We start from the raw sequence: 195,983 nt of genomic DNA, 5'->3' as shown, positions 1-195,983 counted from the left end.
GGGGGGGGGGGCGCGGGGCCCCCCCCGCGGGGGGGGGCGCCGGGGGGGGGGGGGGGGGGGGGGGGGGGGGGGGGGGGGGGGGGGGGGGGCGGGGCCCCAAGCCGGCAGGACCGCCGCCCGCCCGCCCATCCCCCACGCCCCACACCCCACGCACCCCCACTCACCCCACCCCAGCTCACTCCCGCCCGCGCTCCCACCCTCGCCCACCCCTGCCCGCCCTCACACCCTCGCCCACCCCCGCCCGCCCTCACACCCCCGCTCGCCCCGCCCGTCCGTCCTCACTCACTCCTCGCCCGCCGCCTTCTCCGCTCCGCGGAGGAGTTCTCCCAAGAGGCGGATCGCGCCGCGTTTGTGGAGGGGGTCGTTGCCGTTGCCGCATTTGGGGGACTGGATGCAGGACGGGCAGCCGGCGTCGCATTCGCAGGAGGCGATGGCGCTGCGGGTGGCGGCAAGCCATTCGGCGGCGGTGTGGAAGGCGCGTTCGGCGAAGCCCGCGCCGCCGGGGTGGCCGTCGTAGACGAACACGGTCGGGAGGAGGGTGTCCGGGTGGAGGGGGACGGAGACGCCGCCGATGTCCCAGCGGTCGCAGGTGGCGAAGAGCGGCAGCATGCCGATGGAGGCGTGTTCGGCGGCGTGCAGGGCGCCGCCGAGCTGCTCGGGATTGACGCGGGCGGCGTCGAGTTGGTCCTCGGTGACCGTCCACCACACGGCGCGGGTGCGCAGCGTACGGGGCGGCAGGTCCAGTTTGGTCTCGCCGAGGACCTCGCCGGAGATGAGTTTGCGGCGCAGGAAGGAGACGACCTGGTTGGTGACCTCCACGGATCCGAAGCAGAGCCGGGCGTCGCCCCAGGGGATCTCGGTGTCGGTTTCCAGGATGGAGATGGCGGTGGTGTCGCGGGCGGTCGTCGAATAGGGCGGGTTGGCCTGCTCGACGAGGGCGACGTCGTCCGCGAGGTCGAGGTGTTTGACGAGGTAGGTGCGGCCCTGGTGGAGGTGGACCGCGCCGTCGTGGACGGTGGTGTGCGCGGCGCCGGCGTCGACGGTGCCCAGCAGCCGCCCGGTGCCGTCCTCCACGATCTGTACGGGCGAGCCGCCCTGGCCGCGGATGTCGGTGAGGTCGGCGGCGCGTTCGCGGCGCGTCCAGTGCCAGGCTCTGGCCCGTCGGCGCAGCAGGCCGGCGGCCTCCAGCTGAGGCATCAGGCCGGCCGTAGCGGGCCCGAAGAGGTCGAAGTCCGCCTCCGTCACCGGGATTTCGGCGGCGGCCGCGCAGAGGTGCGGGGCCAGCACGTAGGGGTTGTCGGGGTCCAGGACGGTGGATTCGACGGGCTGGTCGAAGAGGGCCTCGGGGTGGTGGACGAGATAGGTGTCCAGCGGATCGTCGCGGGCCACGAGGACGGCGAGGGCGCCCTGCCCGGAGCGGCCGGCCCGGCCGGCCTGCTGCCAGAGGGAGGCGCGGGTGCCGGGGTAGCCGGCGATGAGTACGGCGTCGAGGCCGGAGACGTCCACGCCGAGTTCGAGTGCGGTGGTGGCGGCCAGGCCGAGGAGTTCGCCGCTGTGCAGGGCGCGTTCCAGGGCGCGGCGTTCCTCGGGCAGATAGCCACCGCGGTAGGCGGCGATGCGTTTCGGCAGCGAGCGGTCGACCTCCGCGAGCCGCTCCTGCGCGATCAGCGCGATGAGTTCGGCGCCGCGCCGGGAGCGGACGAAGGCGACGCTGCGTACGCCCTGGACGGCGAGGTCGGTGAGCAGTTCGGCGGTCTCCGCGGTGGCGGTGCGGCGGACCGGGGCGCCCTGTTCGCCGTGCAGTTCGGTCAGTGGCGGTTCCCAGAGGGCGAAGACCACCTCGCCGCGCGGCGAGGTGTCCTCCGTGATTTCCACCACGGGCAGGCCGGTGAGCCGGGTGGCCGCCATGGCCGGTTCGGCGGCGGTGGCGGACGCGAGCAGGAAGACCGGTTCGGCGCCGTAGCGGGCGCAGACGCGGCGCAGCCGGCGGATGACCTGCGCGACGTGCGAGCCGAAGACGCCGCGGTAGGAGTGGCATTCGTCGATGACGACGTAGCGCAGTGCGCGCAGGAAGGAGGACCAGCGGGGGTGGGCGGGCAGGATGCCGCGGTGCAGCATGTCGGGGTTGGTCAGGACGTAGTTGGCGTACTGGCGTACCCACTCGCGTTCCTCGACGGGGGTGTCGCCGTCGTAGACCGCGGGTCGTACGGCTGTGCCGAGGGGGGTGGCGAGGTCGCGTACGGCGCGTCGCTGATCGGCCGCCAGGGCTTTGGTGGGCGCCAGATACAGCGCTGTGGCGCCCCGCCCGTTGGGGGCCTCGGAGCCGTCCAGGAGGGTGGAGAGGACCGGCGCGAGGTACGCCAGCGACTTGCCCGAGGCGGTGCCGGTGGCCACGACGACCGACTCGCCACGCAGTGCGTGTTCGGATGTGCGTGCCTGGTGAGCCCAGGGACGCTCGATTCCGGCCGAATGGATGGCAGCGATCACTTCCGGCCGGATCTGTTCGGGCCAGTCGGCATGGCTGCCGATCCTCGGGGGCAAGTGCTCCGTATGAGTGATGCGTGCAGCGCGGGTCGCGCCCCGGGTCAGACGGTCGAGAATCATGCCTGGGGAGGGGCTGGCGCCCGCGTCCGGCGGGAGTCGATTGGAGGCCATCGGCACCGAGTGTGTCACCGGAGTGACGGACAATGCAGGCAAGGCGTCGTGCACGCCTGCCGGTAAGTGATTGAATGCCATCGCGGCTGCCGATCCGCCCCTACCTTCGGTGGGGAGGCCCCAGGGGGGCGACCGCTCGATAGCAAGGTGCTGGAGGATCCGTGGACCTGTCCCTGTCGACCCGGACCGTTGGCGACCGTACGGTCGTCGAGGTCGGTGGCGAGATTGATGTATACACCGCGCCCAAGCTGCGGGAGCAGCTGGTCGAGCTTGTGAACGACGGAAGCTACCACCTTGTGGTGGACATGGAACGTGTCGACTTCCTCGACTCCACTGGGCTCGGCGTGCTGGTCGGCGGACTGAAGCGGGTGCGTGCCCATGAGGGCTCGCTGCGCCTGGTCTGCAACCAGGAGCGCATTCTCAAGATCTTCCGAATCACCGGTCTGACCAAGGTGTTCCCGATTCACACCTCGGTCGACGAAGCCGTCGCAGCTACCGACTGACGGTTTCGCGGTGCCCCGCGCCCAGGCGCGGGGAGGAAGTAGTGGGGGGTTCCGGACGTAGCGGTCCGGCCCCCTGCGTTGCACGCCCGCATATCGAGGGGGATGGCATGGCCACCGTCGAACTCCGTTTCAGCGCTCTTCCCGAGCACGTCCGGACCGCGCGTCTGGTCGCTGCTGCTGTGGCGAGGCGGGCCGGTGTCGACGAAGCCGTCCTGGACGAGGTGCGACTCGCCGTCGGTGAGGCGTGCAGCCGCGCTGTGGGGCTGCATGTCAGCAATGACATCGCGGCTCCGGTGTGGGTCCTGCTGATCGAGGACGAGAAGAAGTTCTCGATCGAGGTGGGCGACGAGGTGCCCGGTGGCCCCGGCTCCGGTTCGCATGGCGACAGCGAGGGTGAGGGCGAGGACGAGATGGGTCTCGCGGTCATCAGCGGGCTGGTCGACGACGTCGAGGTGACGTCCGGCGAGCGCGGTGGCGTGATCCGGATGACCTGGCCCACGGCTCCGGCTCCGGCCCTGTCGTAATCCGCCTGTCCGGCCCGCCGGTAGCCCGTCAGGGTGGGCCGTGCTGAGCCGTACGGATGACGTCGCAGGTTCCCCTCCGTCCCCGTGTTGCCCTCCCTTCTTGCCGTCCTGTGAGCACGTCGGTCTTGCTGCCGTCGTGCTCTCTTTCGTTTTGCGCTGAGGGCTCGCCCGGCCCGGCGGTGAGCGTCGTACGTCACCCGGGTGGTCCAAGAGTGCCGGTGGGTTCCGCGGGGTTCCGGAGTGTTCCGATCCGGACTCGTTCCGGTGGTTCTCGCGAGGGCGCCCGGGGGGCCGGCGGCCGGCTGGCGTACCCCGTTCGGCGGTTGCGGCCGGTCTCCATCGTCCCGGTTGTCCCGGCGGCCACTGGCGGCTCATGTCGTCGTGCGACGTCTTTGAGCAGCGGCGATCAGTAGTACAGCGAGATCATCAGGCCGTGGTCAGCGAATTCGTCGCTTTCCTTCGTCCGGGCGAATTATCCGGCCGCCATCCTTTTGATCTTCCCGGCCACCGGCGAATTCCCTTTGACGCGTACTGTTTTGATCCGGTGGGGCTCCCTACAATCCGTCCACATCTTGCTCAGGACGCCTGAGCGTGCTTCCGCGCGCCCATGTGCCAAACGTCAAGGAGGACGAATGGCGGGGCCTTACACCCCTCAGTTGCTGGACACCCCCTCTCTTCTGGCCGGACCGTCACTGACGACGGGCAACCGTGGCATCGTGCTGGTGATCGCCGTCGTCGCCTTGGCGGCACTGGCCGTCGCGGCGGTGCTGGTGCGTCAAGTCCTGGCGGCCGGCGAGGGAACCGACAGTATGAAGAAGATCGCAAGGGCGGTGCAGGAAGGCGCGAATGCCTACCTGGCACGGCAGTTGCGGACACTTGGCGTATTCGCCGTCGTGGTCTTCTTCCTGCTCATGTTGCTGCCCGCGGACAACTGGACGCAGCGCGCGGGACGCAGCGCATTTTTCTTGATCGGCGCCGGATTCTCCGCGGCCACCGGCTATATCGGCATGTGGCTCGCGGTGCGCAGCAATGTGCGGGTCGCGGCTGCCGCCCGGGAGGCCACTCCGGCCGAGGGCGACACCGCGGAAAGGGATCTGACGGCCGTTTCGCACAAGGCCATGAAGATCGCTTTCCGTACGGGTGGCGTCGTCGGCATGTTCACGGTGGGGCTCGGCCTGCTCGGCGCGTCCTGCGTGGTCCTGGTGTACGCGGTCGACGCGCCCAAGGTGCTGGAGGGCTTCGGCCTCGGCGCCGCGCTGATCGCGATGTTCATGAGGGTCGGCGGCGGCATCTTCACCAAGGCCGCGGACGTCGGTGCCGACCTCGTCGGCAAGGTCGAGCAGGGCATTCCCGAGGACGACCCGCGCAACGCCGCGACCATCGCGGACAACGTGGGCGACAACGTCGGTGACTGCGCCGGTATGGCGGCCGACCTGTTCGAGTCGTACGCGGTGACGCTGGTCGCCGCGCTCATCCTGGGGATGGCGGCCTTCGGGGACGCCGGGCTGGCCTTCCCGCTGCTGGTGCCGGCGATCGGTGTGCTCACGGCGATGGTCGGCATCTTCGTCGTCGCGCCGCGGCGCAGCGACCGCAGCGGCATGACGGCGATCAACCGCGGCTTCTTCATCTCCGCGGGCATCTCGCTGGTCCTGGTGGCCGTCGCGGTGTTCACCTACCTGCCGTCCACCTACAAGGGCCTGGCGGGCGTCACCGATCCGGAGATCCTGGCGCATGCCGGTGATCCGCGGATCCTGGCGCTGGTGGCGGTCGCCATCGGCATCGTGCTCGCGGCGCTGATCCAGCAGCTGACCGGGTACTTCACCGAGACCACCCGGCGGCCGGTGCAGGACATCGGGAAGACGTCCCTGACCGGGCCGGCGACCGTGGTCCTCTCCGGTATCTCGATCGGTCTGGAGTCGGCGGTCTACTCGGCGGTGCTGATCGGTCTGGCCGTCTACGGGGCGTTCCTGCTGGGCGGTGCGTCGATCATGCTGGCGCTGTTCGCGGTGGCGCTGGCCGGTACGGGTCTGCTGACCACCGTCGGCGTGATCGTGGCGATGGACACGTTCGGGCCGGTGTCCGACAACGCGCAGGGCATCGCGGAGATGTCCGGCGATGTCACCGGCGACGGCGCGCAGGTCCTCACCGACCTGGACGCGGTCGGCAACACCACCAAGGCCATCACCAAGGGCATCGCCATCGCGACGGCGGTGCTGGCGGCGGCCGCGCTCTTCGGTTCGTACCGGGACGCGATCGCCACGGCCGTGAAGGAAGTCGGCAGCGCAGCGAGCGGGATGGGCCTGAGTCTGGACATCTCGCAGCCGAACAACCTGGTGGGGCTGATCCTCGGCGCCTCGGTCGTCTTCCTGTTCTCGGGGCTGGCGATCAACGCGGTGTCGCGGTCGGCGGGCGCGGTGGTCTACGAGGTGCGGCGGCAGTTCCGCGAGCACCCCGGGATCATGGACTACACGGAGGAGCCGGAGTACGGGCGGGTCGTCGACATCTGCACCAAGGACGCGCTGCGCGAGCTCGCGACCCCGGGGCTGCTGGCGGTGCTCACCCCGATCGCGGTCGGTTTCTCGCTCGGGGTCGGCGCGCTCGGCTCGTTCCTGGCGGGGGCGATCGGCACCGGCACGCTGATGGCGGTGTTCCTGTCGAACTCCGGTGGTGCGTGGGACAACGCCAAGAAGCTTGTCGAGGACGGCAACTTCGGCGGCAAGGGCAGCGAGGCACACGCCGCGACGGTCATCGGCGACACGGTGGGCGACCCGTTCAAGGACACCGCGGGCCCGGCCATCAACCCGCTGCTGAAGGTCATGAACCTGGTGGCCCTGCTGATCGCGCCCGCTGTGGTCAAGTTCTCATACGGCGACGACAAGAACGTCGGCGTACGGGTCGTGGTGTCGGTGCTGGCGATCGCCGTCATCGTGGGCGCGGTCTACGTCTCCAAGCGCCGCGGTATCGCGGTGGGTGACGAAGACAACTCCGGAAATCCTGAGAACTCCGGAAAGACCGCCAAGTCGACGGAGACGGTGGCTGCCTCCTAGCCGGCGGCGGCCCCGTGGAGGGCCTGCTGACGGCTCAACGGGCGGGTGGACGGCGCACTTTGTGTGTGCCGCCCACCCGCCGTCTTTGTGCTCGGGTGGCCCTGTACTCCTTGGTGCAAATGGCTGCAATGAGAGCCGGAGGGGATGCCCGACTCGCGGCCCAGGCCCTTTGGACGTGTATGTTCCGGGGCCGAGAGCCATGGAAGGGACCAATCCGGTGAACAAGAAGCTTGTGGCTGCACTGTCCGGCGGAGCGGCACTGATGCTCGCGCTGACCGGTTGCAGCGATGACAGCAACGAGAAGCTCAACGACTGGGCGAAGAAGTTCTGCGATTCTGGGCAGTCCCAGTTCCAGCAGATCCAGGATGCCAACGCCGCCATGCAGACGGCCGATGACGGCAACACGGACTCCAAGAAGATCCAGCAGACGGACTCGGCGGCCTTCCAGAAGATCTCCAACGCCTACGCCTCGCTCGCCAAGTCCCTGGAGAAGGCGGGCCCGCCGCCCACTGACGACGGCGGCCAGGCCCAGAAGAACGCGGTCAAGGAGCTCAACTCCCTCTCCAAGGGATACGGGGACCTCCAGAAGCAGGTCGACGATCTGAACACCAGCGACAAGCTGAAGTTCGCGGAAGGCCTGCGGAGCCTCTCCAACGGCATCAAGACGCTCAACGCCCAGAGTGAGGCCGCCTTCAAGAAGTTGGAGGCCGGCGACGTCGGCAAGGCCATGGGCAACCAGAAGGGCTGCCAGAACCAGAACGCGTCCGTCGCACCGTCGCCGTCCTAGAAGCCGCGGCGACGACCTGAAGCGGGCCGGCAGGACGGCCCGGAGAGCTGACCGGCCGACGGCCCGGCGACGCGCCCGAGAAGGGGCGCGGCGCCGGGCCGTCGCCGATTGTCGGTGGTTGCCCTGACAATGGGGGTGTGAGTACGCACCTCCCCACCGCAGATGCCCAGGACCCCGAGAGCAGCGCCCGCACCGACCGGCTCCGCCAGGCGCTGCTGGCCGCCGATTTCACCGCCGACGGTCTGCTGGACCTGCTCGGCGCGCCGGCCTATGCCGCCTTGGCGCGCAGCGAGAGCGTCCCCGCACTGCGGGCGACGCGCGGCGACAGCCCGCTGGAGACCCTGGTGCGGCTGTTCCTGTTGCAGCGTCCGGTGGAGCTGCGGCGGGCGCGGGCGGCGCTGCCGGTGGCCGACTGCCTCGCCGACGGCTGGCTGGTCCAGGACGGCGAGGAGGTCCGCGCCGCCGTGGACGTCCGGCCGTACGGCGGCCCCGAGGGCGAGGACTGGTGGATCGTCTCCGACCTGGGCTGCGCGGTCGGCGGCTCCGGCGGCATCCGGGGAGTGGACGGTGCGGACCGTTCGCAGTTGGTGCTCGGGGTGGGCGGCGCGTCCACGACCCTTTCCGGGCTGACCGTGCGTACGCCCGTCGCCAAGGCCCTGGACCTCGGTACGGGCTCCGGCATCCAGGCGCTGCACGCCGCCCAGCACGCGAGCGCCGTGACGGCCACCGACCTCAACCCCCGGGCGCTGCGGATCGCCGCGCTGACGCTGGCGCTCTCCGGGGCGCGGCCGGCGGATCTGCGGGAGGGTTCGCTGTTCGGCCCGGTGGGCGACGAGACGTACGACCTGATCGTGTCCAACCCGCCGTTCGTGATCTCGCCGCTGGGCCCCGACGGCGGCCGGCTCACCTACCGCGACGGCGGGATGGGCGGCGACGACCTGTGCCGCACCCTCGTCCAGCAGGCCGCCGCCCATCTGAACGACGGCGGGTACTGCCAGCTGCTGGCCAATTGGCAGCACGTGGCGGGCGAGGAGTGGCACGACCGGCTGCGGTCGTGGGTGCCGCGCGGCTGCGACGCCTGGATCGTGCAGCGCGAGGTGCAGGACGTCACGCAGTACGCCGAGCTGTGGCTGCGCGACGGCGGCGACCACCGTGCCGGTGACGACGCCTACGCCGCGCGCTACGACGCCTGGCTCGACGAGTTCGAGGCGCGCAAGACCAAGGCCATCGGCTTCGGCTGGATCACGCTGCGCAAGTCCGGGTCCGCCGATCCGTCGATCACCGTCGAGGAATGGCCGCACACGGTCGAGCAGCCGCTGGGCGAGTCCGTGGTGGGGCACTTCGCCCGCCAGGACTATCTGCGGGGGACGGACGACGCGGAGCTGCTCGCCGGCCACTTCCGGCTCGCCGACGAGGTGGTGCAGGAACAGGTCGGTCTGCCCGGGGCGGAGGACCCGGAGCATGTGGTGCTGCGTCAGAACCGCGGAATGCGGCGGGCCACCAAGGTGGACACGGTCGGCGCGGGCTTCGCCGGGGTGTGTGACGGTTCGCTGCCGGCCGGGCGGATCCTGGACGCCATCGCGCAACTCGTCGGCGAGGACCCGGTCCAGCTGCGGGACCGTACGCCCGGCGCGATCCGGATGCTGATCGAGCAGGGCTTCCTGGAGCCGGTGGCCGCGGACGGCTGAGGCCGTACGGCCCGGAGGGGCGCCGTTCATCCGGCGTTCTCCCGGGCGCCGCACCGGGGTGCCAGGCTGCCCGCATGGAGAGTGGACCCGAGGCCTTCGCCGGTGCGGCCTTCGCCCTGTTCGGCGCCGGACTGCTGTTGTGGACGGGCGCCCGAGTGCGGGTGGGGGCGCCGGTCGCCGAGGGCGCGGGGCGGGCCGTGGGGGTGGCGACCGGGGTGGGGTTCGGGGCGCTGTTCCTGGCCACGGGCTGCTGGTTGCTGGGGGCGTTGTAGGGGGCGGGGAGGGGCGGCGGCAGCGGGGGTTGGCTTCGCCAGGTGGCGGGCCGGTGGAATTCGGTCATATCGGTGGGCGTCACCGGGGCCCTTTCCGCTGGCTCTTCCCCTTGCCGCGCCGGGCGGGCCCTTTCGGGCCTGGCCGGTTCCGTCCCCCGCGGCCGAAGTGCCGTGCGGCGAAGGAACCTTCGTACGGCGTCACCCGTGTTCCTCAGTGAAGGTCATCGCCGGATCCGGTGGGCGGCCATGAGCCGCCGTCAGCTTCCGTCGGCGTCCAGTGGTGCCCCATCAGGTCCCCACAGTGAGGATTCCCCATGAACCGTGCCGTCCGCTACGCCGCCGTCGGCGTCATCGCCGTCGCCCTGCTCGCCGGCGGATCGGCCGCGGCCTTCGCCGCGCCGGCCGACCTGCACTCGCCCACGCCTCTCGTGGCCACCGCGCCCGCCGAGGCCCAGCTCACCGCCAAGGCCTCGGCAACCACCGTCCAGGCCTGGCAGGAGTTCCGGATATCCGGTGCCGCCAAGGGCATCAAGGCGGGCACCAAGGTCACCGTGCAGCAGAAGCAGGGCAGCAAGTGGGTCGCGCTGCCCGCGCAGGCCCCGGTCAACGCCACTGGTACGTATGCGGTGCGCGTCAAGCTCGGCCTCAAGGGCGTCAATCAGCTCCGCGTCGGCTCCGGCGCCACCGTCTCGCCGGTGGTCCAGGTCACCGTCCGCTGACACCCGGCGAGACGCCGGTCGGTCCGTCAGCCGACGAGGTTGCGGCCGATCATCCAGACCGCGGCAATGCTCAGCATCACCGCATTGCCGCGGGCCGTCAGCCGCGGCCGGTACACCCGCCCGCGCAGCCCCGCGACCAGCTTGCGCAGGAGGAAATAGCCCGCGACCGGCAGTCCCAGCGTGAGCAGCAGGGCGTTGTCGTGGAAGGCCGTGACGACGTCGGCGTGCATCAGGTCGTACGCCATCCGGGTCCCGCCGCACACCGGGCACAGCAGCCCGGTCGCCCACCGGAGGGGGCAGCCGGGCAGCAGCTGGCCTCCTTGGTGCGGGTTGGTGTTCCAGAGGTAGACGGCGCCCAGGGCACCGGCGCCGAGCACGGCGGAGGCCGTCAGCGCGGTGCGCCTGCGGATCGACTCGGGTGCGCGCGGCGCGGGGGTGGCCGGCGCGGGGAATCCGGGAGCCGCCGGCCGGTCGGGCAGAGCGGGCTCGGTGGGACTCACACGCTCAGCGACCTTGCGTAATTGACCTGGTTGAGCACGTACATGACCTGCTCGGGCGACTGCACCGGGATCATCGTGGAGTGGTGCCGGCCGCCGCTGTTGACCGTCACCTGGACGAACCCGGTCGTGGTGCGTTCCTTCATCATCAGGAAGAGCAGCCCGAGCAGGCAGAAGAGGAAGAAGACGATGGCGAGCACGATGGCGTGCGCCGGAATCTTCTCCTCCGTCCGCGACATGTCGGTGGCCGTCCACACCGCGCCCTTGAGCGGCATCGGGCCGGCCGGCGTCATGATCGTGTCGCCGGTCACCGCGATGTCGCCGAGCGAGAGCGCCATTCCGGCTCCGCCCTGCGGCTGCTGGGGCGGATAGCCGGCGGGCTGTCCCGGGAAGCCGGCGGCGGGGCCGGGCTGGGGAGCGGTCGGCGGCGGGGTGGCGCCCGGGTAGCCGTAACCGGGCTGCTGCTGCGGCTGCGGAGGGGGCGCGGCCTGCGGGTATCCGTAGCCGGGGTCCCCGGGCGCGCCGCCCTGGGGGTAGCCGTAGCCCGGAGCGGCGGGCTGCTCGCCCTGCGGCTTGGCGTACGGATTGTCGTCGGGCTGTTCCTGCGGCGGGCCGGGATACTGGTTCGCCATGAGTGTTCTGACCCCCGAGGTTGCTGATGACAGGTGATGGCAGCGACGCGGCTCGCAGCAAAGAGAGCCGTGCCCATCCTGCCAGCCGTCATCCCTGCCCTACCAAGACAACGGCGACATCCGGCACCGCCTTGTGACAGTGCCGGCCACCGGCGGCCGGAAGGGGCCGCGGTGGTGATCGTCACTGTGTGAGATCACCGGGCGCGGACGGGGCGTCGCCGGCCGGGGGCCGCGGACCGGGGCGGACGGGGCGGCGGCCCGGTGGCGGGTGATCGTCAAGGCGGTCCCGGGGACCGTGCCGGGGGGCGGCGACACGGGCGAGGGCGACTGCCGGGCGCGGTCCGGGCGGCATGAAGGTATGTAGTCGGGTTACCGTTCGAGTGGCGTTGCGGGGTTTTTCCGTTTGACACGGGGGCGGGAGGTACCGTCACACTCCGCAGCGTCAAGCGTCACCGCAGTGCGCTCCGGGCGTCCGGCCCGGGGGTTCCCACAAGCGTCGACCGGAGAGAAGAGCGAAGTTGTCCCCGACCAGCGAGACCGCAAGCGGCGGCCGCCGCCGACTCGTCATCGTCGAGTCGCCTGCCAAGGCGAAGACGATCAAGGGCTATCTGGGTCCGGGATACGTGGTCGAGGCCAGTGTCGGGCACATCCGCGACCTTCCCAATGGCGCGGCAGAGGTCCCGGCGAAGTACAAGGGCGAGCCCTGGGCCCGTCTCGGTGTGAATGTCGACGCCGACTTCCAGCCGATCTATGTGGTCAACAGTGACAAGAAGGACCAGGTCAAGAAGCTCAAGGAGCTGCTGGCCGAGTCCGACGAACTCTTCCTCGCCACAGATGAGGACCGCGAGGGCGAGGCCATCGCCTGGCACCTCCAGGAGATCCTCAAGCCCAAGGTCCCCGTCCACCGCATGGTCTTCCACGAGATCACCAAGGACGCGATCCGCGAGGCCGTCGAGAACCCTCGCGAGCTGAACCAGAAGCTGGTCGACGCCCAGGAGACCCGCCGCATCCTCGACCGCCTCTACGGCTACGAGGTCTCGCCGGTCCTGTGGAAGAAGGTCATGCCCCGGCTGTCGGCCGGCCGTGTGCAGTCCGTCGCGACCCGGCTCGTCGTCGAGCGGGAGCGCGAGCGGATCGCCTTCCGCTCCGCCGAGTACTGGGACCTGACCGGCACGTTCGCCACGGGCCGGACCGGCGACGCCAGCGACCCCTCGACCCTCACCGCCCGGCTGACCACCGTCGACGGGCGCCGCATCGCGCAGGGCCGTGACTTCGGCTCCGACGGCCGGCTCAAGAGCGAGGCCGTCCAGCACCTCGACGAGGCGAACGCCCGCGCGCTCGCCGCGGCCCTGGAGAACACCGACTTCGCGGTCCGCTCCGTCGAGTCCAAGCCCTACCGTCGCTCGCCGTACGCCCCGTTCCGTACGACCACCCTCCAGCAGGAGGCCAGCCGCAAGCTCGGTTTCGGCGCGAAGTCGACGATGCAGGTGGCGCAGAAGCTGTACGAGAACGGCTTCATCACCTATATGCGTACGGACTCCACCACGCTCTCGGACACCGCGGTCTCCGCGGCCCGTGCGCAGGTGACGCAGCTGTACGGCAGCGACTATCTGCCGGACAAGCCGCGGACGTACGCCGGCAAGGTCAAGAACGCCCAGGAGGCGCACGAGGCGATCCGCCCCTCCGGGGACCGCTTCCGCACCCCGGCGGAGACCGGCCTGAGCGGCGACCAGTTCCGTCTGTACGAGCTGATCTGGAAGCGGACCGTCGCCTCCCAGATGAAGGACGCGGTCGGTAACTCCGTCACCGTCAAGATCGGTGGCCGGGCCGCCGACGGACGGGACGCCGAGTTCAGCGCGTCCGGCAAGACCATCACCTTCCACGGCTTCATGAAGGCCTATGTGGAAGGCGCCGACGACCCCAACGCCGAGCTGGACGACCGCGAGCGGCGGCTGCCGCAGGTCGCCGAGGGCGACGGTCTCTCCGCGCAGGAGATCACCGTCGACGGGCACGCCACCAAGCCGCCGGCCCGCTACACCGAGGCCACGCTCGTCAAGGAGCTGGAAGAGCGCGAGATCGGCCGCCCGTCGACGTACGCGTCGATCATCGGCACGATCCTCGACCGCGGATATGTCTTCAAGAAGGGCACCGCGCTCGTCCCGTCCTTCCTCTCCTTCGCCGTGGTCAACCTGCTGGAGAAGCACTTCGGCCGGCTCGTCGACTACGACTTCACCGCCAAGATGGAGAACGACCTCGACCGCATCGCACGCGGCGAGGCGCAGTCCGTGCCGTGGCTGCGGCGCTTCTACTTCGGTGAGGGCGACGACGCCGGTGCCGCGTCGAACGCCGGCAACGGCGACGGCGACCACCTCGGCGGCCTGAAGGAACTGGTCACGGACCTGGGCGCGATCGACGCCCGGGAGATCTCGTCCTTCCCCGTCAGCGCGGACATCAAGCTGCGGGTCGGCCGCTACGGCCCGTACGTCGAGCGCGGTGAGAAGGACTCCGAGGGCCACCAGCGCGCCGATGTCCCCGACGACCTCGCGCCCGACGAGCTGACCGTGGACTACGCGGAGGAGCTGCTGGCCAAGCCGAGCGGCGACTTCGAGCTGGGCATGGACCCGCACAGCGGCAACCAGATCGTCGCGAAGGACGGCCGCTACGGCCCGTACGTCACCGAGATCCTGCCCGAGGGCACCCCGAAGACCGGCAAGAACGCCGTCAAGCCGCGCACCGCCTCGCTCTTCAAGTCGATGTCCCTGGACACCGTCACGCTGGCGGACGCGCTCAAGCTGATGTCGCTGCCGCGGGTCGTCGGCAAGGACCCCGAGGGCGTGGAGATCACCGCGCAGAACGGCCGCTACGGTCCGTACCTCAAGAAGGGCACCGACTCGCGCTCCCTGGAGACCGAGGACCAGCTCTTCAGCATCACGGTCGACGAGGCGCTGGCGATCTACGCGCAGCCCAAGCAGCGCGGCCGGGCCGCCGCCAAGCCGCCGCTCAAGGAGCTGGGCACCGACCCGGTGAGCGAGAAGCCGGTGGTGGTCAAGGACGGCCGGTTCGGCGCGTACGTCACCGACGGCGAGACCAACGCGACGCTGCGCCGGGACGACGACGTCGAGACGATCACGCCGGAGCGCGGTTACGAGCTGCTGGCGGAGAAGCGTGCCAAGGGCCCGGCGAAGAAGACCGCCAAGAAGGCCGCGAAGAAGGCGCCGGCGAAGAAGACCGCGGCGAAGAAGACGACCGCCAAGAAGACGGCGGCGAAGAAGACCGCGGCCAAGAAGACGACCGCCAAGAAGGCCACCGCGAAGACGGCGGCCGCGAAGAAGACGGCGGCGTCGGTCGAGGACTGATCCTCCTGGGGCTCCGCGGGCCCCGGCTCCTGAGCCGAAGCGCGGGACAAGGGCGGGCAAGGCGGACAGTGTTCCGTCGGGCCCGCCCGTTTGTTCGGGCGGGCGCCCGGGAGCGGGTGGCTGCCCGATAGGCTGGCGAGATGACGCGTGCCGAGCAGCCAACGGTCGTGACCCCCACTTCAGGCGCCCTTGCCGCGGATTCCCGCGAGCGCGCCGTGCGAGCCCTGCTCCGCTTCCCTCCCATGAAGCGACTGTGGAGCGCCCAGTTCGTCGGGGGCATCGGCGATGCCCTGTCCATGCTTGTCCTGGTACTGCTCGCCCTTCAGGCGGCGCTGTACGTACCGCTGGGAGGCGAGGCCGTCTTCGGCGGCGGCTATCGGGGCGCCGCCCTCGCGGTCACCGCCGTCTTCGCGGCCCGGATGCTGGCGACCCTCCTCTTCGGGGCGGTCCTGCTGGGGCCGCTGTCCGCCCTGACGGCGCCCTCCGGGCCGCTGGACCGGCGCTGGACGATGATCGGCGCGGACGGCGTACGGCTGGCGCTGCTGGTCGTCGCCCCCCTCTGGATCGACTGGTCGCCGGGCGACGCCCTCGCCTGGCTGCTGGTCACCGTCTTCGTCGTCGGCGTCGCCGAGCGTTTCTGGACCGTGTCACGGGAGAGCGCGGCGCCGGGACTGCTGCCCGCGCCGCCCCCCGAGGGCGCCGCCGTGCGCCCGCTGCCCGACAACATGGACGCGCTGCGCCGGCTGTCGCTGCGCACCGGCTTCGTCGCGCTGCCCCTCGCGGCGGCCGCGCTGGTCGTCGTCACCCTCATCGGGAAGCTGCTGGGCACCGGCATCGAGTGGTTCGACGCCCACGAGGCCGCGCTCGGCTCGTACGTCGCCGCCGGGCTCTTCGCCGCTTCCGTATCGATCCTCTACTTCATCGAACTCCCCGGTGCCCCGACGCCGCGGCCGCGCTCCCCGTTGGAGGGACTGCGCCGTCCGAAGCACGGCAAGGGCGTCGACAAGGGGCGTACGGGCGCGATTCCGCTGCTGGTGGTCGCCTGCGCCGCGGTCGCCGCCGCCATCGCCGCCGCTGTCTCGCTCGCCGTGCTGCACGCCTTCGACATCAACGGCGGCCCGGCCACCTTCGCGCTGCTCGTCCTCGCCCTGACCGGCGGCACGGTCGGCGGGATCCGCGGCGCCCACAAGGTGCTGCCCGCCCTCTCCCGGCGCCGGCTGCTGGCCCTGGCGCTCGCGGTCACCGGCCTCGCGCTGCTGGCCATGGGCCTGGTCCCGGACGCGACGACGGTCCTGCTGCTGGCGCTGCTCGCCGGCGTCGGCGCGGGCATCGCCGCCAACACCGGGCATCTGCTGCTGGAACAGGAGGCGGAGGAGTTCCGCGCCGCCCGCACCACCGAGCATCTGCACGCCGTCGTACGCCTCGCGGTCGCGCTGGCCGCCATCGTCGCCCCGCTGCTGGCCGCACTCATCGGCCCGCACAGCGTCGGCAACGGCACCTTCGACTTCTCGCACGGCGGCGCCGCCTTCACCCTGATGCTGGTCGGCGCGCTGCTGCTGCCGGTCGCCGCCTGGGTCCTCGGCAAGGTCGACGACCGGCAGGGCGTCCCGCTGCGGCGCGATCTGCGCGAGGCGCTGCGCGGCGGCGAACCGGACCAGGCGCCCGCGGCCACCGGTTTCTTCATCGCCCTGGAGGGCGGCGACGGCGCCGGCAAGTCCACCCAGGTCGAGGCGCTCGCCGAATGGATCCGCAGCAAGGGCCACGAGGTCGTGGTCACCCGTGAGCCCGGCGCCACCGCCATCGGCAAGCGGCTGCGCTCGATCATCCTGGACGTCTCGACGTCCGGGCTCTCGGACCGTGCGGAGGCGCTGATGTTCGCCGCCGACCGCGCCGAGCACGTCGACAGCGTCATCCGGCCCGCGCTGGAGCGCGGCGCCATCGTCATCACCGACCGCTACATCGACTCCTCGGTCGCCTACCAGGGCGCCGGGCGCAACCTCGCGCCCACGGAGATCGCCCGGATCTCCCGCTGGGCGACCGACGGCCTCGTCCCCCACCTGACGGTGCTGCTGGACGTCTCGCCGGACACCGCACGGGAACGCTTCACCGAGGCCCCGGACCGTATGGAGTCCGAGCCCGCCGAATTCCACCAGCGGGTACGCGCCGGATTCCTCACCCTGGCCGCCGCCGACCCGGCGCGCTACCTGATCGTCGACGCGGGCCAGGAGCCGGAGGCTGTCACCACGGTCGTACGGCACCGCCTCGACCAGGTGCTCCCGCTGTCCGAGGCCGAGGCCAAGGCCCAGGTGGAGGCCCGCAAGGCCGCCGAGGAAGCGGCCCGCCGCAAGGCCGAGGAAGAGGCCGCGCGCAAGGCCGAGGAGGCGCGCCAGGAACGCGAGCGCCAGGAACAGCTCGCCAAGCTGCGCGCCGAGGAGGAGGAGCGCAAGCGCCGCGAACTCGAAGAGGCCAAGGCCCGGGAGGCCGCCCGCCAGGCCGAGGAGGCGCGGCTGCGCGCCGAGGAGGCACGCAAGGCGGCGGAGGAGGAGCGCCAGCGGCGCGAGGCCGAGGAGCAGGCCCGCCAGGCCGAACAGGAACGGCTGCGCAAGCAGGCCGAGGAGGAGGCGCGGCTGCGCGCCGAGGCCGAGGAGCGCCGTCTGGAGAAGCAGCGCAAGGCCGAGGCGGCCCTGCTGCGCGCCGAACAGGCCCGGGTGGCGGCGGCCGAAGCGGCTGCGGCGGCCGAGGCCAAGGCCGCGGCGGAAGCAGCTGCCGAGGCGGCCGCGGCGGCCGAGTCCGCGGATGCGCCGACGGCGGAGACGCCGGTCGCGGATCTGCGGAAGCGGGTGGCGGAGACGGAGAACGGCACCGATTCCGGTGCCGGTTCCGCCTCGGGCTCCGGCTCGGCTTCCGGTCCTGACAACGAGCGGACGGCGTCGCTGCCGCAGCCGGGGGCGCGGCACGCCTCCGGATCCGCCGACGAGACGACCGTGCTGCCGGCCTACGGCACCGGACGGGACGCGGACGAGACCGCGGTCCTGCCGCCCGTACGACCGGATGCCGAAGGCGGCCCGCAGGGCCACGCGCACGAGGGACCCGAGGCGCACGGTGACCCGGCGGACCGCGTACCGCCGTGGATGTTCCGTGCCGGCGACCGGAGCGGCGAGCGGGGCGGTGACCCGAACGACGCAGCGGCGCGGCAGCAGTCCGCACCGGCCGAGTCGGGAGTGGAGCGGACGGCCGAACTCCCGCAGATCGACCCGTCCACGGGCCGTCCCGTGGAGCCTCCGCAGCGCAGCCGCCCCCGCCCCGAATGGGCGGAGGAGACCCCGCTGGACGACCTCCCGACGCTCGCCGACGAGCTGCTCGGCCCGCGCGGCGACGAGGACGGGGACCACGGCGCGGACGGTCGCGGGCCTCGCGGACGGCGCGGGTAGCACCACTCGGGCGCGCGCCGGGAGCGCAGGACGGCGGCGCCCGGACCGGTCTCGACGACGGCCGTGGCCGCAGCGGAAGGACAGCTGCGGCCACGGCCGTTTTCCCTGCGGACGGCCGCACGGCCGGCGTCCGCACGCCGGCTCCGGATTCGTTTGTCAGTGGGTTGCACCACAATGGGTGGAACGCGGGCGCGCTGCGGTGCGCACCGCGGCGTGAGACGTGCGGGCAGGGCCGCGAGACGTGCAGGGCAGGCGGAAGGGAACGGCGGACAACGATGGCGGTATGGGACGACGTGGTCGGCCAGGGCCGGCTGACGGAGCAGCTCGCCGCGGCCGCGCGCGATGCGGACGCCCTCGTGTCCTTTGACAGCGCGGCCGCCGCGGCGCCCCGCGGCACCCCGGTGCCGGCCGATCCGACCGGCTCCTCGCAGATGACCCACGCCTGGCTGTTCACCGGCCCGCCCGGATCGGGCCGGTCCACCGCCGCCCGCGCGTTCGCCGCCGCGCTGCAGTGCGTCAGCCCGGACCGCGCACTGGGCGGCGCCCCCGGCTGCGGCTTCTGCGACGGCTGCCACACCTCCCTGGTCGGCACCCACGCCGATGTCGAGATCGTCCGTACGGACCTGCTCTCCATCGGCGTCAAGGAGACCCGCTCCCTGGTCCGCCGCGCCTCCCTCTCCCCGGCCGGCGGCCGCTGGCAGGTGATCGTCCTGGAGGACGCCGACCGCCTCACCGAAGGCGCGGGCAACGTCCTCCTCAAGGCCGTCGAGGAGCCCGCGCCCCGTACGGTCTGGCTGCTCTGCGCGCCCTCCATCGAGGACGTGCTGCCCACCATCCGCTCGCGCTGCCGCCATCTGACGCTCCGTACGCCGCCGATCAGCGCCGTCGCCGATGTCCTCGTGCGGCGCGACGGCATCGCACCGGAGGCCGCCGACCTCGCCGCCCGCGCCACCCAGGGGCACATCGGCCGGGCCCGCCGCCTGGCCACCGACGAGCGGGCCCGCGCCCGCCGCTCCGCGGTGCTGAAACTCCCGCTGCGCATCGACGACATCGGCGGCTGCCTCAAGGCCTCCCAGGAGCTGATCGACGCCGCGGGCGAGGACGCCAAGCAGGTCGCCGAGGACGTGGACACCAAGGAGACCGAGGAGCTGCGCGCCGCGCTCGGCGCCGCCGCCGGCACCGGCGGGCGGATGCCGCGCGGCACGGCGGGCGCCATGAAGGAGCTCCAGGACAAGCAGAAGCGCCGCTCCACCCGTACGCAGCGCGACAGCCTCGACCTGGCCCTGACCGACCTCACCGGTTTCTACCGCGATGTGCTCGCCGTCCAGGTGGGCGCCTCGGTGCCGCTGGCCAACGCCGAGGCCCGCGACAGCATCCAGCGCATCGCCACCGCCTCGACCCCGGAGCGCACCCTGCGCCGGATAGAAGCGGTCATCGCCTGCCGCGGCGCGCTGGACCGCAATGTGGCGCCGCTCCTCGCGGTCGAAGCGATGACCGCGGCCCTCCGCGCCGGCTGATCACCGCAAGGCCCCCGCCGCCCGGGACCGCAGCACCACCCCCCGGAAAGGAGTCACTCATCGCCCTCGCCCGGATACGCTCCGTGTCAAGCCTCCTGCCGGCGGGCTCCACCCCGCGCCCCACCTCCGTCGGCTCGCCGTACCGCCGTACCGCTGCCTTGCCGTCGCCGCCGAAGCCGGTCCAGGGACCGGGACCGCTTCCCGCACCGGGATCGGTTCCGTGGCCGGGACCGGTTCAGGGACCGAGAACGAGGGACCGCTCATGGCCACCAGCCGCCTGCTCCGCCCCGCCGCTGCCGTCTTCGCGGCCACCGCTCTGCTGATCTCCGGCTGCTCCGCCGGAAGTTCGTCCCCGGACCCTGACGCGTCCGGCGTCGCGCGAGGGGGCGGCGCCGAGCGCGCCGCCGACGACGGCGACGCCCCCGTCCTCAACCCCCTGCCGACGGCCGTTCCCGGCAACCTCCGCCCGTACTACGACCAGAAGCTGAGCTGGCACGACTGCGGTGTGGCCGGCTTCGAATGCGCGACGATGAAGGCGCCGCTGGACTACGCCAAGCCCGGTGCCGACACGGACCTGAAGCTCGCCGTCGCCCGGAAGAAGGCCACCGGCCCCGGCAGCCGGATCGGCTCCCTCATGGTCAATCCGGGCGGCCCCGGCGGCTCGGCGATCGACTACCTCACGCAGTACGCACCGCAGCCCGCCGCGGTCCGGGCGCGCTACGACATGGTCGCGATGGACCCCCGCGGCGTGGCCCGCAGCGAACCGGTCGAGTGCCTCTCGGACAAGCAGATGGACAGCTACACCCAGACCGACGCGACCCCCGACAACCCGGCCGAGGTCACCAAGCTCACCCGCTCCTACCGCGCCTTCGCGAAGGGCTGCCAGGCCCGCTCCGGCAAGCTGCTCGGGCACGTCTCCACCATCGAGGCCGCCCGCGACATGGACGTGCTGCGCGCCGTCCTCGGCGACAAGAAGGTCACCTTCGTGGGCGCCTCGTACGGCACCTTCCTCGGCGCGACCTACGCCGGCCTCTACCCCTCCCGCGTCGGCCGGATGGTCCTCGACGGCGCCATGAACCCGGCGCTCGACTCCCGCACCATCAACATCGACCAGACCACCGGCTTCAACACCGCCTTCAAGGCGTTCGCCGACGACTGCGTCAAGAAGAAGGACTGCCCCCTCGGCACCAAGAACGCCGAGGACGCCGGCAAGCAGCTCTCCGCCCTCTTCAAGAAGCTCGACGCCCACCCGGCCGAGACGGGCCAGGCCCGCCCGCTCACCGAGTCCCTCGCCACGACCGGCGTCATCGCCGCCATGTACGACGAGCAGTCCTGGCCGCTTCTGCGCGAATACCTCGCCCAGGCGAAGGCCGGCGACGGCCGCGGGCTGCTCACGCTCTCCGACAGCTACTACGAGCGCGACCTCGACGGCACCTACGCCAACCAGATGTACGCCAACCCCGCCGTCAACTGCCTCGACCTGCCCTCCACCTTCAACAGCCCCGAGCAGGTGCGCGCCGCCCTCCCCAACTTCCGCAAGGCCTCACCGGTCTTCGGCGACCAGTTCGCCTGGTCCGCCCTGAACTGCGCGTACTGGCCCGCCAAGCCCACCGGCACGCGCCACCGCATCGAGGCCAAGGGCGCCGCCCCGATCGTCGTCGTCGGCACCACCCGCGACCCCGCCACCCCCTACATCTGGGCCAAGGGCCTCGCCGACCAGCTCGCCAGCGGCACCCTCCTCACGTACGTCGGCGACGGCCACACCGCCTACGGCCGCGGCAGTGACTGCATCGACAGCGCGATCAACACCTACCTCCTCGACGGCACCGTCCCGCCCAAGAACAAGCGCTGCACGTGACCCACTTCACTCCCCACGGCCCCCACCCCCACCCTCCCTCCCGCCCCCCTGACCAGCTTCTCAACGGGTGACGAAGCACCCCCGCACAATGTGTAGACTGGGCCGCGCACCACGCCGCCTTAGCTCAGTTGGCCAGAGCAACGCACTCGTAATGCGTAGGTCTCGGGTTCGAATCCCGAAGGCGGCTCTGTGGAAGCCCCAGGACTCACTCGCCGTGACCTGGGGTTTTTTCATGCCGGGGGCGCGGCGGAGCGCACGACGGGGATGCCGTGGGAGTGCTTGCGTGAGCGATGCGTGAGCGGAGCGGGCACCGCCCGTTGGATCGGACGTCACGTAGGCGAGGTCGACAAGACTCTGACCAGGAGAAACAGGACTCGGTGTGTGATCACCCGACACCGCCCAGCGCACTGACGGTGCCGCTGTCGGCCGATGAGCAGCTTTCCCTCCGACGGGGGGACCGTTTAGAGCTAACAGCCATACAGGACGGCTCATAGGGCACTTGAGGCACCGCTCCCTCGCCTGAAAGCATCCGATCATCTGAGTAATGCATAACGGGGGGCGTGTTTCGCGTGGGTGTTGTGCTGCCGGGTTGGGCGGATGAGCTGCTCGACCTGATCGGTGTGTCGTGGCCGAACGTGGACGAGGACGACTACCGCGAGATGGCCAATGCCATGCGAGAGTTCGCCGACGACATCGACGAGGGCGCGAACGAGGCACACACCGCCATCCAGAGCCTGGTGGGCTCGGCGGGCGGCTCCCTGGCTGTCGAAGCGCTCAATGCCCACTGGGGGAAGATCAACGGCCAGCATCTCAAGGGGCTGGCCGACTGCGGGCGCATGGCAGGCACCGCGATGGACGGCGTCGCGATCCTCATCGAGGGCGCCAAAATAGCCGCCGTCGTCCAGCTGGGCATCCTCGCGGCAGAGGTCATCGCCGCCCAAGCCGCTGCCCCGTTCACCCTGGGGCTCTCCGAAGTCGGCGCGTTGGGTGCGACGCAGGCGACCCGGATGATCGTGAAGCGGCTGTTCAAGGAGGTCTGCCAGCAGGTCGCCGAACAGGTCATCAGCATCGCGCTGACCCCGGTGGAGGAAGCGCTGGCCGCGATGGTCGGCGACTTGGTCGTCCAGCTCGGCGCCAACGCCCTCGGCGTCCAGGACGGAGTCGACCTCGGGCACGCCGCCAAGGCCGGCAAGGAAGGCTTCAACCAGGGCGTCAAGGACGCCAAGGACTCCGCCAAATCAGCCGCCGACAACCCCATGGAGCTCCTCAGCGCCGGCGGCCACCGCGGAGGCGGGGGAGGGCTCGGCGGTGGCGGCAGCAGTTCTGGTGGCAGTGGCGGGTTCAGCTTCGACAAGGACGAGCACGACAAGGCCGTCACTAGCCTGGAGAGCGCGGGCGGCACGTTCCGCAACAAGGCCGGCGGGAAGATCGGCCGGGCCAAGAGCCACCACGGCCGTACCCGCGGCAAGGACTTCATCGCCGATGCGGCGAACACGATGCTCGACAAGGTCATCGACGGCATCGAGGACGGCGTCAAGAAGACCGCCAAGCACCTCGACGACAACATGACCCGCGGTATCAAGCAGATGGCCAAGAATCACCACGAGAACGACAAGGGCCTGGCCGACCACTTCAAGGGGCTCGGCAAGGACGGCAAGAAGGACCCGAAAGCGCCGGGAGGGAGCGCCGGCGGGACCGGTAATCGGGTCGGCGGCAAGAAGGGAGGAAGGAACACATCAGGATCGAGCCTGCGTGGCGGAGCGGCAGAGCCGCACAAGACCAGCGTTCCTGCGGACAACCGCAACTGTCGAAGCGACCCGATCGACATTGCCTCGGGCGAGATGGTCCTTGCGCAAGAGGATGTCAGTCTGCCGGCTGTGTTGCCGCTGTTGCTCTCGCGAACCCATGTGTCCTCTTACCGTTGCGGCGGCTGGTTCGGCCCGTCCTGGTCCTCGACTCTCGACCAGCGCCTGGAACTCGACGACGAAGGCGTCGTCTTTGCCACTGACGACGGCATGCTCCTTGTCTACCCGGTCCCCACGGATGATGAGTCCGTCCTTCCTGTCGAGGGTCCTCGATGGCCGCTCAGCCGTGACCCGGAGACGGCCGGTGGGCTACGTATCAGCGACCCGCACGAGGGACGCACCTGGCACTTCGACAAGCCGGCGAACGTCACGGGTGTGTCGCAAGAGCGGATAGACGATTCACAGCTCCCGCTGACGGGGATTTCCGATCGGCACGGGAACCATATCGACATCGACTATTCCGATGACGGTTCCCCCAGCGAGGTCTGGCACAGCGGCGGATATCGGATCGCAGTCGAGACCGACGGGCGACGGATATCTGGCTTGCGTCTGCTGGGTGCGCGGAGCTCGGACGCGGTAGCACTGGCAGCCGAGGCAAACCCCGTTGTGGGCGATGAGGGCGACTCCGAGGGGGGACTCCTCTTGACCGCATTCGCCTACGACGCCAACGGGAACCTCATCGAGGTCACTAACTCCTCCAGTGTGCCGATGCACTTCACATACGACCAAGACGGCCGGATCACCTCCTGGGCTGACCGCAATCTGCATCGGTACGACTACGTCTACGACGGGGCAGGTCGCTGCGTTGAGACCCGGGGAGAGGGCGGGTTCCTCGACGCTGTCTTCGCCTACGACGACAAGGCGCGCTGTACCCGGGTGACCGATGCGCTGGGACGGGTCACCGTCTACCAGCTCAACGACCGTGGCCAGACGACAAGGGAGACCGATCCATCGGGTGCGACCACCAGCTTCGGATGGGACCGGTACCACCGACTACTGCGGCGCACAGACCCCTTGGGCCGTACGACCACGATGGAGTACGACGCAGAGGGCAACACCACCGCCGTCACCAGGCCCGATGGCTCGCGGACGACCGCTGTCTACAACGACTTCCATCAACCGTTGCTCGTGGTTGGTGCCGATGGCGCCGGCTGGCAGTACGCATACGACGATCGTGGAAATCTGCTACAGCTCACTGATCCTGCCGGGGCGGTCACCCGCTACGAGCACAACTCTTTTGCCCATCTCACAGCCGTCACCGATGCCATGGGTCAGACAACCCGTCTCACCACCGACTCCGCAGGGCTGTCAGTAGCCACGACCGACCCTGTGGGGGCCGTGACCACGTGTGAGCGGGACCCCTTCGGCCGACCGCGGATGGTGACCGATCCGCTGGGAGCAGTGACGACCTACGGCTGGACAGTCGAGGGACAGCCGGCTTGGTGCACCCGGCCCGACGGCCACTCCGAGCGGTGGTTCTATGACGCTGAGGAGAACCTTCTCCAGCACGTCGACCCCGCAGGCGGAACCACTTCCTTCGAATACACCTTCTTCGATCGGGTCTCCTCCCGCACCGGCCCTGACGGGGCCCGGTTCACCTTCGACTACAACGCTGAGTTGCAACTCACTGCTGTCACCAACCCCCATGGACTGCAGTGGCGCTACGACTACGACTCGCTGGGCAGGGTGCTGCAGGAGTCAGACTTCAACGGACGAAGCGTCAGCTACACCTATGACGTTGCCGGCCGGCTGACCTCGCGGACCAACGGCGCGGGCCAGACCGTGCGCTACATCCGCGACCTGCTCGACCGCGTGATTCGAGAGAGCACGCAGGTCGGAGTGACGCGCTTCCACTACGACGCTGAAGGCCGCCTGTTGTACGCGGCCAATGGCGCCACGGACCTCGTGTTCACCTATGACCCGGCAGGCCGCTTGTTGGCCGAGCAACAGGGGGCGGCCGTAATCGAGTTCGGATACGACAGCCTTGGCCGGCGCAGCTTGCGTCGTACACCTGGTGGCGTGGAGAGCCGATGGACCTACGATGCGGCGGGCCGACCGGCAACGCTGACCAGCGCTGGGCGAGAACTCAGGTTTGGCCACGACCTTTCCGGTCGGGAGGTCCACCGCAAGCTCGGTGCGGCGGTCCTCTCCCAGACTTGGGATCCGGCCAACCGCATGACATCCCAGACCGTCACCAGTGCGTCGATGCCGGCCGGTGCCTCCACATCTGCGACTGCACTGCGACACCGCACCTTCGCCTACCGCCCGGACGATCAGTTGGTCGGCTTCACGGACACGGCGCTGGGGACGAGAGCCTTCGAACTGGATCGGGTGGGACGGGTCACCAGTGTGTCGGGACACAACTGGTCCGAGACCTACGCCTACGACACTGCAGGCAACCTGACCGCCGCCGGTTGGGGGGACACCGGGCAGACGGTTCAGCACGACACCGCAGGGGTCAGGTCGTATAGCGGCACCTTGCTCCGTCAGGCGGGCCGCACGAGCTACGAGTACGACGGCCAGGGGAGGATCGTCAAGCAATCCCGCAGGCTGCTCTCTGGCGGCGTCCGAACCTGGCACTATTCCTGGGACGCGGACGATCGCCTCACCACGGTCACCCTCCCGGACGGCACCGTTTGGTGCTATCACTACGATCCCCTAGGCCGACGCGTCGCCAAGCAGCGACTGGGCGACGACACCACCACTGTGGTGGAGCAGACCACGTTCACCTGGGACGGCACCGTATTAGCCGAGGAAGTGCGCAGCGGTCAAGGGCCCTCCGGTGTCCAGGTCACCAGTTGGGAGTGGGACCGGGACAGCCACCGAGTCCTGACCCAGGTCGACCGGACCGGCAGCGTCTCCGGACCGTCGCAGGAGGATTTCGACCAACGCTTCTACTCCATCGTCACCGACCTGGTCGGCACGCCCACGGAACTTGTCGATGAACGCGGTGGGATTGCCTGGCACTCCAGATCCACCTTGTGGGGAGTGCCTCTGCATGCTGATCCCCGCGAGGTGGTGGGGTGCAACCTCGGCTTCCCAGGTCAGTACTACGACAGCGAGAGCGGCCTGCACTACAACCTGTTCCGCTACTACGACTCACGCACCAGCCGATACCTCAGCCCCGATCCGCTCGGGCTGGGGCCCGCACCGGACGCACACGGCTACGTGGACAATCCCTTCGCAGAGATCGACCCGCTCGGCCTGGCGAAGAAGAAGTGCCCGGTCATCATCGAACGCTACGGCAGCGAGGCAGAAGCGAAGGCCAGCGCGGCGGTGAAGCCGAACGGCGGCCTCGTGCCAAGGCCCGGTCACGAACGGCAGCCCAAGTGGACTGCCCAGACCGGCAAGGTCAACCCCGGAACGTTGGGCAAGAGCAAGAACTACACCCACAAAGTGGAGTTCCACTGCAAGCCAGAGGTGTTGGCCTGGCTGAAGCAGTACGAGATCAAACCAACCAACGAGCCAGGACGCTACGCGGTGCCAGCTGACAAAATCGACGAGTTCAACAAGTACGTGGAGAAGACGACGGTACAGCCGCTCGACTCTGGCGGCTCCCGTAGGAGGAGACGATGAATCCGCGATCGTCGGGCGGACGCCTACGCAATGCCCTGCTGCGCGTCGGAGAGGGGAGGCACGTACCCGAGGCCGACCTCCGTAGCACGGTCGAATCCGCGCTGTGTGAATTGGCAGAGGAGACGCTGGGCACGCACTCCAGCATCGGGCTCGTCACCGTCGGCGGCGAGGACCACAGCTGGGGGCGGAGCCTCGGCCTGCGCCTCGCGGACTATGACGTGGGGCTGCCAGAGCTGCTCCTGAGCGCCGACGAGAGCGATCTGCCGCCACAGGTGTGGGAGAGCTGCCCGGCGCTGGGCCAGGACGAGTGGGAAGCTGCACTGCTGGTCTCCAAGCTCATCCTCATGGTGCTTGAGTCGGAGCCCGAGCCTGTGCCTGACAATGCCGCACAGTGTCCGAAGGGTGTCCCGAGGCCGGCCAGAACGATGGCCAGAGAGCGTGTTTGCCAGTCGCTGACCGCGGTAGCGGAACGCGCAAACCTACTCCAGGACGAACTCACGGCACATCTGCGGACCACGCTTCTGGACTTCGCGTCGGCGACTCCTGACAACCAGGAGGCTGCTCAGCACATTGCGGTATTGCACACAGGAGAGCCGCAGCATGCGGCGCGCATGTGCCTCAGCCGCTCGGGGTACTCGCTCGCGCAGGTACTGCTGAGCGCCGATGGCTCTCCTATCCCTGATTCCGTGCTTGACGCATTCCCGGACTTGAACCAGGAGGAATGGAACGCCGTTATCCAAGCCACCGGGTTGACCCTTTTGGCCTTCGAGGCTGAACCAATCCGTCCGACAGGGTAGCTCGTGTCGCGCTGAAGGACCCGTTTGGCGATTCCTTCGCCAAACGCTTCACCATGAACCCCGATCCCGGCAACCCGTGTCGCGGTGTTCACGAACTGGGCCCCAGCGAGGGGATCAGTTACTTTTCGGCTGGACGAACGTCCATGTTGACTGTCTGACCTGGACGGCACCTTAGGCGGGGATTCTGGGTAGCGCGCCGGGTGCCCGGTCTGTGCGGACCGGACGGACGTAGTGCTTCGGTCGTGGTTCGAATCCCCAAGGCGGCTCCGGCGAAAGGCCAGGTCACACAGCCCGTGACCTGGCCTCTTGGCTTCTCTGGGCATGAGGCGTCACACGACGGGGTGCGGTGGGATGGCTTGCGTGAACGATGCGTGAGCGGAGCGGACCGGGGATCTACCTTTCGGGCTTCTTCCGCTCGGCCTTCTTGCCGGATTTCTTCTTGCCCTTGGCCTGAGCTTTCGCCTCGCCCTTGGCCTTCTTGCCAGCTTTCGCGGCCTTGCGTGCCGTCTTCTCCGCCTCGACCTTCCGCTGGAGCGGTACCGGCTTGGCGGTGGCCTCGGCGGCGTTCTTGCCGACTTGGGGCAGGACGCTCTGGTAGATGTCCCGCGTGATCCGGGTGTCGCTGTGCCCGAGGGTGTCCGACACGATCTTGATGTCGATGTCGGCGGCCAGCATGAGGGTTGCCGCGCCGTGGCGCAGATCGTGCAGGCGGATCGGCGGGAGACCGGAGGCGGCGACGAGCCGCTCGAAGAGGTCGGTCACCTTGCCCGGGTGCAGCCAGGAGCCGTCCTCCTGCGTGAAGACATTGCCGGTGTCCACCCAGGCCGAACCCCACTCCTCGCGGGCTTCTTCCTGTCGCTCACGGTGGCGCTTCAGAACGTCGACGGTGTCGTCGTCGAGCGCGACCACGCGGTACCCGCTCTCGGACCTACGATCGATGCCGCGATTGTCGTGCTCGCCGAACGCCCAATCGCTGAAGCTGCTCGCCCATCACGCGACGTCGGTCAGCCAACGGCCGCAGCAACGGCACCGCCCACGAAGCAGTGGCGCCCCCGCAGTTAGCCGCCCAACACGCCGCTGAACGACCGGGGCTCCACTGCGGTCGTACAGCGAAAGGGCGTGCGCTCGGTAAATCGCCCCCTGTCGGAATCTGGCCGACAGTGGCTCAAATCTTGTCCCGGGCCTCCTGGCGGGCGGTGCTGCACTGTGGCTGAAACGCACTCCCACCAGGGAGATTGTCAGTGCCGTATGCGAAGGTCGCCATCTGGGAGCCGAAGCATTGTCGGCGGCTCGCGACGGTTTACGAGTACACGGTCAAAGGGGGAGGCACGACATGGCCGGCGACGGCTTCGACATAGACACCGACCAACTCAAGTCCGCCGCTCCAACGTTCCACCGAGAGGCTATGGCCCTGGAACGCGCGACGACCAAGCTTCGCCACACGCTGGGCGGGCTGGGGGAGCCCTGGGGTGGTGACGAGCAGGGGAAGAAGTTCGAGCACGTCTACGCCCCGCATCAGGCGCAGATCGAGAAGGCGGCCGCAGCTCTGGTCAAGGGCCTGTCCAGTATCACCAAGGCCATGAACGACATGGCCGCCAACCACGAAGACGCTGACCACTCGGCCAAGTCCGGCTTCGAGGGCGGTAAGTGATGGGTGCTGCCGACAAGGCCAAGGAGATCGTCCAGGACCTGACCGGCATGTGGTGGCCGGAGGGCGATGAGGACGAACTCCGGGAGGCCGCCCGCGCTTGGCGCACCTTCGCGGATGATGTCGAGGACTGCACGGCCGCCTGCCACAAGAAGGCCCAGGACGTCATCGACAACAACAAGGGCAAGTCGATCGACTCGTTCGGGGAGTTCTGGCGCAAGTACCACGGTGGCGGCAAGGGCTACCTCGACGATGTGGCCACCGCCGCCCGCGACATGGCCAAGGCCCTGGACAAATACGCCGACCAAGTCGCCGATGCCAAGAAGAAGATCGAGCACGAACTGGAGATCGCCGGCGCGGTCCTGGTCGCGGGTACGGCCCTGGCCCTCTTCACCGGCGGCATCAGCGAGCTCGCGGCGGCCGGCGCGACCGAGGCGATCGTCGCCGCAGCGAGTACGGCGGGCGTCGCCGTTTCCGCCACCGTCGCCGAGATCGCCGGAACAGTCCTGGCCACTGCTGCCATCGGGGGCATCGAAGCCATCACCGTCGACGTGGTCGTCGCCCAGGGCGGCCGCAACCTTCTGGGTGACCAGCAGGGAATCAATTTGAATGAGATCAAAGAAGCGGGAGCAGGCGGGGTCTTACTTGGGGGCGCCCTGGGCGGCGCGGGCCGTGCTGCGAAGGCCGTAGGCGGCGCTGGCGGCTTCAAAAATGCCTTCGGCAAGATGAATCTGGGTCTGGGTGGTCCACGCCTTGCGATGGCTGGGGAGGCGCCCTTCGGTCCTGTCGGCCCGACCGGCGGCCCCTTGATGCGCAACGCGGAGGGGAGCGGCGGAGCCTCCGGGACCCCAAAGGCCAGTGGCTGGGAAGCCTCAAGCAACATAAAGGGGCCTGGGGCCGGGAAGACGCTCAAGCGGCCACACGATCGGCACACCGTTGGCGGCGCAGGGCGAGCAGGAAAGAACATCAAGGAAGATAACACGATCATCCTCCCAGGATATTCTCAGGAGGTTGAGAAGGATATCGCTGGCATCGCAGAAGGGAAGGCTACCTGGTTGCCGGACGGTGAGCGCTATGAAATTAATGGGCGCACGTACGGCGTCCATGAGAACGGAACCGTTTACCCTGCCAAGGGTTCAGGTTTTGTGGAAATGGACCGGAACGAGTATGCGGCGCTATCGCAGATCGTAAAGGCTAAGGGGGATCTGTCGGCGTCTCCGCAACTCACACGGAACCCCCGTTTCGTGAATAATCCAGAAGCCGTCGAAAAAGCCCTGGCCATTTACAACGGGACTTACATACCATGACGTACAATCTTTTCCTCGTCGATAGCCGCGACCCCAATGTCATGGCCGAAGCTCTTGCGGCGGCCTTCAGGATCCCGGCGGCAGAGGTGGACGTTGCCGACGCTGACGGCGACCAAGAAGACCGAAACTGGGAGGCCCTGGCCTCCTGTGAATATTCGCATGTATTCGGGAATGTGTCGCTATCTCTGGATGTTTACGCACAGGATTCGGTGGGGCAGCAGCCTTCAGAATCCGATTTCTCCGCAGCGCTTGCGCGCCAGCTCGGAACGCCTGTCTTGTACCCTCCTCAGGAGAGCGCTATGAGCGCCCACTGGTTGGTGACCCCAGATGGCTTGACGACGCGGGCCCGGCTGAGTGAGTCAGACGATGACGAGATGACGTTCACGGTCACAGCCGTTGAGGCATTCGTTGATCGTTTGCCAGACGTTCCTGTGATGCATCTCCCGGAAGTGGTGCGCGAGCAGAAAATTGCTACGCCTCTGGCCGATTCCTTTGCGGAATCCCTCCAGTCGTTGGAGGGGGAGGATGTCGACGAGGCGAATGGTTCCCCGACCACAACGGACGTTGCTGAGATGGCGCGGATCGCCAAGTCATACTTGGGAGCCTGGGAAAAGCTGTCTCGGCGTGCAGAAAACGACTGGGAGCCATCTGGTTGGTACCCCGTGGAGTTCTACCGGGAAGTGCTCGGATACCGTGATGACATCGAGGGGTATCTGCGCCAACTGCCTGAGAACGTGGCCACGCTGTACAAGCGCTACGTCGACAAGGTTGACAGTCTCTATCAGGAGCTGACAGTCGACGACGAAGAACACGTTGTCGTTGATGGCCGCGATGAGCCGAATGCTGGTTCGGTGCAGAAGGCATGGTGGTGGTACCGCTGCCCCGATCCCATGCCCTGGCCCAGCGAGTAAGGAAGAGCGCCTCCGCTACGAAATGTGCCGAGCGGAGGCGCTTTCTGCTGAGCGCTGGGCAACTACATAGCTCAACGCTCAGGCTGAGGTCTTCAGCGAGGAGCCACCCCGGGCGTGCGGCGGCCGATAGGTCTTCCGCGGAGGCAGTTCGCCCCCTACGTCGCGGCGGTAGTTCTCCTGGGCTCGCGCGCTGGCGCGACGATCGCCGATGTCCACCAGGGACGCCTTTACCGGGTGCGGCCCGGAGGCTGCGCGCTTGGGCACCTCGGCTGCGGGAGGCTCGGGGAACTGCTCGAAGTCCTCGGTGTCCTTGAGGTCCTCGGCATCCTGCTCCTCGGCGAGACTGGCAACCACACCGACGACGGCAAGGCTCATGGCCCCGACGGCGAGGATCTTCGTCTTGTGCTTCTTGAGCAGGTTCTTCGCGGCTTTGGCGAAGGAGGTGGGCGCGCCGTCCTCGGGGGTGGGCTCGCTGGACGTGGACGCATTCACCCGCACAGAACTACCGCATCCATCCCTCACCTGTCAGGCAATCACCTGACATCGCCCGATCAAGTTCGTTAGTCGTAAATGCAAGAGCAACCGATCAGCAGCGTCTCTCCCTCCCGCTCTTTCGATACGACCATCGAGAGCTGGGTGCCCGCCCACGCCGATTTGAACTGGGCCAACATGACCGCGCCGACGTTCTGCCTCTTCGACTGGGAGGACTGGGGCAACGCGCCGTGAGGGTTGGGCTCGGCTTCGCTGTGGGGGAATTCGCTCGACGTTCCGGCTCTGGCCGACCGCGTATGGCAAGAACGAAGGCGCGACTTCGAGAGCCGTGGCGGCAAGCTGATGACGCTGTTCGTGTGCTCGAGGATCCTGGGGCCGGACGCGCACCCGGAGGACCCCCGTCTTACGCCCGCTCGCAGTGTGGCGGAGCGCGTCGTCTCGGAGCTTCAGGCGGGCTGACCGTGCGATCGGGCCCGAAGGAGGTTCCGGTACTCCTCGATTGCCCGCTCGTCGACCTGGCCTGCCAGAGCGTCGAGCAGGTCCTTTAGATGGGCAGGGGGTCGGTTCCCACGGCAACCGTGCCGACTTTGGGGAGGTCGTAGGCAGTCCGGAATGCCGCCTGCACTGGAGAGAACACCACATCCGGTTCGCGCCCGAGACCCCGGACTGCCTTCTCCACGGCCTCGTACAGCCGTCCGGGAGCCAGGGTGTGCTCCGCCCCGCCCGGTCCCGCGAAGTAGCCCACCTTCGTGGGCAGCCGGAACTTCGGCAGCAGATCGCCGGCCGTCCGAGCCAGGACCTCATGGGAGCGGAAGCCGAGATAGTTCGAACTGGTGTCGATGCTGGTGACACCGAGGTCCAGTGCTCCGGTCAGGAGACGGCGCTCGTGACGAGACCGGTGTAGCCCGAGGACGATTCGGGGGTCAGCGTCGCGCATATCTCCTCCTTCACCAGGATCTCGGCGACCTCCGTCTCTTCCGCTCCGACAACGGCTGCTGCCTGCTCCACCGAGACCGGCCTGCCGCTGAGCAGGAGCCGCAGTGCGGGCCCGGCTTGGGTCGCGAAGGTGAGTTTCTTTCCCGAAGCCATGACGTCGACCGCCTCGCCGTTCTCCTGGATCTGCGGCGGGAAGTGTGCGGTGCACACCACGGTGTCGAGCGGACCGAGAATGTCGAGGAACGGCACGTGCCTTGGAAGTGTCGTCGCCTGCTCGTACGCGGCCAGGAAGTCGGCCGGCGATCGCTCGCCGATCAGCTGGGCGGCTGCCTCGGCCAGGCCCTTGGTGTTGGTCCCGTGCACCCGGTCCAGGTCGTGTCGGAAGACCTCGTGCTCGCGTGACCAGTCAGCCAGCCAGGCGATCCAGCTCGCTCCCGTGCGCTGGGCGACCCCGAAAGTTACGTGCAGGCTGTTACCCGATCCGTGGCCGTTTGCGGGCCCATTGTGAGCCCATCCTGATTCGCAACCGGCTCTATGCTCTGCCCGGCAAGCTCCGCGCGTGCCCTCCGCGCGGGGGCCTCGACCGGGCCGCCGTCGCGTTCGGCGGCCTCGACGATCTGCGCGACGAGGTGATCGGGAGCCAACTGCGCGACCCGCCCGATGACCTCGTTCGGCTGTCCGGTCCGGTTTCTCCTTCTCAGTGCAGTTGCTCGGCCAGGCCGACGATGATGCCCTCCGGGCCGCGGACGTAGCAGAGGAGGTAGCTGTCCTCGAACCGGGCGATCTCGCCGAGGAGTTCGGCGCCGTGCGGGCGCAGGCGGGCGACGGTGTCCTTGAGGTCGTCGACGGCGAACATGACGCGGTGCGTGCCCAGGATGTTGTGCGGCTTGTTGCGCGGGCCGTCGCTGGTCGCTGCGGGGCTGCGGTACTTCGCCAGTTCGAGCCGGCTGTGACCGTCCGGGGTCCGGACCATCGCGATGTCACAGTGGACGCCGTCGAGTCCGGTGCACTGGTCGGCGACGAGGCCCGCGACCTCCGCCCTGCCCTCCAGCTCCATACCGAGTTCCACGAAGAACCCGATGGCGGCATCCATGTCCTCGACGACGATGCCGACGTTGTCCATCCGCTGAATCGCCATGCTGGTTTCTCCTTCTTCCTCGTGCGGCCGGTGGTGGCCGCTGCTGTCCCTGGGACGGAGCCGGTGGGACGTTCTCGACATCCCTGGACGGCCGGACTCCGAAAAATTCTGGACCGTGCCTCAGCGCGGCTGCGGCAGACCGACCCGCGAGCCAGGCGCCACCACCGGGGTGGGTGTGGTGCAGGTGGCCGCGCCGATGAAGACGATCAGCCGCAGCCGGCGTGCCGTCCCCGCTGTGCACGTTCCCTCGACGATTGGCGGGGTGCGCGCTTGAGCGTTGCGCCTCCCCGGTTCATTGATTCATTGATTCATTCGTTCATTCGTTCATTCGCCGACGTTGGTTCTCTGGTGGCGCCACTCGCCTGCAAACGGCTCAGGCTCCGGGGAGTCCCGTGGCGGCCGTGTCTGCTGTGGCGCTGCCGCTTGTCCTGGTGGCTGCGTGCGCTGATCGGTGGAGGGGGCTGCCCGGCTACCCCAAGGGCCTTCTCTGCTTGTGGGGCGCTGCCTGGTCGCCCGTGGACGTTCCGTGATCGCGGCCCTCGGTTGCTCCTGGCCGGGGGGCGGCCCATGGTGGAAGGACCGAGCCGAGGGCGAGATGGGCACGATGACGGGATCGGAAGCCGCCTGGGACGGCCGGGCGACGTGGCCGGAAGATCCCGCCGCGGAGGCGCTCACGGCCAGAGCCACCGTGGATGCGCGCGGCATCGTCACCGCATGGAGCGAGGGGGCGCGCCGGCTGCTCGGGTACCCGGCCGCCGAGATCGTCGGGCGGTCCGCGCTCGGGCTGCTCGAAGGGGAGCCGCCCGCCGGGACGATGCGTCCCCTGACGACGCTGCCGCGGTGGAACGGGACGGTGACGCTCCGGCACCGGGACGGCCGCCGCCTCACGGTGCGCCTGCTGGCGCATCACCGTGCCGCGGACGGTGAGGGGAGCCCCGGGGGTGAGTGGTTCCTGGTGTCGCCGCCGGCCCGACCGCCGTCGCCGGCCGAGGACGACGCGCTGGTGATGTGGGCGTTCGCCCAGTCCCGGTCCACGATGGCGCTCTACGACACCGGCCTGCGGCTGCGGCGGGCGAACGCGGACATGGAGCGTGTGCTGGGGCTGCCCGAGGAGGCGATGCGGGGGCTGCGGGTGTCGGAGATCGTGGTCGCACCGCAGGGCGACGAGACGGAAGAGTGCATGCGCCGGGCGCTGCAAACGGGCGAACCGCAGCAGACGCAGGTGGCGGTGCACCTGTCGGGCCATGAGGCCGAGAGCGTCTGGACGATTTCCCTGGTCCCGGTGCGGGACTCCGGGGGGAGGGCGCGGGGGGTGCTCCTCTCCGCGCACGACACGACCGCGGAGCATCTGGCCCGGGAGCGGCTGGTCCTGCTCAATGAGGCCAGCCTCCGGATCGGCAGCACCCTGGACCTCGCCCATACCGCGCAGGAGCTCGCCGACGTGGCCATCCCGCTCCTCGCGGACTTCGTCACCGTCGACCTGCTTCCCTCCATCGAAGGCGGCGAGGACCCGCCCGCCGGCGCGCCGAGCCGCCCCGTCAGGCTGCGCCGGGTCGCCTGCCAGTCCGTCCTGGAGGGCTGCCCCGAGGCCGTGGTCCAGCAGGGGACGGTGGCCGGCTACCCGGACGCCTCACCTGCGGCCGAGTGCCTGGTCACGGGCCGGCCGCTGATCCGGGCGGTGACCGCCCACGGGACGGCGGCATGGGAGGGCTCGTCCCCGGAGCGGGCCGATCGGGTGCGGAAGTACGGCTTCCACTCGGTGCTGGCGGTGCCGATGCATGCCCGCGGCATCACTCTCGGCGTGGCCACCTTCTCGCGCCACCGGCGCCCGGAACCGTTCGCGCAGGACGATCTCCTCCTGGGCGAGGAGATCACCGCCAGGGCCGCCGTGTGCATCGACAACGCCCGGCGCTACACCCGCGAGCACCGCACCTCCCTCACCCTGCAGAGCAGCCTCCTCCCGCAACGCCCGCCCCGGCAGGCCGCCGTTGAGGTCGCCTCCCGCTACCTTCCCGCCAACCCGCAGGCCGGCGTGGGCGGTGACTGGTTCGACGTGATCCCGCTCTCCGGAGCCCGGGTCGCTCTCGTCGTCGGCGACGTGGTCGGGCACGGCGTCCAGGCCTCGGCGGCGATGGGGCGGCTGCGCACGGCCGTACGCACGCTGGCCGACGTCGACCTTCCGCCCGATGAGCTGCTGACGCATCTGGACGACCTCGTCATCCACCTGTCCAACGAGGACAGTGCGGACGGCCCCTCCGGGGATTTCGGCGCCACCTGCCTGTACGCCGTCTACGACCCGGTGTCCCGGCGCTGCACCCTGGCGCGCGCGGGCCATCCCGTCCCCGCGCTGGCGACCCCGGACGGCGAGGTGGAATATCTCGACATTCCGGCGGGCCCGCTTCTGGGGCTCGGCGGTCTGCCCTTCGAAGCCACCGAGCTGGAGGTGCCCGAAGGAAGTGTCCTCGCGCTGTACACCGACGGTCTCGTGGAGGCCCGTGACCGCGGCATCGACGAGGGCATTGACACGCTGCGCGAGGTGCTGGCCCGGTCCGCTCCGTCCCTGGAGGACACCTGCGACGCCGTGCTCCGGGAACTTCTCCCGGACCGCCCCACCGACGACGTGGCTCTGCTGATGGCCCGTACCCGCGCCCTGGACGCGTCGCACGTCGCCACCTGGGACGTGCCGCGCGAGGCCGCCGCCGTCGCCGAGGCCCGCAAGAAGGCCTGCGGGCAGCTGGCCGCCTGGGGCCTGGACGACGCGGCGATGGTCACCGAGCTGGTCGTCAGCGAACTGGTCACCAACGCCATCCGCTACGGCGATGCCCCCATCCAGCTCCGGCTGATCCGCGACAGCAACCTGATCTGCGAGGTCTCCGACGCCAGCAACACCGCCCCGCACCTGCGCCGGGCGCGCACCTTCGACGAGGGCGGCCGCGGACTGCTTCTGGTCGCGCAGCTCACGCAGGGCTGGGGCACCCGCCAGACACGTACCGGCAAGACGATCTGGGCCGAGCAGAGCCTCCCCGCCGTTTGACGGCCCGTTCCCGGCAGGCCGTCCCGCCGCACCCGGTGGGACGCCGGCAGTGCCGCGGTCACTCGTCCGCCCGCATGTCGGCGCCGACGGTACGGGTGGTGCAGTGGGTAGAAAGGGATGTCTCCCCCAACTAACGACGGGAAAGCCCCATGCGAGTGCGTACCACGGTGACCGCCGCTGCCCTGGCTGCTGTTGCCCTCCTGACGGCCGCGGGATCAGCTGCCGCCGACGACTACTACGGACGCAGCGGCACCATCACCCAGACCGCCGACTCGCACCCCGGTGGGGGCGACGACGTGAACGAGGGAAGCTGGGGCAGCGCGGTCGACTTCGGCGGGATGGGCTGAGCGTTCCTCCGCACACCGGCCGAGCGCCCGGGGAAGGGGCGGAGTCCGCGACCGGCTGCCGGCCGCGGGCTCATGCCGCCGGGCGTTCCTCCGGTGTCCGCAGGGAGGCCACGGCCAGCACGGTCGCGACGAGGGAGGCTCCGCCCATGACGAACCAGAAGGAGTGCCCCAGCGTCGCGAAGAGCCAGCCGCCGGCGACCGGGCCGAGGGCGGAGCCGAGGCCGAAGGAGAAGTGGAAGCTGCCCAGGTAGTGGCTCTTGAGCCGGGGCGGGGAGATGACCGCGGGGTACGAGAAGATCGCCGGGCCGCCGAGGATCTCGCCGAGGGTCCACACCAGGGTGCCGATCACGATGACGGCCGGGCCCATCGGCAGCCCGTACAACGCGACACCGGAGCCGAGCAGGCCGAAGGCCAGCCCGATGGACAGCCGGGACGACCAGTTCTGCGTGACCCTCGTCAGCACCAGTTCGAAGGCGATGACGAGGAAGCCGTTGAGGGAGACCGCGGCGGTGTACCAGAAGATCTCCAGCCCGGCCTTCTCCACATCGAGCGGGAGGGTGGAGAGGTACTGCGCGTAGACCGCGGTGTGGATGAGGGTGGCGACGAGGTAGGCCAGGTACCGGCGGTCGCGCAGCACGGCCGCGTAACTGCCGGAGGCGTCGGGGCCGGTGGACGGTGTGATCTTGTCGGCCGGGTCGGCCGCGGCCGGGTCTCCCGCGGGCAGGTCCTGGTGCTTCGCCCGCGGGCCCCCCGCGCCGGGCAGCGTGACCCAGGCGAGCGCGGCGAAGGCCAGGGCGATGACTGCCTCGCCCCAGAAGAGCAGGTCGTACCGCTGGTGATCGAGGTGGTAGAGGCCGAAGCCCACCAGCGGCGCCGCCATGGCACCCAGATTCAGTCCGAACCGGTACATCGCGAAAATCATGACCTGCCGGTTCTCGGCGGTCAGTTCGGACAGCAGTGTCGCGGAGGCGGGCCGGAACATCTGTCCGGCCAGCCCGGCGAGGACCACCATGGAGATCAGGACCCAGTAGTTGTCCAGGTACAGCAGCGAGGCGATCAGCACGCTGGACCCGGCCATGCTGACGGCCGTGGTGTTCCGCGGGCCGAGCCGCGCGGACAGTGATCCGCCGATCAGCACGCCGATGACGGTGCCCGCGCCGTAGGCGCCCAGCGCGAAGGTCGCCCGGCCCGAGGAGTGGCCCAGGGAGGTGAGGTAGAGGACCAGGAAGATGTTGAGGAAGCCGCCGAGCCGGTTGATGAACACCCCGACGAGCAGCGTCTTCACGGCGGCCGGGGCATCCCGGAAGGTGGGCCATACGGTTGCCGGGGCCTCGGAGTCACCCGCGTCGGGCGGCGTGGTGCTGGTGGTCGTCACGCGGGGTGTTCCTCTCCCACAGCGGTGTCTGTCCGTACCTGCGGGCCCGGCGAACTCGGGGCGCGGGTGCGCCGGTACGGGTGCGCACACCGCCGGCGCGCGGCATCCCGGACAAGCCGCTCCGATTGTTCCCGCTCGGTGCGGGCCCGTGAAGGGGGCTCCATCCCTCGGGAAAGTGCAATCGCGGCAGGGGGCCGGGCCGGAAAGGCCCGGCCCGGGGCGCCGGGGTCAGTACGTGGGCGTCTTCCGTACGAACTCCCGCTGACCGGCGATCTCCGGCCGGTAGACCCGCTCGTCCCAGGCCTCTGGTTCCACCGGGTGCAGCGCGATCGACACGACGCCGTCCTCGACGTCGAAGGCCTCCCGTACCGCCGCCGTCAGGCGGGTCAGGAGGCGTTCCTCCTGGGCGGGGGTGAGGGGGTGGGGGAAGTGCTTGATGGTCACGTGCGGCATGGGATTCCTCTCGGTGGCGGGCCGGCTTCGCCGGTCATCGCTGTGTCGGACGCGGCTGCGCCGGGTGTCCCTGACGGTGCAGCAGCTTGGCCAGCTCGTCGACGCCCGGGTCGCGCAGGGCCGCGTAGTGCCCGGCCTCCAGCTGGAGCACGGTGGGCGGCGCGGTGGTGAGCGGGCCGGGGCCCGCGCTGTGTTCGAAGACGGACATCTCGTCGCCCGCGGCCCTGAGGATCGTGACGGGGGCCGTGAGCGGGGAGCCGGAGGGGGCATAGCCGAAGGCGTAGGTGTGGCGGACCACGGAGACGATGCGGCCGATGAGCTCCGGGGCGATCTCCGGGAAACGGCGGACGGCGAAGCGGAGGAAGGACTGCACGGGATCGTCCGTGTCCGCGCAGCTGCGCAGACACTCCTCCAGTACCGGTCCCGAGGTGGCGCCGGTGAACACCGAGCACAGGATGGTGAGGAAGACGGGTTCGGTGTCGACTCGGGGTGAGCCCGGCGCGATCAGGCACACCCGCTCGACGTGTTCGCCGGCCCGCTCCAGCAGCCGGGCCGTCTCGAAGGCCACGCGTGCGCCGAAGGAGTAGCCCCAGAGGGTGTACGGGCCGCCGGGGTGGACCCGGCGCAGGGCTTCGAGGTCGGCGGCCGCCATCGCCTCGATGCTCGGCCAGGGGGTCTCGCCCGCGTTGATGCCGTAGGTCTGGACGCCGTGGAACGGCCGGTCCGGGCAGGTCCGTTCGGCGAGCAGGCGCAGGTTCATCGGGTAGCCGCCGAGTCCGGGCCAGCAGTAGACCGGTGAGCCGTGGCCGCCGGCCGGCTCGGTCATCCGGATCAGCCGGGACGTCTGCGCTGCCGGCCGGCCCGCGGCGGGGGCGTCCACCTCGCGGGCGAGGCTTTCGACGGTGGGGTGCTCGAAGAGCACCTGGACCGGCAGCGCACGGCCGAACTCCCGGTTGAGCCGGTTGACGAGGGCGACGGCGAACAGGGAGTTCCCACCGGAGGCGAAGAAGTCGTCGTGCACCGAGACCCCGTCACGCTGCATCACGCTCTGCCAGAGGGCGGCGACGCGCGTCTCGGTGCGGGTCCGCGGCGGTACGTGCGGGCGCCGGCTCCGCGCCACGGCCTCCTCGGCCCGGACGCGCAGGGTGCGGGTGTCGAGCTTGCCGTTCGCGGTGTGCGGGAGGCGCTCAAGCACCAGGATGTGCTGCGGGACCATGTAGGCGGGCAGCAGGCCGACCAGGTCGTGCCTGATCAGCTCGGCGGGCCCCTTCATATGGACGATGTCCTCGTTCATCCCCTCGTGGGCGAGCTGCGCGTCGGACACCCGGCCACCGACGAAGAAGTACGAGGGCCCCGCGGGCCGCCCGCAAGCGCGCAGCACGGCGGCCATCCGCTTGGCGGCGGGCAGGTCGTGGCCGGTGCGTGAGCTGTAGCCGGCCGACATGAAGCCGAGGCCGGAGTCGTTCATCTGGAGTTGCTGGAGCTTGCGGCCCAGGTCGAGGTAGCCGCGCAGGTCGTTCCCGGGGCGCCGGCTCACGACGGTGATGCCGAGGTCGGCGCGCTGGTAGGTCTGCTGGTTGATGGCGACGACATGCCGCTTGAGCACCAGCTCGTCACCGATCCGCTCCAGCGTGCCGTCGCGCACCAGGTACTGGCCGGGCGGCACCCCCGCGTCGCTGCCCGGGTGGAACTGCACATAGACGTCCACCGGGCCCTCGTCCCCGTCGGCGACGCCGCTGTCGTACGGGGCCAGTTCGAAGGAGCCGAGGTAGTGGTCCTCCTCCGCGACGTCCAGGTGCCGGCGGGTCGCGGGCTCGTAGGGCAGTTCCCTGACGCGCAGTCCGTACGCGGGCAGCACCTCGTCGAAGAGGCCGAGCATATGGCCCGCCTCGAACTCCAGGACCTCCTGGATATTGATCCGGTAGACCGGCTCGATGGCCCGCCGCTTGCCCATGAGGTGCAGCCGTGCGCAGGGCGCCCCGGTGGCGGGGCGGGCCTGGACGAGGAGCAGCCGGTGCTCGACCGGGTGGTAGTAGTAGAAGCCCGCCGGGAGCCCCCCGATGTCCTCGATCTCCAGGTAGAGCTGCGCGGCGTAGAGCGCCCCCGGGGAGGCGTAGCCGTATTTGGGCAGCAGCCGCTCCTCGCTGGTGAAGCGGCCGAACCAGCGCAGCAGCCCGCCCAGTTCGGCGTAGGACAGCTCCTCGGGCCGCCGGGCGGTCGCGGGCGGCGCGGGTCTGCGGGCGAGGGCCGCCAGGACGTCGTCGCGGGTGGCGGGACCGCCGTCGTAGAAGCGGTAGGTCTTGCGGGCGAAGACCTTCCGCCGCTGCTCGGCGGTCTCCCGCGCGCCGGGGAGCGCGTACGCGGGCTTGCCGGCCGGCTCGGCGGTCTCGCGGCAGCCGGGGGCGGCCAGTTGCGCCCGGACCTGGAGCTTCGACTCCTTCGACAGATGGTGGTCGCCGTGCGCGCCCTGGTCCATCAAGGTGGCTTCCCGGGGGCTCAGTTCGACGCAGGCGACGAGCTGGTGGGAGCCGGTGCGCGGTTCGTCCTGGACGAACACCGCGGCGTTGCGGACCCAGTCGTGGGACTCGATGGCCAGCCGGATCTCGTTCAGCTCGATCCGGAAGCCGTGCAGCTTCACCTGGTCGTCGGACCTGCCGAGGAACTGCGCGGTGCCGTCCGGGTTCCAGGTGGCGATGTCGCCGGTGCGGTAGAGCCGGCCGTGCCCGTCGTCCGAGGGGCGCGGTGCGGGGATGAACCGCTCGGCGGTCAGATCGGGGCGGCCGAGGTAGCCGCGGGCCAACTGGACGCCGCTGATGTGGAGTTCGCCCGCCTCGCCGGGGCCGACCGGGCGCATTGCGGCGTCCAGGATGGTGAACCGCACCCCGTCCGCCGGGGTGCCGATCGGCACGGAGGGCGGGCTGTCCCCGGGGCGGCCGCCGTCTGTGAGGCGGCCGCGGTCCACGACGTACGACGAGGCGTTGATGGTGCATTCGGTGGGCCCGTAGAGATTCACCAGTGTGCAGTCCGGCAGCGCTTCGGTGCACCGCCGGGCGAGCGCCCGGGACAGCGATTCGCCGCCGCTGAAGATCTGCGTGAGAGAGGTGCAGCGATGCAGTTCGTCGCTGTCGACGAGGGCCTGGAGCAGGGTGGGAACGCATTGCAGGGTGGTGACCTTGTGCCGGGTGATCGTCTCTATCAGGCGTTCCGGGTCGCGGTGTATTCCCGGTCTTCCGAGGACCACCTGGGCGCCGGTGGCGGGTGCCAGGATTTCCCACTGGGCGGCGTCGAATCCGATCAGCGTCTTGTGCAGTACGACGCTTTCCTTGTCGATTTTGTGGGCCCGTGACAGCCATGCCATCTGATGCGTGATGGAGCGCTGCTCTATCATCACGCCCTTGGTCTTTCCGGTGCTGCCCGAGGTGTAGACGACGTACGCGAGGTGGTCCGGTTCCGGTCTTTGCCGCGGTAGGTGTGCGGTGGAATCCGGATGCGTGGCGAGGAATGCGGCGACGTCTTCCTTCGTGACGATCCCGAGGTCGGGACCGACCAGGTCGCGTAGCGCGGACCGGAGGTGTTCCTGGGTGAACACGACGGAGAGTCCGGCGTCCTCGATCATGTCGCGCAGTCGCTCGCCCCGGTATTCCGGGGAAAGCGGAACATAGCCTCCGCCGGCGAACAGGATTCCCCAGACGCCGAGCATCAGATCGAGGGAGGGTTCGGCGAAAAGGCCGACCCGGCTCTCCGCGCGCACGCCGAGGGAGTTCAGCAGAGCAGCCGTGCCATGGCTGCCTTCCAGCAGGTCACGGTAGGTGAGCGAGTCCTCCTCGCACACCACGGCGAGGTCGTTGGGGCGGGCCAGCGCCTGCTGGGTCAGGACATCCGTGAGGCATTGGCCGACAGCGGCAGAATTTTCCATGAAGGACCCCGTTCCGAATTCTGTGCATCCCCCGGTCGCCTCTCCCGGGTTCGCCGGAAAGCCGTGTGCATTCCGGCTGATGTGGCTGGTGCCGACGCCGGATCACGGGGGCGGGCGGCGCGGCTCGGCGTATTTGGGGCCGATCCACGGATGGCTGCTGATGCTGGCGGAGCCCACGCGTTCCCGCAAGTCCCACCCCGGGGCGCTGTATGGGGTTTTGGGGGGACTTGTACCCCCAGGCTCTGTGCAATGCCGAGACCCGAGGTATCACCGGCGTGGCGGGCCCCGAACCGCCGCGCAACACTCCGATCAGTACCGGAGTCGGGAGGGGGTTGGCGATGTCGCGAAACTCGACGGACGGGGTCAGCATCGAGGACCTGAGAGCGCAGCTCGACGCGATTGATGAGCGCTTTCTGGAAGTGTTGCGGTCCCGTATAGAGAAGTGTGTCGAGATCGGGTATTTCAAACGTGAGAACGACGTTCCGATGATGCAGCCGCATCGCATCGGGATCGTTCAGGAACGTGCCGCCCGGTTCGGCAAGGAACATGACATCGACCAGGATTTCCTCCGCAGGTTGTACGACCTGATCATCGAGGAGACCTGCCGCGTCGAGGATCTGGTGATCGGTGGCCCGGCATGAGAACTCTGCTGATCGACAACTACGACTCGTTCACCTACAACCTCTACCAACTGCTCGGTGAGGTCACCGGCCGCGCGCCGGTCGTGGTCCGCAACGGGGCGGACTGGTCCGCGCTGGACCCGGCCGCCTTCGACGCCATCGTGATCTCCCCGGGCCCCGGACGCCCGGACCGCGAGGCCGACTTCGGCATCAGCGGCCGCGCCATCACCGACAGCGGACTTCCGGTGCTGGGCGTGTGCCTGGGCCACCAGGGGATCACCCAGCTCTTCGGCGGCGAGATCGGGCTGGCCCCCGAACCGATGCACGGCCGGATATCGGCGGTGCACCACTCGGGCGGCGACCTCTTCGCCGGGCTGCCCTCGCCGTTCGACGTGGTGCGCTACCACTCGCTGACCGCGACCCACGTCCCCGCCGAACTGGAGGAGACCGCCTGGACCGCCGACGGCCTGGTGATGGGCGTCCGGCACCGTACGAAGCCGATCTGGGGCGTGCAGTTCCATCCCGAGTCGATCAGCAGCGAGTACGGCCGCGAGATCCTGGCCAACTTCCGGGACCTGGCGCTGGCGTACGCCGCCGAGCACCGCGGCCGGGCCGTCCCCCGCGACTACACCGTGCACGTCCGCGAGTGCGAGGTGCGGCCGGACACCGAGGCCGCGTACCGGGAACTCTTCGCCGGGAACGCGCACAGCTTCTGGCTGGACAGCAGCGCCGTCATCGACGGGCTCTCCCGCTTCTCCTTCCTCGGTGACGGCAGCGGGCCGCTGGCCGAATACGTCACCCACCGGGTCGTCGACGGCAACGTCACCGTCCGCAGGCCCGGCCGGCCGGGCGCCGAACCGGAGATCGTCCAGCAGGGCTTCTTCGACTACCTCGACGAGCAGCTGACGCTGCGCTCCGTCCCCGTACCGGAGGGCCTGCCCTTCGACTTCAACCTGGGCTATGTGGGGTATCTCGGCTACGAGTTGAAGGCCGAGGCCGGCGCCCAGCTGGTGCACAAGCCGGACACCCCCGACGCCTGCATGCTGTTCACCGACCGGATGCTGGCCGTCGACCACCGGGAGGGCCGGGTCCACCTCCTGGCGCTCTCCGAGGGCCGCGGCGACGGCGCCGACGCGGCCGCCGTCCGCTGGCTGGACGAGACCGCGCGCCGGCTGGAGAAGCTGCCGCGGGCAGCGGAACCGGAGGCCGGGCCTGCCCCGTTCGACGGCATCGGCATGGACGACCCGCGGGCCGCGGGCACCGTCGAGCTGCGCCACGACAAGGCCGGCTACCTGGAGCGGATCGGCACCAGCCTGGAGGAGATCCGGCAGGGCGAGACGTACGAGGTGTGCCTGACCAACATGGTGGACGTGCGGACCCGGATCGACCCGCTGGAGAGCTATGCGCGACTGCGCCGGCTCAGCCCCGTGCCGTACGCCGCGCTGCTGGACTTCCCCGAGGTGGCGGTGCTCAGCGCGTCCCCCGAGCGGTTCCTGTCCATCGGCGCGGACCGGGTCGCCGACTCCAAGCCGATCAAGGGCACCCGGCCGCGGGGCGCGACGCCCCAGGAGGACGAGGCGCTCCGCCAGGACCTGCTCGGCAACGAGAAGGACAAGGCCGAGAACCTGATGATCGTGGACCTGATCCGTAACGACCTCAACGTCGTCTGCGAGATCGGCTCCGTGCACGTCCCCCGGCTGTTCGAGGTGGAGACGTACGCGCCGGTGCACCAGCTGGTCTCCACCATCCGCGGCACGCTGCGGCGCGAGGAGTCCGCGGTGACCTGTGTCCGGGCCGCCTTCCCCGGCGGGTCGATGACCGGGGCGCCCAAGCTGCGCACCATGGAGATCATCGACCGGCTGGAGGAGGGGCCGCGCGGCGTCTACTCCGGCTCCCTCGGCTGGTTCTCGCTCGGCGGCGCCGCCGACCTGAACATCGTCATCCGCACCCTGGTGGCCACCGAGGACCGGGTCAGCTTCGGCGTCGGCGGCGCGATCGTGGCGCTGTCCGACCCGGAGGAGGAGTTCGAGGAGACGGTCGTGAAGTCCCGGGCCATGGTCACCGCCGTACTGGCGAGCGCGGCGGACCCGGCGGGGGCCGCCCCGTGATCCGCAGCTGCGTGGTCGTCGGAGGCGGCGGAGCGGTCGGCACGCTGTTCGTGCGGCGGCTGCTGGAGGCCGGGCGCGAGGTGTGTGTCGTGGACACCGCGGGCCCCGGCGAGGAGTGGGCGGACGGTGCCCCGCGCCCCCGCCACGTCCGCGGTGACATCACCGGGGCCGGCACCCGCGAGGAGGCCGGTCTCGGCCGGGCCGACCTGGTGCTGCTGGCGCTGCCCGAACAGGTGGCGCTGGACGCCCTGCCGCATCTGGCCGGGGAGCTGCGGCCCGGCGCGCTGCTGGCCGAGACCCTCTCGGTGAAGCAGCCGATGGCCGCGCTGCTGGAGAAGTACCCCGGGGTCGAAACGCTCGGGCTGAACCCGATGTTCGCCCCGTCGCTCGGTTTCGAGGGGCGCCCGGTGGCGGCCGTCGTCCGGCACGGCGGCCCGCTCGCCGAGGAGCTGCTCGGCCTCGTGGAGAGCTGGGGCTCCACGGTGGTGCGGGTCGACGCGGCCGAGCACGACCGGCTGGCCGGCGCCTCCCAGGCGCTGACCCACGCGGCGGTGCTCGCCTTCGGCACGGCACTGGCCGGATTCGGCCCCACGGCCGGTGAACTGCGCGACATCGCGCCCCCGCCGCACCGCACCCTGCTGGCGCTGCTGGCCCGGATCCTCTCCGGCGCCCCGGAGGTGTACTGGGACGTCCAGTACGCCAACCCCGAGGCCCCGGCCGCCCGGCGAGCGCTGGCCGACGGCATCCGCCGGCTGGCCACGGTGGTCGAGGAGGGGGCCGAGGACGACTTCGGCGCCCTGCTGGACGAGCTGCGGGACTACCTCGGCCCGGACCTCGCCCACCACCGCGACGTCTGCGCCCGCCTCTTCGGCATGACCTGAACGGGGTGCGGCCGCCCCCGCCAACGGCCCGCCGCTGTCTTTCCTTCGCTTGCTGTGCCCATGGACCCATGGAACCTATGGAAGGTGCCACACATGACCACGTTCGCCCCGACCGTCCTGACTCCCGAGCAGCGCTCCGTGGTGGCCGCTGACGCCTCGATAGGCGGCGGCAACCTGCTGCGCTCGGCAATCCGGGTCAACTCCCAGCCCGGGGAGCGCTTCATCTACTCCTCGGTCCCGATCGGGACGCTCGGCGGCGGCTCCCAGCAGGAGTTCAGCCTGCTGGAGTTCGACGAGCTGGCCCAGGCGTGGTCCGCCTGGTACCTGGAGCAGGGGGTCACCACCCGGGACCGGGTGGCCGTCTGGTTCGAGGACTCCATCGCCTACTCCCTGCACTTCTACGCGCTCGCCCAGATCGGCGCGGTCGCCCTGCTCATCAACTCCAACGCCCCGCGGGAGATCGCGGCGTCGCTGATCGAGCAGACCACCCCGGTCGGCCTCTACGCCGACCAGGAACGGCTGGACCGGCTCGGCGACACCGCCGGCGCGCTCGGCCTGAAGTGGACCCAGGCGCTGGAGGAGCTGCCCGCCCCGCCCACCGCCACGCTGCCCGAGAGCGCGTACTGGAACCACCACGACGACGACCCGGTCGTCATCCTGCACTCCTCGGGGACCACCGGACAGCCCAAGCCGACGCTGCACACGCACCGGACCATCGCGGCCGGCCCGATGTTCCGGCTGGTGGACCACACCGAGCAGCCCGGCGCGCTGATGATGACCGCGCTGCCGCAGTCGCACCTCGGCTGCGTCGCCTACACCGTGTACGCGATGCTGGGCGGCACCCCGATCGTCGCGCTGAGCGACAGCAGCGGCGCCGGGCTGGCCACCGCCGTGGAGAAGTACCGGCCGACCTCCGTGATGTCCTTCGCGCACGGCTACGCCGAGCTGGCGGTCCTGGACCCGGCGCCCGGTTCGCTGGACTCCGTCGAGGCGTGGGTCTCGATCGGCGACGCCGTGCACCAGGCACACATCACCAAGGTCCTCTCGCAGCGCAGCGCGGGGCTCCCGCAGGCCGCCTTCCTGGACCGGCTCGGCACCACCGAGCTGGGCTGGGGCGTGCTGCTGAAGGCCCGCACGCTGGGCTCCGAGCGCAACGACCGGTGCGCGGGCAAGCCGGTCGGCGTCGCGGACGTCACCATCCTGCGCAAGGACGGCAGCCACGCCGACGACAACGAGGTCGGCTTCCTCGCCGCCAAGGGCCCGGCGATCACCCCCGGCTACTGGGCGGACTCGGACACCACCTACCGCTTCAAGCTCGCCGGTTACTGGCTGCCCGGTGACATGGCCTACCGGGACTCCGAGGGCGACTTCTTCCTGGTCGACCGCGCCGCCGACGCCATCGAGACCGAACAGGGCACCGGCTACTCGGTGTTCATGGAGGAGGTCATCCTCAGCGACGTACCGTCCACCGGGGACGTCGCGGTCGTCGCCGGGCGGCGCGGCGGACGGACCGTGCCGGTCGCCGTGGTGACCGTCGAGGAAGGTGCCGCCGCCGCGGACAAGCTGCTGCGCCAGGCCAACGACGCGCTGGCAGCGGCCGGTCACCCCCTGCTGGGCATGCTGGAGATCGCCCGCTCGGATGCGGATTTCCCGGTAGGAGTCACCGGAAAGGTCCTGAAGCGGCAGTTGCGTGAGAAGTACGCTGATCTCGACAACTACACCACGCAGACCGACGGCACGTCCTTCGCCGTCGCGACCCCGGAGGACGCCGCATGAGTCCGGCCACCACCTCGCCCGCGAAGGTCGATTTCTACTTCGACCCGGCCTGTCCCTTCGCCTGGATCACCTCCCGGTGGATCGTGGAGGTGCAGGCCCACCGCCAACTCGACCTCACCTTCAGGACGATGAGCCTCTACGTCCTCAACGAAGGCCGGGAGCTGCCGGACTGGTACCGCGAACTGGTCGACAACTCCCTCCCGTTGAACAGGATCTGCACCGCCGTCGGGCAGCAGCACGGCGAGCAGACCCTGGGTGAGCTGTACACCGCGCTCGGCACCCGTATCCACAACGGCGGCAACAAGGACTACCTCGCCGTCGCCGCCGAGGCCGTCGCCGAACTCGGCCTGCCCGAGACCCTGCTGAAGGCGGCGCACAGCGACGAGTACGACGCACGGCTGCGCGAGAGCCACGCCCGTGCCCTCGCCCCGGTCGGGGAGGACCTGGGCACCCCCGCCATCCACCTGGACGGCACCGCCTTCTTCGGCCCGGTGCTCAGCTCCGTTCCGCGGGGCGAGGAGGCCGTCCGGATCTTCGACGGGGTGCAGGCACTGGCCGGCTACTCCGGCTTCTCGGAGCTGAAGCGGGCCCGCCCGGACGGTCTCCACTACGACTGACAGCAGGGCGAACAGGGCCGCCTCCGCGCGTCGGGGGCGGCCCCGCCCGTGTCCGCTCCAGGCCCGATCGCAGAGAACAGACGGAGGATCATGGACAAGACGCAGCCCCCCGGAGAGCAGGCCTCCCCTGCCCGCCCGGACGCCTTCATCCTCGCCGGGTCCTTCCTGGTGGTGTGCCGGGCGCCGCAGTACCTTCAGGAGCTGACCCGCCGCGGGCTGAAGGTCCTGGTGATCACTCCCGCCGCGTGGCGCGAGGAGGCGCTGCGCGCCCTGAAGGAGCCGGACCACCCCGCCCACGCCGTGGACGAGTTCGCCTTCATCGACGGCTCCGTCGGCCAGGAAGGGTCGTACGTCCCGGGTGCCGTCGCTGCCGCGCGGGGCTGGCGGGAGACGTACCGCATCGTCGGCGCGTACGCCGTCGGCGAGACCCAGGTGGAGCCGACCGGGCTGCTCGCCGACGCGCTCGGCGTGCCCTCGCCCGGACTGCGCGCCAGCCGGGCCTGCCGCAGCAAGTACCTCCAGCGCTGGTATCTCCCGGAGTTCAGTCCGGCCTCGCTGATCGTGACCGGCGGCGAGCGCGCCGCCGTCGACGCGGACGCGGTGCCGTACCCGGCGGTGGTCAAGCCCTCCGGCCGGCACTCCAGCTCGGGCGTGGAGACCGTCGAGGGTCCCGAGGCGCTGCGGGCGCTGCTGGCGACCTACCCCGAGCAGGAGACCGTCCTGATCGAGGAGAAGATCATCGGCCAGGAGTTCTCGGTGGAGTCCCTGGTGCAGAACGGCGAGATCGTCTTCGCGTCGGCCACCCGCAAGGACACCACCGACTCCCATGCGCAGACCTTCGTGGAGCTGGCGCACACCGTCCCCAACGACCGCCCCGAGGCCGACCCCGCGCTGCTGGACGCCAACCGGCGGATGCTGGCCGGGCTCGGCTTCGAGAACGGCATCACCCACTCCGAGTGGCGGCTGGACGCCGCGGGCCGCGTCCACCTGATGGAGGTCGCCGCGCGTACCCCCGGCGACGGGCTGTGCGTGCTGTACGAACTGGCCACCGGCCGGCCGCTGGAGCCGGAGATCATGCGGATCGCGCTGGGCGAGCCGGCCTCCTACCCGAAGCCCGCCCGGGTCGCCCGGCAGGTCTATCTGGAGCACGTGCCCGGAGTGCTGGAGGACGTCACCGTCCTCGGCCACGACCTGGAGCCGGCCTGGGTCGGCGAGGGCGGGCTGTGGCCCCGGATCGAACCGGGCGCCCCCGGCGACCCGGCCACCCTGCGCGCCGTGCTGGTGCACCAGGACCGCGGCGCGCGGCTCGGGCCGCTGCGCAGCTCCGAGGACCGGGTGGCGTCGTTCCTGATCGACGCACCCACGGTGGCCGAACTCGACGCGCTGGAGGCGCGGGTGCGAGACGCGGTCACCGTGCACGTACGGCCCGAGGAGCAGGGCGGCGCGGACGCCGCCGGCGCCCTCGGCACCCCCGTACCCCGGCATCCGGCCGAAGCGGCAGCCGCCGCTGACCGGCACTGAGCCGCAAAGGACCGGAAAGACCGGAGGAGACATGTCCCTGCCCGCCGTCGGTGCCATCGCCGACTCGCTCACCGACCTGATCGGGCGCACGCCGTTGCTGCGCCTCGCACTGGACGGGCTGCCGGCCGACACGCAGGTGCTCGCCAAGCTGGAGTCGGCCAATCCGCTCTCCAGCGTCAAGGACCGGGCCGCCCTGTGGATGATCAACGACGCCGAGAAGTCCGGCGCGCTGACCCCAGGTGCGACCGTCATCGAGTCCACGTCCGGCAACACCGGTATCGCGCTGGCGGCGCTGGCCGCCGCGCGCGGCTACCGCTGTGTGATCGTGCTGCCCGACAACGCCTCCAACGAGCGCGTTCTGACGCTGCGGATGCTCGGCGCCGAGGTGGAGTTCACCGACCATGTGCGCGGGCTCACCGGCTGCGTGGAGCGTGCCACCGAGCTCCAGGAGAAGATCTCCGGCTCCTGGTACGCCCGGCAGCACGAGAACCCGGCCAACGTACGGGCGCACTACGAGTCGACCGGACCGGAGATCTGGGAGGCCACCGGCGGCAGCGTCGACTGGCTGGTGTGCGCCGTCGGCACCGGCGGCACCCTCACCGGCACCGCCCGGTACCTGCGGGAGCAGAACCCCGCGCTCAAGGTCGTCGCGGTGGAGCCGGCGGGCTCGCCGCTGCTGTCCGGCGGGGAGCCGGGGCCGCACCGCATCCCCGGCCTGAACGGCGGCTTCACCAGCCCCGTCACCGACCTGGCGCTGATCGATCTGGTGCTCACGGTCACCGACGCCGAGGCGGCCGCCGCCACCCGCGCGCTGGCCACCCGCAGCGGTCTTTTGACCGGGGTCTCCTCGGGAGCGGTGACCCACGCCTGCGCCCAACTGGCCGGGCTGCACGACCTGTCCGCCTCCACCGTGGTGACCCTCTTCCCGGACACCGGGGAGCGCTATCTGAGCTGGTGGCGGCCCCAGGACGAGGAGGCCGTGGACACCGCGGGTGCGGGCGCAGCCGCCCTCCCCGCGTCCGCCGTGATACCCGCCGGCAAGGAGGCCGTCGCGTGAACCCCGAGCGCACCCTGCTGCTCGTCGGCGGCACCGACGACACGGTCGCCAGGGCCGAGCGGCTCGGGCTGCATGTGCTGTTGCTCCAGCACCCCACCAAGATCACCCCGGCGCAGGAGCGCCTCGCGGATCTGGTCCGGGTCGTGGACTACACCGAGTGGGAGAGGGTCGAACCGCTCGCCCGGGAGCTCGCGCGGAGCCCCGGCTACGCCGCCGCCCTCTCGCTCACCGAACCGGGCCTGGAGAACGCCGCCCGGATCAACGACCTGTTCGGGCTGGGCGGGACGAGCCACGAGGTCACCCGCCGGTTCCGCGACAAGTCGGTGATGCGCCGCCACCTCCAGGGGCGCGACCCCGACGCGGTCGCCGCCGAACCGGTGCGGGTCCGCGCGGACCTGACCGCCTTCGGCGCCCGGCACGGCTACCCGTTCATCGTGAAGCCGACGGCCGCCACCGCGAGCATCGGCGTGCAGCGGGTGGAGCGCGCCGCCGACACCGACCGGGTGTGGGACGAGGTGTGCCGGCTGACCGGCACCCGTACGGACCGGATATCGACGCTGCTGGTCCTGGAGGCGTTCCTGATGGAGGAATACGTCGACGGCCCCGAGTACAGCGTGGAGTCCTTCAGTTTCCACGGCCGCCATGTCGTCGTGGCGATCACCGAGAAGTTCACCGCGCCCGGACACTTCGCCGAGCTGGGGCACGCGCTGCCCGCGCGGCTGCCCGACGGCGCCGAGGAGCGGATCCGCTCCTCGGTGGCCCGCTTCCTGGACCTGATGGAGTTCCGGGACGGCGTCTGCCACACCGAGGTCCGGTTCACCGCTCAGGGGCCCCGGGTGATCGAGAGCCACAACCGGATCGGCGGCGACATCATCCCCGAGCTGGTCGAGAGCGCGTACGGCGTCGACCTCAGCTCGCTCGCGCTGGGGTGGCCGTTCGGCCTGGCGAAGGAGCTGCCCGACCGGCCGGTGCCGCGGGGCGGGGCGGCCGTACGCGCGGTGGTGGGAGCGCCCGGCTGCCGGGTGGAGGCCGTCGAGGGGGTCGAGGAGTCGGCCGGCCAGGACGGCGTGATCGCGGTACGGATCAGTGCCGGGCCCGGCGACACCGTCCGCCCCCTCCGGGACAACTGGGACCGGCTCGGGCTGGTCGCGGTGTCCGGCCGGAACACCACGGCGGCCGTCGAGCGGGGCGCCGAGGTCATCCGCGACACCCTCCGGGTGCGGCTGACGGACACCGACGGCAGCCCGCGGATCGCCGAAGTGGCCGCGGTGACCGCGGAGTTGCCTGCCGGGGCGGCCGAAGAGGCCGCGGCGGCGGGGCGGTCGGTGACCCCCGCATGAGCCTGCTGATCCTGCACCGCAATCCGTTCGAGCCGTTCCCGTACCTGGAATGGCTCGCCGACTACCCCGGCGACATCGTGGTGCTTGCCGCGCGCGACAAGTTCGCCCTCTTCGGGGAGCCCGTCCCGGAGGGCGACCAGGGCTTCACCCGGCTGGAGTTGTGCGACGACTACGACGGCGAAGCGGTCACCGCGCGGGCGCTGGAGCTGGCCGAGGAGTACGACGTCCGGCACATCGTGGCGCACCACGAGGCGGATCTGGTGCGGGCCGCCGCGCTGCGCGAGCGGCTCGGCCTGGAGGGCGCCTGGAGCGCGGACGTCGAACCCTTCCGGGACAAGGCGCTGATGAAGCGGCTGGCGCGGAAGGCCGGTATCGGGATCGCCCCGCACATCGCCCCGGGCACGGCGGCGGCGGCCCGCGCTTTCGCCGCGGCGCACGGCTTTCCCGTGGTCTTCAAGGACCGCACCGGATACAACTCCATCGGCCTGCGCATCCCCCGTGACGAGGACGAGCTGGAGCGCCATCTCGACGAGGCGTTCCCCGGTGGCCGGCCCCGGGACGACGTCCTGATGGAGGCGTACGTGGCGGGCCGGATGTGCCACGTCGACGGCCTGGTGATCGACGGGGAGGTCGCGGCGGCCTGGCCCTCGCAGTACCAATACGAGCTGTCCTCGTTCGCGGCCGATCCGGGCCCCCGCGTGGACCTCACGCTGGACGTCGACGATCCGCTCACCCCCCGGCTGCTGGAGCTGACCGAGCGGACCCTGAAGGCGCTCACCCCTGAGCGGACCCGGCTGCCGCACCACGCCTTCCACGCCGAGGTCTTCCACACCCCGGACGACCGGCTGGTGCTGTGCGAGATCGCCTGCCGCTCGGGCGGCGCGAAGATCCGGGAGGTCTTCCGGACGCTCTTCGGTGTCCGGCTCGCCGAGTTCGTCACCCGCGCCGAGGCCGGGCTGCCGCTGCCCGCGCCGCCGCCGCGCGCGGCGGACGGCTCGCTGCCCCGGCCGCGGTGCATGGCGGGGCAGGTGCTGACGATGAAGCGGCCGGGACTGGTGCGGTCACTGCCCGAGGTGCCGGACGACTCCTGGGTGGCGGGTTTCTGGCGGTATGCCGAGGTGGGCCAGGTGATCGCACCCGCGGCCGGGTCGGCGGACTTCCTCACCGCGGCCGTCGCCTCGGCCCCCGACCGCGCCGCGTGCGAGCGCCGGCTGCGTGCGCTGGGCGAGCGGGTACGGGCCGCCACACGGATCGAGGAGGCGCCGTGACCAAGCCCTCGAACCGCTTCCGGTACATGGTGGGGATGGTCGTCGACGCCACCGGCGCCGGCATGTACATCCCGCTCTCCCTGCTGTACTTCCACCACACCACCGGCCTGGCGGTGACCGAGGTCGGCGCGATCATCACCGCGGCGGCGGTGATCGGGCTGGTCAGCAACCCGGTCGCCGGGATGCTCATCGACCGGTTCGGTGCCCGTGCCGTGCTGGTCGGCGGATATGTGGTGCGTGCCGCGGCGTTCTGCCTCTATCCGCTGGCGGACAACGGCGTGGTGATGTTCCTGGTGGTGCTGCCGGTGGCGCTGGGCGACACCGCCCACCCGCCCGCGATCCAGTCCTTCGTGGCGGAGATCGTGCACGGCACCGAGCGGGACAAGCTGCTCGCCGCGCAGCGCAGCCTGCGCAACGCAGGCATGGGCGCCGGCGGCCTGATCGCCGGCGCCGCGCTGGCGATGGGCCAGGACGCGGCCTTCCGGCTGATCGTGCTGTGCACCGCCGCCGGCTATCTGGTGGCGGCCGGGTTCCTCCGTACGATCCCCACCGACCGTGCGACGGCCCCGGTCGCCGACCGCGCCTCCCGGAAGGGCGGCTACCGGCTCGTCGCGCGCAACCGGCCGTTCCTCGGCCTCTCGCTGCTGAACGTACCGACGGCTCTCGGCTACATGGTGCTGTCGGTGGCGCTCCCGGTGTATCTGACCGGGGAGTTGGGCGCGCCGGAGTCCCTGGTGGGGGTGTTGTACGCGGTGAACACCGTGGGCATCGCGCTGCTGCAGATCCCCGTCACCCGGGTCCTGGTGAAGTTCCGCCGGACGCGGGCCGTGGCGCTGGGCGCGGTCGTCTTCGCCGCGTCCTTCGCCGCCTTCGCCGTGCTCGGCGAGATGTCGCAGGGAACCGCGCTGGTCATCGGGGTGTTCGCGGCGACCGCGGCGTTCACCGCGGGCGAGCTGCTGCACGGCGCGACGGCGTCGGCGCTGGTGGCGCATGCCGCGCCGGAGGCCACCCGGGGCCGCCACCTGGCGGTCTATCAACTCTCCTGGGCGGTGCCCACCGCTCTGGCGCCGGCCGCGCTCACCGGGCTGATGTCGCTTTCCGACACGGGGATGTGGCTGGTGCTGTGCGCCGGGGTGCTCGGCTCCGCGCTGGGCGTGGTCCGGCTGGAGCGCAGGCTCCCGGAGGCCGCGGTGCATCCGGCGGCGCGGCGGGATCCCGTGGCCGGGCCCGCCGGCGCAGCGGCGGGGGCCGGGCCCGAGGGGCCCGGTGGCTCCGTCCGGTGGAGGCCGGAAACGCCTGAAGCGGTGCGCGACTGACCGTTTCCGTACCCCGCCGGTCCCCGGCGGCCCCGCCGCGGGCCCGCCTGCGGGCGACGGGTTCCGGTGGCCGCTTTCCGCACCGTTTCCCGAACCGTTTTCCGAACCGTGCCGAGGCGTGCGGGAGCATGCCATGGCCCTGTGAAAGGACGTGTGATCCCCATGGGGGTTTCCAGCTGGCTCGTGCTCGGGGGCGAGGATCCCGAACACGTCGTGGACGGGGCCGCCGGACAGAGCGGCCATGTGGCCCAGCTGCGGCCGCTGATCGAGGAGTTGAGCAAGCCGGGGGACGTGGTCTTCGACCCCTTCGCCGGCTGGGGCACGACCCTGGTGGCCTGCTCCGTCACCGGCCGGCGCGGTATCGGCCTGGAGGTCAGCACGGAGCGCGCCGAGGAGGCCCGGAAGCGGGTGGCCGGCCTTCCGGAGCAGCGGATGCTCTGCGGCGACGCCCGCAAGCCGCCGCTGGACCCGGACTCCGTGGACATGGTCCTGTGCGACCTGCCGTACTTCGGCACCCAGTTGGACACCGAGGCCACCGAGCCGGGCCAGATGTACGCACTGCGGGACTACGACACGTACCTGGAGACTCTCGACGAGGCGTTCGGCGCGATCGCGAAGGTGATGCGCTCGGGCGCCCACGCGGTGATCGCCGTGCAGAACCGCCGCCTGGACGGCACCTTCGTGCCGCTGGCCTGGGACGCAGCCCGGGTGCTGGGGCGTCATCTGACGCTGGGCGACGAGCGGGTGCACCTGTACGACTGGCCGGTGAGCGAGGGCGATCCGATGCACACCAACCGCTCGCACGAGTATCTGCTGATGGCCGTGAAGTGACGGATGCGGTCCGCCCCCGGGGCGCCCGGCCCGCGGGGGCGGACCCGGCTCAGGTGCTGGGAAGACCGCTCAGCACCCGCACCACGATGTCGTTGGCCTCGGGCTCGCCCACCGTCACCCGCGCGCCCTCGCCGCCGAGGGTCCACACGCTCACGCCGGCGTCGGCACACGCGTCGGCGAACGCGGCGGTGCGATCCCCCAACGGGAGCCAGAGGAAGTTCGCCTGGGAGTCCGGGATGCCGAGACCGGTGGCCCGCAGACGGTCCGTCACCCGCTGCCGCTCCGCGGTGAGTTCGGCGACCCTGGCCATCAGCTCGTCCTCCGCCTCCAGCGAGACCACGGCTGCCGTATGGGCCAGGGCGTTCACGCCGAACGGCACGGAGGCCGCGCGGATCCGCGCCGCGACCGGCTCATGGGCCACGGCGTAGCCGACCCGGAGTCCGGCCAGTCCGTAGGCCTTGGAGAAGGTGCGCAGCACCGCCAGCCGCGGGCGGTCGCGGTGGTACGCGATGCCGTCGGGGACCCCGGGCTCGGTCACGAACTCCCGGTAGGCCTCGTCGAGTACGACGAGGACGTCGTCGGGGACGCGCTCCAGGAACCGGTCCAGCGCGGCTGTGGACGTCACTGTGCCCGTGGGGTTGTTGGGGTTGCAGACGATGACGACCTTCGTCCGGTCACTCAGCGCGTCCGCCATCGCGGCGAGATCGTGCCGGTGGTCCCGCAGCGGCACGGGTACGGACACGCCGCCGCACATCTCGGTGAGATGGGGGTAGGCCTCGAACGACGGCCAGGCGTGCACGACTTCACCACCGTCCCGCAGTGCCGCGTGCAGCAGATGGTGCAGCACGCCCACCGAGCCGGCGCCGGTGGCGATGTGCTCGGGCGGTACGTCGTGCCGCGCGGCGATGCTCTCGGTGAGCCGGGTGGCGAATCGGTCGGGGTATCTGTTCACCAGCGCGGCTTCGGAGCTCAGTATCTTCTGCACGGAGGGCAGCGGAGGATACGGATTCTCATTGGCGGAAAGCCGGTAGGCAGGTCTTCGCGAGGTCATGTGGGAGTCTTTCCGGAGCGTATCGATGGGTACGGTAATGCGAGCGAGGCCATGGAGAATCTCCGGCAGCTCGATCCCGGGAAAGCTGATGTGAGGTGCTCGGTGCGCATTTTGGTTTCGCAGCCTAGGAGCTGATTTCTGGTCCCGCAAGGTTTTCTTGCGGAGGGGCCGGCGGGCCGGTGTTCCCGGGAGATTTCCCGTCGGCCGGTTTCCGGGAGGGTTTTGGGGCGGAATCCGGGCTACCGCTCATTCCGATGCGGCGCTGATCCCCATCAGATAGCCGAGCTGCAGCCGGTGCGCCGCGCCGTATTCCTTCTTCAACTGGGCGACGTGGCCCTGGAGGGAACGCAGGCTGAAGCCGAGCCGCCGCGAGATCTCGCGGTCGGAACGCCCTTCGATGAGCAGCTTGCAGATCTCCTTCCGCAGCGCCGGAATGATTTCCGTGGCGGCGTCGGCGGCGCGCACCGGGAGGAAAGGGTGCCGCGCGGCGCGGTCCCAGGCCCTTTCGAAGACGTCCGCCAGGAACTGCACCACGGCCGCTTCGGTGATGACGGCGGCGACGGTGCGCTCCTCGTTGACCGGAATGAATGCGGTCTTCCGGTCCACCACGATCAGCCGGTCGAAGAACTCGGCGAGCGTGCGGATCTCCGCGCCGTATTCGGTGGCCGCCCGGACGTAGGCCTTGGTCGGCTCGTCGAAACGCGTGCTGTGCTGGTAGAGCGTGCGCATCGCCACGCCGGCGGATATGCGGTCCCGCACCGCCGCGAGCGCCTCGTCGAGCACGCCTTCGGGGCGGGGGCCGTCCGGCTGGGCGGTCAGGATTTCTTCTTCTGCTTCGTTCAGTACGTGCTGAATTTCGCGGTTGATCTCTGCGATACCGTGGACGTAGCGGAATCCCCCCTTCTGTTGTGCCAGACCGTCGGCCACGTGGTGCGCGGAGCCGTGCGCGTCGAAATGCTCCGCCTCTGCGGCCAGGACCGCGGAGAGTTTCCCCAGGGTGTGCGCCACGCCGATGAGAGTGGTCTGCCCGGCGACCGGTGGGGGCGGGATACAGCGATCACAGCGGGGTCCGATCCGCTCACTCGCAGCCACATCAGTGAAGTCCGTCTTACTCCATCTTGTAGCCATATGGATCCTTCGTGTCATGGCAGTGCACCTTCCTGAAGTATCCACGATATTTCCAGCCGCGGGCTAGAAGTAGAGAGTTGCTCACGAAGCAGAGGGTCAGCACTTTGTGCCCCTTTTTGCCTGCCGAAGAGGAACTTTGTCTTCCTCTTGCACGGCCGAATCACGCACCTTGGGGGGCTTGGGGCGGGATTGAACCGCCCCTCCTTGGCCGTACCGGCTCACGGGACGGAACGAGAAAGAGGATTCACCATGCAACGGGGGATGGTTGTGGTATCACCGGTGGCGCTCACCACGGCTCGCGAACAGGGCTGCGGATTCATGAAGGCAGCAGGCTTTGACGTTGGCTGGAACAAGCTCTTCGGCGGCATCGCCGGAGCCGCCGTCCCGCCGGTGAGGGTCAGAGCGTGACCGGAGCCTGCGTGGAGACGGCCATCGTCGGGGCGGGCCCCCGCGGGCTCTCGGTACTGGAGCGGCTGTGCGCCCGGGAGCGGAAGTCGCCCTCCTGCCGGCGGCTGACCGTCCACCTCGTCGACCCCGCACCGCCCGGCGCGGGCCGGGTCTGGCGCCGGGACCAGCCCCGGCATCTGCTGATGAACACCGTGGCCTCCCAGGTCAGCGTCTTCACCGACGCCAGTGTGACCATCGGGGGCCCGATCGAGGAGGGGCCGAGCCTGTACGAGTGGTCGCAGGCCCTCGTCCACGGCACGCTGGAGGCCGCGCCCGGCCTCGACCCCGCCGAGGCCCGCGACCTGGGCCCCGACGCGTATCCCACGCGGGCGTTCTACGGCCACTATCTGCACTGGGTGTTCGGCCGGCTGGTGGCCGGCGCGCCCGCCCATATGGAGATACGGGTGCACGCCCGGCGAGCCGTCTCGCTGGACGACGAGAGCGACGGCCACGCCGCGCCCGCGGACGGTGCCGATCCGCCCCAGCTGCTGGTCCTCGACGACGGCACCCGGCTGGGCGGCCTCGCCTCGGTCGTCCTCGCGCAGGGCCATGTGCCCGTCCAACTCACCGGCGGCGAAGCCGCGTTCGCTTCCTTCGCGGCGGAGCGCGACGGGCTGACGTACATCCCGCCGGCCAACCCCGCCGACGTCGACCTCGCCGCTCTCGAAGCCGGCCGGCCGGTGCTGCTGCGCGGGCTCGGGCTCAACTTCTTCGACTACCTGGCGCTGCTGACGCTGGGCCGCGGCGGGAGGTTCGAACGCAGCGGCTCCGGCGCTCTCGTCTACCTCCCCTCCGGTGAGGAGCCGCAGCTGTACGCCGGCTCCCGGCGGGGCGTTCCGCACCATGCGCGCGGCGAGAACGAGAAGGGGGCGCACGGCAGATACCGGCCACGGCTGCTCACCGCCGAGCGCGCCGCCGCACTGCGGAGCCCCACCGGTGAACGGCCTTCCTTCCGCACCGCTCTGTGGCCGCTGATCGCCAAGGAGGTGGAGGCGGTCTACTACGCGGCGCTGCTCACCGCGCGGGGCGCGGACGGGGAGGGCTTCGCCGCCCGCTACCTGGCGGGCGAGGCCGAGCCCGCGGACGCGGACATCGCACCCGCCGACCACTGGGACTGGGCCTGGGCGGAACGCCCGTATACCGGGCGGGACTTCACCGGACCCGAGGACTACCGGGACTGGCTTCTCGGCCACCTGCGGCAGGACGTGCGGCACGCCAGGCAGGGCAATGTCAGCGGACCCGTCAAGGCCGCGCTCGACGTGCTGCGGGACCTGCGCAACGAGATCCGGATCGCGGTGGACCACCAGGGCCTGGACGGCGCGTCCCACCGCGACGAACTGGACCGCTGGTACACCCCGCTCAACGCCTTCCTCTCGATCGGCCCGCCGGCCTCCCGGATCGAGGAGCTGGTCGCGCTGATCGAGGCCGGGACCGTGGTGCCCGTCGGACCCGGGATGGCCGTCTCCGCCGTCGCGGCGGACGACGAGGAGGGCCACGGCGCACGCTTCGTGGCCGCCTCGTCCGTGGTGCCGGGCCCCCCGGTGCACGCGACGGCGCTGATCGAGGCCCGGGTGCCGGAATCCGACCTGCGCCGCACCGCGGACCCGCTGCTGCGGCACCTGGTCACCACCGGCCAGGCCGCCACGTACCGGATCCCGGTGCACGGCGGCAGCGCGTACGAGACCGGCGGCCTGGCGGTGGCGGAGCGCCCCTACCGGCTGGTGGACGCCGAAGGCCGGGCGCACCGCAGGCGATTCGCCTACGGCGTGCCCACCGAGTCCGTTCACTGGGTCACCGCCGCGGGCATCCGCCCCGGGGTGGGCTCGGTGACGCTGGAGGACTCCGACGCCATCGCCGCGGCGGTGCTGTCGGTGCCGCCCGTCGGACCCCGGCGGACGGGGGCGGGCGCATGACCGCACCGCACCGTACGGCCCTGCCCGCCGACTCCGGGATCCTCTCCCCGGTACGTGCCGGCACCCCCGTCGAGGAGGCGACCGGCGACCCGGCCTGGCTCCAGGCGATGCTCGACGCCGAGACCGCGCTGGCCCGAGCCCAGGCACGGCTGGGCACCCTGCCGCGGCAGGCCGCCGCCGTGCTCACCCGGCTCGGCCGGGCGGACCGTTTCGACCTGCGGGCGCTCGCGCTCGCCTCGCGGGAGACCGCCAACCCGGTGGTCGGCCTCGTCGCCGCCTTCAGTGCGGTGGTCGCCGAGGAGGACCCGGCCGCCGCCGAGTACGTGCACCGGGGCTCCACCAGCCAGGACATCTTCGACACCGGCGCCATGCTGGTGGCGGCCCGTGCCCTGGACCTCGTCCTGGCCGATCTGCGGACGACGGCCGAGGAGCTCGGCCGGCTGGCGGCCGCGCACCGCGACACCCCGATGGCCGGACGCACCCTCGCCCTGCACGCCGTGCCCACCACCTTCGGCCTGAAGGCGGCCGGCTGGCGGCAGTTGGTGCTGGAGTCCGCCGAGCGGCTGGCCCGGGTGCGCGCAAGCCTGCCCGTTTCGTTGGGCGGCGCCGCGGGCACGCTCGCCGGCTACCTCCAGTACGCCGCCCTCGACAGCGCGTCCGGCGCCGTCGACCCGGGGGAGTACACGGACGCGCTGGTCACCGCGTACGCGGAGGAGACCGGGCTCGCCCGGCCCGGCCTGCCCTGGCATGCGCTGCGCACCCCGCTCGCCGACCTCGGCGCCGCGCTCGCGCACACCGCGGGGGCGCTCGGCAAGATCGCCGTCGATGTGCAGGTGCTCTCCCGTACGGAGATCGGCGAGGCGGCCGAACCGGCGCCGGCCGGACGCGGCGCCTCGTCCGCGATGCCGCACAAGCGCAATCCCGTACTGGCCACCCTGATCCGCTCGGCGGCGCTCCAGGTGCCGGTGCTGGCAGCCGGCCTGACCCAGTGCCTGACCTCCGAGGACGAGCGGTCCGGCGGAGTGTGGCACGCGGAGTGGGCGCTGCTGCGGGAGGCCCTGCGGCTCACCGGCGGTGCCGCGCACTGCGCGGTCGAGCTGGCGCGGGGGCTGACCGTGCACCCCGAGCGGATGCGGGCCAACCTCGCGCTGACCTCGGGCGCGCTCGTCTCGGAACGTATCGCCGCGACCCTGGCCCCGCGCCTCGGCAAGGCAGCGGCCAAACAGCTGCTCTCCCGGGCCGCGGCGAGCGCCGCCGGGGACGGGCTCCCGCTGCGCGACGTGCTGGCCGAACTGCCGGAACTCCAGGGCGTGTTCACCAAGGAGCAGCTGGATGAGCTGCTCGATCCCACTCGCTACACAGGCGCGGCCGGGGTGCTGGTCGACCGTGCTCTCGACGGACATGGACACCTTCGCCGTGACTGATACCGCTGACCTCACCGCTACCGCTACCGCTGACCGCTCCGCTACCGAACTCACCTCGCACCCCCGCGACCCCGCCGGCCTGCTCGGCGTACCGGTCCGGTTTCCGGGGGAGGCGCCGAACCTGCCGCCCGCCGCGCAGCAGCCCGACTGGCCGGACCGGGCGGCGCTGCACGCGGCAGCCGCCGAACTCGCCTCCCTGCCGGGCCTCGTGGCCGCCGCCGAGAGCGACGCGCTCCGGGACCGGCTGGCCCGGGTGGCGCGCGGCGAGGCCGTCCTGCTCCAGGGCGGCGACTGCGCGGAGAGCCTGGACGGCGCCACCCCCGAGCGGGTCGGCGGCAAATTCGGCCTGCTGGGCCGGATGGCCGCCCAGCTCACCGAGGGGTCCGGGCTGCCCGTGGTCCAACTGGGCCGGATAGCCGGCCAGTACGCCAAACCGCGCTCCAGCCCGCTGGAGACCCTGGACGGCCTCACCCTGCCCGTCTACCGGGGGGACCTGGTCAACGGGTGCGACTTCACCGCACGCGACCGCACCCCCGACCCGTCCCGGCTGATCCGCGCCTACGGGGCCGCGGCCGCCACCCTCGGCATGCTGCGCGAACTGACCGCGCGGCACGGCACGGAGCTGTGGACCAGCCATGAGGCGCTGGTGCTGGAGTACGAGCGAGGGCTGACCCGTACGACCCCGGCCGGCACCTACGACCTCTCGGCCCATCTGGTGTGGATCGGCGAGCGCACCCGCGCACTCGACGGCGGGCACATCGATTTCGCGGCGGGCATCCGCAATCCGGTCGCGGTCAAGCTCGGCCCCACCACCACGCCCGACGAGGCACTGGCGCTGGTCGACCGGCTCGACCCGGAGCGCCGGCCCGGACGGCTCACCTTCATCACCCGGATGGGGGCCGAGGCCGTACGGGACGTGCTGCCCGACCTGGTCGCCAAGGTCACCGCCGACGGGGCCGAGGTGGTCTGGGTGTGCGACCCCATGCACGGCAACACCTTCACCGCACCCAGCGGCCACAAGACCCGCCACTACGACACCGTCATCGACGAGGTGCGGGGCTTCTTCGAGGTGCACCGCGCGCTGGGCACCCACCCGGGCGGCATCCACGCCGAATTGACCGCGGAGGACGTCACCGAGTGCCTCGGGGGCAGCTGCGCGATCTCTCCCGACGAGGTACCGGACCGCTACGAGAGCGCCTGCGACCCGCGGCTGAACGCCTGCCAGGCCCTGGACCTGGCACACGAACTGGCGGATTGCTATGCCCGGCACCTGGACGGGGCGTAAAGCCTCCTGCTGACGGCGAGGGGCGTCGGGGGCCCGTGGACGCACCCCCTCCGCACCGCATCGGCCAAAACGCACCGTCAGCGTCCCGGTTCCAGGGCTGTGTAGCGTCCGTAGCCGCCGCGGTGGAAGAGCAGCGGGCCGCCGTCGCCGCGGACTTCCAGGTGATGGACGCGGGCGATCACCACATCGTGGTCGCCCGCCGTCTGCTCCGAGACGACGGTGCACTCGAGCAGGCCCAGCACGCCGTCGATGACCGGTATGCCGTTCTCGGCAAGGGCCCAGTCAACTCCATTGAATTTGTCCGCACTTGAGGTGGCGAACCGTGCGCTGATCCGGTGCTGGTTCTCGGCGAGGATATGGACGTGGAAGCGTCCGGCCTCGCGGATCCGCGGCCAGCTCGTGCTGTGGTGGCCGACGCAGAACAGCACGAGGGGCGGTTCGAGGGAGACGGAGGTGAAGGAGTTGACGGCGAGGCCGACCGGAGGGCCGCCGCTCGCCGGCAGCGCCGTCAGCACCACGACTCCCGTGGCGAACCGTCCCAGTGCCGTGCGGAATTCCTCCGGACGAAAGGCGGCGTCCGGGGCGGCGGTCGAGATTCCCGTCACGAGTCGGCCATCCGGGGCAGCACGCTGTCCGAGAAGAGTTCCAGGGCTCGGTTGACGAGGGCCGGGTCGAGGTTTCCGGAGTGCGGTACGAGGGCGACCGAGAGATCGTCGCCGAGGGCCGCCACGAGATGGTCGAGCTGCTTGCGTACGGTGTCCGGGCTGCCCGCCAGAATCTTGTTCTGCCGCACGAGATCGTCGAAGCTGGTGCGCCTGACGCTTTCCGCGATCTTCTCGTATCCGGCGTACTGCGTACTGCGCACACGCTGCCAGGCCGAGACCGCCTCCAGCATGTTGCCGCTGGTCTTCCGGTGGTCGAACTCACCGGCCCGACGCGCGGTTTCGTCGTCGTCCGCGAGGAAGAACGGCATGCTGATCTGGATGCGCTCGGCACCGGGGCGGTGGCCCGCCGCGGCCCAGGCGTCGCGGTAGATCCCGAGCATCTCCCGGGTCTTCTCCAGGCTGGACACGGCCAGCGCAGTCTGCAGGTAGTGGCCGTCCCGGCCGGCCTTCTCGTAGGACTCGGGGCTGCTCGCGGCGGCGACATAGAAGGGCGGGAAGGGCTGCTGCGCCGGCCGGGGGAGCAGGCGCACCGGGCCGAAGGTGTGGAATGTTCCGGAGAATGCGGCCGCGTCCTCGGTGAGCAGCAGACGGCAGGCCTGCACGCCCTCGTCGAAGCGTTCGCGGCTCTCCTCCAGGGATATCTCGAAGGCTTCGAATTCGTGCGGTAAGAAGGCCCGGCCGAATCCGGCGTCGACCCGGCCGTGCGAGATGTTGTCCAACATGGCGATCTTCCCCGCCAGTTTGACCGGGTGGGTGAAGGCCGGGATGGTCGCCGCCGTGATCAGCCGGACATTCCGTGTCCGGGCTGCGACTGCCGTGAGAAAGGTGATCGGGTCCGGGCTGTAGCCACCGTAGGCGGAGAAGTAGTGCTCGATCGCCCGGACGTAGGCAAAGCCCAGGTCGTCGGCCTTCTCCGCCACCTGGAAGGCTTCGTCGTAGTACTGGGTCGCGGGTTTGTCGTCCGGGCCCACGGACGGGAAAAAGCTGATGCCGAATTCCATGTGGTGCGTCTCCTCCGTTGGGTGGGCGCCCGGAGCTGGCGCCCGGGGCGTGGCGTCGGTGGGTGGGGGTGCGGGCCGGGGCGGCGGTCAGTGACTGCCGTCGGGGAGCGGGTCCGGCCGGTCCTCGTTCTTCTGCCGGGCCGGGGCCTTCGTGTCGCGGGTCATGGTGACGGCGGCCTCCTTGTCCGGCACGAGCAGGGCGGCGACGGCGCCGGCCAGCGCGATACCGGCAGCCACCAGGAAAGCTATGTGATAGGCCGTCAGGTCGGCGCGCGGGCCGTCGGGCGTGAGCCGGGTGGTGCCGACCGCGGCGAGCACACTCCCCATGACGGCGACGCCGAGCGCCATGCCGAACTGCCGCTGCGCGTTGTAGAGCGCGGACGCGGAGCCCGTGCGGCCCGGGGCGACGGTGGCGAACGCCGCGGTCTGCGCCGGGACGAACAAATGGGCCATCGCGACCCCGAGCACGAACATCACCAGCCACACCAGCCATGGCGCGGTGTCCGCCCGGACCGTCGCCAGCAGCCCGGCGGTCACCGCCACGCCCAGCATTCCGGACGCCATCAGCCGCCTGGGCCCGATGGCCGCGTAGATCCGGCCGACCAGCCACGCACCGGACATGACACCGACCGCTTCCGGGAACGTGTTCAGCCCGGCGGCGACGGCGGAGCGGCCGAACGCCTCCTGGAGCATCAGCGGGAAGACGAAGAGGGTGCCGAGGAACGACACGGAATACAGCAGGGAGGCGATGTTGATGGTGCGGAAGAGGCGGTTGCCGAACAGCCGGAGGTCCAACAGCGGTCGTGCGCAACGTAGTTGCCATACCACCAGCCCGGCGACCAGCACGGCACCGGCGACCGCGGCGACGACGACCGAGGGGGACGACCACCCCTGGGTGGCCCCCGCGCTGACCGCGTACATGACGCCGGCGAAGCCTCCCGCCGACAGCAGTACGCCCGGCAGGTCGAGGCGCCCGGTCGACCGGGGGCCCTCGATCCTGGCGACGAACAGCAGACCGAAGGCGATTGCGAAGAGCCCGACGGGAATGTTGACGAAGAACACCCAGCGCCAGCCCGGCCCGTCGACCAGCAGTCCGCCCAGTACGGGGCCGAGTGCCGGTGCGAGGGTGGTCGGCACGGTCAGCACCCGGGCCGCCCGGATGCGGTCCTTCGGCGGGTAGACATGGAAGAGCATCGTCATCCCGATCGGGGTGAGGATGCCGCCGCCGACGCCCTGGAGCACGCGGAACGCGACGAGTTCGGGGAGGTTCTGCGCCAGCCCGCACAGCACGGAGGCGAGGGTGAAGAGCGCCAGGGCGACCAGGAGGGTCTGCTTGGTGCCGAACCGGTCACCCAGCCAGCCGGACGCCGGAATGACCACCGCCAGGGCCACCAGATAGGCGACGGACACGCTGCTCATGGCGGCGGCGGAGGTGTCGAAACTCCGGGTCATCGAGGCGAGGGCGACATTGACGATCGTGGTGTCGAGAATGGTGACGAACATCGAGGTGATGAACACGACCGAAACGGCCGCCCGCTGTCCGATCACCTGGCGTAAGACCGGCCTCGCCGGGGGTGCCGGCTGGGTATCCTGCATGGAGTCACCGCCTGGGGAAGTATTTCTGATTTCCGGGACGGACGATATCAGATACTTAGACGATCTTCTAACTGTTAGAGGTGTATCGAACTGACGTCCTCAGAGAAAGCCATGCCGGAAAAGGTGCTGACTGCCGGTTCCCTTTCGGACGAACCGCAGACCGCGGATATTCGCCTGGACGAGGTGATCCATGCCTTCGGTGACCCGCTGCGCCGGAAGATCGTGCGGCATCTCGCGGAAGCGGGTGAGGCCGCCTGCGGCGATATCGCACTCCCGGTCACCCGGGCCACCGGTTCGCACCACTACCGCATTCTTCGGCAGGCGGGCTGGACCCGGACCCGGGTAATGGGCCGGGAGCGCTATATCTCGCTGCGGGTACGGGATCTCAATACCCGGTTTCCCGGGTTGCTGGGGGCGCTGCTGCATGCCGATAAGCGCGACATCATGAGTGCTGCCGGGAATGAGGTGAAGGGCGGGACGAAAGGCGCCGTCCGGGGTGAGGTGAAGGACGGCGCCACCGGAGCGTGATCCCGCGCCAGAGGTCATGCCCCGGCCGCTCGGGAGGGTGAGGCGGCCGCGCCGTGGAACCACTGCGCGGTCTCCTGGCGCAGTTCGTCGAGAGAGAGCCGGTCCACCACGGCGAAGGCCTCCTCGATCTCCGCCGGTGTGGGGGTGATCTCCCGGGCGCCCGGGTGGAGGTCGTGCGGCGAGGCCGTCACCGGCAAAATCTCCGCCACCGGCAGGACCACCGCATTCCGGTGGCGCAGCACCCGCTCGTAGACGGCTCCGTACAGCTGCTGCTGATATCCCCCGGTGGCCGCTTCCCGCTCCGGGGAGAGGCCGAAATGAACGGCCATCTCCGCGATCTCCGTCCAGAGCTTGCCGAGCAGTGCGGGGGCGGCGTTCGCCCGCTCGCGCTCGTGCCGGGGCCGCAGCGTCTCCCGCTCGCGGCTCCGCTCGATCTCGCGGCGCACCTCCGCGGTCGGTGCCGGCACGAAGAAGGTGGTGCGGCCGCCGCGCAGCAACGCCTCCGCCTCGTCCGCGCCCTCCCTGGCCAGGTCCGCCAAGCGGTTCCCGATCAGCGGCGCCTCGCCCACCAGAAGGTCGGCGTCGCCCGGGAACTCCCGGTGCCAGCGGGCGACGCGGCCCCGTGCCCAGTGGCCCACCGCCTTACGGATTCCCGGGTGCGTCACCCCGCTCACCTCCGGATAGCGGATGGCGACCGGGCCGACCTCGAATCGTTCACGCACCACGTCCCACTGGAGCAGCTGTACGGACCGTCCTTCCGCTGCCGCGATGAGAAGAAATTGCTGCATCATCAGTGTCTTGCCCATGCCGGGAAGCCCGGAGAAGAAAACGCATTTCTGATCGCGGGCGGCCTTCCGGAAGGCCGTCGCGGTCGGGGAATCCGGCTGGAGGAGTGAAGGGGACACGGTCTGTTCCTGCTCTTTCTCGTGCTTCTGCTAGCGGAACTGGTCGACGCTCGGCATGTCTGACACGGAGACTTCGATGAGGACGGGCCGGCCGCTGTCGATCGCCTTGGGCAGGCAGCCGGCGAGTGCGGCAGGGGAGGTGACCCGGTAGGCCTCCACACCGAAGGATTCGGCCATCATCACGAAATCAGGATTGACGAGTTCGCTGGCGATGACCCGGCCGCCGTATTGGGTGCGCTGCATCTGTTCCACATTGCCGTACTTGTCGTTGTTGAACACCAGGGTCACCAGGCCGATGTTCTGCTGCACGGCGGTGGAGAGTTCGGCGGAGGCGAACATGAATCCGCCGTCGCCGGTGACGGAGACGACCGGGACGTCCGGGCGGGCCACCTTCACCCCCAGGGCGGTCGGAAACCCATATCCCAACGTGCCCATATAGCCGGTGGAGATGAAGGTGCGGGGATGGTACACCGGATACGTGATACGGCTCGCGAAGCCGACCTGGGTCAGTTCGTCAACGAGAATTCCGTCCTCACCCAGTGCCTCCCGGATCACCTTGAGATAGGAAATCTGCGGTTCGAGAACCGCACTCCGGCGCTCCCACTCGCCACGGGCGGCGCGCAATTCCTCCTCGCGCGAGGCGCGGCGGCGGTTGTGGCGTTCGACGCGGTCCAGCAGCAGCGGCAGGACGTCCTGCAGCCGGCCGGTGATCCCGAGGTCGGGACGGTGGTTGCGGGCGAGGGCGGCAGCGTCCACATCAACCCTGATGAGCGTGCGGTCCGGGCTCTGCGGCCACTTCTGGACGGGCACCCTGGCGTGCGTGCCGAGCAGCAGTACGACATCCGCCGCGTCCCACGGTCCGCGCGCCGCCGGCTGGGTGAGGCTGTGGTAGTCGCGGCTGTCCGCGATGCCCCGGCCGTTGCGGTAGCCGACCACCGGCGCTTCCAGCACCGTCGCCAGCCGCCGCACCTCGGGCGCGCTGTCCTGCGCCCCGCCGCCCACGATGACCATGGGCCGCTCGGCCCTGCCCAGGAGTTCGGCCGCCTTCTCCACGGCCTCGGTGTCGACGGGCGCGGGCGCCGGCGGCAGCGACGGGCTGGGCAGGGCCACCTCCGTACGTGTCGCGAGGACATCCATCGGCACCTCCAGGGCGACCGGCCCCGGCCTGCCGGAGTGCAACTGCTGCATGGCGAGGGCCACCTGCCACGGAGCCTGAGCCGGGTCGTCGATCCGTCCCGCCCACTTGGTCAGTGAGCGCAGCAGCCCCAACTGGTCGGGCAGCTCGTGCAGGACGCCCAGCGACCGGCCGATGGCAGGCAGCGGGATCTGCCCGGCGAGCAGCAGCACGGGGGCGTTGAGGGCATAGGCGGTCGCGAGGCCCGCGCCGGCGTTGAGCACGCCGGGTCCGGGGACGACGTTGGCCACGGCCGGTTTCCCGGTGGCCAGTGCCTGCCCCAGGGCCATGTACATCGCGCCCTGCTCATGGCGGGTGTGAATGACGCGGATCGCACCGTCCGCGTCGTAAAGGGCGTTGTAGAGCCAGTCGTTCTGCACTCCGGGCAGGCCGAAGAGGGTGTCGAATCCGTGGGACGACAGGGCGTCCACGACGGCCTGACCGCCGGTGATCCTGGGCACGGGCTGTTCCTGCCTTTCACTCGTCCCCGACGCGCGGGGGCGTCCGGTGCACTGCCTGTGTGGTCCGGAACTCCTCGATGCCGGCCCGGCCGCGCTCGCGGCCGAACCCCGACTCCTTGAAGCCGCCGAACGGCGCATCGGGGTGCGTGGGCGCCCCGTTGACCGACACGCTGCCCACCCGAAGCCCCCTGGCCAGCCGGTATGCGCGTTCCTCATCGCGGGACCAGACGGCGGCCGAGAGGCCGGATCCCAGACCGTCGGCGATCCGTCGCGCCTCGTCCTCGGTGTCGTACGGGATCAGGGACAGCACCGGGCCGAAGATCTCCTCGGTGGCGATGGCGGCGTCCGGTGGGACGTCCGTGAACACCGTGGGGTGGACGAAGGCCCCCGCTTCGAGGCCGCGGACCCTGTCCGGCCCGCCCGTGATCAGCCGGGCGCCCTGCGCGGTGCCGCTGCGGATGTACGCGGCGACCCGGGTGCGCTGGGCCTCCGAGGCGAGGGGGCCGAGGACGGTTCCGGGGTCGGACGGCGGGCCGGGGAGGTAGCGCCGGGCGCAGCCGCTCGCGAGGTCGGCCGCGTCCGGGAGCTGCGCACGGGGAACCAGGAGGCGGGTGAGCGCGGCGCAGGTCTGCCCGGCGTTCTGGAACGCCTTCTGCACGGTGGCCCTCACCGCAGGCTCCAGGTCCGCGTCGGGCAGCAGCACGCTGGGGGATTTGCCGCCCAGCTCCAGCGTGACGCGGGTCAGGGCGGCACCGGCCTCGGCCGCCACCCGCCGGCCGACGGCGGCGGAGCCGGTGAAGGACAGGGCGTCCAGCCGGGGGTGCCCGGCCAGCGCCCGGCCGGTTTCCGGGCCGTCACCCAGGACGACGTTCAGCACGCCCGGGGGCAGACCGGCCCGGTGCGCGACGTCGGCCAGGTGCAGGGCACCGCCCGGCGCCAGCTCGCTGGGTTTGATCACCACGGTGCAGCCGGCGGCGAGCGCGGGGGCGACCTTGGTCGCCACCAGATAGAGGGGGTAGTTCCACGGGGTGAGGCAGCCGACCGTGCCGACCGCCGTGTGGTGCACCACGGTGGCGCCGAGGTCCTCCCGCGCGGACATCCCGCTCAGGATCTCCGCGGTGCGCCGGAAGGTCCGGATGCCCAGCGGCACTTGGAGGCGGCGGCTCTCCCCGAGGGGTGTCCCCATCTCGTGGGTGATGTCCCGGGCCATCCGCTCCGCGCGGGCGTCGAGTCCGTCGGCCAGCCGCAGCAGCAGCCGGCCGCGTTCCCGGGGCGAGGTGGCCGACCAGGACCGCAGTGCCCCCGCGGCGGCTTCCACGGCACGGTCGACGTCGGCGGCCGAGCCCGTGGGAATGCCGCCCCAGCGCGTGCCGTCCGCCGGATTCACCAGCGGCAGGGTCGTCGCGGCGCCGTCCGGCGCGCACCAACGTCCCCCGATGTAGTGCTGCTCGGGGTAGGCGGGCGCGGCGCCGTCCGTCTCCTTGCGGGGGCCGGACGCCGTCGTCACGACGGGGTGCCGGTCGCCATGACCGACCGGAAGGCATCGAGGAACCGCGTGGTCTCCTCAACGGTCCCGACGGTGACCCTGATGCTGTCCGGCTGCCCCCACGACCCCAGAGGGCGCACCAGGACGCCGCGTTCCGCCAGGTCATGTGCCACCGCGGCCGCGTCCCCCACCCGTATCTGGACGAAGTTGGCACTCGCGGGCAGGGGCGCGAAGCCCGCGGCGCCGAGTTCGCCGACCAGCCGCAGCCGGCCCGCTGCCGTGGCCTCGCGCCGGCGCCGGATCTCCGCCGGATCCGCCCGGAGGGTGGCGGTGGCGGCCGCCAGGGCGAACCTGTTCACCTCGAACGGCATCTGGACCTTCGCCAGCTTCCGCGCGATGTCCGCCGGCAGGACGCCGTAGCCCACCCGGAGACCGGCAAGACCGAAGATCTTCGAGAACGTACGGGTCACCGCAACCGGCCGCTCGTCGGAGAAGAACTCGGCGATGGCATCCGGGTAGGCGGGGTCGTCGACGTAGTCGAAGTAGGCCTCGTCAATGACGGTGAGGACATGCGCGGGTACGGCGTCCAGGAACGCGGACAGGGCGGCACGGGGGACGAGACCACCCGTGGGGTTGTTGGGGTTCGCCACATAGACGATCTTCGTGCGGTCCGAGACGGCCGCGAGGAGGGCCGCCGGGTCATAGGCCCCCTCGGCGTCCAGCGGAACGGACACCGGCACCGCGCCCATCTTCCGGGCCTCCAGCCCGTAGGCGCCGAAGGTCGGGGAGCAGAAGAGGACCTCGTCCCCGGGGTCGAGCAGGCACAGCGAAAGATAGTGGAATACCGCGCAACTCCCGGCCGCCGGAAAGACGTTGTCGGCGGGAATTCCGTGGTAGGCGGCGATTTCCCGCTTCAGGCCCGCGAACCCTGATTCCGGATAGCGGTGCCCCTGCGCGGCCTCCTCCTGGATGGCGCGCTGTGCTGCGGCCACCGGCCCGAAGGCCCCTTCGTTCTGCGCGAGCAGGGCCTTCTCCGCGCCGTCGGGGTGGTCCGTTCCCTCGCCGCCACCGCGCCCGGCCTGATACGGGGAAACATCCCCGAGTGCCGTCCTGAACCGCACACCCATACCTGCCTCGTCTCTCCCGGAGGTGTTCCGTACGCCACTCACGCGGCCGTGGCCGCCAATTCGGCGAGATAGGTGCGCACGCGCGCGGGAATATCGGGGGCGAAGGTGTGCAGATACGCTTCCAGGTGCTGCCGGTGGCCGACCAGGAACGGCAGGTCGAACGGGACCATGTAGCGGATGGCCAGGAGCGGTACGGGCGACCGCAGCGGACGGAAATCCTCGTTCCACAATCCCGGCTGGTCGCACCGGGGATGGAACTGGCCGACCATGATGCCCCGTTGGACGAACTCGCCCTTGAGGCGGAGCTGAATCTCGTCCAGGGCGTCGGGGGAGTCCGGATCGACGGCCGGCAGCACGATGAGGAAGGTCAGGAACTGCCGTTCGCGTTCGTCGATCGCGGTGGCCATCTCCTGGTGCCATTCCAGGTACCGGAGCACCGTATCCGCCACGTCGGACGGCTCCGCGCCGACGTCAGGGCAGGAGTACCAGAAGTGGCCCTTGCCCATCGAAGGCTTGGTGTAGGGGCAGACGGGGCCGGAGCGGCCTAACTCCGGATGGCCGGGTATCAGGAATTCACAGCTCCAGTCCGCGACCGCCACCAAGGGGTCGCGGACTTCCTTGGGAAGGCTCTCCTGCTCGGCAAGGATATCCGTGAGCGAATAAAGAGAAAGGTCGTTTCGCGTGATCATGACTCCCCCGTGAGCTCCGAGAACTTCCAGCAGAGAGATGGATAGTTCAACGGTCATCGAACCATGCGCACCATTGAGTAGGCCCGCGATGTGCCATGACATTCCCTGGCAGGGGTGACGGTTGCACACGCCACTTAAGGCGGTCAACAGTGATATGCGGCACAACCTGCGGCCCGCCTGACGCTTCGTCTATTTACCCAGTCATTGCGGTGATTCAGCCGCGGAATGCTTCATTCCGCGCCATCGGGAAAGCGTCTGGCCGCGCGGCCGCTGGACATCGCAAAACCAAACCGGTACGCCCAGAATTCGGAACGCGCGGCCCATCGGGCCGGTGGCGCGGGGGGTGTGTCCCGAATACGGTCCGGCGCTCGCCCCGGCGCACCCTCGCCCCGCGCCGGACCGCCGGCCGCACACCCCGGAATTCCGGCCACCCTCGCTCTCCCCGCACCGTGGCTGATTCCCGTGGCGCGATCCGGCGGACTTGGCTGCCCGCTGGGCGTTCCTTGGCGATCCGTTGGGCCTTTGTTGGGACGGCGGACCGTGCGGAGCCGCTTTCTGCGGATCCGGCCCGGCGCCGGGACATCCCGGAAGGCCGCCCTCGGTTTCCGCTCGGATGGGTGCCTGGCGGGGTGCTCGTGTGGCGGGCGTGGAGGGGTGGGGGCATGTTGAGGGAAAGCCGTATTCCCGGAGGGAAAGGCCTTAGGGGGCAGCTGACGCGGGCGTTCTCGCCCGCGAGTGACCGGGAGGCTCCCGCATGTGGCGGAGATCGAGGCGGGTTGCCGCGGCCGGGGTCGCGTTCCTGATCACGGCGGCGGTGCCATCGGCGGCTGTCGCGTTCGGGGCGGAGGAGCCGGCCGTGGCGGCGGCGGTCGCGGGGCCGGTGCCGGGAGGCGGGCGCCCGTTGCTGATCGCGCACCGCGGCGCCTCCCGTGACGCTCCGGAGAACACGCTCGCCGCCGTGGACGCCGCGCACCGCCGGGGGCTGGCCTGGGTTGAGAACGACGTGCAGCGCACCAAGGACGGCAAGCTGGTCGTGATCCACGACGCCACGCTGAAGCGGACGACGGACGCGGAGCAGCTGTTCCCCGGCCGCGCGCCGTGGCGGGTACGGGATTTCACGGCCGCCGAGATCGCCCGGCTGGATGCCGGTGGCTGGTTCGGGAGGCGTTTCGCGGGGGAGCGGGTGCCGACGCTCGCCACTTATCTGCACCGTTTGGAGCACAACGGGCAGCGCCTGTTGTTGGAGATCAAATCACCCAAGGACCACCCCTACCGCGGAATCGAGAAGCAGGTCATCGGCGAACTCCGCGCACAGAGATGGCTGGATCGCGCGCATGCCGGACGCCGGATCGTTGTCCAAAGCTTCTGCGTGAGCTGTGTAAAAGCTGTGCACGAGCTGGCTCCGCAGCTGCGTACAGGCATTCTCGGGGCGCCTTCCGGGGCCGCGCTGGCCCGCTGTGCGCGATTCGCCGACCAGATCAACCCCCGTCTGTCGGCGGCCGGTTCGCGCTGGGTCGCGGCCGTGCACCGGCTGCGCGGCCCGCACGGCCGGCCGCTGGAGATCTATGCGTGGGATGTGGGAAAGGACACGGGATCGCGGGCGGCATCGCTGCGCGGCATCGAAGGAATCATCGTCTAGAACCGTCGGATTCCGGCCGCTCCCACGAGTTCCGCAGGTGGCGACGGCCGTGCGGGCGGGCCCTGTTGGGCCGTGCGGGTGAAGGAGCTGTGGAGGGCGGACGCGCGGCGTGTGGCGTGCGCCGGGCGGGGATTTACGGGATTCCCGTGGCGAGGCTAAGGTGCCTGAGATGTTCGACGCCGCCACTCTCCCCGTAAAAGAACTAAGACGCAGGACTTGGCTTTTGGGTTCCGATTTGGGGCCCGGTGCGGGCCCGCGTCCAGCTCCTCCCCTGGGTTCGTTCCGGGAGGGCCCTTGACGAACGAATTTCCGGCTTACGGTGAACGGCGGGTTCCGCTGCCGCGGCAGATGCCGACCGACGCCTCGACTCCCGCGAGCACCACGGCGGGCACCGCCACGCTGACCTCGCCGGTCACCGGCGGCGCCCCGCGGACGGGCCCGGGTGTCAGGGACGGCGGCCAGGGAAGAGCGCCCGGCGCCGCGTCCCATGCCAAGCCCAAGGCACACGGCAAGAAGCCGGCCAAGGAGCAGGCCAAGGGCGACGCCAAGGCCAAGCCGCGCGACGCGTTCTTCGACAACGCGAAGTACCTCGCCATCGTGCTGGTGGCGATGGGGCACTCCTGGGAGCCGCTGCGCGACGGCAGCCGGTCGGCCGCTGCCCTCTACATCACCGTCTACGCCTTCCACATGCCGGCGTTCATCATCATCTCCGGCTACTTCTCGCGCAGTTTCGACATGCGCAAGGACCGGCTGCAGCGGCTGATCACCGGCGTCGCGGTGCCGTACATCCTCTTCGAGGTCGCGTACACCCTCTTCAAGCGGGTCGCCGATGACGATCCGGGCTATCCGATCAGCCTCATGGACCCCTGGTACCTGACGTGGTTCCTGGCGGCGCTGTTCGTGTGGCGGCTGACCACCCCGCTGTGGAAGATCGTGCGCTGGCCGGTCCCCCTCGCGCTGGCCATCGCCGTCCTCGCGTCCGTGTCACCGGACATCGGCGACGACCTGGACCTCCAGCGGGTGCTGCAGTTCCTGCCGTTCTTCGTGATCGGCCTGTGCCTGCGCCCGGAGCACTTCAAGCTCGTCCGGCGCCGGCAGGCCCGCATCATCGCCGTACCCGTCTTCGCCACCGCGCTGGTCTTCGCCTACTGGGCGGCGCCGCGGATGAACGCCGCGTGGTTCTACCACCGGGACAGCGCGCAGGAGCTCGCCGCCCCCTGGTGGAGCGGCGCGGTGATGACCCTCGCGATGTTCGGCTGCTCGCTGGTGCTGGTGGCCTGCTTCTTCGCCTGGGTGCCCGGCCGCACGATGTGGTGCACGGCGCTTGGCGCGGGCACGCTGTACGGCTACCTGCTGCACGGCTTCCTCGCCAAGGGCTCCCGCTTCGGGGACTGGTACGACACCCCCTGGATGCACACGCCGTGGGGCGCGGTGCTGCTGACCCTGATCGCCGGTGGCGTGATCACGGTGTTGTGCACACCACCTGTGCAGCGGATGTTCCGCTTCGCGATGGAACCCAAGATGGCCTGGGCGTTCAAGAAGGACGCGGTGGGTACGGCCCGCGGCCGGAGCTGAACGGCCTGCCGCCCGAGGCCTGAGGGAGCGGGCACGAGCAGCGAGCATGCGGACGCCAGGGGCATCCGCCCCACCGGAGGAAACGGTGGGGCGGATGCCCTTGGCCCGTTTTTCCGCTCCTGCCGGAAAGGCAGGAAAATGGCTCCATGCCCGATTCCCCGACCACCCCGCCGACCGCCCCGCCACCTGCGTCCGTATGGGGCGGGGACCGGCTGGACCTCGATGCCTACCTCGCCCGCATCGGCTTCGACGGCGACCGTACGCCGGACCTTGCGACGCTGCGGAAGCTGCACGCCGGGCACGCCGCGTCGATCGGCTTCGAGAACATCGACATCATCCTCGGCCGCCCCATCCTGCTGGACCTGGAAACGCTGCAGGCCAAGCTGGTCCGCGCGCGCCGCGGCGGCTACTGCTACGAACACAACCTGCTCTACGCGGCCGCTCTCGACCGGCTCGGCTTCCACGTCTCCGGCCTCGGCGCCCGGATCCGGCTGGGCGATGACCGGCTGCGCCCCGTCACCCACGCGCTGCTCAAGGTCGAGCTGTCCGACGGTGCCTGGATCACCGACGTCGGCTTCGGCGGCGAGGCACTGCTCGCACCGCTTCCGCTACGGGACGGCGTCGAGGCCCGGCAGGGCGGCTGGACGTTCGGCCTGGCATACGAGAAGGACACCGCGACCTGGGTCCTGCGATCGGCCCACGAGGACGGCTGGTTCGACCTCTACGCCTTCGGTACGGAAGCGCGCTACCCCGTCGACTACGCCGTCTTCAACCACTACACCTCGACCCATGCGCACTCCCCGTTCGTCAGCCGGATGGTCGCGCTGCACCCACGCCCCGACCTGCGCAGCTCGCTGATCGGCCGGGAGCTGACACGGACCCGCCCGGACTGGACGAGCGAGGTTCGCGAGGTGGCTCCGGAGGAGATCCCGGGCCTGCTGGAGGCGGAATTCGGGATCCGCCTCACGCCCGGCGACGCCGAGGCGCTGGTGGCCCACCACCGGGCGTGAGCCCAAGGGGCGGTGCGGCCAGGCCCTGGGCCGACAGGACCTAGCGGACGACGGCGATGCCTTCGAGCTCGACCAGAGCCGTCTCGTCCCACAGACGGGTCGCGCCGATCACGGCCATGGCCGGGTACTCGGCGCCCACCAGCCGCTTCCACACCCGGCCGATGTCCCGGGCGTGGTGGCGGTAGTCGGCGATGTCCACGGCGAAGACGGTGAGCTTGGCGATATCGGCCGCGGCGGCGCCGGAGGCCGCCGCCACCGCCAGGAGGTTGGTCAGCGCCCGCTCGAACTGCTCGACGATGCCGGTACCGACGATCCGGCCCGAGCCGTCGAGAGCGGTCTGCCCGGCGAGGAAGACCAGGGTGCCGGGCGTCGCGCGTACGGCATGGCTGAAGCCGGTCGGCGGCGCCAGATGGGGCGGGTTGATGCGCTCCAGCCGTGCCGCGCCGGCCATGTCACTGCCGCCGCTCGCACCGCTCCCGCCGCTCTCACCGTTCATGACCGCTGGGTCCCCTCCGCCGCCAACTCGTATCGCACACCCAGGGATTGAAGCGCGTCCTGCTCCTCCTGGGGAAGCTGCTCGTCGGAAATGACGAGATCGAAATCGGCCAGCGGCGCCAGTTCGTAGAGCGCCTGACGGCCGAACTTGGAGTGGTCCACCAGCAGCACCTTGCGCCGGGCCGCGGCCATCAACGCCCGCTTGACCAGGACGTTTTCCTGCGCCTGGTGGTAGCAGTGGCCGTTGTCCACCGCGGAGGTGGACAGGAAGGCGACATCGGCGCGGAAGCTGCGGGCGATATCCGCCGTGGACATGCCGAGGAAGGCGTTGAACGCCGCGTGGTACTCGCCGCCCAGCGCGATCACCCGGATATCGGGCTCCTCGGCCAGCTCGTTGATGACCTGGAGGGAGTTGGTGATGACGGTGTACGCGCCGCGCGAGGAGAGGGCGCGGGCCAGCGGCAGCGCCGTACTGGAGTCATCGATGATCACGGCCTGGCCCGGTTCGGCGATGGCCAGCGCGGCCGCGCAGATCGCTTCCTTCGCCGCCACCTGCTCATCGCCGCGCCAGCGCGCGCTGGACTCGAAGAGGGCGTTGGGCGTCGCCGTCGCACCGCCGCGCACCTTCCGCAGCCAGCCCTGGTGCTCCAGGGTGTCCAGGTCCCGGTGCACCGTCATCTGGCTGACGCCGAGTTCCTGGACGAGCTCCTCGATGGTGACCTGTCCCTCGGCCAGCACCCGGTCCGCGATCCGCTTCCGGCGGTCCTTGGGGCTCAGCTTCGTGCCCGACCCGTTCGTGACCGGCGCATCGGTCGCGAACGGTTCCTCGGCCCCTTCGGTGTCGGTCAACGCTGGTCCCTTCCCGGATCGGACATCGGCCGCCCCGCCTGCCGCCGGCCGCCTACCCGGGGAGTTTAGGGGGTGCCCCGCAGGCCGCGGCGGCCGTCGCCACGGGTTCCTGGCCGTCCAGGCTGCCCCGGGCGGCGTACGGGCGGCAGCGCACGAACGCCGCCTCGTGATGGAACGCCTCCGCCCGGTGGTCCTTGACCGCCTCGCGGTGCTCGGGCCGCGCGGAGCCGTAGGCGTACCGGCTCATCGCCGACACGCTCCGCCATATAGAGAAGGTGCCGACGAAGCGCGGTGGTGCGGCCAGCGCGACCGAGGCGACCAGCGCCGGATCCGCGGCGGCCGTGCCGGCGGCCCGGGAGTTGGCGCGCAGGAACGGCACCGCGCGGCGCAGCCGCAGCTTCCCGAGGGTCAGGACGGCGACCGGCTCGGCTTCCTCGTCCATGGCCGCGGCCGGGTCGGTCTCGACCGGCATCGGACTCCAGGAGCCCGAGATCCGGACCGGCCGCAGGCGCACCTGCCAGCCGCCGGCCAGGAGGCCGGCGAAGGGGTCCTCGGCCAGGAAGCGATCGAGGGCGGCGTCATCCTCCCATGCGGCGATCAGCGCCGCCCGCCCCGGGCGCAGCTTGGGCGGGCCGGCGGCGATCGCGCCGGTGAAGGTGGTCGCGGCGTACCGGAGTCCGGGGGTGGCGGCCGGTCGCGGCCGCTCCTTGAGGACGGCGCGCACCGAGCGCACGCCGATGTCGGCGAGATGGACGGAAAGAATCACTTCGGACCCCCGCTTCTGATGCCGCCGGTGCGCGCGCCCAGGCTCATCGGCTCTCTCGCCGCTCACCGGCACGATCGCTCACCCACACCAAGTTACTCATGAGTGTACCGATTGGTACACGACCTAGTATCCTTCATCGAGACCCGCAGTGCGAGCGGAGTGCACAGGCCGAATCCAGCCATACCGATGCGCCGCGGAGAGAAGGAAGCGGGGAGAGGAAAGTGGGACGCATGACAGAGATCGACCGGAGCCGCGCCGCCCGCGCCGAGGCCCGGACCCGCATCGAGGACGTCGCCGCCCGGCTCTTCGCGGAGCGCGGCTTCGCCGGCACGACCATCGGGGAGATCGCCGCCGAGGCCGGGCTGAGCAAGCCGATGCTCTACCGCCACTTCGACTCCAAGCAGGAGCTGCACCTCGCCCTGCTGGAGCGCCACCGTGACGAGCTCGCCGCCGCCCCCATCCGCGAACTGCTGGACGGAGAGGGGGAGTTGGATGTCCGCCTGCAGGCGATGTTCGACGCCTGGTTCGGGCATGTGCAGTCCCATCCGTACACCTGGCGCATGATGTTCCGGGACACCACCGGGGACGCCGAGGTGCAGGCGTTCCACCGCGAACTCCAGCGCAGACAGCGGGAGACGGACGTCGCACTGCTCCGCGAGTTCGTCCCCGGCATCCCCGAGGACGAGCTGGAGCCTCTGGGCGAGGCGATCCGCAGTTCCCTCTACGGGCTGGCGCTGTGGTGGCTGGACCGTCCCGAGCGGCCCCGCGCACCGCTCGTCGCGGCGATGGTGCGCCTCACCCGCGGCCTGATCCGCACCGTCGAGGGCCCGTCCTGAGCCCCGGCGTCGCCACGCCCCCGCGCGCGTCGCCCTCCGCGCCTCACTTCGCGTCCGCGTAGCAGTCCACCACGGCCGTGGTGAACGGGAAGCGGACCGGCGTCTGCCCGAACGCGATCCGGCCCGCCGCGTCAGCCGCAGCGGTGACGGCCCGGGACACCGTTTCCGCCTCCTCCGCGGGGCAGTGCACGATCACCTCGTCGTGCTGGAAGAACACCAACTCGGCGCGCAGCCCGGCCTCGGACAGCGAGCGCCGCACCGCCGCCAGCATCACCAACGCCCAGTCGGCGGCGCTGCCCTGCACGACGAAGTTACGGGTGAACCGGCCGCGCGCGCGGGCCGCCGAGGTGCTGCCGTAGCCACTGGTGGGCGCGTCCTCCTGCGGCAGACCCGCCTCGTCGTGGGCGGCCACGCTTGCGGGTGGGCTGGTGCGCCCCATCCAGGTGCGCACCAGCCGCCCTTCCTCGCCGGCCCGCGCCGCGTCGTCGACGTACGCCACCGCGGCCGGATAGCGGCGCCGCAGATCGGCCATGTGCTTGAGGGCGTCGCCGGAGGTCTGGCCGTAGATGGCCCCGAGCAGCGCGAGCTTGGCCTGGGCGCGGTCGCCGCCGAAGGCACGGGCCGCAAGGTCCGCGTACAGGTCCTCGCCGCTGCCGGCCACCTCCATCAGGCCGCGGTCGCGGGAGACGGCGGCCAGCACCCGCGGCTCCATCTGGGCGGCGTCGGCGACGACCAGCCGCCAGCCCGGGTCGGCGAGCACGGCCTGCCGGATCACCTTCGGGATCTGCAGGGCACCACCGCCGTTGGTGGTCCAGCGCCCGGAGACCGTGCCGCCGGGCTGGTACTCGGGCCGGAAGCGACCGTCGTGCACCCACTGCTGGAGCCATGCCCAGCCGTTGGCGGTGTGCAGGCGGTAGAGGGTCTTGTACTCCAGCAGCGGCGCCACCGCGGGGTGGTCGATCTGCTGCAACTCCCACTTGCGGGTCGAGGTGAGCGTCACCCCGGCGCCCGCGAAGGCCTTGATGATGTCCTGCGGCAGATCCGGGCGCACCCGTGCGCCCGCCCCGAAGGCCCGGGACACCTGCTCCGCCAGCTCCGCCATCCGCCGTGGCTCCAGCCCGCCCGGATAGCGCTCACCGAGCAGCCCGTCCAGCAGCTTGCGGTGCACATCGGCCCGCCACGGCACCCCTGCCCGCCCCATCTCCACGGCGATCAGCATCCCGGCTGACTCGGAGGCCAGCAGCAGCCGCATCCGCTCCGGATGCTCCGTCCGCGCCGTACGCGTCACCTGCGCCGCATAGACCTCCAGCAGCGCGGCCAACTCGTCGGTGCCGGGCGGCAGCGGCACCGGTCCGGGCTCGAACAACGAGGGCTGGGTCTCCGCGGTCCGGGCCGGCGCGTCCTCGGGGACGGGCAGGCCGTGCAGTCGCGCCCAGGCCGCGGCAAGCGAATGCGGCTGGCCCGACTGCCCCTCCTCATGGCCGATCAGCAGCGCCTCGGCGGCCTCGACGTCATAGCAGCGCTCGACCCGCACCCCGGCCGCCAGCAACCGCCGGTAGATCTCCGCGGTGCACCGCCACACCCACCGCTCGACCTCGGGAAGCGCCCGCACCGCCTCGACGAGCGAGCGCTCCTCCCGCACCGGCCCCGCCGGGCTGCCGTCCTGGGCGAGCGGGCAGAGACGAGCACCCCCGTCGCCCGTCTCCACCACCGCCCATCTCATGCACCCGAGTCTTGCACCAGGGTCTGACAATGCCCCTGACCGGCACGAACGCCCCACCCGCCCCCGCGCAGCCGCCCGTCAGGCAGGCCCCTCTCCGCACCTCCCGTGCGCGTCGCACGGCGCCACCCCGACCGTCCCCTCGGCTCCCTCCCACACCCCGGGCCACCGCCGGCACCCACGACCGCGGCCCGTTGAAGGTCACTTGTATGCCGCCACCCCCTCGGCGGCAGCAGAGGCAGCGTGCCCCGCAGCACCCAGGTCTCGACCGGGGAACGCGCCTCCCGCTCCTGCCGCGGCGCCACCGGACAGCCTCGCTCACCGACAGGCGCCGCCGGAGCCCGGCGGCGTGTGACGATGGCGGAACGGGCCGGACGGGCGGAGCCGGGGCCGCCCGTCGACGGCTGACGCCACAGCCGACTCTGCGGCCCCTCCTGGCACTCCAGGCACCTTGTTCACCCGAATGACCCGCTACTTCCGGTCTGGTCGGCACGTTGAGCAGCCTGTCGCTCAAGCGACGCGTACAGATCCTGAACGCTGCTCAGTTAAAGAGGTTCGCCGTGAAGATTGTCTCCAAGGTCGTCGCCCTGTCCGCTCTCGCGGGCGTCGCCGTGATGGGTGGGGCCGGCATGGCCTCCGCCACCAGCGGCCCGCACGGTGCCACTGCCAAGGCCACCGCCAAGAACTCCCCCGGTGTCATCTCCGGCAACGTCGTCCAGGTCCCGGTCGACGTGCCGGTCAACATCTGCGGCAACACCGCCAACCTCGTCGGGCTGCTCAACCCGGCGTTCGGCAACACCTGCGTCAACCGCTGACCCAGGGGCACGCACGAGGCCGGCCCGCTGCGCGGGCCTCCGGCTTCGAAGGCCGGCACGGATTCCCGTGCCGGCCTTCGGCGTCCTGGAGGGCGGGGCCGGGGTGCCACCCGGATGCGGTGATATCTGTCTATGGATTCGCGGCATTCGGGTGAATGCCCGAAACCGCACCCATGGAGGTGAGTTGACCAGGGCGCTCCGGATACGGGCACCCAGCTTCGAGAAGGGTAAAACGTGATCAAGAAGGTCCTGGCCACGACGGCTGTAGCCGCGTCCCTCGTCGGTATCTCGGCGTCGATCGCCCCCCAGGCGATGGCGATCGGCAACGACACCGGCACCAGCACGATCAACGGCAACGGCGCCAAGACCGCCTTCGGCAACTCCACCACCAAGGGCAAGATGAGCCCGCAGCTGGAGCTCGTCCAGGGCTCGCTGAACAAGGCCTGCGTCGGCCTCCCGCTCAAGGCGAACATCGGTGCGCTCTTCGGCGGCGCGCCGATCGCGGTGCAGGACGTCAACGTGCTGTCCAACCCGCAGAACCAGCAGTGCACCGACAACTCGACCCAGGCCAAGGGTGACGAGCCGCTGTCGCACATCCTCAGCGACATCCCGGTGCTCTCCGGCAACGGCGTCGCCAACCGCTGATCCCGCCATCAGCCGCAGGCCCGGACCGCCGGTACCTCCTCCCGTGCGGACAGGGTCCTGCGGTCCCCTGTCACGAGCCGCAGGGCCGGGAAATCTCGATCCCCCCTGTCGGTAGGAATTCGTATTCGGTAGACCCCTCGGTTGTTCGAACTGCGGCACCTTTTTCCCGCGTTGGCGGACGCCGCACGGAAACTCCCGAAACGCCTCCGTGGCATTCGGGCGATTTCCTCCGAAAAAATTCCCCGCAAGGGTTACGTCAGCGCGGGGGAATCGTTACCAATATCGCCTGCGGAGTTACGGGTGAGCATTTCTCCCGCCCGTGCGACACGACGGTCGTGTTCGCTACAGACCCGCTGCAGGAAGGGCTGAAAGTGAAGTACGCAAAGGTCGCTGCAGTTGCTGCCGGAACGCTCATGGCGGTGGGCGCGGCTACCCCGGCGTTCGCCGACTCGGGTGCCAAGGCCACTGCCAAGAACTCGCCCGGTGTCATCTCCGGCAACGTCGTCCAGATCCCGGTCCACGTGCCGGTCAACGTCTGCGGCAACACGGTTGACGTCATCGGTGTGCTCAACCCGGCGTTCGGCAACACCTGCACCAACGACTGACTCGGATTAATTCGAGCAGCAGCATTGTGAACCGGCCCCGGTGCGCAGCCCATGCGCACCGGGGCCGGTTGACGTTCGGCCGGGGTCGCAAGAAATGTGAACACCGGGATCTTTCGGGTGGCGCCGGCAAGAACCGGGAGGTTCGGGGTTTCTCCCGGAGTCGGTTCTCGTTAGTCACGGGGAAAGCGGTGATCAGAGCAGCGAAATGATTGCTCACGCGGCTCTGGTGTCGCGACCCCATCAATCACCGCCTGAGAAGGGACAGTTGAAGTGAAGTACGCGAAGTCTGCCGCGGTTGTCGCCGGTTCCGTCATGGCGCTGGGTGCGGCCTCCCCCGCGTTCGCCGTCGAGGCCGCCGCTCCGCAGATGAGCCTCAACGGCGGGCTGACGGACGCGCTGAACAGCGAGCAGATGGACGGCCACCAGTTCGCGCCGCTGGTCGACACGGTCAAGGGTGCGGCCGACAAGGTCAAGGCGGCCGACACCAAGGACCTGCTCGGTGGCGCCCAGGGGGTCGGCAAGTCGGCCGGCAAGGCAGCCGGCAAGGCGGCGGGCAAGGCAGTCGGCAAGGGGTCCGCCAAGGGTGCTGCCCAGAAGGCGACGCCGCTGCTCGGTGGTCTGCCGATCAAGTAAATGTCCGGGCGCGCTTCACTGTCATCAGGAGTGTCCCTCCGGTGAATGAGTGCGGATATTGCTCGGCCGGCTGCCGGCACATATCCGCGCCCGCTGTACCGCCGCATTCCGGAGAATCCCCTCCGTGCCGGCCCAGGCGGTATCCCGATCGGCAAGACGGATCAGGATACAAGCTCATTTGAGTGAACGAGAACAACCAAACTCACCTTTGTGAGTTGGGCAGACTGCCCGGCCCATGGCCATCCCGAAACACGAAGGATCATCAATGATCAAGAAGGCTCTGGCGACCGCAGCCGCGGCTGCGTCCATTGTCGGTATCGCCGCTGCCGCCGCCCCGCAGGCAATGGCCACCGGTAACGACCACGGAACCACTTCCGTTAACGGCAACGGTTCGAAGCAGGCCTACGGAAACTCGACCACCACCGGGTACATGAGCCCGCAGATCGGCCTGATCCAGGGCTCGCTCAACAAGCCGTGCATCGGTCTGCCCGCGAAGGCGAACGTCGGGTCGCTGCTCGGCGTCTTCCCGGTCGCGGTGCAGGACATCAACGTCCTGTCCTCGCCGCAGAACCAGCAGTGCACCGAGAACTCCACCCAGGCCAAGGGTGACGAGGCGCTGTCGCACATTCTTGACGACATTCCGGTGCTCTCCGCGAACGGGGCCGGCAACCGCTGACCGGCTGATGAGACCCCGGGTCGCCCAGACCTCCTTCTTCTGGGCGGCCCGGGTTTTGCTGCGGGTGCCCCTGGGTGCGTGGAGTAATTGTCCGCGCTCGGGGCACGGCATTGTTATTCGCTCGTGACTGAGGAAAGCCGTACCGGGTCGTTAGGCAGGCCGTGTGGAGGGAAGCGTGCCAATGCCCTCGCGAGATTGATGGGGTTGCCGGGGCGTTGGCACGCCGACCGGGGTGAAATGCAGCGGGAAGCACAGTGGGAACGGCGAGAAAGGGCCTGCGGAGCCGGTTGACGGCTGCGCAGGCCCTTTTCCGTCCAGCGGTCAGACGCCGGCGACGCCGGCGAGGATATTGACCGTGGCGGCGACAGCGGCTTTGAGGGCGCTGGTAATGGCGGCGCCGTTGCCCGAAGCCGTTGCCTTGAGCAGCGCGTCGACCTTGGACTGGAGATCGGCCAAGGGCTCCGGGGCGGCCTGATGGGTCCTGAGGTTCGTGCCGTTGCCGGGCCGGGGCTCCGGCGGCGCGGCGGGACCTGCTGCCGGCTTGGCCTGCTGCGCGGCCGCGAACGCCTTCTTGGCGGCGTTGGAGTGCTGGGTGATCTGGGTGGGCGTCAGCTTGCCCTCGTCGGCCTTGAGGACGTCGCTGAGCAGGTCGGTCACCGGTCTGAGCACGCCGATGACGTTGCTGAGGATCTTGGGCGGGGCAGGGGGGTCGTCGGCACTGGGGACCAGTGCACCCGGTGCGCTGACGACGCTGTCGGAGCGGGCCGGCGCGTCGTCCGTGGACGCGAAGGCCCCTCCCGCAGTGCCCAGGGTCAGAGCGCCGCAGACGGCAGTGGTTATGAGCAAGCCGGCCTTCCGAGACATGCGCATGGAAGGTTCCTTTCCGTGGTGTGCGAAGGACTCATCGCCACCCTGCGAACAGGCGCTGACGGTCTGCAATCGGTCGCCTCACCCTGCGTGACCCTCGTTCGGCGCACTGAGCCCCCTCTGACCTCGCCTTTCCGTACGGCGAGAGGCGGGGTGCGCGGCTGCGTCCAATAGGGGAGGGGTTCGGCGTGGCGGAAAGGGTGCCGCCGCCGGGATAAGGAAGGGTGACGTCTTTTCAGGAGAGGGATATCCATCTGTTCGGGTGACGGTGCGGAACTCGGGCGCGCGACGCCGGTTGTTCAAACAGGGCTCCCGTGCCGGGAGTTCCTTCTCCTGAAGGGTTTTGCGTGATGAAGAAGATGATGGCCGGCGCAGCGGTGGCGGCTTCGCTGATCGGAATGTCCGCCGCGGCCGCCCCGCAGGCGACGGCCACCGGCAACGACTCGGGCACCAGCACGGTGAACGGCAACGGCTCCAAGTCGAGCTACGGCAACTCGACGACCCGCGGGAAGCTGAGCACCCAGCTCGGCCTGGTGCAGGGCTCCCTGAACGACCTGTGCCTGGGCGTCCCGGTGAAGGGCAACGCCGGCGCGCTCGGCGGCTTCCTGGGCCCGGTCGCGGTGCAGGACATCAATGTCCTGTCCAACCCGCAGAACCAGCAGTGCACCAAGAACTCGACCCAGGCCAAGGGCGACGAGCCGCTGTCGCACATCGTGAGCGACATCCCCGTGCTCTCCGCCAACGGTGTCGCCAACCGCTGACCGCCACCGGGCCCTTCCGTTCGTTCCACCGCTTGTTCTCCCGGGCGGCCGGCGTCGCGCACGCGCTGCCGGCCGCCCGGTGGCGTGAGCGGGCACCGGTGCACGGGGGCGGCCCGTACGCAACGACTGCAGACGGGAGATGCGGTATGCGAGAGAGCCTGAAGGCCGTGCTCGTCGCGGCGGCGGCGTCGGTCATTCTCGGCGCGAGCGGCGGTGCGGTTCACGCGGACGCGGGTGCCGGCGGGAGCGCGAGGCGCTCTCCCGGGGCGGACGCCGCCGCCCGCGCGTGCGGTGACGCGGTGAGCGGCATCGGCGCGCTGAGCCGGGCGACGGGCGCCGCGTGCGGGTTGCGCGAGGGCGGTGACGGCGCCGGGACGGAGCGTGCGCGGCATGCCGGGGGCGGGAACCGGGCGGACGGTGCCACGGTGCGAGGGGCCTCGAAGGGGGTGCCCACGGGGCGCGGGACAGCCGCGGGGCGGGTGGCGGCGCGTACGGCGGGCGCCCCGCGGGTGCACGCGGTGGCGAAGGCGGGTGCGTCGGCGGGCTCGGCGCTGCTGGCGTCCACCGGCAGCGCACGGCCGGCGGCGCTCGCCGGCGCGGGGGCCGGGCTGCTGCTCGGCGGGGCGCTGCTGCTGCGCCGCGCACGGCGCCGTCGGGGGTGAGGCGGGGGGCTCGGCGGCCGGCCGAGCGGGTCCGGCGGGCCGCTCGGCCTTGGCCACCCGGTCGGGACGCTCGTCGGCACCGCAAGACGACTCGACCGAGGTCCTCGCGCCTGGGCCTGCGGGCGGCGCTGCGGCTGGAAAGCCGCCCGGCGGGGTCGTGCGACGGACCGTCCGGATCAACGCGCGAAGGCCGTGCCCGGCACGGGAAGGATCGTTCTTTCGCTCATTGGTGGGACCCGTGTTGCCGGGGCGTTTGAAGCGCGGACGGACGCGCTTTCGGTGCGCTGGAAGGGCGTCTCGCGGGCGGGCGGGGCGATAACGGGGGCTCCCGGGGCGGGTGTTGGGGAGCGGGCGGTGCGGGCCTCCGGCCGGGCGGTGCCAGGCCCTCGGGGGAGTCGGGCCGCATCGTGACTCCTCTGGCAAAATTGGGGAGGAAAGCCGCAACCGCGACGAGTCGGTGAGGTGTGGGCCATGCGCATAGCACTGGCGCAGACGGACTGCGTGCTGGGCGACGTGCCGGAGAACCTCGAGGTCGCCCAGGAGCAGATCGGGCAGGCCGCGGCCCAGGGGGCGGACCTCGTCGTCTTTCCCGAACTGAGCCTGCACGGCTACCACTTGGGCGCCCTGAAGCGTGACGCGTCCGTCGAGGCGCGCGATCCGCGGCTGCTGGAGCTGAGCCTGCAGGGCCCCGATGTGCTGGCCGGTTTTCACGAGCACACCAGCCTGCGGGCGTACAACACCTCCGCGCACTACTCGGACGGGGTGCTGCTGCACGCGCACCGCAAGCTCTACCTCCCGAATTATCTGGCCTGGGAGGAGCGCAAGCACGTCAGCCCCGGGCAGTCGCTGCGCGCGTACGACCTCACGAAGTCGGTGAGCGGCGGCCGGGGCGCGACGCTCGTGTGCAATGACGCGTGGCAGCCGGTGCTGCCGTGGCTGGCGGTGCAGGACGGGGCCGAGGTGCTGTTCGTGCCGACGAACAGTGCGGCGAGTCTGGATCCGGAGGCGATGGACACCGGCATGTACTGGGACACCCTGCTGTCCTATACGGCGCGGATGCTGCAGTGCTGGGTGGTCTTCGTCAACCGGGTCGGCAATGAGCACGGTGCGACGTTCTGGGGCGGCTCACGGGTGGTGGATCCGCGCGGGACGGTGGTCGCGCAGGCCCCCAAGTGGGAGCCGGCGCTGGTCACCGTCGACATCGATCTTGCCGAGGCGCGCCGGCAGCGCCGTGCGGTGCCGCTGGTCGCGGAGGCGCGGCTGGGGCTCGTCGACCGCGAGGTGCGGCGGCTGATCGATGAGGGCGGCGACAGCTGAGCCGCCGCCCAGGGGCATGAAATGGCAGGTCAGTGGCTTGCGGCCGATTCGGGGCGCGGGGGAGCGGCGGACTGCGTGCCGGCCGCTTCGGTCCTGTCCGCGGCTTCGGTCCGGGGGGACGGTTCGTCGTTCGTCCTGTCGTCCTGGAGGGCCTTGGCCTCGGACTTGAGGATGCGCATCGAGCGGCCCAGGCCGCGGGCCATGTCGGGCAGCTTCTTCGAGCCGAAGAGCAGCACGAGGACCGCGATGATCAGGATCAGGTGCCAGGGCTCGAAGGCGTTGCGGAGCATGGGCGCGCTCGCTTTCGTCGGGAAGGCCGTCGGACGTTCTGTCCAGTATGACCCGAACGGTCCGGCCGTCCGGTCCAGGGGTGCTCCCCGGGCCGGACGGCCGGCGTGCGGGGCTACCAGCTGGACTTGCGGACGCCCGGCAGGTGGCCCGCGTGGGCCGCTTCGCGCAGCCGTACGCGGGAGAGGCCGAAGGCGCGGAAGTAACCGCGGGGGCGGCCGTCGATGCTGTCGCGGTTGCGGACGCGGCCGGCGGCGGCGTCGCGCGGCTGGCGGGCCAGCTCGCGCTGTGCGGCCGTCCGCTCCTCCTCGGGGGTGTGCGGGCTGCGGATGACGGACTTGAGCAGGGCGCGGCGGGCCGCGTAGCGGGCGACGGTGGCGCGCCGCTTCTCGTTCTTGGCGATCTTGCTCTGCTTGGCCATCAGACCTTTCCCCCTCGTGCGCGGATACGGGCGACGGCCGCCTCGATCCCGATCGTGCTGACGGTCTTGATGCCCTTGGCGCTCAGGGTCAGCCGGATGTGCCGCCCCTCGCTCGGCAGCCAGTAGCGCTTGCGCTGGATGTTCGGGTCGAACCGGCGCGGTGTGCGGCGGTGCGAGTGGGAGACGGCGTTGCCGAAGCCGGGCTTGCGGCCGGTCAGCAGGCAGTGGGCGGACATGGCGCGGTCCTCTCGGCCGGGGCCTCCGGAGAGATCCTATTGAAAATGGAAACCATTTCCGTATACTAACCACATGGCCCGCAACGAACTACGTCCGGTCGTCAAGCTCCGGTCCACCGCCGGCACCGGCTACACCTACGTGACCCGCAAGAACCGCCGCAGCGACCCCGACCGCCTGGAACTGTGCAAGTACGACCCGGTCGTCGGCCGGCACGTCACCTTCCGAGAAGAGCGCTGAGCACCGTGAAGCCTGGAATCCACCCCACGTACGGGCCCGTCGTCTTCCGCGACCGGGCCGCCGACTTCGCCTTCCTGACCCGTTCGACCGCCACCTCCGACAGGACGGTCGAGTGGGAGGACGGCCGCACCTACCCCGTCATCGACGTCGAGATCTCGGCGGCGAGCCACCCCTTCTACACGGGCACCGCCCGGGTGCTGGACACCGCGGGCCGCGTCGAGCGGTTCGAGCGCCGTTACGGCAAGCCCGGAGCCCGCTGATGGAGCGGCTCAACGTCGTCCTCGTGGGCGGCCTGCACGCCACGGCGCGGCGGGCCGCCGTCGAGCGGCTGCTGCGCGGTGTCCCCGGCAGCGTCGCCCTGCACCACGACCTCGCGTCCGCCGCCGACGGCACCGTCGGGCGGACGGTCCGCGACGCCGGCGGAACGCTCGACACCGGCCAGGCACCGCTGGTCAACGACTGCGCCTGCTGTGCGCTGCGCGAGGACCTGGTGCCCGAACTGGAGCGGCTGGCCGCCGGACGCACCTGCCGGCTGGCGGTCGTCGAGCTGTGGGACTCGGTCGAGCCGAAGGCGATGGCCGAGGTGATCACCTCCTGCGGCAGCGAGAACCTCGCGCTGACCGGCGTGCTCACCGCCGTCGACCCAGCTCTCGTGCTCGACTTCCTGGGCTGCGGCGACGACCTCGCCGAGGCCGGTCTCGCCGCCGCGGCCTCCGACCAGCGCACCGTCGCCGACACCTGGGCGCGCCAGCTGGAGTACGCGCCGGTGCTGGCGCTCGCGACCGGGGAGGAGGAGGCCGACGCCGCCGATCTGGCGCTGCTCGCGCAGCTGCACCCGATGGCGCGACAGGTGCCCGTCGGGTCGGGGGAGCTGGCGGCCGCGGCGATGGCCGGCTTCGACGTCGAGGCGGCCGCCGCGCGCCAGCACCCGGCGTGTGCGCTGCTGCCGCTGGAGGCCGAAGCGGACGGTGTCGGCACGCTGGTCTGGCAGCACACCCGGCCCTTCCACCCCGAGCGGCTCTACTCCGCCCTGGAGGACCTGACGTGCGCGGCCGCGCGCAGCCGGGGCCGCTTCTGGCTCGCCGACCGTCCGGACACGCTGCTGTCCTGGGACGCGGCGGGTGGCGCGCTCTGCGTGGAGAACGCCGGCCCGTGGCTGGCCTCGTTGCCGGACGCGGCCTGGGATCTGGTGCCGCCGGTGCGGCGGGCCGCCGCCGCGCTGGACTGGCATCCCGAGCACGGTGACCGCGCCCAGTACCTGGTGTTCACCTCGCCGGGGCTGGACCGCGAGGGGCTGGCGTCGCTGCTGGACTCCTGCCTGCTCACCGACGCGGAGTTTGCGGGCGGCCCGGCGGCCTGGAAGAGCCTGCCGGCGGCCTTCGACGCGCTGCTCGACCCCGTTCCGTAGCGGATCCGCGAAAAGCCCGCGGACATACCCCTGACGTCTCGTAGAAGTGAGTTCGCCGTCATGACCCGTCGTCACGACCCGCGCCGGAGCGCCGGGCCTCGCCCCAACCCGCTGTACGCGGCGGGCATCACCTACATCGACTACAAGGACACCGGCCTGCTGCGGAAGTTCCTCTCCGACCGCGGCAAGATCCGCAGCCGCCGGGTCACCCGGGTCACGGCCCAGCAGCAGCGGCAGCTGGCCCGTGCGGTCAAGAACGCCCGGGAGATGGCGCTGCTGCCGTACGCGGCACGGTGAGGGCGGGGGTGCCGGGCCGGGGGCCGGCGGGGGCGTGGAACCCGTTACGGGTGGCGCCCGTCTCTCCAGGGGGCGATGAGGGCGCCCCGGAGCGGGGGAGGGTGCTCGACGAGCTGTGACGGTCTCGGCACCCCCTGTCGTGCACGTGCATCTGCGCATGCATCGGCATGTGAACGCAGCTATGATCCCGGGCAGTTGACATCTGTTCTCACCGGGAGACCCCTGTGCCCCACGCATACAACGGCATGGCCGCAACGGATCTCCGTGACGCGGACTGGCAGAAGAGCCGGCACAGCAACTCCCAGGGCTCCTGCGTGGAGTTCGCGAAGCTGCCCGGGGGCGACATAGCGGTACGCAATTCCCGCTTCCCCGAAGGCCCCGCGCTCATCTACACGCCCGCCGAGGTCGAGGCGATGCTGCTGGGCGTCAAGGACGGCGAGTTCGACCACCTCGTACGCGACTGAGCCCCCTCCCGCGGGAATTCCGCCGGGCGGGGGCTCGGGTGTACGGGGACGACGGCCCTAGGGCAGCCGGAAAAGGGCCCACACGATCTTGCCGTGCGACGAGCCGGACATCGGGTGCCAGCCCCAGCTGTCGCTGAAGGACTCCACGAGGTAGAGCCCACGGCCCGACTCCGCGGCCGAATCCGCCTCGCCCGCGACCGGAGAGTCGTCGCTGGGGTCGCGTACGGCGCAGACCAGCCGCGACGACCAGCGCATCAGGTGCAGCCGGGCGGGCGGGGTGTCGCCGGTGAGGTCCGGGGCGGCGAGGATCGCGTGCCGCAGGGCGTTGGTGACCAGCTCGGAGACCACCAGCGCGACGCCGTCGAAGAGCTCGTCGAGGTCCCAGCCCTGCAGGGTGTCGCGGGTGAACTTCCGTGCGCCGCCGACCGATTCGTAGCGCGGCGGGAGGGTGCAGGACACGGATCCGGAGACGCTCAAGGGGTCGACGGGCGGAAGGCCCTGCCATAAGGGCTCGATCGTGGTCAAAACCCTGGTCCCCATGCGAGGCACTCCTGGCGTTCGCGGACGTCATGACCCTGGCCGGTCGGCCGGTCTGGCGGATCTTTCACGAGCGTGCATGCGTGCGAGGCCCATGGTTCCCAATGTGAACGCCAGATGCAAGGGCAGATGCACGTGCAGACGCCGTGGTTGTCCCAACGGGGCATGGTTCGGGGGCAATTCTTCCCCGACCTTCTTGTGGAGGGCTTGCGGGGACCTCACATATCAGTAACCGGATGAGCACTCAACGAAGCCTGAACGTGGCAGACTGCGGCGCACTGTTTGGGCGGGGTGGGCCACGGGAGGGTCTGAAAGTGTCCGCAAGTGAGGCGAGCGGGTCGGTGGTACGCCGGATCCTGCTGGGGTCGCAGCTTCGTCGGCTGCGCGAATCCCGTGGGATAACCCGCGAAGCGGCCGGCTACTCGATCCGCGCATCGGAATCGAAGATCAGCCGCATGGAATTGGGCAGGGTGAGCTTCAAGGCCCGCGACGTCGAGGACCTCCTCACGCTCTACGGTGTCGGGGACGAGCAGGAGCGCGAGGCGCTGCTGTCCCTCGCCCGCGAGGCCAACGTCGCGGGCTGGTGGCACAGTTACAGCGATGTCCTTCCCGGGTGGTTCCAGACCTATATCGGTCTGGAGGGCGCGGCCTCCGTCATCCGTACCTATGAAGTCCAGTTCGTGCACGGGCTGTTGCAGACCGAGGGCTATGCGCAGGCCGTCGTCCGGCGCGGGATGCCCGATGCCGGCGACGCCGAGACGGAGAGACGTGTCGCGCTCCGGCTGGAGCGCCAGAAGCTGCTGCTGGCGGAGCGGCCCGCGCAGTTCCACTGCGTGCTGGACGAGGCCGCACTGCGGCGCCCCTATGGCGAACGCGAGATCATGCGCGGTCAGTTGAAGCATCTGATCGAGCTGTCCGAGCGGCCGAATGTGCACCTCCAGGTCATGCCCTTCAGCTTCGGCGGACATGCGGGCGAGAGCGGGGCTTTCACGATGCTCGGCTTCCCCGAGTCGGGGCTGCCCGACGTCGTCTATCTGGAGCAGCTGACCAGTGCGCTGTATCTGGACAAGCCCGAAGAGGTCGCGCACTACGCGCGGACGATGGGCCGTCTCCAGGAGGAGGGGCCGAGTCCGTCCGAGACCCGGGACCTCTTGCGTGGTCTACTCCAATTGACGTGACCCCCGGGTAGGATGACAAACCATCAGGAGTCTGCACCCCCCAATGCGGCGCCCTGAGCGCCCTGTTCTCCAGATCGGGATGGCATGTCCTACTTCGACGAGTTGGCATTTCAGTTCATCGACGGCGAATGGCGAGCCGGCAGCGGCTCATGGGACATCGTCGATTTCAATCCGTATGACGGAGAGAAGCTGACGTCCATACCCATCGCCACGGTCGAGGAAGTCGATCAGGCATACCGCGCCGCCGAACGCGCGCAGCCGCAATGGGGCGCCACCAATCCGTACACCCGGCGGCTGGTCTTCGAGCGGGCGCTCGCCTTCATCGACGCGCACGAGGAGGAGATGAGCGAGGCGATCGCCGCCGAGGTCGGCGGCACGCACGCCAAGGTCGGCTTCGAACTCCACCTCGTCCGTGAATTCCTGCGCGAGGCGGTACAGCTGGCGCTGCGCGCCGAGGGCCGCATCCTGCCCTCGCCGGTCGACGGCAAGGAGAACCGCCTCTACCGCCTCCCGGTCGGCGTCGTCGGCGTCATCAGTCCCTTCAACTTCCCGCTGCTGCTGTCGATGAAGTCCGTCGCGCCCGCCCTCGCGCTGGGCAACGCCGTCGTCCTCAAGCCGCACCAGAACACCCCGATCTGCGGCGGTGGGCTGGTCGCCAAGATCTTCGAGGAGGCGGGGCTGCCGCCGGGCCTGCTCAACGTCGTCGTCACGGACATCGCCGAGATCGGTGACGCGCTCATCGAGCACCCCGTGCCCAAGACCATCTCCTTCACCGGCTCGGAGAAGGTCGGCCGGCATGTCGCCACCGTCGCCGCCTCGCACTTCAAGCACGCGGTGCTGGAGCTGGGCGGGAACAGCGCGCTGGTCGTCCTCGACGACGCCGACATCGACTACGCCGTGGACGCCGCCGTCTTCAGCCGCTTCGTCCACCAGGGGCAGGTCTGCATGGCCGCCAACCGCGTGCTGGTGGACCGGGCGGTGGAGCGGGAGTTCACCGAGAAGTTCGTCGCCAAGGTCGCGTCCCTGAAGGTCGGCGACCCGACCGACCCGGCGACCCATATCGGCCCGCTGATCAATGAGGGCCAGGCCGAGGCCGTCTCCTCGCTGGTGGAGCGCGCCGTGGCCGACGGCGCCCAGGCACTGGTGCACGGCACGACCGAGGGCACCCTCGTCGCGCCGAGTGTGCTCAGCGGTGTCGCCGCGGACTCCCCGATCCTCGCGCAGGAGATCTTCGGCCCGGTCGTGCTGCTGATCCCCTTCGACGGCGACCAGGAGGCGGTATGGATCACCAATGCGACGCCGTACGGGCTCAGCGGCGCCGTGCACACCGCCGATATCGAGCGCGGTGTCCGGTTCGCCAAGCAGATCGAGACCGGCATGATCCACATCAACGACAGCACGGTGCACGACGAGCCGATCGTGCCCTTCGGCGGTGAGAAGAGCTCGGGGGTGGGGCGGCTGAACGGCGAGGCGACGGTGGACGCGTTCACCACCACCAAGTGGATCTCCATCCAGCACGGACGGTCGCGCTTCCCCTTCTGAACCGGCGAAGGGTGGGAGAAGGGTGGGAGATCGCCGTTTTCCGCGGGCGCGGGGCGAGTTGAGGACGGAAGCTGACCGCAAGGGCTCGTACGTTGAGTGATGTCGGAGGGCGGCCGGCGTGGTGCCGGCCCGCCCCTGGATGTCACGAAAGGCGGCTCTCATGCCCACTCACGTTCCTGCCGAGGCCCACGGCGACGAGCGCGGCGCGCTCCTGGCCTTCCTGGAGGCGCAGCGCGGCGGCCTGCGGCGGGCGGTCCTCGGGCTGACCGACGCGCAGGCGAATCAGCGGCCGAGCGCCAGCGAACTGTCGCTGGCCGGTCTCCTCAAGCACGTCGCCGAGACCGAGCAGGGCTGGGTCGAGACGGCGCAGGAGAAGCCGCACTCCATCGCCCGGAATCAGGACACCTGGCATCTCAGCTTCCGGCTGGAGGAGGGCGAGACGGTGGCCGGGGTGCTGGCCTTCTGGGACGGCGTCGCCCGGCGGACCGAGGACTTCGTACGCTCCGTGCCCAGCCTGAACGACACTTTCCCGCTGCCGGAGGCGCCCTGGTACCCGCCGGAGGCGGTGCAGTCGATGCGCTGGCTGGTGCTGCACCTGATCGAGGAGACCGCCCGGCACGCCGGCCATGCCGACGTCATCCGCGAATCGCTGGACGGCAAGACGGCCTTTGTGCTGGTGGACGAGGAGCGGACGGCGCGGGAGGGATAGCGCGCGACGCCGCTCCCGCGCGTTAGTCAAAATTGAATAGCGTGCGCCGTCTAGGCTGACGCCACGACGGCACCGGTATCTGCGGGAGTGCCGGGGCGGGTGAGGGATTGAGGAGACGATGTCGGCGATCCGGCTGCTGGTCCTGGGCGCCGTGCGGCAGCACGGACGGGCGCACGGCTATCAGGTGCGCAACGACCTGGAGTACTGGGGCGCCCACGAGTGGTCCAGCGCCAAGCCGGGATCGATCTATCACGCGCTCAAGCAGATGGCGAAGCAGGGGCTGATGCACGCCCACGACCTCGCGCCCAGCACGGCCGGCGGCCCGCCGCGTACGGAGTACGAGCTGACGGCGGCGGGCGAGGCGGAGTTCTTCACGCTCCTGCGGGCGGCGCTCTCGCAGCGCGACGAGAAGGTCGACGTGCTGAGTGCCGGCATCGGCTTCCTGGTCGATCTGCCGCGGGCCGAGGCGGTGGCGCTGCTCAGGGAGCGGGTGCGGTCGCTGGAGGAGTGGCGGAGCACCGTCACCGGGTACTACACGCCCGAGGGCGGCCCCGAACAGCTCGGCCATATCGGCGAGATCATGCATATGTGGGTGCACTCCGCGGACAGCGGGGCGGAGTGGACCCGGGGCCTGATCGAGCGGATCGAGGGCGGGGCGTACGTGTTCGCGGGCGAGGGGAAACCCTTCGTCGGCGTGCTCGCCGAGGGCGCGGCGAACCCGTACGCGACGAAGGACGTCCACCCGGGGGACCGTCACTGAGCGGAAGGGGCCCGCAGGCGGCGGCCCCGGGCGCCGGCCTCCCGCCGGGCGTCAGTGGTGGAAGGCCGTGGCCTCTCGTGCCGAGCGGTCCAGCGGGTGGGGCTGGGCGCGGAGTTCGGGGAGCAGCTGCTCCAGGTCGGCGATGAAGAGCTCCGCGAGGTCCTCGGAGAATCCGTTGCGGCACACCACGCGCAGCACGGACAGGTCCTCGCGGTTCTCCGGGAAGGTGTACGCCGGCAGCAGCCAGCCGCGTTCCTTCATCCGCCGTGAGACGTCGAAGACGTCGAAGGCCGTGACGTCGTCGGCGGTGGTGAAGGCGAAGACCGGCAGCTGGTCGCCGCGGGTCAGCAGGCGGAAGTCGCCCAGCGCGGAGATCCGTTCGGACAGGGAGCGGGCGACGTCGCGGGTGGCCTGCTGGACGGCGCGGTAGCCGTCCCGGCCGAGCCGGAGGAACGTGTAGTACTGGGCGACGACCTGGGCGCCGGGGCGGGAGAAGTTGAGGGCGAAGGTCGGCATGTCGCCGCCGAGGTAGTTGACGCGGAAGACCAGTTCCTCGGGCAGTGCGTCGGAGTCGCGCCACAGGGCCCAGCCGACGCCGGGGTAGACCAGGCCGTACTTGTGGCCGGAGGTGTTGATGGAGGCGACCCGCGGCAGCCGGAAGTCCCATTCCAGGTCCGGGTCGAGGAACGGCGCGACCATGGCGCCGGACGCGCCGTCCACATGGACCGGGATGGTCCATCCGTGGCGCTCCTGGAGGTCGTCCAGCGCCGTGCAGATCTCGGCCACCGGCTCGTACGATCCGTCGAAGGTCGAGCCGAGGACGGCGACCACGCCGATGGTGTTCTCGTCGCAGAGTTCGACGGCGGACGCGGCGTCGAGGTGGAAGCGGTCGCCCTCCATCGGCGCCAGCCGCGCCTCGACCTCCCAGAAGTTGCAGAACTTCTCCCAGCAGACCTGGACGTTGGCGCCCATGACGAGGTTGGGCCGGGCGCTGCCGGGATAGCGGTCCTTGTTGCGGTTCGCCCAGCGGCGCTTGAGGGCCATGCCGGCGAGCATGCAGGCCTCGCTGGAGCCGGTCGTCGAGCAGCCGACGGCCGCTGACGGGTCGGGGGCGTGCCAGAGGTCGGCGAGCATCGCCACGCACCGCTCCTCCAGTTCCGCGGTGCGCGGGTACTCGTCCTTGTCGATCATGTTCTTGTCCTGGCACTCGGCCATCAGGACATCGGCCTGGGGCTCCATCCAGGTGGTGACGAACGTCGCCAGGTTCAGCCGGGAGTTGCCGTCCAGCATCAGCTCGTCGTGCACGAACTGGTAGGCCGTGTGGGGCGAGATCGGGCCGTCGGGGAGGGTGTGCCGGGGTGGGGAGGTGGCCATCCCGGAGACCGGGTCGGCCTCGCCGTAGAAGGGGTTGACCGGGTGGGTCTTGCGCCGGCGGTCGTGGTCGGATGCGCCCTTGTGCAGAGTCATTTGCTGCGGCTACCCGTCAATTGGCGTGGGAAAGGCCGGACTTGATGGCCTTGGTGAAGGTGACGACGCGTTCCGCCTGGATGCGGGCGGCGGTGCGCGCGTCGTCGTCCAGCGGGGTGTCCGGCCCGCCGACGTGCGAGGTGCCGTACGGATTGCCGTCGGTGAACTTCGCCGGGTCGGTGTATCCGGGGGCCACCAGGATCCCGCCGAAGTGGTGGACCGTCTGGTAGAGCGCGAGCAGGGTGGACTCCTGGCCGCCGTGCCGGGTGGCGCTGGCGGTGAAGCCGCTGTAGACCTTGTCGGCGAGTTTGCCCTGCTGCCAGAGGCCGCCCAGGGTGTCGATGAACTGCTTGAGCTGGGACGTCACATTGCCGAAGCGGGTGGGCGTGCCGAAGATCACCGCGTCCGCCCAGAGCATGTCCTCGGGGGAGGCCTCCATGACGTCGGCGGTCGCGGTGGCGTTCGCCGCCCAGGCGGGATTGGCGTCGATGGCGGTCTGCGGGGCGAGTTCGGCGGCCCGGCGCAGCCGCACATCGGCTCCCGCGTGCTCGGCGGCGTCCGCGATGTGCCGGGCGAGTTCGGCGACGGTGCCGGTCGAGGAGTAGTAGATGACGGCGACGTTGACGTCGTGCGTGGGCATGGACGTACCTCCTGAAACCCGACAATAAGGGCATCAGGGGAGTGGGGCCTCCAGGGATCCTCCAAGGGGCCGTAGGCGTACGCCCAGCGGGTGGCGGCCGCTCAGCTCGCGCTCGCCAGCGACAGCTTCGCCGCGAAGCCGAGGAACGCCGCGCCGGCACCCGCGGAAAGGCCCGCGGTCAGCCGCTTGCGCCGGCGGAAGGTCGCCGCCAGGAAGGTTCCGCTGAAGATCAGAACCGACAGGTACGTGAAGCTGAAGAGCTGCGCCCAGGCGCCGAGGGTCAGGAAGGACAGCACCGGGTGCGCGTACGACGGGTCCACGAACTGCACGAAGAAGGAGATGAAGAAGAGGATCGCCTTCGGGTTGAGCAGGCTGACCACCAGTGCCCGGCGGTAGGGCCGTTCGACGGCCGCCTTCGGCGCCTGCGCGCCGTCGCCCTTGAGCTCGGCCTTGCGCGCCTCGCGGCCGCGCCACAGCGCCCAGGCGCCGCGCAGCATGCCGACCGCCAGCCAGGTCAGATAGCCGGCACCGGCGAACTTCACGACGGTGAAGAGCCACGGCGTCGCGTGCAGCAGGGACGCCACCCCGCCGGCCGACAGCGCCATCAGCGCCGCGTCCCCGCACAGCACCCCGCCCGCCGCGCGGTAGGCCACCTTCGGGCCGCGGCGGGCCGCCACCGAGACGACGTACAGCGAATTCGGCCCCGGCAGCAGAATGATCAGCGCGAGCCCCACCAGATACGTGGAAAGATCCGTTATCCCCAGCATGGGACGAAGCGTCTCACCTCCGGGCAGTCCGTCTCACCCGGCTTTCACCATCCGGACTTGCACCTCACGTGACGTAAGGACACATCGTGGAGTGCGTACCGGGAAGGGAGCGGAAGTGAGCCATTCGGTAGGGCAGGTGGCCGGCTACGCCGGGATCACCGTGCGCACCCTGCACCACTACGACGAGATCGGGCTGCTGGTCCCCAGCGCCCGCAATCACGCAGGTCACCGGCGCTACGGCGACGAGGACCTGGACCGGCTGCAGCAGATCCTGTTCTACCGGGAGCTCGGCTTCCCGCTCGACGAGGTCGCGGCCCTCCTGGACGATCCGGCCACCGACCCGCAGGAACACCTGCGGCGCCAGTACGACCTGCTGCGCAGCCGGATCGGCCGACTCCAGGAGATGGCCGCCGCCGTCGAACACGCGATGGAGGCACGGAAGATGGGCATCAATCTCACCCCCGAGGAGAAGTTCGAGGTCTTCGGGGAATTCGACCCCGACGATCATGCGGAGGAGGTCGAGGAACGCTGGGGCACCACCGACGCCTACCGGCAGTCGCAGCGCCGGACCGCCGCCTACACCAAGGAGGACTGGCTGCGGATCCAGGGCGAGGCGCACGACCTCAACATGCGGTTCGCCGCGCTGATGGAATCGGGCGCCGGGCCGGAGTCCGCCGCCGCCATGGATCTCGCCGAGGAACACCGGCAGCAGATCGTCCGCAACTACTACGACTGCAGCCTCGAGATCCACACCTGCCTCGCCGAGATGTACGTCTCCGACGAGCGGTTCACCGCCACGTTCGAAGCGGTCAAGGCCGGATACGCGGCCTACCTCCGCGAGGCGATCCTGGCGAACGCGATCCGGCGGGCGTGACCTGACGGCCTGATCCGGCGTGCGCGAGCCGACGGGCACGGCCCGGTGGGCGTGCTGCGGCGGATGCGAGCGCGTACGGAGGCGGTGTACGGGCCGGGGACGCATCCCCGGCCCGTACACCGCCTCCCGTGACCTTGCTCTCCCGCGTCCCGCCCGCCCGCGGTTCAGCTCTTCTCGGCGATCACCACCGCGGTTCCGTAGGCGCACACCTCGGTGCCCACGTCCGCCGCTTCCGTGACATCGAAGCGGAACATCAGCACCGCGTTCGCGCCCCGCGAGCGGGCCTGCTCCACCAGCCGTTCCATCGCCTGGTTGCGGGTCTCCACAAGGGTCTTGGTCAGCCCCTTCAGCTCGCCGCCGACCATCGACTTCAGGCCGGCGCCGATCTGGCTGCCCAGGTGCCGCGAGCGCACCGTCAGCCCGAAGACCTCGCCGATGACCTGCTGCACGGCGAAGCCGGGGACGTCGTTGGTCGTCACCACCAGGACGTCGGACTGCGCGTGCTGTCCGCCGCCGTAATCCTCGATGCCCATGGTGTGCACCTCCTACGGGCCAGCATCACCCGGTCCGGGGGGAGCGGCCAGCGCTCGGGGCGCGGTCGGGTGGGCGGCGGACTCCGGAGGGAACCAAGGCGCGTCACCCGGCGTTGATAACTTGGGCCGCACCATGCGCCTGCATCCCCGTCGCTTCCCCCGTCGCACCGCACGATCCGGCGCCCTCGACCCAGGAGCCTTCACCCCGTGAATACTCTCGCGCTCGGCCCCCAGTGGCTGGACCCGGACTATCTGATCGCGACATTCGGCCTGATCGGTGTCCTGATCATCGTCTTCGCGGAGTCCGGCCTGCTGATCGGCTTCTTCCTGCCGGGCGACTCGCTGCTGTTCACCACGGGCCTGCTGGTGACGACGAACAAGATCGACAAGCCGCTGTGGCTGGTGTGCGTGCTGGTCGTGCTGGCCGCGGTCCTCGGCGACCAGGCGGGCTATCTCTTCGGCCGCAAGGTCGGCCCCTCGCTCTTCAAGCGCCCGGACTCCAAGCTCTTCAAGCAGGAGAACGTCGAGAAGGCGCACGTCTTCTTCGAGAAGTACGGCCCGAAGTCCCTGGTCCTGGCCCGCTTCGTGCCGATCGTGCGGACCTTCACCCCCATCATCGCGGGCGTCAGCCGGATGAACTACCGCTCGTTCCTCACCTTCAACGTCATCGGCGGCACGCTGTGGGGCGCCGGTGTCCTGCTGCTCGGCGCCTCCCTGGGCAACATCGCGTTCGTCCACAAGAACATCGAGGCCATCCTGGTCGCGATCGTGCTGATCTCCGTGGTGCCGATCGCGATCGAGTTCCTGCGGGCGCGCAGCAAGTCCAAGAAGGCAGCAGCGGCGGGGGAGTCCGGGGCAACGGCCCAGGCCGACGACCGGCTCCCGGGCGGCGGCGCCGCCGACGGCCGCCGCGGCCGGCACGCGCGGCGCTGACGCCGCCCCCCGAGCCTTCTCGCGGCACGTCTCCTCGCGCGCTGCCCCCGCCCCCGCCGCACGCCCCCGTGACCCCGGCACCGCTGCCGGGTCCGGGGGCGTCGCCGTGCGCCGCCGCGGGGGCCGAACTACCCTGCGAGTGCCCCCCTACCCGCGCGCACGCACCCGGCATCAGGCATCGTGTGTTTCGACGGTCGCCTGGAGGAGTGCGAGGAGCGAAGAGACGTGGCGTCGGACCCACCGCGCGGCCAGCGCGGCACCAACGGCTCGAACAGCGACAACGACCCGAAGAACACCGGCGGCGACGGCGGCCAGGGCACTCCTGGCGCCGACGGAGCCGACGCCGAGCGCACCTCCGCGGGGCGGAACGGCAAAGCCACCGGGCGCGACAGCAGGACGACCGGTCGGAACACCCATCCCACCGGCAAGAACAGCACCACCTCCGGCCGGAACGGCAAGTCCTCCGGCCGGAGCGGCAGGCCCCCACACCCCGACGACGGCGCCAAGAGCGCGAAGAACGGCAGCAGCTCCATTTCCAGCACCACCGGTACCCCCGGTACCCCCGGATCCGGCACGGACCAGACCGGCCCCTACGAGGACCGCAAGCCCGCGTCCGACGAGGCGCGCAGCGCCTTCACCCCGCCCCTCGGCGTGCCGTATCCGGCGACGCCCGAGGAGGAACACCCCACCTCCGAGTTCGCGCTGCCGCAGGGGCTGCGCCCGGAAGCCCCGGCCGAACAGGAGGGGTCGGCGTTCGCGCCGCCCGGTTCGACCACCGGCCAGACGCCGCTGCCCAGCAGCTCCACCACCGGCGGCTTCGCCTTCACCCCGCCGCACGGCATCCCCATCATCAGCCTCACCAAGGAAGCGCCCTGGCAGGACCGCGCGCGCACCATGCTGCGGATGCCGGTCCACGAGCGCCCGATCCCCGAGCGGATCGAGCGCACCGACGAGACCGGCCCCGCCGTGCCCCGTGTGCTCGACCTCACGCTGCGAATCGGGGAGATCCTGCTCGCCGGCGGTGAGGGCGCCGAGGACGTCGAGGCCGCGATGTTCGGCGTCGCGCACGCCTACGAACTGGAGCGGGTCGAGCCGACGGTCACCTTCACGCTGCTGTCGATCTCCTACCAGCCGTCGCTGGTCGACGACCCGGTCACGGCCAGCAGGACCGTACGGCGCCGCGGCGTCGACTACACCCGGCTGTCCGCGGTCTTCCGGCTCGTCGACGACATCACCTCGGAAGGCATCACTCTTGAGGAGGCCTACCGCGGCCTCGCCGAGATCCGCCGTAACCGCCACCCGTACCCGAGCTGGGGGCTGACGCTGGCGTCCGGGCTGCTGTCCGGCGGCGCTTCCATGCTGGTCGGCGGCGGACTGCTGGTGTTCGTCGCGGCGGCGGTGGGTTCGATGCTCGGTGACCGCCTCGCCTGGCTCGCGTCCGGGCGCGGGCTGCCGGAGTTCTACCAGTTCGTGGTCGCGGCGATGCCGCCGGCCGCGATGGGTGTGGCCTTCGGCCTGGCGCACGCCAATGTGCAGGCATCCGCGGTGATCACCGGTGGGCTGTTCGCGCTGATCCCGGGGCGGGCGCTGGTCGCCGGCGTCCAGGACGGCCTGACGGGCTACTACATCACCGCCTCCGCCCGCCTGTTGGAGGTCGGGTACCTCATCGTCGGCATCGTCGTCGGCGTGATCTCCGTGCTCTACGGAGGCAATGTGCTGGACCCGGGGCTGCGCCGGCTCGCGCCGGAGCAGGGGCTGCCGGTGTACAACGAGCCGCTGGTGCAGATCGCTGCGGCGATGCTGCTGGCGCTCGCCTTCTGCGTGCTGCTCCAGCAGGAACGTCACACCGTGCTGTTCGCGACGCTGAACGGCGGGGTCGCCTGGGTCATCTACGGCGTGCTGGTCAACGCCGACCTCGACCCGGTGGTCGGCACCGCCATCGCGGCGGGCCTGGTCGGCCTCTTCGGCCAGCTGCTGTCCCGCTACCGCTACGCGTCCGCGCTGCCGTACGTCACCGCCGCCATCGGCCCGCTGCTGCCCGGTAGCGCCACGTACTTCGGGCTGCTCAACTTCGCCCAGGGCAACATGCAGGAGGGCCTCACGTCGCTGATCAAGGCCGTCTCACTGGCCCTGGCCATCGCGGTCGGCGTGAACCTCGGTGGTGAGGTCGCACGGCTCTTCCTCCGGGGGCCGGGCATGGCGGAGCCGGGCATCGGCCGCCGCGCCGCCAAGCGGACCCGAGGGTTCTAGGGCGCGCCCGAGGGTTCCGGGAGGGGCCGCGAAGGCCCCTCCCGGCCCACGGCACGCGAACGGGCGGCACCCCGACTGGGTGCCGCCCGTTCGCGTACGAAAATCGAAAAAAGCACAGTGCGCCGAGGGGCAGGAACCGGCGCACGACGGTCAGGATCCGACCGTCCACCCTCCGGGTGTCAGTGCTTGCCGCCCTGCGCCTCGAGGCGCTTGTAGGAGGCCTCGATCTCGGCCTCGGCCTCGGTGCGGCCGACCCAGTCGGCGCCCTCGACGGACTTGCCGGGCTCCAGGTCCTTGTAGACCTCGAAGAAGTGCTGGATCTCCAGGCGGTCGAACTCCGACACGTGGTGGATGTCCCGAAGGTGCTCCACGCGCGGGTCCGATGCCGGGACGCACAGCAGCTTGTCGTCGCCGCCGGCCTCGTCCGTCATCCGGAACATGCCGATGGCGCGGCACTTGATGAGGCAGCCGGGGAAGGTGGGCTCGTCCAGGATGACCAGCGCGTCCAGCGGGTCACCGTCCTCGCCCAGGGTGTTCTCGACAAAGCCGTAGTCGGCCGGGTAGCTGGTCGAGGTGAAGAGTCGACGGTCCAGGCGGATCCGACCGGTCTCGTGGTCCACCTCGTACTTGTTCCGCGAACCCTTCGGGATCTCGATGGTGACGTCGAACTCCACGGGTGGCTCCTCCATGATCAACACATACGTCTGGTGATTAAGTGTCCCCCACGCAGGTGTGTGGTGGCGAAAGGGGCTGGTCCGAGGTGCCCGAGACCAGAACATGGCAGGTCAGATGGCAGTCGGCGCAGCGATCCGCGCGGGAGGCAGGGCGTTACGCAAGGCAGTCGGCAGAGCGGTCCGCCCGAGCGGCGAGGAACGCCGCACGCCAGGCATGGCGGGCAACGCCGCGCCATGCGCAGCAGACCTGGCGGCTGACAGCGGTGTCCGCCGCCACCGGTCTGACGGTCGCGGTCGTCGCGGTGGTGACGACCGGCCCGTGGGACTCGGGTCAGCGTACGGCCGAGCGGCTGCGCGCGGCCTCCGGAGCGGGCACAGGTGGTGAGCGTCACGGTGCCGGCACCGGCAGCGCCCCCGCCGCGCCGGCCGTCCTCCCGGCGCTCGGCGGGCCCGCACACGGTTCCTCGGGGCGCGGCGCGGCCCCCGTCCCCACCGCCGCGGGGCTGGCCGACGCGCTCGCGCCGCTGCTCAAGGACCCGGCGCTGGGACCGGTGCGTACCGCGTCGGTGCTGGACGTGGCGGCCGGCAAGGAGGTCTTCGGGGCCCGGCAGGGCGAGGCGGCGACCCCCGCCTCCACGGTCAAGCTCGCCACCGCGGTCGCCGCGCTCTCCGCACTCGGCGCCGACCACCGCATCGACACGACCGTGGTGAATACGGCGAAGAACCGTATCTTCCTGGTCGGCGGAGGCGACCCCACCCTCACCGCCCGCGCGCCGAAGCCGGGCGCCCTGGAGCAGCCCGCGAACCTGCGTACGCTCGCCGACGACACCGCCCGCGCCCTCAAGAAGCGGCACCGGACCAAGATCACACTCGGCTTCGACGCCTCGGCCTACACCGGCCCCGCGCAGCACCCCATCGGCCCCAACGAGAACATCGCCCCCGTCAGCGCCCTGATGGCCGACGAGGCCCGCCTCGACGACACCGACCACGGCACCGCACCCCGCGAGGCCGACCCTGCGGCCGCCGCGGCCGGCACCTTCGCCGGCCTGCTGCGCGAGCGCGGCATCGACGTCGACGGCGACCCCGAGGGCGGCAAGGCCCCGAAGCAGGCCACCAGGGTCGCCGCCGTCCGCTCGCTGCCGCTGTCCGCCATGGTCGAGCGGATGCTGACCTACAGCGACAACGACATCGCCGAGGGACTGGCCCGCCAGACCGCCCTCGGCGCCAAGGTGCCCGCCGACTTCGCCGGCGCCGGAAAGGCCGTGCACCAGGCCCTCCAGGCACTGCATCTCCCACTGAAGGGCGCCGTCTTCAAGGACGGCAGCGGCCTCGACCGCGACGACAAGGTCTCCGCCGCCCTGCTCTCGCACCTCCTGATGCGCGCCTCCTCCCCGGACCACCCGGCGCTGCGCTCCGTCGTCACCGGCCTGCCGGTCGCCGCCTTCACCGGCACCCTCAGCAGCCGCTACACCGGCCAGAGCGCGGGAGCCGGTGCCGTACGCGCCAAGACCGGCACCCTCACCGGCGTGAACACCCTCGCCGGGACCGTCGTCGACGCCGACGGCCGGCTCCTGGTCTTCGCCTTCATGACCACCGGCACCACCGACGCCGGCGGCGCCCAGAAGGCCCTGGACAAGCTGGCGTCGGCGGTGGCCAACTGCGGCTGCCGCTGAGCGGGGGACGGCGGGCGCCGGGCGAACCCCCAAGTCGGCTACCAGTTAGCGGACCGGCCACGTACCGTGAACTCATGACGAGCATCGGTGGTGTGGAGATGGTCGACTGGAAACTCGCGGTTGCGACCGCGACCCGGTTTGTACGGCCCGGTCCGGAGGTGAGCCGGGACGAGGCACGGGCGATCGTCGCCGAGCTGCGCAAGCACGCCAAGGCCTCCGAGGAACACGTCCGCGCCTTCACGCGGATGGCACTGCCCGGAGCCGAAGGCGAGGCCCCGCACGACACCCCGGTCCTCGTGGTGGACCGGGCAGGCTGGATCAAGGCCAATGTCGCCGGGTTCCGGGCGGTCCTCAAGCCGCTGCTGGCCAAGATGGAGGACCGCCGTTCGACGACGCCCGGTGGCGCCGTGCTCGGCGCCGTCGGCGGCAAGGTCACCGGCGTCGAGCTGGGCATGCTGCTGTCGTTCCTGTCCTCCCGGGTGCTCGGCCAGTACGAGACGTTCGCCCCGGCCTCCCGCGACCTGCCGGCCGCGGCGCAGGGCGGCCGGCTGCTGCTCGTCGCGCCGAACATCGTGCACGTCGAGCGCGAACTGGAGGTCGACCCGCACGACTTCCGGCTGTGGGTGTGCCTCCATGAGGAGACGCACCGCACCCAGTTCACCGCCGTGCCCTGGCTGCGCGACCACATCGAGGGCGAGATCCAGTCCTTCCTCGGCGAGACCGAGATCGACCCCGGCACCCTCCTGGAGCGGCTGCGGGAGGCCGCCCAGTCGCTGGCAGGCGCGAAGCCCGAGGGCGAGGAGGGCGATGACGGCAGCCACTCCCTGGTCGACCTCGTGCAGACCCCGGCGCAGCGCGAGATCCTCGGCCGGCTGACCGCCGTGATGTCCCTCCTGGAGGGCCACGCCGACTTCGTCATGGACGGCGTCGGCCCCGATGTCGTGCCGTCCGTCGCCGAGATCCGGGAGAAGTTCCAAAAGCGCCGGGCCAGCGGGGCCGGCCGGCTCGACCAGGCGCTGCGCAAGCTGCTCGGCCTGGACGCCAAGCTGCGGCAGTACCGCGACGGTGAGCGTTTCGTGCGGGCCGTCGTCGAGGAGGTCGGCATGGACGGTTTCAACCGCGTCTGGACCTCGCCGAACACCCTTCCCACCAAGGCGGAGATCGCCAAACCGGCGGACTGGATCGCACGGGTGCACCGCAAGGCGGACGGGGCACCGTAGGCGAGCGGCGTGAGCTGGGCACGCCGCACGGCAGAACTGCGCCCCTTCAATCACCCGTCTGAGGGACCGTGGCCAAGGGATAGGCGTGCAATGCTCGGGGAACTGCTCGCCTCTGTCACCATCTAGGCACTCTGTGTGACGAATTCGCCGTCCACGGCCTGAGGTTTCCCAGCCGAACGATTGGAAACGGACATGGGTCCCCATCCAGCGGTCGCCGCGATACGCCTGGCGGTCCGCCGCGTACTCCACGACGTACTGAACCACCACCTCGCGCAGGACGGGCACGGCTCCCCGCTCGTGCTCGTCGCCTGCTCCGGCGGCGCCGACTCCATGGCGCTCGCCTCCGCTCTCGCCTTCGAAGCCCCCAAGCTGGGGGTCCGCGCCGGGGGCGTCACCGTCGACCACGGCCTCCAGGACGGCTCCGACCTCCGCGCCGCCGAGGTCGCGCTGCGGCTGCGGGCGCTGCGGCTCGACCCCGTCGAGACCGTCGCCGTCCAGGTCGGCAGGGGCGGAGGCCCCGAAGCCGCCGCCCGGGACGCCCGTTACGCCGCCCTGGACACCGCCGCCGAACACCACGGCGCGGCCGCCGTCCTCCTCGGCCACACCCGCGACGACCAGGCCGAGACCGTCCTCCTCGGCCTCGCCCGCGGCTCCGGCACCCGCTCGCTCTCGGGCATGGCCGCGACCACCGGAGCGGGCGGCCGCTACCGCCGCCCCTTCCTGGACGTGGACCGCCAGACCGCGCGCCGGGCCTGCCTCATCCAGGCGCTGCCCGTCTGGGACGACCCGCACAACACCGATCCCGCCTACACCCGCTCGCGGCTGCGCCACGAAGGGCTGCCCGCACTGGAGAAGGCACTCGGCAAAGGCGTCGTCGAGGCCCTGGCCCGTACGGCCCAGCTCTCCCGGGACGACGCCGACGCCCTGGACGCCTGGGCCGCCGACGCCGAGGGCACGGTGCTCGACGACAGCGGCACCCTCGACATCGCCGCCCTCTTCGCGCTGCCCCCCGCCGTACGCCGCCGGGTGCTGCGTCGGGCCGCCATCGCGGCGGGTGCCCCGGCCGGTTCGCTCTTCGCCCGCCACATCGAAGAAGTGGACCGGCTGATCACCGCCTGGCGGGGCCAGGGAGCCATCAACCTCCCCGGGCGGGTGGGTGTGCGACGGCAGGGTGGCAGACTGGTGATTCGGCAGGGCTGAGCCGCGGCACACCGAGCGGTTGCCCCGCTTCATGAGTCTCACGACTGGCATGAACACCGAACCGAGCGAGAGTGGCACGGGTGGACGACAAGGACATGGGCGCCGACCTTAAGTCGGTACTCATCAGCAAAAAAGAGATCGACGCCAAGCTGGCCGAGCTGGCGGCGAAGATCGACGCGGAGTACGCGGGCAAGGACCTGCTCATCGTCGGCGTCCTGAAGGGCGCCGTGATGGTGATGGCGGACCTGGCGCGCGCGCTGTCCACCCCCGTCACGATGGACTGGATGGCGGTGTCCTCCTACGGCGCCGGCACCCAGTCCTCCGGCGTGGTCCGGATCCTCAAGGATCTCGACACCGACATCAAGGGCAAGCACGTCCTGATCGTCGAGGACATCATCGACTCCGGCCTGACCCTGTCGTGGCTGCTGTCCAACCTCGGCTCGCGCGAGCCGGCCTCGCTTGAGGTCTGCACGCTGCTGCGCAAGCCGGAGGCCGCAAAGGTCGCCCTCGACGTGAAGTGGGTCGGCTTCGACATCCCCAACGAGTTCGTGGTCGGCTACGGCCTCGACTTCGCGGAGAAGTACCGGAACCTGCCGTTCGTCGGCACCCTCGCACCGCACGTCTACGGCGGCTGAGCAAAAGCACCACCCGCTCGCCGGCCGCCGTTGGCCGGCGAGGGCCCGGAGCACCCCGCTGCCGGCCGCCGGGAACCCGTCGCGGTTTCCCGGCGTTGGAGCAGGGAGGACGGAATCCAGGGGTTCATTGTTCGCTGTCGGCGGCGGCGCCGGGTGACAATGCTGGGGTACCGTCCGAAGGCAATCTTTTTTCGGGCCAGTAATACACCGTACGCACGACCAGCCCTCCCCAGGGCGTTGTGCCTCACTGTGGCAGGAGGGACGGGGCCTTAGCGGCTCCGTATGGATGGACGTGAAGCGATACTTCCGTGGGCCGGTCATGTGGATCGTGCTGGCCGTCCTCGCCGTGGTCGTGTTGATGCAGGTCGTCGGCTCGTCCGGCGGCTACAAGACGGTGGACACCGGTCAGGTCGTCAAGGCGATCACTGACAACAAGGTGAAATCCGCCGAGCTGACGACCGGCGACGAGAACAAGATCAAGATCGAGTTGTCGGGCGACAACAAGATCGAAGGCTCCAACAAGATCCAGGCGAGCTACATCGGCGACCAAGGCGTCGACGTGGCGAAGAACCTGCAGGCCAAATACCAGACCGGCGAGATCAAGGACGGGTACACCGTCTCCCCGTCGAAGCAGAACCCGTTCGTCGGGATGCTGATCACGCTGGTGCCCTTCGTCCTCATCATCGTCGTCTTCCTGTTCCTGATGAACCAGGCGCAGGGCGGCGGTTCCCGGGTCATGCAGTTCGGGAAGTCGAAGGCGAAGCTCATCACGAAGGACACCCCCAAGACGACGTTCACCGACGTCGCGGGGGCCGACGAAGCGGTCGAGGAACTCCACGAGATCAAGGAGTTCCTCCAGGAGCCGGCGAAGTTCCAGGCCGTCGGCGCCAAGATTCCCAAGGGTGTGCTGCTGTACGGCCCGCCCGGTACGGGCAAGACGCTGCTCGCGCGCGCTGTCGCGGGTGAGGCCGGCGTCCCGTTCTACTCGATCTCCGGTTCCGACTTCGTCGAGATGTTCGTCGGTGTCGGCGCCTCCCGAGTGCGCGACCTCTTCGAGCAGGCCAAGGCCAACGCCCCGGCCATCGTCTTCGTCGACGAGATCGACGCCGTCGGCCGGCACCGTGGTGCGGGTCTCGGCGGTGGCCACGACGAGCGTGAGCAGACGCTCAACCAGCTCCTGGTCGAGATGGACGGCTTCGACGTGAAGGGCGGCGTGATCCTCATCGCCGCCACGAACCGTCCGGACATCCTCGACCCGGCGCTGCTGCGCCCCGGCCGTTTCGACCGGCAGATCGCGGTCGACCGCCCGGACATGCAGGGCCGCCTGGAGATCCTCAAGGTTCACCAGAAGGGCAAGCCGGTTGCCTCGGACGTCGACCTCACGGCCGTCGCCAAGCGCACCCCCGGCTTCACCGGTGCCGACCTGTCCAACGTCCTCAACGAAGCCGCCCTGCTGACGGCCCGTAGTGACGCGAAGCTGATCAACAATCACTTCCTGGACGAGGCGATCGACCGTGTCGTGGCCGGACCGCAGAAGCGGACCCGGATCATGTCCGAGAAGGAGAAGAAGATCACCGCGTACCACGAGGGCGGACACGCCCTGGTCGCGGCGGCCTCACCGAACTCCGACCCGGTCCACAAGATCACGATCCTGTCCCGCGGCCGGGCTCTGGGCTACACCATGGTCCTGCCCGACGAGGACAAGTACTCCACCACCCGCAATGAGATGCTCGACCAGCTGGCATACATGCTGGGCGGGCGCGCGGCGGAGGAGCTGGTCTTCCACGACCCGACCACGGGCGCTGCGAACGACATCGAGAAGGCCACCGCAACGGCCCGCGCGATGGTCACGCAGTACGGCATGACCGAGCGGCTCGGCGCGATCAAGTTCGGCACCGACAACTCCGAGCCCTTCCTGGGCCGCGAGATGGGTCACCAGCGCGACTACTCCGAAGAGGTCGCCGCGCTGGTCGATGAGGAGGTCAAGGCCCTCATCGAGACCGCGCACAACGAAGCGTGGGAGATCCTCGTCGAGAACCGCGACGTCCTCGACAACCTCGTTCTGACCCTCCTCGAGAAGGAGACGCTGAACAAGGAAGAGATCGCCGAGGTCTTCAAGCACATCGTGAAGCGCCCGTCCCGCCCCGCGTGGACCGGCTCGTCGCGCCGTACCCCCTCGACCCGCCCGCCGGTGCTGTCGCCCAAGGAGCTGGCCCCGGCCAACGGCTCCGTGCCGACGAACGCCACCATCTCCACGGAGAAGGCGGACACCCCCGAGGACAAGCGCCCCGAGAGCTGATTCCGGAGCCCGCAGCGGCCCCGGAATGAATGCCGCGCCCCACAGGTTTTAGCCTGGGGGGCGCGGCATTCCGCGTTTCGAGCGGGCGCAGAGAGAACGAGGCACCACATGACGGATCCGGTGACGCTGGACGGCGCGGGCGAGATCGGCACCTTCGACGAGAAGCGGGCGGAAAACGCCGTACGCGAGCTCCTTCTCGCCGTCGGCGAGGACCCGGACCGCGAGGGGCTGCTGGAGACGCCGGCGCGGGTGGCGCGGGCCTACAGGGAGATCTTCGCCGGACTGTGGCAGGTGCCCGAGGACGTCCTGACGACGACGTTCGACATCGGCCACGACGAAATGGTGCTGGTCAGGGACATCGAGGTGTACTCCACCTGTGAGCATCATCTGGTCCCGTTCCACGGTGTGGCACACGTCGGCTACATCCCGTCGACCGATGGAAAGATCACCGGGCTGTCCAAGCTCGCCCGCCTGGTCGACGTCTATGCCCGGCGTCCCCAGGTGCAGGAGCGTCTCACCACCCAGATAGCCGACTCCCTGATGCAGATCCTGGAGCCGCGCGGCGTGATCGTCGTCATCGAGTGCGAGCACATGTGCATGTCGATGCGGGGCATCCGCAAGCCCGGCGCCAAGACCCTGACCTCGGCCGTCCGCGGCCAGCTGCGGGATGCCGCGACCCGCTCCGAGGCGATGAGCCTGATCATCGGCCGTTGACGGGCCGCAACAGGCGGACGGGCCGGCGGGCGCACGGAAAGCGCCCGCCCGGTGAGGAGTGGGCGGGCGCGGCTGCCGATGCCGCCGGGGCTCGGCAGATCAGGCCGTGAAGGACCGGACCGTGCAGGTCAGACCTTGAGGTGGTCGCCGAGCCATTCCATGGCGGCGGGGATCTCGCGGCGCCAGGTGTTGAAGTTGTGGCCACCGCTGTCGAGGATGATCGACGAGACGCGGGACGGCGACTTCGTCTGCTTGATGAAGTTGAGCGTCTGCTGGTAGTTCGACTCGCCCTGCTTGCTGGTGGTGACGAGGAGGTTCACCGGGGCGGCGGGCAGATGGCGCTGGCGCCACATCAGGTTGTTCTCGCGTTCCAGCTGCCGGTCGCCGCCGAAGAGGTTGCCGGTGGTGGCGTCCATGGGGGCCTTGTAGTTGCCGGAGAGGGCGACGGCGGAGGAGAACGCCTCCGGGTGCCGCATCGTCATTTTCAGCGCGCAGTAGCCGCCGGTGGAATCGCCGATGATGCCCCAGCTTTTGGCCTCGCCACCTATTCGGTAGTGCTGCGAGATGTCGGCGCGCAGGTCCTTGGTGAAGAATGTTTCGGTCTGCGGGCCGTTCGGAATGTCCACGCACTCGGTGTCGCGGGGCGGCGCGACGGTCGGCCGCATCATCACCAGGACCGTCGGCTGCGTCTTCTTCCGCTTGGTGAGGTCGTGCTGGGTCTGCGGGAAATGCAGCTTCTTGTAGAGCGCCTCGGCGGTGCCGGGGTAGCCGGTGAGGACCACGGATGCGGGGAACTTCTTCTTGGCGTACTGCGGCTGGAAGTACTGCGGGGGGAGATAGACATACGCCAGGCTGTTGATCCGGGATGTCTCGCCGCGTATCAGGACCTTTTCGATCCGGCCGCCGACCTCGGGGCGGGAGCCGCCGGGCAGGCTGACGCGCTCGGCGCCCAGCATCTTCAGCTTGGTGCCGTGCGGGCCGGTCTCGTAGGTGGTGACCACGCCCGGGTCCTGCTCCTGGCCGAAGAGGTCGGCCCAGGAGGCGTAGAAGCCGAACGAATTGTTGGCGAAGAGGCCGATCGAGGCGAAAAGGGAGATCTGGGTCGCCAGCAGCAGGCCGATGCGTCCGATGACGGCGCGCCAGTTCTTGTGGGACAGGCGCGGCCACAGCCAAATGGTGAGGATGAAGAGTGCCACCGCGATGAGGACGGCAAGAAGCAGCACTTTTTTGCTGGTGAGACCCATGTGGTGCTTTCTTCCGGGCGGCCGGCCCATCCGTGCCGCTAATGGAACCCCGAGCCCTGAAACGCCGTCATACAGGGCGCAAAAAGTCCAGATGCTGCGACAAGGCTCGCACGTTCTCTCGACCGGGGCGACGGGAAAGTGATGTCTGACAGGCTAGATGGCGAAAAGTCGGAGACGGTTGCGTGGCGAACGCCACGCTGGCTCCGCGGCCCGCGACCCGAATCGGTGCCGCGATTCGTGGGTACGGCCGGCGTGGTCGTCGGCCTGCTCAACCTCGTTGCCGGTGTCTTCCCGCGGTTCCGGCACAGTCGGATGCATGCGCTGGCCGAGGTGTTGCCGGGTGCGGTGAGTCCGCTGGCGGCGGCCGCTTCGATCGTCGTCGGCATTCTGTTGCTGCTGTTGGCGCACGGACTCAAACGGCGTAAGCGGCGGGCCTGGGTCGCGGCCGTGGCGCTGCTTCCGGTGGGGATCGCCGCTCAGCTCGTCTATCGCCACTCCATTTTCGGAGCGGTGCTCTCGCTGGCGCTGCTGCTGTTCCTCGCGCGCCACCGACGGGAGTTCGCGGCCCTGCCCGACCCCCGCAGCCGCTGGAAGGCCGTCGCCAACTTCGTCGTGCTCGGCGGCGTGAGCTTCGCCATCGGCATGGTGATCGTCAGCTCCCACCCGCACAAGATCATCGGGTCGCCCTCCGTCTGGGAGCGCGCCCAGCACGTGCTGTGGGGCATGTTCGGCTTCGAGGGCCCGATCGCCTACACCCACCGGATCGACTACACCGTCGGCTACTCCCTCGGTGCCCTCGGCCTGCTGACCGTCGCCACCACCGCGTACCTCGCCTTCCGGCCCGAGCACCCCGCCGCCCGGCTGACCGACGACGACGAAAGGCGGCTGCGTGAGCTGCTCGACAAGCACGGCGAACGCGACTCGCTCGGCTACTTCGCGCTCCGCCGCGACAAGGGCGCCGTCTTCTCGCCGACCGGGAAGGCCGCCGTCTGCTACCGCGTGATCTCCGGGGTGATGCTCGCCAGCGGCGACCCGATCGGCGACGTCGAGGCCTGGCCCGGCGCCATCGAGCGCTTCATGGAGGAGGCGCGGGCGCACTCCTGGACGCCCGCGGTGACCGGCTGCAGCGAGACCGGCGGCCAGGTGTGGACCCGGGAGACCGGCATGGACGCGCTGGAGCTGGGCGACGAGGCGATCGTCGACGTCGCCGGCTTCACCCTCACCGGCCGCGCGATGCGCAACGTCCGCCAGATGGTCAAGCGCATCGAGCGCAACGGCTACGAGACCCGGGTGCGCCGGGTGCGGGACCTGGATCCGGCCGAGCTGGCGCGGATCCAGCAGGCCGCGAACGCCTGGCGCGACACCGACACCGAACGCGGCTTCTCCATGGCGCTGGGCCGGATCGACGCGGTGACCGACGGCGACGCCGTCATCGCCACCGCGCACCAGGCCCCCGCGGAGGGCGAGGAGCCGGGCCCGTACGGGGACCTGAAGGCCATGCAGCACTACGTGCCGTGGGGGGAGTGCGGCATCTCCCTGGAGCTGATGCGCCGCGACCGCAGCGCCGACCCCGGCATGAACGAACTGCTGATCGTGGCGTCCCTGCAGGCCGCGCCGGACCTCGCGATCAAGCAGGTGTCGCTGAACTTCGCGGTGTTCCGCTCCTCTCTGGAGCGCGGTGAGAAGCTCGGCGCCGGACCGGTCATCCGCATCTGGCGCGGGATGCTGATCTTCCTGTCCCGCTGGTACCAGATCGAGTCGCTCTACAAGTTCAACGACAAGTTCCGGCCACGTTGGGAGCCCCGCTTCGTGGTCTTCCGCAACAGCCGGGACATCCCCCGGATCGGCCTGGCCGCGCTCCAGGCCGAGGGCTATCTGGAGCTGGGGCTGCCGCGCATGCTGCGGCGCCGGCGGCCCGCCGAACCCCGCCCCTGCGCCCACACCAGCGAGCCGGTCCCGGCCGCGGCACCCGTCGGGAAGGCGGCCTGAGGCCGCCGAGGGCGCTGCTGACGGGCGCAATCCGGCCGGTCGGCACACGGCCTAGGCTGGTGACATGAGTACCTTGCGTGGCCGGGTGGCCGGACTGCCGGACTGGGACCGCTGCGCGGTGATGGGCGTGGTCAATGTGACGCCCGATTCGTTCTCCGACGGCGGCCAGTGGTTCGACACCGAGCTGGCCGTCAAGCACGGTCTGGACCTGGTGGCGCAGGGTGCGGACGTGGTGGACGTGGGCGGCGAGTCGACCCGGCCGGGCGCGGCGCGGGTGGACGAGTCGGAGGAGCTGCGCCGCGTCGTACCGGTCGTGCGGGAGCTGGCCGCGGCCGGCGTGGTGGTGTCCGTCGACACGATGCGCGCACGGGTCGCCGAGCGGGCCGTGGAGGCCGGGGCGCAGCTGGTCAACGACGTGAGCGCGGGCGGCGCCGACCCGGCGATGGTGCCGGTGGTCGCGTCCTCGCACGTCCCCTTCGTCGTGATGCACTGGCGGGGGCAGTCCATCGACATGAACAACCGGGCCGTCTACGCGGATGTGGTCGCCGAGGTCGTCGACGAGCTCGGGCAGAGCATGGAGCGCGCGGTGACCGGCGGCATCGACCCGGAGCGGATAGTCATCGACCCGGGCCTCGGTTTCGCCAAGGACGCCGGACACGATCTGGCGCTGGTCGCCCAGCTGTCGCGCCTGCGGTCGCTGGGCCGTCCGCTGCTGGTGGCGGCATCGAGGAAACGGTTCCTGGGCAGGGTGCTGGCAGGCGGCGACGGCGCCGCTCCGCCGCCGGCCCGTGAGCGGGACGCGGCGACGGCCGCGGTGTCGGCGATCGTGGCGCGAGAGGGGGCGTGGGCGGTGCGGGTTCACGAGGTCAGGGCGAGCGCGGACGCGATCCGGGTGGCCCGCGCGGTGGAAGGCGCGGCGACCGCGATCGGCGCGGACGCGCACACGGCTTGAGGTACGGAAACGGCTTGGGTACGGAACGGCTTGAGGTACGGGAACAGCCTGGCGCACGGGAACCGGCGTACGGCAGGTCCACGTGGCGCGTGCGGGTCGTGGGCGACCCGGGTGCACCACACCACGGGTGACACGATCGGTGACACGAGCGACGACATGAGCGACGAGATGACGGCGAACGCGACGGGAGCAGAGTGAGCGGCTTGGGCCCACGGACGGACATCGAGCTGGTCGAGCAGGCGAACACGACCCTGTACGAGACCATCGAGCGCGGTGATCATGAGGCGCTGTCCGAGCTGTGGCTCGACGGACAGGTGAGCGTCGTCCACCCGGGGTGGCCGGTGCTGCGCGGGCGCGGCGAGGTGCTCCGCTCGTACGCCCTGATCATGGCGAACACCGAATACATCCAGTTCTTCCTGACGGACGTCGAGATCGATGTCGCCGGGGACTCCGCGCTGGTGACCTGCACCGAGAACATCCTCAGCGGTGGTCCCGCCGAGGACGACGGCTCGGTGGGGCCGCTGATCGGCCAGCTGGTCGTGGCGACCAACGTCTTCCGGCGCACGGAGGACGGCTGGCGGGTGTGGTCGCACCACGGCTCGCCGGTGCTGGCGGACCGCGAGGACGACGAGGACGGCGACGAGGACGACGACGGGGACGGTCCCGATGTCGGCCCGATGGGCGGGGCGGGGGCACCGGGCGGCGTGTGAGCGCGGCCGGTGGCCGGGCCTGCGGGTGATGCGTGCCACCGCCCGCGAAACGGTGATGCCTGCCACGTCCCGGTGCCCGCCCGCCGCCCTGTCGCCGCCCGCCGGTCAGGCGCGCGACACCTGCCCGGCACCCGCCCGTCGTCAGCTGCGGGGGTCAGCCGGTGAACCCGGGCGCACCCGTTCGAGCCAAGTGCGGGACGGGTAGGGGTGGGGCGTGACGACCGGGGTAAGAGGCCGCGCGGACGAGCTCCCGGCCCGCCGGGGCCGGTCGCCGGAGAGGGCGGAGGCTTAGCAGTAGGGCGGGGTCTTGTCCATAGCCCCCGTGGGCAAGCACTGTCGGTGCTCGCAGGTAGATTCGACGACGGGGCAGTGTGCCGGAGCAGTCCGGCGCGGGCCCGACATCCGACGAGCAGTGGCGCCAGAGGTGCCAGTGGGACCAGTGGGAGTGATTCGCGTGGATCGTGTCGCGCTGCGTGGGCTGAAGGCCCGAGGGCACCACGGGGTGTTCCCCCGGGAACGCGAGGAAGGCCAGACCTTCATCGTGGACCTGGTGCTGGGCCTGGACACCCGACCGGCCGCGGCCACGGACGACCTCGCGAGGACCGTGCATTACGGCGTGGTGGCCGAGGAGGTGGTGGCCGTCGTCGAGGGCGAGCCCGTCGACCTCATCGAGACCCTCGCCGAGCGGATCGCCCACCAGTGCCTCAAGCACGAGGGGGTACAGGAGGTGGAGGTGGTGGTGCACAAGCCGGATGCCCCGATCACCGTCCCCTTCGACGACGTGTCCATCACCATCACCCGGAGCCGAGTATGACCAGCAGTGACCCGACCGTACAGCCGGTGCCCGCCTCCGTTGTGGCGCAGGTGGACGCCGCGGATGTGACGCTCTCCAACCCCAAACGCGCCGTGATCTCCCTCGGCAGCAATCTCGGCAACCGCCTGGAGACGCTCCAGGGTGCCGTCGACGCGCTGGAGGACACGCCCGGTCTGCGGGTCAAGGCGGTCTCCCCGGTGTACGAGACCGAGCCGTGGGGCGTCGACCCCGCCTCGCAGCCGGCGTATTTCAACGCCGTGGTGCTGATCAAGACGACGCTGCCGCCGGCCTCCCTCCTGGAGCGCGGGCACGCGATCGAGGAAGCCTTCGAGCGGGTCCGTGACGAGCGCTGGGGCCCGCGCACGATCGACGTCGACATCCTGGCCTATCAGGACGTCGTCTCCGACGACCCGGGCCTGACGCTGCCGCACCCGCGGGCCCACGAGCGGGCCTTTGTGCTGGTGCCGTGGCTCGACATCGACCCGTCCGCCGAGGTCCCCGGACACGGCGCGGTGGCCGAACTGCTGTCGTCGGTCGGCCGTGACGGCGTCACGGCGCGCGCGGACCTGGAACTGCGGCTGCCGGAGTAGTCGTTAAGGTTGCGGGTCGTGCCGGGCCGGTCGGGTAGGAATCAGGTCCGGCGCGCACGAAACGGAACAGGTGTGGTCATGACGGCAGGACGGCCCGTGAGGGCGCGAGGGGCGATCGCTCGGTGAAGCAGCTACAGATCAAGGTGCTGGTCGGGCTGTTCCTGGTGGCGGGGGTGCTCGCCTGGTCGGGCGCCCGGCTGTGGGACGCGTTCGGCACCCTTCCCGGCGTGCCGATGGCGGCGCCGATCGTGCTGGCGCTGATCGCCGCCGTGCTGGCCGGCACCGCGTTCTCGTTCCGCTCGCGGCTGCGCGCGCAGCGCGAGCGCCGGCCGGACGCGAAGGGCGTGGATCCGCTGGTGGCCGCCCGCGTGGTGGTCTTCGGGCAGGCGAGTGCCCTGGTGGCGGCGCTGGTCGCCGGGCTGTACGGCGGGGTCGGCGTCTTCCTGCTGACCTCGGGACTCGATCTCGCGCCGCGCCGTGACCAGGCGATCTACGCCGGTCTCTCGGTGCTCGCGGGCGCGGCCGTCGTGGTCGCCGCGATCTTCCTGGAGCGGGTCTGCAAGCTGCCGGACGACGGCGACGACGAACCGGGCGCGGCCCCGGCCGCCTGACGGGCCGCTGCCGGGGCGGGCGGAGGCGCCGGGCCCCGGAGCTTTCCGGCGCCGGGGACCGGGGACGGGCGGGCCGTAGGGCTCAGGCGTCGGGGACCGTGTCGAGGGACACCGTGCCGCGCGGGATGTCGGCGGCGTCCGCCGTGGTGGAGCGGCGCAGCGCCTCGTGCAGCTTCGCGGGCGTCAGGACGCCGAGGAAACGCGCGCCGTCCAGGACCGCGACCCAGCCCGCGTCGTGTTGCAGCATGGCGCTGAACGCCTGCTTGAGTGGCGCGCCGAGCGGTAGCGAGGCGGTCATCGGGCGGGCGTGTGCGCGGACGGTGGCGCCCCCGTCCGCCGCCGTGTTGCCGCCGTCCGCACGGGACGTGCCTTCGCCGAGTGCCGCCGCCGGCACCCAGCCGTGCACCGAACCGTCCGCGTCCAGGACCACGGCCCAGGGGGCGTCGTCGGCGGCCAGCCGGGCGGCTGCCTGCTGCGTGGGGTCGTCGAGGCGGACGACGGGGGGCACTTCGAGGTCGCCGGTCTCGACGGGGGTGACCGAGAGCCGCTTGAGGCCGCGGTCCGCGCCGACGAACGCGGCGGTGTACGCGGTCGCGGGGGCGCCGAGGACCGTCGCCGGGGTGTCGAACTGCTCCAGGCGGCCGGCCCCGTAGACGGCGATGCGGTCGCCGAGCCGGACCGCCTCCTCGATGTCATGGGTGACGAAGAGGACCGTCTTGTGGAGCGTGGACTGCAGCCGCAGGAATTCGTCCTGGAGGTGGGCGCGGACGACGGGGTCGACCGCGCCGAAGGGTTCGTCCATCAGCAGCACGGGCGGGTCGGCGGCCAGCGCGCGGGCGACACCGACGCGTTGGCGCTGGCCCCCGGAGAGCTGGTCGGGGTAGCGGTCGCCGTGGACCGACGGGTCCAGGCCCACCAGGTCGAGGAGTTCGGCGGCGCGGGCGCGGGCCTGTTTGCGCGGCCGGCCCAGGAGGTGCGGGACGGTGGCGGTGTTGTCCAGCACCGTCCGGTGGGGGAAGAGCCCGACCTGCTGGATGACGTAGCCGATACCGCGCCGCAGTTCGACGGGGTCGACGGTGGATATGTCCTGGCCGTCGAGGTGGATGCTGCCGCTGGTCGGCTCGATGAGCCGGTTCACCATCTTCATCGTCGTGGTCTTGCCGCAGCCCGATGGCCCGACGAGCGTGACGAGCTCGCCCTTGGCGACCTCGAAGGAGAGGTCGTCGACCGCGGTGGTGCCGTCGGCGTAGCTCTTGGTGACGTGCTCGAAGCGGATCATGGTTCCCCATTGTGGACGGGCGGTCATGAACGTGGTGTGGCGGATGGATTGCGGGACGGGCCGATTGTCAGTGGTGGGGGATAGGGTCGCAGACAGTCACCGAAAATGTGAGCGACAGGGGCGGGGGAGGTGACCGGCGGTGAGTGGTGCACCGGTTTCGAGCACGGGTCTGAACCTGAGCGCATCCGGTTCGATCACGCAGGGTCAGAACTGTCTGCAGACGAATGACTGGATCTGCGGCGAGTATGTCCGCACCCGTGGCCACGAGTTGCTGGACGCGACCGTCCAGCACGTCGGCATCACCGCCGTATCCGTGCTGATCGGCCTGCTGATCGCCTTTCCGCTGGCGCTGGTGGCCCGGCGCCGGCCGGCTGTCGCCGGTCCGGTCCTGGGGCTGACGACGGTTCTCTACACCGTGCCGTCCCTGGCCATGTTCGCGCTGCTGACACCGGTGTTCGGGGTGTCCGCGGCGGTCGTCGTCACCGGCCTGGTGATGTATTCGCTGACGATCCTGGTGCGCAACATCCTCGCCGGGCTGGCGGCGGTGCCCGCCGAGGTGCGGGAAGCCGCCCGGGGGATGGGATACGGCTCCGCGCGGCTGCTGTTCGAGGTGGAACTCCCGCTGGCCCTCCCCGCACTGGTGGCCGGCGTGCGCATCGCCACGGTCTCCACGGTCGCGATGACCACCATCGGTTCCGTGGTCGGCTACGGCGGCCTCGGCAATCTCATAGCCGCCGGCATGGAGGGCTTCTTCAAGGCGGAGGTCCTGACGGCGTCGGTGCTGTGCGTGCTGCTGGCGCTGCTGGCCGATCTGCTGCTGGTGGGCCTTCAGCGGCTGCTGACGCCCTGGACGCGGGCGCGGTCGCGCAGCGGCCGGACGCGGGTGCGGCGCGCGGCCCGTATGGCGAAGGCGGTGGCCTAGCGATGGACGCGATCTCGGGTGCCTGGCAATGGCTGACGACGGCCGCCAACTGGGCGGGGGAGAAGGGGGTGTGGCACCGGCTGGGCGAGCATGTCTACCTCAGCGGACTGTGCCTGGTCATCTCCTGCCTGATAGCCCTGCCGGTGGCGCTCTGGCTGGGGCACATCGGCAAGGGCGGGGCGTTGGCCGTCAACCTCTCCAACGTGGGCCGCGCGGTGCCGACCTTCGCGGTGCTGGTGCTGCTGACGCTCAGCCCGCTGGGCACCCAGGGGGACTGGCCGACGGTCATCGCGCTGGTGCTGTTCGCGATACCGCCACTGCTGACCAACGCCTACCTGGGGATGCGGGAGGCGGACCGTGATGTGGTCGAGGCGGCCCGCGGGATGGGTATGTCGGGGCCCCAACTCCTGCTGCGGGTCGAGATACCCCTCGCCTATCCGCTGATCATGACGGGCCTGCGGTCGGCCACGGTGCAGGTCGTGGCGACGGCGACGCTGGCCGCGCTGGCCGGCGGCGGCGGCCTGGGCCGCATCATCACCGCGGGCTTCGGCAACTACGACACCGCGCAGGTGGTCGCGGGCGCCCTGCTGGTCGCCGTGCTCGCCTTGGTCGTCGAGGGCGCCCTCGTCCTCGCGGACCGGCTTTTCGACCCGATGCGGGGCCGTCGGCGCGCCCCGCGTACGGCGAACGGAGCGGCGCGGGACGCGGCTTCGGGCGGCGGGGAGATACCGGACGGGGCGGAGGGGCCGGGCGGGACCGGCGGGGCGGGGTCATCAGCCGCTGCGGGCGGGACCGGCGGCGCGGACTGGTCAGATGCTGCGGGCCGGGCGGGCCAGGATGACGATGTGGTCGCGTTAAGGAAACTCACCTGACGCGGCGCCCGGGGTTTGCCAAGCTGCCGCCGTACCGAGCCATCGACCCACTGGATCGCACGCGCCTCACGCCCGATCCACCCGACGTGATCCGAACGAACTGAATGGTGAATTCCATGAGCAGCACGTCGCGCGCTGCGCGCACCGCGCTTGTCGCGGGGACCGTGATCGCACTGGCGGCCGGACTGGCCGCTTGCAGCGGAGAGAGCCTGGAGGACAAGGGCGGAAGCAAGGGGAAGGGGGGAGCGAAGGGCGAGATCGTCATCGGCTCGGCCGGTTTCACCGAGTCGAAGCTGCTCGCCGAGATCTATTCCAAGATCCTCGACGATGCCGGCTATGAGACGCGCGTACAGACGCTGTCCAATCGCGAACTGTACGAACCGGCCCTGGAGAAGGGCCAGATAGACATCGTTCCGGAATACGCCTCCACGCTCGCCGAATTCCTCAACGCGAAGGCCAACGGCTCCAAGGCGAAGCCCGTCGCGTCGAGTGACATCGACAAGACCGTGACGGCGCTCAAGAAGCTCGCCGCGCCCCGCGGTCTCAAGGTGCTGCCGGCCGGTGCGGCCACGGACCAGAACGCCTTCGCGGTGACCAAGGAATTCGCCGCCGAGCACAAGCTGAAGACGCTCTCCGACCTCGGCGCGTCCGGGCAGAAGATCAAGCTCGCGTCGGGTGAGGAGTGCGAGACCCGGGTGTTCTGCAAGCCCGGCCTGGAGAAGACCTACGGCATCGACATCACGGCCCTCGATCCCAAGGGCGTCGGGACCCCGCAGTCCAAGCAGGCGGTGAAGGACGGCAGCGACCAACTGGTGCTCACCACCACCACGGACGCCACCCTCGACAACTTCGGCCTGGTGCTTCTGAAGGACGACAAGAAGCTCCAGAACGCCGACAATGTGCTGCCGGTGGTGAATGCCAAGAGCGCAGGTGACAAGAAGATCGAGACGGCCCTCGGCAAGCTCACCCGCGTGCTGACGACCGGTGACTTGATCAACTTGAACCGCAAGGTGGATGCCGAGCGTCTCAAGCCCACGGATGTCGCGCAGGCATATGTGGTGTCCAAGGGACTGCTGAAGAAGTAACCACCGCGAAACGGATTGGCGGGCGGGGCCCCAAAGGCCCCGCACGCACGGTAAGTTTCTGGCCATGCCACGAGGACGCCACCGCCATTCACCACCCCTCCACCGGCTGCTTCCTCCCTCGACGGTCGCCGGTGCGTCGATCGCGTGCGCCGCGGGCGCGTGGTTCGTCGGCGACGACCTGGTGCAGCGGGTGCTCGCCGCCGGCGCCGCGGCCGCCGCGATAACCGGCGCGGTCCTGCTGCGGACCTGGGACCGTGCGGCCGGTAAACGCGTCGCCGAACTCTCGCGCGCCCGGGTGCGCGACGAGTGGCGGACCGAGGAACGCATCGCCGAGCTCGAAACGGATGTCGAGGAATCCCGCGACATCCGTACCGCGCTGGACACCAAGCTGCGTGCCAAGCGCGCCGAACTGGCCCGGCTGCGCAGCGAACACGCCGAGCTGCTCCGCCGCTACGCCACCGCCGAGACCGAACGGGCCAGCGCCCTGGAGGGCCGCCGTCTCCTCGCGATCGAGGCCGCCGCCCCCGCCAAGGCGCTCCCGGCGGCCGGTGGCCTCGTCCCGGCACGGCGCGAGCCGACCGGTGCAGGCCGCAGCAGCCGGCCGGACGCCGGCCCCGGCAGCCCCGCCGACGCCGACGGTCCGGCCGACGCCGACGGTCCGGCCGACGCGGACGGTCCGGTTGCTGCGGACGGGCCGTCGGTGCCACGCAGCGCCGCGTACGCACAGGCCGACCGGGCCCTGAGACAGCTGGCCCGCAACGCCGCCCGGCAGCAGGCGGACGCCCGGAAGGCCGGAACGCGGCCGCAGGGCGACGCCGGTAGCGGCCAGGACAGCCAGGGAAGCCAGGACGGTGAGGGCCGGGGGAATGCCGCGGCGGCCGCCGGACAGAGTGAGGGCGGGGCACGCCACGCCCGTACGGCCAAGGCCGTCGCACCCGCGCTCCGCCGGGTCCCGGCCGCCGCAGCCGTCGCACCGTCTGCCGCCTACCGCCCCGTCGCGTCCCGCGCGCTGGGCGGGTTCGACTTCTTCGGCACCACGGCCGCCGAGCAGCCCCGCGGGCTGACCGCGCCGCTGGAGGACGACCTGGCGGACGTCGTCGGCGACGAGGCACTCGCCGAGCACTCCGCGCGCGCCCGGGCCCGCGCCCGTACGGAGGCTCTTGCCGGGGCGGCCGCCAAGCAGCTGGCCGAGGGCGCCACGGACGAGAGCGCGGCCGAGAACACCGAGCAGGACGTGGAACACGGCGGCGCGGACGGCAGCGCGGGGCGGCCCGAGAGCGACGGCGTCGGTGAGGTCATCGACCTGACCGCGCACGACGAGACCGAGCAGCTCGACCTCGCGGAACTGCGCACCGCCATCTCGTAGGCAACGGCAGGGCGGGGCACGGCGGGACGGGACGGGGCGAGGGAACGCCGGCGCAGGGGGCGCGCAGCGCGCGCTGCCCGGCGTACGGCGGCTCCCCGCTCCTTCCCTCTCCCCCTGCACCTCCCCCCCTGCTCGTCCCCACCCGGCCCCTCCCTCCCTCCCTCCCTCCCTCCCTCCTCGTCCCCGTCCCCCTCGTCCCGGTCGGTCCTTCACCGCCCACCGGGGGGGGCCAAAGGCATACGGGCAAGACCCTCCCCCGGGTGCAAGGTTCGTCGCGGATGCGCAGCAAGGATTGAGGCACGCATCCGCTCCGAAAGGTTCCCCGTGCCCGAGCCCCAGTGCCCCGCCGCGTCCACGCCCATGGTGTCCACGCCCGCCGCGTCCCCGCCCGCCGCCTTCCCCGTTCGGTCCCTGGTCCGGTCGCTCGCCCTCGCCGCCGTGGTGATCGCCGCGGGTGTCACCCTCAGTGGCTGTTCCGGTGCGGGTTCGACGAACCCCTTCGACGACCACGAGGAACGGTCGGAGTACTCCACCGGCGCCGAGGCGAAGCAGGACCGTGCCTCCATGCCGCGCTGGCTGCCGGACGATGCCCAGGACATCAAGTACGTGCTCTCCACGACCAGGGACGACCGGTTGCTCGCGGCCACGTTCCACGCCGGCAAGCTGCCCGGCGGGTGCGTCACGGGCACGGGGCAGGGCAAGCCGAAGCTGACGGCCGACTGGCTCCCCGAGAAGCTGGCGTCGAAGGCTGATACGCGATGCGGGACCTGGTCCGGTGCCACGGTGGACGGCACCTTCTACGCCTGGCAGGACCATGCCGTCGTCCAGGGTTCCCGGCCGAAGAACTGATCCGCCGCCGTTCGGAATCCGCCCCGCACAGCCACCCAAAGAGAATTCCCCAGACTTCCAGGCTTCCAGGCTTCCAGGCATGCAGGCATACAGGCATGCAGGCGTGCAGGTATACAGGCGTGCCGGCTTTTCCGGTCCGCAGCTCCCGGTCCGCGGCTCCCGGGCCGCAGGTACTCGGCCCGCAGGCTCCCTACGCCACGCCCCGAGCGACACGCGAGCGCCGCCCTGATTCCGATATGGGGCCGGTGAATGGTGGCACGATGCGTTCGCTTCCACGGGCGGAATTCGGTGCCCGCCGATCCGGCGGCCCGTCCTTCATTCGCGCAGGAACGGAGCATCGATGACGCATTTCGGGGGCGGTGCGGTGCGGCGGCGCCGGGGAACGGTGTTGGCCCTTTCCACGGCGGTGATCGCCGCCGCCCTCCCGACGGCCGCAGCCGGAGCCGCCGACGCCCCGCCCTCGGCCGTATCCGCCGCCCCCCTGCCGGGCATCGGGGCGAAGGGCGCCTACCTCCTCGACGGCGGGGCGAACCGGCCGCTGTGGGCGAAGGCCGCTCACACCAGGCGGCAGATGGCCAGCACCACCAAGGCCATGACGGCAGTCGTGGTCCTCGACATGCACGGCGCCGAACTCCACCGGCGCGTCACCGTCAAGAAGTCCTACCGCGACTACGTGCACCGCAACGGCGCCAGCACCGCCGACCTGCGCCCCGGGGACCAACTGACGGTTCGGCAGCTGCTGTACGCGCTGATGCTGCCGTCCGGCTGCGATGCCGCGTACGCACTCGCCGACACCTTCGGCAGCGGCAGGACGGAGGGGCGGCGGGTCCGGTCGTTCATCGCGCACATGAATGCGCGGGCAAAGGCGCTGGGGCTGCGCGATACCAAGTACGACTCGTTCGACGGCATTTCCGCGCACGGCAGGAACTACACGACGCCCCGCGATCTGGTGCAGCTCGCCCGGCACGCGCTGGAAAACCGTACCTTCGCCGCGGTCGTGAGGTCGGCCCGTACGCGGCAGCGGGCGGCAAACGTCCACCGCACTTACACCTGGTACAACACCAACAAATTGCTGGGCTCCTACCAAGGCGCGCTGGGCATCAAGACCGGCACCGGGACCAAGGCGGGCGCGTGCCTGGTATTCGCGGCCGAACGGGGTGGCAGAACTGTCGTCGGCGCCCTCCTCGACGACAATTCCGGCCGTTATCGGGATGCCGTGAGAATGCTCGACTACGCATTCCGCGCCGCTGGCACGGAGTGGGGCCCGTAGCGGCACCGCCTCATCGGCGAAAAGTTATCCACAGGGTGTGGATGGAGTGGACGTCTCCGCCTGCCCTGGATCCCGCTGCCTGGACGCCCCGCGCCTGGCCCCCTACCTGCCCCCTGCCCCCTGCCTCCTGCGCCGCATCGCCCGCCTCACCCCGCCCGCCTCGCCCCGCCCGCCTCACCCCATCCGCCTCTGCCTCTGCCACGGTCGGCTGCGCTCCGGTGCGAACGGGATGCCGGTCGCCATCCCGCGGCGGCCGACGGCCAGGGCTTCGCCCAGGAAGCTGATGCCGATGCTGAGCTGGAGCGGCCGGGCATGGGCGTGCATGCCCATTTCTTCCGCCAGCAGGCCGAAAGTGGCCATGGTCAGCAGGGAGGCAGCGGCGATGGCGAAGGTGCGGCCGGTGTAGCGCTGCCACAGGGCGCCGCCCCGTTCGGACAGCTGGATGGTGGTGCCGCGCAGGACGCCGAGCGCGCAGCCGAGGGTGGCGCCCACGCCTGCCCAGGCCAGGTCGGGGCCCGTCAGGTGGTCGGTTTTGGCCAGCGAGGTGAGGCCGAGGGCCGTGAGGATCACCGGTGGTGCGAACAGGTCGCGGGCGTTGACCGGTTCGCCCCGCAGTCTCTTGATGACCACGATGACGGCGACGCCGGTGAGGAGCGTTGCGAGCAGCCAGCCGTTCATGAAATCCCCCTGTGCGCTGACGGCCGCCGGATGGTCGGCCGGGTTGGCCGTCCGGGTCGGAAGGTTTTTTGGCTCAACCGTGCCAAAAAATAATTTAGCGCGAGTGTGCCACAATCGCAATATGCCGAAGATCGTCGACCCCCTGGCCCGCCGTCGCGCCGTCGCCGAGGCCGTCCTGCGCGTCGTGCGGCGGGAGGGGGTGGCGGGTGCGTCGCTGCGCAACGTGGCCGAGGAGGCGGGCCTCGCCATCGGTTCCGTCCGCCACTACTTCACGGACCACGACGAGGTGATGATCTTCGCGATGGCGGAACTGAGCGCCCGTATCGACCGTCGCGTACGCCGTCACGCCGAGCTGCTGCTCGACCCCGCGGCGGCAGCCGAGCGGCGTGCCGGGTCGGAGGAACTGCTCGCCGAATTCCTGCCGTTGGACGACACGCGCCGGGAGGAAGGCCTCCTCTGGCAGGCGTTCACGACCGCCGCCCGCACCCGCCCCGAACTACGGCCGCACGCGGTCGCATTGGAGGCCGGGATGCGCACCCTGCTGACGCGGGTGCTGCGCGGCGGCCAGGAATCGGGCAGCCTGCCCGCCGAACTGGACCTCGAACTGGAGACGCTACGGCTGTCGGCCCTGCTCGGCGGCCTCACCCAGCAGGCCCTGCTGGAACCGGACCACGTCACTCCGGACGCGCTCCGTGGCGTCCTGCGCCACCACCTGGAGACCCTCCACCACCGGAGCCCCACGGAGGCCGGCTGACACCAGGCGAGCGCGTTACCCAGTCACCGAGGGGCGAGCCACCGATTCGCCGGTTCACCGAGGGCGAGCCACCGATTCACCGGGTGACCGAGTGACCAGTCACCGAGTGACCGAGTGACGCACTACTTGTCGATGTCGCCCACCACGAAGAACAGCGAGCCGAGAATCGCCACCATGTCGGCGACCAGGGTGCCCGGCAGCAGCTCCGTCAGCGCCTGGATGTTGTTGAACGACGCCGAGCGCAGCTTCAGGCGATACGGGGTCTTCTCGCCCTTGGAGACGAGGTAGTAGCCGTTGATGCCGAGCGGATTCTCGGTCCAGGCGTACGTCGAGCCCTCCGGCGCCTTCAGCACCTTGGGGAGGCGCTGGTTGATGGGACCGGGCGGCAGCTCCTCGATACGGTCCAGGCAGGCATCGGCGAGATCGAGGGCGTTGTGGCTCTGGTCCAGCAGGCACTCGAAACGCGCCAGGCAGTCGCCCTCCTCACGGGTGACGACCCGGAGCGTCGACCGCAGATCCCCGTACGCGAGATACGGCTCGTCGCGCCGCAGGTCGAAGTCCACACCGGACGCGCGGGCGATCGGCCCGGAGACGCCGTACGCATGCACCGCCTCCCGCGAGAGCACCCCGACGCCGCGGGTACGGCCACGGAAGATCTCGTTGCCCAGCACCAGGTTGTCGAAGACGTCCATACGGGAGCGGACCTCGGCGACGGCGTGCCGCGCACGGCCCAGCCAGCCCGCCGGCAGATCCTCCTTCAGGCCGCCGACCCGGTTGAACATGTAGTGCATCCGGCCGCCGGAGATCTCCTCCATGACGTTCTGGAGTTCCTCACGCTCACGGAAGGCGTGGAAGACGGGGGTGATACCGCCCAGTTCGAGGGGGTACGAGCCGAGGAACATCAGGTGGTTCAGGACGCGGTTCAGCTCGGCCAGCAGCGTCCGGGTCCACACGGCGCGCTCGGGGACCTCCATCCCCAGCATCCGCTCGACGCCCATCACCACGCCCAGCTCGTTGGAGAACGCCGACAGCCAGTCGTGACGGTTGGCGAGCATGATGATCTGGCGGTAGTCGCGCGCCTCGAAGAGCTTCTCGGCGCCGCGGTGCATATAGCCGATCACCGGCTCGGCGTGCTGGATGCGTTCGCCGTCCAGGACGAGGCGCAGCCGCAGCACGCCGTGCGTGGAGGGGTGCTGCGGGCCGATGTTCAGCACCATGTCGGTGCTCTCCGCCGCGCCGCCGATGCCGACCGTCGTCTCCGTCATGGGGACAGTCTCGCAGTTCACGGCCCGCACCCGGCGGGGTGGGACGCCGTTACCGGCCCGGGGCCGCGGCCGGTCCGCACACCGTGCGGCCGCTCAGCAGCCCCGCGCACGCCCCGCCCACCGGCTCCACGAGCCAGCCGAAACCGCCGAGCCCCGACGCGTCGGTCAGCTCCGCCGCCGCGCCCGCCGCGCTCAGCGCCCGTACGTAGCCGGCCGGGTCCGAGGAGGCCAGGGCCAGCGGCGGGCGCCGGCCGTCCACCCCGAGGGCGTGCAGCGCCGCGCGCTGGGTCAGCAATCCGGCGGACGGCCCGGCGCACGCGTCCAGCGCCACATGCGCCGTGATGTCGCAGCTGCCGTCCGGCACCGGCCGCACCTCACCGCCGCCGCGGAACCCCGTCAGGGTGCCGAACAGCGGCCGGTCCGCGCGGCGGTGCGCGTAATCGGCCGCGACGGCCAGCCCCGAGCGCAGGGTACGGACGGCCCGTGCCCAGGCGGCGTCCCGTGGCCGGCCGATCTCGGCGCGCAACCCGGGGGAGACGGGTGCGCCGGACGGGACACCAAAGCCCAGCGGCGGGGCCCACCAACGGGCGAGCCACTCCGCGTCCGCGCCGTCGACAGGATCGCCCAGCCGTTCCCTGCCGTCAGCGCGGACGAGGACCCGGCGCGGCACCCCCTCCGCGTCCGTCTCGACCACATCCACCGGCACGTTGTCGAGCCACTCGTTCGCGAACAACAGGCCCGACAGGGACCCGGCGGCGGGCAGCGTGTCGCGCCAGCCGATCCGCGGATCCAGGCCCTCGGGGCGCGCGGCGCGCTCAACGGCGCACGGACGCACCCGGGCGGCGACCGCAGCGGGCAGCGCGCCCAGCACCCCGGTCAGCAACTCACCCCGGCCCGCGCCCACATCGACCAGTGCCAGCTCCGCCGGCCGGCCCAGAGCGGTGTCGACGCGGCACAGGAGCGCGGCGACGGCACCGGCAAAGAGGGGCGACGCGTGCACGGAGGTACGGAAGTGACCGGCGGGACCCGGGCCACCCGGCCGGGTGTAGAACCCGTCCGGGCCGTACAGCGCCCGCTCCGTCGCGTCCCGCCAGCCACACCACTCAGCGGACCCCGCCGTATCAGCCGTCTCAGTCGTCACCCGCCCACCGTACGGGCGGGCCGGAGCGCGCCCGCCCCACGGCCAACGCCGCCGCCTCGACCCGCCCCGGCGCCCCCTCCGGTGCAGGCGATCTTCACGATGTGCGGGCGATCTCCACCTTGGGGAGTAGTCGCACCCACTCAGGATCGCCCCTTCGGTTGACCCGTACACCTATTCGCGCTGCCTACGCTGGGTTACGTGCAGCGCCTCTATGACTTCTTCCGCAGGCATCCGACGGGAGTGGACTCCTTCTGGGCCGTCCTCCTCCTCGGATTCTGCTGCCTGTGGGTCGCGGACGATCTCGGAGGAACGCAGCTGCTCTCGGGCGCGCTCTTCACCGTCGGCCTGTGTCTCGTCATCGCGCTGCGACGCAAGGCCCCCCAGACGATGCTCCTGCTGGCGACCGTCATCGGCATCGGCCAGCTGGTCTTCCGCATCGAGACCAACCCCGGCGACTTCGCGATGCTCGTCATCATCTACACCGTCGCCTCCGGCCCCTCCACCGCCCGCTGGCCCTCCCGCCTCGCCCTCATCGGCGGACTCACCGCCCCCTCCCTCTCCCTCTGGCGCTTCCGCCCCTCCTACGACGGCAGCTCGGGAGGAGAAGCGGCGTTCCTCGCCGTCCTGCTCACCGTCCCCTTCGTCCTCGCCTGGGTACTCGGCGACTCCATACGCACCCGCCGCGCCTACTGGGCACAGCTCGAGGAGAAGGCCGCCCGGCTGGAGAAGGAACGCGAGACACAGTCACAGATCGCGGTCGCTGCCGAACGCGCCCGGATCGCCCGCGAACTGCACGACGTCGTCGCCCACAACGTCTCGGTGATGGTCGTCCAGGCCGACGGCGCCGCATACGTCCTCGACGCCGCACCCGAACAGGCCCGCCAGGCCCTGGAGACGATCTCCGGCACCGGACGCCAGGCACTGGCCGAAATGCGCCGACTGCTCGGCGTGCTGCGCACCGGCGAACAACCCGAAGGCGGGGAGTACGTCCCCCAGCCGGGCGTCGAACAGCTCACCGACCTCATCGACCAGGTACGCGGCGCCGGCCTCCCCGTCGACTTCCGGGTGGAGGGCGACCCGCGCCCCCTGCCCAGCAGCATCGAACTCACCGCGTACCGCATCGTGCAGGAAGCCCTCACCAACACCCGCAAGCACGGCGGCCCGCACGCCGGCGCCACCGTCCGCCTCGCCTACACGGACGACGACCTCGACCTCCTGGTCGAGGACGACGGCCGGGGCGCACAGCACGAGCTCTACGAAGAGGGCGGGGCGGACGGCCTCGGACACGGCCTGATCGGCATGCGCGAACGGGTCGGCATGGTCGGCGGCAGCCTCGAAGCGGGAGCGCGGGAGGGCGGCGGCTTCCGCATCAGCGCCGTACTCCCGCTCAAACCGACGCGGTGAGGGACGACCCCCTCTCCAGCCTCTCCAGCTCTCTCCCTCTCTCCTCCGGCGACCCTCCGTACGCTGGAGCCCCACTCCCGAAGGGAAACCCCCTGCCATGACCATCCGCGTGATGCTCGTCGACGACCAGGCGCTGCTGCGCACCGGCTTCCGGATGGTGCTCGCCGCGCAGCCCGACATGGAGGTCGTGGCGGAGGCCGGCGACGGCGTCCAGGCGCTGGAAGCGCTGCGCAGCACCCAGGTCGACGTGATCCTCATGGACGTCCGGATGCCGCACCTCGACGGGGTGGAGACCACCCGGCGGATCTGCGGGGGCGGGCAGCAGGACGGGGTGCCGAAGGTCCTCATCCTGACCACCTTCGACCTCGACGAATACGCCTTCTCCGCGCTGAAGGCCGGGGCCAGCGGCTTCATGCTCAAGGACGTACCGCCCAGCGAACTCCTCGCCGCGATCCGGGCGGTGGAGAGCGGCGACGCGGTCGTCGCCCCGTCCACCACCCGCCGGCTCCTGGACCGCTTCTCGCCGATGCTGCCGGCCACCTCCGCCGAGCCGGTCCGTCCCGAGCTGAGCCGGCTGACGGAGCGGGAGAGGGAGGTCCTGCTGCTGGTCGCGCAGGGCATGTCGAACGGCGAGATCGCGGCCCATCTGGTGCTGTCGGAGGCCACGGTCAAAACACATGTGGGCCGGATTCTCACCAAGTTGGGCCTGCGGGACCGGGTGCAGGCCGTGGTGCTCGCCTACGAGACGGGACTGGTGCGGGCGGGGGGAGCGGGGGCTTAGCCCGCCCGTGGACTGGCCCGCGCCGTTCCGGGCTGTTCCGGGCTGTTCCGGGCTGATCCCTTCCGGTCCTTTCCGGGCCGATCCGGGCCGGAAAGGACCTGGCGTTGGCCGTGCGGGTGGCCCGTGGGCGTGCCGTGCGACAGAGGGTTGACGAGGAACCGTGCCGGGAGCAGATTGGGCGCCCATCGGAATCCGTAAGGAAACTTTCCCAATAGAGAGGTTTCCCCTGTGCGCACCCGAACGCTGGCCCTCGCCGTCGTTTCCGGCGCCGCCCTGCTCGCCGCGGCCGCCCTCCCGGCCACCGCCCGGCCCGCCGCGCACCCGGCCGCCGCGCAGCACACCGGCATCCAGGAAGGCACGGTCGACGCCGCCGACCTGCTCGCCGAGCTCAAGGACTGCTCGCCGGTCTCGCACGGCAAGTACCGCACGGACGAGGAGACTTCGGCCACCGTCCCGGTCTGCGGCAAGAGGGGCGCCGTCTTCTGGAAAGCCGACCTGGACGTCGACTGCGACGGCCAGGTCACCTCGCAGTGCAACGCCGACACCGACCCCTGGTTCCAGGACGACACCGCCTTCCACCAGTCCGACGGCAGGCCCCTGAACGCCGCGAAACTGCCCTACGTCGTCGTCCCCAGCGCCGGCGACCTCTGGGACTACTCCTCGGCGGGCATCAAGGGCGGCGGTGTCGCCGCCGTCATCCACGACAACAAGGTCGAGTACGCCGTGGTCGGTGACACCGGCCCCGACCAGATCATCGGCGAGGCGTCCTACGCGACCGCCGAGGGCCTGGGCATGGACCCCAACCCCGAATCCGGCGGCGCCGAATCCGGCGTCACCTACATCCTGTTCAAGAACTCCAAGGCCACACCGATCGAGAGCCACGACGACGCGGTCAGCCGCGGCGACGCGCTCGCCGAGAAATTCCTTGAGGACAACTGAACCGCCACACGGACCCCGCGGACCGGGCGCTCGGACCGCCGCCCACCACGGCCCGGATCCCGCCCCCGGGGCCCCGGCCGCCGGCTACCGCAGCACACCCTCAAGGAAATCACTGCCCAGCCGGGCCACCACCTGGAGGTCCAGCTGGTGCAGCACATAGCGGCCACGGCGCCGGGTCTGGATCAAACCGGCCTTCTTCAACGTCGCGACATGCCGCGACACCTCCGGCGCCGTGATACCGAACGCCGTCGCCAACTCCCCCGTCGTATGCGGCCCCCGCGACAACGTCCGGCACAACTGCATCCGCATCGGATGCCCCAACGCCTCCAGCCGCTGCTGTACGAGTTCCAGCGCGGCCGGCGCCGGCAACTCCGGGCTGGCGACCGGGTACTGGAGCACCGGACGCCAGCCCGGCGCGTGGCTGAACAGCAGATGCGGCCAGCCGAACGACGTCGGCAGGAACGTGATCCCCGGATCGGCGGCATCGGCGAACGCCGTCGTACGGCCACTCGCCAACTTGTCCACCAGGATCCGGAGGCCGCCGCTGCCGTCCTGCGCCTCCTCCAGGGAGAGCGCGGCCGACGTCGCCGGCAGCGTCTCCGCCAGGCCCTTGCGCCGCAGCAGCTCCGTCTTGTGCCGGGCATCGGCGGCCAGCTGGATACCCACCCGCCGCCAGATGTCCCCGAAGAACGCGTCCTCGCAGTCCTCGAAGAGGCGGCGCACCCACACCCGCAGGCCATCCGGATCGGTGAGCATCCGGTCCGTGAACGCCGCCTGCCGCGGCCCCCGCGCGGCAGCCATCTCCCGAACCCGCGCCCGCTCCTCGGCATCCACGAGCGGCGACGGCGTGGGACGCGAGTAGCTCGCCGAGCAGGTGATCTCGAACGCGGCCGCCACGAACCGCTCATCGTCGATCGTGTCCATATGGTCCAGATCCTCGGCCAGCGTCGCCCCGGGACGGGGCGGCAGCAGGAGGTCGGAGCGGGCCGAGCGCCACAGGAAATCCGCCTCGCACAGCCGGTCGGCGAGGTCGGTCTTCAGGGCGGCGGTGGTCGCGGTGACCCAGCCGTGCAGGCCCGGATGATGACCCGGCTCGGACAGCGCGTGCAGCGCGGCGCCCAGCTCCGCCAAGGGAGAGGGCGCGAACACGATGCGCTCGGGCGGCAGCCCCGTGAGGTCGATGACGTTGGACATGCCCCCATCATGCGCGAGGCCGCCACCCGCACGGCGGCCGATTGACGGCTCTCGTCAATCGACGGGCCACGGGCAGCGCGGCCGCCCCAGAGTGAAGGACATGAACGCCACCCAGCAGCACATGCTCGACGCCTACCGCGCCGCCCAGCGAGGCGAGGCCGCACCCGTCCTCCCCAGCACCGGCACCGCCCAGGCCGCACGCGAAATCCACCGGTGGCGCCGCTTCCAAGCCGTGATCACCGACCCCGCCGACCGCCTTCCGGGCCGCGTCGGGCGAGGGCTGCGGGCGGTGGGGGCGGCGCTGGGCTTGGGCCCCCGCCTCCCCCTCCCCCCACCCACCCCCACCCACCCCGAACGTCGTCAGCCGAGCGTCCCCGACCGGGCCGCGCCCGCCGACGGTCACCCACGGAAGGTCATCCGCTGAGCGTCCCCCACGGGGCCTCGGCCACCGAGCGTCGTCAGCCGTACGTCACCCACCGGGCCGCGCCCGCCCGGTGTCGCTCACGGAAGCTCCTCCGCTGAGCGTCGCCCCCGAACGTCACCCACCGAGCCTCGCCCACTGGGCAGCGTCCGGCGACCCCTCGCCCCCGTTGGCGCACCCCCTGAGTGACGGCCCTCGGGAACATCGCCCGCTGAGCGTCACCCACCGGGCCTCGCCCATCGACGTCCGCCCCCGAAAAGACGGCCCTGCCCCTCACCCACCGAGCCTCGCCCGCTGCGCGTCGCCCACTGGGCAGCGTCCGGCGACCCCTCGCCCCCGTTGGCGCACCCCCTGAGCGACGGCCCTCGGAAACATCGCCCGCTGAGCGTCACCCACCGGGCCTCACCCATCGACGTCAGCCCCCGAAAAGACGGCCCTGCCCCTCACCCACCGCACCTCACGTCACCCACCGCCCCTCACCCACCGCACCTCACCCGCCCAACGGGCCCACGCGGTCCAGGAAGTCCTTGAGGGCCGCGCGCACGTCTGCGCCCGTCCAGGTCGTTGCGGAGGAGCTGACCATTACCTCCGTCATCGCCAAACCGGGCGGTCCCTCCGCGAACCACTTGCGGAACAGCGTCGTCCGGGTCTCCTCCGCCTGCCGTACCCCCGCGTCGTTCAGCACCTCGGCCGGATACGGCAGCCATACCTGGAACTGGTGGGTGTGCGGCACCTCGGGGTGCACCCGGAACCACGGCACACCGGCCTCGGCCAAGCCCTCCCGCAGCGCCTGCGCGACGACCTTCGCATGCGCCACGTACCCCGGCAGCCGCGGCAGTTCGCGGTCCAGCCCGGCGAGTGCGGCCAGCGCAGCCGGCCACTGCTGGAACAGCTGACCGCCGTAACGGTGCCGCCAGGCCCGCGCCTCCTCGACGAAGTCCGCCGTGCCCGCCAGCGCGGCACCCGATATGCCGCCCAGCGACTTGTAGAAGGAGACGTAGACGCTGTCCGCGAGGGCGGCTATCTCCGGAAGGGTGCGGCCGAAGTGCGTCTCCGACTCCCACAGCCGAGCGCCGTCGAAATGCACCGCCGCGTCACGCGCCCGCGCCGCCTCCACGACGGCCGTCAGTGCGTCCCACTCCGGAAGGACGAACCCCGCCTCCCGCAGCGGGAGTTCGAGCGCGAGTGTGCCGAACGGCTCCTGGAGGTCGGATATCTCCGCGGCGGTCGGCAGCCGCGGCTCGCTCGTCGCGTGCACCATCCGCAACCCGCTGACCACCGCATACGCGTCGCGCTCATGCACCTCAAGATGGGACAACGGATGACCGGCGACCGTCGCATTGCCCGTGCGCCCCGCCCAGCAGCGCAGGGCCACCTGCTGAGCCATCGTGCCCGTCGGGAAGAACGCGGCGGCCTCGGTGCCCAGAGCGTCAGCGGTCCGGCGCTCCAGCTCACCGACCACGCCGTCATCGTTGCCGTAGACATCCGTCCAGTCGCCCAGGTCGTGGGCGGCCGGGGCGTCCGCCACCAGGCGGTCCAGCCGCTCGCGGAGCGTCTCGCCCGACGGGCTGCCCGCCAGCACCCGCTCCGATCCGCGCCACGCCGCGAGGAGCCGCGCCCGCTCCCGCCCCGCGGCGCCCTGCGCATCCGCGCCGACCCCGTCCGCACCGGCCCCGTCCGCGCTTCCCCCGCCCGCGCCGCCCGCCTCCGCTGCGGTCCTCTGCTCGTCCTCGTCCACGGCCCCCACCCGTCCTTCGTACGTCGTTCGTGTCCTTGATCCCTTGAGCCCTGGCTTCCTTGAAGGCGGCGCCCCGGCTCCTGGCGCCCTCGTGACCGGCGCCTTCTTTGCCGGCCTCGCTGCATCGATCATGGCGCAGCGTCCTGCGGCTCCGCGACCCCTGTGGATAACTCGCGTCCGGTCCGCCCGGCGCCCCACCGGCACCCGCCCAGCGCCCCACCAGCACCGGCCAAGCGTCCCCACCAGCACCGGCCCGGCGCCCCACCGGCACCCGCCCAGGGTCCGTCCAGCGCCGGGCCGGCCGCCCGTGCCCCGCCCCGTCTCACCCTCCGTACGGCCCTGAAGTCCGCCGGAAACACTCGCGTAGCATGGCGATGAATCGTCCGGTACCCCCCGCGGACTGGAACGGAAGGCCACCGCCGCGTGAATGCATTCCCACCCATCGAGGCCCAGGACCGCCCCGCCCGGCTCACCGTCGGAGTCGTCGGCGCAGGTCGTGTCGGGCCAGCCCTTGCCGCGTCGCTGCAGCTCGCAGGGCATCGCCCGGTCGCGGTGTCGGGAGTCTCCGACGCCTCCGTACGACGCGCGGCGGAGCTGCTCCCCGACGTGCCCGTGGTGCCCCCCGCCGAGGTCCTCGCCCGCGCCGATCTCGTCCTGCTGACAGTGCCCGACGACGCGCTCGCCGGCCTGGTGAGCGGCCTCGCCGAGACCGGCGCCGTACGGCCCGGCCAACTGCTGGTGCACACCTCCGGGCGCTACGGAACCGCGGTGCTCGATCCGGCCACCCGCGCCGGTGCGCTGCCGCTCGCCCTGCACCCCGCCATGACGTTCACCGGCACACCCGTGGACGTCCAGCGGCTGGCCGGCTGCTCGTTCGGTGTGACCTCGCCCGACGAGCTGCGGATGGCCGCGGAGGCGCTGGTCATCGAGATGGGCGGGGAGCCGGAATGGATCGCGGAAGCGTCCCGTCCGCTCTACCACGCGGCCCTCGCCATCGGCGCGAACCACCTCGTCACCCTCGTCGCCCAGTCGATGGAGCTGCTGCGCAAGGCAGGCGTCGAGGCACCGGACCGGATGCTCGGCCCGCTGCTCGGTGCCGCGCTGGACAACGCGCTGCGGTCCGGCGACGCGGCCCTGACGGGGCCCGTCGCACGCGGTGACGCGGGCACCGTCGCCGCCCATGTCACCGAGCTGCGCAAGCACGCCCCGCAGAGCGTCGCCGGGTATCTCGCGATGGCCCGTACGACCGCCGACCGCGCGCTGGCCCATGGTCTCCTCAAGCCCGAACTGGCCGAGGACCTGCTCGTCGTCCTCGCCGATGTGTCCGCCGATGTGTCCAAGGGGCGGGCGCACGGCGGACGGGGCGGCGACACCAGCCACGGCCGCCCGCCCGGCGACTCCCCGGAGACCCTCCCGCACGACGGCCCCGACCAGGGCGGCCCCGACGCAGCCGACGGCCCCGACCCGGACGACGACCACCCCGGACCGGACACCCCCGAGGACGGCCCCGGCACCGACGAAGGCCCCGGCCCCGGCACCGGCCCCCAGGGAGGCGACCGATGAGCACCCCGACCCCGGTACCGGCTTCCGGCGCGCACTCGTCCCCCGGAACCCCGTCCCCCGGTGCCACGTCCCCCGGAGCCACCACGCCACCCACAGCCGCCCCGACCTCGAACGAGGCCGCTACCCAAGCCCCCACCGAGACCCCCACCGGGCCCTCCACCGAACCCTCCGCCCAAGCCCCCACCCGGCTCGTGCACACCGCCGCCGCGCTGCGTGAACTGCCGCGCCGTAGTGGCCCGCGGGCCGTCGTCATGACGATGGGTGCGCTGCACGAGGGCCACGCCACCCTGGTGCGGGCCGCCCGCCACCGGGTCGGGCCGCAAGGGCAGGTCGTCGTCACGGTCTTCGTCAATCCGCTGCAGTTCGGTGCGGGGGAGGATCTCGACCGCTACCCGCGCACCCTGGACGCGGACGTCGTCCTGGCCGGGCAGGCGGGCGCCGATGTCGTGTTCGCGCCGTCCGTCGACGAGGTCTACCCGGGCGGCGCACCCCAGATCCGGATCGCCGCGGGGCCGATGGGCGATCTCCTGGAAGGCGCCAGCCGCCCCGGGCACTTCGACGGCGTGCTGACCGTCGTCGCCAAGCTGATGCACCTCTCCGCCCCGGACATCGCGTTCTACGGGCAGAAGGACGCCCAGCAGCTCGCCGTCATCACGAGGATGGCGGCGGACCTCAACTTCCCCGTCGAGATCGTCGGGGTCCCCACGGTCCGCGAGGACGACGGGCTGGCTCTCTCCAGCCGCAACCGCTACCTGTCCGGAGCGGAGCGGCGCACCGCGCTCGCCCTCTCCGCGGCCCTGTTCGCGGCGCGCGACCGGCTCACGGCCGAGGAGGCGCTGCGCGCCCGCGCCGCCTCCACCGGCCACCCCGTGGAGAGCCGTTCCGTGGCGCTGGCCGCACTCGGCGAGGACCGGGCGGCCGCCGACGCGCACGCCGTGGCGTACGCCGCCGCGGGGGCGGCGCGCGGCCCGTCCGTGGCACGTGCCGCGGCGGCCGTGGTCCTGGAGGACGCGGCGAGCCTGGACCCGCCGCTCACCCTCGACTACGTCGCGCTGGTCGACCCGTCGGACTTCACCGAGGTACCGGACGACCACGAGGGGGAGGCGGTGCTGGCCGTGGCCGCCCGGGTCGGCACCACACGCCTCATCGACAACATCCGCCTCAGCTTCGACCCCCACAACCACCCCACCACCACCGCACGTACGTCGCCCACCGCACCTACGTCCCCCACGGCGGGTACGTCACCCACTCCACGTACGTCACCCACTCCACATACGTCACGCACGTCACCCACCCCACCCACACCTCAAGGCCCACCCGGAGCGACACGATGACTCCCACCGGCACCACCACCGGCGCAGGCACCGGCATACGCCTGACCGCCCCCGCCCCCGGCTGGTCCATCGAAGCGGACGTCGTCGTGGTGGGTTCCGGAGTGGCCGGGCTGACCGCCGCGCTGCGCTGCGCCGCCGCCGGCCGCCGGACCGTCGTCGTCACCAAGGCCCGCCTCGACGACGGCTCCACCCGCTGGGCCCAGGGCGGTATCGCCGCGGCGCTGGGCGAGGGGGACACCCCCGAGCAGCATCTGGACGACACCCTCGTCGCCGGCGCCGGGCTGTGCGACGAGGCGGCCGTACGCGCCCTGGTCACCGAAGGCCCCGACGCCGTCCACCGGCTGATCGCCGCCGGTGCCCGCTTCGACACGGCCCCCGGCAGCGACGAGATGGCCCTCACCCGCGAGGGCGGCCACCACCGCCGCCGCATCGCGCACGCCGGCGGCGACGCCACCGGGGCCGAGATCTCCCGCGCGCTCGTCGAGGCGGCCCGCGCCGCGGGGCTGCGCACCGTCGAGAACGCCCTGGTCCTCGACCTCCTCACCGACGGCGAGGGCCGTACCTCCGGCGTCACCCTGCACGTCATGGGGGAGGGGCAGCACGACGGCGTGGGCGCCGTGCACGCCCCGGCGGTCGTACTCGCCACCGGTGGCATGGGGCAGGTCTTCTCCGCGACGACCAACCCGGCGGTCTCCACCGGCGACGGCGTGGCCCTGGCCCTGCGGGCCGGCGCCGAGGTGTCCGACCTGGAATTCGTCCAATTCCACCCCACCGTCCTGTATTTGGGGGCGGACGCCGAGGGCCAGCAGCCGCTGATCTCCGAGGCGGTACGCGGGGAGGGAGCGCATCTCGTCGACGCCGACGGCGTCCGCTTCATGGTCGGGCAGCACGAGCTCGCCGAGCTGGCCCCGCGCGACATCGTGGCCAAGGCGATCATGCGCCGGGCGCACGAACAGGGCACCGACCACATGTACTTGGACGGCCGCCACTTCGGCGCCGAGATGTGGGAGCACCGCTTCCCGACCATCCTCGCCGCCTGCCGCAGCCACGGCATCGACCCGGTCAGCGAGCCGATACCCATCGCCCCCGCGGCGCACCACGCCTCCGGAGGCGTCCGCACCGATCTGCGCGGGCGTACGACCGTGCCGGGCCTCTACGCCTGCGGCGAGGTCGCCTGCACCGGCGTGCACGGCGCGAACCGCCTCGCCTCCAACTCCCTGCTGGAGGGCCTGGTGTTCGCGGAGCGCATCGCGGCGGACATCGTCGCCGACGCCGCGACGGCCCCGCCGTCGCCCACCACCAGCCCGGCCCCGGCCCCCGCCACCCTGCGGCTCCTCGCGCCCGGGACCCGTACGGCGGTGCAGCGGATCATGACGGCCGGCGCCGGCGTGCTGCGCAGCGCCGAGGGGCTCGCCCGTGCCGCGGCCGAACTCGACCGCCTCCACCGCGAGGCGACGGAACGGAGCGGCGCACCCGAGGGCGCCGAGGCCCCCGCGGACAAGCCCCCGGTGCCCGGCGTGGAGGCGTGGGAGGCGACCAACCTGCTCTGTGTCGCCCGGGTGCTGGTCGCTGCGGCGCAGCGCCGCGAGGAGACCCGTGGCTGCCATTGGCGCGAGGACCACCCCGACCGGGACGATGCCTCCTGGCGCCGGCACTTCCGCATCACGCTCGACGCGGACCGTGCGCTGACCGTCCGCACCACCACGACCGCCGCCTTCCCGGCGACGGTGACCGCGCCCGACCCGGCGGCGGCCGACGCACACCGGCCACCCCCGCCCGCCCCCTCCGAACCGTCCCTCTCTCCCGATACGGAGCGCACCCCGTGAGCAGCACCTCCGACGACCTCCCCCTCGTCCAGATCGGCGGGCCCGCGACCTCGGCTCCCGCCGGCGGCGGCTGCGGCGACGCCTGCGGCTGCGGCGGCGACGACGCCTACGAACTCGACCCGCTGACCTGCGGTCTCGACCCCGACCTGGCCGCGCTCCTGGTGGACGCCGGACTCGACCCGGTCCAGGTCGAGGACATCGCCCACCTCGCCGTCGAGGAGGATCTCGACCAGGGTGTGGACGTCACCACCGTGGCGACGGTCCCCGAAGACGCGGTCGCCACCGGCGACTTCACCGCCCGCCAGGCCGGTACGGTCGCCGGGCTGCGGGTCGCCGAGGCGGTGCTCTCCATCGTCTGCACCGACGAGTTCGCGGTCGAGCGGCATGTCGAGGACGGCGACCGGGTCGAGGCCGGCACCCGCCTGCTGAGCGTCACCACCCGCACCCGTGACCTGCTCACCGCCGAGCGCAGCGCGCTCAACCTGCTCGGCCGGCTGTCGGGTATCGCGACGGCCACCCGGGCCTGGGCCGACGTCCTCGACGGCACCAAGGCCAAGGTCCGCGACACCCGGAAGACCACTCCGGGGCTGCGCGCCCTGGAGAAGTTCGCGGTGCGCTGCGGTGGCGGCGTCAACCACCGGATGTCGCTGTCGGACGCGGCACTGATCAAGGACAACCACGTCGTGGCCGCGGGCGGCGTCGCCGAGGCGTTCACCGCCGTACGGGACGCGTTCCCCGGGGTGCCGATCGAGGTGGAGGTCGACCGGCTCGACCAGATCCCGCCGATCCTCGACCAGGGCGCCGACCTGATCCTGCTGGACAACTTCACGCCCGAGCAGACCGCCGAGGCCGTCACGCTGGTCGCGGGGCGCGCCATCCTGGAGTCGTCGGGCCGGCTGACCCTGGCCAACGCCCGTACGTACGCGCAGACCGGCATCGACTACCTCGCCGTCGGCGCGCTGACGCACTCCGCACCGGTCCTCGACATCGGCCTGGACCTGCGGGAGAGCGACGCCGCCGACCCGGCCGACGGCGCGGACGCGGACACCGACGAGCCGCGCGAAGGTCGCTGACCGCCATGCTGCTGACCATTGACGTGGGCAACACCCACACCGTCCTCGGCCTCTTCGACGGCGAGGAGATCGTCGAGCACTGGCGGATCTCCACCGACGCCCGCCGGACCGCCGACGAGCTGGCCGTCCTCCTCCAGGGGCTGATGGGGATGCACCCGCTGCTCGGCGTGGAGCTGGGCGACGGCATCGAGGGCATCTCCATCTGCTCGACCGTCCCGTCGGTCCTGCACGAGCTGCGCGAGGTCACCCGCCGCTACTACGGCGACGTGCCCGCGGTCCTGGTGGAGCCGGGCGTCAAGACGGGCGTGCCGATCCTCATGGACAACCCGAAGGAGGTCGGCGCCGACCGGATCATCAACTCCCTGGCGGCCGTCGAACTGTTCGGCGGCCCGGCCGTGGTCGTCGACTTCGGCACCGCCACCACCTTCGACGCGGTCAGCGCCCGCGGTGAGTACGTCGGCGGCGTGATCGCGCCGGGCATCGAGATCTCGGTGGACGCGCTGGGCGTCAAGGGCGCCCAGCTCCGCAAGATCGAACTGGCCCGGCCGCGCAGCGTCATCGGCAAGAACACCGTCGAGGCGATGCAGTCCGGCATCCTCTACGGCTTCGCCGGCCAGGTCGACGGTGTCGTGCAGCGGATGGCGCGGGAGCTGGCCGACGATCCGGACGACGTGACGGTCATCGCCACCGGAGGCCTGGCGCCGATGGTGCTGGGCGAGTCCTCGGTGATCGACGAGCACGAGCCCTGGCTCACCCTCATCGGTCTGCGGCTGGTCTACGAGCGGAACATCGCCCGGTCCTGAACGCATCGGGGCGGGCGGCGGGGGACCGGGCAGCGGCGGGAGCGCGGGAACGAGGCCGCAGGGGCTCGCGCGGCATTCCCCCCGCCTGCCGCGCCACCCACACCAATTGAGCGGCTTTTGTCCGAAACGGTCGTAAAGTCACCCCATGCCTATGCCAAACGGAACCCGCGGCGGCATGGCGTTCAGCGCCGATGAGTTGCGTGTGCTCCGTCGCGCCCTCGCCCATGCCCTGCAGTCGACGTCCCCCTCCGCCCCGTTCGGCGCCTTCGGCCCGGAGCGGGCGGAGGACACCCAGGAATATCTCCGGCTGGCCGAGGCGGTGGACGAGGCGGTCCGCGAAGGAGGCCGGCTGCGCGCCTTCCTGCTCGCCGACCTCGCCCGCTACCGCGAAGCCCTCCCCGGCTCCGCCATCGGCTATCTCACGCAGCTCCGCGAAGCGCTGACGGCCGGCTACGTCCCCGGCCCCGACGACCTCGCCGCCCTGCGCACCCTCGCCGCACGGCACACACCGGGCTCCGGGAGTGAGCGAGGCACCGCGATGCTGCACCACTGCGAACGGCTCGCCGAGCACTCCGTACGCGCCCGGCTGCGGGCCCTGCCGGGCGGCCGGGCCGCCGAGGGGGCCGGCAAGGACCACCCGGGCACGGCCGACGAGGACGACGTGCCCGAGGAGACCCCGCCCCGGCCCGCGCCCCGCCCGCAGCCGCGCCCCCAGCCGCAGCGGCCGGGCCGGCCCGTCCCCACGCCCGGCGAGGTCTTCCCGCCCCGCCGCAAGCCCGCACCACACCCCGAGGCCTGGAGCGCCTGAACGCTGCGTACTCTGGAAACCTCACGCCCCAAGGAGGCCCACCCATGGATTACGTCGCAGCGCTGCTCCCGCCCGTGGTGATGGCCGTGGGCTTCACCGCTCTGATCGTGACGATCGTCAAGAGCCAGGGCGGCGACAACAAGTCCAAGGAGGATGCGGCCGTGGACGCGGCGATCGGCCGCGCCGAGGCCGCCCGCCAGGAGCCCACGGCGCACAGCGCCTGACCGCAGCCCCCTCCGCCGCGGCCCCGCCCGCTCCCGCCGCCGATTTCCGGCGGCCCGCGCGCACCTGTACGACCCGGGATAGTGCATCCCGGGTCGTACATCCTTTTTCTGGACCAAACGCAACGAGATCAACCGGCATTCGCGACATCTCCCACTATTGTTCTTGTGTGGTGAGAGCCTTGGGTGATCTGGAAGACGCGGTGATGACGCGGGTCTGGGAGTGGAACCGCCCGGTCACCGTTCGAGAAGTCCTGGAAGATCTGCAGAAGGAACGGTCGATCGCCTACACGACGGTCATGACCGTATTGGACAACCTCCATCAGAAGGGCTGGGTGCGCCGCGAAGCAGAAGGCCGCGCCTATCGATATGAGGCGGTCTCCACTCGCGCCGCCTACTCAGCCGCACTGATGAACGAAGCCTGGTCGGCCAGTGACAACCCCGCGGCCGCTCTCGTGGCCTTCTTCGGCATGATGTCGCCGGAACAACGGCACGCCCTGCGGGACGCCGTACGCATGGTGCAGGTCGACGAACCGCCACCGGCGCCCGAAGCGGCGCCCCCCGCGGCGGCCGGAGAAGCCGAGGAAGGCGCATCCGGCGAAGGCGAGGAACCCGAAGCGGGTACCGCCGACAAGGAGCGATAGCGTCCCGGCATGCCTCCGCATTCAAAAGGCCTCACCGTCCGCCGGGCCCGGACCAGCGATGTGCCGGCCGTACGCCACCTCATCGACGCCTACTCCCGCAACGGGATCCTGCTCGACAAAGCCACCGTCACGCTTTACGAGGACATCCAGGAGTTCTGGGTGGCCGAGCGGGACGAAGATGCCGAGGTGGTCGGCTGCGGCGCACTTCATGTGATGTGGGAAGACCTGGCAGAGGTCCGCACTCTGGCCGTCGACCCGCAACTGAAGGGCGCGGGGGTGGGACACCTGGTCCTCGACAAGCTGCTGCGCACCGCGAGCTGGCTCGGAGTACGGCGCATTTTCTGTCTCACCTTCGAAGTCGACTTCTTCGTCAAGCACGGCTTCGTGGAGATCGGCGAGACTCCCGTAGACGGTGATGTCTACAGTGAGCTCCTGCGTTCCTATGACGAGGGCGTTGCAGAGTTCCTCGGCCTCGAACGAGTGAAGCCCAACACCCTGGGTAACAGTCGGATGCTTCTGCACCTGTGATCAGTGTTCTATGTCCGAATCGCGCCCCTATCTCATGGCTACGGAACGATGTGTTCCCCGGGCTGCGGGCAACTGAACCCTACCCAAGGGTTTGTGTTTTTCCCGGAAAAGCGGTTTGCTTTCCGTCGTAATCCACATTCGATGAAAGGGAAACCCGGTGGCACAGAAGGTTCAGGTTCTTCTTGTCGACGACCTCGACGGCGGCGAGGCCGACGAGACCGTGACGTTCTCCCTCGACGGCAAGTCCTTCGAGATCGATCTCACCACCGCGAACGCGGAGAAGCTGCGCACCTCGCTCGCAGACTTCGTGAAGGCCGGGCGTCGCACCGGCGGCCGCGCCTCCGCGGGCCGCGGCAAGGCCCGTGCGGCTTCCGGCGGCAGCCAGGACACCGCCAAGGTGCGCGCGTGGGCGAAGGAGAACGGCTACAACGTCAATGACCGTGGCCGCGTCCCCGCCGACATTCGCGAGGCATACGAGAAGGCCAACGGCTGATCGCCGAACGCGCGATCCGATTGGGCATTACGAGCACGCAGCAACCGGGCCCGGTGGCATTCCGTCGCCGCCGCGCTCACGAGTCGCACGAGATCGGGGGCGCCCCCACCGTCCCCGTTACCTGCCCCGACGGCCGTGAGCTGTGCGGCGGGCAGGGAATTCTCCGCCTCGCAGCCAGGCTCGGGAGGTCGCACCCATCCAGCGGCCTCCCGCGAGCCGAATCCGCACGATGACCGACTCCCGCCCGGGAAGAACGGTGCGGGGAACGCCGGGGCCGGCATACGGTCTCCGGTTCCGCGCACGGTGAGATCCGGTGCGAGAGGGCCCCACTCCAGCCATTCCAGGATTCCGGGGAGTTCCTCCGCGCCTCCGGCCGCGATGAGCATGAGCAATTTCGGTCGATCAACGGAGTGTTTCCCGCCGCCTCCCGGCCGCAGGAGTGCCACCGGGCCGGTACACGGCACGCGCTGCATTACGGCGCTGCCCGCGTCGGCCGGCATCTCCAGGACGTCGAAGCGCAGCCCCGTGAGCAGCTCCACGGGCTCCGCGCCGGTCGTCGGCCAGCCCAGCTCCTCCTCGTACCACCGGCGGACGGTGGAGAGAGGGGCGCGGGGTCGCGGAAGCGCGCGGGGCATGACCGGTGCAACTCCCCGAAACGCAGGAAGTTACGCTGAGTCGGTGAACGGATACGCACCGTGGGCGGCCGGCGGGGCGCGGCAGGGCATTCGGTCGCGTGCGGGTGTTCGCCCGTAGCGGATGGCAGGGCCCCGTTCCGCATGGACTGTCAGTGGCAGCGGGTAAGACATTCACAGTGGGAAGAGACGGTGTGACCGGGGCACAATGCGCCCCGCCCGCGCTGATGGCGGGCGAGAGGCGGGCGTGTCGATAAAGGCCGCGTTCGCCACGGGCGTAGTGGAGGTGGGCGTATATGCCTGGCCTGCGGGAACATCGTCTCGCACCATCGGGTTGGAGCAGATGTCGGCTGTTCGGGCAGCAGACTTCTCCACGACAGTGGAGGTGAACCGGACGGGTGTCGGCAGTTGGAATGAGCTGTCCCGCCCAGCGGGACTAGCATGCGGAAGGACAGGGAGGGGACCGACCCCTAACTGCCTGACCGCTCTGAGGAGCGATTAACGATGTTCGAGAGGTTCACCGACCGCGCGCGGCGGGTTGTCGTCCTGGCTCAGGAAGAAGCCCGGATGCTCAACCACAACTACATCGGCACCGAACACATTCTCCTGGGCCTGATCCACGAGGGTGAGGGTGTCGCCGCTAAGGCCCTGGAGAGCCTCGGGATTTCGCTCGAGGCGGTCCGCCAGCAGGTGGAGGAGATCATCGGGCAGGGCCAGCAGGCTCCGTCCGGTCACATTCCTTTCACCCCCCGTGCCAAGAAGGTGCTGGAGCTTTCGCTCCGTGAAGCCCTTCAGCTCGGCCACAATTACATCGGTACGGAGCACATCCTGCTCGGCCTGATCCGCGAGGGCGAGGGCGTCGCCGCCCAGGTCCTCGTGAAGCTGGGCGCCGATCTGAACCGGGTGCGGCAGCAGGTCATCCAGCTGCTCTCCGGCTACCAGGGCAAGGAAGCCGCCACTGCCGGCGGCCCGGCCGAGGGCACGCCCTCGACCTCGCTCGTCCTGGACCAGTTCGGCCGCAACCTCACCCAGGCCGCTCGTGAAACCAAGCTCGACCCGGTCATCGGGCGCGAGAAGGAAATCGAGCGGGTCATGCAGGTGCTGTCCCGCCGTACCAAGAACAACCCGGTCCTCATCGGCGAGCCCGGCGTCGGCAAGACGGCGGTCGTCGAGGGCCTGGCGCAGGCCATCGTCAAGGGTGAGGTGCCCGAGACCCTCAAGGACAAGCACCTCTACACCCTCGACCTCGGTGCCCTGGTCGCCGGCTCCCGCTACCGCGGTGACTTCGAGGAGCGCCTGAAGAAGGTGCTCAAGGAGATCCGCACCCGCGGCGACATCATCCTGTTCATCGACGAGCTCCACACCCTGGTGGGTGCGGGCGCCGCCGAGGGCGCGATCGACGCCGCGAGCATCCTCAAGCCCATGCTGGCGCGAGGCGAGCTGCAGACCATCGGTGCCACCACGCTCGACGAGTACCGCAAGCACCTGGAGAAGGACGCGGCCCTCGAGCGCCGTTTCCAGCCGATCCAGGTCGCGGAGCCGTCGCTGCCGCACACCATCGAGATCCTCAAGGGCCTGCGGGACCGTTACGAGGCGCATCACCGCGTCTCCATCACGGACTCCGCCCTTGTCGCGGCCGCCACTCTGGCCGACCGCTACATCTCCGACCGCTTCCTGCCGGACAAGGCGATCGACCTGATCGACGAGGCCGGTTCCCGGATGCGCATCCGCCGGATGACCGCGCCGCCGGACCTGCGCGAGTTCGACGAGAAGATCGCCGACGTGCGCCGGGAGAAGGAGTCCGCGATCGACTCGCAGGACTTCGAGATGGCCGCGGGCCTGCGGGACAAGGAGAAGCAGCTCCTTGCCGCGAAGGCGAAGCGGGAGAAGGAGTGGAAGGCCGGTGACATGGATGTCGTCGCCGAGGTGGACGAGGAGCTGATCGCCGAGGTCCTGGCGACGGCCACCGGCATCCCGGTCTTCAAGCTCACCGAGGAGGAGTCCTCGCGGCTGCTGCGGATGGAAGACGAGCTGCACAAGCGCGTCATCGGCCAGAAGGACGCCATCAAGGCGCTCTCGCAGGCCATCCGCCGTACGCGTGCCGGCCTGAAGGACCCCAAGCGTCCCGGTGGCTCGTTCATCTTCGCCGGTCCGTCCGGTGTCGGTAAGACCGAGCTGTCCAAGACGCTGGCGGAGTTCCTGTTCGGCGACGAGGACGCGCTGATCTCCCTCGACATGTCGGAGTTCAGCGAGAAGCACACGGTCTCGCGGCTGTTCGGTTCGCCTCCCGGCTACGTCGGCTACGAAGAGGGCGGGCAGCTCACCGAGAAGGTGCGCCGCAAGCCGTTCTCCGTCGTGCTCTTCGACGAGGTCGAGAAGGCCCACCCGGACATCTTCAACTCCCTGCTGCAGATCCTGGAGGACGGTCGGCTGACCGACTCCCAGGGCCGGGTCGTGGACTTCAAGAACACGGTCATCATCATGACGACCAACCTCGGCACCCGGGACATCTCCAAGGGCTTCAACCTGGGCTTCGCCGCCCAGGGCGATGTGAAGACCAACTACGAGCGGATGAAGAACAAGGTCAACGAAGAGCTCAAGCAGCACTTCCGCCCCGAGTTCCTCAACCGTGTCGACGACACCGTGGTCTTCCACCAGCTGACCGAGGAAGACATCATCCAGATCGTCGACCTCATGGTGGCCAAGGTGGACGAGCGGCTCAAGGACCGCGACATGGGTCTGGAGCTCTCCGCGGAGGCCAAGTCGCTGCTCGCCAAGCGCGGGTACGACCCGGTGCTCGGCGCCCGTCCGCTGCGCCGCACGATCCAGCGCGAGATCGAGGACGCACTCTCGGAGAAGATCCTCTTCAGCGAGCTGCGTCCGGGCCACATCGTGGTCGTCGATGTCGAGGGTGAGGGTGAGACCGCCAAGTTCACCTTCCGCGGCGAGGAGAAGTCGGCCCTGCCGGACGCCCCGCCGATCGAGTCCGCCGCCGGCGGTCCCGGTTCGACGAACCTCAGCAAGGACGCGTAGCGGCGTAAGGCCTCACCGAGGCCACGCAGCGCGCACCGCATACGGGCACTGCCCCGGAACCGTTCCGTACGGTTCCGGGGCAGTTCTGTGTGTGCCGGGCCCCGCGGGCCCGGCACCATCCACCCGGGCCCGCAGGCCTACAGCTGGATGACGCGGATGCCGTCGGGGACGCCGGTCACCGGGCGGATCCGGTGGCCGATCTTGAGGGTGTCCAGCTGCGGGAAGGCCGACAGCCACTCCATGGAGACGCCCAGGTCGTAGGCGAGCCAGAGCCGGGTCAGGCCCTCGGCCGGGTGGATGCCCTCGATGAGCTGGTCGGGCGTGAACGGCCCGGCGATCTGCAGATGCGGGCGGCCGCCCAGGCGGCGCAGCGCGTGCAGCTCCTCCAGGTCGGACACGGGGAAGTACAGCTCGGCCGGTTCGAGGTGGGCGATGATCTCGCGGGCGTAGCGGGCGGTGTCGTAATGCCGCCAGGCGCCCGCGAGCTGCGCGCGGACGTCGTGGTGGCCGCGGTCGCGCAGCGCTGTCAGGTAGTCGATGGCCATGTCGTCGGCGATGGAGGTGGCGGTGATCGCGAGGAGGTACGCCTCGTCGTCGGGGACGGGCCTCGGGTCGGGGAGCATCTCCAGCACGATCGGCCCGATCCAGCCCAGCGCGCGGGCGGCGGACGGGGTGCTGGGGCGGACCATGTCGCGGGTGAAGCGCTGGACGCGGGCGCGGACGGCCGGGTCGAGTTCGGTGGCGTGCTCCAGGCAGGCGGCCGCCAGCAGCTTGCGGTGCCGGGCCTCGGCGGCCTTCACACCGGCGTGCGGGGCGAGCAGGCCGTCCAGAAGGGCCGCGCACTCGTCGGGGCGGGCCAGGGCCACCGCCATCCTGATGACGTCCTCCCAGGCGTCGTGGTGGGCGTGCTCCAGGAGGAGGGGGAAATCGTGCCGCTGCACCGTGGCGCGGGCCGAGAGGTAGTCCTGGAAGGTGCGGTGCACGAAGTCGACGGTGCCGGGGGTGGGCTCGCGCAGCAGACCGGTGCGGTTGAGGAGGTGCCGGTAGACCTCCACGGGCCCGCCCTGGCGCGCGGCGTCCGGGATGGCGGGCAGATGCTGGGCGAGGGTCTCGATCGCGACGTCCCGGTCCATTTCGGAGCGGCCGTTGAGCAGCATCCAGTGGGCGAGTTTCTGCAGCAGCTGGATCTTGGGCTGGCGGGTCAGGTCGACGCCGTCGGTGGCGACCATCGCCCGCTCCCGGTCGCGTCGCTCCAGCAGCATCGACAGCGCGGCGTCGTAGAGCTCCTTGCGGCCGTTGGGCAGGTAGCCGCGGCGGTCGCGGTGCAGGGCGCACAGCAGCCCGCACATCAGCGGGTTGGTGGCGAGCCGGCCCAGGTCGCGGGTGATCCGGACGGCGTTGAGCAGGGTGTGCTCGTACGCCCCGAGGCGGTCGATGTCGGCGGGGCTCTGCTGGGCGGCGGCGCGGTGCCAGCGCTGGATGAACGCGGCGACGTCCTCGCGGCTCATCGGCGCCAGGGAGAGTTCGGTGAAGCCCTCGGCGGCGAGCCAGTTCTCGGGGACGGCGGACGGGCGGGACGTGACGATCCAGATGTTGCCGGGGTGGCGGTCGGTCCAGTCGGCGAGCTTGCGGCGTACTTCCTCGCGGTCGCTCTCGGGGGCCTCGTCGATCCCGTCGATCAGGAGCAGGGCGCGTCCCGAGCCCAGGACGCGGTCCGTCCAGCCGGGCGGCTGGGACCCGGCGTCGGGGTAGCCGACGGCGGTCAGGAAGGCGTCGGGGGACGGGAAGCCGTCCTGGGCGAAGCGGCGTACGGGCAGCAGGAACGGCACCCGGCCGCGCAGCGTGGCCAGCGCGTCGGGCAGCTCGTCGCGGGCGGTGGCGACGGTCAGCCACTGCAGCAGCGTCGTCTTGCCCGACCCGGCGACGCCGCGCACCAGGACCTTGCTGCGGCCGGACAGCGCCTGCTCGGCGGGGACCGGCGGCTCGTCCTGGCCTGCGGCGTCGGGCCCGCCGGCCGGGCCTGCGGCACCGGCCGGGCCGGCTCCGACGGGGCGGGGTTCGCACTGGAGCCCCAGGTAGGCGGCGTCCAGGGGCCAGCTGTCGGGCGAGTGCGCCAGGTCGATACCGAAGATCGTGAGGTGGTTGTGGAGGACGGCGGTGGCGTGCGCGTAGCGCTCCTCGAAGGCGGCGTCCTCGCTGGAAGGGGACGGCGCGTGGCCGGCGCCGTGGCCGCTGAGCTGCTCGGTGAGGACGCGGGCGACGTACGGGGAACGCAGCGTGAGGAAGCGCAGGATGTACGGCGCGACGGAGTCCAGCAGCAGGCTGTGGAAGCGGGTGCCCTCGGCGCTCAGCGCGCGGGTGACCCCGGGCACGGTCTCGTGCAGCCGGCGGGCGAATTCGGCGGGCAGCAGGCGGGCGGCCTGCAGATCGTCCATGTCGATCTCGCCGAGTGCGCGCAGCGTACGGGCCAGGGCGTCGGCCACGGCGCTGTCCTCGCCGGGGGCGACGGGGCGGGCGGCGGTGGCGGTGGCCGTCGGAGCGGTGGCGGGGCGGGCGCGGGGGCCGTCGCCCAGGGCCGCCCCGACGAGCTCCGCGGCGACCCGGAGCAGGTCCCGCTCGGTGAGTGCGGGCTTCTCGCCGGTGAAGGAGACCAGGCGGGAGAGGTGCACCGGCCGGTCGACGAGGTCGGTGCCGGGCCCGTCGTGGACGAAGAGCGTACGGATCAGCGGGGCGATCACATCGGGGGTGAGGCGGGCGGCGACGAGCGTGGGATCCATGCGTTCCCCGTAACTGCGTTTCAGGTCAAGGTGGTTGAAGCCTCAGGGTAGGGGAGCGGTGGCGGTCGGTCAGTGCCGCGGACGCGGCCGGCCGGGGGGGGGGCGCCCGCCGGACGCCACGGGGCGACGGGGTGGCGGGGCGACGGGGGTGGCGGGGCGGCGGAGCTGCGGGGGCGCGGCGTCCGGCGTGGGGCGGTGCGATCGGGGGGGGGGGGGCAGCCGCTCCGATGACGCGCCGCACGGCGTCTCGTCCGCCCATTACCGAGCAAATCGGACATTCTCCGGGGTCCGGAGTAACCCCCGTCACAAAGGCCCTTGGTCCCGAAACGGACACCCGAAAGGCCCGCGATAAACCGTTGGATCTTATTCGTCGGTGACATGGCGCACAGCCGATTCGAGGCCTACTAAAAGAATTAGGGGATTGCCGCCGGGGGATCGCGGGACCTTCGGCTCCCCGGGGTGCGGGGCGAAGGGCCGCCCTGCGGCGGTCTGTCGTCCGGCCGTGCGGCGTATGGGGAAATGGCCAGTTCAATGGGGGTATGGGGGAGGGTCGAGTCGGGTGGAGATGTCCTAATTTGGGGGTTTGGTGCCGCGGGGGTGGGGGCAGCGCAAGAGGCCGAATTCCCTCGGTTCCGGTACGGGGCGGGGTAGTAGAAAGGCGCCTTGGCGGGACGGCGCCGACGGGTTACCAAGGAATGGCGATCCCGGTCCGCAGCCGGGAAACCAATCAATTTCTGGAGGGCAAACCCGCATGTCGAAGTTCACCCGCATCCGTAATTCCAAGAAGTCCGCGCTGCGCAACCGCGCCACCGTCGTGGTCGTCGGCGCCGGCCTCACCGCCGCGCTGGGCGCAGGCATCGCCACCGCCGCCGACGGCGGTCTGACGAACCTCACCTCGGGCGTCGGCTCCGCCGTCACCGCGCAGGCCGACGCACAGGCCAAGGCGGCCAAGGACGCCAAGGCCGCAGCCGCCAAGGCCAAGGCCGACGCGGCCAAGAAGGCCAACGCCTGGGTCAAGCCGGTCGACAAGTACACGCTGGGCTCGACCTTCGGTCTCGCCGGCAACATGTGGACCAGCAAGCACAGTGGCCAGGACTTCGTCGTGCCCAGCGGCACCACGGTCAAGGCCGTGCACAAGGGCACCGTCGTCAAGGCCGGCCCCAATGGTGGCGGCGACGGCCCGGCGTACGGCAACGCCATCGTGATCAAGCACGACGGCGGCACCTTCACCCAGTACGCGCACCTGTCAAAGATCGAGGCGCACGTCGGTCAGCAGGTCGGTGCCGGCCAGGAGATAGCCAAGTCCGGCAGCACCGGTAACTCGTCCGGTCCCCACCTTCACTTCGAGGTCCGCACCGGTCCCAATTACGGGTCGGGCATCGAGCCGACCGGATTCCTGCGGGCTCACGGCGACTCCGTCTGAGCTGAGTCCGGCCGGGCTGGCCGGCGGCTCGGCGGGTTTGCCGCCGTGACCAGTTCTGTGGCGACCTCGAGGATGGCCTTGCGCTTCTCCTCGGGGTCGCCTTCCACGTTCCGCATCGCGAAGGTACCCGCGTGCATCGAGAACAGCGCCGTGATGCAGCGCACCTGATCGGACAGCTCCGATTCGGGCTCCTTGAGGAGCTCGAAGAGGGTCAGCACCCGCTCCTTGAAGGTCTCGCCGATGCTCAGGTCGCGCACTGCGGCCTGGTTTTCCTGGAGGAACCGGAAGAGGGGTTCCGCGGACCGCAGCGACTCGCTGTAGCGGCGCAGGATCTCCTGCTTGGTCTCCAGGGTGCGCGGCTGCGTCCCGCCCCACTCGATCAGCTCGTCGATCGGCCTGCCCAGGTCGTGGAACAGGCTGATGACGATGTCTTCCTTCGTCTTGAAGTGGTAATAGAGCGCCGCCTTGGTGACGTCGAGGTGCTCGGCGATCTCGCGCAGCGAGGTCTTGTCGTAGCCGTGCTCGGAGAACAGCTCCAGGGCTACGTCCTGGATGCGCTGCCGCGTGTTGCCCCTGCGCGCCTGTGGTGTGCCCATGGTGCTCTCCTGCGTCGTCGGTGCCGGCCGGGTGGCGCCCTGTCCCGGCGCGTCGATTAACTTACTTGACGCCCGGCTAGTAGCGGCTTACCTTCATCACTGTACTGAACTAGCCGGGCGGCAAGTAAGTGGGAGTGATGGGGATGTCGCAAACAGCGACCCCAGCGGGGGAGCAGCAGAAAACGGCCGAGAGCGGCGGCAGACAGCCGGCGAGCGTCCGGGTCGTGCTCTTCGCGCTGATGATCGCGATGCTGCTCGCGATGCTGGACAACATGATCGTCGGCACCGCGATGCCGACCATCGTCGGTGAGCTCGGCGGCATGGAACACCTGTCCTGGGTGGTCACCGCGTACACGCTCGCCACCGCCGCCTCGACCCCGATCTGGGGCAAGCTCGGCGACATGTACGGGCGCAAGGGCGTCTTCCTCACGTCCATCGTGCTCTTCCTGATCGGCTCCGCGCTGTCCGGTATGGCACAGGACATGGGACAGCTGATCGGCTTCCGCGCCGTCCAGGGCCTGGGCGCCGGCGGTCTGATGGTCGGCGTCATGGCGATCATCGGTGATCTGATTCCGCCGCGTGAGCGCGGCAAGTACCAGGGCATGATGGCCGGCGTCATGGCCGTCGCGATGATCGGCGGACCGCTGGTCGGCGGCACCATCACCGACCACCTCGGCTGGCGCTGGAGCTTCTACATCAACCTGCCGCTCGGCGCGATCGCGCTGGTCATGGTGACCGCGGTGCTGCATCTGCCGAAGAAGCGGTCGCAGACCCGGATCGACTACGTGGGCGCCGCACTGCTCACCGTCGGCATCACCTCGCTGGTCCTGATCACCACCTGGGGCGGCACGGAGTACGACTGGGCCTCGGCCCAGATCATCGGCCTCGGCGTTCTCGGTGTCGTCGCGCTCGGGCTCTTCCTGCTGGTGGAGCGCAAGGTCAGCGAGCCGGTGCTGCCGCTGCACATCTTCCGTAACGGCAACTTCGCCCTGGTCACGCTCATCGGCTTCCTCGTCGGCTTCGTGATGTTCGGGTCGATGACGTTCCTGCCGCTGTTCCAGCAGACCGTGCAGGGCGCCTCGGCCACCAACTCCGGGCTGCTGCTGCTGCCGATGCTGCTGGCCATGATGGTCGTCTCGCTGTTCGCGGGCCGGGTCACCACCAACACGGGCAAGTACAAGGTCTTCGTCGTGGTCGGCGGCGGGCTGATCACCGCGGGCCTCGCGCTGCTGTCCCTGATGGACACCGGCACCACCCGCTTCACCTCGGGCCTCTTCATGGCGGTGCTCGGCGCCGGTATGGGCTTCCTGATGCAGACCACGATGCTGATCGCCCAGAACAGCGTCGAGATGAAGGACATGGGCGTCGGCTCCTCGTCCGCGACCCTCTTCCGGACGATCGGCGGCTCCTTCGGCGTCGCGATCTTCGGAGCGATCTTCACCAACCAGGTGAACGCCACGATGGTCGGGCGGATCGGCAAGGCCGGCGAGAAGCTCAGCAGCGGCGGCGCGCAGCTGGACCCGAAGAGCCTGGCCAAGCTCCCGCCGATGTTCAAGGACGCGTACTCCCACGCGGTCGCGGCCGGCACCCACCACGTCTTCCTGTGGGGCGCCGTGATCAGCGTCATCGGCTTCGCGGCCGCCTGGTTCCTCAAGGAGGTACCGCTGCGCGGCGGGCCCGCCACGCAGGCCGCGAACCCGGAGGGCGGGGACGCTCCGGCGGACCGGGCACCGGTGGCGGAGACCGTCTGACCCGGCTTTCCTTCCCGGTCCGAGCGGCCCCCGGCGTACGCGCCGGGGGCCGCTCGCCGTGTACGGGGACGGGTATGGGGACATCGGGTGGGGCGAGCGTCCGGCGCCGGGCCGTTGTCCGTGGCGCGTGCCGGCATCGTGGTGTGGACAGTGCACCCCGGTCCGAGCAGCAGGGCCGCTTGCGGCAGCTGCGCCGGGCCAAGAACGCGATGGACCGCGACTGGGCCGAGCCGCTCGACCTGCACGCGGTGGCCGCGCACGCCGGCTACTCCCGCTACCACTCCCGCGCGCCTTCAAAGAGGTCTACGGCCTGACCCCGGGCCGGTATCCGAGCCGCCGCCGCATCGAGCGCGCCGAAGAGCTGCTGCGCGCCGAAGAGCTGCTGCGCACCGCCGACCTCTCGGCCACCGAAATCTGCGTGCCGGTCGGCTTCACCGGCCTCGGCACCTTCTCCGCCCGCTTCAAGCAGCAGACCGGGCTGACCCCGAGCGAGTACCGCGCCCGGCATCCGGGCCGCGGTGCGGCTCTCATACCGGGCTGCTACGCCCTGCTGGGGGCGGGCGGCTTCAAGAGCTTCGGCGAGGGGAGCGGGCACCCGGTGGCGGCGAGGAGTCCGCCCCGCTCCGCAATTCTCGAGAAGCGGACGGATGACGGCCCTGCCTACGGTGACAGGGCGGCGCAGGAGCGCAGCGCCGCACGGCGCAGGCAGCGAGCGAGGAGCGGGCCATGATCAAGGGAATCGCCATCAGCACCATCTGGGTGCTCGACCAGGACCGGGCGAAGGAGTTCTACACCGAGAAGCTCGGCCTGGAGGTCCGTACGGACATGCGGATGGGCGGCGAGAAGGGCATGCGCTGGCTGACCGTCGGCGGCAAGGACCAGCCCGACGTCGAGCTGACGCTGATGGTGCCCGGCCCGCCCGGCATGGACCCGGAGTCCGCCACGGCACTGAAGCAGCTGGTCAGCAAGGGTCTGATGGGGGCGGGGGTGCTCGCCACCGACGATGCGCACGGCGCGTATGCCGAGCTCAAGGCCAAGGGCGTGGAGTTCGTCCAGGAGCCGCAGGAGCGGCCGTACGGCATCGAGGCAATCTTCCGCGACGACTCCGGCAACTGGTTCTCGCTGACCCAGCGCCGCGAGCAGCTCGACCTGGGCGCGGACTGGGGCCAGTGACAACAAGCAGTGCCGCGAGGCGCCCCGTCATGACAGGAAGCGCGCGGCAGCTCAGCGGTCCGGCAGGTGGATGACCGGGAAGCTGCCGGTGTCGGTCGGGGCGTTCTCCGGGAGCCAGAGGACGGACACGGCGCCCGTGGAGCCGTCGGTGATCTCCTCCGCGTTGCGGAAGGTCAGCCGGGCCCCGAGCACCCGCGCCTGTCCGGCCGCGATGGTCAGCCCCAGCCCGTGCCCACGGCCCGCGCGGTCGCTGCTGCCGGTGCGGAAACGGCTCGGCCCCTCGCGCAGCAGCGCCTCGGGAAAGCCCGTGCCGTGGTCGCGCACCCGCAGCACCCGCCCCTCGACGGTGACCTCGATGGGCGGTTTGCCGTGCCGGGCGGCGTTGGCGATGAGGTTGCCGAGGATGCGCTCCAGGCGGCGCGGGTCGGTGGTGACCTCCGCGTCGCGTACGACGTCGAGATGGATGTCCGGGTTGAGGGCGCGCACCCGCCGGCTGACGAATTCGCCGAGCGCGACGTCCTGGAGTTCGGCGCGCTCCGCGTAGCCGTCGAGGCGGGCCACTTCCAGTACGTCCTCGACCAGGGTGCGCATCGCCTGGGCCCGGTCGCGCACCAGCTCGGAGGGGCGGCCCGGCGGCAGCAGTTCGGCCGCGGTCAGCAGGCCCGTGACGGGGGTGCGCAGCTCGTGGGCGATGTCGGCGGTGACCCGGCGTTCCGCCTCGATGCGCTGCTGGAGGGCGTCGGACATCGCGTCCACCGCCCAGGCCAGGTCATCGGTCTCGTCCCGGACCCGGCCGCCGCCGACCTCGTCGCGGATACGGACCGAGGTGTCGCCGTCGGCGAGTTTGCCCGCGGCGGCCGCCGCCTTCCGCAGCCGTATCGAGAGCCGCCCGCCGACCAGGACGCCCAGCGCGCAGCCGCCGACGACGACCGCGGTGGAGCCGAGCAGCAGGGCCTGGTCCAGGTCGTCGAGGACGGCGAACCGGTCGGGGAACTGGGCGTGGACGGACAGCACCCGGCCGTTGCTGAGCGGGGAGGCGGCCCAGACCTCGGGGGCGGTCTCGTCGGTGTCCTGGAGGTAGGTGGCGCGCTGGTTCCTGGCGACCTCACGGCGCAGCGCCGGTGGCAGTGCCGGGTCGTCGATCTTCGCGCCGAACTGCAGCCGGTTCGTCGACTCGAAGATCTTCTGCGTGAAGTTGAGCCGCTCGGTCTGCACATCGCGGCTGTTGTCGAGCATGGAGTGCCGGGCGGCGTTGTGCACGACAAGGCTCAGCGCGATCGCGACCAGCGCTCCGACGAGCGCGATCGCGGCGCTGAGCTTCCATCTCAGTCCTGTCCGCAGGGCCAGCCTGACCACCGCAGCCGTCAGCCTCTCAGCTTGTAGCCGAAGCCGCGGACCGTCTCGATCCGGTCCTGGCCGATCTTGCCGCGCAGCCGCTGGACGTGGACGTCCACGACCCGGGTGTCCCCGCCCCAGCCGTAATCCCATACGCGCTCCAGCAGCCGGTCGCGCGAGAGGACCGTACCGGGTGCGTGGGAGAACTCCAGCAGCAGGCGCATCTCGGTCGGCGTCAGCGCGACGTTCACCCCGCCTTTGCGGACCTCCATGCCCTCGGTGTCCACTTCCAGATCACCGAAGCGCAGCACCGGTTCGTCGATCGGTCCGGCGTCCGCCGCGGCCGAAGCGCCGCCGTCCGGGCCGCTGGCGTGGCCGAAGCGGCGCAGGACGGCACGGATCCGGGCGACCAGCACCGCGCCGTCGAACGGCTTGGTGACGTAGTCGTCGGCGCCGGCTTCCAGGCCGAGCACCACGTCGATGGAGTCGGCCCGCGCCGACAGCATGATCACGGGAACGGTGGATTCGTCACGGATGCGGCGGCACAGGCTGACGCCGTCGAGCCCCGGCACCATCACATCGAGCAGCGCGATATCGGGCCGGTCGGCGCGGAACGCCTCCAGCCCCGAGAGGCCGTCGGGCATCGCGGTGACCACGAAGCCGTCCCGTTCGAGCGCGAGTTGGGTGGCTTCGCGGATGACGTCGTCGTCCTCGACGAAGAGCACATGGGTGTCGGCCATGCGGTTGTCTCAACCCTCCGATTCCGTGCCGTCGCCCGGCTCGGCGCCGTCAACGGTGGTCGTGCTGTAGTCGGTGTGGTAGCTGGCGTATTCGGTGAAGCGGTCGTGGGCCCAGTGGTAGGTCAGCACGTCCTCGCCGGAGGGGCAGCACACCTTGTCGCCGGGGGCGTAGGTCTGCTGGGAGATCTCCAGCTCGCCCTTGTTGACCCCGGCGTAGACCGACGGCTGCTCGTTGGCGAAGACGTTGGTGTAGCCGTCATTGTCGCCGCTCGCCCGCCCGTCGCGCTTCCGGTAGACGTAGCTGCCGATGCCGACGGAGTCCGCGCAGGTCATCACGTTGACGATGACGTCGGGGGATGTGCTGCCGGTCAGTGTGGCGTAGGTCACCTCGACCGGGTACTCGTCGGCGGCGCACGGTTTGGCGAGGGACTTCTTCACATCCCCGCCGACCTTCGGGTCGCCTTTCACCAGCGCCACCGCGTCGACCTTGCGGGACGCGGCGGTCGCCGTCGGGGAGGGGGAGTTGCTGACCGGGCCGTGCGGCACGGGGGTGGCGGTCGCCGAGCCTTCGGTGCGTACGCCTTCGCCCCCCGGATTGCATCCGGCCAGCAAAAGGCCGACGGCGGCCACCCCCGCCGTGGCCGCGCCGCCTCTGGTCAACCCGTTCCTGGTCAACCTGTTCCTGGACAATCCGCTCCCGCTCACCGTGCTGCTCGCGCAGCCGCTGATCCCGATGCCGGCCCTGTACCCGGTACTGCTTCTCCGGTCGCTCGTGCTGTTCTGGCTGTGATTGTCGCGCGTCGGGCTGTGCGCGGTGCGCCGGCCTCGGATGTGGCCTCGGCGGTGCCCGCTGCCGGGTGCCGTACGCCGGTCAGGCCGCGCACCGCTCCCGCTCCCGCTCGCCGCGCTCCAGCACACGCGCGTCGATGTCGCGGTTCTCCAGCTCCTGACGCAGCCGGGCCAGCGCCCGGTGCAGCGTGCTCTTGACCGTCCCCGTGGACATGCCCAGTGCCGCCGCGGTCTCCTCCGTGCTCATCTGCTCCCAGTGTCGCAGGACCACGACGCTGCGCTGCTTGGGAGCCAGCACTCCGAGGATGTCCATCAGCAGGGCGCGGTCGGCGCGCTGCTCGGTGCCGTCGTCCACGCTCGCGTCCGGGAGCTGCTCGGTGGGCACCTCCTCCAGCTTGCGGGCGCGCCACCACTCCGTGCGGGTGTTGATCATGACGCGGCGGAGGTAGGCGTCCGCCAGCGACTTGTCCGCGATGCCGTCCCAGCGCCCGTAGGTGCGGACCAGGGCCGTCTGGAGCAGGTCCTGGGCGTCGACCGGGTCGGGTACCAGGCGCCGGGCGCTGCGCAGCAGGGCCTCCTGCCGCGTACGTACGTACTCTTCGAAGTCCAGTACCTTGCCGCCGCTGGTCGCCATTCCGACGCCTCCGATCCGCTTGCGTTCCCCACGTTGACCGCGCTGGTGGTCATCTCCAGCACGAGGAAGACGCTACGGAGGGGGTGTTGCGGCGTAATGTGCGTCGGCCCCACAACGAGTGCACGGAAAACACTCGGTTGTGTAACAGCCCGCCGGGGGTCCTACCTCGGACGGACGGCGGGCCTGCGGGCGTCATACTCCTGGGGGAGAAGCGCCCCCGCCGGAAGGCCCATTGGCCGGGAAGCGGCCCGGAGACACCCGGCGGCGGAGGCCCCCTATGTGAGCGGCAGCCGGTAGCGGCCGCCGGCGAGCGGCTCCACCAGACCGTCGGCGACCAGCCCGTCCAGCGCGCGGGCCCGCTGCACCGGCTCGTGCCACACCGCGTCCAGCGCCACCTGCGGCACCGGCGAGACCGCCGCCCGCAGGACGGCCAGCAGCTTGCCGCGCACCTGCCGGTCGGTGCCCGCGTACGTCTGGGTACGCCGCGCCGGGCCCTCGTGCGCCGGGGAGCCTGCCAGCCGCCAGGCGCACTGCGCGGCGATCGGGCAGCGCCCGCACTCCGGGCCGCGCGCCGTGCACACCAGCGCACCCAGCTCCATCGTGGCCGCCGCCCAGCGCGCCGCGAGCGCCTCGTCCTCGGGCAGCAGCGCGCGGGCCAGCTTGCGTTCGGCGGCGGTGGTGGCGTTCGGCGGGTACTGGCGGCCGGCGACCGCACGGGCGAACACCCGGCGGACGTTGGTGTCCAGCACCGCGTGCCGCTGGCCGTACGCGAACGACGCGACGGCCGCTGCCGTGTACTCGCCGACGCCGGGCAGCGCCAGCAACTGGCCGTGCTCGCGCGGGACGTCACCGCCGTGCCGCTCCTGTATGGCCGACGCGGCGGCGTGCAGCCGCAGCGCACGGCGCGGATACCCGAGCCGGCCCCAGGCACGCACCGCCTCGCCCGGCGCCTCGGCGGCCAGGTCGGCGGGGCGCGGCCAGCGGGCCACCCACTGCTCGTACACCGGCAGCACCCGGCTGACCGGCGTCTGCTGCAGCATGAACTCACTCACCATCACGCCCCAGGCACCCGCTTCGGGGCGGCGCCAGGGCAGATCGCGGGCGTGCTCGTCGAACCAGTCGGTGACCGGGCCGTGCAGGCCGGTTCCGTCAGCGGCCTCCGCGGCCGATACGGCGGCGGAGGCGGTCTCGGCGGCGGCGGTCGTGGCAGAGGTGGTGACAGGCGTCGAAGTCATGGCACCAACGATCCTGGCACGACCGTGCCCGCCCGTGAAACGCACCGGGCCCGTACTGCCGCGCGCCCACCCGCACGCGGGACGGCCGGGTACGTACGGGTGGCGGCTACCGGCGGTACGCCCCGTCGGCACCGGGGCCCGCCGGAGACCTGGCCGTCGGCCCGGGGCGCGGGCGCCAACGGACTCCTGGCGTCGTGGCGGTGAGAAGCGGAAAGGCGGCGTGTTGACGTGCCGCGGCGGGCGGCGCTGCTCGCGCGTGTCGGCGCGGTCGTGTCGCACGGGGCGGCGCCCTGAGGAGCCTGGCCCGTCCGCGGCGGGTGAGGATGCCCGTAGGACGGGGATGCCCGCAGGACAGGGACGTACGGATGAAGAGGACGCACGCATGAGGACGAGGACGCACGCATGACGGGGCGGCGATGCCCGAGCGGGATCCGGCAGGCGCTGGCCGCGCACACGACGATGACGCTGGCGTACGCGGACGAGGAGGGGCCGCAGGCGTGCGCGGTGCTGTACGCCTGCGGCGGCGCGGAGACGGCGCAGGGGGCGGACGCGGACGCCGGCCCCGCGCTGTATTTCGTCACGGCGACCACGACCCGGCACGGCCGGGCCCTCTCCCGGCCCGGGGCGCGGGTGGCGTTCACGGCGCAGCGGGACGGCCAGGAGTGGAGTGCGCTGACCGGCCTGCAGGGCCGCGGCGGCTGCCGCCCGCTGGACGCCGACGAGCGCGCGGCCGCCTGGCGGATCTACACCGAGCGCTTCCCCTTCGTCGTGGCGAGCGACCGGCTCCGTGGCGCCCTGGAGCGGACCACGCTGTGGGAGCTGCGCCCCGACTGGCTCCGGCTGATCGACAACGGGCAGGGCTTCGGACACAAGGAGGAGTGGGAGCGGGGGGAGGAGTAGCGGGCGCCGGACCGCCGGTCCGCGAGGCGCTCGGTGGCCCCTGCCCGGCCGGGCGGCAGGGGCCGGGCGCCGCGTGACGGGGGGCAGGGCCCACGCGCAGCCGGCCCCGCCCCCTCCGCACCGGATCCGTGCCGTCGGCCGCCGCGCTACGCCGCCACCAGCAACCGCCAGCGGCCCGGAGCCGACCGCATGCGGAGGACCAGGTTGGTGACGGGATCGCCGAGGAGGGCCACCGCGAGGGCCGCGATCAGGGTGCCGAGGCCCAGGCCGACGAGGACGTCGTGCGGGTAGTGGACGCCGACGAAGATCCGGGAGAAGCCGGTCAGCACGGCGACGGGCAGGGCGAGCCAGAGCGCGGTGCGCCAGGCTATGGAGATGCCGACGGCGAGTGCGGCGGCGATCGTCGAGTGGTTGCTGGGGAAGGACCAGTCGCCCTCGGGCGGGCACGGCACGATCGAGGCGGCGGCCCCCACGACGGCCCGGCACGGCCGTTCCTCGTCGACCGTGCTCTTGACGATCTCGCTCAGGACATAGGCGGCGGCGGTCGCCACCGGCACCAGTACGGCGAGCGCGACCGCGCGCGGCTCGCCCCTCCGGGCCCGCCACCAGCCCAGCACCGCCACCGCCATCAGGAGCAACAGCCCGCCCTCGGTGCCGAGATCGGCGAGGGTGCGGAGCCAGTGGGGTGCGCCGTGCGCAACGTCGGTGATGTCTCGGTAGAGATCCGTGCTGTTCATGAACGCTGACGGTACGGAAGATGAACGGCAGACCGCATCCCCGGATCGCCCCGGAGCGCACCGGGCGCCTGCCGGAGGTGAGGGGAGCGGCCCCGGAAAACGGCGGACGGAGCGGAGACGGCGGTGGGGAGCGGGAAACCGGAAGCGTCGGAACCGGTGCAATCAGGGGAATCAGTGTCGATCGGGTGGGAAATGCGGAGGCGGACCCGCCGCCGGGCCGATCATGAGAAAAGTTGCAGCTTCGTGCGGCGGGTACTGGCCGGTGAGCGTGCGGATCTCTCGTAAGGTTTCCGCGTGGGATCACTGCGCAATCCGATCGGGCCGCTTCCCTCCTCCATCTACTGGCGGCGGAGGGCCGTTGCGCTGGCCATCGTCGCCCTGCTCGCCCTCCTGGTGGTGTGGGCCGTCACCATGGGCACGAACGGCGGCAAGAGCGGCGACGAAGGCAAGGGGTCGGGTGGCGACGGTCCCGCGACGTCCATCACGCCGGGGCCCACGCCCACCGGCCCGGCGATCAGTCAGAAACCGGGCGGACGCGATGAGTCGGGCGGCGGCGGGTCCGGTGGGGCATCCGGCTCCGGGTCGGGCGGTGCGGGCGGTGGCTCCGGATCGGGCGGCGCCGGCGGCGGTTCGTCAGCCGGGGGTGCCGGGTCGGCCGGCGGTACGCCGATCGGTGAGGGCGCGGGCAGTGCTGCCGTGCCGGCCGCCGCGTCCCTCCCCAACTGCGGCTCCGGGAAAGTGAAGTTGGTGCTGACCAGTGCCAAGAATTCCTACGGGCCGGGCGATCAGCCGAAGTTCGAGCTCACGGTCAAGAACTCCGCGGGCGCGGCCTGCAAGGTGGACCTCGGCCGGAAGGCCGCGGTGCTCACCATCACCGACACCGCGGACGACGACCGGGTCTGGGCGTCCGACGACTGCCCGCGGGCCGGTGGCTCCGCGCTGCTGAAGGTGCCCGCGAAGGGCTCCGTGAAGCGCACCGTCAAGTGGGACCGCCGGGCCGGTGCCCCGCAGTGCAAGACGCCGAGCCCCGCCAAGGTGCCGGCCGGTACGTATCTGATCGAGGCGAAGGTGCCGGGGCTGACCGCGGTCCGTACGTCCTTCGTCCTCGCCAAGGACTGACGCCCCGGTGGCGCCCGGTGGCGCCCCGCTGGGCTATCGCTGACGTACCCTCAAAAATGCTGCCCGCAGCGATTGCGCTGAGAGCGTGCAGTGTGGTCCGGGCGGCGGCGGGTGGGGCACAGTCGCCGCATGAGGCTTCTGATACTGGGTGGTACGGAGTTCGTGGGGCGGGCGGTCACCGAGGCGGCGCTCGCGCGCGGTTGGCAGGTGACGGTGTTCCACCGGGGGCACCACTCCCCGCCCGCCGGCGCCGCCGCCCTGCACGGCGACCGCGGCGACGCGGCGGGCCTGGCGGCCCTGGAAGGCGGCGCATGGGACGCGGTCGTCGACACCTGGAGCGGCGCGCCCACGGCGGTACGGGACGCGGCGAGGCTGCTGGCCGGGCGGGCCGGCGGCTACGCCTATGTCTCCAGCCGGTCCGTCTACACCTACCCCGCGCCGGCCGGGCTCGACGCGACGGGCCCGGTGGTGGCGGGCTCCCCGGACGACGGGGACGCGGACGACTACGCGCGGGCCAAGCGAGGCGGCGAACTGGCCGCGGTCGACGCCTTCGGTGACCGGGCGCTGCTGGTCCGCGCGGGCCTGATCCTCGGCCCCTACGAGAACATCGGGCGGCTGCCGTGGTGGCTGGGCCGGATCGCCCGCGGCGGTCCGGTGCTCGCGCCGGGGCCGCGTGAGCTGGAACTGCAGTACATCGATGCCCGGGACCTCGCCGAGTGGACGCTGGACGCGCTGCAGGGCGGGCTCGGCGGGGCGTACGACCTGGTCAGCGAGCCGGGGCACACGACGATGGGGGAGCTGCTGGAGAGCTGTGCGGCGGTCACCGGCTCGGACGCCGAGCTGCGCTGGACCGCACCCCAGGAGGTGCTCGCCGCCGGTATCGAACCGTGGAGGGAGCTGCCGATATGGCTGCCGCCGGGCGAGATGCACGACGCCATGCACCGCGCCGACGTGACCAAGACGCTGACTGCCGGGCTGCGGTGCCGTCCCGTGGGCGAAACGGTGGCCGACACCTGGGCATGGCTGCGGAGCATCGGCGGCGCCGCGCCGCAGCGTCCGGACCGCCCGGTGGTCGGCCTGGCGCCGGAGAAGGAAGCGGCGCTGCTGGCCGGCCGGCCGGGAGCAGGCACCGGGCGGACCGCTGAGGAGTCCCGTTGAGCCTGGACGGCCCCGGCCCCGGCCCCGCCTCGGGCCCCGCTTCCGGCTCCTCCCGGGCCGTCGAGGCGCCGCGGCCCACCGCGGCGACGGCGAAAGGCCTGCGGCCGTTACGGGATCGGCGGCCGGGCCTGCGGCGGGACGCCTCGCTGTCCGCCGTGCTAGCCGGTCTGGTGGCCGTCATCGTGTCCTACTCGGGGCCGCTGGTGATCGTCCTCAGCGCGGCGTCCGCCGGGCGTCTGAGCACCGCGCAGACCAGCTCATGGGTCTGGGCGATCTCGATCGGCAGCGGCCTCACCTGCATCGGGCTGAGCCTGCGCACCAAGATGCCGGTGATCACCGCCTGGTCGACGCCCGGTGCCGCCCTGCTGGTCACCGGCCTCGGCGCCTACTCGTACGCGGAGGCCATCGGCGCCTTCCTCGTCACCGGGGCAGTGATCACCCTGGTCGGGATGAGCGGGGTGTTCGGTTGGCTGATGCGGCAGGTGCCCGCCGCCGTCGTCTCGGCGATGCTCGCCGGGATCCTCTTCTCCTTCGGCACCGGGGTGTTCACCGCGCTCAAGACCGCGCCCGCCATCGCCGGTGCGGTACTTCTCGGCTATCTGCTCGCCAAGCGGCTGCTGCCCCGCTACGCCGTGCTGGTGGCCCTGGCCGCGGGCGTCGCGGCCGCCGCGGTCACCGCCCGCCTGGACATCCACCTGGACCGGATCGCCCTCGCGCGGCCCGTCCTGACCGCGCCGCACTTCTCCCTCGCCGCTCTCATCGGCATCGCGGTGCCGATGATCCTGGCGACGCTCGCCTCGCAGAACGCGCCGGGCATGGCCGTGCTCCGCGCGTCCGGCTACGAGCCCGATGACCGGCTGCTGATCGGCACGACCGGCCTGGTCTCCACGGTGCTGGCGCCCTTCGGCTCGCACGCCGTCAACCTGGCGGCGATCACCGCCGCCCTCTGCACCGGCCCGGAGTCCCACCGCGACCCCCGGCGCCGCTACGTGGCCGGGGTGGCCTGCGGCGTGTTCTATCTCCTCATCGGGGCGTTCGGGTCCACCCTGGTGGTCCTCTTCGGCGGGTTGCCCGGGGAACTGGTCGCGGCGGTGGCCGGTGTCGCGCTGCTGGGCGCGCTGGCCGGCGGTCTGACGGGCGCGGTGCAGGAGCCGAAGGACCGCGAGGCGGCCCTGATCACCTTCCTCGCGACCGCCTCGGGACTCACCCTCTTCGGCATCGGATCCGCCTTCTGGGGCCTGCTCTTCGGCGTTCTCGCCCACCTCGTGCTGACCCGCTTCCGACGGGCGCCGAAGGAGGCGGCGGCGTAACCGGAGCGACCGGCGGGGCGGCACAACCACCATGCGGGGATGCGGAGTTGGGCTGCGGTGTCAGCGCAGGTTCAGGCCGAGTTCCTTCTCCAGCACGGCCGCCTGCCCGGGTGTGGCGAAGACGAAGGAGGTCTCGTGGGTGGCGTCCTTGAGGCGCACGAAGTCGGCCCAGTAGAAGCGGCGCGGGTCGGTGCCGGGGTCCGGGTCGACATGGCCGATGCACTCGATGATCGCCATGTGGTCGAGGTAGTCGTCCGACTCGTGCTCGACCGGCTGGGTCACCACGACGCCGTTGCGGGCGAACTCCAGGACCTCGCCGTGCTCCTCGTCGGCACGCAGCCGGACGCCGGTGAGGGTGACCGCGCCGTCGGTGAGTGCCGCGGCCGCCTCCAGGATGCCCGTGTAGCTCTCCTCCAGGTGGTCGACGTCGTCGCCGTGGGCCGAGATGGCCACCCCGAACGCTTCGAGGACGGACGGGACTTCATGGGGCGGCAGCTCCTTGTGGGCGAAGTCGGCGTACTCCGCGAGGACGCTGCGGGCCTTCTCCGGGGACACCATGGATATCCGCTCCAGGAGCGCCCCCACGTGCGCGTACGAGGACGGCCGGAACCAGAACAGCGTGTCCACCAGGCTCTCCGCCGGTGTCCCGTCCGCCTCCTCGTCGAGGAACAGCTCACGCAGGCACCCCAGCGGTACGGCCGCGCCGCCGAGCCGCTTGTCCGGCTGGTCCACGAACGGCACCTCGGTCCACACGCTCTCCCGCGAGCCCGGGGCCGGCGGCTCGGCGTCCGGATCGAACGGGAGGTACTGCCACACCGCCCCCTTGGTCCGCCGGATCACCTCGCCCATGTACCAGCAGGCGCCCTGCACGAACGGCTCGTCCTGCGCGGCGTCGAATTCCTCCCGCGTGGCGAACCGCCGCTTCACGGAGGCCTCCAGCCACTGCAGCGTGTCGGGGTGGAAACTCCACCGCCACGCCCCGTCGAACGCGTCCTCGGCCCAGGCGGCGAGCGCCTCGCTCCGCTCGGCCAGCCACGCCGTCAGCACCGGATCCTCCGGCAGCGGCGGTGTGGGGTCGACGTGCGGGGTGTGCTCCTTGACCGGCTCCCACCCCGCCACCGCGTGCTGCCGCGCCGTCACGGCCTGCCGCAGTCGCTCGACCTCGTCGGCGAACGCGGACCTGCTGCGGACCCGGAGGGCGTACGAAGCCAGCAGCATCGGCGCGACGGGGGAGAGCCCCAGCTCCGGGTCCGGGCAGACGACGGGCTGCCCGGGGAGAGCGCCGAACGGCCGGGTGTTCCAGCCCCAGCCGCCGCCCGCGACGCCGAGCAGGACCTCGCCGAGATAAGCCGCCGCGCACTCCATGAACTCGGCCTGCTGCTCGGGGCCTTGAAGGGAGTCGTGGTGCTCCAGCAGGCAGCCCTCCAGCGCGTCCAGTGACCGAGGGGAGTGGTCGAAGAGGAACTCCCCGGGAAGGAGCACCTTCTCCAGGAGCAGCAGCTGGAACGGCAGATCGCCGATCCACTGCTGCAACAGGGCCTGCGGGGACGTCTCCGGCTGCGTTTCGGGTGCCATGCGGAAACTGTAGGAGCGCCCACTGACAGTGCCCGTTCGGGCAGCCGGTGAGCGGCCCGGAGCGGAACGGGCCTACCCGTGGCCGGAGTGGTGAGTGAGGCCTGTGGTGACAAGGAGGTGCGCGGGGTCCGCGCGGACATGCGGGCCCAGGGCGTACGGCCGGACGCCGGACGCGCGGCCCGACGTGCCGCCAGGCGTACCGCTGGACGTCCCGCTAGACGTACCGCTCCAGGATCGACGACTCCGCCAGCCGCGAGAGGCCCTCGCGCACCGAACGGGCGCGCGCCTCGCCGACGCCGTCGACCGCCTGGAGGTCGTCGACGCTCGCGGCGAGCAGCTTCTGCAGACCGCCGAAGTGGTCGACGAGACGGTCGATGACCGTGCCGGGCAGCCGGGGAACCTTCGCCAGCAGGCGGAAGCCCCGGGGGGAGACCGCGGAGTCGAGGGTCTCGGGCGATCCGGTGTAGCCCAACGCGCGGGCGACGATGGGGAGTTCGAGGAGTTCGGTGTGGGTGAGGGCGTCCAGCTCGGAGAGCGCTTCGACGACCGTGCGGGAGCGCTTGGCGGTCGGCTCGGGGACGTAGTCGCGCACGACCAGTTCGCGCTCCGGCTCTACGCCGGCGATGAGTTCGTCGAGCTGGAGGGTGAGCAGGCGGCCGTCCGTGCCGAGTTCGACGACGTACTCGGCGATCTCGGTGGCGATCCGGCGGACCATCTCCAGGCGCTGGGCGACGGCGGTGACATCGCGGACCGTCACCAAGTCCTCGATCTCCAGGGCGGAGAGGGTGCCGGCGACCTCGTCGAGGCGGAGTTTGTAGCGCTCCAGGGTGGCCAGTGCCTGATTGGCGCGGGAGAGGATCGCCGCGGACTCCTCCAGGACGCGGCGCTCGCCGTCGACGTAGAGGGCGATCAGGCGCATGGACTGGCTGACGGAGACGACCGGGAAACCGGCCTGGATGGAGACGCGCTGCGCGGTGCGGTGGCGGGTGCCGGTCTCCTCCGTGGGGATGGAGGCGTCCGGGACCAGCTGCACACCGGCCCGCATGATCTTCGTGATGTCCTTGTCGAGCACCAGCGCACCGTCGAGCTTGCACAGCTCGCGCAGCCGGGTCGCGGTGAACTCCACGTCCAGCACGAAGCCGCCGGTACACATGGTCTCGACGGTCTTGTCGAAGCCCAGCACGATCAGTCCGCCGGTGTTGCCGCGGAGGATGCGCTCCAGGCCGTCGCGCAGGGCCGTACCGGGCGCGACGGCGCTCAGCGTCGCGCGCATCAGACCCTCGGTGCGGGAGCTCCCACCGGACCTGCCGGGAGACGATGCCCGGTCGTTGGCTGCCACTGCACTCCTCCGTCGGAAGGTCTGTCGGTCCGCAGGCCGCCCGGCCCATGCCGTTGCCCGTACCAGCGGAGCGTACGCGGCACAGGCAAGACTGTGGTGACGGGCGAGACCAGGGCAAAGTCTACCGGCGTCGGTCCTCTTCCTGTGGGGCCTCCCGCCGCACCCGCTTGGGAAGGACGCTCAGCGCCGCCCCGACGTCGGCGACCTCCAACACCCGCATACCGTCGGGGATCTTTCCGGGGTCGGTCGGGACGAGGGCGTGGGTGAAGCCGAGCCGGGCGGCCTCCGACAGTCTGCGCTGCACTCCTGTGACGCGTCTGACCTCGCCCGCGAGGCCCACTTCGCCGATGGCGACGAGGTTCTTCGGCAGCGGGGTGTCGCTCGCGGCGCTGGCCAGCGCGAGGGCCACGGCGAGGTCCGCGGCGGGCTCGGTGAGCTTCACCCCGCCGACCGTCGCGCTGTAGATGTCGCGCTTGCCCAGGGCGCTGATCCGGCCGCGCTGCTCCAGCACGGCCAGCATCATCGAGACCCGGGAGGTCTCCAGACCGGAGGTCGTACGCCGCGGGGAGGGGATCTGGGAGTCGACGGTCAGCGCCTGGACCTCGGCGACGAGCGGGCGGCGGCCCTCCAGGGTCACCGTCAGGCAGGTGCCGGGCACCGGCTCGGCGCGGCGGGTCAGGAAGAGGCCCGAGGGGTCGGTGAGGCCGGTGATGCCTTCGTCGTGCAGCTCGAAGCAGCCGACCTCGTCGGTGGTGCCGTAGCGGTTCTTGACGCCGCGGACCAGCCGCAGCCGGGCGTGCCGGTCGCCCTCGAAGCTGAGGACGACATCGACGAGATGCTCCAGCAGACGGGGGCCCGCGATGGCGCCGTCCTTGGTGACATGGCCGACCAGGAGGGTGGACATCGCGCGGTCCTTGGACGCCCGGATCAGCGCCCCGGCGACCTCCCGGACCTGGGCCATACCGCCCGGCGCACCGTCGATCTCGGGGGAGGCGACGGTCTGCACCGAGTCCAGGATGAGCAGCGAGGGCTTGACGGTGTCCAGATGGCCGAGGACGGCGGAGAGGTCGGTCTCGGCCGCCAGATAGAGGTGGTCGTCGATGGCGCCGATGCGGTCGGCGCGCAGCCGCACCTGGCTCGCGGACTCCTCGCCCGTCACATACAGCGTGCGGTGCCGGTCGGACGCGGCCTTGGCGGCGACGTCCAGCAGCAGGGTGGACTTGCCGACGCCCGGCTCGCCCGCGAGCAGCGCGACGGCGCCGGGGACGAGGCCGCCGCCCAGCACGCGGTCCAGCTCGGGCACGCCGGTGGAGCGGGCGGTGGCCACTTTGCCGTCGACCTGGCCGATGGGCAGCGCGGCGGTGGTGACCCGGCCGGGCGCGGTGGTCCGCACCGCGGGGGCGCCGCCGAACTCCTCGACCGTGCCCCACGCCTGGCATTCGGGACAGCGGCCGAGCCACTTCGCGGTGGTCCAGCCGCACTCGGTGCAGCGATAGGAGGGGCGCTCCTTGGCCGACGTTTTACGGGTTGCCATGGGGTCACCGTAACGGCGGGGTCCGACAATCCGGTCCGGGGCGGTCCGGGCTGCGCCGTGGCCGTCGCGTGGTGGGTCCGTTGCGCCAACCGGGGGGAGCGTGGGGCGTACGCCGGGCGGTGGGATGGGGGCGCGGTGTCCTCTTTCGAGGGAGATGGTCACCCGTAAGGGTTAAAACCGTCCAAGGGGAGCGAGAGCGGCTGCATCATCCGCCTACCGTCGCCGGGTGATGAGCAGCAGGCCCGAGCACCCCACGCACGCCACCGGCGCACACCGATCGCGCTCCGGCGCCCCGCGCCGGGGCCGGCCGCAGCCCTCCGAGCGGCCCGGCCGGACCGACCCCGCAGAGCACGCCGCCGACCGGGGCCGCCACCCCGGCCCGCCGCAGCGTACGGACGGCCAGGACCGCGGCGGCAGCCAGGACCGCGCCGGCAGCCAGGACCGCGCCGACGGCCAGGACCGCGCCGGCCGTCAGGAGCGCGGCGACCGCCGCCACGAGCCGTATCTGGACGGGCTGTTCACGTACTGCCTGTCCGTCCTGTGCGATCACGACGCGGCGACCGCCGTCCTCGGCGAGACCCTCGCGCTCGCCGAGCGGCAGCACAGCCGGCGTCCGCACGCCGACCTCTACCGCCCCTGGCTCTACGCCCTCGCCCGCTGGGCCTGTCTGCGCCGGCTCGCCGAGCGGACCGGACCGGATCCCGCCACCGGCAGCGGCCCCGAGGCCGAGGAGCGGCGGCGTGAACTCGCCGCGCTGGCCTGGCCGGAGGCCGCCGGGACCACCCCCGAGCAGCGGGAGGCGCTGGAGCTGTCCGAGCGCCATCACCTCCCGGCCGACGAGGTCGCCGCGGTGCTGGGAGCCGAGCCGGTCGCCACCCGCGCGCTGCTCGCCGCCGCCTCCTGCGAGGTGGAGCGGACCCGCGCGGCGCTGGCCGTCGTCGAGTTCGGCCGTTGCCCCGATGTCGCGCAGCTGGGCGGCGACACCCAGATGCTGCTGGGCGCGGCGCTGCGGCGGGAGTTGGTGCGCCATGTCGACGACTGCGCCGAGTGCCGGCTGACCGCCGAGCGTGCCACCGCCGTCGGCCCGTGGCCGGGCACGGCCCCGGCCGCCCGCGGCACCCTCCCCCTGGTCACGGCACCCCGCGAGGCGGTGTCCGACGCGCTGGCGGCGGCCCGGACGTCCCGGTCCGGCCGTGCGGTGGGGGTGGCGGGCGCGGGAGCCGGAGCGGGCGGCGGGCGCGGTGGCCGGGCGAGCGGGGCAAACGGTTCTCCTCGCTACGACCGCAGCGGATTCCCCGTGGGCGGCCCCACCGACCGGGCCGCGCGCCGTCGCAAGCTGCGCAGCCGGGCGCTGACGACCACCGTCGTGGCGACGGTGCTGGCCGCGCCGGTGCTGGCCCTGTGGGCGGCGTACCGCGGCGCCCCGTCGACGGGCGAGACCGAGGGCGCGACGTCCGTGACGGCCAACGAGTCCCACGACGACGCCCGCCTGGGCGGCCGTCCGTACGAGAACGCCGGCAATGCCCGGACGACGCCGCAGCCGGGCTTCTCGGCCGGTGAGGGCACCCCCGATGTGTCGGTCGAGGTGGTCAGCGCGGACGGCACCCCGCTGCGGCCGGGCGAGCCGAGCCGGGCGGGTTCGGGGCCGGGACGGCTGACCGTCACCGCGCAGCCCGACGGCGGCACCACCGTCATCACGATCAGCGCCTCGGGCGGTGCGCCGGTCCGCTGGCGTGCGTCGGCCGGCGCCGCCTGGCTGCAGATGAACCACACGGCGGGCACGTTGCAGCCGGGGCAGTCGGCGCGGATCACGGTCTATGTCGACCACGACCGGGAGCCCGCGGGCCACTGGCGCAGCCGGATCGCCATCGACCCCGGCGGCACCTCGGTGACCCTGGAGGGCTACGGCGCGAGTGACCCCCATCCGGGCCCGAGCCATCCCTCGCCCGCGGACCCGACGCCGACTCCGACGCACCCGACTCCGACGCCCACCCCGCCGGATCCCACGCCGACCCCGACGGATCCGACGCCCACCCCGACCCCGACGGAGACCGGCCCGCCGGGGACCCCGGGCCCGTCGAACACCACGCAGCCCTCGCACTGAGTCCCGGGCCGCGGGCGCCCGCCCCACGGTCTTGACGCTTCGCGCGGGGCGAGGCGCGAGCCGCTCCGCCGCTACTGCGCCGTGTCCTGCTTGTACTTCACGTCCTGCGTCTCCGTCTTCGGCTGCTTCCGCGGGTCCGCCGGGTGCGGCGCCATCGGCAGCAGCGTCGCCAGCCGCTCCTCGCACAGCTCCACGAGCTGGGCGTAGGCCTCCTTGCCCATCAGCTCGGTCAGCTCCGGCGCGTAACTGACGTACACCGGGTCGCCCGCGCCGTGTGCCGAGGTCGCCGAGGTGCACCACCAGTGCAGGTCGTGGCCGCCCGAGCCCCAGCCGCGCCGGTCGTACTCGCCGATCGTGACCTGGAGGATCTGGGTGTCGTCCGGCCGGTCGATCCAGTCGTAGGTGCGCCGCACCGGCAGCTGCCAGCAGACGTCCGGCTTGGTCTCCAGCGGCTCGCGGCCCTCGCGCAGCGCGAGGATGTGCAGCGAGCAGCCGGCGCCGGCCTCGAAGCCGGGGCGGTTCTGGAAGATGCAGGAGCCCTCCCAGCGGCGGGTCTGCCGCTCGCCGTCCTCGTCCTCCTGGACCCAGCCGGTCTCCGTGCCGACGTCGTGGAACTGCCACAGGTCGGGGGTGAGACGGGCCACACTCTTGGCCACCCGCTTCTCGTCGTCCTCGTCGGAGAAGTGCGCGCCGAGCGTGCAGCAGCCGTCGTCCGCGCGCCCGGCCTGGATGCCCTGGCACCCGCTGCCGAAGATGCACGTCCAGCGGGAGGTCAGCCAGGTCAGGTCGCAGCGGAAGAGCTGCTCGTCGGCGGCCGGGTCGGGGAAGGTGACCCAGGCGCGGGCGAAGTCGAGGCCGACCTCGTCAGCCGTGGCCCCGTCCCCGGGCTTCGTCCCCGTCACCTTCTGGGACCGCCGCTTTTCTTCCTTCTTCAGGGATTTATCCTGCTTCGCCTTTTTCGTCTTAGCCACGTCTCAAGACTAAGGCGGCTGACAAGCGATCCCGTCCGCGGCAGTAGGTTTTGCCGTATGAGACTCGGTGTCCTCGATGTGGGTTCGAATACGGTGCATCTCCTGGTGGTGGATGCCCACCCCGGCGCACGCCCGCTGCCCGCCTATTCGCACAAGGCGGAGCTGCGGCTGGCCGAACTCCTCGACGCCGACGGCACCATAAGCGACGCGGGCGTCGAGCGGCTGGTCGCGACCCTGCACGAAGGGATCCAGGTCGCCGAGGACAAGGGCGTCGAGGACGTCCTGCCCTTCGCCACCTCCGCGATCCGGGAGGCCGCCAACGGCGAGGACGTGCTGCGCCGGGTCGCCCGGGAGACCGGCGTCGAGCTGCGGGTGCTGTCCGGCGAGGACGAGGCGCGGCTCACCTTTCTCGCCGCCCGCCGCTGGCTGGGCTGGTCCGCGGGCCGCCTGCTGGTGCTGGACATCGGCGGCGGCTCCCTGGAGATCGCGTACGGCCTCGACGAGGACCCGGACGCCGCGGTCTCGCTGCCGCTCGGCGCCGGCCGTCTGACCGGCAGCGATCTGCCCGGCGACCCGCCGCAGTACGACGACGTGCGGGCGCTGCGCCGCCGGGTTCGGGCCGAGATCGCCCGGGTGGTGAGCGATTTCACCCGCTTCGGAACGCCGGACCATGTCGTGGGCACCTCCAAGACCTTCAAGCAGCTGGCCCGGATCGCGGGCGCCGCCCGCTCCGCCGAGGGCCTGTACGTCCAGCGGGAGCTGAACCGCAAGGCGTTGGAGGAGTGGGTGCCGAAGCTGGCCGAGATGTCCGCCGAGGAGCGGGCCGGGCTGCCCGGTGTGTCGGAGGGCCGTTCCCGCCAGCTGCTGGCCGGGGCGCTGGTCGCCGAGGCGGCGATGGATCTGTTCGGGGTCGAGTCGCTCGACATCTGCCCGTGGGCGCTGCGTGAGGGCGTCATCCTGCGGCGGCTGGACCACCTGCCGGCTCCGTAGGCGGGAGGTTCGCCGGGCGGCGGGCGGCCACGCGTCCGCTCCGCGAGTCGGCCTCCTGCCGCTCGCACAGTCACGGCCCGTACGCTGTCCCTCGTGACAGAGCCAGTGGTGCGCATCCCGGATGCGAAGGTCGCCCTGTCCACGGCCTCGGTCTATCCGGAGTCGACGGCGACGGCCTTCGAGATCGCCGCGCGCCTGGGCTACGACGGCGTCGAGGTCATGGTGTGGACCGACCCGGTCAGTCAGGACATCGAGGCGCTGCGCCGCCTCTCGGACTACCACGGCGTGCCGGTGCTCGCCGTGCACGCGCCCTGCCTGCTGATCACCCAGCGGGTCTGGTCCACCGACCCCTGGGTCAAGCTCCAGCGGGCCCGGAACGCCGCCGAGAAGCTGGGTGCCTCCACGGTCGTGGTGCACCCGCCGTTCCGCTGGCAGCGCGGCTACGCCAAGGAGTTCGTGCGGGGCGTGTGGCGGATGGAACACGAGACGGACGTGAAGTTCGCGGTCGAGAACATGTATCCGTGGCGCTACCGCGACCGCGAGATGCTGGCGTACGCCCCGGACTGGGACCCGACCACCGACGACTACCGCCACTTCACCGTCGACCTCTCGCACACCGCCACGGCGCGCAACGACGCGCTGGAGATGGTGGACCGGATGGGCGACCGGCTGGCGCATGTGCACCTCGCCGACGGCAACGGCTCCGCCAAGGACGAGCATCTGGTGCCGGGGCGCGGCAGCCAGCCCTGCGCCGATCTGCTGGAGCGGCTGGCCGCCACCGGCTTCGACGGCCATGTGGTGGTCGAGGTCAATACCCGGCGGGCGATGTCCGCCGCCGAACGCGAGGCCGACCTCGCCGAGGCGCTGGCCTTCACCCGGCTGCACCTCGCCTCCCCGACGTGGGTCCCGGGCTCGTGACGTCACCGCCCGGTCCGCCCGGCGGCACCCCGGCCCCGCGCCGCCGCGGCCGCCCGGCCCGTGCCGAGAGCGCCGAGGGCCCCGGCACCCGGGAGCGGATTCTCGCCGCGGCCCGTACGGAATTCGCCGAACGCGGCTACGACAAGACGTCGGTGCGCGGGATCGGCAAGGCCGCCGGGGTGGACGCGGCGCTGGTGCACCACTACTTCGGGACCAAGGAGCAGGTCTTCGAGGCGGCGATCGAGCTGACCTTCGCGCCCGCGCTGACCATGCCGGAGGCGCTCTCGGGCGGCGGCGAGGTGGGTGAGCGGATGGCCCGTTTCCTGTTCGGCGTCTGGGAGAACCCGGTCAGCCGGCAGCCGCTGCTGGCGGTCATGCGCTCGGCGCTGACCAACGACACCGCGGCGACCGTGCTGCGCAAGCTGATCGAGCGGCGGCTGCTCCAGCGGGTGGCCGGCGAGCTGACGGTGCCCGACCCCGAGTTCCGGGTGCAGCTGGCCGCGAGCCACCTGATCGGGATCGCGATGCTGCGCTACCTGATCAAGATGGAACCGGTCGCCTCGGCGGATCCGGAGGAGATCATCGCGATGGTCGCCCCGACCCTTCAGAGGTATCTGACCCAGCCCTGACCAGCGGCGATACCGAGGACGTAGCGCCCTGACGGGGCCGGCAGGGTGTCCGCACTCCGGTCACGCGTCTCACATTGCGGAGGCGCTGTCCGGATCTTGGATCAAGAGCGTAATCTCGGTCTCAGCTGATATAGGACAGCTGACAGCTGATATGCGACGCCACCGGTACGCGGCGAGGCCGGGTCCCGGCGAGGTGGTCGTACGTACGCATCCCGAGGGAGTGACCATCGTGCCTGATCTGAGGTCCCGCACCGTTACCCATGGCCGCAACATGGCCGGCGCCCGAGCCCTTATGCAGGCTTCCGGCGTAGCGCGCGAGGACTTCGGCAAGCCGATCATCGCCGTCGCCAACAGCTTCACCGAGTTCGTGCCGGGCCACACCCACCTCCAGCCGGTCGGCCGGATCGTCTCCGAGGCGATCCACGAGGCCGGGGGCATCGCCCGCGAGTTCAACACCATCGCGGTCGACGACGGCATCGCCATGGGCCACGGCGGCATGCTCTACAGCCTGCCCTCCCGCGACCTGATCGCCGACTCCGTCGAGTACATGGTCGAGGCGCACTGCGCGGACGCGCTGATCTGCATCTCCAACTGCGACAAGATCACGCCCGGCATGCTGATGGCCGCGATGCGTCTGAACATCCCCACCGTCTTCGTCTCCGGCGGCCCGATGGAGGCCGGCAAGGCCACCCTCGTCGACGGCACCGTCCGCAGCCTCGACCTGGTCGACGCGATCTCGGACGCCGTCAACGACAAGATCTCGGACGAGGACATCCTCCGCATCGAGGAGAACGCCTGCCCGACCTGCGGCTCCTGTTCGGGCATGTTCACCGCCAACTCGATGAACTGCCTCGCCGAAGCCATCGGTCTCGCCCTCCCCGGCAACGGCTCCGTGCTGGCCACCCACACCGCCCGCAAGGCGCTGTACGAGAACGCCGGCCGCACGGTCGTCGAGATCACCAAGCGGCACTACGACCAGGACGACGAGACCGTCCTGCCGCGCAACATCGGCACCCGTGCCGCCTTCGAGAACGCCATGGCCCTGGACATCGCGATGGGCGGCTCGACGAACACGATCCTGCACCTGCTCGCCGCCGCCCAGGAAGCCGGTCTGAACTTCGACCTGGACGACATCAACGCCGTCTCGCGCCGGGTGCCCTGCCTGGCGAAGGTCGCGCCGAACGTCGCGCCGGGCGGCACGTACTACATGGAGGACATCCACCGGGCCGGCGGCATCCCCGCCATCCTCGGTGAGCTGTGGCGCGGCGGGATGCTCCACGAGGACGTGCACACCGTGCACAGCGCCTCGATGGACGAGTGGCTCAAGACCTGGGACGTGCGCGGCGGCTCGCCGTCCGCCGAGGCCGTCGAGCTGTGGCACGCCGCCCCCGGCTGCAAGCGCTCCGCGACCGCCTTCTCGCAGTCCGAGCGCTGGGCGAGCCTGGACACGGACGCCGAGGGCGGCTGCATCCGCGACCTGGCGCACGCGTACTCCGTCGACGGTGGCCTGGCGGTCCTCAAGGGCAACATCGCCGAGGACGGCTGCGTCGTGAAGACGGCGGGCGTCGACGAGTCCATCTGGACGTTCGAGGGCCCGGCCGTGGTCTGCGAGTCGCAGGAAGAGGCCGTCGACAAGATCCTCAAGAAGCAGGTCAAGGAAGGCGACGTCGTCGTCATCCGCTACGAGGGCCCCAAGGGCGGCCCCGGCATGCAGGAGATGCTCTACCCGACGTCCTTCCTGAAGGGCCGCGGACTGGGCAAGGCCTGCGCGCTGGTCACCGACGGCCGCTTCTCCGGCGGCACGTCCGGCCTGTCCATCGGCCACGCCTCGCCCGAGGCGGCGGCCGGCGGCACCATCGCCCTCGTCGAGGACGGCGACCGCATCCGCATCGACATCCCCAACCGCGGCATCGAACTCCTCGTGGACGACGCGACGCTGGCCGCCCGCCGGGAGGCCCTCGGCGGCGTCTACGCGCCGAAGAACCGCGAGCGCAAGGTCTCGCAGGCGCTGCGCGCGTACGCGGCGATGGCCACCAGCGCGGACAAGGGCGCGGTCCGGGACGTGAGCAAGCTCGGCTGAGCCCGGCCCGGCAGCAGCAGCGCAACGCGAAGGCCCCCGTCGTACGACGGGGGCCTTTCCGCGCGATCGATGCGTCAGATGCCGGGCAGTGCGCTGCCCTTCACGGCGGTGACGAAGGACGACCAGACCGACGCCTCGAAGACGAGGGCGGGGCCGTGGGGGTCCTTGCTGTCACGGACCGGGACGAGGGCCGTGAAGTCGTCGGAGACCTCGATGCACTGGCCGCCGTCGGGGTTGCTGTAGCTGGACTTGCGCCAGGTGGCGGTGGCCAGGAAGTCGTCGGAGACCTCGATGCACTCGCCGCCGTCCTGGTTGCTGTAGCTGCTCTTGCGCCAGGTGACGGTACTCAGGTCGATGGCTCGCATGACACTTCCTCCAACATCTGCCTGATGAACTTCCGCGATTCGGCCGGGGAAAGGGCTAGGTCACGGACCAGATCGTAGCTGAGCTGCAAGCGTTCAGCGGCTGCTGTTTCTTCGACAAGCTCGCCCGAATAACCGGTTTCTACCCATGCCCTGGTGAGGCCGTCCGGGAGGCGCAAGAACATGGTGTGCGTGTTCGTCAGCGCATGGAGTCCTACGTCGTGCCGCACGACTTGAACCACGATGTTCCTTCGCTCCCCCATGTCCAGCAAGTGCTCAAGCTGCTTGTGCCACTGCTCGGCATCTCCCAACGGCGTGCGCAGCACGGTCTCCGACAAGATGGAACGGAATTGGGGCGCCTCGACGCCCTCCAGCAACTCCCTGCGACCTATGCGAGCTTCAACCTGTCGCGTCAGATCTTCCCCGCTGATGCCTCCGACGGTAAGCAGGTCGCGGGCGTAGCCCTCGGTCTGAAGCAGGCCCGGGAGGACGCTCACCGCGTAGTGCCACAAGCTGACCGCTTCGGCTTCCAAGGTCATGTACCGCCGGTATCGCTCGCGGAACTGCGTAGGATCCCCCGCCGCCAGCTCCCAGAGGGTCAGCAGCAGCCCCCGCGTCCCGTAGTGCTGGTCCAGCGCCTGGACGACCTCGGGGCTGCCCAGGGTCTGCGCCTTCTCCATCTTGCCGAACAGGGACGAGTCCCAGCCCAGGATCTCGCCGAGCTGCCGCAGGCTGTCCCCCTTCTGCGCGCGGAGTAATCGCAGCTCCTCCGCGAATCGTTGGCGTGGCTCCTGGCTGCGGCCGGTGACCGCTCGCCTCGGGGGCATGGCGCCCTCCTCCGTGGAAGGTGTGGAACTAACGGCCCCGGGCGTGGAATTACGGCCCGTCAGAGGCATTTATCCCCTCTCGCGGGTGCATCCTCGTAATGCCCGGAACACGCACAGTAGTTGAGGTCCGGTGATCGATTCAGTGGAACGGCAGACAGGAGCGGCAGCATGACCAGCGAACGAACCACGGAGGCCGAGGTGGCCTGCGAGGAACTGGCCGGCGTGCTCAAGGCGGCGGGCATCACCCTGCCGTCACTGTGCGTCGATGTGGCGTCCTACCGCTACGAGCAGCCCCGCGCGCTCATCGAGTTGGGCCGCTGCAACCTCGACACCACGCACAAGCTCATCGCGGTGCTGAGGCGCGCGGCCGGGGAGGCGGACCGGTGACCGCGCGCTTCGTACGGGGGCTGCTCGCCCGGGTCTTCCCGGCGTACGGGAGGCATCGCGTGCGCCGGGCGCCGGAAGCGGCCCCCGCCCCCGAGCCCCGGCGTACCCGTCACGCCCACCGCCCGCTGCCGCCGCACCGCAGCCCGTACGCGCGTGACGCGGCCGAGGCGGTGCCGTTCCTGGACGAGCCGAGCCCCGTACGCCCGTATATGGCCCACTGGACGGGCGCGGGCGCGTGGCCGGACGGGGCGGAGCGGCGGGCGCAGGCGGAGCGGCGCTGGGTGCTGGACATGGCGTTACGCGGGTTCGACGCGGGGCCGGCCGTGATTCACGGCGTGTACGTCCGGCCCGGTGACGGCCCCCGGGTGCCCCGGTCGGTGGTGGCCTGAGTGGGGGTGACCGGGCGGGCGGCCGCGTACGTCTCGCCGGCCTGTCACATCGGCACGCACGCGAAGTGCGACAAGGGCGCGGCGGGGAGCGTCGTGGTCCCGGGGGTCCGGCGCGAGGCGTGTGCCTGCCGGTGCCACGCGGTGGGGCCGGCCGGTCCGCACCGGCCGGCCCGCCCTCACCAGCCGGCCGGGTCCTTCGTCGGCGCCGCGAACACCGTGCCGTCGGGCGCCGCCGCGTAGATGCGGCCGTGCCGCGCGTCCACCAGCGGTGCGGGCAGCGTCTCCAGGAAGCCGTTGTGCCGGTCGGCCGCCAGCCGCGGCCGGGTCTGTCCGAGCTGGGCGCCCGAGCGGGTGTCGACGGCGAGCAGCCGCCCATCGGCCGCGGTGAAATACAGCCGGTCGCCGTCCACCACCGGGGCCGAACCGCGGCTCACCGACGTCTCCACGTCCCAGGTGCGGTCCCCGACGGCCTGGAGCGCGCCGCCCTCGGCCAGGAGATAGACCGTCTCGCCCCGTACGACCGCGGCGGCGCTGTCGAGCGGGGCCGCGAGGGGGAAGCGGCGGGTGCGTTTGGTGGCGGGGTCGTAGCGGACCACGGCCGTGGTGCTGGAGGTGTACGTCGGGTCGGTGGCGGTGAGGTAGAGCGCGCCGGAGGGGCTGGTTCCGGTGGCGGTGAGGTTGCCGGGGAGCCGCCGCGCCCAGCGGATCCGGCCGTCCTTCGGGTCGATGGCGGTGACCTGGGTGCCGCTGCCGTCGACCGCGGTCTCGGCGGCATAGGCGGTGCGGTCGCCCCCGGAGGAGGCGCCCTTGGAGGTGGCCCCGGGGGAGGCGTTCCCGGGGGAGGAGAAGGACGCCAGCCGGTGGCCGGGGAAGCGCTTGTGCCAGCGCTCCCGGTGGGTCCGGCTGTCGAGGGCGGTGACCGTACCGTCCCCGGTGGCCAGCAGGATGCGGTCCCCGACGATCGTGGTGCCGCCCTCGTAGGCGGAGATGTCCTTGGTCCAGCGGGTGGCCCCCTTCCCGTCGGCGGAGGGGTCGAGCGCCTCCAGCCGCTTGCCGTCGGGGGAGAAGACGTACAGCAGGCCGCCGGACAGCACCGGGGTCGTGGGCGGCGAGTCGGACTTGGTGGCGGGGCCGGCCGCCCGGCGCCACGCCACCCGGCCGCTGTCCGGGTCGACGCGGGCGGCGCGCAGCCCGGACTGGACGCAGAAGACGGCGCCGGTGGGCGCGCCGGTGACGGCGGAGGGCTTGCCCGCTTCGCCGGACGTCCCCGTCGTGCAGAAGGGCATCTCGGCGCGGTAGCCCGCGGGCCGCTCGACCAGCGTCGTACGCCAGGGGCGGAAGGTGTCGTCGGCGGGGCGCGACGGGCGGGTCTGCAGCGCGGGGTCCTCGTCGGGTGCGGGGGAGGACAGGGCGCGGACACCCGCGAGGGTCCCCGCGCCGGTGATCACCAGAGCCACCGCCGCCCAGAGGGCCAAGCGGCGCCGCCGGGGACGGCGGGGACGGCGGGGACCGTGCTCCGGCCGTGCCGTCCCGGCCGTGGCGCTTCTGGCGCCGGGCCCCTGCGTCCCCGGCCGTCCGCCGGAGGGATCCGCCTCGGGCGGGCGGTCGGCGGGCGGGACGGCCCGGATGTGGGTGGACTCGGCGCGCGGCGGTGCGGACTCGGCGCGGAGCGGCGGGCGTTGGCCCGGCTGCCGCTGGCTCGGTATCCGGGCGTCCGGAATTCGAGAGTCCGGTAGCGGCGCATCCGGCGCGAGGGCGTTCGGCGCGTCCCCGTACAGCGCGTCGGTCGCGTCGTGCACCTCGGTGGGGAGGTCGGTGTGCAGCTGCTCCATCAGGGCGTCCGGGGTCGGCCGGTCCGCCGGGTCCTTCGCCAGGCAGCGCTCGATGAGCGGCGCCAACTCCTCGGGCACACCCGCCAGATCGGCCTCGTCATGCACCACCTGATAGGCGACGACATACGGGCTGTCCGAATCGAAGGGCCCGCTTCCGGTCGCGGCGTGCACCAGCACCGAACCCAGCGCGAATATGTCCGCGGCCGGACCCACCTCGCGCGGCCGCTGGAACTGCTCGGGCGCCATGAACGGCGGCGTCCCGATCAACTTGCCCGTCTCCGTGCGCATTTCGCTGTCCGACGGGCGGGAAATACCGAAATCGATAACTTTCGGCCCGTCGGCGGCCAGCAGCACATTTCCCGGCTTGAGGTCGCGGTGCACGACCCCCGCCCGGTGAATGTCACGCAACGCCTCGGCGAGACCGGAAGCCAGCCTGCGGACTTCTGCGGGCGCCAGCGGCCCCTTCCGCTTCACATGATCGGAGAGGGTCGGACCGGGAATGTGGAGGGTGGCCATCCAGGGCCGTACGGCGTCCGGGTCGGCGTCCACGACAGGGGCGGTGAAGGCCCCGCTGACCCGCCGCGCGGCCGCCACCTCCTGCCGGAAACGCCCACGGAATTCCGGGTCCTGAGCGAATTCGGCATGGATGACCTTGACCGCGAGCAGCAGTCCGGACGACGAACGCGCAAGATGGACCACGCCCATACCGCCGGCGCCCAGACGCGCTTCCAGGCGATATTTCCCGGCGTATTCCGGACGCTCCGCTTCCGGGTCCACCCCGGAATTACGCAGCGGCGGCATCGTTCCACCCCCGTGTCATTCCCCGTGCCATTCGGTCGCAGCTGCGACGCGCGGAGCCTAGTCGATAGCACGGAAGAGATGAACGCCGCTTGCTAGCCTGCGAGTTGCGGGGCCCGGGAGTCCCGTGCGAGGCGCCCTTTCACCGGGCGCCATTCCATGCGCACCATTTCCACGGGGGAGTACGAAATGAGCACACAGGACCAGCAGGACCACCCGGCTCCGGCGCTGCCGGGCCCGGACAGCCTGGAGACCCTGGGACATCTGGCGGGCCCGGCGGGCGCCGAGCCGACCGTCGAGCCGCTCGGCGTCCGCCGCACGTACGCCATCGCGCCCGGCTACTACGTCAACGTCCGCAAGCGGCCCGACACCAGCAGTCCGGTCGTCCGGCAGCTGTCCCCGGGCTCGCGGGTCGACATCCACTGCCAGCGGCGCGGCGAGCGGTGCAGCGGCCCGTACGGCACCACCGACCTCTGGGACTGCATCGGCCCCGGTCAGTACGTCTCCGACGCCTACGTCCGGACGGGCAGCAGCGGCCTGGTCGCGCCGCGCTGCACGAGCTGAGCATCGGCCGGTCCGCCCGCGCCGCCGGGGATAATCGTCAGCATGAGCGATGAGCAGACGACGCCCGGCGGCCCGGAGCGGAACGGCGCGGGGCGGGGCGCGGCGGGGCAGGGCGGTCCCGAACCGGAGGAGATCCGGTTCTTCGGCACCACCTGGGTCCGGCACGACGGCGGCTACGCCCTGCGCCGGGCCGGTGTCGCGATCGGCTCCCTCGCGCTCGCCGCGGCCGGCGCGGTCGTGCTGCGGTTCGCCTTCCAGGGGCTGGAGGTGGCCGATGTGGGCGCGTTCGTCGGTGTCCTCGTCGTCGTCGGCTTCGCCATCTGCAGCGCCCTCGCCTTCCGCCGCACCTGGGACGGCTTCACCCGCCGCCCCGACCCGGCCGCCGAGAGCGCGGCCGACAAGTCCGCGCAGAGCCTGATGCTGATCGGCTTCATCGGCTCGCTCCTCGCCTACTTCTGCCGCAGCCTCGTGGAGGCCCCCGGCGAGAAGCTGCGCCGCGCCGAATACGCGACGGCCCGCGAACGCCACGAGCGCCGCCGCGGCGCCCGCACCGGCAACCCGGCGGCCAAGAAGAACCGGCCGCAGGGCGGGTCGCAGAACCGGTCGCAGGGTCGGCCGCAGGGTCGGCAGCAGAGGGGGAAGAAGCGCGGCTGACGCCGGCCGTGCCTGCCCGTGCCCGCCCCTGCCTGCGGTGTGCGAGGTGCCCGCCGTGTGCGGGGCGTCTCCCCGGAACGCCACCGGCACGGTGCCCAGAAATTGTCAGAGGGCCCTGGCACAGTCTTCTTGCGTACGGCGCAGCAGCCCGGATCAGGCCGGCGCAGGATGAGGAGAAGGCGGCACCATGGACTTCACGATCGAGATCGTCCCCGTCCCCGTCGTCGATGTCGACCGGGCCAAAGAGTTCTACGCCGACCGATGCGGCTTCCCCGTCGACCTCGACACCGAGGTGGCGCCGGGCATCCGCATCGTGCAGCTCACACCCCCGGGCTCGCGGTGCTCGATCGCGCTGTCACAGGGCCTGCCCCCGGCGCCGGGCCAGTCGGAGATGAAGCCCGGCAGCCTTCGCGGCATCCAGATCTGCGTGACCGACATCGCCGCCGCGCACGCCGAACTCTCGGGCCGCGGCGTCGACATCAGCCCCGTTCAGCACGTCGGGCCCGCGGGCTGGGAGGAGGGGACCGGGGAAACCTGGAACTCCTTCGCCTTCTTCGCCGACCCCGACGGCAACGGCTGGGTCCTCCAGGAAGCCCCGGCCCCGCTGGCGGAGCGGTAGGCGCTGCCGGAGCGACAGCCGCTGTCGCCGGCAGGGCGCTGCCCCGCCGGCTCAGTACTCCCAGTCCGGCCGGCCCTCCCCGTACAGCCAGTCGTCGAAGAGATCCGTCAGATCCTCGTCCGTACGCTCCTCGCAGAAGGCGATGAAGTCCTCGGCGTCGGCGTTCGCATGGCGGTGCTCGGCCGGCCACTCCTTGAGGATCGAGAAGAAGGTCTTGTCGCCGACGGCCAGCCGCAGCTGCTGGAGCAGCATCGCGCCGCGCTCGTAGACGGGATCGTCGGTCACGTTCTGCGGCTTGCCCGGATCGCCCGGCGGGAAGTCCCAGCGCTTCGCGTCCGCCTCCTCCTCGTCGTACATCTCGTCGAACTGCTCCTGGGGCGTGCGGCCGCCCTCCCGCTCCTCCCACAGCCACTCCGCGTAGGTCGCGAAGCTCTCGTTGAGCCAGGCGTCCTCCCAGGTGGCCGGGGTGACGGAGTCGCCGAACCACTGGTGGGCCATCTCGTGCACCACCGTCGCCGCGTCCGGCGCCCCGGCGTAGACCGGCTTGGTCTGGGTCTCCAGCGCGATCCAGTCGATCCGCTCAGGAGTGTTGTCGACGATCGCGCCCGCGGAGGAGAAGGGGTACGCGCCGAACAGCCCGCGCTCCCACTTCATGATCTCCGGCAGCTGGTCCAACGCCTCCTTGCTCGCCCCGGCCACCGCCGGATCCACCGCCACATACAGCGGCAGCCCGTCGGGCGTACGGGACGTCTGGACCTGGAAGCGCCCGATGGTGGCGGTGGCCAGATAACTGGCCATCGGCTCGGCGTTGTGCCACTCGAAGGTGGAGTGCTTCTTGTCGTTCTTCGTGGCCCGCAACTCGCCGTTGGCGACGGCGGTGTAGCTCTTCGGCACGGTGATCCGGAAGTCGTACGCGGCCTTGTCGCCGGGGTGGTTGTTGCCCGGGAACCACGTCATCGCGCCGGCCGGCTCCCCGGCCACGAACGCCCCGTCCGGCGTCTTGACCCACCCCTCGTGGGATCCGTCCGGATCCGTGATCTCCAGCGGCGTACCGGAGTACTCGACGGTGGTGCGGAACTGCGCGCCCTTCCGCAGCGCCGAGGCCGGTTGGACCGTGAGCTTGTGCCCCTTGCGCGTGAACGCGGCGTCCTCGCCGTCGACCCGGACCGCGGACACCTTCAGCCCCTGCAGATCCAGCTGGAAGGACCGCAGGTCCTGCGTGGCCTTCGCGGTGATCGCGGCGCTCGCGTCCAGATGCTTCTTCCGTACGTCGTAGTCGAGATCGAGCCCGTAGTGGGTGACCTGATAGCCGCCGTTGCCGAGCGCAGGGAACAGCGGATCGCCCACCCCGCCCTTGCCCGCCGCCCCCTTGACGGTCCCGCTCGTGCAGGAGGACAGCAACAGGGCGACGGACAGGGCGGCGGTCGCACCGCAGGAGCGGAGGGGCCGGCGGTTCACAGCACTCCAAAGGGTCGGTGATCACAAGCTCCCCGACCCTACGGTCATTTCCTCAGCAACGCCGTTCTCCTGCGGATACAGGGCACCACGGACACCGGCTGCGGATGTGCCGGGTGCTCAGGTGCGGGGTCAGGAGGGGTGATCAGGGCGCTGGCGGGTGCGGTGGGTGGTGCCGTGGTGGGCACTGTGACCATGGCTGGTTTCGCTCGCTTCGATGACCTCTCCACTACGGCGGCGCTGTTCCGCCCAGCTGCCGAGCGCGGCCGCGCAGGCGTGGTCGAGATGCCGCAGCCCGGAGAGGTCGAGCTCGATCGCCCGGTCACGGGGCAGCGCCTCCAACTGGTCCAGCAGCTTGGGCAGTCGCAGAAAGGTGGCGTGGCCGACGGCCCGTACGCGGATCGGGGGGAGCGGGGCGGTGGTCACGGGAGCGGGCGCGGCTGCGGCTGCGGTTCCTTGTGCCGTCGCGGGTGCGGGCGTGGACGCCCCCGGCCACTCGGGGCTGCCGAGCCTCTCCAGCGCCTCCAGCCCGTCCGACCTGCCCGGACCGCTCGGGCCCTGCGTCCCGCCGACCACCCCGGGCGGCCCCACGATCTCCAGGTGCACGTGGGAGGTCTCCCACGCCGACTTGGCGACAGCCATCAACAGCCCCAGCAGCACCCCCTCAAACATGTTGGTGGCCACGATCGCCACCGCCGTCGCCGCCAGCACCACCGCCTCGCCCCGGTGGTCCCGCCACAGCGGCCGCCACTGCTTCACAGGCAGCAACTTCCAGCCCGCGTGCACCAGTACACCGGCCAGCGCCGCGACCGGCACCACACCGAGCGCCGCCGGGAACGCCGCGGCGAAGAGCAGCAGCCACACCCCGTGCAGCACCCGGGAGGCCTTGGTCCGCGCCCCGGCCTGCACATTCGCCGCGCTGCGCACGATCACCGCGGTCATCGGCAGCGCACCGAGCAACCCGCAGACCGTGTTGCCCGCGCCCTGCGCCATCAACTCCTTGTCGTACTGGGTCCGCGGCCCGTCGTGCAGCCGGTCCACGGCGGCGGCGCTGAACAGCGACTCCGCCGACGCGATCAACGTGAACGCGAGCACCGTGCCCAGCGTGCCGACCAGCGCCCCGGCCTCCGCCAGCCGCGCGAAGTCGTCGCCGCCCGGCGGCTGTACGGCCTCCAGCAGGCCCTGCACCTCGACCCGCGCCACCGGCAGATCCAGCACGAACACCGCCAGCGTCGCCAGCGCCACCGCCACCAGCGGCGCGGGCAGCACCCGGGCCGCCCGGCGCAGACGCGGCCACACCATCAGCACCAGCACTGTCCCCACCCCGACGGCCAGGGCCGTCAGCGCCGGACCCGATCCGGCGGTGGCGACCGCCAGATCCGGCAGCCCGCCGAGGTTGGCCAGGCCGCTGCCCGGCGACTCGGCGTCCGCGAGCGCGTACAGCTGACCGGCGATCAGCACCAGCCCGATTCCGGCGAGCATGCCCTGAACCACGGCGGCGGAAATCGCCCGGAACCAGCGTCCGAGCTTGAGGGCGCCCATGGCCAGTTGGAGCAGCCCGGCCGCCAGCACCAGCGCGCCCAGCGCGCCGAGCCCGTACTCCTGCACGGCTTCGTAGACGAGCACGGTCAGACCGGCGGCGGGGCCGCTGACCTGGAGGCTGCTGCCGGGCAGCAGTCCGGTGAGCAGGCCGCCGACGATGCCGGTGACCAGACCCAACTCGGCCGGCGCCCCGGAAGCGACAGCCACCCCTACACACAGCGGGACGGCGACGAGAAAGACGACCAGCGAAGCGGTGACGTCGGCCCGCCAGACGGCGAGCGACCGCGGGGCCCCCTTGCCGTCCCGGCCTTTCCGGGACGTCGGGGACGACGAGCGGCGTCGGACAGTGGGGAACCTCTGCATGCGGGATGCCTCCAGCGGATGCGGATGCGGATGCGGATGCGGTGTGAGCGGGGTGCGGCTACCGAGGTGCGCGTACGCAGAGGTGCGCGGCTCACGGCCAGGCAGGCCGGACGAAGCCGGCGAGGCGAGGGCGAGCGAGGCGCACGGACGGACGGTCGGGCGTCACGGGCGGGTGGTCGGGCGTCACCGAGGGACGGTTGGGCGTCGCAGATGAACGGTCGGGCGTCACGGACGGGTGGACAGACGTCACCGAGGGAGCGGCGTGCCGCCGACGGCACCTGGGCGGACCGGGGCCGCAGGGCTGGACCCCAAGGGCTGGACTTCAAGGGCTGAACTTCAAGGGCTGGACCCGTAGGGCTGGGGCCGGAGGGGAGCAGGACTCCAAGGACCGAGGCCCGGAAGGACCGGGACCCCGCGGAAGGACCAGGGCCCGAAAGAGCCGGGCCCCGGAGGACCGTCGCCCCTGTGCGGTGCCCCTGTTCGGCACCCTGTGCTGCGGCCCTCTGCGGCGCCCCTGTGCGGCACCCAGTTGCGGCTAGGCCTCCCTCAGCAGCGGAACACCCCGTACCGGACGGGCAGTTCGCCGGATCTCGACAGAGGCACGGCCTGCCGAGCGGCCGGTGGCACCGTCACCGCCGACCCGCCCACGGGCCGTACGGAACAGGCGGTCGACAGAGGAGTGGAGAGTGGCGTCGGCGCGGACGCCACGGGAGCGGACCGCCCGCCGCGACGCGGCTGGCAACGGTCGGCGGCGGACTCCGGATGGTCGGTGGCGTCCAGGGCCTGCGGGACGTCGGACGAGGCGGCCGGGCCGGACATGCCGTACGCGGGCGCCCTTTCGACGAGGGCCGGCAGCGCGGCGGCGGCCGGGAGCGCCAGAACGACGGCCGCGACGATCAACAGGAACCGGCAGAGCGCGCCGACCCGGATCTTCGCCATCGTCGCCCCTTCCGGCGAGGTTGGACACTCAACGCCATTGTGTCCAGGAGGGGCACGGGTGCGGGGAATTCGGTGTGTAACTGTCGTGTGAACGCGGAGTCATTGAGTAGGAATGATCAATTCCGATCACTCCGGCGGCCGCCGGAGCGAGCCGCGGCCCGTCACGCGCCTCCACCGCCCCGTACCGCTTGACGCGCCACCCCGCCCGGAGCACTATTCATCGCATGATGAATTACGACTGTGGCCCCCTTCGAGGACCCGCGGCCCCACCCCCGGACGCCGCGGCACCACCCCCCGGCCCCGCGATCCACGCCCACGGCCTCACCGTCGTCCGCGGCCACCGCACCGTCCTGGACGCCCTCGCCTTCGACATCCCCCGCGGCCGGATCACCGGCCTCCTCGGCCCCTCCGGCTGCGGCAAATCCACCCTCATGCGGGCCGTGGCCGGCACTCAGGCCAAGGTCACCGGCACCCTCGACGTCCTCGGCCTCCCCGCGGGCCACCCCCGGCTGCGGCCCCGCATCGGCTACGTCACCCAGGCCCCGTCCGTCTACGACGACCTCACCGTCCGCCAGAACCTCGACTACTTCGCCGCCGTCCTGCACCCCGGCCGGGCCGCCCGCGCCACCCGCCGCGACAGCGTCACCCGGGCCATCGAGGACGTCGACCTCACCCGCCACGCCGACGCCCTCGCCGGCAACCTCTCCGGCGGCCAGCGCAGCCGGGTCTCGCTCGCCGTGGCCCTGCTCGGTACCCCGGAACTCCTCGTGCTCGACGAACCCACCGTCGGCCTCGACCCCGTACTCCGCCGCGACCTGTGGAACCTCTTCCACACCCTCGCCACCGACCGCGGCACCACCCTCCTCATCTCCTCCCACGTCATGGACGAGGCCGAGCGCTGCCACCGGCTGCTGCTGATGCGCGAGGGCCGGATCCTGGCCGACGACGCCCCCGGCGCGCTCCGCGACCGGACCGGCTCGCCCACCGTCGAGGACGCCTTCCTCCGCCTCGTCGACGAGGCCAAGGCGGGAACCGGGCACCCCGCGCCAGCAGGCACCGCACCCGCCGACCCCGCGACAACCGACCCCGCACCCGCCGCCCCCGCCAAGGAGCCCGCGCCGTGACCACCGACCAGCTCCCCGGCACCGCACCCCTCTCCGCGGCCCGCACCCTGGCCACCGCCGCCCGCGTCCTGCGCCAGCTGCGCCACGACCCCCGCACCATCGCGCTGATGCTCGTCGTCCCGTGCGTCATGATCGCGCTGCTCCGCTACGTCTTCGACGCGCACCCGAGCACCTTCGACACCATCGGCGCCTCGCTCCTCGGCATCTTCCCGATGATCACGATGTTCCTGGTGACCTCCATCGCGACGCTGCGCGAACGCACCTCCGGCACCCTCGAACGCCTCCTCGCCATGCCCCTCGGCAAGGCCGACCTGATCAGCGGCTACGCCCTCGCCTTCGGCCTGCTCGCGGTCGCCCAGTCCGCCCTCGCCACCGGCCTGTCCGTCTGGGGCCTCGGCCTGGACGTCATCGGCTCGCCGTGGCTGCTCCTCCTGGTCGCCGTCCTGGACGCGCTCCTCGGCACCGCCCTCGGCCTGTTCGTCTCGGCCTTCGCCTCCTCCGAATTCCAGGCCGTCCAGTTCATGCCCGCCGTCCTGATGCCGCAGCTGCTGCTCTGCGGCCTGTTCACCCCGCGCGACACCATGCAGCCGGTGCTCGAAGCGATCTCCGACGTCCTGCCGATGTCCTACGCCGTCGACGGCATGAACCAGGTCCTCCAGCACACCGACCTCACCGGCGACTTCCTCCGCGACCTCGTCATCGTCGCGGGCTGCGCCCTCCTCGTCCTCGTCCTCGGCGCCACCACCCTCCGCCGCCGTACGACCTGACGCCCCGGCGGCCCCTCACCCGTCCCGTCCCTCGGAACGCCCCGCCCCCCGACGCCCGCCGGGTGCAAGGATGACGACAGCGGACCAAACCGATCCCGCCCCACCACGACCATCCCCACCATCCCCACCATCACGATCACCACCACCGGCGAGGTGAAGCGCAGCATGACCCAGAAGGTCGCCGTACTCGGCACCGGAAAAATCGGCGAAGCCCTGTTGAGCGGCATGATCCGAGGAGGCTGGGCCCCCTCCGACCTCCTGGTCACCGCCCGCCGCTCCGAGCGCGCCGAGCAACTGCGCGCCCGCTACGGCGTCGAAGCGGTCAGCAACGCCGAGGCCGCCAAGGCCGCCGACACCCTGATCCTCACGGTCAAGCCCCAGGACATGGGCACCCTCCTGACGGAGCTGGCGCCGCACGTCCCCGCCGACCGCCTGATCATCAGCGGCGCGGCCGGCATCCCCACCTCGTTCTTCGAGGACAAGCTGACCGCCGGCACCCCCGTCGTCCGCGTCATGACGAACACCCCCGCACTCGTCGACGAGGCGATGTCCGTCATCTCCGCCGGCACCCACGCCACCGGCGCCCACCTCACCCGCGCCGAGGAGATCTTCTCCGGCGTCGGCAAGACCCTGCGCGTGCCGGAGTCCCAGCAGGACGCCGCCACCGCACTCTCCGGATCCGGCCCCGCGTACTTCTACTTCCTCGTCGAGGCCATGACGGACGCCGGCATCCTGCTCGGCCTGCCCCGCGACAAGGCCCACGACCTCATCGTGCAGGCCGCCATCGGCGCCGCCGTCATGCTCCGCGACAGCGGCGAACACCCGGTCAAGCTCCGCGAGAACGTCACCTCCCCGGCCGGCACCACCATCAACGCCATCCGCGAACTGGAGAACCACGGCGTCCGCGCCGCCATGATCTCCGCGCTGGAAGCCGCCCGGGACCGCAGCCGCGAACTCGCCTCCGGCAACGGCTGACGCTCACCCCCGCACCGCACAAGGGCCGCCGCCGCGCCCCGCCCCGACGGCGGCCCTCACCCGCGCCTCACTCCTTCGGCAGCAACCCCACCGCCCGATACGCCGCATCGACCCGCGGCCGCGCCATCCCCCGGGCCCGCTCGGCCCCCTCCCGCAGCACGGAATCGACGTACTCCGGAGCGGCGGCCAGTTCCGCGTGCCGCTCCCGCACCGGGCGCAGCACCTCCAGCACCGCCTCGGCCGTGTCCTTCTTCAACGCCCCGTACGAGTCGTACTCGCCGGCCAGCGCCACCGGGTCCCCCTCCGTGCAGGCCGCCAGCACATCCAGCAGATTCGCCACTCCCGGCCGCTCCTCCCGGTCGTGCACGACATCGCTGCCGGCATCCGTCACGGCCCGCATCACCTTCTTCCGCACCACCTCCGGCTCATCCAGCAAATAGACGATCCCCGCGGTCCGGCCATGCGACTTCCCCATCTTCGACGCCGGGTCCTGCAGATCCATCACCCGCGCCGCCACCTGCGGATGCGTCGTCTTCGGCACCACGAACGTCGCCCCGTACCGCTGGTTGAACCGCACCGCCAGATCCCGCGTCAGCTCCAGATGCTGCGCCTGGTCCTCCCCTACGGGCACCTCGTGCGTCCCGTACGCCAAGATGTCCGCCGCCATCAGCGCGGGATACGTCAGCAGCGACAGCCGCACACTCCCGCCCCGCGCCTGCTCGGCGGCGGCCTTCTCCTTGTACTGGATCATGCGCCGCATCTCGCCGTCCGAAGCCGTGCACTCCATCAGGTACGACAACCGCGCGTGCTCGTCCACATGGCTCTGCACGAACACCGTGCAGAGCTCCGGATCCAGCCCCGCGGCCAGCAGCAGCGTCGCCGCCTGCCGGGACAGCCGCCGCACCCGCGCCGGATCGTGCTCCACGGTCAAGGCGTGCAGATCCACCACACAGAACAACGCGTCCGCCCGGTGCTGGTCCTCCCGGGCCCACCGCCGCATCGCCCCGAGGTAGTTCCCCAGCGTCAGATGCCCCGTCGGCTTGACCCCACTGAAGATCCGCTTCGCCCCTGCCGTCCGCGGCATCGCCATCTCGCCCATCACTCTCTCCCGTACTGCCGTTGCGTCGGGACCGCCGACCTCGCCGGCCGGCTACGTGAGGGAGATACGCGAACGGCCGCCGAAGCGGCGGCCGTGGTCATGCATGCGCTGGTGGTCGGCCGCCGTCAGGCGAGCCACCACTGCTGTACGTGCGCAGGCGTGTTCATGAGGTCAAAGTACCCCTACAACCCGGGCCCGGCACGGGTTTGAAGCACCCCAACCCCTCGTGTAGTGTGCTCCGAGTTGCCACGGAGCCGACAGGCCCCAGGCAGCCATCCCGCCGCTTTCAGCGGCACACCACTACTGCACGGCCCCTCATCGGGAACGATTTCGGCATGCCGAAATTTGAACCGGGACTCGATTATGAGTCACCGAGGAAT

At 71.2% G+C, this 195,983-nt stretch carries 171 protein-coding genes, 1 tRNA gene and 5 pseudogenes; 115 read left to right on the top strand and 62 right to left on the bottom strand.

Translation table 11 applies throughout. From position 1 onward, the window contains the following. Positions 1-282 precede the first annotated feature (282 nt). A complete protein-coding gene (locus tag ACIRQ7_RS32995) occupies positions 283-2,736 on the bottom strand; it encodes a DEAD/DEAH box helicase (RefSeq protein ID WP_404266261.1) in 2,454 nt (817 codons plus the stop codon). Positions 2,737-2,816: 80 nt separating this feature from the next. Here ACIRQ7_RS32995 and bldG point away from each other — a divergent pair, with 80 nt between their 5' ends. From bldG to ACIRQ7_RS32960, 7 genes are all read left to right on the top strand, one after another. After that, the gene (gene bldG, locus ACIRQ7_RS32990; RefSeq protein ID WP_004571875.1) at positions 2,817-3,158 is read left to right on the top strand and encodes an anti-sigma factor antagonist BldG; all 342 of its coding nucleotides are present in this window, start codon (positions 2,817-2,819) and stop codon (positions 3,156-3,158) included. Positions 3,159-3,265: 107 nt separating this feature from the next. Then, positions 3,266-3,682, top strand: a complete 417-nt coding sequence (locus tag ACIRQ7_RS32985) for an ATP-binding protein (RefSeq protein ID WP_404266260.1) — start codon at positions 3,266-3,268, stop codon at positions 3,680-3,682. Between the two features lie 632 nt (positions 3,683-4,314). Then, on the top strand, positions 4,315-6,729 hold the full coding sequence (locus ACIRQ7_RS32980) for a sodium-translocating pyrophosphatase (RefSeq protein WP_404266259.1): 2,415 nt from the start codon (positions 4,315-4,317) through the stop codon (positions 6,727-6,729). Positions 6,730-6,946: 217 nt separating this feature from the next. Beyond that, entirely contained in the window at positions 6,947-7,516 is a 570-nt protein-coding gene (locus ACIRQ7_RS32975; protein ID WP_401465391.1) for a small secreted protein, read from the top strand. A gap of 137 nt (positions 7,517-7,653) precedes the next feature. After that, positions 7,654-9,204, top strand: coding sequence for a methyltransferase (locus tag ACIRQ7_RS32970; RefSeq protein ID WP_404266258.1), 1,551 nt, complete (start codon positions 7,654-7,656; stop codon positions 9,202-9,204). A gap of 74 nt (positions 9,205-9,278) precedes the next feature. Beyond that, complete coding sequence (locus ACIRQ7_RS32965; RefSeq protein ID WP_403673615.1) at positions 9,279-9,476, top strand: hypothetical protein; 198 nt, start codon at positions 9,279-9,281, stop codon at positions 9,474-9,476. Between the two features lie 314 nt (positions 9,477-9,790). Continuing rightward, positions 9,791-10,195 (top strand): hypothetical protein, encoded by a 405-nt coding sequence (locus ACIRQ7_RS32960; RefSeq protein WP_404266257.1) that lies wholly within the window; start codon positions 9,791-9,793, stop codon positions 10,193-10,195. A 26-nt stretch (positions 10,196-10,221) separates the two neighbouring features. Here the strand turns inward: ACIRQ7_RS32960 and ACIRQ7_RS32955 are convergent, their stop codons facing one another. After that, complete coding sequence (locus ACIRQ7_RS32955) at positions 10,222-10,695, bottom strand: DUF2752 domain-containing protein (protein ID WP_404266256.1); 474 nt, start codon at positions 10,693-10,695, stop codon at positions 10,222-10,224. Continuing rightward, positions 10,692-11,324, bottom strand: a complete 633-nt coding sequence (locus ACIRQ7_RS32950) for a hypothetical protein (protein WP_401465405.1) — start codon at positions 11,322-11,324, stop codon at positions 10,692-10,694. Before ACIRQ7_RS32950 ends, ACIRQ7_RS32955 begins: the two co-directional genes overlap by 4 nt. A 518-nt stretch (positions 11,325-11,842) precedes the next feature. On the opposite strand from ACIRQ7_RS32950, the gene topA reads away from it, so the two are divergent. The 7 genes from topA (at position 11,843) to ACIRQ7_RS32915 (ending at position 27,664) form a co-directional block, all read left to right on the top strand. Next, on the top strand, positions 11,843-14,680 hold the full coding sequence (topA, locus tag ACIRQ7_RS32945) for a type I DNA topoisomerase (protein WP_404266255.1): 2,838 nt from the start codon (positions 11,843-11,845) through the stop codon (positions 14,678-14,680). A 140-nt stretch (positions 14,681-14,820) separates the two neighbouring features. After that, on the top strand, positions 14,821-18,111 hold the full coding sequence (tmk, locus tag ACIRQ7_RS32940) for a dTMP kinase (protein WP_404266254.1): 3,291 nt from the start codon (positions 14,821-14,823) through the stop codon (positions 18,109-18,111). A gap of 275 nt (positions 18,112-18,386) precedes the next feature. After that, entirely contained in the window at positions 18,387-19,628 is a 1,242-nt protein-coding gene (locus tag ACIRQ7_RS32935; protein ID WP_404266253.1) for a DNA polymerase III subunit delta', read from the top strand. A 262-nt stretch (positions 19,629-19,890) separates the two neighbouring features. Beyond that, positions 19,891-21,486 carry an alpha/beta hydrolase gene (locus ACIRQ7_RS32930; RefSeq protein ID WP_404266252.1) on the top strand — a complete coding sequence of 532 codons (1,596 nt, stop codon included), beginning with the start codon at positions 19,891-19,893 and terminating at the stop codon, positions 21,484-21,486. 113 nt (positions 21,487-21,599) lie between these two features. Further along, a tRNA-Thr gene (locus ACIRQ7_RS32925) sits at positions 21,600-21,673 on the top strand. 382 nt (positions 21,674-22,055) lie between these two features. Continuing rightward, positions 22,056-26,867, top strand: coding sequence for a DUF6531 domain-containing protein (locus ACIRQ7_RS32920; protein WP_404266251.1), 4,812 nt, complete (start codon positions 22,056-22,058; stop codon positions 26,865-26,867). Beyond that, the gene (locus ACIRQ7_RS32915) at positions 26,864-27,664 is read left to right on the top strand and encodes a hypothetical protein (RefSeq protein WP_404266250.1); all 801 of its coding nucleotides are present in this window, start codon (positions 26,864-26,866) and stop codon (positions 27,662-27,664) included. Before ACIRQ7_RS32920 ends, ACIRQ7_RS32915 begins: the two co-directional genes overlap by 4 nt. A 393-nt stretch (positions 27,665-28,057) precedes the next feature. Here ACIRQ7_RS32915 and ACIRQ7_RS32910 read toward each other — a convergent pair. Then, positions 28,058-28,594 (bottom strand): annotated as a pseudogene (locus tag ACIRQ7_RS32910) (tyrosine-type recombinase/integrase); the annotation flags it as partial. Positions 28,595-29,069: 475 nt separating this feature from the next. On the opposite strand from ACIRQ7_RS32910, the gene ACIRQ7_RS32905 reads away from it, so the two are divergent. The 3 genes from ACIRQ7_RS32905 to ACIRQ7_RS32895 are packed head-to-tail and all read left to right on the top strand — an operon-like array spanning position 29,070 to position 31,530. Next, complete coding sequence (locus tag ACIRQ7_RS32905; protein ID WP_404266249.1) at positions 29,070-29,315, top strand: WXG100 family type VII secretion target; 246 nt, start codon at positions 29,070-29,072, stop codon at positions 29,313-29,315. Next, positions 29,315-30,619 (top strand): WXG100 family type VII secretion target, encoded by a 1,305-nt coding sequence (locus tag ACIRQ7_RS32900; RefSeq protein ID WP_404266248.1) that lies wholly within the window; start codon positions 29,315-29,317, stop codon positions 30,617-30,619. The genes ACIRQ7_RS32905 and ACIRQ7_RS32900 overlap by 1 nt, the downstream gene beginning before the upstream one ends. Further along, positions 30,616-31,530 (top strand): hypothetical protein, encoded by a 915-nt coding sequence (locus ACIRQ7_RS32895; RefSeq protein ID WP_404266247.1) that lies wholly within the window; start codon positions 30,616-30,618, stop codon positions 31,528-31,530. The genes ACIRQ7_RS32900 and ACIRQ7_RS32895 overlap by 4 nt, the downstream gene beginning before the upstream one ends. A 78-nt stretch (positions 31,531-31,608) precedes the next feature. Here ACIRQ7_RS32895 and ACIRQ7_RS32890 read toward each other — a convergent pair whose 3' ends face one another. Next, positions 31,609-32,022, bottom strand: coding sequence for a hypothetical protein (locus ACIRQ7_RS32890; RefSeq protein ID WP_404266246.1), 414 nt, complete (start codon positions 32,020-32,022; stop codon positions 31,609-31,611). A 117-nt stretch (positions 32,023-32,139) separates the two neighbouring features. On the opposite strand from ACIRQ7_RS32890, the pseudogene ACIRQ7_RS32885 reads away from it, so the two are divergent. Continuing rightward, positions 32,140-32,481: pseudogene (locus ACIRQ7_RS32885) on the top strand (hypothetical protein); the annotation flags it as partial. Positions 32,482-32,566: 85 nt separating this feature from the next. On the opposite strand, the gene ACIRQ7_RS32880 reads toward ACIRQ7_RS32885, so the two are convergent. The 3 genes and pseudogenes from ACIRQ7_RS32880 to ACIRQ7_RS32870 form a co-directional block, all read right to left on the bottom strand. Further along, on the bottom strand, positions 32,567-32,959 hold the full coding sequence (locus ACIRQ7_RS32880) for a hypothetical protein (protein ID WP_404266245.1): 393 nt from the start codon (positions 32,957-32,959) through the stop codon (positions 32,567-32,569). Further along, positions 32,893-33,447: pseudogene (locus tag ACIRQ7_RS32875) on the bottom strand (cupin); the annotation flags it as partial. The gene ACIRQ7_RS32880 and the pseudogene ACIRQ7_RS32875, both read right to left, overlap by 67 nt. A gap of 208 nt (positions 33,448-33,655) precedes the next feature. After that, a complete protein-coding gene (locus ACIRQ7_RS32870; RefSeq protein ID WP_404266244.1) occupies positions 33,656-34,096 on the bottom strand; it encodes a VOC family protein in 441 nt (146 codons plus the stop codon). A gap of 604 nt (positions 34,097-34,700) precedes the next feature. Between ACIRQ7_RS32870 and ACIRQ7_RS32865 the strand changes: the two genes are divergently transcribed. Together ACIRQ7_RS32865 and ACIRQ7_RS32860 are read left to right on the top strand one after the other, a co-directional pair. After that, positions 34,701-37,130 carry a SpoIIE family protein phosphatase gene (locus ACIRQ7_RS32865; protein WP_404266243.1) on the top strand — a complete coding sequence of 810 codons (2,430 nt, stop codon included), beginning with the start codon at positions 34,701-34,703 and terminating at the stop codon, positions 37,128-37,130. Between the two features lie 149 nt (positions 37,131-37,279). Beyond that, on the top strand, positions 37,280-37,477 hold the full coding sequence (locus ACIRQ7_RS32860) for a hypothetical protein (protein ID WP_404266242.1): 198 nt from the start codon (positions 37,280-37,282) through the stop codon (positions 37,475-37,477). Positions 37,478-37,547: 70 nt separating this feature from the next. On the opposite strand, the gene ACIRQ7_RS32855 is transcribed toward ACIRQ7_RS32860, so the two are convergent. The 3 genes from ACIRQ7_RS32855 to ACIRQ7_RS32845 form a co-directional block, all read right to left on the bottom strand. Continuing rightward, positions 37,548-38,852, bottom strand: a complete 1,305-nt coding sequence (locus ACIRQ7_RS32855) for an MFS transporter (RefSeq protein WP_404266241.1) — start codon at positions 38,850-38,852, stop codon at positions 37,548-37,550. 228 nt (positions 38,853-39,080) lie between these two features. Beyond that, complete coding sequence (locus ACIRQ7_RS32850) at positions 39,081-39,305, bottom strand: tautomerase pptA (RefSeq protein WP_404266240.1); 225 nt, start codon at positions 39,303-39,305, stop codon at positions 39,081-39,083. Positions 39,306-39,339: 34 nt separating this feature from the next. Continuing rightward, on the bottom strand, positions 39,340-43,221 hold the full coding sequence (locus tag ACIRQ7_RS32845; protein ID WP_404266239.1) for an amino acid adenylation domain-containing protein: 3,882 nt from the start codon (positions 43,219-43,221) through the stop codon (positions 39,340-39,342). Positions 43,222-43,559: 338 nt separating this feature from the next. Between ACIRQ7_RS32845 and ACIRQ7_RS32840 the strand changes: the two genes are divergently transcribed. The 11 genes from ACIRQ7_RS32840 (at position 43,560) to ACIRQ7_RS32790 (ending at position 56,556) form a co-directional block, all read left to right on the top strand. Continuing rightward, a complete protein-coding gene (locus ACIRQ7_RS32840; protein ID WP_401465440.1) occupies positions 43,560-43,862 on the top strand; it encodes a chorismate mutase family protein in 303 nt (100 codons plus the stop codon). Beyond that, on the top strand, positions 43,859-45,949 hold the full coding sequence (gene pabB, locus ACIRQ7_RS32835; protein WP_404266238.1) for an aminodeoxychorismate synthase component I: 2,091 nt from the start codon (positions 43,859-43,861) through the stop codon (positions 45,947-45,949). Before ACIRQ7_RS32840 ends, pabB begins: the two co-directional genes overlap by 4 nt. Then, the gene (locus tag ACIRQ7_RS32830) at positions 45,946-46,830 is read left to right on the top strand and encodes a prephenate dehydrogenase dimerization domain-containing protein (protein ID WP_404266237.1); all 885 of its coding nucleotides are present in this window, start codon (positions 45,946-45,948) and stop codon (positions 46,828-46,830) included. Before pabB ends, ACIRQ7_RS32830 begins: the two co-directional genes overlap by 4 nt. 93 nt (positions 46,831-46,923) lie before the next feature. Continuing rightward, on the top strand, positions 46,924-48,606 hold the full coding sequence (locus ACIRQ7_RS32825; protein ID WP_404266236.1) for an AMP-binding protein: 1,683 nt from the start codon (positions 46,924-46,926) through the stop codon (positions 48,604-48,606). Then, positions 48,603-49,223: a DsbA family protein gene (locus ACIRQ7_RS32820; RefSeq protein ID WP_404266235.1), complete on the top strand. Its 621-nt coding sequence runs from the start codon at positions 48,603-48,605 to the stop codon at positions 49,221-49,223. The genes ACIRQ7_RS32825 and ACIRQ7_RS32820 overlap by 4 nt, the downstream gene beginning before the upstream one ends. A 90-nt stretch (positions 49,224-49,313) precedes the next feature. Beyond that, positions 49,314-50,744 (top strand): acetyl-CoA carboxylase biotin carboxylase subunit family protein, encoded by a 1,431-nt coding sequence (locus ACIRQ7_RS32815; RefSeq protein ID WP_404266234.1) that lies wholly within the window; start codon positions 49,314-49,316, stop codon positions 50,742-50,744. 31 nt (positions 50,745-50,775) lie between these two features. Next, positions 50,776-51,801, top strand: coding sequence for a PLP-dependent cysteine synthase family protein (locus tag ACIRQ7_RS32810; protein ID WP_404266233.1), 1,026 nt, complete (start codon positions 50,776-50,778; stop codon positions 51,799-51,801). Further along, positions 51,798-53,141 carry an ATP-grasp domain-containing protein gene (locus tag ACIRQ7_RS32805; protein WP_404266232.1) on the top strand — a complete coding sequence of 448 codons (1,344 nt, stop codon included), beginning with the start codon at positions 51,798-51,800 and terminating at the stop codon, positions 53,139-53,141. The genes ACIRQ7_RS32810 and ACIRQ7_RS32805 overlap by 4 nt, the downstream gene beginning before the upstream one ends. After that, positions 53,138-54,409 (top strand): acetyl-CoA carboxylase biotin carboxylase subunit family protein, encoded by a 1,272-nt coding sequence (locus ACIRQ7_RS32800; RefSeq protein WP_404266231.1) that lies wholly within the window; start codon positions 53,138-53,140, stop codon positions 54,407-54,409. The genes ACIRQ7_RS32805 and ACIRQ7_RS32800 overlap by 4 nt, the downstream gene beginning before the upstream one ends. Further along, positions 54,406-55,725, top strand: coding sequence for an MFS transporter (locus tag ACIRQ7_RS32795; RefSeq protein ID WP_404266230.1), 1,320 nt, complete (start codon positions 54,406-54,408; stop codon positions 55,723-55,725). The genes ACIRQ7_RS32800 and ACIRQ7_RS32795 overlap by 4 nt, the downstream gene beginning before the upstream one ends. A 162-nt stretch (positions 55,726-55,887) precedes the next feature. Beyond that, positions 55,888-56,556, top strand: coding sequence for a TRM11 family SAM-dependent methyltransferase (locus tag ACIRQ7_RS32790; RefSeq protein WP_404266229.1), 669 nt, complete (start codon positions 55,888-55,890; stop codon positions 56,554-56,556). Between the two features lie 49 nt (positions 56,557-56,605). Here the strand turns inward: ACIRQ7_RS32790 and ACIRQ7_RS32785 are convergent. Then, positions 56,606-57,589, bottom strand: a pseudogene (locus ACIRQ7_RS32785) (histidinol-phosphate transaminase); the annotation flags it as partial. Between the two features lie 264 nt (positions 57,590-57,853). Next, positions 57,854-58,753 (bottom strand): helix-turn-helix transcriptional regulator, encoded by a 900-nt coding sequence (locus ACIRQ7_RS32780; RefSeq protein WP_404266228.1) that lies wholly within the window; start codon positions 58,751-58,753, stop codon positions 57,854-57,856. A gap of 386 nt (positions 58,754-59,139) precedes the next feature. Between ACIRQ7_RS32780 and ACIRQ7_RS32775 the strand changes: the two genes are divergently transcribed. The 3 genes from ACIRQ7_RS32775 to ACIRQ7_RS32765 all read left to right on the top strand — a co-directional run bounded on the left by ACIRQ7_RS32775 (position 59,140) and on the right by ACIRQ7_RS32765 (position 63,804). Beyond that, complete coding sequence (locus tag ACIRQ7_RS32775) at positions 59,140-61,095, top strand: FAD/NAD(P)-binding protein (RefSeq protein WP_404266227.1); 1,956 nt, start codon at positions 59,140-59,142, stop codon at positions 61,093-61,095. Then, positions 61,092-62,519: a 3-carboxy-cis,cis-muconate cycloisomerase gene (gene pcaB / locus ACIRQ7_RS32770; RefSeq protein ID WP_404266226.1), complete on the top strand. Its 1,428-nt coding sequence runs from the start codon at positions 61,092-61,094 to the stop codon at positions 62,517-62,519. The genes ACIRQ7_RS32775 and pcaB overlap by 4 nt, the downstream gene beginning before the upstream one ends. 79 nt (positions 62,520-62,598) lie before the next feature. Continuing rightward, positions 62,599-63,804, top strand: a complete 1,206-nt coding sequence (locus tag ACIRQ7_RS32765) for a 3-deoxy-7-phosphoheptulonate synthase class II (RefSeq protein ID WP_404266266.1) — start codon at positions 62,599-62,601, stop codon at positions 63,802-63,804. A gap of 77 nt (positions 63,805-63,881) precedes the next feature. Here ACIRQ7_RS32765 and ACIRQ7_RS32760 read toward each other — a convergent pair whose 3' ends face one another. The 3 genes from ACIRQ7_RS32760 to ACIRQ7_RS32750 form a co-directional block, all read right to left on the bottom strand. Further along, positions 63,882-64,409 carry a flavin reductase family protein gene (locus ACIRQ7_RS32760; RefSeq protein WP_404266225.1) on the bottom strand — a complete coding sequence of 176 codons (528 nt, stop codon included), beginning with the start codon at positions 64,407-64,409 and terminating at the stop codon, positions 63,882-63,884. Beyond that, on the bottom strand, positions 64,406-65,470 hold the full coding sequence (locus ACIRQ7_RS32755; protein ID WP_404266224.1) for an LLM class flavin-dependent oxidoreductase: 1,065 nt from the start codon (positions 65,468-65,470) through the stop codon (positions 64,406-64,408). The genes ACIRQ7_RS32760 and ACIRQ7_RS32755 overlap by 4 nt, the downstream gene beginning before the upstream one ends. A gap of 87 nt (positions 65,471-65,557) precedes the next feature. Beyond that, positions 65,558-67,066, bottom strand: coding sequence for an MDR family MFS transporter (locus ACIRQ7_RS32750; RefSeq protein WP_404266223.1), 1,509 nt, complete (start codon positions 67,064-67,066; stop codon positions 65,558-65,560). A gap of 111 nt (positions 67,067-67,177) precedes the next feature. Between ACIRQ7_RS32750 and ACIRQ7_RS32745 the strand changes: the two genes are divergently transcribed. Beyond that, on the top strand, positions 67,178-67,594 hold the full coding sequence (locus ACIRQ7_RS32745; protein WP_404266222.1) for an ArsR/SmtB family transcription factor: 417 nt from the start codon (positions 67,178-67,180) through the stop codon (positions 67,592-67,594). A 14-nt stretch (positions 67,595-67,608) separates the two neighbouring features. On the opposite strand, the gene ACIRQ7_RS32740 is transcribed toward ACIRQ7_RS32745, so the two are convergent. From ACIRQ7_RS32740 to ACIRQ7_RS32720, 5 genes are read right to left on the bottom strand one after another with little or no spacing between them, the layout of a single operon-like run. Further along, positions 67,609-68,499, bottom strand: coding sequence for a hypothetical protein (locus tag ACIRQ7_RS32740; protein ID WP_404266221.1), 891 nt, complete (start codon positions 68,497-68,499; stop codon positions 67,609-67,611). 30 nt (positions 68,500-68,529) lie between these two features. Beyond that, complete coding sequence (locus ACIRQ7_RS32735) at positions 68,530-70,134, bottom strand: thiamine pyrophosphate-dependent enzyme (protein WP_404266220.1); 1,605 nt, start codon at positions 70,132-70,134, stop codon at positions 68,530-68,532. Positions 70,135-70,150: 16 nt separating this feature from the next. After that, entirely contained in the window at positions 70,151-71,641 is a 1,491-nt protein-coding gene (locus tag ACIRQ7_RS32730) for an aldehyde dehydrogenase family protein (protein WP_404266219.1), read from the bottom strand. Beyond that, positions 71,638-72,747 (bottom strand): histidinol-phosphate transaminase, encoded by a 1,110-nt coding sequence (gene hisC / locus ACIRQ7_RS32725; protein WP_404266218.1) that lies wholly within the window; start codon positions 72,745-72,747, stop codon positions 71,638-71,640. The genes ACIRQ7_RS32730 and hisC overlap by 4 nt, the downstream gene beginning before the upstream one ends. Before the next feature lie 38 nt (positions 72,748-72,785). Further along, positions 72,786-73,493 carry a DUF6875 domain-containing protein gene (locus ACIRQ7_RS32720; protein WP_404266217.1) on the bottom strand — a complete coding sequence of 236 codons (708 nt, stop codon included), beginning with the start codon at positions 73,491-73,493 and terminating at the stop codon, positions 72,786-72,788. Positions 73,494-74,190: 697 nt separating this feature from the next. Between ACIRQ7_RS32720 and ACIRQ7_RS32715 the strand changes: the two genes are divergently transcribed. The 3 genes from ACIRQ7_RS32715 (at position 74,191) to ACIRQ7_RS32705 (ending at position 77,660) form a co-directional block, all read left to right on the top strand. Next, positions 74,191-75,075 carry a glycerophosphodiester phosphodiesterase gene (locus ACIRQ7_RS32715; RefSeq protein WP_404266216.1) on the top strand — a complete coding sequence of 295 codons (885 nt, stop codon included), beginning with the start codon at positions 74,191-74,193 and terminating at the stop codon, positions 75,073-75,075. 294 nt (positions 75,076-75,369) lie between these two features. Next, entirely contained in the window at positions 75,370-76,650 is a 1,281-nt protein-coding gene (locus ACIRQ7_RS32710; RefSeq protein ID WP_404266215.1) for an acyltransferase family protein, read from the top strand. Between the two features lie 146 nt (positions 76,651-76,796). After that, positions 76,797-77,660 carry an arylamine N-acetyltransferase gene (locus ACIRQ7_RS32705; RefSeq protein ID WP_404266214.1) on the top strand — a complete coding sequence of 288 codons (864 nt, stop codon included), beginning with the start codon at positions 76,797-76,799 and terminating at the stop codon, positions 77,658-77,660. Positions 77,661-77,700: 40 nt separating this feature from the next. On the opposite strand, the gene ACIRQ7_RS32700 is transcribed toward ACIRQ7_RS32705, so the two are convergent. The 3 genes from ACIRQ7_RS32700 to ACIRQ7_RS32690 are packed head-to-tail and all read right to left on the bottom strand — an operon-like array spanning position 77,701 to position 79,770. Then, entirely contained in the window at positions 77,701-78,111 is a 411-nt protein-coding gene (locus tag ACIRQ7_RS32700; RefSeq protein ID WP_404266265.1) for a RidA family protein, read from the bottom strand. A 41-nt stretch (positions 78,112-78,152) separates the two neighbouring features. Beyond that, positions 78,153-79,004, bottom strand: a complete 852-nt coding sequence (locus tag ACIRQ7_RS32695; RefSeq protein WP_401465521.1) for a DeoR/GlpR family DNA-binding transcription regulator — start codon at positions 79,002-79,004, stop codon at positions 78,153-78,155. A gap of 52 nt (positions 79,005-79,056) precedes the next feature. After that, on the bottom strand, positions 79,057-79,770 hold the full coding sequence (locus ACIRQ7_RS32690; RefSeq protein WP_404266213.1) for a spheroidene monooxygenase: 714 nt from the start codon (positions 79,768-79,770) through the stop codon (positions 79,057-79,059). Positions 79,771-80,000: 230 nt separating this feature from the next. Here ACIRQ7_RS32690 and ACIRQ7_RS32685 point away from each other — a divergent pair, with 230 nt between their 5' ends. Continuing rightward, the gene (locus ACIRQ7_RS32685; RefSeq protein WP_404266212.1) at positions 80,001-80,606 is read left to right on the top strand and encodes a TetR/AcrR family transcriptional regulator; all 606 of its coding nucleotides are present in this window, start codon (positions 80,001-80,003) and stop codon (positions 80,604-80,606) included. 43 nt (positions 80,607-80,649) lie between these two features. Here ACIRQ7_RS32685 and ACIRQ7_RS32680 read toward each other — a convergent pair whose 3' ends face one another. Then, complete coding sequence (locus ACIRQ7_RS32680) at positions 80,650-82,329, bottom strand: bifunctional 3'-5' exonuclease/DNA polymerase (protein ID WP_404266211.1); 1,680 nt, start codon at positions 82,327-82,329, stop codon at positions 80,650-80,652. A 563-nt stretch (positions 82,330-82,892) separates the two neighbouring features. Between ACIRQ7_RS32680 and ACIRQ7_RS32675 the strand changes: the two genes are divergently transcribed. From ACIRQ7_RS32675 to ACIRQ7_RS32655, 5 genes are all read left to right on the top strand, one after another. Next, positions 82,893-83,141 (top strand): chaplin, encoded by a 249-nt coding sequence (locus tag ACIRQ7_RS32675; RefSeq protein WP_401465923.1) that lies wholly within the window; start codon positions 82,893-82,895, stop codon positions 83,139-83,141. 237 nt (positions 83,142-83,378) lie between these two features. Next, positions 83,379-83,786, top strand: a complete 408-nt coding sequence (locus tag ACIRQ7_RS32670; protein WP_401465926.1) for a rodlin — start codon at positions 83,379-83,381, stop codon at positions 83,784-83,786. A 371-nt stretch (positions 83,787-84,157) separates the two neighbouring features. Continuing rightward, positions 84,158-84,391, top strand: coding sequence for a chaplin (locus tag ACIRQ7_RS32665; RefSeq protein WP_404266210.1), 234 nt, complete (start codon positions 84,158-84,160; stop codon positions 84,389-84,391). A gap of 270 nt (positions 84,392-84,661) precedes the next feature. Continuing rightward, the gene (locus ACIRQ7_RS32660) at positions 84,662-85,024 is read left to right on the top strand and encodes a hypothetical protein (RefSeq protein WP_404266209.1); all 363 of its coding nucleotides are present in this window, start codon (positions 84,662-84,664) and stop codon (positions 85,022-85,024) included. Between the two features lie 265 nt (positions 85,025-85,289). Next, positions 85,290-85,700 carry a rodlin gene (locus tag ACIRQ7_RS32655; RefSeq protein WP_401465534.1) on the top strand — a complete coding sequence of 137 codons (411 nt, stop codon included), beginning with the start codon at positions 85,290-85,292 and terminating at the stop codon, positions 85,698-85,700. 321 nt (positions 85,701-86,021) lie between these two features. Here the strand turns inward: ACIRQ7_RS32655 and ACIRQ7_RS32650 are convergent, their stop codons facing one another. Then, the gene (locus ACIRQ7_RS32650; RefSeq protein WP_404266208.1) at positions 86,022-86,570 is read right to left on the bottom strand and encodes a hypothetical protein; all 549 of its coding nucleotides are present in this window, start codon (positions 86,568-86,570) and stop codon (positions 86,022-86,024) included. 347 nt (positions 86,571-86,917) lie between these two features. On the opposite strand from ACIRQ7_RS32650, the gene ACIRQ7_RS32645 reads away from it, so the two are divergent. The 3 genes from ACIRQ7_RS32645 (at position 86,918) to ACIRQ7_RS32635 (ending at position 89,307) form a co-directional block, all read left to right on the top strand. Continuing rightward, positions 86,918-87,328, top strand: coding sequence for a rodlin (locus tag ACIRQ7_RS32645; protein WP_404266207.1), 411 nt, complete (start codon positions 86,918-86,920; stop codon positions 87,326-87,328). Positions 87,329-87,474: 146 nt separating this feature from the next. Then, positions 87,475-87,990: an LPXTG cell wall anchor domain-containing protein gene (locus ACIRQ7_RS32640; RefSeq protein ID WP_404266206.1), complete on the top strand. Its 516-nt coding sequence runs from the start codon at positions 87,475-87,477 to the stop codon at positions 87,988-87,990. A gap of 471 nt (positions 87,991-88,461) precedes the next feature. Continuing rightward, a complete protein-coding gene (locus ACIRQ7_RS32635; protein WP_404266205.1) occupies positions 88,462-89,307 on the top strand; it encodes a nitrilase-related carbon-nitrogen hydrolase in 846 nt (281 codons plus the stop codon). A gap of 29 nt (positions 89,308-89,336) precedes the next feature. Here the strand turns inward: ACIRQ7_RS32635 and tatA are convergent, their stop codons facing one another. From tatA to rpmB, 3 genes are all read right to left on the bottom strand, one after another. Further along, positions 89,337-89,597, bottom strand: a complete 261-nt coding sequence (gene tatA, locus ACIRQ7_RS32630; RefSeq protein ID WP_404266204.1) for a Sec-independent protein translocase subunit TatA — start codon at positions 89,595-89,597, stop codon at positions 89,337-89,339. 113 nt (positions 89,598-89,710) lie between these two features. Beyond that, positions 89,711-90,016: a 30S ribosomal protein S14 gene (rpsN, locus tag ACIRQ7_RS32625; RefSeq protein ID WP_401465552.1), complete on the bottom strand. Its 306-nt coding sequence runs from the start codon at positions 90,014-90,016 to the stop codon at positions 89,711-89,713. Continuing rightward, the gene (rpmB, locus tag ACIRQ7_RS32620; protein ID WP_404266203.1) at positions 90,016-90,252 is read right to left on the bottom strand and encodes a 50S ribosomal protein L28; all 237 of its coding nucleotides are present in this window, start codon (positions 90,250-90,252) and stop codon (positions 90,016-90,018) included. Before rpmB ends, rpsN begins: the two co-directional genes overlap by 1 nt. 73 nt (positions 90,253-90,325) lie before the next feature. Here rpmB and rpmG point away from each other — a divergent pair, with 73 nt between their 5' ends. The 5 genes from rpmG to ACIRQ7_RS32595 all read left to right on the top strand — a co-directional run bounded on the left by rpmG (position 90,326) and on the right by ACIRQ7_RS32595 (position 92,659). Next, entirely contained in the window at positions 90,326-90,490 is a 165-nt protein-coding gene (rpmG, locus tag ACIRQ7_RS32615; protein WP_404266202.1) for a 50S ribosomal protein L33, read from the top strand. Positions 90,491-90,495: 5 nt separating this feature from the next. Further along, positions 90,496-90,750 carry a type B 50S ribosomal protein L31 gene (locus ACIRQ7_RS32610; protein ID WP_403673649.1) on the top strand — a complete coding sequence of 85 codons (255 nt, stop codon included), beginning with the start codon at positions 90,496-90,498 and terminating at the stop codon, positions 90,748-90,750. Then, positions 90,750-91,898, top strand: a complete 1,149-nt coding sequence (locus tag ACIRQ7_RS32605) for a CobW family GTP-binding protein (protein ID WP_404266201.1) — start codon at positions 90,750-90,752, stop codon at positions 91,896-91,898. The genes ACIRQ7_RS32610 and ACIRQ7_RS32605 overlap by 1 nt, the downstream gene beginning before the upstream one ends. A gap of 60 nt (positions 91,899-91,958) precedes the next feature. After that, positions 91,959-92,195: a 30S ribosomal protein S18 gene (gene rpsR, locus ACIRQ7_RS32600; RefSeq protein WP_404266200.1), complete on the top strand. Its 237-nt coding sequence runs from the start codon at positions 91,959-91,961 to the stop codon at positions 92,193-92,195. Positions 92,196-92,419: 224 nt separating this feature from the next. Beyond that, the gene (locus ACIRQ7_RS32595) at positions 92,420-92,659 is read left to right on the top strand and encodes a DUF397 domain-containing protein (protein WP_401465570.1); all 240 of its coding nucleotides are present in this window, start codon (positions 92,420-92,422) and stop codon (positions 92,657-92,659) included. 57 nt (positions 92,660-92,716) lie between these two features. Here the strand turns inward: ACIRQ7_RS32595 and ACIRQ7_RS32590 are convergent, their stop codons facing one another. Next, positions 92,717-93,199 carry an ATP-binding protein gene (locus ACIRQ7_RS32590; protein ID WP_403673650.1) on the bottom strand — a complete coding sequence of 161 codons (483 nt, stop codon included), beginning with the start codon at positions 93,197-93,199 and terminating at the stop codon, positions 92,717-92,719. A 311-nt stretch (positions 93,200-93,510) separates the two neighbouring features. On the opposite strand from ACIRQ7_RS32590, the gene ACIRQ7_RS32585 reads away from it, so the two are divergent. From ACIRQ7_RS32585 to ACIRQ7_RS32570, 4 genes are all read left to right on the top strand, one after another. Continuing rightward, positions 93,511-94,374: a helix-turn-helix domain-containing protein gene (locus ACIRQ7_RS32585; protein WP_404266199.1), complete on the top strand. Its 864-nt coding sequence runs from the start codon at positions 93,511-93,513 to the stop codon at positions 94,372-94,374. Positions 94,375-94,458: 84 nt separating this feature from the next. Next, entirely contained in the window at positions 94,459-95,916 is a 1,458-nt protein-coding gene (locus ACIRQ7_RS32580) for an aldehyde dehydrogenase family protein (RefSeq protein WP_404266198.1), read from the top strand. Between the two features lie 160 nt (positions 95,917-96,076). Next, positions 96,077-96,625, top strand: coding sequence for a DinB family protein (locus ACIRQ7_RS32575; RefSeq protein ID WP_404266197.1), 549 nt, complete (start codon positions 96,077-96,079; stop codon positions 96,623-96,625). A gap of 118 nt (positions 96,626-96,743) precedes the next feature. Further along, the gene (locus ACIRQ7_RS32570; protein ID WP_404266196.1) at positions 96,744-97,385 is read left to right on the top strand and encodes a PadR family transcriptional regulator; all 642 of its coding nucleotides are present in this window, start codon (positions 96,744-96,746) and stop codon (positions 97,383-97,385) included. A 51-nt stretch (positions 97,386-97,436) separates the two neighbouring features. Here the strand turns inward: ACIRQ7_RS32570 and ACIRQ7_RS32565 are convergent, their stop codons facing one another. The 3 genes from ACIRQ7_RS32565 to leuE form a co-directional block, all read right to left on the bottom strand. Continuing rightward, positions 97,437-98,852: a glutamate decarboxylase gene (locus ACIRQ7_RS32565; RefSeq protein WP_404266195.1), complete on the bottom strand. Its 1,416-nt coding sequence runs from the start codon at positions 98,850-98,852 to the stop codon at positions 97,437-97,439. Positions 98,853-98,868: 16 nt separating this feature from the next. Next, positions 98,869-99,492 carry an NAD(P)H:quinone oxidoreductase gene (gene wrbA, locus ACIRQ7_RS32560; protein ID WP_404266194.1) on the bottom strand — a complete coding sequence of 208 codons (624 nt, stop codon included), beginning with the start codon at positions 99,490-99,492 and terminating at the stop codon, positions 98,869-98,871. A gap of 101 nt (positions 99,493-99,593) precedes the next feature. Beyond that, on the bottom strand, positions 99,594-100,259 hold the full coding sequence (gene leuE / locus ACIRQ7_RS32555) for a leucine efflux protein LeuE (protein WP_404266193.1): 666 nt from the start codon (positions 100,257-100,259) through the stop codon (positions 99,594-99,596). 115 nt (positions 100,260-100,374) lie between these two features. Here leuE and ACIRQ7_RS32550 point away from each other — a divergent pair, with 115 nt between their 5' ends. Then, a complete protein-coding gene (locus ACIRQ7_RS32550) occupies positions 100,375-101,133 on the top strand; it encodes a MerR family transcriptional regulator (protein WP_404266192.1) in 759 nt (252 codons plus the stop codon). A gap of 164 nt (positions 101,134-101,297) precedes the next feature. On the opposite strand, the gene ACIRQ7_RS32545 is transcribed toward ACIRQ7_RS32550, so the two are convergent. Continuing rightward, entirely contained in the window at positions 101,298-101,666 is a 369-nt protein-coding gene (locus tag ACIRQ7_RS32545) for a YbjQ family protein (protein WP_401465598.1), read from the bottom strand. Positions 101,667-101,873: 207 nt separating this feature from the next. Here ACIRQ7_RS32545 and ACIRQ7_RS32540 point away from each other — a divergent pair, with 207 nt between their 5' ends. Then, positions 101,874-102,599: a DedA family protein gene (locus tag ACIRQ7_RS32540; RefSeq protein ID WP_404266191.1), complete on the top strand. Its 726-nt coding sequence runs from the start codon at positions 101,874-101,876 to the stop codon at positions 102,597-102,599. 531 nt (positions 102,600-103,130) lie between these two features. Then, entirely contained in the window at positions 103,131-104,849 is a 1,719-nt protein-coding gene (locus ACIRQ7_RS32535; RefSeq protein ID WP_404266264.1) for a threonine/serine exporter ThrE family protein, read from the top strand. Positions 104,850-105,028: 179 nt separating this feature from the next. Here ACIRQ7_RS32535 and ACIRQ7_RS32530 read toward each other — a convergent pair whose 3' ends face one another. Beyond that, positions 105,029-105,523 (bottom strand): inorganic diphosphatase, encoded by a 495-nt coding sequence (locus ACIRQ7_RS32530; RefSeq protein WP_018514302.1) that lies wholly within the window; start codon positions 105,521-105,523, stop codon positions 105,029-105,031. A gap of 86 nt (positions 105,524-105,609) precedes the next feature. On the opposite strand from ACIRQ7_RS32530, the gene dacB reads away from it, so the two are divergent. From dacB to folE, 6 genes are all read left to right on the top strand, one after another. Then, positions 105,610-107,196 (top strand): D-alanyl-D-alanine carboxypeptidase/D-alanyl-D-alanine-endopeptidase, encoded by a 1,587-nt coding sequence (gene dacB / locus ACIRQ7_RS32525; protein WP_404266190.1) that lies wholly within the window; start codon positions 105,610-105,612, stop codon positions 107,194-107,196. 74 nt (positions 107,197-107,270) lie between these two features. Then, positions 107,271-108,416, top strand: a complete 1,146-nt coding sequence (locus ACIRQ7_RS32520) for a zinc-dependent metalloprotease (protein WP_401465607.1) — start codon at positions 107,271-107,273, stop codon at positions 108,414-108,416. A gap of 192 nt (positions 108,417-108,608) precedes the next feature. Further along, positions 108,609-109,616 (top strand): tRNA lysidine(34) synthetase TilS, encoded by a 1,008-nt coding sequence (tilS, locus tag ACIRQ7_RS32515; RefSeq protein ID WP_404266189.1) that lies wholly within the window; start codon positions 108,609-108,611, stop codon positions 109,614-109,616. Between the two features lie 95 nt (positions 109,617-109,711). Next, the gene (gene hpt / locus ACIRQ7_RS32510) at positions 109,712-110,251 is read left to right on the top strand and encodes a hypoxanthine phosphoribosyltransferase (protein ID WP_401465935.1); all 540 of its coding nucleotides are present in this window, start codon (positions 109,712-109,714) and stop codon (positions 110,249-110,251) included. 286 nt (positions 110,252-110,537) lie between these two features. After that, positions 110,538-112,550, top strand: a complete 2,013-nt coding sequence (gene ftsH / locus ACIRQ7_RS32505; protein ID WP_401465613.1) for an ATP-dependent zinc metalloprotease FtsH — start codon at positions 110,538-110,540, stop codon at positions 112,548-112,550. Positions 112,551-112,658: 108 nt separating this feature from the next. Beyond that, on the top strand, positions 112,659-113,264 hold the full coding sequence (gene folE, locus ACIRQ7_RS32500) for a GTP cyclohydrolase I FolE (RefSeq protein WP_401465616.1): 606 nt from the start codon (positions 112,659-112,661) through the stop codon (positions 113,262-113,264). A 128-nt stretch (positions 113,265-113,392) separates the two neighbouring features. Here the strand turns inward: folE and ACIRQ7_RS32495 are convergent, their stop codons facing one another. Further along, positions 113,393-114,508 (bottom strand): alpha/beta hydrolase, encoded by a 1,116-nt coding sequence (locus tag ACIRQ7_RS32495; RefSeq protein WP_404266188.1) that lies wholly within the window; start codon positions 114,506-114,508, stop codon positions 113,393-113,395. 141 nt (positions 114,509-114,649) lie between these two features. On the opposite strand from ACIRQ7_RS32495, the gene ACIRQ7_RS32490 reads away from it, so the two are divergent. The 6 genes from ACIRQ7_RS32490 to ACIRQ7_RS32465 all read left to right on the top strand — a co-directional run bounded on the left by ACIRQ7_RS32490 (position 114,650) and on the right by ACIRQ7_RS32465 (position 120,174). Beyond that, complete coding sequence (locus tag ACIRQ7_RS32490) at positions 114,650-116,497, top strand: phosphatidylglycerol lysyltransferase domain-containing protein (protein ID WP_404266187.1); 1,848 nt, start codon at positions 114,650-114,652, stop codon at positions 116,495-116,497. Between the two features lie 64 nt (positions 116,498-116,561). Next, entirely contained in the window at positions 116,562-117,449 is an 888-nt protein-coding gene (folP, locus tag ACIRQ7_RS32485) for a dihydropteroate synthase (protein ID WP_404266186.1), read from the top strand. Between the two features lie 203 nt (positions 117,450-117,652). Then, complete coding sequence (locus tag ACIRQ7_RS32480) at positions 117,653-118,159, top strand: nuclear transport factor 2 family protein (protein WP_404266185.1); 507 nt, start codon at positions 117,653-117,655, stop codon at positions 118,157-118,159. Between the two features lie 454 nt (positions 118,160-118,613). After that, the gene (gene folB, locus ACIRQ7_RS32475; RefSeq protein ID WP_404266184.1) at positions 118,614-118,973 is read left to right on the top strand and encodes a dihydroneopterin aldolase; all 360 of its coding nucleotides are present in this window, start codon (positions 118,614-118,616) and stop codon (positions 118,971-118,973) included. Then, the gene (gene folK, locus ACIRQ7_RS32470) at positions 118,970-119,563 is read left to right on the top strand and encodes a 2-amino-4-hydroxy-6-hydroxymethyldihydropteridine diphosphokinase (protein ID WP_401465632.1); all 594 of its coding nucleotides are present in this window, start codon (positions 118,970-118,972) and stop codon (positions 119,561-119,563) included. Before folB ends, folK begins: the two co-directional genes overlap by 4 nt. Before the next feature lie 122 nt (positions 119,564-119,685). Next, positions 119,686-120,174 (top strand): DUF3180 domain-containing protein, encoded by a 489-nt coding sequence (locus ACIRQ7_RS32465; RefSeq protein ID WP_403673657.1) that lies wholly within the window; start codon positions 119,686-119,688, stop codon positions 120,172-120,174. Positions 120,175-120,256: 82 nt separating this feature from the next. Here the strand turns inward: ACIRQ7_RS32465 and ACIRQ7_RS32460 are convergent, their stop codons facing one another. Continuing rightward, positions 120,257-121,453: an ABC transporter ATP-binding protein gene (locus tag ACIRQ7_RS32460; protein WP_404266183.1), complete on the bottom strand. Its 1,197-nt coding sequence runs from the start codon at positions 121,451-121,453 to the stop codon at positions 120,257-120,259. 193 nt (positions 121,454-121,646) lie between these two features. Here ACIRQ7_RS32460 and ACIRQ7_RS32455 point away from each other — a divergent pair, with 193 nt between their 5' ends. The 6 genes from ACIRQ7_RS32455 (at position 121,647) to ACIRQ7_RS32430 (ending at position 127,817) form a co-directional block, all read left to right on the top strand. Continuing rightward, on the top strand, positions 121,647-122,375 hold the full coding sequence (locus ACIRQ7_RS32455) for an ABC transporter permease (RefSeq protein WP_404266263.1): 729 nt from the start codon (positions 121,647-121,649) through the stop codon (positions 122,373-122,375). 2 nt (positions 122,376-122,377) lie between these two features. Then, on the top strand, positions 122,378-123,247 hold the full coding sequence (locus tag ACIRQ7_RS32450) for an ABC transporter permease (protein ID WP_404266182.1): 870 nt from the start codon (positions 122,378-122,380) through the stop codon (positions 123,245-123,247). A 116-nt stretch (positions 123,248-123,363) separates the two neighbouring features. Then, the gene (locus tag ACIRQ7_RS32445; protein ID WP_404266181.1) at positions 123,364-124,332 is read left to right on the top strand and encodes an ABC transporter substrate-binding protein; all 969 of its coding nucleotides are present in this window, start codon (positions 123,364-123,366) and stop codon (positions 124,330-124,332) included. Between the two features lie 64 nt (positions 124,333-124,396). Next, entirely contained in the window at positions 124,397-125,698 is a 1,302-nt protein-coding gene (locus ACIRQ7_RS32440) for a hypothetical protein (protein WP_404266180.1), read from the top strand. A gap of 324 nt (positions 125,699-126,022) precedes the next feature. Next, entirely contained in the window at positions 126,023-126,547 is a 525-nt protein-coding gene (locus ACIRQ7_RS32435) for a hypothetical protein (protein WP_404266179.1), read from the top strand. Between the two features lie 340 nt (positions 126,548-126,887). After that, positions 126,888-127,817 carry a D-alanyl-D-alanine carboxypeptidase family protein gene (locus ACIRQ7_RS32430; protein WP_404266178.1) on the top strand — a complete coding sequence of 310 codons (930 nt, stop codon included), beginning with the start codon at positions 126,888-126,890 and terminating at the stop codon, positions 127,815-127,817. 174 nt (positions 127,818-127,991) lie between these two features. Here the strand turns inward: ACIRQ7_RS32430 and ACIRQ7_RS32425 are convergent, their stop codons facing one another. Beyond that, positions 127,992-128,495, bottom strand: a complete 504-nt coding sequence (locus ACIRQ7_RS32425; protein ID WP_404266177.1) for a DUF1453 domain-containing protein — start codon at positions 128,493-128,495, stop codon at positions 127,992-127,994. A gap of 121 nt (positions 128,496-128,616) precedes the next feature. Between ACIRQ7_RS32425 and ACIRQ7_RS32420 the strand changes: the two genes are divergently transcribed. Beyond that, positions 128,617-129,249, top strand: a complete 633-nt coding sequence (locus ACIRQ7_RS32420) for a TetR/AcrR family transcriptional regulator (RefSeq protein ID WP_404266176.1) — start codon at positions 128,617-128,619, stop codon at positions 129,247-129,249. Between the two features lie 122 nt (positions 129,250-129,371). Here the strand turns inward: ACIRQ7_RS32420 and ACIRQ7_RS32415 are convergent, their stop codons facing one another. After that, a complete protein-coding gene (locus ACIRQ7_RS32415; RefSeq protein WP_404266175.1) occupies positions 129,372-130,514 on the bottom strand; it encodes an NADH-quinone oxidoreductase subunit D in 1,143 nt (380 codons plus the stop codon). A 49-nt stretch (positions 130,515-130,563) separates the two neighbouring features. Next, complete coding sequence (locus ACIRQ7_RS32410) at positions 130,564-131,655, bottom strand: SAM-dependent methyltransferase (protein ID WP_404266174.1); 1,092 nt, start codon at positions 131,653-131,655, stop codon at positions 130,564-130,566. A gap of 198 nt (positions 131,656-131,853) precedes the next feature. Between ACIRQ7_RS32410 and ACIRQ7_RS32405 the strand changes: the two genes are divergently transcribed. The 3 genes from ACIRQ7_RS32405 to ACIRQ7_RS32395 all read left to right on the top strand — a co-directional run bounded on the left by ACIRQ7_RS32405 (position 131,854) and on the right by ACIRQ7_RS32395 (position 134,779). Then, complete coding sequence (locus ACIRQ7_RS32405; protein WP_404266173.1) at positions 131,854-133,059, top strand: sensor histidine kinase; 1,206 nt, start codon at positions 131,854-131,856, stop codon at positions 133,057-133,059. A 97-nt stretch (positions 133,060-133,156) separates the two neighbouring features. Further along, on the top strand, positions 133,157-133,840 hold the full coding sequence (locus ACIRQ7_RS32400; RefSeq protein ID WP_404266172.1) for a response regulator: 684 nt from the start codon (positions 133,157-133,159) through the stop codon (positions 133,838-133,840). Between the two features lie 228 nt (positions 133,841-134,068). After that, positions 134,069-134,779, top strand: coding sequence for a glycoside hydrolase family 75 protein (locus ACIRQ7_RS32395; protein WP_404266171.1), 711 nt, complete (start codon positions 134,069-134,071; stop codon positions 134,777-134,779). Positions 134,780-134,863: 84 nt separating this feature from the next. On the opposite strand, the gene ACIRQ7_RS32390 is transcribed toward ACIRQ7_RS32395, so the two are convergent. Further along, the gene (locus ACIRQ7_RS32390) at positions 134,864-135,973 is read right to left on the bottom strand and encodes a DUF5937 family protein (protein ID WP_404266170.1); all 1,110 of its coding nucleotides are present in this window, start codon (positions 135,971-135,973) and stop codon (positions 134,864-134,866) included. A gap of 100 nt (positions 135,974-136,073) precedes the next feature. On the opposite strand from ACIRQ7_RS32390, the gene ACIRQ7_RS32385 reads away from it, so the two are divergent. Further along, positions 136,074-136,397, top strand: a complete 324-nt coding sequence (locus ACIRQ7_RS32385) for a hypothetical protein (RefSeq protein WP_404266169.1) — start codon at positions 136,074-136,076, stop codon at positions 136,395-136,397. Positions 136,398-136,884: 487 nt separating this feature from the next. On the opposite strand, the gene ACIRQ7_RS32380 is transcribed toward ACIRQ7_RS32385, so the two are convergent. Continuing rightward, the gene (locus ACIRQ7_RS32380; protein ID WP_404266168.1) at positions 136,885-138,132 is read right to left on the bottom strand and encodes a threonine aldolase family protein; all 1,248 of its coding nucleotides are present in this window, start codon (positions 138,130-138,132) and stop codon (positions 136,885-136,887) included. Between the two features lie 423 nt (positions 138,133-138,555). Here ACIRQ7_RS32380 and ACIRQ7_RS32375 point away from each other — a divergent pair, with 423 nt between their 5' ends. The 10 genes from ACIRQ7_RS32375 (at position 138,556) to ACIRQ7_RS32330 (ending at position 147,425) form a co-directional block, all read left to right on the top strand. Continuing rightward, positions 138,556-139,695 (top strand): Rossmann-like and DUF2520 domain-containing protein, encoded by a 1,140-nt coding sequence (locus tag ACIRQ7_RS32375; RefSeq protein ID WP_404266167.1) that lies wholly within the window; start codon positions 138,556-138,558, stop codon positions 139,693-139,695. Then, positions 139,692-141,029, top strand: a complete 1,338-nt coding sequence (gene panC, locus ACIRQ7_RS32370; RefSeq protein WP_404266166.1) for a pantoate--beta-alanine ligase — start codon at positions 139,692-139,694, stop codon at positions 141,027-141,029. The genes ACIRQ7_RS32375 and panC overlap by 4 nt, the downstream gene beginning before the upstream one ends. Further along, on the top strand, positions 141,026-142,855 hold the full coding sequence (locus tag ACIRQ7_RS32365; RefSeq protein ID WP_404266165.1) for an L-aspartate oxidase: 1,830 nt from the start codon (positions 141,026-141,028) through the stop codon (positions 142,853-142,855). The genes panC and ACIRQ7_RS32365 overlap by 4 nt, the downstream gene beginning before the upstream one ends. Next, on the top strand, positions 142,852-143,928 hold the full coding sequence (nadC, locus tag ACIRQ7_RS32360) for a carboxylating nicotinate-nucleotide diphosphorylase (protein WP_404266164.1): 1,077 nt from the start codon (positions 142,852-142,854) through the stop codon (positions 143,926-143,928). The genes ACIRQ7_RS32365 and nadC overlap by 4 nt, the downstream gene beginning before the upstream one ends. Positions 143,929-143,933: 5 nt before the next feature. Then, entirely contained in the window at positions 143,934-144,731 is a 798-nt protein-coding gene (locus ACIRQ7_RS32355) for a type III pantothenate kinase (RefSeq protein WP_404266163.1), read from the top strand. A gap of 145 nt (positions 144,732-144,876) precedes the next feature. Continuing rightward, positions 144,877-145,539, top strand: a complete 663-nt coding sequence (locus ACIRQ7_RS32350) for a hypothetical protein (RefSeq protein WP_404266162.1) — start codon at positions 144,877-144,879, stop codon at positions 145,537-145,539. Between the two features lie 44 nt (positions 145,540-145,583). After that, positions 145,584-145,763, top strand: a complete 180-nt coding sequence (locus ACIRQ7_RS32345; protein WP_401465702.1) for a hypothetical protein — start codon at positions 145,584-145,586, stop codon at positions 145,761-145,763. Positions 145,764-145,966: 203 nt separating this feature from the next. Then, a complete protein-coding gene (locus ACIRQ7_RS32340) occupies positions 145,967-146,404 on the top strand; it encodes a BlaI/MecI/CopY family transcriptional regulator (RefSeq protein WP_401465938.1) in 438 nt (145 codons plus the stop codon). A gap of 9 nt (positions 146,405-146,413) precedes the next feature. Further along, positions 146,414-146,932, top strand: coding sequence for an amino-acid N-acetyltransferase (locus ACIRQ7_RS32335; protein WP_401465705.1), 519 nt, complete (start codon positions 146,414-146,416; stop codon positions 146,930-146,932). A 157-nt stretch (positions 146,933-147,089) separates the two neighbouring features. Beyond that, positions 147,090-147,425 (top strand): Lsr2 family protein, encoded by a 336-nt coding sequence (locus ACIRQ7_RS32330; RefSeq protein WP_401465708.1) that lies wholly within the window; start codon positions 147,090-147,092, stop codon positions 147,423-147,425. On the opposite strand, the gene ACIRQ7_RS32325 is transcribed toward ACIRQ7_RS32330, so the two are convergent. Continuing rightward, positions 147,356-148,060, bottom strand: coding sequence for an SCO3374 family protein (locus ACIRQ7_RS32325; RefSeq protein WP_404266161.1), 705 nt, complete (start codon positions 148,058-148,060; stop codon positions 147,356-147,358). The two genes, ACIRQ7_RS32330 and ACIRQ7_RS32325, sit on opposite strands and share 70 nt — an antisense overlap. 501 nt (positions 148,061-148,561) lie before the next feature. Here ACIRQ7_RS32325 and ACIRQ7_RS32320 point away from each other — a divergent pair. Continuing rightward, entirely contained in the window at positions 148,562-151,090 is a 2,529-nt protein-coding gene (locus ACIRQ7_RS32320; RefSeq protein WP_404266160.1) for an ATP-dependent Clp protease ATP-binding subunit, read from the top strand. A 137-nt stretch (positions 151,091-151,227) separates the two neighbouring features. Here ACIRQ7_RS32320 and ACIRQ7_RS32315 read toward each other — a convergent pair whose 3' ends face one another. Beyond that, positions 151,228-153,867 (bottom strand): NACHT domain-containing protein, encoded by a 2,640-nt coding sequence (locus tag ACIRQ7_RS32315; protein WP_404266159.1) that lies wholly within the window; start codon positions 153,865-153,867, stop codon positions 151,228-151,230. Positions 153,868-154,618: 751 nt separating this feature from the next. Here ACIRQ7_RS32315 and ACIRQ7_RS32310 point away from each other — a divergent pair. Then, entirely contained in the window at positions 154,619-155,290 is a 672-nt protein-coding gene (locus ACIRQ7_RS32310; RefSeq protein ID WP_403673671.1) for a M23 family metallopeptidase, read from the top strand. On the opposite strand, the gene ACIRQ7_RS32305 is transcribed toward ACIRQ7_RS32310, so the two are convergent. Continuing rightward, on the bottom strand, positions 155,272-155,886 hold the full coding sequence (locus ACIRQ7_RS32305) for a TetR/AcrR family transcriptional regulator (protein ID WP_404266158.1): 615 nt from the start codon (positions 155,884-155,886) through the stop codon (positions 155,272-155,274). The genes ACIRQ7_RS32310 and ACIRQ7_RS32305 overlap by 19 nt on opposite strands. Positions 155,887-156,023: 137 nt before the next feature. Between ACIRQ7_RS32305 and ACIRQ7_RS32300 the strand changes: the two genes are divergently transcribed. From ACIRQ7_RS32300 to ACIRQ7_RS32290, 3 genes and pseudogenes are all read left to right on the top strand, one after another. After that, on the top strand, positions 156,024-157,637 hold the full coding sequence (locus tag ACIRQ7_RS32300) for an MDR family MFS transporter (protein WP_404266157.1): 1,614 nt from the start codon (positions 156,024-156,026) through the stop codon (positions 157,635-157,637). Between the two features lie 209 nt (positions 157,638-157,846). Next, positions 157,847-158,367, top strand: a pseudogene (locus tag ACIRQ7_RS32295) (helix-turn-helix transcriptional regulator). Beyond that, entirely contained in the window at positions 158,364-158,810 is a 447-nt protein-coding gene (locus tag ACIRQ7_RS32290) for a VOC family protein (RefSeq protein ID WP_404266156.1), read from the top strand. Before ACIRQ7_RS32295 ends, ACIRQ7_RS32290 begins: the two are co-directional and overlap by 4 nt. 51 nt (positions 158,811-158,861) lie before the next feature. Here the strand turns inward: ACIRQ7_RS32290 and cseC are convergent, their stop codons facing one another. The 3 genes from cseC to ACIRQ7_RS32275 are packed head-to-tail and all read right to left on the bottom strand — an operon-like array spanning position 158,862 to position 161,545. Then, positions 158,862-160,166, bottom strand: coding sequence for a two-component system sensor histidine kinase CseC (gene cseC, locus ACIRQ7_RS32285; protein ID WP_401465730.1), 1,305 nt, complete (start codon positions 160,164-160,166; stop codon positions 158,862-158,864). Between the two features lie 8 nt (positions 160,167-160,174). Next, positions 160,175-160,885 (bottom strand): two-component system response regulator CseB, encoded by a 711-nt coding sequence (gene cseB / locus ACIRQ7_RS32280; protein ID WP_401465733.1) that lies wholly within the window; start codon positions 160,883-160,885, stop codon positions 160,175-160,177. A 9-nt stretch (positions 160,886-160,894) separates the two neighbouring features. After that, positions 160,895-161,545 (bottom strand): hypothetical protein, encoded by a 651-nt coding sequence (locus tag ACIRQ7_RS32275; RefSeq protein ID WP_404266155.1) that lies wholly within the window; start codon positions 161,543-161,545, stop codon positions 160,895-160,897. Between ACIRQ7_RS32275 and ACIRQ7_RS32270 the strand changes: the two genes are divergently transcribed. Next, on the top strand, positions 161,523-161,675 hold the full coding sequence (locus ACIRQ7_RS32270; RefSeq protein WP_404266154.1) for a hypothetical protein: 153 nt from the start codon (positions 161,523-161,525) through the stop codon (positions 161,673-161,675). The two genes, ACIRQ7_RS32275 and ACIRQ7_RS32270, sit on opposite strands and share 23 nt — an antisense overlap. Before the next feature lie 81 nt (positions 161,676-161,756). On the opposite strand, the gene ACIRQ7_RS32265 is transcribed toward ACIRQ7_RS32270, so the two are convergent. Further along, complete coding sequence (locus tag ACIRQ7_RS32265) at positions 161,757-162,308, bottom strand: SigE family RNA polymerase sigma factor (RefSeq protein ID WP_401465742.1); 552 nt, start codon at positions 162,306-162,308, stop codon at positions 161,757-161,759. Between the two features lie 275 nt (positions 162,309-162,583). After that, positions 162,584-163,543: an A/G-specific adenine glycosylase gene (locus ACIRQ7_RS32260; protein WP_404266153.1), complete on the bottom strand. Its 960-nt coding sequence runs from the start codon at positions 163,541-163,543 to the stop codon at positions 162,584-162,586. 402 nt (positions 163,544-163,945) lie between these two features. Between ACIRQ7_RS32260 and ACIRQ7_RS32255 the strand changes: the two genes are divergently transcribed. After that, entirely contained in the window at positions 163,946-164,443 is a 498-nt protein-coding gene (locus ACIRQ7_RS32255) for a pyridoxamine 5'-phosphate oxidase (protein ID WP_404266152.1), read from the top strand. Positions 164,444-164,589: 146 nt separating this feature from the next. On the opposite strand, the gene ACIRQ7_RS32250 is transcribed toward ACIRQ7_RS32255, so the two are convergent. After that, the gene (locus tag ACIRQ7_RS32250) at positions 164,590-165,180 is read right to left on the bottom strand and encodes a phosphatase PAP2 family protein (protein WP_404266151.1); all 591 of its coding nucleotides are present in this window, start codon (positions 165,178-165,180) and stop codon (positions 164,590-164,592) included. Between the two features lie 294 nt (positions 165,181-165,474). Between ACIRQ7_RS32250 and ACIRQ7_RS32245 the strand changes: the two genes are divergently transcribed. The 3 genes from ACIRQ7_RS32245 to ACIRQ7_RS32235 all read left to right on the top strand — a co-directional run bounded on the left by ACIRQ7_RS32245 (position 165,475) and on the right by ACIRQ7_RS32235 (position 168,767). Beyond that, on the top strand, positions 165,475-166,299 hold the full coding sequence (locus ACIRQ7_RS32245) for a hypothetical protein (RefSeq protein WP_404266150.1): 825 nt from the start codon (positions 165,475-165,477) through the stop codon (positions 166,297-166,299). A 129-nt stretch (positions 166,300-166,428) separates the two neighbouring features. Then, positions 166,429-167,457: an NAD-dependent epimerase/dehydratase family protein gene (locus ACIRQ7_RS32240; RefSeq protein ID WP_404266149.1), complete on the top strand. Its 1,029-nt coding sequence runs from the start codon at positions 166,429-166,431 to the stop codon at positions 167,455-167,457. Continuing rightward, positions 167,454-168,767 carry a benzoate/H(+) symporter BenE family transporter gene (locus tag ACIRQ7_RS32235; RefSeq protein ID WP_404266148.1) on the top strand — a complete coding sequence of 438 codons (1,314 nt, stop codon included), beginning with the start codon at positions 167,454-167,456 and terminating at the stop codon, positions 168,765-168,767. Before ACIRQ7_RS32240 ends, ACIRQ7_RS32235 begins: the two co-directional genes overlap by 4 nt. 60 nt (positions 168,768-168,827) lie before the next feature. On the opposite strand, the gene ACIRQ7_RS32230 is transcribed toward ACIRQ7_RS32235, so the two are convergent. The 3 genes from ACIRQ7_RS32230 to radA form a co-directional block, all read right to left on the bottom strand. Further along, the gene (locus ACIRQ7_RS32230) at positions 168,828-170,342 is read right to left on the bottom strand and encodes a hypothetical protein (protein ID WP_404266147.1); all 1,515 of its coding nucleotides are present in this window, start codon (positions 170,340-170,342) and stop codon (positions 168,828-168,830) included. A 214-nt stretch (positions 170,343-170,556) separates the two neighbouring features. Further along, positions 170,557-171,681: a DNA integrity scanning diadenylate cyclase DisA gene (gene disA / locus ACIRQ7_RS32225; protein WP_401465766.1), complete on the bottom strand. Its 1,125-nt coding sequence runs from the start codon at positions 171,679-171,681 to the stop codon at positions 170,557-170,559. Between the two features lie 121 nt (positions 171,682-171,802). Continuing rightward, positions 171,803-173,215: a DNA repair protein RadA gene (gene radA / locus ACIRQ7_RS32220; RefSeq protein WP_401465769.1), complete on the bottom strand. Its 1,413-nt coding sequence runs from the start codon at positions 173,213-173,215 to the stop codon at positions 171,803-171,805. Positions 173,216-173,444: 229 nt separating this feature from the next. Between radA and ACIRQ7_RS32215 the strand changes: the two genes are divergently transcribed. Beyond that, a complete protein-coding gene (locus tag ACIRQ7_RS32215; protein WP_404266146.1) occupies positions 173,445-175,319 on the top strand; it encodes a sigma-70 family RNA polymerase sigma factor in 1,875 nt (624 codons plus the stop codon). A gap of 71 nt (positions 175,320-175,390) precedes the next feature. Here ACIRQ7_RS32215 and ACIRQ7_RS32210 read toward each other — a convergent pair whose 3' ends face one another. Next, complete coding sequence (locus ACIRQ7_RS32210) at positions 175,391-176,290, bottom strand: hypothetical protein (RefSeq protein ID WP_404266145.1); 900 nt, start codon at positions 176,288-176,290, stop codon at positions 175,391-175,393. Positions 176,291-176,347: 57 nt separating this feature from the next. Here ACIRQ7_RS32210 and ACIRQ7_RS32205 point away from each other — a divergent pair, with 57 nt between their 5' ends. The 4 genes from ACIRQ7_RS32205 (at position 176,348) to ilvD (ending at position 180,907) form a co-directional block, all read left to right on the top strand. Then, positions 176,348-177,280, top strand: coding sequence for a Ppx/GppA family phosphatase (locus ACIRQ7_RS32205; RefSeq protein ID WP_404266144.1), 933 nt, complete (start codon positions 176,348-176,350; stop codon positions 177,278-177,280). A 93-nt stretch (positions 177,281-177,373) separates the two neighbouring features. Further along, positions 177,374-178,198, top strand: coding sequence for a sugar phosphate isomerase/epimerase family protein (locus tag ACIRQ7_RS32200; protein WP_404266143.1), 825 nt, complete (start codon positions 177,374-177,376; stop codon positions 178,196-178,198). Beyond that, a complete protein-coding gene (locus tag ACIRQ7_RS32195; RefSeq protein ID WP_404266142.1) occupies positions 178,195-178,827 on the top strand; it encodes a TetR family transcriptional regulator in 633 nt (210 codons plus the stop codon). The genes ACIRQ7_RS32200 and ACIRQ7_RS32195 overlap by 4 nt, the downstream gene beginning before the upstream one ends. A gap of 229 nt (positions 178,828-179,056) precedes the next feature. After that, on the top strand, positions 179,057-180,907 hold the full coding sequence (gene ilvD, locus ACIRQ7_RS32190; protein WP_404266141.1) for a dihydroxy-acid dehydratase: 1,851 nt from the start codon (positions 179,057-179,059) through the stop codon (positions 180,905-180,907). Between the two features lie 74 nt (positions 180,908-180,981). On the opposite strand, the gene ACIRQ7_RS32185 is transcribed toward ilvD, so the two are convergent. Both ACIRQ7_RS32185 and ACIRQ7_RS32180 read right to left on the bottom strand, forming a co-directional pair. Then, positions 180,982-181,272 (bottom strand): DUF397 domain-containing protein, encoded by a 291-nt coding sequence (locus ACIRQ7_RS32185; protein WP_404266140.1) that lies wholly within the window; start codon positions 181,270-181,272, stop codon positions 180,982-180,984. Further along, complete coding sequence (locus ACIRQ7_RS32180; RefSeq protein WP_404266139.1) at positions 181,254-182,096, bottom strand: helix-turn-helix domain-containing protein; 843 nt, start codon at positions 182,094-182,096, stop codon at positions 181,254-181,256. The genes ACIRQ7_RS32185 and ACIRQ7_RS32180 overlap by 19 nt, the downstream gene beginning before the upstream one ends. A 168-nt stretch (positions 182,097-182,264) precedes the next feature. Between ACIRQ7_RS32180 and ACIRQ7_RS32175 the strand changes: the two genes are divergently transcribed. Both ACIRQ7_RS32175 and ACIRQ7_RS32170 read left to right on the top strand, forming a co-directional pair. Continuing rightward, complete coding sequence (locus tag ACIRQ7_RS32175) at positions 182,265-182,483, top strand: hypothetical protein (RefSeq protein WP_404266138.1); 219 nt, start codon at positions 182,265-182,267, stop codon at positions 182,481-182,483. Further along, a complete protein-coding gene (locus ACIRQ7_RS32170) occupies positions 182,480-182,872 on the top strand; it encodes a hypothetical protein (protein ID WP_404266137.1) in 393 nt (130 codons plus the stop codon). Before ACIRQ7_RS32175 ends, ACIRQ7_RS32170 begins: the two co-directional genes overlap by 4 nt. Before the next feature lie 176 nt (positions 182,873-183,048). Here the strand turns inward: ACIRQ7_RS32170 and ACIRQ7_RS32165 are convergent, their stop codons facing one another. Further along, positions 183,049-185,505 (bottom strand): PQQ-binding-like beta-propeller repeat protein, encoded by a 2,457-nt coding sequence (locus ACIRQ7_RS32165; RefSeq protein ID WP_404266136.1) that lies wholly within the window; start codon positions 185,503-185,505, stop codon positions 183,049-183,051. A gap of 186 nt (positions 185,506-185,691) precedes the next feature. Here ACIRQ7_RS32165 and ACIRQ7_RS32160 point away from each other — a divergent pair, with 186 nt between their 5' ends. The 3 genes from ACIRQ7_RS32160 (at position 185,692) to ACIRQ7_RS32150 (ending at position 187,339) form a co-directional block, all read left to right on the top strand. Continuing rightward, positions 185,692-186,066, top strand: coding sequence for a peptidase (locus ACIRQ7_RS32160; protein WP_404266135.1), 375 nt, complete (start codon positions 185,692-185,694; stop codon positions 186,064-186,066). A 42-nt stretch (positions 186,067-186,108) separates the two neighbouring features. Then, entirely contained in the window at positions 186,109-186,720 is a 612-nt protein-coding gene (locus tag ACIRQ7_RS32155) for a hypothetical protein (RefSeq protein ID WP_404266134.1), read from the top strand. Between the two features lie 187 nt (positions 186,721-186,907). Beyond that, a complete protein-coding gene (locus ACIRQ7_RS32150; RefSeq protein WP_404266133.1) occupies positions 186,908-187,339 on the top strand; it encodes a VOC family protein in 432 nt (143 codons plus the stop codon). Positions 187,340-187,390: 51 nt separating this feature from the next. Here ACIRQ7_RS32150 and ACIRQ7_RS32145 read toward each other — a convergent pair whose 3' ends face one another. From ACIRQ7_RS32145 to ACIRQ7_RS32135, 3 genes are all read right to left on the bottom strand, one after another. Beyond that, positions 187,391-188,797: a M1 family metallopeptidase gene (locus ACIRQ7_RS32145; protein WP_404266132.1), complete on the bottom strand. Its 1,407-nt coding sequence runs from the start codon at positions 188,795-188,797 to the stop codon at positions 187,391-187,393. A gap of 129 nt (positions 188,798-188,926) precedes the next feature. Further along, positions 188,927-190,699, bottom strand: a complete 1,773-nt coding sequence (locus tag ACIRQ7_RS32140; RefSeq protein WP_404266131.1) for a SulP family inorganic anion transporter — start codon at positions 190,697-190,699, stop codon at positions 188,927-188,929. Positions 190,700-191,245: 546 nt separating this feature from the next. Further along, positions 191,246-191,638 carry a hypothetical protein gene (locus ACIRQ7_RS32135; RefSeq protein ID WP_404266130.1) on the bottom strand — a complete coding sequence of 131 codons (393 nt, stop codon included), beginning with the start codon at positions 191,636-191,638 and terminating at the stop codon, positions 191,246-191,248. Between the two features lie 224 nt (positions 191,639-191,862). Here ACIRQ7_RS32135 and ACIRQ7_RS32130 point away from each other — a divergent pair, with 224 nt between their 5' ends. The 3 genes from ACIRQ7_RS32130 to proC all read left to right on the top strand — a co-directional run bounded on the left by ACIRQ7_RS32130 (position 191,863) and on the right by proC (position 194,504). Next, positions 191,863-192,762 carry an ABC transporter ATP-binding protein gene (locus tag ACIRQ7_RS32130; RefSeq protein WP_404266129.1) on the top strand — a complete coding sequence of 300 codons (900 nt, stop codon included), beginning with the start codon at positions 191,863-191,865 and terminating at the stop codon, positions 192,760-192,762. Next, the gene (locus ACIRQ7_RS32125) at positions 192,759-193,529 is read left to right on the top strand and encodes an ABC transporter permease (RefSeq protein ID WP_404266128.1); all 771 of its coding nucleotides are present in this window, start codon (positions 192,759-192,761) and stop codon (positions 193,527-193,529) included. Before ACIRQ7_RS32130 ends, ACIRQ7_RS32125 begins: the two co-directional genes overlap by 4 nt. A gap of 165 nt (positions 193,530-193,694) precedes the next feature. Next, entirely contained in the window at positions 193,695-194,504 is an 810-nt protein-coding gene (proC, locus tag ACIRQ7_RS32120) for a pyrroline-5-carboxylate reductase (RefSeq protein ID WP_404266127.1), read from the top strand. Between the two features lie 67 nt (positions 194,505-194,571). Here the strand turns inward: proC and trpS are convergent, their stop codons facing one another. Beyond that, positions 194,572-195,594: a tryptophan--tRNA ligase gene (trpS, locus tag ACIRQ7_RS32115; RefSeq protein ID WP_404266262.1), complete on the bottom strand. Its 1,023-nt coding sequence runs from the start codon at positions 195,592-195,594 to the stop codon at positions 194,572-194,574. Between the last annotated feature and the right edge of the window lie 389 nt (positions 195,595-195,983).

Origin of the sequence: Streptomyces sp. NPDC101393 (assembly GCF_044767385.1) — a bacterium.
In the GTDB taxonomy this organism is placed as follows: Bacteria; Actinomycetota; Actinomycetes; order Streptomycetales; family Streptomycetaceae; genus Streptomyces.
Note: the sequence above shows the minus strand (reverse complement) of the source record. Positions and strands in the feature narration are given on the sequence as shown.

Excerpts from the sequence above, each read along its gene's own strand:
- ACIRQ7_RS32640 (WP_404266206.1), top strand. The coding sequence starts at position 87,475 with ATGCGAGAGAGCCTGAAGGCCGTGCTCGTCGCGGCGGCGGCGTCGGTC.
- ACIRQ7_RS32995 (WP_404266261.1), bottom strand. The coding sequence starts at position 2,736 with ATGGCATTCAATCACTTACCGGCAGGCGTGCACGACGCCTTGCCTGCA.
- ACIRQ7_RS32720 (WP_404266217.1), bottom strand. The coding sequence starts at position 73,493 with ATGACCGTTGAACTATCCATCTCTCTGCTGGAAGTTCTCGGAGCTCAC.
- ACIRQ7_RS32160 (WP_404266135.1), top strand. The coding sequence starts at position 185,692 with ATGAGCACACAGGACCAGCAGGACCACCCGGCTCCGGCGCTGCCGGGC.
- ACIRQ7_RS32810 (WP_404266233.1), top strand. The coding sequence starts at position 50,776 with ATGTCCCTGCCCGCCGTCGGTGCCATCGCCGACTCGCTCACCGACCTG.
- ACIRQ7_RS32180 (WP_404266139.1), bottom strand. The coding sequence starts at position 182,096 with ATGCCCCCGAGGCGAGCGGTCACCGGCCGCAGCCAGGAGCCACGCCAA.
- ftsH (WP_401465613.1), top strand. The coding sequence starts at position 110,538 with ATGGACGTGAAGCGATACTTCCGTGGGCCGGTCATGTGGATCGTGCTG.
- ACIRQ7_RS32365 (WP_404266165.1), top strand. The coding sequence starts at position 141,026 with ATGACTCCCACCGGCACCACCACCGGCGCAGGCACCGGCATACGCCTG.
- ACIRQ7_RS32520 (WP_401465607.1), top strand. The coding sequence starts at position 107,271 with ATGACGAGCATCGGTGGTGTGGAGATGGTCGACTGGAAACTCGCGGTT.
- ACIRQ7_RS32605 (WP_404266201.1), top strand. The coding sequence starts at position 90,750 with ATGGAGCGGCTCAACGTCGTCCTCGTGGGCGGCCTGCACGCCACGGCG.
- ACIRQ7_RS32635 (WP_404266205.1), top strand. The coding sequence starts at position 88,462 with ATGCGCATAGCACTGGCGCAGACGGACTGCGTGCTGGGCGACGTGCCG.
- ACIRQ7_RS32490 (WP_404266187.1), top strand. The coding sequence starts at position 114,650 with ATGTCTGACAGGCTAGATGGCGAAAAGTCGGAGACGGTTGCGTGGCGA.
- ACIRQ7_RS32255 (WP_404266152.1), top strand. The coding sequence starts at position 163,946 with ATGACGGGGCGGCGATGCCCGAGCGGGATCCGGCAGGCGCTGGCCGCG.
- ACIRQ7_RS32650 (WP_404266208.1), bottom strand. The coding sequence starts at position 86,570 with ATGCGCATGTCTCGGAAGGCCGGCTTGCTCATAACCACTGCCGTCTGC.
- leuE (WP_404266193.1), bottom strand. The coding sequence starts at position 100,259 with ATGCTGGGGATAACGGATCTTTCCACGTATCTGGTGGGGCTCGCGCTG.
- panC (WP_404266166.1), top strand. The coding sequence starts at position 139,692 with ATGAGCACCCCGACCCCGGTACCGGCTTCCGGCGCGCACTCGTCCCCC.
- ACIRQ7_RS32950 (WP_401465405.1), bottom strand. The coding sequence starts at position 11,324 with ATGGCGAACCAGTATCCCGGCCCGCCGCAGGAACAGCCCGACGACAAT.
- ACIRQ7_RS32440 (WP_404266180.1), top strand. The coding sequence starts at position 124,397 with ATGCCACGAGGACGCCACCGCCATTCACCACCCCTCCACCGGCTGCTT.
- ACIRQ7_RS32715 (WP_404266216.1), top strand. The coding sequence starts at position 74,191 with ATGTGGCGGAGATCGAGGCGGGTTGCCGCGGCCGGGGTCGCGTTCCTG.
- ACIRQ7_RS32260 (WP_404266153.1), bottom strand. The coding sequence starts at position 163,543 with ATGACTTCGACGCCTGTCACCACCTCTGCCACGACCGCCGCCGCCGAG.
- ACIRQ7_RS32755 (WP_404266224.1), bottom strand. The coding sequence starts at position 65,470 with ATGGAATTCGGCATCAGCTTTTTCCCGTCCGTGGGCCCGGACGACAAA.
- ACIRQ7_RS32820 (WP_404266235.1), top strand. The coding sequence starts at position 48,603 with ATGAGTCCGGCCACCACCTCGCCCGCGAAGGTCGATTTCTACTTCGAC.
- rpsN (WP_401465552.1), bottom strand. The coding sequence starts at position 90,016 with ATGGCCAAGCAGAGCAAGATCGCCAAGAACGAGAAGCGGCGCGCCACC.
- ACIRQ7_RS32345 (WP_401465702.1), top strand. The coding sequence starts at position 145,584 with ATGGATTACGTCGCAGCGCTGCTCCCGCCCGTGGTGATGGCCGTGGGC.
- ACIRQ7_RS32135 (WP_404266130.1), bottom strand. The coding sequence starts at position 191,638 with ATGGCGAAGATCCGGGTCGGCGCGCTCTGCCGGTTCCTGTTGATCGTC.
- hpt (WP_401465935.1), top strand. The coding sequence starts at position 109,712 with ATGGGCGCCGACCTTAAGTCGGTACTCATCAGCAAAAAAGAGATCGAC.
- ACIRQ7_RS32335 (WP_401465705.1), top strand. The coding sequence starts at position 146,414 with ATGCCTCCGCATTCAAAAGGCCTCACCGTCCGCCGGGCCCGGACCAGC.
- ACIRQ7_RS32750 (WP_404266223.1), bottom strand. The coding sequence starts at position 67,066 with ATGCAGGATACCCAGCCGGCACCCCCGGCGAGGCCGGTCTTACGCCAG.
- trpS (WP_404266262.1), bottom strand. The coding sequence starts at position 195,594 with ATGGCGATGCCGCGGACGGCAGGGGCGAAGCGGATCTTCAGTGGGGTC.
- ACIRQ7_RS32980 (WP_404266259.1), top strand. The coding sequence starts at position 4,315 with ATGGCGGGGCCTTACACCCCTCAGTTGCTGGACACCCCCTCTCTTCTG.
- ACIRQ7_RS32460 (WP_404266183.1), bottom strand. The coding sequence starts at position 121,453 with ATGATCCGCTTCGAGCACGTCACCAAGAGCTACGCCGACGGCACCACC.
- cseB (WP_401465733.1), bottom strand. The coding sequence starts at position 160,885 with ATGGCCGACACCCATGTGCTCTTCGTCGAGGACGACGACGTCATCCGC.
- ACIRQ7_RS32905 (WP_404266249.1), top strand. The coding sequence starts at position 29,070 with ATGGCCCTGGAACGCGCGACGACCAAGCTTCGCCACACGCTGGGCGGG.
- tatA (WP_404266204.1), bottom strand. The coding sequence starts at position 89,597 with ATGCTCCGCAACGCCTTCGAGCCCTGGCACCTGATCCTGATCATCGCG.
- ACIRQ7_RS32790 (WP_404266229.1), top strand. The coding sequence starts at position 55,888 with ATGGGGGTTTCCAGCTGGCTCGTGCTCGGGGGCGAGGATCCCGAACAC.
- ACIRQ7_RS32870 (WP_404266244.1), bottom strand. The coding sequence starts at position 34,096 with ATGGCGATTCAGCGGATGGACAACGTCGGCATCGTCGTCGAGGACATG.
- ACIRQ7_RS32430 (WP_404266178.1), top strand. The coding sequence starts at position 126,888 with ATGACGCATTTCGGGGGCGGTGCGGTGCGGCGGCGCCGGGGAACGGTG.
- ACIRQ7_RS32420 (WP_404266176.1), top strand. The coding sequence starts at position 128,617 with ATGCCGAAGATCGTCGACCCCCTGGCCCGCCGTCGCGCCGTCGCCGAG.
- ACIRQ7_RS32815 (WP_404266234.1), top strand. The coding sequence starts at position 49,314 with ATGGACAAGACGCAGCCCCCCGGAGAGCAGGCCTCCCCTGCCCGCCCG.
- ACIRQ7_RS32705 (WP_404266214.1), top strand. The coding sequence starts at position 76,797 with ATGCCCGATTCCCCGACCACCCCGCCGACCGCCCCGCCACCTGCGTCC.
- ACIRQ7_RS32570 (WP_404266196.1), top strand. The coding sequence starts at position 96,744 with ATGTCGGCGATCCGGCTGCTGGTCCTGGGCGCCGTGCGGCAGCACGGA.
- folK (WP_401465632.1), top strand. The coding sequence starts at position 118,970 with ATGACCAGCAGTGACCCGACCGTACAGCCGGTGCCCGCCTCCGTTGTG.
- ACIRQ7_RS32185 (WP_404266140.1), bottom strand. The coding sequence starts at position 181,272 with ATGCGAGCCATCGACCTGAGTACCGTCACCTGGCGCAAGAGCAGCTAC.
- ACIRQ7_RS32575 (WP_404266197.1), top strand. The coding sequence starts at position 96,077 with ATGCCCACTCACGTTCCTGCCGAGGCCCACGGCGACGAGCGCGGCGCG.
- ACIRQ7_RS32590 (WP_403673650.1), bottom strand. The coding sequence starts at position 93,199 with ATGGGGACCAGGGTTTTGACCACGATCGAGCCCTTATGGCAGGGCCTT.
- ACIRQ7_RS32155 (WP_404266134.1), top strand. The coding sequence starts at position 186,109 with ATGAGCGATGAGCAGACGACGCCCGGCGGCCCGGAGCGGAACGGCGCG.
- ACIRQ7_RS32305 (WP_404266158.1), bottom strand. The coding sequence starts at position 155,886 with ATGGGCACACCACAGGCGCGCAGGGGCAACACGCGGCAGCGCATCCAG.
- ACIRQ7_RS32900 (WP_404266248.1), top strand. The coding sequence starts at position 29,315 with ATGGGTGCTGCCGACAAGGCCAAGGAGATCGTCCAGGACCTGACCGGC.
- ACIRQ7_RS32425 (WP_404266177.1), bottom strand. The coding sequence starts at position 128,495 with ATGAACGGCTGGCTGCTCGCAACGCTCCTCACCGGCGTCGCCGTCATC.
- ACIRQ7_RS32845 (WP_404266239.1), bottom strand. The coding sequence starts at position 43,221 with ATGGAAAATTCTGCCGCTGTCGGCCAATGCCTCACGGATGTCCTGACC.
- ACIRQ7_RS32385 (WP_404266169.1), top strand. The coding sequence starts at position 136,074 with ATGAACGCCACCCAGCAGCACATGCTCGACGCCTACCGCGCCGCCCAG.
- ACIRQ7_RS32205 (WP_404266144.1), top strand. The coding sequence starts at position 176,348 with ATGAGACTCGGTGTCCTCGATGTGGGTTCGAATACGGTGCATCTCCTG.
- ACIRQ7_RS32850 (WP_404266240.1), bottom strand. The coding sequence starts at position 39,305 with ATGCCGCACGTGACCATCAAGCACTTCCCCCACCCCCTCACCCCCGCC.
- ACIRQ7_RS32780 (WP_404266228.1), bottom strand. The coding sequence starts at position 58,753 with ATGACACGAAGGATCCATATGGCTACAAGATGGAGTAAGACGGACTTC.
- ACIRQ7_RS32310 (WP_403673671.1), top strand. The coding sequence starts at position 154,619 with ATGTCGAAGTTCACCCGCATCCGTAATTCCAAGAAGTCCGCGCTGCGC.
- ACIRQ7_RS32165 (WP_404266136.1), bottom strand. The coding sequence starts at position 185,505 with ATGCCGCCGCTGCGTAATTCCGGGGTGGACCCGGAAGCGGAGCGTCCG.
- wrbA (WP_404266194.1), bottom strand. The coding sequence starts at position 99,492 with ATGCCCACGCACGACGTCAACGTCGCCGTCATCTACTACTCCTCGACC.
- ACIRQ7_RS32415 (WP_404266175.1), bottom strand. The coding sequence starts at position 130,514 with ATGACGGAGACGACGGTCGGCATCGGCGGCGCGGCGGAGAGCACCGAC.
- ACIRQ7_RS32745 (WP_404266222.1), top strand. The coding sequence starts at position 67,178 with ATGCCGGAAAAGGTGCTGACTGCCGGTTCCCTTTCGGACGAACCGCAG.
- rpsR (WP_404266200.1), top strand. The coding sequence starts at position 91,959 with ATGACCCGTCGTCACGACCCGCGCCGGAGCGCCGGGCCTCGCCCCAAC.
- ACIRQ7_RS32865 (WP_404266243.1), top strand. The coding sequence starts at position 34,701 with ATGACGGGATCGGAAGCCGCCTGGGACGGCCGGGCGACGTGGCCGGAA.
- ACIRQ7_RS32880 (WP_404266245.1), bottom strand. The coding sequence starts at position 32,959 with ATGCGCGACGCTGACCCCCGAATCGTCCTCGGGCTACACCGGTCTCGT.
- ACIRQ7_RS32860 (WP_404266242.1), top strand. The coding sequence starts at position 37,280 with ATGCGAGTGCGTACCACGGTGACCGCCGCTGCCCTGGCTGCTGTTGCC.
- ACIRQ7_RS32450 (WP_404266182.1), top strand. The coding sequence starts at position 122,378 with ATGGACGCGATCTCGGGTGCCTGGCAATGGCTGACGACGGCCGCCAAC.
- ACIRQ7_RS32655 (WP_401465534.1), top strand. The coding sequence starts at position 85,290 with ATGATCAAGAAGGCTCTGGCGACCGCAGCCGCGGCTGCGTCCATTGTC.
- ACIRQ7_RS32840 (WP_401465440.1), top strand. The coding sequence starts at position 43,560 with ATGTCGCGAAACTCGACGGACGGGGTCAGCATCGAGGACCTGAGAGCG.
- ACIRQ7_RS32915 (WP_404266250.1), top strand. The coding sequence starts at position 26,864 with ATGAATCCGCGATCGTCGGGCGGACGCCTACGCAATGCCCTGCTGCGC.
- ACIRQ7_RS32320 (WP_404266160.1), top strand. The coding sequence starts at position 148,562 with ATGTTCGAGAGGTTCACCGACCGCGCGCGGCGGGTTGTCGTCCTGGCT.
- ACIRQ7_RS32580 (WP_404266198.1), top strand. The coding sequence starts at position 94,459 with ATGTCCTACTTCGACGAGTTGGCATTTCAGTTCATCGACGGCGAATGG.
- proC (WP_404266127.1), top strand. The coding sequence starts at position 193,695 with ATGACCCAGAAGGTCGCCGTACTCGGCACCGGAAAAATCGGCGAAGCC.
- ACIRQ7_RS32350 (WP_404266162.1), top strand. The coding sequence starts at position 144,877 with ATGCCTATGCCAAACGGAACCCGCGGCGGCATGGCGTTCAGCGCCGAT.
- ACIRQ7_RS32140 (WP_404266131.1), bottom strand. The coding sequence starts at position 190,699 with ATGCAGAGGTTCCCCACTGTCCGACGCCGCTCGTCGTCCCCGACGTCC.
- ACIRQ7_RS32315 (WP_404266159.1), bottom strand. The coding sequence starts at position 153,867 with ATGGATCCCACGCTCGTCGCCGCCCGCCTCACCCCCGATGTGATCGCC.
- ACIRQ7_RS32230 (WP_404266147.1), bottom strand. The coding sequence starts at position 170,342 with ATGGCACCCGAAACGCAGCCGGAGACGTCCCCGCAGGCCCTGTTGCAG.
- ACIRQ7_RS32290 (WP_404266156.1), top strand. The coding sequence starts at position 158,364 with ATGATCAAGGGAATCGCCATCAGCACCATCTGGGTGCTCGACCAGGAC.
- ACIRQ7_RS32150 (WP_404266133.1), top strand. The coding sequence starts at position 186,908 with ATGGACTTCACGATCGAGATCGTCCCCGTCCCCGTCGTCGATGTCGAC.
- ACIRQ7_RS32215 (WP_404266146.1), top strand. The coding sequence starts at position 173,445 with ATGAGCAGCAGGCCCGAGCACCCCACGCACGCCACCGGCGCACACCGA.
- ACIRQ7_RS32800 (WP_404266231.1), top strand. The coding sequence starts at position 53,138 with ATGAGCCTGCTGATCCTGCACCGCAATCCGTTCGAGCCGTTCCCGTAC.
- ACIRQ7_RS32895 (WP_404266247.1), top strand. The coding sequence starts at position 30,616 with ATGACGTACAATCTTTTCCTCGTCGATAGCCGCGACCCCAATGTCATG.
- ACIRQ7_RS32545 (WP_401465598.1), bottom strand. The coding sequence starts at position 101,666 with ATGGGCATCGAGGATTACGGCGGCGGACAGCACGCGCAGTCCGACGTC.
- ACIRQ7_RS32325 (WP_404266161.1), bottom strand. The coding sequence starts at position 148,060 with ATGCCCCGCGCGCTTCCGCGACCCCGCGCCCCTCTCTCCACCGTCCGC.
- ACIRQ7_RS32930 (WP_404266252.1), top strand. The coding sequence starts at position 19,891 with ATGGCCACCAGCCGCCTGCTCCGCCCCGCCGCTGCCGTCTTCGCGGCC.
- folP (WP_404266186.1), top strand. The coding sequence starts at position 116,562 with ATGAGTACCTTGCGTGGCCGGGTGGCCGGACTGCCGGACTGGGACCGC.
- ACIRQ7_RS32130 (WP_404266129.1), top strand. The coding sequence starts at position 191,863 with ATGATGAATTACGACTGTGGCCCCCTTCGAGGACCCGCGGCCCCACCC.
- ACIRQ7_RS32445 (WP_404266181.1), top strand. The coding sequence starts at position 123,364 with ATGAGCAGCACGTCGCGCGCTGCGCGCACCGCGCTTGTCGCGGGGACC.
- ACIRQ7_RS32300 (WP_404266157.1), top strand. The coding sequence starts at position 156,024 with ATGGGGATGTCGCAAACAGCGACCCCAGCGGGGGAGCAGCAGAAAACG.
- pabB (WP_404266238.1), top strand. The coding sequence starts at position 43,859 with ATGAGAACTCTGCTGATCGACAACTACGACTCGTTCACCTACAACCTC.
- ACIRQ7_RS32700 (WP_404266265.1), bottom strand. The coding sequence starts at position 78,111 with ATGGCCGGCGCGGCACGGCTGGAGCGCATCAACCCGCCCCATCTGGCG.
- ACIRQ7_RS32985 (WP_404266260.1), top strand. The coding sequence starts at position 3,266 with ATGGCCACCGTCGAACTCCGTTTCAGCGCTCTTCCCGAGCACGTCCGG.
- tilS (WP_404266189.1), top strand. The coding sequence starts at position 108,609 with ATGGGTCCCCATCCAGCGGTCGCCGCGATACGCCTGGCGGTCCGCCGC.
- ACIRQ7_RS32340 (WP_401465938.1), top strand. The coding sequence starts at position 145,967 with ATGACGCGGGTCTGGGAGTGGAACCGCCCGGTCACCGTTCGAGAAGTC.
- ACIRQ7_RS32825 (WP_404266236.1), top strand. The coding sequence starts at position 46,924 with ATGACCACGTTCGCCCCGACCGTCCTGACTCCCGAGCAGCGCTCCGTG.
- ACIRQ7_RS32250 (WP_404266151.1), bottom strand. The coding sequence starts at position 165,180 with ATGAACAGCACGGATCTCTACCGAGACATCACCGACGTTGCGCACGGC.
- ACIRQ7_RS32960 (WP_404266257.1), top strand. The coding sequence starts at position 9,791 with ATGAACCGTGCCGTCCGCTACGCCGCCGTCGGCGTCATCGCCGTCGCC.
- pcaB (WP_404266226.1), top strand. The coding sequence starts at position 61,092 with ATGACCGCACCGCACCGTACGGCCCTGCCCGCCGACTCCGGGATCCTC.
- radA (WP_401465769.1), bottom strand. The coding sequence starts at position 173,215 with ATGGCAACCCGTAAAACGTCGGCCAAGGAGCGCCCCTCCTATCGCTGC.
- tmk (WP_404266254.1), top strand. The coding sequence starts at position 14,821 with ATGACGCGTGCCGAGCAGCCAACGGTCGTGACCCCCACTTCAGGCGCC.
- ACIRQ7_RS32390 (WP_404266170.1), bottom strand. The coding sequence starts at position 135,973 with ATGTCCAACGTCATCGACCTCACGGGGCTGCCGCCCGAGCGCATCGTG.
- ACIRQ7_RS32685 (WP_404266212.1), top strand. The coding sequence starts at position 80,001 with ATGACAGAGATCGACCGGAGCCGCGCCGCCCGCGCCGAGGCCCGGACC.
- ACIRQ7_RS32565 (WP_404266195.1), bottom strand. The coding sequence starts at position 98,852 with ATGACTCTGCACAAGGGCGCATCCGACCACGACCGCCGGCGCAAGACC.
- ACIRQ7_RS32175 (WP_404266138.1), top strand. The coding sequence starts at position 182,265 with ATGACCAGCGAACGAACCACGGAGGCCGAGGTGGCCTGCGAGGAACTG.
- ACIRQ7_RS32935 (WP_404266253.1), top strand. The coding sequence starts at position 18,387 with ATGGCGGTATGGGACGACGTGGTCGGCCAGGGCCGGCTGACGGAGCAG.
- ACIRQ7_RS32965 (WP_403673615.1), top strand. The coding sequence starts at position 9,279 with ATGGAGAGTGGACCCGAGGCCTTCGCCGGTGCGGCCTTCGCCCTGTTC.
- rpmB (WP_404266203.1), bottom strand. The coding sequence starts at position 90,252 with ATGTCCGCCCACTGCCTGCTGACCGGCCGCAAGCCCGGCTTCGGCAAC.
- rpmG (WP_404266202.1), top strand. The coding sequence starts at position 90,326 with ATGGCCCGCAACGAACTACGTCCGGTCGTCAAGCTCCGGTCCACCGCC.
- ACIRQ7_RS32400 (WP_404266172.1), top strand. The coding sequence starts at position 133,157 with ATGACCATCCGCGTGATGCTCGTCGACGACCAGGCGCTGCTGCGCACC.
- hisC (WP_404266218.1), bottom strand. The coding sequence starts at position 72,747 with ATGGGTGTGCGGTTCAGGACGGCACTCGGGGATGTTTCCCCGTATCAG.
- ACIRQ7_RS32265 (WP_401465742.1), bottom strand. The coding sequence starts at position 162,308 with ATGGCGACCAGCGGCGGCAAGGTACTGGACTTCGAAGAGTACGTACGT.
- ACIRQ7_RS32680 (WP_404266211.1), bottom strand. The coding sequence starts at position 82,329 with ATGAGATGGGCGGTGGTGGAGACGGGCGACGGGGGTGCTCGTCTCTGC.
- folE (WP_401465616.1), top strand. The coding sequence starts at position 112,659 with ATGACGGATCCGGTGACGCTGGACGGCGCGGGCGAGATCGGCACCTTC.
- ACIRQ7_RS32355 (WP_404266163.1), top strand. The coding sequence starts at position 143,934 with ATGCTGCTGACCATTGACGTGGGCAACACCCACACCGTCCTCGGCCTC.
- ACIRQ7_RS32240 (WP_404266149.1), top strand. The coding sequence starts at position 166,429 with ATGAGGCTTCTGATACTGGGTGGTACGGAGTTCGTGGGGCGGGCGGTC.
- ACIRQ7_RS32645 (WP_404266207.1), top strand. The coding sequence starts at position 86,918 with ATGAAGAAGATGATGGCCGGCGCAGCGGTGGCGGCTTCGCTGATCGGA.
- ACIRQ7_RS32495 (WP_404266188.1), bottom strand. The coding sequence starts at position 114,508 with ATGGGTCTCACCAGCAAAAAAGTGCTGCTTCTTGCCGTCCTCATCGCG.